The 194,041-nt window shown below is 40.1% G+C and carries 183 protein-coding genes, 2 tRNA genes and 3 pseudogenes; 182 read left to right on the plus strand and 6 right to left on the minus strand.

Features of this window, described 5'->3' with window-relative positions:
- Positions 1-66: 66 nt before the first annotated feature.
- The 31 genes from ACJQWY_RS00005 (at position 67) to ACJQWY_RS00155 (ending at position 34,626) form a co-directional block, all read left to right on the plus strand.
- Positions 67-154, plus strand: a tRNA-Ser gene (locus ACJQWY_RS00005).
- 477 nt (positions 155-631) lie between these two features.
- Positions 632-1,360 (plus strand): class I SAM-dependent methyltransferase, encoded by a 729-nt coding sequence (locus ACJQWY_RS00010; RefSeq protein ID WP_407075704.1) that lies wholly within the window; start codon positions 632-634, stop codon positions 1,358-1,360.
- Between the two features lie 1,063 nt (positions 1,361-2,423).
- Entirely contained in the window at positions 2,424-3,293 is an 870-nt protein-coding gene (locus ACJQWY_RS00015; RefSeq protein ID WP_407075705.1) for a helix-turn-helix domain-containing protein, read from the plus strand.
- Between the two features lie 87 nt (positions 3,294-3,380).
- Positions 3,381-4,049: a glycoside hydrolase family 73 protein gene (locus tag ACJQWY_RS00020; protein WP_407075706.1), complete on the plus strand. Its 669-nt coding sequence runs from the start codon at positions 3,381-3,383 to the stop codon at positions 4,047-4,049.
- Between the two features lie 8 nt (positions 4,050-4,057).
- Entirely contained in the window at positions 4,058-5,185 is a 1,128-nt protein-coding gene (locus ACJQWY_RS00025) for an ATP-grasp domain-containing protein (protein ID WP_407075707.1), read from the plus strand.
- Between the two features lie 318 nt (positions 5,186-5,503).
- Positions 5,504-5,854 carry a DUF3397 family protein gene (locus ACJQWY_RS00030; protein WP_407075708.1) on the plus strand — a complete coding sequence of 117 codons (351 nt, stop codon included), beginning with the start codon at positions 5,504-5,506 and terminating at the stop codon, positions 5,852-5,854.
- Between the two features lie 25 nt (positions 5,855-5,879).
- Complete coding sequence (locus ACJQWY_RS00035; RefSeq protein ID WP_407075709.1) at positions 5,880-6,107, plus strand: cold-shock protein; 228 nt, start codon at positions 5,880-5,882, stop codon at positions 6,105-6,107.
- Complete coding sequence (locus tag ACJQWY_RS00040) at positions 6,085-6,663, plus strand: NUDIX hydrolase (RefSeq protein ID WP_407075710.1); 579 nt, start codon at positions 6,085-6,087, stop codon at positions 6,661-6,663. Before ACJQWY_RS00035 ends, ACJQWY_RS00040 begins: the two co-directional genes overlap by 23 nt.
- Positions 6,664-6,665: 2 nt before the next feature.
- A complete protein-coding gene (locus ACJQWY_RS00045; RefSeq protein WP_407075711.1) occupies positions 6,666-6,983 on the plus strand; it encodes a hypothetical protein in 318 nt (105 codons plus the stop codon).
- Between the two features lie 15 nt (positions 6,984-6,998).
- Positions 6,999-7,688 (plus strand): 5'-methylthioadenosine/adenosylhomocysteine nucleosidase, encoded by a 690-nt coding sequence (locus tag ACJQWY_RS00050; protein WP_407075712.1) that lies wholly within the window; start codon positions 6,999-7,001, stop codon positions 7,686-7,688.
- Between the two features lie 228 nt (positions 7,689-7,916).
- Positions 7,917-8,597 (plus strand): LSm family protein, encoded by a 681-nt coding sequence (locus ACJQWY_RS00055; RefSeq protein ID WP_407075713.1) that lies wholly within the window; start codon positions 7,917-7,919, stop codon positions 8,595-8,597.
- Between the two features lie 14 nt (positions 8,598-8,611).
- Entirely contained in the window at positions 8,612-9,769 is a 1,158-nt protein-coding gene (gene nusA / locus ACJQWY_RS00060; protein ID WP_407075714.1) for a transcription termination factor NusA, read from the plus strand.
- 13 nt (positions 9,770-9,782) lie between these two features.
- Complete coding sequence (rnpM, locus tag ACJQWY_RS00065) at positions 9,783-10,082, plus strand: RNase P modulator RnpM (RefSeq protein WP_407075715.1); 300 nt, start codon at positions 9,783-9,785, stop codon at positions 10,080-10,082.
- Complete coding sequence (locus tag ACJQWY_RS00070) at positions 10,072-10,395, plus strand: L7Ae/L30e/S12e/Gadd45 family ribosomal protein (protein WP_407075716.1); 324 nt, start codon at positions 10,072-10,074, stop codon at positions 10,393-10,395. The genes rnpM and ACJQWY_RS00070 overlap by 11 nt, the downstream gene beginning before the upstream one ends.
- The gene (gene infB / locus ACJQWY_RS00075) at positions 10,392-12,656 is read left to right on the plus strand and encodes a translation initiation factor IF-2 (protein WP_407075717.1); all 2,265 of its coding nucleotides are present in this window, start codon (positions 10,392-10,394) and stop codon (positions 12,654-12,656) included. Before ACJQWY_RS00070 ends, infB begins: the two co-directional genes overlap by 4 nt.
- A gap of 50 nt (positions 12,657-12,706) precedes the next feature.
- Complete coding sequence (gene rbfA / locus ACJQWY_RS00080; RefSeq protein ID WP_407075718.1) at positions 12,707-13,069, plus strand: 30S ribosome-binding factor RbfA; 363 nt, start codon at positions 12,707-12,709, stop codon at positions 13,067-13,069.
- A gap of 247 nt (positions 13,070-13,316) precedes the next feature.
- Positions 13,317-16,304, plus strand: a complete 2,988-nt coding sequence (locus ACJQWY_RS00085) for a DNA translocase FtsK (protein ID WP_407075719.1) — start codon at positions 13,317-13,319, stop codon at positions 16,302-16,304.
- Positions 16,305-16,503: 199 nt separating this feature from the next.
- Complete coding sequence (locus tag ACJQWY_RS00090) at positions 16,504-16,809, plus strand: DUF948 domain-containing protein (protein ID WP_407075720.1); 306 nt, start codon at positions 16,504-16,506, stop codon at positions 16,807-16,809.
- A gap of 93 nt (positions 16,810-16,902) precedes the next feature.
- On the plus strand, positions 16,903-17,511 hold the full coding sequence (locus ACJQWY_RS00095; protein WP_407075721.1) for a hypothetical protein: 609 nt from the start codon (positions 16,903-16,905) through the stop codon (positions 17,509-17,511).
- Positions 17,512-17,530: 19 nt separating this feature from the next.
- Entirely contained in the window at positions 17,531-17,779 is a 249-nt protein-coding gene (locus ACJQWY_RS00100) for a hypothetical protein (protein WP_407075722.1), read from the plus strand.
- Between the two features lie 269 nt (positions 17,780-18,048).
- Positions 18,049-19,902, plus strand: a complete 1,854-nt coding sequence (locus tag ACJQWY_RS00105) for a prolyl oligopeptidase family serine peptidase (protein WP_407075723.1) — start codon at positions 18,049-18,051, stop codon at positions 19,900-19,902.
- Positions 19,903-19,954: 52 nt separating this feature from the next.
- Entirely contained in the window at positions 19,955-21,853 is a 1,899-nt protein-coding gene (locus ACJQWY_RS00110) for a ribonuclease J (protein ID WP_407075724.1), read from the plus strand.
- A 56-nt stretch (positions 21,854-21,909) separates the two neighbouring features.
- Positions 21,910-22,821 carry a hypothetical protein gene (locus ACJQWY_RS00115; protein ID WP_407075725.1) on the plus strand — a complete coding sequence of 304 codons (912 nt, stop codon included), beginning with the start codon at positions 21,910-21,912 and terminating at the stop codon, positions 22,819-22,821.
- A 210-nt stretch (positions 22,822-23,031) separates the two neighbouring features.
- Positions 23,032-24,219 carry an elongation factor Tu gene (gene tuf / locus ACJQWY_RS00120; RefSeq protein WP_407075726.1) on the plus strand — a complete coding sequence of 396 codons (1,188 nt, stop codon included), beginning with the start codon at positions 23,032-23,034 and terminating at the stop codon, positions 24,217-24,219.
- Between the two features lie 350 nt (positions 24,220-24,569).
- The gene (gene tig, locus ACJQWY_RS00125; RefSeq protein WP_407075727.1) at positions 24,570-25,868 is read left to right on the plus strand and encodes a trigger factor; all 1,299 of its coding nucleotides are present in this window, start codon (positions 24,570-24,572) and stop codon (positions 25,866-25,868) included.
- A gap of 128 nt (positions 25,869-25,996) precedes the next feature.
- Positions 25,997-27,241 (plus strand): ATP-dependent Clp protease ATP-binding subunit ClpX, encoded by a 1,245-nt coding sequence (gene clpX / locus ACJQWY_RS00130; protein WP_407075728.1) that lies wholly within the window; start codon positions 25,997-25,999, stop codon positions 27,239-27,241.
- A 14-nt stretch (positions 27,242-27,255) separates the two neighbouring features.
- Positions 27,256-27,876, plus strand: coding sequence for a ribosome biogenesis GTP-binding protein YihA/YsxC (gene yihA / locus ACJQWY_RS00135; protein ID WP_407075729.1), 621 nt, complete (start codon positions 27,256-27,258; stop codon positions 27,874-27,876).
- A 56-nt stretch (positions 27,877-27,932) separates the two neighbouring features.
- The gene (locus ACJQWY_RS00140; protein ID WP_407075730.1) at positions 27,933-28,163 is read left to right on the plus strand and encodes a cell division protein ZapA; all 231 of its coding nucleotides are present in this window, start codon (positions 27,933-27,935) and stop codon (positions 28,161-28,163) included.
- A complete protein-coding gene (locus tag ACJQWY_RS00145; protein ID WP_407075731.1) occupies positions 28,160-28,699 on the plus strand; it encodes a CvpA family protein in 540 nt (179 codons plus the stop codon). The genes ACJQWY_RS00140 and ACJQWY_RS00145 overlap by 4 nt, the downstream gene beginning before the upstream one ends.
- 290 nt (positions 28,700-28,989) lie before the next feature.
- Positions 28,990-31,389: an endonuclease MutS2 gene (locus ACJQWY_RS00150; RefSeq protein ID WP_407075732.1), complete on the plus strand. Its 2,400-nt coding sequence runs from the start codon at positions 28,990-28,992 to the stop codon at positions 31,387-31,389.
- Between the two features lie 177 nt (positions 31,390-31,566).
- Positions 31,567-34,626, plus strand: coding sequence for a DEAD/DEAH box helicase (locus ACJQWY_RS00155; RefSeq protein WP_407075733.1), 3,060 nt, complete (start codon positions 31,567-31,569; stop codon positions 34,624-34,626).
- 108 nt (positions 34,627-34,734) lie between these two features.
- On the opposite strand, the gene ACJQWY_RS00160 is transcribed toward ACJQWY_RS00155, so the two are convergent.
- A tRNA-Glu gene (locus ACJQWY_RS00160) sits at positions 34,735-34,806 on the minus strand.
- A gap of 188 nt (positions 34,807-34,994) precedes the next feature.
- Here ACJQWY_RS00160 and coaBC point away from each other — a divergent pair.
- The 34 genes and pseudogenes from coaBC to map all read left to right on the plus strand — a co-directional run bounded on the left by coaBC (position 34,995) and on the right by map (position 69,421).
- A complete protein-coding gene (gene coaBC, locus ACJQWY_RS00165) occupies positions 34,995-36,212 on the plus strand; it encodes a bifunctional phosphopantothenoylcysteine decarboxylase/phosphopantothenate--cysteine ligase CoaBC (RefSeq protein WP_407075734.1) in 1,218 nt (405 codons plus the stop codon).
- Entirely contained in the window at positions 36,209-37,375 is a 1,167-nt protein-coding gene (locus ACJQWY_RS00170) for a hydroxymethylglutaryl-CoA synthase (protein WP_407075735.1), read from the plus strand. The genes coaBC and ACJQWY_RS00170 overlap by 4 nt, the downstream gene beginning before the upstream one ends.
- Before the next feature lie 93 nt (positions 37,376-37,468).
- Positions 37,469-37,909 (plus strand): nucleoside 2-deoxyribosyltransferase, encoded by a 441-nt coding sequence (locus ACJQWY_RS00175; protein ID WP_407075736.1) that lies wholly within the window; start codon positions 37,469-37,471, stop codon positions 37,907-37,909.
- A 19-nt stretch (positions 37,910-37,928) separates the two neighbouring features.
- The gene (locus ACJQWY_RS00180; protein ID WP_407075737.1) at positions 37,929-38,831 is read left to right on the plus strand and encodes an N-acetylmuramoyl-L-alanine amidase family protein; all 903 of its coding nucleotides are present in this window, start codon (positions 37,929-37,931) and stop codon (positions 38,829-38,831) included.
- A 302-nt stretch (positions 38,832-39,133) separates the two neighbouring features.
- Positions 39,134-40,456 (plus strand): histidine--tRNA ligase, encoded by a 1,323-nt coding sequence (gene hisS / locus ACJQWY_RS00185; protein ID WP_407075738.1) that lies wholly within the window; start codon positions 39,134-39,136, stop codon positions 40,454-40,456.
- On the plus strand, positions 40,453-42,252 hold the full coding sequence (gene aspS, locus ACJQWY_RS00190; RefSeq protein ID WP_407075739.1) for an aspartate--tRNA ligase: 1,800 nt from the start codon (positions 40,453-40,455) through the stop codon (positions 42,250-42,252). Before hisS ends, aspS begins: the two co-directional genes overlap by 4 nt.
- A 17-nt stretch (positions 42,253-42,269) precedes the next feature.
- Entirely contained in the window at positions 42,270-43,148 is an 879-nt protein-coding gene (locus tag ACJQWY_RS00195; RefSeq protein WP_407075740.1) for a YitT family protein, read from the plus strand.
- A 123-nt stretch (positions 43,149-43,271) separates the two neighbouring features.
- Positions 43,272-43,457, plus strand: a complete 186-nt coding sequence (gene rpsU / locus ACJQWY_RS00200; RefSeq protein ID WP_057755400.1) for a 30S ribosomal protein S21 — start codon at positions 43,272-43,274, stop codon at positions 43,455-43,457.
- 113 nt (positions 43,458-43,570) lie between these two features.
- Positions 43,571-44,014 carry a GatB/YqeY domain-containing protein gene (locus ACJQWY_RS00205; protein ID WP_407075741.1) on the plus strand — a complete coding sequence of 148 codons (444 nt, stop codon included), beginning with the start codon at positions 43,571-43,573 and terminating at the stop codon, positions 44,012-44,014.
- A gap of 128 nt (positions 44,015-44,142) precedes the next feature.
- On the plus strand, positions 44,143-45,120 hold the full coding sequence (locus ACJQWY_RS00210) for a PhoH family protein (protein ID WP_407075742.1): 978 nt from the start codon (positions 44,143-44,145) through the stop codon (positions 45,118-45,120).
- Positions 45,121-45,603: an rRNA maturation RNase YbeY gene (gene ybeY, locus ACJQWY_RS00215; RefSeq protein WP_407075743.1), complete on the plus strand. Its 483-nt coding sequence runs from the start codon at positions 45,121-45,123 to the stop codon at positions 45,601-45,603. It abuts the gene before it with no gap.
- Positions 45,581-46,042 (plus strand): diacylglycerol kinase family protein, encoded by a 462-nt coding sequence (locus ACJQWY_RS00220; RefSeq protein WP_407075744.1) that lies wholly within the window; start codon positions 45,581-45,583, stop codon positions 46,040-46,042. Before ybeY ends, ACJQWY_RS00220 begins: the two co-directional genes overlap by 23 nt.
- 77 nt (positions 46,043-46,119) lie before the next feature.
- Positions 46,120-47,025: a GTPase Era gene (era, locus tag ACJQWY_RS00225; protein WP_407075745.1), complete on the plus strand. Its 906-nt coding sequence runs from the start codon at positions 46,120-46,122 to the stop codon at positions 47,023-47,025.
- Positions 47,026-47,038: 13 nt separating this feature from the next.
- Positions 47,039-47,836, plus strand: a complete 798-nt coding sequence (gene recO, locus ACJQWY_RS00230) for a DNA repair protein RecO (RefSeq protein ID WP_407075746.1) — start codon at positions 47,039-47,041, stop codon at positions 47,834-47,836.
- On the plus strand, positions 47,837-48,349 hold the full coding sequence (locus ACJQWY_RS00235) for a tRNA (cytidine(34)-2'-O)-methyltransferase (protein WP_407075747.1): 513 nt from the start codon (positions 47,837-47,839) through the stop codon (positions 48,347-48,349).
- A 102-nt stretch (positions 48,350-48,451) separates the two neighbouring features.
- The gene (truB, locus tag ACJQWY_RS00240; RefSeq protein WP_407075748.1) at positions 48,452-49,363 is read left to right on the plus strand and encodes a tRNA pseudouridine(55) synthase TruB; all 912 of its coding nucleotides are present in this window, start codon (positions 48,452-48,454) and stop codon (positions 49,361-49,363) included.
- 14 nt (positions 49,364-49,377) lie between these two features.
- Complete coding sequence (gene ribF, locus ACJQWY_RS00245) at positions 49,378-50,316, plus strand: riboflavin biosynthesis protein RibF (RefSeq protein WP_407075749.1); 939 nt, start codon at positions 49,378-49,380, stop codon at positions 50,314-50,316.
- Positions 50,317-50,353: 37 nt separating this feature from the next.
- Positions 50,354-52,057, plus strand: a complete 1,704-nt coding sequence (locus tag ACJQWY_RS00250; RefSeq protein WP_407075750.1) for an NFACT RNA binding domain-containing protein — start codon at positions 50,354-50,356, stop codon at positions 52,055-52,057.
- Positions 52,058-52,276: 219 nt separating this feature from the next.
- Positions 52,277-53,254 (plus strand): ABC transporter ATP-binding protein, encoded by a 978-nt coding sequence (locus tag ACJQWY_RS00255; RefSeq protein WP_407075751.1) that lies wholly within the window; start codon positions 52,277-52,279, stop codon positions 53,252-53,254.
- 5 nt (positions 53,255-53,259) lie between these two features.
- Complete coding sequence (locus ACJQWY_RS00260) at positions 53,260-54,087, plus strand: ABC transporter permease (RefSeq protein WP_407075752.1); 828 nt, start codon at positions 53,260-53,262, stop codon at positions 54,085-54,087.
- Positions 54,088-54,111: 24 nt separating this feature from the next.
- Positions 54,112-55,218, plus strand: coding sequence for a glycosyltransferase family 2 protein (locus ACJQWY_RS00265; RefSeq protein ID WP_407075753.1), 1,107 nt, complete (start codon positions 54,112-54,114; stop codon positions 55,216-55,218).
- Positions 55,219-55,707: 489 nt separating this feature from the next.
- On the plus strand, positions 55,708-57,237 hold the full coding sequence (gntK, locus tag ACJQWY_RS00270; protein WP_407075754.1) for a gluconokinase: 1,530 nt from the start codon (positions 55,708-55,710) through the stop codon (positions 57,235-57,237).
- A gap of 36 nt (positions 57,238-57,273) precedes the next feature.
- Positions 57,274-58,776, plus strand: coding sequence for a gluconate:H+ symporter (locus ACJQWY_RS00275; protein ID WP_407075755.1), 1,503 nt, complete (start codon positions 57,274-57,276; stop codon positions 58,774-58,776).
- 241 nt (positions 58,777-59,017) lie between these two features.
- Positions 59,018-60,475, plus strand: coding sequence for a cardiolipin synthase (cls, locus tag ACJQWY_RS00280; protein ID WP_407075756.1), 1,458 nt, complete (start codon positions 59,018-59,020; stop codon positions 60,473-60,475).
- A gap of 11 nt (positions 60,476-60,486) precedes the next feature.
- Positions 60,487-61,758, plus strand: coding sequence for an EF-P 5-aminopentanol modification-associated protein YfmF (gene yfmF / locus ACJQWY_RS00285; RefSeq protein WP_407075757.1), 1,272 nt, complete (start codon positions 60,487-60,489; stop codon positions 61,756-61,758).
- Positions 61,748-63,007: an EF-P 5-aminopentanol modification-associated protein YfmH gene (gene yfmH / locus ACJQWY_RS00290; RefSeq protein ID WP_407075758.1), complete on the plus strand. Its 1,260-nt coding sequence runs from the start codon at positions 61,748-61,750 to the stop codon at positions 63,005-63,007. The genes yfmF and yfmH overlap by 11 nt, the downstream gene beginning before the upstream one ends.
- Before the next feature lie 79 nt (positions 63,008-63,086).
- Positions 63,087-64,001 carry a helix-turn-helix domain-containing protein gene (locus ACJQWY_RS00295; protein WP_407075759.1) on the plus strand — a complete coding sequence of 305 codons (915 nt, stop codon included), beginning with the start codon at positions 63,087-63,089 and terminating at the stop codon, positions 63,999-64,001.
- A 12-nt stretch (positions 64,002-64,013) separates the two neighbouring features.
- Positions 64,014-64,589: a CDP-diacylglycerol--glycerol-3-phosphate 3-phosphatidyltransferase gene (pgsA, locus tag ACJQWY_RS00300; RefSeq protein ID WP_407075760.1), complete on the plus strand. Its 576-nt coding sequence runs from the start codon at positions 64,014-64,016 to the stop codon at positions 64,587-64,589.
- Positions 64,590-64,717: 128 nt separating this feature from the next.
- A complete protein-coding gene (locus ACJQWY_RS00305) occupies positions 64,718-65,185 on the plus strand; it encodes a CinA family protein (RefSeq protein WP_407075761.1) in 468 nt (155 codons plus the stop codon).
- A 66-nt stretch (positions 65,186-65,251) separates the two neighbouring features.
- Positions 65,252-66,443: pseudogene (gene recA, locus ACJQWY_RS00310) on the plus strand (recombinase RecA).
- A 202-nt stretch (positions 66,444-66,645) separates the two neighbouring features.
- Positions 66,646-67,350, plus strand: coding sequence for a VIT1/CCC1 transporter family protein (locus ACJQWY_RS00315; protein ID WP_407075762.1), 705 nt, complete (start codon positions 66,646-66,648; stop codon positions 67,348-67,350).
- Between the two features lies 1 nt (position 67,351).
- Entirely contained in the window at positions 67,352-68,074 is a 723-nt protein-coding gene (locus ACJQWY_RS00320) for a VIT1/CCC1 transporter family protein (protein ID WP_407075763.1), read from the plus strand.
- Positions 68,075-68,112: 38 nt separating this feature from the next.
- Complete coding sequence (locus ACJQWY_RS00325) at positions 68,113-68,562, plus strand: Fur family transcriptional regulator (RefSeq protein WP_407075764.1); 450 nt, start codon at positions 68,113-68,115, stop codon at positions 68,560-68,562.
- Positions 68,563-68,635: 73 nt separating this feature from the next.
- Positions 68,636-69,421: a type I methionyl aminopeptidase gene (gene map / locus ACJQWY_RS00330; protein WP_407075765.1), complete on the plus strand. Its 786-nt coding sequence runs from the start codon at positions 68,636-68,638 to the stop codon at positions 69,419-69,421.
- Positions 69,422-69,539: 118 nt separating this feature from the next.
- Here the strand turns inward: map and ACJQWY_RS00335 are convergent, their stop codons facing one another.
- The gene (locus ACJQWY_RS00335) at positions 69,540-69,956 is read right to left on the minus strand and encodes a YslB family protein (protein ID WP_407075766.1); all 417 of its coding nucleotides are present in this window, start codon (positions 69,954-69,956) and stop codon (positions 69,540-69,542) included.
- Positions 69,957-70,065: 109 nt separating this feature from the next.
- Between ACJQWY_RS00335 and ACJQWY_RS00340 the strand changes: the two genes are divergently transcribed.
- From ACJQWY_RS00340 to ACJQWY_RS00360, 5 genes are all read left to right on the plus strand, one after another.
- Positions 70,066-70,971 carry an ADP-ribosylglycohydrolase family protein gene (locus ACJQWY_RS00340; protein WP_407075767.1) on the plus strand — a complete coding sequence of 302 codons (906 nt, stop codon included), beginning with the start codon at positions 70,066-70,068 and terminating at the stop codon, positions 70,969-70,971.
- A gap of 287 nt (positions 70,972-71,258) precedes the next feature.
- On the plus strand, positions 71,259-71,903 hold the full coding sequence (plsY, locus tag ACJQWY_RS00345) for a glycerol-3-phosphate 1-O-acyltransferase PlsY (RefSeq protein WP_407075768.1): 645 nt from the start codon (positions 71,259-71,261) through the stop codon (positions 71,901-71,903).
- Between the two features lie 25 nt (positions 71,904-71,928).
- Complete coding sequence (gene rnz / locus ACJQWY_RS00350) at positions 71,929-72,918, plus strand: ribonuclease Z (protein ID WP_407075769.1); 990 nt, start codon at positions 71,929-71,931, stop codon at positions 72,916-72,918.
- Entirely contained in the window at positions 72,915-75,221 is a 2,307-nt protein-coding gene (gene recJ, locus ACJQWY_RS00355) for a single-stranded-DNA-specific exonuclease RecJ (RefSeq protein ID WP_407075770.1), read from the plus strand. The genes rnz and recJ overlap by 4 nt, the downstream gene beginning before the upstream one ends.
- A 20-nt stretch (positions 75,222-75,241) precedes the next feature.
- The gene (locus ACJQWY_RS00360; RefSeq protein WP_407075771.1) at positions 75,242-75,769 is read left to right on the plus strand and encodes an adenine phosphoribosyltransferase; all 528 of its coding nucleotides are present in this window, start codon (positions 75,242-75,244) and stop codon (positions 75,767-75,769) included.
- Positions 75,770-75,861: 92 nt separating this feature from the next.
- On the opposite strand, the gene lexA is transcribed toward ACJQWY_RS00360, so the two are convergent.
- Positions 75,862-76,479 carry a transcriptional repressor LexA gene (gene lexA, locus ACJQWY_RS00365; protein WP_407075772.1) on the minus strand — a complete coding sequence of 206 codons (618 nt, stop codon included), beginning with the start codon at positions 76,477-76,479 and terminating at the stop codon, positions 75,862-75,864.
- Between the two features lie 151 nt (positions 76,480-76,630).
- Between lexA and ACJQWY_RS00370 the strand changes: the two genes are divergently transcribed.
- Together ACJQWY_RS00370 and ACJQWY_RS00375 are read left to right on the plus strand one after the other, a co-directional pair.
- On the plus strand, positions 76,631-76,885 hold the full coding sequence (locus tag ACJQWY_RS00370) for a DUF896 domain-containing protein (RefSeq protein ID WP_407075773.1): 255 nt from the start codon (positions 76,631-76,633) through the stop codon (positions 76,883-76,885).
- Positions 76,886-76,969: 84 nt separating this feature from the next.
- Positions 76,970-77,191 (plus strand): YneF family protein, encoded by a 222-nt coding sequence (locus ACJQWY_RS00375; protein ID WP_407075774.1) that lies wholly within the window; start codon positions 76,970-76,972, stop codon positions 77,189-77,191.
- Between the two features lie 64 nt (positions 77,192-77,255).
- Here ACJQWY_RS00375 and ACJQWY_RS00380 read toward each other — a convergent pair whose 3' ends face one another.
- The gene (locus ACJQWY_RS00380) at positions 77,256-77,891 is read right to left on the minus strand and encodes a lysophospholipid acyltransferase family protein (RefSeq protein WP_407075775.1); all 636 of its coding nucleotides are present in this window, start codon (positions 77,889-77,891) and stop codon (positions 77,256-77,258) included.
- Between the two features lie 117 nt (positions 77,892-78,008).
- Between ACJQWY_RS00380 and ACJQWY_RS00385 the strand changes: the two genes are divergently transcribed.
- From ACJQWY_RS00385 to galT, 37 genes are all read left to right on the plus strand, one after another.
- Entirely contained in the window at positions 78,009-78,770 is a 762-nt protein-coding gene (locus tag ACJQWY_RS00385; RefSeq protein ID WP_407075776.1) for a tRNA1(Val) (adenine(37)-N6)-methyltransferase, read from the plus strand.
- Positions 78,763-79,053, plus strand: a complete 291-nt coding sequence (locus ACJQWY_RS00390) for a GIY-YIG nuclease family protein (RefSeq protein ID WP_407075777.1) — start codon at positions 78,763-78,765, stop codon at positions 79,051-79,053. The genes ACJQWY_RS00385 and ACJQWY_RS00390 overlap by 8 nt, the downstream gene beginning before the upstream one ends.
- A 149-nt stretch (positions 79,054-79,202) precedes the next feature.
- The gene (gene rpsB / locus ACJQWY_RS00395; RefSeq protein ID WP_407075778.1) at positions 79,203-79,988 is read left to right on the plus strand and encodes a 30S ribosomal protein S2; all 786 of its coding nucleotides are present in this window, start codon (positions 79,203-79,205) and stop codon (positions 79,986-79,988) included.
- Positions 79,989-80,251: 263 nt separating this feature from the next.
- Positions 80,252-81,127, plus strand: a complete 876-nt coding sequence (gene tsf, locus ACJQWY_RS00400) for a translation elongation factor Ts (protein WP_407075779.1) — start codon at positions 80,252-80,254, stop codon at positions 81,125-81,127.
- 18 nt (positions 81,128-81,145) lie between these two features.
- Entirely contained in the window at positions 81,146-81,871 is a 726-nt protein-coding gene (gene pyrH, locus ACJQWY_RS00405; RefSeq protein ID WP_407075780.1) for a UMP kinase, read from the plus strand.
- The gene (gene frr / locus ACJQWY_RS00410; protein ID WP_407075781.1) at positions 81,871-82,416 is read left to right on the plus strand and encodes a ribosome recycling factor; all 546 of its coding nucleotides are present in this window, start codon (positions 81,871-81,873) and stop codon (positions 82,414-82,416) included. The genes pyrH and frr overlap by 1 nt, the downstream gene beginning before the upstream one ends.
- Positions 82,417-82,661: 245 nt before the next feature.
- Positions 82,662-84,488, plus strand: coding sequence for a glutamine--fructose-6-phosphate transaminase (isomerizing) (glmS, locus tag ACJQWY_RS00415; protein ID WP_407075782.1), 1,827 nt, complete (start codon positions 82,662-82,664; stop codon positions 84,486-84,488).
- A 251-nt stretch (positions 84,489-84,739) separates the two neighbouring features.
- On the plus strand, positions 84,740-85,372 hold the full coding sequence (locus ACJQWY_RS00420) for a deoxynucleoside kinase (RefSeq protein WP_407075783.1): 633 nt from the start codon (positions 84,740-84,742) through the stop codon (positions 85,370-85,372).
- A 153-nt stretch (positions 85,373-85,525) separates the two neighbouring features.
- Entirely contained in the window at positions 85,526-86,137 is a 612-nt protein-coding gene (locus ACJQWY_RS00425; RefSeq protein WP_407075784.1) for an HAD family hydrolase, read from the plus strand.
- Positions 86,138-86,164: 27 nt separating this feature from the next.
- Positions 86,165-86,992, plus strand: a complete 828-nt coding sequence (murI, locus tag ACJQWY_RS00430; RefSeq protein WP_407075785.1) for a glutamate racemase — start codon at positions 86,165-86,167, stop codon at positions 86,990-86,992.
- An 11-nt stretch (positions 86,993-87,003) separates the two neighbouring features.
- A complete protein-coding gene (locus ACJQWY_RS00435) occupies positions 87,004-87,600 on the plus strand; it encodes an XTP/dITP diphosphatase (protein ID WP_407075786.1) in 597 nt (198 codons plus the stop codon).
- Position 87,601: 1 nt separating this feature from the next.
- Positions 87,602-88,135, plus strand: coding sequence for a YfcE family phosphodiesterase (locus ACJQWY_RS00440; protein ID WP_407075787.1), 534 nt, complete (start codon positions 87,602-87,604; stop codon positions 88,133-88,135).
- 7 nt (positions 88,136-88,142) lie between these two features.
- Positions 88,143-88,487, plus strand: coding sequence for a DUF1831 domain-containing protein (locus tag ACJQWY_RS00445; protein WP_407075788.1), 345 nt, complete (start codon positions 88,143-88,145; stop codon positions 88,485-88,487).
- A 135-nt stretch (positions 88,488-88,622) separates the two neighbouring features.
- Positions 88,623-89,948, plus strand: a complete 1,326-nt coding sequence (gene purB / locus ACJQWY_RS00450) for an adenylosuccinate lyase (protein ID WP_407075916.1) — start codon at positions 88,623-88,625, stop codon at positions 89,946-89,948.
- A gap of 122 nt (positions 89,949-90,070) precedes the next feature.
- On the plus strand, positions 90,071-90,733 hold the full coding sequence (locus ACJQWY_RS00455; protein ID WP_407075789.1) for a histidine phosphatase family protein: 663 nt from the start codon (positions 90,071-90,073) through the stop codon (positions 90,731-90,733).
- A 15-nt stretch (positions 90,734-90,748) separates the two neighbouring features.
- Positions 90,749-91,408, plus strand: a complete 660-nt coding sequence (locus ACJQWY_RS00460) for a tetratricopeptide repeat protein (RefSeq protein ID WP_407075790.1) — start codon at positions 90,749-90,751, stop codon at positions 91,406-91,408.
- The gene (gene recD2 / locus ACJQWY_RS00465) at positions 91,398-93,941 is read left to right on the plus strand and encodes an SF1B family DNA helicase RecD2 (RefSeq protein WP_407075791.1); all 2,544 of its coding nucleotides are present in this window, start codon (positions 91,398-91,400) and stop codon (positions 93,939-93,941) included. The genes ACJQWY_RS00460 and recD2 overlap by 11 nt, the downstream gene beginning before the upstream one ends.
- 90 nt (positions 93,942-94,031) lie before the next feature.
- Positions 94,032-95,249, plus strand: a complete 1,218-nt coding sequence (locus ACJQWY_RS00470; RefSeq protein ID WP_407075792.1) for a CCA tRNA nucleotidyltransferase — start codon at positions 94,032-94,034, stop codon at positions 95,247-95,249.
- Positions 95,250-95,321: 72 nt separating this feature from the next.
- Positions 95,322-96,161, plus strand: a complete 840-nt coding sequence (locus ACJQWY_RS00475; protein WP_407075793.1) for a YitT family protein — start codon at positions 95,322-95,324, stop codon at positions 96,159-96,161.
- Positions 96,162-96,186: 25 nt separating this feature from the next.
- Positions 96,187-96,942, plus strand: coding sequence for a DnaD domain-containing protein (locus ACJQWY_RS00480; RefSeq protein WP_407075794.1), 756 nt, complete (start codon positions 96,187-96,189; stop codon positions 96,940-96,942).
- Between the two features lie 16 nt (positions 96,943-96,958).
- The gene (locus tag ACJQWY_RS00485) at positions 96,959-97,504 is read left to right on the plus strand and encodes an MscL family protein (protein WP_407075795.1); all 546 of its coding nucleotides are present in this window, start codon (positions 96,959-96,961) and stop codon (positions 97,502-97,504) included.
- Between the two features lie 28 nt (positions 97,505-97,532).
- Positions 97,533-97,673 (plus strand): hypothetical protein, encoded by a 141-nt coding sequence (locus ACJQWY_RS00490; RefSeq protein ID WP_407075796.1) that lies wholly within the window; start codon positions 97,533-97,535, stop codon positions 97,671-97,673.
- Between the two features lie 84 nt (positions 97,674-97,757).
- Positions 97,758-98,462: an adaptor protein MecA gene (locus tag ACJQWY_RS00495; RefSeq protein WP_407075797.1), complete on the plus strand. Its 705-nt coding sequence runs from the start codon at positions 97,758-97,760 to the stop codon at positions 98,460-98,462.
- A gap of 108 nt (positions 98,463-98,570) precedes the next feature.
- Positions 98,571-98,888 (plus strand): PTS sugar transporter subunit IIB, encoded by a 318-nt coding sequence (locus tag ACJQWY_RS00500; RefSeq protein WP_407075798.1) that lies wholly within the window; start codon positions 98,571-98,573, stop codon positions 98,886-98,888.
- A 54-nt stretch (positions 98,889-98,942) separates the two neighbouring features.
- Positions 98,943-100,028, plus strand: coding sequence for a competence protein CoiA (locus tag ACJQWY_RS00505; RefSeq protein ID WP_407075799.1), 1,086 nt, complete (start codon positions 98,943-98,945; stop codon positions 100,026-100,028).
- Positions 100,018-101,835, plus strand: a complete 1,818-nt coding sequence (gene pepF, locus ACJQWY_RS00510) for an oligoendopeptidase F (RefSeq protein ID WP_407075800.1) — start codon at positions 100,018-100,020, stop codon at positions 101,833-101,835. Before ACJQWY_RS00505 ends, pepF begins: the two co-directional genes overlap by 11 nt.
- Positions 101,836-102,170: 335 nt before the next feature.
- The gene (gene glyQ / locus ACJQWY_RS00515) at positions 102,171-103,097 is read left to right on the plus strand and encodes a glycine--tRNA ligase subunit alpha (RefSeq protein ID WP_407075801.1); all 927 of its coding nucleotides are present in this window, start codon (positions 102,171-102,173) and stop codon (positions 103,095-103,097) included.
- A gap of 1 nt (position 103,098) precedes the next feature.
- The gene (gene glyS, locus ACJQWY_RS00520; protein ID WP_407075802.1) at positions 103,099-105,171 is read left to right on the plus strand and encodes a glycine--tRNA ligase subunit beta; all 2,073 of its coding nucleotides are present in this window, start codon (positions 103,099-103,101) and stop codon (positions 105,169-105,171) included.
- A 307-nt stretch (positions 105,172-105,478) separates the two neighbouring features.
- Positions 105,479-106,711 carry an MFS transporter gene (locus ACJQWY_RS00525; protein WP_407075803.1) on the plus strand — a complete coding sequence of 411 codons (1,233 nt, stop codon included), beginning with the start codon at positions 105,479-105,481 and terminating at the stop codon, positions 106,709-106,711.
- 102 nt (positions 106,712-106,813) lie between these two features.
- A complete protein-coding gene (gene mreD / locus ACJQWY_RS00530; RefSeq protein WP_407075804.1) occupies positions 106,814-107,434 on the plus strand; it encodes a rod shape-determining protein MreD in 621 nt (206 codons plus the stop codon).
- A 379-nt stretch (positions 107,435-107,813) separates the two neighbouring features.
- Positions 107,814-108,458, plus strand: coding sequence for an amino acid ABC transporter permease (locus ACJQWY_RS00535; RefSeq protein ID WP_407075805.1), 645 nt, complete (start codon positions 107,814-107,816; stop codon positions 108,456-108,458).
- Between the two features lie 13 nt (positions 108,459-108,471).
- Positions 108,472-109,113 carry an amino acid ABC transporter ATP-binding protein gene (locus tag ACJQWY_RS00540; RefSeq protein WP_407075806.1) on the plus strand — a complete coding sequence of 214 codons (642 nt, stop codon included), beginning with the start codon at positions 108,472-108,474 and terminating at the stop codon, positions 109,111-109,113.
- Complete coding sequence (locus ACJQWY_RS00545) at positions 109,110-109,928, plus strand: amino acid ABC transporter substrate-binding protein (RefSeq protein ID WP_407075807.1); 819 nt, start codon at positions 109,110-109,112, stop codon at positions 109,926-109,928. Before ACJQWY_RS00540 ends, ACJQWY_RS00545 begins: the two co-directional genes overlap by 4 nt.
- Positions 109,929-110,028: 100 nt before the next feature.
- The gene (locus ACJQWY_RS00550; protein WP_407075808.1) at positions 110,029-111,222 is read left to right on the plus strand and encodes an MDR family MFS transporter; all 1,194 of its coding nucleotides are present in this window, start codon (positions 110,029-110,031) and stop codon (positions 111,220-111,222) included.
- A gap of 364 nt (positions 111,223-111,586) precedes the next feature.
- Positions 111,587-113,014, plus strand: a complete 1,428-nt coding sequence (locus ACJQWY_RS00555) for a glycoside-pentoside-hexuronide (GPH):cation symporter (RefSeq protein WP_407075809.1) — start codon at positions 111,587-111,589, stop codon at positions 113,012-113,014.
- A gap of 49 nt (positions 113,015-113,063) precedes the next feature.
- On the plus strand, positions 113,064-114,242 hold the full coding sequence (locus ACJQWY_RS00560) for a galactokinase (protein ID WP_407075810.1): 1,179 nt from the start codon (positions 113,064-113,066) through the stop codon (positions 114,240-114,242).
- Between the two features lie 25 nt (positions 114,243-114,267).
- Complete coding sequence (gene galT, locus ACJQWY_RS00565; RefSeq protein ID WP_407075917.1) at positions 114,268-115,755, plus strand: UDP-glucose--hexose-1-phosphate uridylyltransferase; 1,488 nt, start codon at positions 114,268-114,270, stop codon at positions 115,753-115,755.
- Between the two features lie 49 nt (positions 115,756-115,804).
- Here the strand turns inward: galT and ACJQWY_RS00570 are convergent, their stop codons facing one another.
- Complete coding sequence (locus ACJQWY_RS00570) at positions 115,805-116,716, minus strand: AraC family transcriptional regulator (protein WP_407075811.1); 912 nt, start codon at positions 116,714-116,716, stop codon at positions 115,805-115,807.
- A gap of 150 nt (positions 116,717-116,866) precedes the next feature.
- Here ACJQWY_RS00570 and ACJQWY_RS00575 point away from each other — a divergent pair, with 150 nt between their 5' ends.
- The 3 genes from ACJQWY_RS00575 to ACJQWY_RS00585 all read left to right on the plus strand — a co-directional run bounded on the left by ACJQWY_RS00575 (position 116,867) and on the right by ACJQWY_RS00585 (position 120,362).
- On the plus strand, positions 116,867-117,568 hold the full coding sequence (locus ACJQWY_RS00575; protein WP_407075812.1) for a glucosamine-6-phosphate deaminase: 702 nt from the start codon (positions 116,867-116,869) through the stop codon (positions 117,566-117,568).
- A gap of 415 nt (positions 117,569-117,983) precedes the next feature.
- The gene (locus ACJQWY_RS00580) at positions 117,984-118,562 is read left to right on the plus strand and encodes a MarR family winged helix-turn-helix transcriptional regulator (protein ID WP_407075813.1); all 579 of its coding nucleotides are present in this window, start codon (positions 117,984-117,986) and stop codon (positions 118,560-118,562) included.
- Between the two features lie 27 nt (positions 118,563-118,589).
- The gene (locus ACJQWY_RS00585; RefSeq protein ID WP_407075814.1) at positions 118,590-120,362 is read left to right on the plus strand and encodes an ABC transporter ATP-binding protein; all 1,773 of its coding nucleotides are present in this window, start codon (positions 118,590-118,592) and stop codon (positions 120,360-120,362) included.
- Positions 120,363-120,482: 120 nt separating this feature from the next.
- On the opposite strand, the gene ACJQWY_RS00590 is transcribed toward ACJQWY_RS00585, so the two are convergent.
- Complete coding sequence (locus ACJQWY_RS00590; RefSeq protein ID WP_407075815.1) at positions 120,483-121,151, minus strand: restriction endonuclease subunit S; 669 nt, start codon at positions 121,149-121,151, stop codon at positions 120,483-120,485.
- A 64-nt stretch (positions 121,152-121,215) separates the two neighbouring features.
- On the opposite strand from ACJQWY_RS00590, the gene ACJQWY_RS00595 reads away from it, so the two are divergent.
- The 70 genes and pseudogenes from ACJQWY_RS00595 to ACJQWY_RS00940 form a co-directional block, all read left to right on the plus strand.
- Positions 121,216-122,799 (plus strand): type I restriction-modification system subunit M, encoded by a 1,584-nt coding sequence (locus tag ACJQWY_RS00595; RefSeq protein WP_407075816.1) that lies wholly within the window; start codon positions 121,216-121,218, stop codon positions 122,797-122,799.
- Entirely contained in the window at positions 122,799-123,971 is a 1,173-nt protein-coding gene (locus tag ACJQWY_RS00600) for a restriction endonuclease subunit S (RefSeq protein ID WP_407075817.1), read from the plus strand. Before ACJQWY_RS00595 ends, ACJQWY_RS00600 begins: the two co-directional genes overlap by 1 nt.
- Before the next feature lie 38 nt (positions 123,972-124,009).
- Positions 124,010-124,618: a protein adenylyltransferase Fic gene (gene fic / locus ACJQWY_RS00605; protein ID WP_407075818.1), complete on the plus strand. Its 609-nt coding sequence runs from the start codon at positions 124,010-124,012 to the stop codon at positions 124,616-124,618.
- 40 nt (positions 124,619-124,658) lie between these two features.
- Positions 124,659-127,679, plus strand: a complete 3,021-nt coding sequence (locus ACJQWY_RS00610; protein ID WP_407075819.1) for a type I restriction endonuclease subunit R — start codon at positions 124,659-124,661, stop codon at positions 127,677-127,679.
- A 58-nt stretch (positions 127,680-127,737) separates the two neighbouring features.
- Entirely contained in the window at positions 127,738-128,670 is a 933-nt protein-coding gene (locus tag ACJQWY_RS00615; protein ID WP_407075820.1) for a site-specific integrase, read from the plus strand.
- Positions 128,671-128,861: 191 nt separating this feature from the next.
- Positions 128,862-129,716 carry a Cof-type HAD-IIB family hydrolase gene (locus ACJQWY_RS00620; protein WP_407075821.1) on the plus strand — a complete coding sequence of 285 codons (855 nt, stop codon included), beginning with the start codon at positions 128,862-128,864 and terminating at the stop codon, positions 129,714-129,716.
- A complete protein-coding gene (locus tag ACJQWY_RS00625; protein WP_407075822.1) occupies positions 129,703-129,915 on the plus strand; it encodes a hypothetical protein in 213 nt (70 codons plus the stop codon). Before ACJQWY_RS00620 ends, ACJQWY_RS00625 begins: the two co-directional genes overlap by 14 nt.
- Positions 129,905-130,702 carry a CPBP family intramembrane glutamic endopeptidase gene (locus tag ACJQWY_RS00630; protein ID WP_407075823.1) on the plus strand — a complete coding sequence of 266 codons (798 nt, stop codon included), beginning with the start codon at positions 129,905-129,907 and terminating at the stop codon, positions 130,700-130,702. Before ACJQWY_RS00625 ends, ACJQWY_RS00630 begins: the two co-directional genes overlap by 11 nt.
- A 59-nt stretch (positions 130,703-130,761) precedes the next feature.
- Positions 130,762-131,268 carry a hypothetical protein gene (locus ACJQWY_RS00635; RefSeq protein WP_407075824.1) on the plus strand — a complete coding sequence of 169 codons (507 nt, stop codon included), beginning with the start codon at positions 130,762-130,764 and terminating at the stop codon, positions 131,266-131,268.
- Positions 131,269-131,298: 30 nt separating this feature from the next.
- Positions 131,299-132,297 carry a primosomal protein DnaI gene (dnaI, locus tag ACJQWY_RS00640; protein WP_407075825.1) on the plus strand — a complete coding sequence of 333 codons (999 nt, stop codon included), beginning with the start codon at positions 131,299-131,301 and terminating at the stop codon, positions 132,295-132,297.
- Positions 132,298-132,485: 188 nt separating this feature from the next.
- Entirely contained in the window at positions 132,486-133,175 is a 690-nt protein-coding gene (locus ACJQWY_RS00645) for a response regulator transcription factor (RefSeq protein WP_057755205.1), read from the plus strand.
- A gap of 16 nt (positions 133,176-133,191) precedes the next feature.
- Entirely contained in the window at positions 133,192-134,652 is a 1,461-nt protein-coding gene (locus ACJQWY_RS00650) for a HAMP domain-containing sensor histidine kinase (RefSeq protein WP_407075826.1), read from the plus strand.
- Between the two features lie 134 nt (positions 134,653-134,786).
- Positions 134,787-136,121, plus strand: a complete 1,335-nt coding sequence (locus tag ACJQWY_RS00655; protein WP_407075827.1) for an FAD-dependent oxidoreductase — start codon at positions 134,787-134,789, stop codon at positions 136,119-136,121.
- 172 nt (positions 136,122-136,293) lie between these two features.
- Positions 136,294-136,713, plus strand: coding sequence for a MarR family winged helix-turn-helix transcriptional regulator (locus ACJQWY_RS00660; RefSeq protein ID WP_407075828.1), 420 nt, complete (start codon positions 136,294-136,296; stop codon positions 136,711-136,713).
- 151 nt (positions 136,714-136,864) lie between these two features.
- Positions 136,865-137,731 (plus strand): DegV family protein, encoded by an 867-nt coding sequence (locus ACJQWY_RS00665; protein WP_407075829.1) that lies wholly within the window; start codon positions 136,865-136,867, stop codon positions 137,729-137,731.
- A gap of 30 nt (positions 137,732-137,761) precedes the next feature.
- Positions 137,762-138,610, plus strand: coding sequence for a DegV family protein (locus tag ACJQWY_RS00670; RefSeq protein WP_407075830.1), 849 nt, complete (start codon positions 137,762-137,764; stop codon positions 138,608-138,610).
- 118 nt (positions 138,611-138,728) lie between these two features.
- Positions 138,729-139,613, plus strand: coding sequence for a GDSL-type esterase/lipase family protein (locus ACJQWY_RS00675; RefSeq protein WP_407075831.1), 885 nt, complete (start codon positions 138,729-138,731; stop codon positions 139,611-139,613).
- A 1-nt stretch (position 139,614) separates the two neighbouring features.
- Complete coding sequence (locus ACJQWY_RS00680) at positions 139,615-140,229, plus strand: YpmS family protein (RefSeq protein ID WP_407075832.1); 615 nt, start codon at positions 139,615-139,617, stop codon at positions 140,227-140,229.
- Positions 140,222-140,443, plus strand: coding sequence for a YozE family protein (locus ACJQWY_RS00685; RefSeq protein WP_057755182.1), 222 nt, complete (start codon positions 140,222-140,224; stop codon positions 140,441-140,443). The genes ACJQWY_RS00680 and ACJQWY_RS00685 overlap by 8 nt, the downstream gene beginning before the upstream one ends.
- A 19-nt stretch (positions 140,444-140,462) precedes the next feature.
- Positions 140,463-141,359, plus strand: coding sequence for a ribosome biogenesis GTPase YlqF (ylqF, locus tag ACJQWY_RS00690; protein WP_407075833.1), 897 nt, complete (start codon positions 140,463-140,465; stop codon positions 141,357-141,359).
- Complete coding sequence (locus tag ACJQWY_RS00695; RefSeq protein WP_407075918.1) at positions 141,334-142,092, plus strand: ribonuclease HII; 759 nt, start codon at positions 141,334-141,336, stop codon at positions 142,090-142,092. The genes ylqF and ACJQWY_RS00695 overlap by 26 nt, the downstream gene beginning before the upstream one ends.
- A 38-nt stretch (positions 142,093-142,130) precedes the next feature.
- Positions 142,131-143,024, plus strand: coding sequence for a DNA-processing protein DprA (gene dprA, locus ACJQWY_RS00700; RefSeq protein ID WP_407075834.1), 894 nt, complete (start codon positions 142,131-142,133; stop codon positions 143,022-143,024).
- Positions 143,025-143,427: 403 nt separating this feature from the next.
- Positions 143,428-144,789 carry a Na+/H+ antiporter NhaC family protein gene (locus ACJQWY_RS00705; protein WP_407075835.1) on the plus strand — a complete coding sequence of 454 codons (1,362 nt, stop codon included), beginning with the start codon at positions 143,428-143,430 and terminating at the stop codon, positions 144,787-144,789.
- 63 nt (positions 144,790-144,852) lie between these two features.
- On the plus strand, positions 144,853-145,446 hold the full coding sequence (gene ruvA, locus ACJQWY_RS00710) for a Holliday junction branch migration protein RuvA (RefSeq protein WP_407075836.1): 594 nt from the start codon (positions 144,853-144,855) through the stop codon (positions 145,444-145,446).
- Between the two features lie 12 nt (positions 145,447-145,458).
- Positions 145,459-146,475: a Holliday junction branch migration DNA helicase RuvB gene (ruvB, locus tag ACJQWY_RS00715; RefSeq protein ID WP_407075837.1), complete on the plus strand. Its 1,017-nt coding sequence runs from the start codon at positions 145,459-145,461 to the stop codon at positions 146,473-146,475.
- Positions 146,472-147,518, plus strand: a complete 1,047-nt coding sequence (gene queA, locus ACJQWY_RS00720; RefSeq protein WP_407075838.1) for a tRNA preQ1(34) S-adenosylmethionine ribosyltransferase-isomerase QueA — start codon at positions 146,472-146,474, stop codon at positions 147,516-147,518. Before ruvB ends, queA begins: the two co-directional genes overlap by 4 nt.
- A gap of 41 nt (positions 147,519-147,559) precedes the next feature.
- The gene (gene tgt / locus ACJQWY_RS00725; RefSeq protein WP_407075919.1) at positions 147,560-148,741 is read left to right on the plus strand and encodes a tRNA guanosine(34) transglycosylase Tgt; all 1,182 of its coding nucleotides are present in this window, start codon (positions 147,560-147,562) and stop codon (positions 148,739-148,741) included.
- A gap of 21 nt (positions 148,742-148,762) precedes the next feature.
- Entirely contained in the window at positions 148,763-149,089 is a 327-nt protein-coding gene (gene yajC, locus ACJQWY_RS00730; protein WP_407075839.1) for a preprotein translocase subunit YajC, read from the plus strand.
- 146 nt (positions 149,090-149,235) lie between these two features.
- Complete coding sequence (dinB, locus tag ACJQWY_RS00735; RefSeq protein ID WP_407075840.1) at positions 149,236-150,354, plus strand: DNA polymerase IV; 1,119 nt, start codon at positions 149,236-149,238, stop codon at positions 150,352-150,354.
- Positions 150,355-150,433: 79 nt separating this feature from the next.
- Complete coding sequence (locus tag ACJQWY_RS00740; protein ID WP_407075841.1) at positions 150,434-151,381, plus strand: DHH family phosphoesterase; 948 nt, start codon at positions 150,434-150,436, stop codon at positions 151,379-151,381.
- A 10-nt stretch (positions 151,382-151,391) separates the two neighbouring features.
- Positions 151,392-152,759: a DEAD/DEAH box helicase gene (locus tag ACJQWY_RS00745; RefSeq protein ID WP_407075842.1), complete on the plus strand. Its 1,368-nt coding sequence runs from the start codon at positions 151,392-151,394 to the stop codon at positions 152,757-152,759.
- 17 nt (positions 152,760-152,776) lie between these two features.
- Positions 152,777-153,706 (plus strand): YitT family protein, encoded by a 930-nt coding sequence (locus ACJQWY_RS00750; protein WP_407075843.1) that lies wholly within the window; start codon positions 152,777-152,779, stop codon positions 153,704-153,706.
- Positions 153,707-153,717: 11 nt separating this feature from the next.
- Positions 153,718-153,903: a 2-hydroxymuconate tautomerase gene (locus tag ACJQWY_RS00755; RefSeq protein ID WP_407075844.1), complete on the plus strand. Its 186-nt coding sequence runs from the start codon at positions 153,718-153,720 to the stop codon at positions 153,901-153,903.
- 136 nt (positions 153,904-154,039) lie between these two features.
- Positions 154,040-155,545, plus strand: a complete 1,506-nt coding sequence (glpK, locus tag ACJQWY_RS00760) for a glycerol kinase GlpK (protein WP_407075845.1) — start codon at positions 154,040-154,042, stop codon at positions 155,543-155,545.
- A 209-nt stretch (positions 155,546-155,754) separates the two neighbouring features.
- Entirely contained in the window at positions 155,755-157,236 is a 1,482-nt protein-coding gene (locus ACJQWY_RS00765; protein ID WP_407075846.1) for a LysM peptidoglycan-binding domain-containing protein, read from the plus strand.
- A gap of 182 nt (positions 157,237-157,418) precedes the next feature.
- Entirely contained in the window at positions 157,419-158,144 is a 726-nt protein-coding gene (locus ACJQWY_RS00770) for a YebC/PmpR family DNA-binding transcriptional regulator (protein ID WP_407075847.1), read from the plus strand.
- Positions 158,145-158,672: 528 nt separating this feature from the next.
- Positions 158,673-160,004, plus strand: a complete 1,332-nt coding sequence (locus ACJQWY_RS00775; RefSeq protein ID WP_407075848.1) for a dihydrolipoyl dehydrogenase family protein — start codon at positions 158,673-158,675, stop codon at positions 160,002-160,004.
- Between the two features lie 162 nt (positions 160,005-160,166).
- Positions 160,167-161,066 carry a competence type IV pilus ATPase ComGA gene (gene comGA / locus ACJQWY_RS00780; RefSeq protein WP_407075849.1) on the plus strand — a complete coding sequence of 300 codons (900 nt, stop codon included), beginning with the start codon at positions 160,167-160,169 and terminating at the stop codon, positions 161,064-161,066.
- The gene (locus ACJQWY_RS00785; protein WP_407075850.1) at positions 161,059-162,054 is read left to right on the plus strand and encodes a type II secretion system F family protein; all 996 of its coding nucleotides are present in this window, start codon (positions 161,059-161,061) and stop codon (positions 162,052-162,054) included. Before comGA ends, ACJQWY_RS00785 begins: the two co-directional genes overlap by 8 nt.
- Positions 162,048-162,371 carry a prepilin-type N-terminal cleavage/methylation domain-containing protein gene (locus ACJQWY_RS00790; protein ID WP_407075851.1) on the plus strand — a complete coding sequence of 108 codons (324 nt, stop codon included), beginning with the start codon at positions 162,048-162,050 and terminating at the stop codon, positions 162,369-162,371. The genes ACJQWY_RS00785 and ACJQWY_RS00790 overlap by 7 nt, the downstream gene beginning before the upstream one ends.
- Before the next feature lie 23 nt (positions 162,372-162,394).
- Complete coding sequence (locus ACJQWY_RS00795; protein WP_407075852.1) at positions 162,395-162,787, plus strand: hypothetical protein; 393 nt, start codon at positions 162,395-162,397, stop codon at positions 162,785-162,787.
- A complete protein-coding gene (locus tag ACJQWY_RS00800) occupies positions 162,777-162,971 on the plus strand; it encodes a hypothetical protein (RefSeq protein WP_407075853.1) in 195 nt (64 codons plus the stop codon). The genes ACJQWY_RS00795 and ACJQWY_RS00800 overlap by 11 nt, the downstream gene beginning before the upstream one ends.
- A complete protein-coding gene (locus ACJQWY_RS00805) occupies positions 162,958-163,473 on the plus strand; it encodes a hypothetical protein (protein ID WP_407075854.1) in 516 nt (171 codons plus the stop codon). The genes ACJQWY_RS00800 and ACJQWY_RS00805 overlap by 14 nt, the downstream gene beginning before the upstream one ends.
- A 5-nt stretch (positions 163,474-163,478) precedes the next feature.
- Positions 163,479-163,676, plus strand: a complete 198-nt coding sequence (locus ACJQWY_RS00810; protein WP_407075855.1) for a hypothetical protein — start codon at positions 163,479-163,481, stop codon at positions 163,674-163,676.
- Between the two features lie 93 nt (positions 163,677-163,769).
- Positions 163,770-164,786, plus strand: a complete 1,017-nt coding sequence (locus ACJQWY_RS00815; RefSeq protein WP_407075856.1) for a class I SAM-dependent methyltransferase — start codon at positions 163,770-163,772, stop codon at positions 164,784-164,786.
- 132 nt (positions 164,787-164,918) lie between these two features.
- Complete coding sequence (locus ACJQWY_RS00820) at positions 164,919-166,103, plus strand: acetate/propionate family kinase (protein WP_407075857.1); 1,185 nt, start codon at positions 164,919-164,921, stop codon at positions 166,101-166,103.
- A gap of 209 nt (positions 166,104-166,312) precedes the next feature.
- Entirely contained in the window at positions 166,313-168,745 is a 2,433-nt protein-coding gene (gene priA, locus ACJQWY_RS00825) for a primosomal protein N' (RefSeq protein WP_407075858.1), read from the plus strand.
- 9 nt (positions 168,746-168,754) lie between these two features.
- Positions 168,755-169,708, plus strand: coding sequence for a methionyl-tRNA formyltransferase (fmt, locus tag ACJQWY_RS00830; protein ID WP_407075859.1), 954 nt, complete (start codon positions 168,755-168,757; stop codon positions 169,706-169,708).
- Positions 169,701-171,074 (plus strand): 16S rRNA (cytosine(967)-C(5))-methyltransferase RsmB, encoded by a 1,374-nt coding sequence (gene rsmB / locus ACJQWY_RS00835; RefSeq protein WP_407075860.1) that lies wholly within the window; start codon positions 169,701-169,703, stop codon positions 171,072-171,074. Before fmt ends, rsmB begins: the two co-directional genes overlap by 8 nt.
- Positions 171,075-171,109: 35 nt before the next feature.
- Complete coding sequence (locus ACJQWY_RS00840) at positions 171,110-171,865, plus strand: Stp1/IreP family PP2C-type Ser/Thr phosphatase (RefSeq protein ID WP_407075861.1); 756 nt, start codon at positions 171,110-171,112, stop codon at positions 171,863-171,865.
- On the plus strand, positions 171,852-173,831 hold the full coding sequence (gene pknB / locus ACJQWY_RS00845) for a Stk1 family PASTA domain-containing Ser/Thr kinase (RefSeq protein WP_407075862.1): 1,980 nt from the start codon (positions 171,852-171,854) through the stop codon (positions 173,829-173,831). Before ACJQWY_RS00840 ends, pknB begins: the two co-directional genes overlap by 14 nt.
- Positions 173,832-174,031: 200 nt before the next feature.
- The gene (gene rsgA / locus ACJQWY_RS00850) at positions 174,032-174,946 is read left to right on the plus strand and encodes a ribosome small subunit-dependent GTPase A (protein ID WP_407075863.1); all 915 of its coding nucleotides are present in this window, start codon (positions 174,032-174,034) and stop codon (positions 174,944-174,946) included.
- Positions 174,947-174,980: 34 nt separating this feature from the next.
- Entirely contained in the window at positions 174,981-175,637 is a 657-nt protein-coding gene (gene rpe / locus ACJQWY_RS00855) for a ribulose-phosphate 3-epimerase (RefSeq protein WP_407075864.1), read from the plus strand.
- A gap of 3 nt (positions 175,638-175,640) precedes the next feature.
- Positions 175,641-176,312, plus strand: a complete 672-nt coding sequence (locus tag ACJQWY_RS00860) for a thiamine diphosphokinase (protein ID WP_407075865.1) — start codon at positions 175,641-175,643, stop codon at positions 176,310-176,312.
- A gap of 131 nt (positions 176,313-176,443) precedes the next feature.
- Entirely contained in the window at positions 176,444-176,644 is a 201-nt protein-coding gene (gene rpmB, locus ACJQWY_RS00865) for a 50S ribosomal protein L28 (protein WP_003609111.1), read from the plus strand.
- 307 nt (positions 176,645-176,951) lie between these two features.
- Entirely contained in the window at positions 176,952-177,314 is a 363-nt protein-coding gene (locus ACJQWY_RS00870) for an Asp23/Gls24 family envelope stress response protein (protein WP_407075866.1), read from the plus strand.
- Between the two features lie 28 nt (positions 177,315-177,342).
- The gene (locus ACJQWY_RS00875) at positions 177,343-179,019 is read left to right on the plus strand and encodes a DAK2 domain-containing protein (RefSeq protein ID WP_407075867.1); all 1,677 of its coding nucleotides are present in this window, start codon (positions 177,343-177,345) and stop codon (positions 179,017-179,019) included.
- A gap of 177 nt (positions 179,020-179,196) precedes the next feature.
- The gene (locus tag ACJQWY_RS00880; protein ID WP_407075868.1) at positions 179,197-180,921 is read left to right on the plus strand and encodes a phospho-sugar mutase; all 1,725 of its coding nucleotides are present in this window, start codon (positions 179,197-179,199) and stop codon (positions 180,919-180,921) included.
- A 24-nt stretch (positions 180,922-180,945) separates the two neighbouring features.
- Entirely contained in the window at positions 180,946-181,506 is a 561-nt protein-coding gene (locus ACJQWY_RS00885) for a LemA family protein (RefSeq protein ID WP_407075869.1), read from the plus strand.
- Positions 181,507-181,525: 19 nt separating this feature from the next.
- A complete protein-coding gene (gene htpX, locus ACJQWY_RS00890; RefSeq protein WP_407075870.1) occupies positions 181,526-182,419 on the plus strand; it encodes a zinc metalloprotease HtpX in 894 nt (297 codons plus the stop codon).
- Positions 182,420-182,632: 213 nt separating this feature from the next.
- Positions 182,633-183,928: a bifunctional folylpolyglutamate synthase/dihydrofolate synthase gene (locus ACJQWY_RS00895; RefSeq protein WP_407075871.1), complete on the plus strand. Its 1,296-nt coding sequence runs from the start codon at positions 182,633-182,635 to the stop codon at positions 183,926-183,928.
- Between the two features lie 3 nt (positions 183,929-183,931).
- Positions 183,932-185,464, plus strand: a complete 1,533-nt coding sequence (locus tag ACJQWY_RS00900) for a UDP-N-acetylmuramoyl-L-alanyl-D-glutamate--2,6-diaminopimelate ligase (RefSeq protein WP_407075872.1) — start codon at positions 183,932-183,934, stop codon at positions 185,462-185,464.
- A 68-nt stretch (positions 185,465-185,532) separates the two neighbouring features.
- Positions 185,533-185,823: a hypothetical protein gene (locus ACJQWY_RS00905; RefSeq protein ID WP_407075873.1), complete on the plus strand. Its 291-nt coding sequence runs from the start codon at positions 185,533-185,535 to the stop codon at positions 185,821-185,823.
- Positions 185,824-185,886: 63 nt separating this feature from the next.
- On the plus strand, positions 185,887-187,569 hold the full coding sequence (gene argS, locus ACJQWY_RS00910; protein ID WP_407075874.1) for an arginine--tRNA ligase: 1,683 nt from the start codon (positions 185,887-185,889) through the stop codon (positions 187,567-187,569).
- A gap of 260 nt (positions 187,570-187,829) precedes the next feature.
- Positions 187,830-189,284: an NCS2 family permease gene (locus ACJQWY_RS00915; protein WP_407075875.1), complete on the plus strand. Its 1,455-nt coding sequence runs from the start codon at positions 187,830-187,832 to the stop codon at positions 189,282-189,284.
- Positions 189,285-189,422: 138 nt separating this feature from the next.
- Positions 189,423-191,489, plus strand: coding sequence for an ATP-dependent DNA helicase RecG (gene recG / locus ACJQWY_RS00920; RefSeq protein ID WP_407075876.1), 2,067 nt, complete (start codon positions 189,423-189,425; stop codon positions 191,487-191,489).
- 55 nt (positions 191,490-191,544) lie between these two features.
- Positions 191,545-192,578: pseudogene (plsX, locus tag ACJQWY_RS00925) on the plus strand (phosphate acyltransferase PlsX).
- Positions 192,579-192,699: 121 nt separating this feature from the next.
- Positions 192,700-192,942, plus strand: a complete 243-nt coding sequence (acpP, locus tag ACJQWY_RS00930) for an acyl carrier protein (RefSeq protein WP_407075877.1) — start codon at positions 192,700-192,702, stop codon at positions 192,940-192,942.
- An 89-nt stretch (positions 192,943-193,031) separates the two neighbouring features.
- Positions 193,032-193,733 carry a ribonuclease III gene (rnc, locus tag ACJQWY_RS00935; RefSeq protein WP_407075878.1) on the plus strand — a complete coding sequence of 234 codons (702 nt, stop codon included), beginning with the start codon at positions 193,032-193,034 and terminating at the stop codon, positions 193,731-193,733.
- Positions 193,734-193,769: 36 nt separating this feature from the next.
- A pseudogene (locus ACJQWY_RS00940) lies at positions 193,770-194,041 on the plus strand (hypothetical protein); the annotation flags it as partial.

The following is a 194,041-nucleotide window of genomic DNA, read 5'->3' on the forward strand; positions in this document are numbered from 1 at the left end:
ATAACGCAGAGGTCACAGGTTCGAGTCCTGTCAGGCCCATTGTTTAAGGTGTACTTAAACGTGCTTGGGGACATACTCAAGAGGCTGAAGAGGCGCCCCTGCTAAGGGTGTAGGTCGGGAAACTGGCGCGAGGGTTCGAATCCCTCTGTCTCCGTAATATCAAAAATTAATGAATGAAAATCCTCGTTATATCAGCATAATTGTTGATATGACGGGGTTTCTTTTATTTTTAAATGCCAACGAATACACATTGACTGTGTATTTTTGGTGTGTAGTTTTAACGATTTTAGAAGTTAACCAAACTGGTAAAAATGTCCGCAGTGGCATCTTTCATTTCTTCAACGATTATTAATATTTTATTGGGGGTATTTGTGTGATGATAAGATCAAAAAGGTTTGCGCTTATAAAAGGTATAAGTTAAAGGGAAGGAGAAAAGCAAGGAATATTAAAAATGCTTTGATAACAATTGTAACTATATTAATCGTAAATAACTTACTTAATTACAAGAAACGAATGTTAAAATGCATGTATAAGAAGTTGTTGATAAAGGATTTAGTGCAAAAAATCGAAAATGAAAAGAGCGAATAATCACTTCTTTTGTGTGACTATGCGTATAAAAATGAGGTATGCTATGAAAAATATATATGATAATGAAAAATTCTTTGATGAATATTCAAAAATGAATCGAAGTAAGGAAGGTTTAAAAGGAGCTGGCGAATGGGAGGCTTTGAAAAAAATACTACCTGAATTACGAAACAAGACTATGTTAGATTTAGGTAGTGGATATGGGTGGCATAGTATTTATGCCGCTGAGCAAGGGGCTAAATATGTATTAGGTATTGATAGTTCTGATAAAATGTTAGCTACTGCTAAACGGAAAAATCAATATAATAATGTCGAATTTAAGAATGTTGATATTAATAACTTAGAATCATTGGACACTAAGTTCGATTTAGTCTTTAGTTCGCTTGCTCTTCATTATATAGAAGATTTTGATAAGGTAGTTGACGAGGTAAATTCTCTTCTAAATTCAAATGGAGAGTTTATTTTTTCAGTTGAACATCCAATATTTACTTCTGAGGGAACGGAACAATGGGTTTTAAATGATGATGGATCTATTAAATATTTTCCTGTTGATAGATATTTTGATGAAACATTAAGGGAAACTAATTTTTGGGATACTCCAGTAACTAAGTATCATCGTACATTAGAAACATATATTGAAACTTTGATTAAGCATAGATTTTCAATACAGCATTTAATAGAACCGACACCACCAGATTCTATGTTAGATATTCCTGGTATGAAGGACGAATTTCGCCGGCCAATGATGCTGATTATATCGGCGAAGAAAATATAGATTATAATTACTGCGTCTAACATTAGTTAGGCGTTTTAATTTACACCAAAATTTGTATAGATGTAAATTAAATCCGTGTATATTATTATGAATAGAGTATTTAACTGTGTCTGGATAGTAAAATATAATAATACAAAGCGGTCAGAGCAACAGAAATTCCATTTCATGCCGGTGAGCTTAAAAAACTCATGAAGTGAACGAACTAACTTTTTTGTTTATTCGTAATAGATACAGTATATTTTGATGATTTTCGAATATAAATCTTTTCTTAGTATTTTAAAATTGGAATTTTGAGTAAATTTGACCATGAAGGATATGGTGATTAGAATTGTCCCTTATTTTATAAAAAGTTGCATAGTTTATTTATAAATTAGGAGGTCAATGATATATATTAATTTTACTGATGACGTTATGAAGAGAATTGATTCTCTTTTAAATAAAACAAAACAATAGCAGAGTTGTGTTGATGCACGAAGATGAAGTTTCATCATAATCTGTTATAACTAAAGGAGCGATACCAAATTCATTATTTATCCTAATATTGCACGATGATCAATATCATGGTTTGATTTAGAAATCGATTCAGATTCAATTATGGCAAGATACTGGTTAAAGATTGCGTTAAAGCATACTTAGGTGATCAAATGAAACTGTACGAGTGTCTTCTTTTAGAAGTGAGGCGTAGCTAATTGAAGCCCATTTGATAATAGAGGGATATCTAATAGAAGTAATTAAATAAAGCGGAAGTATATCCCTTCGGTGTTCCTTTGATTTTTTATAGAAATTCACTTAGATGAACTAAATTAGTTTGTCTCACACGAATAAAAATAATTGTGATGCACATTAAAAAATGCATCAACATTATCGTTCACAAATAATTCATATTTTCATTATAGAATTTATAAATGTGATAATAGCGCATGAAATCTTAATTTTCCACACTAATCAAATGAATAATTTCATAGTAACAATATTTGATGAGGAAAATTTTGATTTTAAGGGTTGTGCTCAAATTAAAAGCCTCATATACTGAGATATATCTTTAAGGAGAGCGGGGAAGGCGATGATTATCAGAGGCGATTTATTAAAACACCAAAGAGAAGCAATGGGCTTAAGCCAAAGAGCATTAGCTGATGGCATCTGTCATCAGTCACTAGTATCGCGAATGGAGAGCGAAGGCCATGTTACGAGTATGGTTATTCTCACTGACATATGTCATCGTTTGCAAATGGATTTAGACAAAATTGTCTCATTGGAAGAACCAAACTATTTAAACTTAAGTGCAGTACGACAAGCTATTAATAGTGGTGATTATGATATTGCTCGGCGCCTATTAAAGAGAGAATGTAATTTAAAATATTTGCCAGATGAAGCTAGGCCGCTTTATCATACGTTACATGCAAGGTTAGAACTTGGTCTACAAAATTTTTTTGGTGCTTTGAATGATTTACAAAATGCGAGTGTGGCGGTTTCACAAACTCAGAAAAATTTATTATTAGAAATTGAGATGGTGACGACAGAAGTCTGGATTAAATTAGAAGATTTTGAAAAAGCTCGTTTTTGTAATCGAATTGCAGTGAAAAAGGTTCGCGATTTCTTGAATAGTAGGAATCGGCAAAATAATTTAAATAATAATCTGATTGTTAGCATTTATCGACAAAGCGCTGATTTAGCTTTGGCTCAAGAGGCAGTTTCAACAGCAGAGGATTTTTTAATTCAAGCTAAGTCGTTTATTTCCAAGTCAACACTGACCAATGAATTAATTCGGCTAAATTTAGTCGAAGGTAAACTACGGAGTATTAAAAAGGAACGCAAAGAATCATGTCGGGCTTATTTAAGAGCGTATACTACCGCTGAACAATTAGGTGATACGGTGATGATGGAGGACATTAAACCATATTTGGTTGAGAATAATATTGATTACTTCGATTAAGACAAGTTTATGCTCGATATGGTAAAATAAAGACCTAAATAATAAGATTAATATGATGATTAAAGTATTAAAAACATAGAGGTAATAATGGCAAGACGACAGAATCGGCTATTGAAAAAAATTAAAAAATTTAATCTTAGTACCTTTTTCGTTAAAAAAGGGCGGTTGCAGGTAGGCCGAGTACTTGTTGTAGTGTTTATCCTCTTGCTTGTCATTGGTAAAGTTTCAGATTTGACGAATCGAAATTATTTTAACTCAAATGCAAACGTTAATAATTTGCCGATGAATCAATTGACGCGTGAACAATTTATTCAACGAATTGCCCCGGAAGCTCAAGATATTCAAACACAAACGGGGATTCGTTCATCAATTAGTATTGCTCAAGCAGCTTTAGAGTCTGATTGGGGTAAGTCGACCTTAGCATATAAATACAATAATTTTTTTGGTGTGAAAGCTACGGGGTCAATGCACAGTGTTAACTTAACAACCAGCGAATTTGAGGATGGTAAATGGGTCGAAGTGAAGGCGCCTTTTAGAGTATATGATTCCTGGCAAGCATCAATGGAAGATCATGCGGATTTATTAATTCATGGTACCAGCGATAATCCGAAGCGCTATGCAAAGGTAATTTCAGGGGTGAATGTAGAGGAAGCTGCGCAGGCATTGGTTGATGGCGGATATGCTACTGATCCGGGCTATGCTAAAAAAATTATGAATTTAATCAACGAATATCAATTGAAACAATATGATAAATAGGAGGGACTATGGAAGTTTTACCAGGAAGCGTTATTGGGTTAATTGGGCTAAATCAAACTAATCAACAGTTAATGCAAGCCGCACACAATATGGGCTTTACAGTCGCCCTTTATGTTGAAAAAGAAGCTGAAGCCAAGCAAGGTGAAGCTGATTATTTAATGGTTGGTCCAGATGCGTGGGAAAATTTTGCGGGGCTAGCAACCATCGTTGTTTATAATCAAGCTTGGCTATCTGATCGAGTGATGGATAAGTTGGGCGAAACTAACTTGCCTCAAGGGACCGCGCTGTTAGATTTAACGCGGGATTATGCATTGTCACGTGGCTTTTTTGAAGAAAATGCGATCAATATTGTACCGTATAAATTAGCCAGTACCCTTGATGAGGTCGCTTTAGCTGCAGGTTCTTTGGGGTATCCGGTCGCAGTTAAGTCTATTTTTAAGACAAATCCCACGCCAAAACAGTATGTAATTCAAGGGGCTTACGAAATTGGATTGGTAGCACCTTTGATTGATGGTGGTCAGTTGATTGTTGAAAATTGGTTAGAACATGCACAGCCCTTGATGGTATCAGCGGTTCGAGATATACGGGGAAATTTGGTCCAGTACCCATTAGTTGAAATGCGCGCGCATCCGACCCAACAATGGAATTTAGCTACAGAAGTTGATGAAGAAATGCGAGTGACCATTCAAGAAGCAGTTACCGATTTAGCGAATAAAATCAATTATGTTGGCGGATTTGATGTTCAATTTTTAGCAACACCGGAAGGTAATTTGTATGTTGATGATATTGTGCCCGGGATTAACGTTGGTGAGTATCTGTCAAAATACACAAGTAATTTTGACTTAGCTACCCAAACAATTCGTGCATTAACCGGACAGGCGTTATTTCCCATTGAAGTGGGTAATTATGCTATTTATCGTGATCTTAGTGTTGAGCAATTAGATGTTTTATATGCACAGTGGGGGATTCGCCCTAACTGGCAAATGACTTTGTATCCCGAACCCACGCGTCAAGGAAAAGTTGGTAATGTTGTAGTGAGCGGTGAGGCACCAGCTGAATTGCAGACCCAATTAGATTTTTCGGGTGTATGGCAACCTTTGGATGCAGCAAACCAGGAAGTAAAGTTAGCGCAATAATGAGATTATTTATTAAATTAGGATAAGATTCAACTAGGCATAGAAAAAGCGGTTAGCCAGTTAATTAGCTAAACGCTTTTTCTGAATTTAATAGTAAAAAATTTGTAATACAACAATAAAGGCACTAGTTAGTGATAGGAAAAGCATCAGGTATACGAATCCCTGAAGAATTTTCGCCATTGTTGATTTTTCTTTCTTTTTCATGAATCTGCCTGCTTTCTTAAAAACAACTACGAGGTTCATTGTAACAAACGATTTTTAATTTGAGTAGTATAACATGCTATAATGAAATAATATTTTAAGTGGGGAGACCGAGCCATGTTTTCAATGATTGACTGGAAATTAAGTTTAGCAATTTTAGTGCTAATTTGGATTGCTGTATATATTTTCAGACAGAGTCATTATGCAAACCGATTGCCTAGCACGGTTAATACGTTGGATTTGATGACACCGTTGATTTGGTGGCAAATTGGTTTAATTTCTTTTCAAAAATGGCAGCAATCATTTTTGCCGTATGGTTGGCTCATGCTTGTATTATGGGGCAGTGCTTTATTGATTTATCAAGGCTTCGGTAGTGGAACTTACACGCCATTTCGCTTTTTTAAAAAATGGTGGCGGATTGTTGATTTGGCGTCATGTTTAATATTAGGAATCTTTATTTTTGTGTAAATGAACAAGATAGAAAGGGGTTAAAATGGAAAAGATTAAAGGTGAAGTTAAAACTTGGAATGACCAACAAGGTTTTGGCTATATTAGTATGCCAGGCGAAGAAGATGTTTTTGTTCATTTTTCTGGAATCCAAGCGTATGAAAAAAATCTAACGGTGGGCGAAGAGGTTCAATTAGTGGTCGTACCAGGGGTACGTGGACCACAAGCAGCGTTAGTAGAAAAATTGGGGCATGATGATGATAGAAAGCAATGATGAATCTGCCTTCAAAGAAAGTGTCGAACAAGAGCAATCGATTTATCGAGGCCATATTTTGGATTTAAATTTAGAAACGGTGCGGTTGCCAGATGGACGCAAGGCGAAACGTGAAATCATCCATCATCAGCCAGCGGTTGCCGCACTAGTGCTTAATGAACAAGATCAAATGTTGATGGTGCAGCAATGGCGGGCTGCCGTCCGGCAGATGACCTTAGAAATTCCAGCTGGTAAGGTGGACAATCGCGATCAAACACCACTGGAAGCGATGGAACGTGAGCTTAATGAGGAAACACGTTTGCAGGCCGGTCAGTTAGAGCAATTTACGGCGTTTTATTCTTCAATTGGATTTGCTGACGAAAAAATTTATCTATATTTAGCACAACATTTAACACCTGTTCAAAATGAGATGGCTCAAGATAGTGATGAAAATTTGAATTTGGTTTGGTATGATTTCGCGACGGTTCAACAGATGTTTGAAGATGGACGCCTCAATGATGCTAAAACGAATATGGCTTACTTGTATTGGAAAAATTTGCGGCAGAGAGAGGGATAAAAATGTTTGAAAACATTCGGACTAAATTTGCGGATTTGTTGAAAGGCTGGAAGAAGAATAACAAAGCTGCTAGCGCTGAACAAGTGGAAGCCGAGTCAACCTTTGAACAACTAAAACGACAATCTGGCGGTAATATTAATCGACCGTTGACGCGGGCGGAAAATCGCCTAACACATAAAGGTAAATTTGCTTTGGATCCCATTACCCGTAAACTGACCCCTGAGGGAAAAACGGCGCGGTTAAAGTATCGGTTAAATTGGGTGATTATTTGGCTGATTTTGGGAATTGTGATAACTTGGGGGATTTTATTATTTTTGTAAAAAGGAGATTAAAGCATGCGTTACGGAATCATTAATGCTGAACAAACTGAAATGGATGGTATTTTAGCGGCCTTACAAGATGAAAATGTGATTACAGTCCAGGGGATGCCATTTCACGTTGGACGTTTAAATCAGACGGAAGTGGTAGTTGTTAAAAGTGGAATTGGAAAAGTGGCCGCGGCCGTTACAGCGACTTTATTAATTACTAAGTTTGAAGTAAATTATTTAATCAATTCTGGTTCAGCAGGGGCTTTAGGTGGTGATTTACATATTGGGGATGTTGTGATTGCCGATGAGTTAGCATATTTTGATGCTGATGCACGCGTCTTTGGCTATGAGTTTGGACAAGTTCCACAACAACCAGCTCGTTTCACTGCTGATGCACAACTTTCTTTGGCATTAGCGCAATCTTATGGAGACCAACAAGCAAAAGTGCAACGTGGAATGATTGTTTCAGGGGATACTTTTATTAATTCCCTGGAACAAAAGCAAGCGATTGTGCAAGCATTCCCGCAGGCTTTAGCTGGTGAGATGGAGGGAGCTGCTGTGGCACAAGTCGCGCATCAATTTGCCATACCATTTGCTGTTGTTCGGGCCATCTCTGATAACGCGAACGGAGAAGCCGGTATGTCATATGATGAATTCGTAGTTCAAGCTGGTCAGCAATCAGCGACAGTACTCGTGAATTATTTTGAGCAGGTCTAAGTAGATTAGCCGGTAGTTGGCACAAGTTAATGATTGGAATCAGGCGTTTGAGTTGGTTTGGTGACTGCAGTTGAGCTTGTCATCTGAATTAAGATATGGTATATTATTAAGTGTAATTAAAGCTCTTAGTTGAGTGGTCCGGCTCTTATAGCCTGGACCGCTCATTTTTTTAGGTAAATCAGTTGAGAAACGGCTTGAATAGCTTATTGATAAAGGAGGTAACAGGTATTGGACATCATTGATCAAGTAAAAGCAACTTTGGCACCTGCCTTGGCAGCCCGTGGATTTTTGCTTTGGGATGTTGAATATGAAACTATGGATTCTGAAATGGTTCTGCGAACATTAATTGATCGTGAGAAGGGTCAGATTAGCATTGATGATTTGGTAGAATTGACCGATTTAGTAGGTGAATTAGTAGATGAAATTGAACCAGATCCATTTCCAGCGTCTTATATGTTAGATGTTGCATCACCCGGTGCTGAACGTAGCTTAAAGCAAGTGAGCGATTATCAATGGGCTTTAAGTAAAAATATTGAAATTGATTTAAAGCAGCCAATTGACGGCAGCTCAAAATTGATTGGAAACTTAATGGAAGTTTTAACCGACGGAATTATTGTTGAGTATGCAGTGAAAGCTAAACGGCAAAAATTAACCATTACCTTTGATCAGATTCAGGCTGCCAAAATGGCTTTGAATCAAAATCGGGATTTAGTTAGTGATGAAGATTTGGCATGGGCCCAAAACAAGTTAGTTCAGGTAAAAACTTACCAAAAAATTAATGGTCTAAAAGAATTTGCGGGTGAACTGGTCGACTTTGATGAGCAAACGTTAGTGATAGCTGATGAAGAAGGTCACACGTTGGAAGTTCCACGAAATGCCATTGCAAAAGCCAAACAAGTTAGTATTTAAGATGGAGAGAAATCATGAGTAAAGAAATTGTAGTAGCATTAGATGCTTTAGAAAATGAGCGGGGGATTCAAGCTGATGTTTTAGTTGACGCCATCGAAGTAGCGTTAGAAAAGGCATATGAAGAAAATTATGACAATGAAACCAACGTTGAAGTTAAATTCAACCGACAACGCGGAACCATTAAAGTTTATCAGGTGAAGACCGTAGTTGAAGGTGACGTGGTTGAAAATCATAATACCCAAATTTCTTTGCATGACGCGCACCAACTTCATAAAGACTATGAGATTGGTGATCAAATTAAGTTTGAAATTACCCCTTCAGACTTTGGACGATTAGCAGCAGGTAAGGCTAAGCAAATTATTATTCAAAAAGTGCGCGAAGCAGAGCGCTTAAAAGTCTATAATGAATATAAAGATGATTTAGATGAAATTATTACTGGCGAAGTTGCCTATCAAGATAATCGTTATTTATATGTAACATTGCCAGGTGGCAAGGAAGCAGCTATGAAGCAAAGCGACCAAATGCCTAATGAGCAATATCGGAATGGCGATTTGATTAAAGTTTTGTTGACTGAAGTTGAGCAAGAAAATAAGCGCGGACCACAAATTTTTGTTTCACGGACCGCGCCTGACTTAGTTAAGCGTTTGTTTGAAGCGGAAGTGCCAGAAGTACAAGACGGAACCGTTGAAATTAAGGCGATTTCGCGTGAAGCGGGAGACCGGTCAAAGGTCGCAGTCGTTTCATATAACGAAAATTTGGATGCAGTTGGAACATTGATTGGTCAACGTGGTGCCCGCGTACAAACGGTTATTTCTGAATTATCAGGAGAAAACTTAGACATTATTCAATGGTCTGAAGAACCCTCCGAATTTATTGTGAATGCATTGAAGACGACAGAAAAAGCGGAAGTTTTGGAAGTTATCTTTGATCCAAGCAATGACCGTGGGGTAACTGTTTTAGTTCCTGATGATCAACTGTCGCTTTTCATCGGAAAACGTGGACAAAATGCTCGTTTAGCAGCTAAGTTAACCAATTATTCAATTGATATCAAGCCTGAGTCACAGCGCGAAGAAGTTTATGCAACAATGCAAGAACATGCGGACCAAATTAATCATGCTAATCAAGAAAACATGACGGCGGACATTGATTTTAAGGACGTAACGTTAGATTAATAGGAGGTCACCAATGAAATTAAAAAAAATTCCGATGCGAAAAGACATTGTGAGTGGTGAAATGGTGCCTAAAAAAGATTTAGTTCGCGTTGTAAAAACACCAACTGGTGAAGTGCAATTGGATCCTACTAATCGTGCTAACGGTCGTGGGGCCTACATTCAAATTGATGTCGAAACGGCTAAAACGGCGAAGCAAAAACGAACTTTCGATCGAGCTTTTGGGGTGCACCTAGATGATACTTTCTATGATGAACTAATCGCATACGTTGATCATCAGCAAGGACGGCGGGAACTATTTGGGAATGAACAATAAACGACAACAATTATTAAATTTGTTAGGATTAGCAAGACGTGCAGGAAAATTAGTGACTGGTGAAGGATTAGTTCTAGACGCAATTCGGAAAGGTAAGGTTGATTTAGTTTTCTTTGCGCAAGATGGTGGTGCTAGTACGTTTAAGAAGTTTACTAATAAGACTACGAGTTATGGTGTCCCATTTTCAACTAGTTTGACGCGTCAAGAGATTGCGAATGCCACAGGTATGGCCCGTTCTTTGGTGGCGGTGGCTGATCGCGGATTTGCTAAAAAAATGCAAATGTATTTAGAGAAAGAGGAGGAAAATCAATGACAAAGCGAATTTTTGAATTAGCGAAAGAATTGAATGTTCCATCAAAGGAATTAGTAGCTGCGGCCAAAGAAGCAGGCTTCGCAGTTAAGTCACATATGTCAACGGTTGATGCCAATCAAGAGGCACAATTACGGAAGGCTAAGCACGCTACGACGGCTCAGAAGGCACCAACGCAAAATAAGGTTGAGGCAGCCCCTAAGGATAAACCAGCAACGACGGGAAACAGCAAGCAATCTAAGAAGCAAAACGTCGCTACTAAGCCCGAGAAAGCAGAAGTGAAAAAAGTCGTGATTAACCAAACTAATAATAATAACCAAAATAAAAGAGATAATAATGGTGGCAACCAAAATAATGGTGGGCACAATAATAACAACCATAATAACCGAGCCAATAATCGTAATAATAATGGTGGAAATGGAAACCGGCGTGGTGGCAAGCGCAACCGCAATAACCGCAATAACACCAATCGTCCAGCCCTAACTGTTCGTAAGGATCAGCCATTACCAGAGAAGTTAGTTTATTCTGTTGGGATGAACGTTCAAGATATTGCGAAGTTAATTCACCGTGATGCAACAGAGATTATTAAAAAGTTGTTTATGCTGGGGGTGATGGTTAACCAAAATCAATCCTTAGATGCTGATACAATTGAAATTTTGGCGGCTGATTATGGTATTGAAGCGGAGCCTAAGGTTGAAGTGGATATCGCCGATTTGGACAAATTCTTTGAAGAAGAACAAGGGAATGAAGAAGACCTCGAACCTCGCGCACCAGTTGTAACAATCATGGGACACGTCGATCACGGTAAGACAACTTTGTTGGACTATTTACGTAATTCGCATATTACCGAAGGCGAAGCGGGCGGAATTACCCAGCATATTGGAGCGTATCAAGTTAAGTTAAATGGGCGCGAGATTACCTTCTTGGATACGCCTGGTCACGCGGCCTTTACTGCAATGCGTGCGCGTGGAGCTGATATTACGGACATTACAATTTTAGTCGTTGCGGCTGATGATGGAGTGATGCCACAAACAATTGAGGCGATTAATCACGCTAAGGCGGCGGGAACCCCAATCATTGTGGCAGTTAACAAGATTGATAAGCCGGGTGCTAACCCAGAAAACGTCATTAATCAATTGATGCAATATGAATTGGTTCCGGAAGAGTATGGTGGTGACACAATTTTCGTTAATATTTCAGCTAAGTTTGGTCAAAATATTGATGAATTACTCGAAATGGTCTTGCTACAATCAGACGTGTTGGACTTACATGCTAATCCAGACCAACGCGCAGCTGGTTCAGTTATTGAAGCCCGTTTGGATAAGGGACGTGGAGCAATTGCCACGGTCTTAGTTCAACAAGGAACGATGCACGTTGGTGACCCAATTGTTGTAGGAAATACGTTTGGAAAAGTACGGACGATGACCAATGATCGTGGTCGGCGAATTAAGGAAGCTAAGCCATCAACTCCGGTTGAAATTACCGGATTAAACGATGTTCCAGCAGCTGGTGATCGTTTCGTGGTCTTTGAAGATGAAAAGACAGCACGGGCAGCCGGAGAAGAGCGAGCTAAGCGGGCATTACTCCTTGATCGTAAGCGGAATAACGTGGTTTCAGTGGCGGACTTGTTCAACAAGATGGCTGAAAATGAAATGAAGTCAATTCCGGTCATTATTAAAGCTGACGTGCAAGGATCTGTTGAAGCGTTGGCTGGTTCATTTAAGAAAATTGACGTTGAAGGGGTTAAAGTTGATATTATCCACACAGCAGTAGGAGCGATTAATGAATCAGATATCACCTTAGCGGAAGCTTCAGGCGCTATTATTATTGGATTCAATGTTCGACCAACGCCACAAGCACGGACTCAAGCTGAGTCAGATGATGTTGATATTCGTTTGCACTCAGTTATTTATAATGCCATTGATGAAATTGAAGCAGCGATGAAGGGTCAATTAGAGCCAGTCTTTGAAGAACAAGTGATTGGAACTGCCCAGATTTTGGAATTGTTCCGTGTTTCAAAGGTTGGAACAATTGCTGGTTCAATGATGATGAGTGGAAAAGTTACTCGGGATGCCAGCGTTCGGTTAATCCGGGATGGAATCGTTATCTATGATGGTAAAATTGGGTCATTACGTCGTGGTAAGGATGACGTGAAAGAAGTTAAGAATGGTAATGACTTTGGAATGACCATTGAAAATTATAACGATGAAAAAGTCGGCGATGAGATTGAAGTTTATCAAATGTTTGAGGTTAAGCCTAAGTAAAATGTATAAGCTTAATTAAGGTGTTAAAGCAATCGATAAAGGAGATAAACATGGCACAGCAGAATTTTCGAGTGGGACGTTTAGAACAAGAGATTCAACGTTCGGTCAATGAAATTTTATTGAAGCGTATTCGTGATCCGCGAGTGCAAGGTGTAACTATCACTGGGGTAGAAGTCACAGGTGATTTACAGCAAGCGACAGTCTACTACAGCGTGTTATCAGAACTTGCTTCTGTTAATCAAAAAGCTGCAGATGGTTTAGAAGCTGCCAAAGGATTGATTCGAAAAGAAGTGGGTTCAACTTTGAATACGTATAAGACGCCAGAGCTGACTTTCAAAAAAGATGAATCAGTGACTTACGGAAATAAAATTGATGACTTAATCCGGCAACTCCATGTAGATGAAAATAAATAAGCTTTAATTCAGATTGATAATATATTTGAATTGAACCCCGTTAGTTGGAGTAATTTAACTAATGGGGTTTTTGTGTCTAAAACGGGATGGCAATGTGATTAAATAGGCGTAAAAGATTGATAAATCTTAAAGCTGTAATAAGATTTATCCCGAATTCTGGGGCGCTTGTTTTGAATGTGCTATACTTTCAAATGTTGATAAAATGATTTGAAAGCATAAAATGCGACTTTAATGAAAGGATGTATTCATGGCGCAATATAAGAAAAAGCCAGTTAAGAAGAAAAATAGCAAAAAAAGAAAAACTAAAAAGCAAATGGAATCGCAAAAGCTAACAATGCATTTATCCGGAATGCTAGGCCTTTTATTAGCAATTACAGCCATTGGTAAATTTGGCATCGTGGGTGCTTTTTTGGCTAATGTTGTGCGACTTTTAGTCGGCGATACATATCAAGTTTTCTTGTCATTTTGTTTGTTGATGCTAATTGGTATGACCGCTTACGGGAAGTTTCCCACTTTAAAGAAGAATTATTATTGGGGGGTAGGCTTGATTTATGGTGGCGTGATTTTGATTGGTTCAATCCGGTTATTTAATCACATTAACATTCATCATGCATATTTGAATTATATTATTAAATTTATTCAACAAGACATCAACAATGGCTTAGTTAAAACGCCGGTTGGTGGAGGTGGCCTTGGTGCGACTTTGTTAACCTTGATTTATCCGGCGTTATCAAATTGGGGTGCTTGGTTGTTAGCAATTGCGGCTTTAGTTGCCGGTGTGATTATTACTTTTAATTTACCGATTAAAGCGGTGCTTACTAGTTTCTTTGGAGCAACCGAATATGCTGCGAATGTGATGGAAGATACAACGCGTTCGGCGGTGGAAGCGAGTGCTCAAAAAATGAGTAATTTGAATCAAACCTATCAAGCTCAGCGTGGTAAGATTGCGGATGAGCTATTTGAACGTGATTTTGAGGTTAAGGCTGAGCATCCCCAAAATGCAGAAACGCAGTCAGATGCTACAGTTGCCAATGCACAAGCGCAAAATGTGGTACCGATTGAACCGGAATCAACTGATGACGATAATCCTTTTACAGCGGGTCAGCATACGCATCAACCGGTGGCTCCTGACGATGCTACGACGAGCAATTTTGTTATGCCAGAAATTGTAGTACCGAAAAGCACAAATGAGCCTGAAACAGTGCAAACGATTGTTGCACCGGGTTTTGATGGACAGGCTCGTTCAGTGGATCCCTCCACAGGTGAAATTTTATCAGATGCGTCTCAAGCTAGTTCTACGACGCAGTCCACAGATACTAATAGCCCCTTTGGAACTTCACAATGGACAGCGGATGATTTTGAAACGGAAATGGATTGGCCAAACGATTGGAATCAATCGGCGGAAAGTAACCCTACTAGCTACACGGAACCTCAGGCAAAATCTGAAAATCAGGAACCATCGATGGCTGAGCAGACGGAAGCAATGTTTGGTACAAACAAAACAACGAATTCAATGAAAGATGATTTGCAGGCTGATGTGCATGCGGACCAGTTGTTAAAAGAACCTGATGAGGTGGCTTCGGTAGTTAGTGCGACGCCAGATCCAGATACGTCAAAGGACGAGCATGGTGCAGCAATTAGTCATGTTGATTTAATTCGGGACGCTCGACAACATCAACAGTCGCAACATCAGACGCAAGCAACATCCTACCATTCAACGCCGGAAATGGCGGTGGATGCGAACGGGTTCAACCAACAAGTACAAGATGAAAATTATCAATTGCCACCGGTAAGTCTATTGACCAAGACGGGGTCGGCGGATCAAAGTAAGGAACAAAATCAATTAGCAGAAAAATCACGGGTTTTGCAACAAACTTTGGAAAGCTTTAATATTAAAGCTACCGTGGAAAAGGTGGTTTTAGGACCAACGATTACCCAGTATGAAATTAAACCCGCGGTGGGCGTTAAGGTTTCAAAAATCACTAATTTAGCGGATGATTTGGCGATGGCCTTAGCAGCAAAGAGTCTTAGAATTGAGGCTCCGATTCCTGGTAAATCATTAGTGGGAATTGAAGTGGCTAATAATCAGCAAGCAACTGTGGGCTTCCGTAATATGTATGAAACAGTAGGGGTCAACCGTAAGAATTTGTTAGAAGTACCGATTGGAAAAAGTGTGGCTGGCGACATTGTTAAGATGGATTTGACGAAAATGCCTCACCTTCTCATCGCCGGTTCGACTGGATCTGGTAAGTCGGTCGCGATAAATACGATTTTGGCATCAATTCTTTTGCAAGTTAAACCATCTGAAGTTCGATTGATGTTAGTTGATCCTAAGAAGGTGGAATTGAGTATTTACAATGACATTCCACATTTGATTACGCCTGTTGTTTCGGAACCACGAAAAGCGGCCGCTGCTTTGAAGAAGGTTGTGGCGGAAATGGATCACCGGTTTGATCAACTTTCGGAAATGGGGGTTCGCAATATTGATGGATATAATAAAGCGATTCGAGAACATAATCAACAAACTCCTGATACGCAGCTAATGAAGATGCCATATTTAGTGGTTATTATTGATGAATTGGCTGATTTGATGATGACTGTTTCAGGTGAAGTTGAGCCAGCGATTGTGCGGATTGCGCAGTTAGGGCGTGCGGCTGGAATTCATTTGATTGTAGCCACGCAACGACCATCAGTTGATGTTATTACCGGATTGATTAAAGCCAACGTTCCTTCACGGATGGCCTTTGCGGTTGGATCAGGAACCGATTCACGGACTATTCTAGATTCTAATGGTGCTGAAAAGCTTTTGGGACGCGGTGACATGCTTTTCAAACCTATCGGTGAAAATAGTGGTGAACGGGTTCAAGGGGCGTTCATGTCTGATGATGATGTTGAAAAATTAACAAATTATATTAGGCAACAAGGAACCGCTCAATATGATGAAAGTATGGAAGTGACTGATGCTGATTTGAAGGCAATGGATAGTGATAATGGATCCAGTGGAGATAGTAGTTCAGCCTTAGATGAAATTTGGGATGACGCTTTAGACTTTGCATCAATTGAGGGGGAAGTATCAGCTTCTATGATGCAACGTCACTTTAGAATTGGCTATAATCGCGCAGCAAGGTTAGTTGATGATATGGAAGATCAAGGTGTTTTAGGCACTGCGACAGGTGGTAAACGGCGCCCCGTTCTAATGAATAAAGAGCAGTGGTATGCTAAGCAACAACATTAGGTTGTGCTTTTGTTTTTGAAATGTAAAAAGCCGATGCATTAAGGTGTCGGCTTTTGTGTTATTATTACATTCTTTGACAAAGAAATATTTAAATTAAATTAGTTTTTACGGCGCATTGAATGAGGACATGTTGTATAATTATAAACATAAATCTCCCCGAGATTAGAAGGTTAAGAATACATTCATAAGGAGAACGTTAATGACAACAGGAGATATTTCATTTCTAATTATTGCACTCGCTATTTTGGGGTTAGTCTTATTTATTGGTTATTTCTTGGTGCACCTAAGTGCTACTTTGAATTCGGTGACACAAGATGTCAAATTAATTGCTAATGATGTGGATGATTTGCTAATCAATACCAACGTTTTACTTAAAGATGTAAATGGTAAAATGGTAACAGTTGATCCAGTTTTCCAAGCTGCTGGTGATTTAGGGGCTAGTGTCTCAGAATTGAATACATCAGCACATGAGGTTAAGGATAAATTTGGTTCAAAAAAAAAATAAGAATAGTTCAATGATGGGCAAGGCTGCAGAGATGGCTTTTAGCATGCAACGGAGTCGACGGAAGCAAAAGAAGAACAAACCGGAGGTGAAAGCATGAAACGACCAGTAAAAGGATTGATTTTTGGCGGAATGTTACTAGGGGTTGGGGTGCTTACGGCTTACTATAAGTCTTTGACACCTATGCAAAAAGAAGCAGTTCAAGATCGAGCTTTAGATGATTTAGCGAAGGGTAAGGCTAAGGTTGATAGTTTGCGGACGCAAGCAACCAATAAGTTTAACCAACAAGTTGAAAAATTAACTGATGCCGAAACGGATGTCGCCTGGCGTGATTGGGTTGCGCAGTTGCAAACAAAGGTAAACGACTTGACGGATCAAGCTAATGATCAATATCAACAAGCGCGTGAGATGATTCAAGCCGAAGCGGATGAGCACCTTTCAGTGCAAAACAAAGAGACGCTTGCTGAAATGCAAAACCGTTACCAGGAGTTAAAAGGGCAAGCCCAAAAAATGTTTTCCGAGGCTCGGAGGAGTTTGAAACAACAAGAGGAACCATTGCAGGATCTGGCCAATGAGACTTTGAATCAAACAGAAGATGATTTTGAAATTGTTTTAGATGCACAACAAGATGATGTGAAAGCAGTATTAGGTATGAACGATGTTGAAGTCTTGCAACCAGAAAATTCAAAATCAGATGATAAATAGTTACATGGGGGCTTAAATTATGGTGAAAATCATTAGTTTGACGATCCTTGTTTTAGCATTAATCTTGTTAATGGGTTTTATCTGGCGATTTATTATGACTGTGCAACCACAGTTGAAAAAGTTAATGGCGATGAGTGATATTTTAGCCCGCGAGGAAGCACCTATTAAAGAACAAGTGGACCGGCTAAATCGACAATTAACGGAAAAGCAGGCCATTTTGGAACGCTTGCACGAGCAGTTGCAATCAGATGATAATATGACCGATTAATATAGGGCATATTTTTTGCAAAATAAATGGTTGATAGAGATTGGAATAACACTGATGATGGTGTTCCAATCTCTTTTTTAAGCGATAAAATTTAAATAGTTTAAAGTTTTGATGGTGATATGTAAAATCGTACATATTTCGTAATATAATTAAAAGCAATTGAACGCAGCTATGTTTCGTTAAGGCAGATTGGGAATTGAGATTCACAAATTTAAAATGAATCTACCCCATTGATGATTGAATGAAATTTAAACTAAGAGGTAAAAAGAATGATGCAAAGCGACACAATCAATGAATTTGATCAATTAAATTTAAAGCAGCCGCAAATTGTAAATGATAAAATTTATATTTTAAAACAACGTGAGCTTGGCGCGAGTTATTATGATTTAGTTCAAGTGGTTGATGGGGAAATGCGGGTTTTGCGCCATGCAGTCGAGCAAATATCGAGTAATCAAGATAACTTATATTATTTACAACGGGGTCGAATTTTTCAAATGAGGGAAAATGAGGAAGACCTTGAATTAGGGGTTGGATCGAGCCGGATTAAGGAAATCCATGCCATTCCCGACTGTGATGCGGTATTTTATCTAACAGAAGGTGTCAGTCAATGGCGTTGGAATCCGATAGAGATGACTCAGGGCTTACAGATGAGCGTGGCGGGTGTCACCGAGCTGCCTCTGCAAAGATCCCAAAATGTCGAGAACCGTTTATATTTTGCCAATCTTAATGGTGAGCAACGATATATTAAAAAATTTGAACTACCTGTACGGATTGCTGATGTTTTAAATGCTCAAAAATTACTGCTGATTGATACCCAACTAACGCCAACAGGAGAAAGCGGACATGAACGTTTAATTGAGTTAGAGGTCCAACCAGATTTAACAAAGGTCTTCTCTAGGCGGTCATGGTGGCACATTTCAGAAGCACAGTATGGTCCCAAAGGTGAGCAAATTTTGATTGTAGCTGCGGATGAACAAGATGGTGGTGGCGAACGTGCTCAATTATATTTATTTGACCGCGCTAAGCAGCGCATTACTTTGCAATATCAAGAGGAAGCGTTAAATGTTCAAAACCATGAACAAAATCATCATTTGCAGTGGATGGATGCTGAGCATTATCTCTTTGTGACGGATTATCATGGACACAGTCGCTTGTATTTGTCGGATTTAAGTGGAAAAAAGGAACGTATCTCAGATCAACGCGAAATTCTAACTACTTTACTAGTGCAAGAGCATCAAATTTTAGGGTTGCAGATGGCAAGTAATCAACCTGTCCAGTTGGTTGATTTAGCGCAGCGGAAGACTTTGGTTCAATCAGAGCATGCATCGCGATTAATTGCGGCTGAAAAATTTGTTTTCCGGGATACCACTGGTGAATTCATCGACGGGTGGTTTTTACCTAATGCGCAACGAGACGTGACGGGGACAATTATTTGGTTGGGTGCAGACTTAAAATATGGGGTCGGCGAAAGTTACCAGAGTCGTCTACAGTGGCTAGCCCATCAAGGTTTTAATGTTGTGTGGATTCATCAACCCGGCATGAGTGGTTATAGGGGGGAATATGCTCAGGTACACGTTTGGCAAGATGCTGAACAAATACAAACGACGCTGATGAAAGGAATTCATGCGGCGCAAAAGCAACATGCTGAATTAGTAGATGGAAAACTGTATGTGATTGGTAGTCAAGCTGGGGCTACGTTAGCTGCGCAATTACTGGCTGACCAGCCCCAAAACTTTACGGCTGGGATTTTATGTGATCCAATTGTTGATTGGCCGGCATGGTATGCTGAGCGCCAGCTGGACGTTTTGCAAAATGCAATGTCTAATTTAACTTTGCGTAATCAAGAAAAAGTGCAACTAGCACAGGCCTCATTAGTGCAACAAAAAAAGTATCCGCATGTTCCTATTTTGTTGATGGCCATGCAATCACCACTTAGTCAACAGCTCCCCTTAGCGGCATATGCACAACAAGCGTTAGTGGATCGACAACCTGAATTTAAATATTTAGATTGGACTAAAGCCCAGGGGACTAAACAGCAGATTCACCAAGCCCAATGTAAAGTTATGATTGATTGGTTGTTTTGGTATGGTACACTTAATGTATTAACAAATAGGTTAGAGTAAGGTCCTTTTAGGGACTGAACTCTTTGAATTCAGAAAATGGAATATATAAAATATGAGTACAGATTTAACGATTATGCCATTTGGCGGTATGCGCGAAAATGGTAAGAACATGTATGCAGTCACAGTTGGTGAAGATATTTTTATTTTAGATGCTGGGCTGCAGTATCCAGAAAATGATTTACTAGGGGTGGATGTGGTCATCCCTGATTTTAAATACTTAGTCGAGCGTGCAGATCAAATTGCTGGAATCTTTTTGACACATGGGCATGCTGATGCCATTGGGGCTTTATCTTATCTACTATCAGAAATTAATGTGCCAATTTTTGGATCAGAATTGACGATTGAGCTTGCTAAGTTGGCGATTGAAAATAATCCGCAAACGAAAGCTTTCACTGATTATCATGTTGTAACAGGTAATCAAGAAATTGATTTTGGTGATGTAAAAATTTCCTTCTTTGAAACGACGCACACGATCCCAGAATCATTGGGAATTGTGATTGAAACACCGATGGGGCAAGTTGTTTATACGGGTGATTTTAAGTTTGATACGACGGCAGCACCAACTTATCAAATGGATTTGTTGCGCTTAGCAGAGATTGGTCGAAAAGGGGTTAAAGCGCTGTTGATTGATGCGGCGGGGACAGGTAATCCAGGTCAACTAGCGCATGAATCAGAAATTGAGCAATATATCTATGAAAGCTTCCGTCACCATAGCGGGCGAATTGTTGTTGCAGCGGTGGCTTCTAATATTCAGCGAATTCAACAAGTGGTACAAGCAGCCTATCGGACGCAGCGGAAGATTATTTTATCAGGTAATGATATTGAAAAATCAGTGCGAACAGCGTTGCGCTTGGGTAAGCTAGAATTGCCAGTTCCAGAAAATGAATTGTTTGTCTCGTTGAAAAATTTAAAAACAGTGGTCCCTGAAGCAACGGTTATTTTAGAAACCGGTAAAATGGGTGAACCATTGCGGCATTTGCAACGTATGGCGCACGGGGATGACCGTAATATTAAAATTACTGACGGTGATTTGGTGTTTATTACAACAACCCCTTCAACTGCGATGGAAGGCTTTGTGGCGCGGACGCGTGATATGCTCTTTCGGGCCGGGGCAGATGTTAAGCAAATTTCATCCGATATGAATTCGTCAGGACATGCATCAAAAAATGATTTCCAGATGATGTTGAATATGTTGAAGCCTGAAAATGTTTTACCTGTTCAAGGGGAATATCGGATGTTGAATGCCGGTTATCAAGCCGCTTTAGAATTGGGGATTTCAAAAGATCATGCCTTTATTTTGAAAAATGGTGATCGTTTAGTCTTTGATCATCAATTGGCACCGCATTTAGCCGGTTCAATTCAAGTTGATGCGACGATGATTGATGGATCAGGAATCGGAGATATCGGGTCAATCGTGTTAAATGATCGGCGAATTCTATCTGAAGATGGAGTCTTTATTGCGGTGATTACCATTGATCGGAAGAAAAAAAAGGTCGTTGCGCATGCGAAAGTCGATTCAAGGGGATTTGTTTACGTGAAAACTTCTCGCGATTTGTTGAAGGAAGCAGCTGAATTAGTTGAAACGACGGTTGCTGAAGGGGTTAAGAACACTAAAGAATTTGATTGGGGTAAGTTGAAGGGTTCAGTTCGTGATGCGCTTGGTAAATTCTTGTATGAAAAAACCCATCGGAAACCGGTCATTTTGCCAGTTATCATGGAGGCTAACCAAAACGGGCGGCGTCGGCGGACGGCAAATAAAAAGGCTGGGGATGGTAAAAATAAAAAGGCTAATCAACCAGTTAATACAGCCAAAAAGAGTGCATCAAATCAGATGAAAAATAAAGCAAAAGCGCCTGCCAAAAAAGGGAACGCTAAGCCAACTAAGCCACGCAATAATCGGCGCAAAACAGCTACTAAATCAGTAGAGGCGGCTAAGTCGGCAGCTAAATAATACGGTGCAGTTATAGACAAGTGGATGCTTTGATGCAAAAGAGGGAGGACTGACACATGAATGACGATGAGTATCAACAAGCCATTCAGGCGGGACAGTTAGCTTATCAGAATGAGGAATGGCAAGTGGCAATCGATACCTTGGAGCCAGCCTTTGCGCAAAAGCCAACCAGGCAGATTCAAAAAATTTTAGGCGCAAGCTTTGTGCAATTAGAAGATTTAGTGAATGCTTGGACCTATTTGCAATATGCGCCTCAAGTGTACCAAGATAGTTTAGAACATGCGCAATTTTATCTGGCGGTGGCCTTAAAAAATACGTATTTTCTAGTTGCCCGTGAATTCGCATTAGCAACAGCTTGGAATGCCACTTTAATCTCCCAGATTGTGGCAGCAGAGCAAACTTTTAGAAATTCTGAGGCGAAACTTCTAAAGATGCAGGCCCGGCAGTTCTATCATCTAAGTAATTATAGTTTAGGTGAGCAAAATGAAATTTTACAACAAGTTGAACACCTGCCGTTACATGAATATGTAGCCGGTGCTCAGTTTTTGTTAATTGATCCCTTCCTCTCAGCTGTGACCAGAAACACGGTTTTAAACCGTCTTCGTGAGCTAGCGGTGCATAAGCAATTAGCCTTCCGTTGGCTAGACGGGCGCCAACTTCAAATACGGCCGGACACACTACCAACGGTTGAGGCATTACCGCTTTATCAGACTTTAACGCAGGAATTAGACCAACTTGAAAATATGCAAGACCCGCTTGTATCGCAAATGTTGCAAGAACAGTTACGGTTAGAAATGTTTTTAACTTATCCGTTTAGCCCTTTGACTGCAGTTGATAGTCAAAGCTGGTTTGACAATGAGTTAGCCGCGCTACATCAATCTACAGGCGGGGTTGAGTCACCAGCACAAAGTGAGTATCATGAACTATTACTAAAACAGGTTCAGACTTTATTTAATACGGTAAATTGAAGAAACACACGAAAATTATTTTTTTGCTGGAAAAAATATTTACAAATTTAAAATCGTCTTATATAATGAGTACAGCTTCCCTAGGGGAGAAATCAATTAAATTATTTTCGATTGTTGTTTATCCAGTTGTACTTTTAGTGTATAATAGATTTAACAACTTTTAAGTTGTAAACATGTTTTTCGACTTACGGAAATTAGGAGGATAAGCTTTTGGCTAAGGAACATTACGAGCGCACTAAGCCGCACGTTAACATTGGAACTATTGGTCACGTCGACCACGGTAAGACTACTTTGACTGCCGCTATCTCAAAGGTATTGGCTGACAAGGGATTGGCACAACTACAAGATTTTGCTGCCATTGACGCTGCTCCCGAAGAGCGCGAACGTGGAATCACGATTAACACTGCTCACATCGAGTATGAGACTGAAAATCGTCACTACGCGCACATCGACGCCCCAGGTCACGCGGACTACGTTAAGAACATGATTACTGGAGCCGCTCAAATGGACGGTGCCATCTTGGTTATCGCCGCTACTGACGGACCAATGCCACAAACTCGTGAGCACATCTTGTTGGCTCACCAAGTTGGTGTTGAATACTTGATCGTCTTCTTGAACAAGACAGATTTGGTTGACGACGAAGAGTTGGTTGACTTGGTTGAAATGGAAGCACGTGAATTGCTTACAGAGTACGATTTCCCTGGTGATGATGTACCATTCATCCGTGGATCTGCTTTGAAGGCTTTGGAAGGTGATCCAGAACAAGTTAAGGTCATCGAAGAATTGATGGACACAGTTGATTCATACATCCCAACGCCAGAACGTGATACTGACAAGCCATTCTTGATGCCTGTCGAAGATGTATTCACAATTACTGGACGTGGAACAGTTGCTTCAGGTCGTGTTGACCGTGGAACTGTTGTCTTGAATGATGAAGTTGAAATCATCGGTTTGAAGGAAGACATCCGTAAGACTGTTGTTACTGGTATCGAAATGTTCCGTAAGACTATGGAACAAGGACAAGCCGGAGATAACATCGGAGCTTTGCTACGTGGTGTTGATCGTTCAGAAATCGAACGTGGACAAGTCTTGGCAAAGCCAGGATCAATCAAGACCCACACTAAGTTCTTGGCCGAAGTCTACGTTTTGACCAAAGAAGAAGGTGGACGTCACACTCCATTCTTCACTAACTACCGTCCACAATTCTACTTCCACACAACTGACGTTACTGGGGTTGTTCAATTGCCAGAAGGTGTAGAAATGGTTATGCCTGGTGATCACGTTACATTCGATATCGAATTGATTGCACCAGTTGCCATTGAAGAAGGTTTGAAGTTTACTGTTCGTGAAGGTGGACGTACTGTCGGTGCCGGAACTGTTTCAAAAATCGAAGACTAATTTTTATTAATCATCGAACTTTAAATCTAAAAAGACTGATCATATTGTGGTCAGTCTTTTTTGTTTTTGCAAGACAAACAACATGGCACGCTTTCTTAGATTGGTTCGAGAATTGGTAACGGCTGGAATTCATTAGCTAGTTATTGTGAAATTTAGATGTTTAAAGGCAGCGTGAAGCAAGCTGGTTGGGGTGAAATAATAAAGATCTTTAATTTGAGCAAATTTACCCAGAAAAAAGTCGATGTTTACTTTGCCAAAGCGCGTAAAGTACGGTAAAATAGTGGAAGTATATTAATAAGAAATAAGGCAGTTTAATTTTTATAATTAAACTGACGTGGAGGAAGAAAATAATGGTTGCAAATAATGCCGAATTTACTCGTGGTGAAGGAAACAAAGGAACTTTGAAGATTGAGATTCCTGTTGAAGATCAAGGTGCTGCAATTGATGCGGCCTTTAACCGGATTAAAGATTCATTGAACGTTCCTGGCTTCCGTAAGGGTAAGATGCCAAAGCAAATGTTTATTGCGCGTTTTGGTGAAGAAGCTTTGTATGAAGATGCGGTTAACTTTGCTTTGCAAGCTGCTTATCCAAGTGCTGTAATGGCTGCTGGAATTTCACCAGTTAACCAACCACAAATTGCGGTTGAGTCATTGGAAAAGGGACAACCTTGGGTACTTACGGCTGAAGTTGAAGTTGCACCTGAAATCGAATTGGGTGATTACAAAGGCTTAACGGTAGCTAAACAAGATGTTGAAGTTTCAGATGCTGATGTTGATGATGAAATTGAAAACATGCGTCAACAACAAGCTGAATTGGTTTTGGCTGAAGATCACGCTGCTGAAAAGGGCGATACTGTAATTATTGACTTTGATGGTTCAGTTGATGGTGAAGCCTTTGATGGTGGAAAGGCTGACAATTTTAGTCTTGAATTAGGTTCAGGTCAATTTATTCCTGGTTTTGAAGACCAATTGGTAGGACACAAGGCGGAAGAAACGGTTAACGTTAACGTAACGTTCCCTGAAGATTACCAAGCGGAAGACTTGGCTGGTAAAGATGCAGTCTTTGAAACAACGATTCATGAAGTTAAGGTTAAGGAAGTTCCAGCCTTGGATGATGAGTTCGCTAAGGATGTTGATGAGGACGTTGCTAGTTTAGAAGAACTTAAAGCTAAGACAAAGGACCGTTTAGGTGAAGCTAAGAAGAACGCAGCAGCTGAAGCTAAGGAAGATGAAGCTGTTAAAAAGGCTGTTGAGAATGCTAAGGTTGTCGGCGATGAAATCCCAGCAGCAATGTTGGAAGAAGACATTCACCGTCAAATCAACTCATTCTACTCTTCAATGCAAAACCAAGGAATCTCACCTGAGATGTACAGCCAAATTACTGGACAAACTGAAGAAGATATCCATAATCAATATGCTCAAGATGCTGAAAACCGGGTTAAGACGAATTTAGTTCTTGAAGCAGTTGTTAAGGCTGAAGATATTAAGCCTGACCAAGCAGCAATTGATGCTGAGGTTAAGTCATTAGCTGAAATGTATGCAATGGATGAAGCAGAAATCCGTAAGGCTTTGTCAGATGACATGTTGGCACACGATATTGCAATTAAGCAAGCTGTTAATACTATTGTTGATTCAGCCGTGGAAGCCTAAAGTTCAGCTGATTTAAATGAAAAACGAGACTATGCTGGTGCTGGTCTCGTTTTTGTCTATTGTATGTCATCTTAAAAGCTGGATGAGATGATAATAGTTAATTTAATGGTAAAAAAGGAGATTAACGCATGATTGATACAACTGATAACACAACTGGAGGAGCGTATTGTTCTTTTTGTGGTAAGTCAGCGAGCGAAGTAAAAAAATTAGTCGCTGGGCCAGGGGTTTTTATCTGTAATGAATGTGTGGAGTTAGCACAACAAATCATTAACGAAGATTTACAAGCTGATGCAATCGAACAAAAAGTTAATTTGATGACCCCTGCTGAAATCGTTGAGAATTTAAATACTTATGTTGTCGGACAAAATGAAGCAAAGCGAACTTTAGCTGTGGCCGTCTATAACCACTACAAGCGAGTGAACGCCTTGTTAGAAAAAGAGCATGATGATTCAGAGGTCGAGTTACAAAAGTCAAATATTGCGATGGTGGGACCCACCGGTTCTGGAAAGACTTATATTGCGCAATCATTGGCGAAAATGTTGAATGTACCCTTTGCAATTGCCGATGCAACAACGCTGACTGAGGCTGGTTATGTGGGTGAAGATGTTGAGAACATTTTGTTGAAGTTAATCCAAGCCGCTGACTACGATGTTGAACGCGCCGAAATGGGAATTATCTATATTGACGAAATTGACAAAATTGCCAAAAAATCGGAAAATGTCTCAATTACACGTGACGTTTCGGGTGAGGGAGTCCAACAAGCCCTTTTGAAGATGATCGAAGGAACGATTGCTAATGTGCCACCTCAAGGAGGACGAAAGCATCCGAACCAAGAATTCATTCAAATTGATACGACCAACATTCTATTCATTGTGGGTGGAGCTTTTGCTGGTATTGAAAATATTGTTAAAGAACGGGTTGGAGGAAAGACGATTGGCTTTGGGACGGATAGCGCCAAAGCGTTGCAGAATTCTGATCAAACCTTCATGCAACAAATTGTGCCTGAAGATTTAATGACCTTTGGTTTAATTCCAGAATTCATTGGTCGTCTGCCAATCTTAACGGTATTGAATGAATTATCAGCCGATGATTTGGTACAAATTTTGACCAAGCCTAAAAATGCTTTGGTTAAGCAATATCAAGCGTTGCTTGCTTTAGATGGAGTAAAATTAACGTTTGAATCTGGTGCGCTGAAAGCTATGGCTAATTTGGCGATTGAGCGTGAAACCGGTGCACGTGGATTGCGCTCTATTATTGAGGAAGTCATGCGCGATGTCATGTTTGATATTCCAAGTCGTAATGATGTGTTGGAAGTTATGATTTCACAAGAGAATGTCGAAAAAAATACGACACCAAAAGTTATTTTAAAGTAACTAAGGAGAAAACAATGGAAGTTCATAATGTTGAGATGGTGATGTCAGCGGTTCAAGAAAGCCAATATCCAGATGATAATTTGCCTGAAATTGCCTTGGTTGGACGTTCAAATGTTGGGAAGTCATCTTTAACGAATACGTTAATTAATCGTAAGGCCTTTGCGCGGACTTCTTCACAGCCTGGGAAAACGCAAACGCTTAATTTTTACAAAGTTGAAAATCAAGTCTTTTTTGTGGACGTACCTGGCTATGGTTATGCGAAAGTTTCAAAAAGTGCTCGTGCTAAGTTCCAGGTTATGATTGGTGAATATTTGGAAAAGCGGGTTCCGTTACGTGGTGTCATTCAGTTAGTCGATGCCAGGCATGCGCCTTCAAAAGAAGACGTTGAGATGTATCAATGGTTAACGTCTGATGATATGGGTGGTTTACCGGTTTTGGTGGTGGCCACGAAAGCGGACAAAATTGCGCGGGGTAAATATAATTACGCGGAAAGTACGATTAAAAAAGCCCTCCAATTTAATCCAGAAGTATCAGATTTTGAAATTTTTTCATCAGAAACTAAATATGGTAAAGATTTGGTTTGGGAATGGATTGAAGCCCGGATGTTGGATGGGACCGCTGCAGTTGAAGAATAAGAATCAGCTGACGACGAGGTGCAATGCAATTCCAGATGAAAGTGGAGGAAAGTTTAATGGCAGCAATGCAGCGATTTCAAGGAAAAATCCTAGGAAAAACGTATACGTTGACCACCAATGAAAATCAAGCGCATATGGAAGCAGTTTTTAATTTGGCCAATCAACAATTAAATGATTTAAAAAATAAAAATCCCAAGTTAAGCGCCAGTGACGCTTTAGTCTTGGTGGCGATTAATGCTTTATCAGATCAAATTAATATGCAAAAAGCAGCTGAGGAACATGTATGATTATTTCAATTCTAATCTTATTAGCATTGCTAATGGCGTGGATGCATGGTTATCATGAAGGTTTTGTCCGGGTGTTAATTCGTTCGGTTGGTCGCGTGTTGGTCTGGGTACTCGCGGTGCTCTTGGCACATAATGTTGGGGATGTGATTGCGAATTTGGTTAATAATCAATTAACTTCAACATGGTCATCGCCAGTGAGCGCGTCTTTGTTAAATCAATCGAACCGCTTTTTGTATTCGGGAATTGGTTTTTCTCTGGTGACAATGATTGGATTTGCGATTTTACGGCAAATTCAACGAAGCATGCGTATTTTAAATAAAGTTCCAGTTTTGGGCTTTTTTAATCGAGTTCTGGGGGCCTTGCTAAATACCATTATTATGTATACCGGAATTTTCTTTTTACTCTATATTTTAGGGGCCTTTGATTGGACCTGGATGCATGAACAAATTACGTATTCACCTGTGGCTCAATTTGTGATGCAAGAAACGCCAATCCTATCCAGTCAAATTTATCAATGGTTTATTGTTAATTTTTAACGTTGTAAGACATGTTGAGATGTATGATTGGGTTAAAAATTGGCATTAGTGGGGCAAACCACCTGTTTTTAAACGGGTGGTTTTTTCCATGTAAATTGAAAGCTGGTATTCGGATTATGTAATAGATTAAGGCTTTTCAACTGGTTAGAACCGCTTAAGATATGCTAAACTAAGCTATAGTTTTATCAAATTAAAATTTAAAAATTAAATCAGAGTCAGGTACACAAATCGGTGTCGATGATGAGTACTGAAAAGATGAGAATTAAAGATTATTTTGAAGGAGGTTCAAAATGAATTCAAAAATATTAAAAACGCTTGAATATGATGCTGTTAAAGCTAAAATTAAGCCGTTCTTAATGACGGCGGGGGGCGAAAATGAGTTGGAGCAACTTCACCCCACTACGGATGCTACACAAATGCAACAATGGTTAGCGGAAACGGCGGATGCTTATTTAATTTTGCGACGTGCTGTTGCCTTTCAAATGCCACGATTAGCCGATATTAAAAGCTCCATGCAGCGGGTGATGATTGATGCTGATTTAAATGGGTCGGAATTAGTTCAAGTGGGTCGCGTGTTATGGGCGACTGGACAGGTCGAACAAACTTTCGTTAATTTTGCGACTGATCAAGGAGAAACTTTGCCAGCCTTAATGCCCTATGTCAAAGCTTTAATTACCTTATCAGACTTAAGCAAGGCGTTGCGGCAAGCATTGGATCAAGATGGTCGGTTGCAAGATGATGCTTCAACTGAGCTACATCGATTACGGCAAGCAATCGCGGGCACGGAAAACGCAATTCGACAAAAAATGCAAGATTACACTCGTGGAAGTACCGCTAAGTATTTGTCAGATCCAATTGTGACAATGCGTAACGATCGATATGTGGTACCAGTTAAGGCTGAATACCGAAGTAAATTGAGTGGAGTCGTGCATGACCAGAGTCAAACGGGACAAACCTTGTATGTTGAGCCAGCGCCTGTTGTGGACATGAACAATCGATTACGCGAATATCAGCTCAAAGCTTACGCGGAAGAACGGCGCGTTTTACATGAACTTTCACAACGCCTCAAACCGGAAGCAGAGAATATTTTACAAAATGCTACGCTCCTAGGGCATTTAGACTTTGTTTTAGCGAAAGGTCAATATGCGGTACAATTAGTGGCCACGGAGCCCACGGTGAGTGCAACACAAGAAGTTAACCTATTACAAGCACGGCATCCTTTGCTTAATCAAGCTAAAACGGTGGCTAATGATATTATTTTGGGAAAAGATTATACAGCGATTATTGTGACTGGTCCTAATACGGGTGGGAAAACCATTACCTTAAAGACGCTGGGCTTACTGCAATTAATGGCCCAGTCAGGATTGTTTTTGCCGACAGCAGAACATTCAACTGTAGGAGTCTTTGATAATGTCTTTGCGGACATTGGGGATGAACAATCGATTGAACAATCATTATCAACCTTTAGCTCGCATATGGTGAACATTATTGAGATTCTTAAGCACTTGACGAAGCAATCATTAGTGCTATTTGACGAATTAGGTGCTGGAACTGATCCACAAGAAGGAGCAGCCCTTGCCATGGCAATTTTGGATGCTGTGGGTGAAGTTGGCGCTTATACGGTAGCGACAACTCATTATCCAGAATTAAAAGTTTATGGTTACAATCGCGCAGCCACGATTAATGCCTCGATGGAATTTGACATTGAGACGCTACAACCGACTTATCATTTACTATTAGGTATTCCCGGGCGTTCAAATGCTTTGGATATTGCCCAGCGTTTGGGATTGCCAATGACGATTGTGCAACAAGCACGCGGGTTGACAGATAATGAAGCGCAAGAATTAAATGAAATGATTCAAGATTTGGTTGATCAACGGAATGCAGTGCAGACTGAGCGCGCGGAATTAGACGTTCAATTGGCTGATAATCAGCGGCAGGCAGAACAATTATCCCAAGCGCAAGATCAATTAGAGGTGCAAAAGGCGCAACTGTTGCAAAAAGCGCAGCAAGAGGCCAACCATATTGTTGCAGATACGCGGAAAAAGACGCAACGTATTATTGATGATTTGCATCAGATGCAGCGAGCGGGGGCTGCGGGAATTAAAGAAAATAAAATTATTGATGCTAAAGGCAGCTTAAATCAACTGCAACAGACCCCTACAGCTGAAAATAATCGAATTTTGCGGAAAGCTAAGGCGGCTAAAAATGTGGCAATTGCAATGGGTGATACCGTTTTGGTACGGGAATATGGTCAGCAAGGAACAGTCGTACGTAAACTGAAAGATGGTAAATACGAAGTCCAAATTGGGATTTTGAAACTGGTTGTCAGTGGGGATGAGATTGAAAAACAAACCGCTAGTCAAGTTAAGCAAAATGTGAAGAAGACCAAAGCCAGCGGAAAGCGAAGTCGCGCTCAGTCAGTTTCAACGAATCAGGCTATGAATCGAGCACATGCTTCGGCTACTTTGGACTTGCGTGGAGAGCGTTATGAACCAGCGATGCATGAATTAGACCGATTCATTGATTCTGCTTTGCTTAATAATTTACAAAGCGTTGAAATTATTCATGGTAAAGGAACGGGAGCCATCCGGAAAGGGGTACAAGAGTATCTACAATCGCATCGTTCGGTGAAAAATTTTGATTATACTGGACCTGATCAAGGTGCCACCTATGTGGAGTTGGTTTAAGTGAGTCTGGTGTTTAATTGATGAAGGCAATAATTCATAATATTTAAAAAGAGGAAGCTCCATTGGTGGGTTTTCTTTTTTTTATAATGATTATATTTTAAATTGATAAAAGTAAAAAGGATATGAATATCATGATACAATAATATTAATATAATCTGATATTGGAAGTGAAGATAAGTGACAAGATTTGATAACGAAAATATTTTAGCGGCATGGACCGCAATTGAACAATTTTCCGAAGGGGACATAGACTTAAAAGCAAATAATAATCTGAAATACAAGCGTTTGCCAAAAGAATATGCGAGTTGGAATCAATTTTTTAAAACGCAACTAATGACCTTTAAAGATAAGCATCAAGCAATTAAACATGAAGACCGGATAGGATTAACGCTTTTTTTTGATGTATTTTCATTTTCGCAATTGATCAATGCTTTAGCAGATAAATTTAAGTTATCGCAAGAATACCAAGATGATAATAATACGCAAAAATTTACGTGGTGTGTCTCTTTTATCGTGACTGATGAGGATGATAATAAATTTAAATTAAAGGAAGATTCCATTTTTTATACGATGAGCGGTTACGCGCATCGGTATAATGATTTACCTAACCAAATTGAAGAAATTGAGGCTAAATTAAATAAAAAAATTGCCGAATTGTTTGAAAATGGTTTTGAGCAAGGGATGAATCAGCTTGTCGAAGAGCAAACTAATTTTTCGGTAGATAATTATTATGAATTCCAAGAGGATATTACACACGATGACGTTCTTTTGCATTCGTTTTATACTGATGACTTAAAGTTAGCCATGGACAAACAGTCTAAAAATTTAGAGCGTTATCTTTCGGGATTTCAAGGCGCGCGGATGAATTTAGATAGTGATCAGCGTCACAGTACCTTTAATGCGCATGCTATCGCTAAAAATTTAGCACCTCAAAATTACCCCTTAGGACGTTTTCCATCAAATCCTGAATGGGGCCTTTCATTAATGCAACAGATTGCGGTAAATGTGTCTTTGAATGATGATAATAATGACGTGCGAGGCGTCAATGGACCGCCGGGGACGGGTAAAACGACCTTGTTGAAAGATATTTTTGCCGAACTGACTGTGCGCCAAGCGTATGAAATTACGCAGTTAATGAATAAGCATCTTACCGAGACTGAAACGTATTTTGGCAAGGGCAAAATTGCACAACTTTCTGAGCAGATAGCTGAGTATAATATTATAGTCGCTAGTTCTAACAATGGGGCCGTCCAAAATATTGTTAAAGAATTGCCACAAAAAGACCAAATTGATCCGGTCTTTGAACAAGAGATTACTGACCTAGATTATTTTACAGCTATTAGTAATGCACAAGATAAGAACGATAATCAAGCGATTAATAAGAATTGGGGGACTTTTGCAACTGAAGGTGGTAAAAAAGCCAATGTTCAAAGTTTAACAACGATGATACAGCAAATGGTTAAAGCTATGGATGATGATGCTTTTAAGGATAATCCACGGGCCTATCAAGAATTTGAACAGCAGTATCATAAGGTAGCTCATTTACGGGATCAAGCCCAAGGCGTTGCAGACACGTATCAAAAATTGATGAAGCGGCAGAATCAATTGAATTCTCAAAGGGCAAAATTTAATGCAGCGTCTGATGAAAAACAAGCACAAAAGCAGCGTAAGATTCAACAAATCGAGCAAACACTGGACAGTTTAGAACAAAACATTAATCACAATTTGATCCAACAAGCGGCCCTCGTAACCGAAAAAAACAATAATGAGCGGCAAATTCAGTTAAAAAAAGAAGCACTGAATGTGTTACACCAGCAAAAGCCTACATGGTTAAGTATCTTATTTAAACGGCCAAAGGCGTTGGCATATCGAGAACGTAAAAATACTTTATCATCTGTATTGGGCGAATTGCTAGATCAACAGGCGAGGTTGGAAGACCAGGTGCAACAATTCAATCAAACACAAGCCACCTTTAAAAAACAGCAACAAGCCCAAGTGGAAGCAATCCAAATAACTAAGGATAATTTTGATCAATGGGAGTACACTCAAAAAGTCAGCTTGGAGAAGCTAGAGAAAAAAATTCAATCTTTAAAAAAAGAAATAGAAGCTACGCAAATTCAGCCTCTTGATTTGACGCAACCGTATGAGCAATTACAACAGTCAAATCCTTGGTTTAGTAAAGAATATCGGATTGAACAATCAAGATTATTCATTAAAGCACTTGCGGTTAAAAAGCAATTTCTATATGAAAATAAAAGAAGCATCAAAGGGAGTGCAAATATTTGGAATCGCTTGTCGGATTATACTAATCCAGATAAACGGAAATTAATTACATCAGCTTGGAATTGGATTAATTTGGCGATTCCGGTAATTAGTACCACGTTTGCCAGTTTTGGTCGCATGTTTAAGTATATGGATGTTGAGGACCTCGCTAATTTATTTATTGATGAGGCCGGTCAAGCTGTTCCTCAGGCCGCGGTTGGAGCTATCTTGAGAAGTAAGCGGGTGATGGCAGTTGGCGACCCTTCACAGATACCGCCGGTGATTCCATTGAGTAATGGGGTAATTAGGCTCATTGCTAAAAAATATGGTGCACCAAAAACCGTCGTCAACGGGTACGCTTCTGTACAAACTTTGATTGATGAAGCTAGTCAATATGGTTATCAGAAGAAATCAGATGAATGGATTGGGATTCCGCTGTGGGTTCATCGACGGTGTCTTGATCCTATGTTTAGTATTTCGAATCAAATATCTTACGATGAGCAAATGGTCTTGCCTGAGAATATGAAGCATCCTGGGAAAGGTGGTTGGATAGATATTACGGGCGTTTCAGAAAATAAGTTTGTTAAAGAACAGGCTGAATGGTTGCGCACTAATATTGAAAAGCGTCTAGCGGCTGGGGAAGATGCCCAAAATATTTATGTTATCTCGCCCTTTAAAAATGTAGTAAACCAACTAAAGAAGGAATTATCATCAAAGTTAATTCCGACAAAATCAATTGGAACGGTGCATACTTTTCAGGGAAAAGAGGCAAAAATTGTTTATTTGGTGTTAGGTGCTAGTTGGGATGAAGCTGGGGCAGCCCAGTGGGCGATTAACGAACCCAATTTAATGAATGTGGCTGCAACAAGAGCAAAAGAGGAGTTTTGGGTAATTGGTGACAAAAATTTATATCAATCCTTTCATTCGGACGTCATCGAAACAACGTTAAATGTTTTACCAGATTCTAATTCATAATATTTAAAAAGAGGGAGCCAGCAAGTAGGCTTCCTTTTTGATTGGTGGCATATTAGTAAGAATTGTGCAAAAAAATAAAGCCCTCAAGACTGAGGACTTTATGGACGATAGCTCATCAGGGAGTCGAACCCTGGATGCCGGTGTGAAAAACCGGAGTCTTAACCGCTTGACCAATGAGCCATTATTACTCGTTGTCGCTTAACAACAAATAATATAATAACAAGTTTGAAAGTGTTTGGCAAGCGTTTTTTTGAAAATAAAGTAAAAAATTGGCGAAAATGGGGAAGTAGGGTAAAATAATAGCGTAGTAAGCTGAAATTTAATCCAGAAGAAGGTTAGCTTGTGGTGATTGGGAATGAGGTTCCAAGATGTTTGAAAATAAGAAAATAGTATTAATTGTGACCGGTGGGGTGGCAGCGTACAAGTCAGCTCGGGTAGCCCGTTTATTAATAAAGGCTGGTGCCGAAGTGTGTGTGGTGATGACAAAGAACGCTTTGGAATTTATGACGGAAAAGACATTTGCGACCTTGACCAAACATGCAGTTTTAACTGACTTATTTAAAACGGCTGATGCCCAGGTGGCACATATTGAATGGGCGGATTGGGCTGATTTATTGTTCGTGGTCCCGGCAACGGCTAATTTCATTGGTAAGTTAGCGCAAGGGTTAGCTGATGATGCCGCTTCAACGGTGGCGATTGCAAGGCATACGCCGATGTTAATTGCGCCGGCAATGAATCCAGCCATGTATCACAATCCCGCGGTGCGACGCAACTTGGCGCAACTACGCCAAGATGGGGTGATGATTATTGAGCCAACTGAAGGACTCTTAGCTGAAGGCTATCAAGGACAAGGACGGATGCTGGAACCTGAAGAGTTATTAGCAAATGCCGAATTGCAACTACGGCAATTGATGACTCAAACGCCACTGCAAGGGCAAAAATTTCTGGTGACAGCTGGTGGGACCAAAGAAGCTTTAGACCCTGTTCGCTTTATCGGAAACCATTCTTCCGGTAAGATGGGCTACGCTGTTGCCCAGGCACTCCTTGAATGGGGGGCGGATGTAACTTTGATTACAACAGTGAATTTACCTAGTCCAGCGGGGGTTAAAATGGTTCCTGTCCAGTCCGCCCGTGAAATGCTAGTAGCCCTGCAAGCCGATTTTGCGCATGTGAATGGGGTGGTGATGGCAGCAGCGGTGGCTGATTATCGACCACTAACCGTTGCGTCTAAAAAAATTAAAAAGCAATCCGGTGCGAACTTGGCACTAACGTTTCAAGAAAATCCAGATTTGTTAGCTACATTGGGGCAAGCCAAACAGCACCAGATTTTAGTAGGATTTGCGGCTGAAACGAACGATTTAATCGAGCACGCAAATCTTAAATTAACGAAGAAAAATGTTGATTTGTTGGTAGCCAATGACGTGACTCAGCCGGGGAGCGGATTTCAAACGGACACCAATCAAGTGACCTTCTTACAACCAGGATTAGAACCAAAAACTTTGCCAATCTTACCAAAGATCGAAGTAGCACGGAAAATTGTGCAACAAATTGTGCAAATTCAACAAGAACGGAGAGATATTAAATGAAAATTGGAATTGATCAAATGAGCTTCTTTTCACCGCATCTTTATATTGAGATGACCGACTTAGCACAGGCTCGTGGTGAAGATCCGAACAAATATCTCATTGGGATTGGTCAGACCCGCCAAGCTGTGATTCCACCGACGCAAGATGCGGTGACAATGGGAGCGAATGCGGCGGCACCTTTGATGACTGATGCATTACGACAAACTTTGGATTTAGTCATTTTTGCAACTGAGTCTGGCGTCGATCAATCAAAGTCGGGGGCTGCTTATCTACAACGTTTATTAGGTATTCAAAAGTATGCACGGACGATTGAGTTAAAACAAGCTTGTTATTCTGGAACGTATGGTTTGATGCAGGCCCGAGACTATGTAGCTGCGCATCCAGAGCGAAAAGTGCTAGTGGTTGCAAGTGATGTGGCCCGTTATGGAATAAAAACGAGTGGCGAAGTAACGCAAGGTGGAGGCGCAGTTGCAATGCTTGTGAGTGCTGATCCGAAAATTTTAGCCTTGGAAAATGATAGCCAGTTTATGACAGATGAGGTAATGGACTTTTGGCGCCCAAATTATGCAACTGAAGCGCGAGTTGATGGTAAGTATTCGAGTAACGTTTATCAAGAGTTCTTTAAAGAGTTATGGGACCGTTACCGCGAACAAACCGGGCGGACTATTGATGATTTTGCTGCCTTAGTCTTCCATTTGCCGTTTACCAAGATGGGTAAAAAAGGTTTGCAAATGGTCTTACCTGAAGCCGATGAATTACAGCAAAACGGGCTGCTAGCTCAATTTGAGGCCAGTCAAAAGTATAGCCGGCAGATTGGTAACTTATATACGGGTTCATTATATTTAAGTCTCTTGTCACTATTAAATGAGACGCCTGGTTTGAAGCCAGGTGCGCGTCTAGGGCTCTTTTCATACGGATCAGGAGCTGAGGGCGAGTTCTATTCAGGAATTTTACAGCCTAAATATCAAGCTGGATTAGTGCCAAATCAAGTTCCCGACTTATTAAGCAGCCGTCATGGGCTTTCAATTATGCAATATGAGCAGCTTTTTGAACAAAGTTTACAAGGGTCAGATGATCGTGAATTGGAAATTCAAAATGATCCAGCACAATTTGTTCTCACCGGTTTGAAAAACGAACAGCGCCAATATTTAAAACAACGTTAATTTTATTAAAAAAATACGATTTTAATAGGCGTTCAGCAGGAAATCATGTAGAATAATTTAATAGACAGAGATGATTAATAAGGAGAACTGACGATGGCACAAATTTATTTAGCAGGTCCGTTTTTTAGCGATGAGCAAATTGCACGTTTGGAACGCGTGGAGGCAGCGCTGACCAAAAATCCGACTGTGAAGGATTTTTATAGTCCTTTTCGACATCCGTTAGAAGATTTGGAATTTGGTTCAAAGGAATGGGCTAGCGCTATTTTTGCTGAAGATCGGCATGAATTGCATAGTGCTAAAGCGGTTGTTGGCATCGTAGATTATGTTGAAGATCATGTGGATCCTGGGACCGCTTGGGAGCTTGGGTATGCTGGAATGCAAGACAAGCCAGTCATTGTCTTTAAGGAAAAGGATGGGGGAATTAATCTGATGATTTCAGTGCCTGGGCATGCCTTTATCCGTCAAACTGAGGACTTAGCGACCTATGATTTTAATCAATTACCAAAAAGTGAATGGGACGGACCAGTATTTTAAAGGGTGAAGGAGTAAGCTTGTGATTTTTAGACGCGGATGGGAAATCTTGCGACAATTTTTAGTGCGCTTTTGGATCCCCTTGTCAATTACGGTGGGGATGTTAGCAGTTGCGATTTCTTTTACAGTAGTTTTAATGGCCCGCCAACAGATTACGGTGCATATTCCTAATATTACGGTTCGCCAGGGACCAGATGTTTTGCGACCGGCAGAAGGAATGTTAAAGTCGGGGGAACATTTGAATATCTTAGATCGAGAAAATGGTTGGTATAAAATTCAGCGTGAAGATGAAACAACCGGCTGGGTCGCTGGGTGGTTACTAGAACGTAAACAACCAGTTAAGCATATGAACTTGTTATCAGAGGCTACTATTGAATTAGATCCTGGACATGGTGGGTCGGACAACGGTGCGACGAGCTCGGATGAGAAACATTATGAGAAAAATTATACATTAGCCTTAACAAATCGCGTTAAAAATGAGTTGCAGCAACAATACGGGACACGCGTGGTGATGTCACGTAGTACAGATGAGGTTGTGGGCTTATTGAAGATTCCAAAAGTCGGTGAAGAAAAACGGGCTAATGCGTTTATTTCATTCCATTTTGATTCAACCGAAAAGCAAGATACAGGAAGTGGCTTCACGGCTTATTATGGGCAAGAGGATAATACATCAAAGGAATTGGCGCAATATCTCAATTCTGCGATGGCACCGCAGATGCCCATGCAAAATTTGGGGGTTAAGCAAGCTGATTATATGGTTTTGAAATATAATCAGGTACCCGCCGCTTTGTTAGAAAACGGGTATATTAATTCAACGAAAGATTTCAAGTATATTCAAAAAGCAAGTTATCAAAATCAAATTGCACAGCTAATTCCGACCGGATTGGAGCAGTATTTGAATTATCGCTCGCGACAGGTGCAATAACTTGAAATTGTAGGATAGTTACGGCATAATAAAAGAGATTATTATGATCAATGAAAAAGATGAGCTAAGGCTAAAAAGATAGCGAACGGGGGATGGTGCGAGCCCGGCTTGGCAGCTTTAGTGGGACACTTTTGAGATCGGCGTTCTAAAACGCGGTGGTACCGTTATAACCAGAGTCTAAACCAAGGTGGTACCGCGCGATGAAGCGCCCTTGACGAATATATTCGTTAGGGGCGCTTTTTATTAAATTAGGCATTAACGTTGCAGATCATGAAATAAAAGATGAATAGGGAAGAGGAAAAATGGGAAAGAATATTTATCAAAAGCCTAAGGGGACGGCGGACTTAATGCCTGAAAATTCAGCCCAATGGCACTATGTTGAAGAAACAGCGCGACTATTATTTAGTGATTATCAATATCACGAAATTCGTACGCCTATTTTTGAAAGCTTTGAGGTGTTTTCACGGACATCAGGTGATACTTCCGATGTTGTGACCAAGGAAATGTATGATTTCAAAGATAAAGGTGATCGGCATTTAGCTTTGCGTCCTGAAGGAACGGCGGGCGTGGTACGGTCTTTTGTCGAAAATAAGCGCTTTGGACCCGAATTTGCTAAGCCCTATAAAGCTTTTTATATTGGACCAATGTTTCGGTATGAACGGCCTCAGGCGGGACGGATGCGTCAATTCCACCAAATTGGAGTGGAGGCTTTTGGATCAACGGCGCCAACATTAGATGCTGAAGTGATTGCAATGGCAGTTGACTTCTTCCAGACGTTAGGTTTGACGAATTTAAAAGTAGTTGTGAATACCTTGGGTGACCAAGCATCGCGAGATGCTTATCGAACGGCTTTGATTGATTATTTGAAGCCACATTTTGATGATTTATCAGCGGATTCACAAGTGCGTTTGGAAAAGAATCCATTGCGCGTTTTAGATTCTAAAGATCCCGCGGACCAAGCGATTGTAGCTGGAGCTCCATCCATTTTGGATTATCTGTCAGATGATGCACAGGTCCGCTGGGATGCCTTACAAGCTGCTTTGGAAGCGCTGGGTATTAATTATGAAGTCGATGCAAATGTGGTACGTGGGTTGGACTACTATAATCACACGATCTTTGAAATTATGACTCAATCACCGGCTTTAGGTCACGGTTGGACGACCATCGCCGGTGGTGGGCGCTATAACGGTTTAGTTGAAGAATTAGGCGGACCAGAGATGCCTGGAATTGGCTTTGGTATTGGATTAGAGCGCTTGATGTTATTGCTTGAGGCGGAACATGCTGCTTTGCCAAGTAACCCACCGCTGGATGTTTACGTGATTAATCAGGGATTCGGGACGGACTTGGTTGCCTTACAAATGGTTCAAGCCGTGCGTTCTTTTGGTTATTCAGCTGATCGTGATTATTTAGATCGGAAATTGAAAGCGCAATTTAAGACAGCTGATCGCCAAAATGCACGGTACACGATTGTGATTGGTGAGCGTGAATTGGCGGAACAGAGCGCTAATTTGAAAAATCTAGCTACCCATGAGGAAATTACAGTTAAGTTGGCAGAACTTTATACTAATTTACCAGCTTATTTAGAAACGCAACCCAGTCAAGAAGAAGGAGTAGATGAAGGATGAAACGAACAAATTATGCAGGATTAATTGATGAAAGTTATCTTGATCAAACGGTAACTTTACAAGGCTGGGTGCAAAAGCGGCGTGATTTGGGAGCCTTAATCTTTATTGATTTACGTGATCGTAAAGGTCTGGTTCAGCTGACGTTTGCGGATGAATTTAATTCTGAGGCTTTGCATGCAGCCGAACAGGTTCGGACCGAATATGTAATTGAAGTAACGGGGTTGGTGGCAAAACGCGAGGGTGCGGTTAATGAAAATATGCATTCAGGAAAGATTGAAGTCCAAGTGCAACACTTAGAAGTTTTGGCAGAGGCTAAGACAACTCCTTTTGCGATTGATGATAATGTGGAAGCCTCTGATGAATTGCGTTTAAAGTACCGCTACTTAGATTTGCGCCGGCCACAAATGCAAAAGAACCTAATCTTGCGGTCAAAGATTACGGCGGCCACACATGCCTTTTTGGATGCGAATGGGTTTATTGATATTGAAACGCCCTATCTAGCTAAGTCAACGCCTGAGGGTGCCCGTGATTATTTGGTACCTTCACGAATCAACCCCGGCTCATTTTACGCTTTACCGCAATCACCACAATTATTTAAGCAGTTATTAATGGGGGCTGGCTTTGATCGGTATTATCAAGTGGCGCGCGCCTTTCGTGATGAAGACTTGCGAGGGGATCGGCAGCCAGAATTCACCCAACTTGATGTGGAAACCTCATTTATGAGCCAAGCTGAAATTATGGATTTGGTTAATCAGTGGATGGTTACGATTATGGCTAAGGCGGTTGAATATGATTTGGACCCAGCACAAATTCCTACGTTAACCTGGCAAGAAGCGATGGATCGGTTTGGGACGGATAAGCCTGATTTACGTTTTGGGATGGAATTGATTGATTTGTCTGGGCTGATGCAAAATTCAACCTTTAGCGTTTTTGCCAAAGCCGTGGCTGATGGTGGTCAGGTTAAAGCGATTGTGGTGCCAGGAGCAGCGAAAGCTTATTCACGTAAAGCTTTGGATCAAAAGGTGCAGTACGTGGAGCGTTTTGGGGCTAAAGGTTTGCCTTGGTTAAAGGTAACTGATGAAGGTATTAATGGCCCAATTGCGAAATTCTTTGCTGACGATAGTGCCGCTTTGTTGGAAGCAACTGGTGCGCAAGCCGGGGATTTGATTATCTTTGCTGCGGATCAAAAGCCGGTGGTAGCAGCCACTTTGGATGCCATGAGACGGATGTTTGCGGACGAGCAAGACTTGATTGATGAAAGTCAGTGGGCGTTTGCTTGGATTGTGGATTGGCCTTTGTTTGAATATCAACCAGAAGAAGAGCGTTGGATTTCGGCTCACCACCCATTTACCATGCCAAACGAAGAAGATTTACCATTACTTGATACCGTAGAAGGTGCTCATCAAGCACATGCCCAGTCATATGACTTAGTCTTGAATGGTTATGAATTGGGTTCAGGGTCAATTCGTATTCATCGTATGGATATTCAACAGAAGATGTTGCGTGCCCTCGGCTTTACACCAGAAGCAGCGCAGGAGGCCTTTGGTTTCTTGTTAGAGGGAATGGAGTACGGCTTCCCGCCAATGGGTGGAATTGCTTTAGGTTTGGATCGTTTGGCGATGCTTTTAGCTGGTACGGATAATATCCGCGAAGTCATTGCTTTCCCTAAGAATTCGAAGGGAACCGAGCCAATGACAGAAGCCCCATTGCCAGTGGCTAAAAGTCAATTGGATGACCTTGGTTTGCAAGCGCCAACATATGCGGATATTGATACGCCGAATATGGCTGAAGAATAAGGAGGAATATCCAAGTTATGCAATCAGTTGAAAGCTATATGCGGAATCATGAATATACCAGTCGCTTAACGGCTGCGGTGGTTTATGCGGTTTGTGCGGCGATTGCTTTGAATTTCTTTTGGACCCCTGGTCATATTTATTCTTCGGGTTTCACCGGATTAGCACAATTAATGAGTACAATTACCCAACGTTTTGGGCTTAAAATTCCCGTTTATATTCTCTTTGTCGGCTTTAATTTGCCACTTTTAGTTTTTGCCCATAAAGAGATTGGTGGACGTTTTACTTTCTTTACGGCGGTGGCAATCTTCTTGGCTTCATTTGCCATGCGTTTTGTTACGGGGCCAGCTCAACCGTGGACCCATGACCCTTTGATTGACGCCATTTTTGGGGGGATTATCAATGGATTTGGAACTGGCTTTGCTTTACGTAATGGGTTATCAACGGGTGGTCTAGATATTATCGGAATTGTGGTCCGGCGTAAATATGGCATTAATATGGGGAGTGCCAATTTAATTTTTAATTTCTTCATCTTGTTAGGAGCAGGAATTTTGTTTGGTCCTAAATATGCCCTTTATACGGCGATTGGCTTGGTCATTAACGCGCGAATGATTGATGCATTGTATACACGGCAACAAAAGATGCAAGTTATGATTATTACCGAGCGTCCACAAGAGGTGGCCAATGCATTACAAAATCAATTACGGCGTGGAATCACCATTGTGCATCATGCCGAGGGGGCTTATAATCACCGGCCTAAAGAAATTTTGTTTACCGTGATTTCTTTGTATGAAGAAATGGATGCTTATCAAGCCATTCAATTAGCTGATCCAGGGGCTTGGTCATCAATGTGGAAAATTGAACGGACCTTTGGCCGTTTCTATGAGCCACGGCTGTAAGTAACTGGTTTGTAAAAAACATGGTAAAGGTCTTGCTTTAAGTAAAAGGCTTTGCTAAAATTAAATCTTGAACATAGTGTCAGCTATTTAGCTAATTAAACACGAGAAAGGAGGGAATTTATCATGACTAAGACTGTTGTTCGTAAGAATGAGTCTCTTGATGATGCTCTCCGTCGTTTCAAGCGTGGTGTATCAAAGGATGGAACTTTGCAAGAATATCGTAAACGCGAATTCTATATCAAGCCATCAGTACAGCGTAAGCTTAAGGCCGAAGCTGCACGGAAGCGCAAGAACAAGAAGAGCCATTAATTGGTTCATGACCGGACTATTGAAAAATAGTTCGGTTTTCTTTTAAAGTGTGGTGTTTTGTCGTCAATTAGGACCTGCTAAAAGGGACTAATTGGGATTAAGGAGGATTAAAAATGAGCTTATTAGAGACACTTACAAATGATATGAAAACGGCCATGAAGGCTAAAGACAAGGCGACCTTATCGGTTGTGCGGATGTTAAAGGCCGCGGTTTCAAATGAACAAATTAAAGCTGGGCACGATCTGACGGCTGATGAAGAATTAGCTGTTTTGTCGCGCGAGTTAAAGCAACGTGTGGAAGAGCAAGAATCATATGTAGCTGGTGGACGCGAAGAATTGGCTGAAGAAATCGCCCAACAAATTGAAATTGTAAAGCGGTATATGCCAGCCCAACTAGACGAATCAGAAGTTGCAGCACTAGTTCAAGAAACAATTACTGAAGTGGGTGCTACTTCAAAAAAGGATATGGGTAAGGTGATGGGCGCTTTGATGCCTAAGGTTAAGGGTAAGGCTGATGGTAAGTTAGTTAAGGACTTAGTTCAAAAACACCTAGATTAATGTGTAATGTCAGAAAAGATATTCTCAGATTTTGGAGAATATCTTTTTTTAATTGTGCAGCGTAACTTATTTTTTTCGCCCCCTTGCGGTATAATATCAAAAGATAGACTTTAAAAAGAGGAAATGTTTTGGTAAAAAAATTATATCAATTTGAAAATACAGAACAGCAGTTAGGTATTATTGGACCGCAAGATAGTAATTTACATTTGTTAGCTGAAGGGTTAAAGGTATCTTTAACGACTGTGGGCAATCAATTACAAATTGTAGGTGAGGATGAAAATGCTTCCGCAACCTGGGCTGTCATAGAGCAGTTAACCCACTTAATTAAAAAAGGAATTAAATTGGCTCCAGCTGACTTTATGAGTGCGGTTACTATGGCTCAGCGAGGAACGTTAGAATATTTTAATGACCTTTATACTGAGACGCTCTTAAGGGACCAAAAAGGTCGGGCAATACGGGTGAAAAGCTTTGGTCAGCGTCAATATGTTCAAGCAATCCGCAATAATGATATAACGTTTGGGATTGGACCAGCCGGAACCGGGAAAACATTTTTGGCGGTCGTCATGGCGGTGGCTGCGTTAAAGCGGGGAGATGTTGAACGCATCATTATTACTCGGCCAGCCATTGAAGCCGGCGAAAGTTTAGGCTTTTTACCAGGTGATTTAAAAGAAAAAGTTGATCCTTATTTACGGCCAATTTATGATGCCTTATATGCGGTGTTGGGTAAAGAACATACAGAGCGTTTGTTGGAGCGGGAAACGATTGAAATTGCGCCATTAGCTTATATGCGTGGGCGCACGTTAGATAGCGCCTTTATCATCTTAGATGAAGCACAAAATACAACGCCACAACAGATGAAAATGTTTTTAACCCGGTTTGGTTTTGGTTCAAAGATGATAGTGAATGGTGATATTTCACAAATTGATTTAGCTAAAAATCAACAATCGGGCTTAATTCAGATTGAAAAGGTTTTGTCCGGAGTAAAAAGAATTGAATTTATTCATTTTGCTACTAATGATGTGGTTCGGCATCCGGTGGTAGGAGCAATTGTCCAAGCTTATGAGCATTACGACGAACGAGTGGAAGCGGAAAGGAAGGATCAATAAATGGATTTGGCAATTTATGATCAAACATTGGACGGAGTAACCGAAGAGCATCTTAAATTAGTGCAGGATGTTTTAGAATTTGCGGGGAGTTATTTAAAATTACCGGATAACACTGAAATGTCAGTGACTTTTGTGAATAATGATGAAATTCAACGGATTAACCGTGAATATCGGGATTTAGATCGGTCGACGGATGTCATTTCATTTGCATTAGAGGATGATGACGATGATTTGCCAATTATTATGGATGATGAAATGACAGCAGAATTGCCTAAAAATATTGGCGATATTTTTGTTTCTGTTGACAAAGTACAAGAGCAGTCAGAATTTTTGGAGCATTCCTTTGAAAGAGAACTCGGCTTCTTAGTGGTGCATGGTTTTTTGCATTTGAATAATTATGACCATATGCGCAGTCCTGAGGATGAACGCGTAATGTTCAAATTACAACGGGAGATTTTAGATGACTTTGGGCTCACTCGATAAGCAGGTTAAACTGGAGCAGCAGCCGGGAGAAAAGCTTCAAATTGAAAAAAATACTGGTTTTTTACAATCATTTGGGCATGCGGTAGAAGGAATTGGCCAGTTATTAAAACGCGAGCGGAATATGCGGTTTCATTTTTTTGCTTCGGCTGTGGTGATTTATATTGGCTTTATGTTAAAGATTAATCGCCAAGATTGGTTGTGGATTGCCATGGCCATTTTTGCGGTAATCATGGCTGAGTTTGTGAATACGATGATTGAGACGATGGTCGATTTGGTTGTGGGGCAGCTATATCATCCCCTGGCCAAAGTAGCAAAAGATGTGGCCGCAGGAGCGGTGGTGTTTGCGGCAGTTTATGCAATTGCGGTTGGGACAATTGTGTTTTGGCCTTATTTAGTGCCCCGCATTAGTCAGATGTTGCAGTATCAATTTTTAAAATAGTAGATGTTAGATTTAAAAGAGGGCTTAACGGCAGGCTTGATGATCGAAATGAGAAAGTAAAATGAGGAAAACAACGAATGAGTGAAGAATTTAAGTCGGGATTTATTGCCTTAGTAGGACGGCCCAATGTGGGGAAATCGACCTTATTAAATCAAATGATTGGTGAAAAAATCGCGATTATGTCACCCAAGGCGCAGACCACGCGAAATAAGATACAAGGAATCTACACGACAGACGAAGGACAAATTGTCTTTTTGGATACGCCCGGCATCCATAAGCCACAGAATTCCTTAGGAGATTACATGGTTAAAACTGCGATGTCAGCAATCCGTGAGTCTGACATGGTATGGATGCTTGTTGATGCCTCACAAGAACGTGGCCGCGGTGATAATTTTATTATTGAACGTCTGAAGGAAAGTAAGACGCCCGTTTATTTGATTATTAATAAAATTGACTTGGTAAAGCCTGAAGATTTATTAGCCATTATTGCTGACTATCAAACTCAAATGGATTTTGCGGAAATTTTCCCAATTTCGGCGCGGCAAGATGATGGAGTGCAAGAACTCTTAGATTTTGCGATGCCAAAAATGGAAGCTGGTCCTCAATATTATCCAGCTGATCAAATTACTGATCACCCCGAGCGCTTTATCATGGCCGAATTAATTCGGGAAAAGGTTTTGCAGTTGACGCGGCAAGAAGTTCCACACTCTGTGGCGGTGGTGATTGATAAGATTGAACGGCAAGATGAAAAGCATCTGCATGTTCAAGCGACAATTGTTGTAGAACGTCCCTCACAAAAGAACATTGTGATTGGGAAACAAGGTTCAATGATTAAAGAAATTGGAATCCGGGCGCGGCGCGACATCGAACGTCTGTTGGGCGACAAGGTTTTCTTAGAAACTTGGGTGAAAGTGGAAGAACGCTGGCGTGATAAGCCACAAGCCTTACAAAGTTATGGTTATAAAGAGGATGCCGACGTTTAAGTAGGAGGCAAGCATGGCGGATCAACAATTAACCACTTTTCAAGGGATTGTGATGTACCAGCGCGAACACAAAGAACGCGACTTATTAGTAAAAATTTTGACGCGTGAAGCTGGTAAGAAGATGTTTTTTGTTAAAAACGGTAAGAGTAGGCGTAACCGTTTTAGTGCGGAACTTCAACCTTTGACACAGGCTACCTATGAAGGCACTTTGAATCAGCATGGACTGAGTTTTATTACGGATATCAAAGCCCAACAAGCTCAACCAGAATTTATGGCAGATATTGAGTTGAATGCGTACGGAGTGTATATTTTAGGTCTGATTGATTCGGCGTTTGTTGATAATCAGCCTTTATCTGCATGGTACGATTTGGCTACTTTAGGACTGGAAAAATTAAAGCAAGGAGCTAGTCGTCAAGGCATCGCTAACTATTTTGAACTAGCATTGCTGCCAGCCTTTGGGGTTCAGATGGTTTTTGATCATTGTGTGATTTGTGGTCGGCGGGATCTGCCACTTGATTTTTCAGACCATTATCATGGGGCCATTTGTCAAAATCATTTTGACCAAGACTTAGAACGGTGGCACATTAATCCGCGTGCAATGTTAATTTTGGGTCGTTTGGCGACGGTACCTTTAAAGCAAATTGGGACACTTCGCTTAAAGCCTGACACGACCGCGGAAATGGCTCGCTTGATGAATCATATTTATGATGATCAAGTTGGAGTGCATTTAAAGAGTAAATCTTTTATTCAAAAATTAAATTTATGGCAGGCGCGGTTAAGTGAGCGTCCGTCATCAGAGGAGACACCATAGATGACCAATCATATTGTTTTATTTGAACCCTTGATGCCAGCCAATACTGGTAATATTGCGCGTACGGCGACGGGAACGAATACCAAATTACACCTTATTGAGCCATTAGGGTTCCAACTTGATGATAAGCATTTAAAGCGCGCCGGTTTAGATTATTGGGATACAGTTGATATCACGATTCATCCCAACTTAGAAGCTTTTATGCAAACTTTAGCGGACACGGATGAGCTGTTTTTAATTTCAAAATTTGCGGATCGGAGTTATACGCAAGCTAATTATCAACAACAAAATCATGATTATTATTTTATGTTTGGTAAAGAGACGACTGGTTTGCCAGAAGAGTTTATGCAGCTCCATCGCGAACTGGCTTTGCGTATTCCTCAAAATGATCAAAATATTCGCGCTTTGAACTTATCAAATACGGCCGCAATTGTGATTTATGAAGTATTACGGCAACAAGGTTTTCCTGGTTTAGAAATGGTTCATACATATGAACATGATAAACTAAAGTAAGTCAGCCAGATAATAATGTAAGAATTAAAGAGTGGAGGCGTCGGTCGAGGAACATGCAAGGTGGGCCTGTCTGAGGTCTCTTTTTCAATTTAGGAGTTTGGTATGGATGGAATTATTGGGGTATATAAGCCCAAAGGAATGACTTCGCATGACGTGGTCTTTAAGTTACGCAAAATTTTGCGGATGAAAAAAATTGGTCATGCTGGGACTTTGGATCCAAATGTGGACGGTGTTTTACCAGTCGCTTTGGGTCGGGGGACGAAAACCATTGAATTTTTGCAAGCGGCGGGTAAGACTTATACTGGTTCGGTCACGCTCGGTTTTGCGACGGAAACGGAAGATTTAGACGGAGCAGTTGTGGAAACAAAACCTGTTTTGCGGCCTGTAGCCTCTGCTCAAATTCAAGCGGAGATGACCAAATTGACGGGGACGATTACGCAAGTGCCACCAATGTATTCGGCTGTGAAGGTGAATGGCCGGCGTTTATATCAATATGCCCGAGCCGGTGAAACGGTCGAACGTCCTAAGCGACAAGCTGAAATTTATCAATTTGAAATTGTTGGTATGCCAGAATATGATGCCCTGCAGCAAACACAGACTTTTCAATTTCGAGCAGTCGTTTCAAAGGGAACATATATTCGCACGCTGGCGGTAGATTTAGGACGAGCATTAGGCTACCCGGCTGTCATGAGCCAATTAACGCGTGAGCAATCTGGTGGCTTTACGTTAGCAGATACGCATACGCTTGAGGAATTCGCCGAGCGGATGCAATTGGCTGATGATTTAGGTGACTGGCTTGAACCAATTGACTATGCATTAAAAGATTTACCACATTTTACTTTGAGTGCGGCCCAATGGGGGGAGGTCAAAGATGGGAAAGGATTATCAGCGAGTGATGTACCAAAGACAGCAGCGCAATTAGTCTACGTTTATGCGGGCGAAGTTAAGTCGGTGGTCGCTTGGAATGCAGAGAAAAATCAGTATCGTCCCTATCGGACCTTTAAAATACATTAAAAGGGAGCATGTAAATGCAAGTTTTTAAAATACATCACCCATATATAGCATCAGACTTAGATGAGCAGCCGGTAGTTTTGGCGATGGGTTTTTTTGATGGTGTCCATTTAGGTCATCAGGCGGTTTTAACGACGGCGCGGGCTGTGGCTGAGGAGCAAGATCTGCCTTTGGCGGTTTTGACTTATAATCAACACCCTTCGTTGGTATTTAAAAAGCAACCGCAACCATTTAAATATCTTATTCCGTTAAAGCAAAAATTGAACTTATTTGAAGAGTTCGGCGTTAATCGGGTGTTTGTGGTCGATTTCACTTCCCAATTAGCGGCCTTATCCCCGCAGGAATTTGTGGAACAATATATGGTAGGACTCCACGCGCAGACGGTTGTGGCGGGCTTTGATCATACGTTTGGACCACGCGAGACGGCCAATATGCAGACTTTGCCATTACTAGCTGAACATCGATTTGAAGTGGTAGAAGTTCCACGCAAAATGTTGGTCGATGAAGAAGCTTCATCGACTAATATTAGAAAGCATCTTGGTCAACGTGAGGTGACAGCCGTTAATCACTTGTTAGGACGTATTTACACAACAGATGGTGTTGTGGTGCACGGTGACGCACGCGGGCGGCAAATGGGCTTCCCAACCTTGAATATTGTGACACCAGAAAATGAACTATTACCAGGCGATGGTGTGTATGTCGTGGAGGTGTTATTAAACAATCAGTGGTATGGTGGCATGGCCCAAATCGGCTATAACGTAACCTTTGAGGCGAATCGGGCTAAGACGCTAGAAATTAATCTGTTTGGTTTTCATGGTGAAGTTTATGGTGAACATGTTCAGATTCGGTGGCATCAATTCCTGCGTTTAGAAGCCAAGTTTGCGGGAATGGATGCTTTGACGCAGCAACTCTTAGAAGACCAAAAAGTCAGCCAAGCTTATTTAGCTCAGTTGTAATGACTGTTTATAGAATAGAAAGGAAAGAAGGTTTTTTATGTCATTTGATGGTTTATTTACCCATACAATGGTTCGTGAATTAAATCAAATTTTGGCGGGCGGACGGATTACAAAACTACACCAGCCTTATCCTAATGAGATTTTTATGGTGGTTCGTAATCATCACCAAAACTATCCAGTTTTGTTAAGTGCCCATCCGAACTTTGCGCGGGCCCAAATTTCTAAAATTAAATACACTAATCCGCAAACGGCACCGAATTTTGTCATGATGTTACGAAAACATCTCGAAGGTGCTCAGTTGTTGAGTGTCGAACAAATTGAAAATGATCGGATTATTAAATTTGCGACCACGGGGCGCAATGAATTAGGGGATGAAGAGAAAACTTCTCTTTATTTAGAAATGATGGGGCGGCATTCGAATTTGTTTTTAGTTGATGAAGCTAAACAACGTATTATTGATTTGATTAAGCACGTATCACCTGATCAAAACCGGGTTCGTTCGCTGATTCCAGGGGGCCAGTATGTTCAGCCACCAAAACAAGCGGGATTAATTAACCCGTTTACTTCATTACAAGGGTTAGCGCCTTTAATTTTGGAGCATCCGGATGTTGAGGCACTTGCACCAGCTTTACAACAACATTTTCAAGGATTAGCGCGTGATTCGACTCGCGAATTTGCAACGGTGGTGTTGCAGTCAGGTGATTCTATGGCGTATGCCAAAGCGTGGTTAGCAAATTTTGATCAGCCCCAGCCTCAGTTAGTGACGACGGAACAAAAAATGGCATTTGCCCCTTTTGATTGGCTGACTTTACCGGGTGAAAAGACGCATTTTGATACTTTGTCAGAAATGTTGGATCAATATTTTGCGGATAAATCAGAGCGGGATCGTGTCAATCAACAAGCTAGTGTTGTATTACGCGTAATTAAAAATGAATTGAAAAAGAATCGGAATAAGGTTAAAAAGTTTGAGCAGGAGTTAGCGCAGGTTGACCATGCGGATGAATTTAAAATCAAAGGCGAGCTTTTGACGACTTATATGCATGAAGTGGAGCGAGGGATGACCTCAATTGACTTGCCCAATTATTATGATGATAATCGTTCGCTGACCATTGCGCTATCAAATCAGTTAAGTCCATCACGTAATGCGCAAAAATATTTCACCCGCTATAACAAGTTGAAAGCATCTGTGAAATATATCAATGAACAGATGGATTTAGCGCAAACAGAAATTACTTATTTTGAAAATTTGCAAGAACAAGTCGCCTTGGCGGCTCCTCGCGACATTGAAGAAATTAAGCAAGAATTGATTCAAGAGGGTTATTTGCGCTTGCAGATTAAGAAGAAGCAAAAGCCGAAGGTGAGCGCACCGGAAAAGTTTTATGCTAGTGATGGAACGTTAATTGAGGTGGGGAAAAATAACCTGCAAAATGAACGCTTATCGATGCATACGGCAAACCGTAATGATATCTGGTTACATACAAAAGACATTCCTGGCTCACACGTGGTTTTGCATACCAGTGAACCAAGTGATGCAACTTTGTTGGAAGGTGCTCAATTAGCAGCGTATTTCTCAAAGGCGCGGGATTCATCAAATGTGCCAGTTGATTATTTACCGGTGAAACGGTTACGAAAGCCCAATGGATCTAAACCAGGATTTGTCATTTTTGAAGGGCAACAGACGCTGACGGTGACTCCTAGTGCGGCGGTAGTCCAACGCTTACGACAAGCGCCAGCCAAATAGCTGAAAGTATAAATGCGGTCATTTTAAAATTTTGCTGCGCTTAGTTAGATATTAAAAACTGCATAAGACTTAGAAATATGGTGTTACAACCGGTCTTGACTGATTACAATAGATATAATAGTATTTTTTAACATACATCAAAGCTTGAAAAATCAGTTCAGGTTTTATACGATATTTCTAAATAAGTTTGAATTAACTAAAAATAGTAAGGAAGATAAAATGTCCGAACAAGAAGAGCAATATACAGTGCGTGCGAAAGGAATTACGAAAAATTTTCAATTATTTTCGACGCAAGCAGAAAAACTAAAATCGATTTTTAAAGGTAATACGGACGCTGCTGATTTTTGGGCTCTCCGGGGGATTACTTTTGATATTGAACCAGGTGATGTGGTTGGAATTGTAGGAACCAATGGTTCGGGAAAATCGACGTTGCTCAATATTTTGAGCGGGGTCATTCCACAAACTTCTGGGACTTTGGAGATTAACGGTTCGATTGGCGTGGTTGCGATTAATGAAGGCTTAAACTGGGATTTGACAGGTCGCGAAAATATTCGTTTAAAGCAGTTGATGATGGGGATGACCAATAAAGAGATTGATGCGGCAATGCCTGATATTATTGAATTTTCCGAATTAGGGGAATTTATTGATCAGCCAGTCAAAGATTATTCTTCTGGAATGCGTTCTAAGTTAGGATTCTCAATTGTGACGCATAATGATCCTGACATTTTAATTGTGGACGAAGCGTTGTCGGTTGGAGACCAAAACTTTTCGAAAAAGGCTTTGGGTAAAATTCGCGAATTTATTGCGCAAGGTAAGACAATTTTCTTTGTATCGCACGATTTAGAGCAAGTTCGCGAATTTACGAATAAAGTCATGTGGATTCAGTATGGTGAAATGCGTGATTTCGGTTCAACTAAAAAAGTGGCGGATGAATATCAAGCTTTTACGGCTAAACTAGATCAAATGTCAGAGGAAGAGCGGACGGCGTTTGTGAATGCTGAAAAGAAACAACAACAATTATTTACTATTGAACAATTACAAGATCAGTATGCTATTCAAAATGTTCCTAAGGATGAAGTACGTGAAGTCACAAAGCTGCGGAGCTTTGAAGGCTTCAATAATTTCAGCTTGTGGGTGAGCCTGCTCTTAATTATAGGGTTAATGGTTTTGGTAATTATGAGAGGATACGGTAGGTAATTAAAATGTGGATTATAATTAAATCAATTTTTCAGTTAGCAGCCGAACAAATTCAAAATATTGGTTTGACGGTACGCCTGGCCATTTATGATACGCGGGCCAATAATGCGCATAAATACTTGGGAAGTTTGTGGGAAATTCTAGATCCCTTATTTCAAGTTTTGACCTACGCGGTTATCTTTGGTGGCGGCTTTCAAACACGGGCGCCCCAGGACGGAATGCCATATTTTACGTGGATGGCGGTAGGTTTTTCAGCATGGTATTTGGTCAATCAAGGTTTCTCGGACACAATTCGCTCCATTCAAACACAATTATATATGGTGAAAAATGTTAAATTTCCGGTTGTAATTTTACCTATGATTCGAGTCGTACAGGTTATTCCAGCCGTATTATCGATTTCGGTCGTGGCAACAATTGCGATGATTGTCACCGGTCATTTTCACCCAAGTGTTTATTGGCTACAGATTGTTTATTATTTATTTGCAGCCTTTGTTATGCTCTTTTTCTTAGGGATCTTCAATGCGACAATTAACATCTTAATTCCTGATTATGACTTAGCCATCCGGCAAGTGCTCCGGTTACTTTTCTTCGTTTCTGGAATTTTATCTGAACCAGTGCAAGGGAATGGCTTCAATAACTTTATTTACTATATTTCACGAATCAATCCGTTCTACTATATTGTGAATGGATGGCGTGGGACTTTCTTAAATAATGAGTGGTTTTGGAATTCCCCCACTGTGATGGCAATTTTTTGGTTAGAGATGGCTTTCTTTGCTATTATCGGAACTCACCTATACTTAAAGTTTAAAGATCAATTAATTGATTTTGTTTAAAAATGGAAATACATGGAGACAAAAATGACTGATAAAAAAGTAACGGCGGCGATTGTCACATATAATCGTTTGGCGCTCTTAAAAGAATCATTGGCTGCGGTCTTAGCCCAAACGGAATATCTAAGCCATGTGATTGTGGTAAATAATATGTCCGATGATGGGACGAAAGAGTATTTAGCAACCATTAATGACCCTCGGGTGGTGGTGTATAATTCACCGGAAAACCTAGGGGGCGCAGGTGGCTTTAACCAAGCGGTACGTTTATTTATGGAACAATTAGATGATGATTATGTATGGTTGATGGACGATGACACCATGGTGGAACCAGATGCTTTGAAGTATTTGGTAGAGTTTATGGCTGAACATCAACATGTTGGCTTCGTCAATTCCGTTGTCCGTTGGGGTGCTCGGAATGGAAACCCTTCTTGGATGAATGTTCCAGCGCCACGCGTTTTCACTTGGCAAACACCTTTAAATTGTGATAACCCTGGAATCGAAGTTATTAATTCAACTTTTGTTTCAGTCATGTTTTCAAGAGCGATGGTGAACAATGTTGGCTTGCCTCAGAAGGAATACTTTATCTGGGGTGATGACATGGAATTTACGAACCGAATTGCGGATGTCGATCGTGGTTACACGGTCATGAAGTCAGTGGCCGTGCATAAGTCCAAGGAAAATTCGATGCCGGGTGATATTATCCGAGAAAAGGATGGTTCACGTCTATGGCGGTATCGGTATGAATTCCGGAATCGGGTGTTAACGGCACGTCGAATTTCTAAACGTGAAATGCGTAATGTAGCATGGGGTGCGTTGCGTTATGAATTACCACGAGTTTTATTGAAGCGCAATATCAAGTTCCGCTGGCAAAAAGCTGGGATGATCATTAATGGTGTCTTTAAAGGACTCGCTTTCAATCCTGAAATTGAGTATGTTAATGGTAAGCCGAAGGAACCAATTCGCTCAATTAATGCTTTATTGCGGGCTTATCAGTTAGCTAATCCGGATGAGCGCGTGACTTTGGATCGTGAACTGGAGATTATCGATACGTATCAATTGAATGATTTGCGTGGCAAGACCGCTAAGGCAGATCAATTTATTGCCGATTATAACAAAAATTATCAAAGTAAATAGTAGAGTAGGCCAGTTTTAAAACTGGCTTTTTTGATGCTTCATAAAATTGAACCGATGCGGTCATGATTCATTAGTATTTCAAAATTTACGCTTTTAAAACGAATGAAATGCTATGAAAGATACAATATTTATGTATAATTAATTCCGTAAACATATAATTTGTTAGGAAAATATTTCCAAAAACAAATATTTAGAGCAAAAGGATTAACCGGAGTGGGCTCATCGGTTTTGGACAGTTATGTTATTATTAAAGTAGGTGATTTTATGAAATTAGTACAAAAAAATTTCATGAGAACGTTTGCAAAATGTAAACGTTTTACTTATAATAGTTACTGTGCTATTTAATGTTTGATGGTTAACATCATTTTGCAAATAACACTGCAGAAATGTTATGTTTTTGTAATTAATTTTCATAAAACTAACTTGAAATGTAAAAAATATTCACATATAATATTGGTATTGCTTTCACAAAACACAATGGAGGATCTGATGGATTATTTAATTGGTGTTGATATGGGAACCACTTCGACGAAAGCGGTTTTGTTTGATAAGGCTGGGCACGTTATTACGTCAGCTAATAAAGGTTACAACTTGTACCGTGATGAGCCAGATATGGCCGAAGAAGATTTGGATGAAATTTTTGAAGCATTTTCTGATGCGATTCGTGAAGTTGTACGCTATGATAAGAACGCTAATATTTTAGCCGTTTCATTTTCATCAGCGATGCACTCTTTGATTGCCTTAGACAAAGATTGGAACCCATTGACGCGCGTAATTACTTGGGCCGATACACGGGCTGTTAAGTACACGGAAGAGTTAAAGGCGAATGGAATTGGTGATGAGATTTATGCGCACACCGGGACACCGATTCACCCAATGGCACCGTTGTCAAAGTTACTTTGGTTAAAGAATGAACATCCTGACGTTTATAATAATGCCGCTCATTACTTGGGAATTAAAGAGTACATTTTCCACCGTTTGTTCGGGGTTAACCGGATGGATATTTCAATTGCTTCTGGAACGGGGATGTTTAATAGCTTTGATCTAAATTGGGATAAGCAAGCCTTGGAAGTAACGGGTGTTAAGCAAGAGCAAATGCCAGAAACAGTTGATCCATACACAATGGAAACGGATATGATTGAGGAATATTCTGTTTTGCTGGGATTGCCAAAGGATACGCCATTCGTATACGGAGCTGGTGATGGTCCATTGTCAAACTTGGGAGTTAATGCGGTACAACCTGGTGTAGCAGCCGTAACCATTGGTACTTCAGGTGCAATTCGGGTCGTGACTGATGCCCCTAAGATTGATCCAAAGGGCCGGACATTTACGTATGCTTTGGACCGCGATCACTGGGTGGTTGGTGGACCAGTTAACAACGGTGGGGATGTCTTCCGTTGGGTTCGTAACAACTTGTTTGATTCTGAAAAGTCAACGGCCTCATTGTTGAACATGGACTCATATGATTTGATTACTGAAATTGCGAGCCAAGTTCCTGCTGGAGCCAATGGATTGATTTTCCACCCATACTTGGGTGGTGAGCGAGCTCCAATTTGGGATGCGAATGCGCGTGGTTCATTCTTTGGTTTGACTCACGGTCACACGCGTGCTCACATGGCCCGCGCGGTTTTGGAAGGTATCATTTTTAACATTTACATGGTGGAATTAGCTTTGGAAGAAGTTGTTGGTGATTTGAAGTCAATTCAAGCGACCGGTGGATTCGCTCGTTCAGCACTATGGCGTCAAATGTTGGCTGATATCTTTGAGCAACCTGTTACGGTCCCCGAAGCCTTTGAATCAGGTGCGTTAGCCGCAACTGTGATGGCACAAAAGGCCTTGGGATTGGTTGATTCTTTGGATGTTATTGGTGATATGGTTGGGGAAGCCAATACTTACCAACCAAATCCTGAAAACTATGAAGTTTACCGTGAGTTAGCACCAATCTTTATTCGTTTGAGTCGTCAACTTCAAACTGAATATAAGAATATTGCGGACTTCCAACGTGCCCACACTAAATAGGTAATAAATTTTTTAAGAAGTTAAGAGGAAGATATAATGTTTAATGTTGCTGCTGGTATCACAACTGATGCCTCTACAGGTTTTTATGCCTGGATGGTCAACGGAATAAATGTTTGGCCATTTTTGATTCTGATTCTTGGAATCGCTGTTTTGCTATTTTTAATTTTGAAAGCTAAGGTTAATACCTTCGTTTCATTGATTATTATTTCAATTTTGGTTGCCATTGGTCTAGGAATGGCACCTTCAAGTATTGCAGATGCGTTAAAGAGTGGAATCGGGGGAACGATGGGCGAATTGGTCGTCGTCTTCGGATTCGGATCAATGATTGGACGTTTAGTAGCTGACGCGGGTGGTTCATATCGAATCGCTTCAACGTTGATTAATACTTTTGGTAAGAAGCGGTTGCAGCTTGCTGTGGCTTTGGCTTCATTTATCATCGGAATTTCATTGCTCTTTGAAGTTGGGATGGTTGTTTTAATTCCTATCGTCTTCACGATCGCGTTGGAAGCTGAAGTACCATTGCTTTACTTAGGAATCCCAATGGCTGCTGCTTTGTCTGCGGCCCAAGGATACTTGCCTCCACAACCATCACCGACTGCGGTTACTAATATTTTAGGAGCTAACGTTGGGGTTGTCTTGATGTATGGAGTCGTTGTTGCCTTGGTAGCGATGATTATTGCCGGACCTGTCTTTACACGCTTTGCACGTAAAATTGAGCCAAGAGCCTTCCGTATTACCAAGAAGTTGGATGCAGTTGGAGAAGTTAAGACCTTTGATTTGAAGGAAACACCAAGCTTTGGGTTGGCCATCACAACTTCATTGATGCCAGTCTTCTTTATGCTGATTGCGACTGGCTACACCATGATTAAAAATGGTGGTAAGCAAGTTTATGCTGGTAAGATTGGTGATACAGCTTGGCAAGCAATGTCACATGCTGCTCAAAATGGTTATTTGCACAATCCTTCAACGATGGACCAAATTATGGCAATGTTGGGTAATCCAATGATTGCCATGGTTATTGCGATGGTCTTTGCAATTTGGGCCATGGGTCCAAAGCAAGGCCGGACAATGAGTCAAGTTGGAAATACGATGTCAGATGCACTTAAGTCAATCGCTAACTTGTTGATGGTTATTGGTGGTGGAGCTGCCTTCAAGGGAATCTTAACGTCTGGTGGAATTTCAACGGCGATTGCTGATGCTTTCTCACACACATCAATGTCACCAATTATCTTCGCATGGTTGATTGCTTTGATTATTCGTGTGTCAGTTGGTTCTGCCACGGTTGCTGGTTTGACTGCCGCCGGAATCGTTGCACCATTGGTTGCAGGGCAAACAGCTGTTAACCCAGCCTTTGTGGTTTTGGCCATTGGGGCCGGGTCAATCGGACTTTCACACGTCAATGACGCGGGATTCTGGATGTTTAAGGAATTCTTCGATTTGGATGTGCCGCAAACCCTTAAGATTTGGACCGTCTTAGAGACTATCTTGTCAGTAGTTGGTTTGATTGTTATCTTGATTTTGAGCGCTTTGTTCTCATAATCGAACTATTACCATAAAATTTATTACAAAATAGGAGGTTAGCGGTTTCGCTGACCTCTTTTATGTTAAACTCAAAAAAGCATTTAATAATAGAAATCTATGATATATGATAAAAGATGGTTAAAGTGGTTTACAGGTTGCTTTGATTGTTTTAATATTTCGCATATGAAATCAATTATTAAGTAATAATGGGCGGCGGATATTTAAAACGCTGGAAAAAGGTGAAGGAATAGGTACAGGTATGCCATTTTTATATCTAAATTGGGGTTATTTAGCTACAATTGTGGTACTTTTAAACACAATCGTAGCATTGTTTGTGGTGTTTCATGGTGAACGTGAAGTGTCATCGGTCTGGGCGTGGTTAATGGTGTTGATTACTTTTCCAGGCTTAGGCTTAATTATTTATATGTTTTTAGGACGGAATTTGACCAGTAAGAAAATATTTAGTTTGCAGACGCAAGAAATCTTGGGAATTGACAAAATCGTTGAGAATCAAAAACGGTTAGCTTTGGAAACGCATGCGGCAAATCAAATGGAAGAAGAAAGTAGCTTCGTGCGTTTATTTTTGAAAAATGATGCCGCCTTATTAACTTTAGAAAATAGTGTGCAAGTTTTTACGGATGGACATGATAAGTTCAGGCAATTGTTCGCGGATATCCAAGCGGCTAAGCATCACGTTAATTTGGAATATTTTACAATTTATGATGACCAAATTGGTAATGAATTGGTTGATTTATTAACGCAAAAAGCGCAAGCCGGAATTAGAGTGCGAGTACTTTATGATCAGTGGGGATCACATGGGCGGCACGATAAAATGTGGCGTCGTTTACGTGATGCTGGCGGGCAAGTAATTCCATTCTTGTCACCTCGCTATGTCCCATTGACTTTTCGGATTAACTTCCGTGACCATCGGAAGTTAGTTGTGATTGATGGTAATGTGGGTTATATTGGTGGTTATAATGTGGGTGACCAGTATTTGGGACGTAGTAAAAAATTTGGTTACTGGCGAGATACGCATTTGCGAATTGAAGGTGATGCTGTGTTGGCCATCCAATCAAGGTTCTTTACTGATTGGAATGCGACCACTAAAAAGCAGCAACTGACTTTTTCGGATGATTATTTCCCACGGCATCAACAAACTAAAAAGCATGCGACAGCCATTCAAATTGTATCTTCTGGTCCCGATGATGCAAATAAACAAATTCAAACCGGTTATTTGAAAATGTTTGCGACAGCGACAGAGAAAATTTTCATTCAAACACCATATTTTATTCCTGATCAAGCGATTTTAGAAACATTAAGAATGGCTGCACAATCAGGGGTGGAAGTTAGTTTGATGATTCCGGCCTTTCCAGATCATCCGTTTGTTTATCGTGCCACAGAATGGTATTCGAAGCAATTGTTACAAGCAGGAGCGAAAATTTATCGATATGATCATGGCTTCATGCATGCGAAAATGGTTATGATTGACGGGCGCATCTCCTCAGTTGGTTCGGCGAATCAAGACATTCGTTCATATACCTTGAATTTTGAAGCGAATGCGTTCATTTATGACCGGGATATGGCTCAAGAATTAGAGACGATTTATCAAAAAGATATGGAAAATTCAACGTTATTAGATGCACAGTATTTTGAAACACAGTCCATGTGGCACAAGTTTGTGCAACGAGTTTCACGTTTGATTAGTCCAATTTTATAAAAGGAAAACAAATGCAAGCAGTTAAATTTGAGTTACAAACTGGAATTAATTTAACAGTTATTTCGACGCAACAATTTACCACTACGCAGATTCAAATTAATGCGATTCAAAAAAAGCAAGCCCAAACTTTAGCGCCGAGGTTTATGGCGAGTCAAATGGCCGAGACGGTAAGCGCACAGTATCCAACACAGCGTTCCTTTGTGGAAGCATTACAGCGTTTATATGGGGCAAGCTTAAGTGTCGGGCTTGTTAACATGGGTCAGCTAAGCTTATTACGGATTTCGATGGAATTAGTTAATGATAAGTTTGCGACGTCGCATGAGGCTTTATTTGTTGAAGGGTTACAATTTATTCAGCAACTTATTGCAGCGCCTTTGGGAGATGTAGAAAATGGTTATGATGTCACTATTTTTGAGCATCAACAAAATATGGCCCAAGATGAAGTTGCCAGTTGGGATGAAGATTATGAGTATCAAGCCGTGCAGCGTCTCCTCAACATTAATTTTGAGGATCCAACTTTAGGCTTGCCAACCTATAATACGATGGCAGCTTTAGCGCAAGTGACACCGCAGCAAGCGTGGCAAGTTTGGGCGCAAACATGGCAAAATGATCCAATTGAAATTGTGATTTTAGGCGATGTTGATCCAGTGGTGGTCAAGCAGCAGTTGGTACAATTAAACCTTTTTGCCCCTCGCACACGCTTAGGAGAGCAACCGCAGGCTCAAGGTGCCTTTAATCATCAAAAGCTTACAATTCAACATTCAGCGCAACAAAGTCAATTAACACAAAGTTATCATTTACCTTTACCCACTGCAATGCGTTTTGCGGGTTATGTGTTTAATGCATTGTGGGGGGGAGCCGGCAATGCCCGCTTATTTCAAGAGGTGCGTGAAAAGGCGGGGTTAGCCTATACGATTTATTCTGATTATAATCCGTATAATCAATTACTCATGGTGGTTGCTGGGGTGGATGCTAAAAATTTGCCAGCCACGCAGCAATTGATTCAAACAACATTGCATGTTTTGCAGACTGAGTTGGTTTCAAATGCAGAACTTGAGCAAACTAAACAAGCTTTAATTCATGATTTCGTGATTGCTAAAGATCAACCGCAAAATCAAGTTGAGCGTGAAGTGGCAGGAGTTGTTAGTGGTTGGAATTTAAATGATCAAGCCTGGATGCAGGCTGTTTTGTCCGTGACACCAGAAGATATTTTACACGTTGCACAATTAGTCGAATTAGCGAGTGAAGTGCAATTGATTGGAGCAAATGAGAATGATGAATAATTTAATGCCAACCCTTCAATCTTTTCAATTGACCAATGGGGTAAAGATACATTTGAGTCCCCGCCCGCAGTATCATCAATTAGTAGCTTTATTAACCGTTAATTATGGTGCGCGCGATCAAAATACATGGGCGGATGAACCGTTTGGAACGGCCCATTTTATTGAACATCAGCTTTTTCAGCAATCAGGGTATGATGCTTTAGATAAGATTAGTGGTTGGGGAGATACGGTCAACGCTTTTACAGCGATGACGCAGACAAGTTATTATACAATCGCTCCGGCCAAAGATTACCGGAGTTTAGCGGAGCTTTTAACTTTTACGCAACAACCATATTTTCAAGCTATTTCGGTTGAGCGAGAGCAACGAATCATTCAACAAGAAATTAAAATGTATGAAGATGATGCTGGGGCACAGCTGTATCAAAATATTTTGGGCGCCCTTTATCCTAACGATGCAATTGGCATTGATATTGGTGGGACCACGACGAGCATTGCTGCAATTACTCCTGCAGTTCTAAAACGAGCTTATAAACGGCATTATCGGCCTGATAATATGGAACTATTCATAACTGGTGATTTTGACCAAAATCAGATTTTAGAAGTGATTGAACAATCGCCATTGGGTCAACGTCCGGCTAGTCAACATGGCCCAATGGTGGAAGTTCAACAATTTACGGCAATGCCGTTACCTGCAATATCGGTGGAATTGGAGGGTGCGACGTTAAGAAATAAAATTGCGGTTGGTCAGCGACTGTTTGAGCAACAAGTGGTGCCGTGGGGGCGTTTAGGATTAAAAATTAGTCTTGCTTATAATCTAGCGTTGGATCTGGTGTTTAGTGAGCATTCAGCGCGTTATTTGGATTGGTATGATCAAGGCTTGATTGATGATGGATTTAGCACCGAATTAACGATGGAGCGGGGAGCGGCTCATTTATTGTTATTAGGTGAGACGCCAGAGCCGGAAATTTTAATTGCAGAAATTCAAATGGTTTTGCAACATTTACAGACCGAATTTTTGAATCTAGCAGATGGCTTAGAACTTGTGAAATCCGAACAGTTAGGTCGTTATATTAGCCGCTTGAATTCATTGGATGAAATTGCTACTCGCTTTGAAGGACCAACCTTTGACGATGCTTTCGTATGGGATGAAATTGAAATTTTAAATACGCTGACTAGTGCAGAAATTAGTGAAATTATTGCAAAGGTGGCTGTCAGTGTTCCAGTAAGTGTGATAATCCATCCAGAATAATTCAAAGAAGAATTGATTTATTACGAGTAAGTTATGTTAAAATTATAATTAGAAATCATTTAGTAAAGGAATTGTTAAAATGGCAGATATCGAACAAAAAGGAATCGGCGAAGAGTTACAAACAGCCCGGATTGCAAAGGGTTTGTCGCTTGATGACATTCAAGCCCAGACAAAAATTCAAAAGCGTTATTTACAGGCAATTGAAAATGATCAATTCGATCAATTGCCCGGCAGTTTCTATGAACGTGCTTTTACTCGTCAATATGCAGCTGTAGTTGGCTTAGATGCTGAGGATTTGTTAGAGCGACATGCCTTGGATACGAAAGCACCAGCTGAAGAGACGAAACCAATCATTGAGCATAGTGGAATGCAAACCAATGCTGGTGAGAACATTTCACGTGCGGGGATGCGCCAAGATGAAGCAAAGCGGGTTAAACAAGCCAATAACATGTTGCCTAAGGTAATCATGGGTGTGGCAGCCATTGCAATTGTGGTTGTCATTTGGGCTTTGGTAGCTAATTTTGCCGGACATTCAAATAATACTTCAGAAAGTTCAAATGTATCTGTAAGTAGCTCTGTCGTTTCAAAGAGTTCTTCAAAGGAAAGCTCAGCGGAAAAGAGTAGTGCTAGCAGTAAGGAAGAGCCTAAGACAGAAATTGGAGCGCCAGCAGTGGTTGGAAATATCTCAAGAATTGCGGTTAAGGTTCCAGCAACAGGTGAGCGTAAGTTAACTTTGGTTGGGGTAAACGGTGATTCATGGAATCAAGTTAAGTCAAATACGGGGGCTGTTTTGTATTCTGGAACAGTGCATGCCAATGAGACTAAGGAAATTGCCGTTGACAATACCGTCACCGAGGTGAGTGTTCAAATCGGAAATGCTAATAATTTGAAGTTACAATTCAATGGCGAAGATGTGAAGTTAAATAATACCAGCTTCGTTTGGCAAGCAGTTTTGAATATTACGGCCGCTTCAGTTACTTCAACACAAAATTAATAGGGCGGTGCTATGAATTTACCAAATAAATTAACTGTTTTTCGGATTAGCCTGATCCCTATTTTTGCTATTGTTTTAATGTTACCTACTAATATTTGGGGTGGCAGTGTTCAATTGCCCATGACGCATCTGATTGCAGCAATCATCTTTGTGGTGGCTTCATTAACTGACACTGCGGATGGTCAAATTGCCCGGCGCCAACATTTGGTGACTAACTTTGGTAAATTTGCGGACCCCCTTGCAGATAAATTATTAGTGATGACTGCGTTGATTTTCTTTGTTCAATTTCAATGGGTTCCAGCTTGGGTGGTTGCATTGATTGTCATTCGGGAGTTAGCGGTGACTGGATTACGGACACTAATCGTTGAAAATAATGGAACTGTGATGGCGGCTGCGATGCCTGGCAAGATTAAGACGACCACGCAGATGCTCGCCATTACCTTTTATCTTTTGCATAATATTATTTTCCGGAGTTTTGGAATTCCTTTTGCGGAAATTATGCTGGGAATTGCGTTGTTATTCACAATTTATTCAGGGATTGATTATTTTGTAAAGGCCCGCTTTGTGTTTGCGGATGGATTTAAATAAGATTATAAAAGGTATCATTGGCACCAATGATATCTTTTTTGTCTTTTGAACACTGGATAGGTTCTTAATGTTTGTGACATACCTTGGCTGGCATTTTTTGCATTGATTAATTAGAATTGAGGTAGATAATGAAAAAAGTACAACAATTGGGTGAAAAATTAATCCAATTAGAACAAACAATAACGTCAGCGGAAAGTTTGACGGGTGGTCTTTTTAGTAGTTCCTTGACGCAGGTGCCAGGGATTTCACAGGTTTTGCCTGGTGCTTTTGTGACGTATAGTCCGGCCACTAAAACCCAATTAGTTGGGGTGCCAGCATCTTTGATTCAAGAATATGGGGTTGTTTCAGCTGAAGTGGCTAAGGCAATGGCAAACGGAGCTAAGCATCAGCTATCGACAGATTGGGCGGTTAGTTTTACAGGGGTAGCTGGTCCCGAGGCGCTGGAAGGACATCCAGCAGGAGAGGTTTGGATTGGAATAGCTACCCCCAAAAATCAGGTTTTAGCGCGCCAGTTTAATTTTAAAGGTACCCGTGATGAAGTTCGACTGGCGGCTGTTCGAGCTGGAGCAACTTGGATTTTAAGTGAATTAAATTAAGTAGTTACAAATGAAAATAATTAGGTTATACTTAATGTATTAACAAAAAACGGAGGCTATAAATTTATGGCAACGTCAGGAAAAAATATCAATCCTTCAAAAAAGCTTGAAGGAAAAATTACAGAACCGAAAGCCCGTAAAAAAGCATTAGATGATGCATTAAAAAAAAATCGAAAAGAATTTTGGAAAAGGATCCGTGATTCGGATGGGCGATTCAAAATTTACGAAAGTGGAATCATTTTCAACTGGATCTTTGAAGTTAGATATTGCTTTGGGGATCGGTGGTTATCCAAAGGGGAGAATTATCGAAATTTATGGACCTGAATCATCAGGTAAAACGACTATGGCATTGCATGCCGCAGCTGAAGTACAAGCTGAGGGTGGGACGGTCGCGTATATTGACGCGGAAAATGCGATGGATGTCGAATATGCCCGGAATTTGGGGGTTAAAGTTGATGATTTGCTTTTGTCACAACCAGATACTGGTGAACAAGGTTTATCAATTGCTGAAGAATTGATTAAATCAGGAGCAGTGGACTTAATTGTCGTTGATTCGGTTGCTGCATTAACGCCAAAGGCCGAAATTGATGGAGCTATTGGTGATACAACCGTTGGTTTACAAGCACGAATGATGTCATCAGCCTTGCGTAAATTGTCAGGTGCCATTTTGAAAATGGGAACGACAGTCATTTTCATTAACCAATTGCGTGAAAAGATTGGGGTGATGTTTGGAAACCCTGAGACAACGCCCGGTGGTCGAGCCTTGAAATTCTATTCAACGGTGCGACTAGATGTGCGACGGCGTGGAAGTATTGATTCTGGTAAGGGTAGCAAGGATGAAGATAAGGTCAAAGTGGGTAATACGACCCACATTAAAGTGGTCAAGAATAAGGTGGCGCCACCTTTCCGCGAAGTTGAAATTGAGATTATGTTTGGAAAGGGAATTTCCAAGACTGGTGAGTTGATTGATTTAGCGGTGGATAAAGATATTATTAAGAAAGCCGGCTCATGGTTTTCATATAATGGTACTAAAATTGGTCAAGGAAAAGTTAATGTTATGAATTGGCTGAATGATCCTGAAAACAAAGCTGTTTATGACGAAATCTTTGATTTGGTTCGGAAGGCCTACTTGGATGCACCGACTGAATTAGATGCCGATGCGGAGCTTACCGTGTCAACGGATGAAGATGAAAAAGCTGAGCCAGCTGAAACGGAAGTTGATGATATTGATTTAGATATTGACGAAGGCGATGAATAAGATCGTTATAAATTAAAAATTGAAAAGATATTACCTTTTTCGAGTGCCGATGCGGACTTGGGAAGGGTAATATTTTTTTGAAATTCAAGAGTATTTCAAGTGTTTAATCTTCATGAGTGAACGTTGAATTTCAAGAATGAGTTTGTTATACTAATCTTCGTTTAGAATCAATCTAAAATAAATATAAATTTGCGAGGCTAGCATGGGACAAAAAGAAGATAAACCAAAGCAAACTTTAGCACAACGGAATAATATTGTGCGGGCGGCTGTGATGGGGGCCAATGATGGAATCTTATCGGTTTCTGGAATTGTAATTGGGGTAGCAGGTGCGAGTACGAATACCTTCGCTATTTTTATTGCCGGGTTTGCGGGAACGTTAGCAGGAACGGTATCGATGGCGATGGGGGAATATGTTTCGGTACATTCACAAAATGATGCACAAAAAAGGGCAGAAGCCGAAGAATCACGGCGTCTTGATGAAGACTACGCGGGCGAGTTAGCTTTTGTTCAACAAAAATATTTGGGCCCAGGTATTTCTGAAAGCTTAGCTTTACAAGCAGCCCAAGAAATGATGGCGGGGGATGCCTTGGGAACCATGGTACGTGAGCGTTATGGGTTTACTTTGCATCAAGAAGTGAGCGCTTTGTCGGCTAGTTTAGCTTCGATGATCTCATTTCCATTGGGGGCACTCCTTCCAATGTTAGCAATCACTTTATTCCCTGGTAGTCAGCATTGGAATATTATTGCGACGGGAATTACGGTTGCCATAGCGTTAGCGCTCACTGGTTATAGCGCCGCTAAGTTATCGGGAGCCAATACTAAAATGGCCACCCTACGCAATATTGTTGCTGGAATCTTTACGATGCTGGTAACCTTTGGCATCGGTGCCTTGATTGGAGGACGTTAAGATGGAATTATCAGCAAAAGATCAACAATTAATGCAAAAAGGGTCGCAACAACCGGAAAAGTTAACGATGGAAGAGCGATTGAATGTAGTTCGTGCTGGTGTGTTAGGAGCTAATGATGGGGTCTTAACTGTCGTAGGCGTGCTCTTTTCAGTTGGGGCGGCCACTAATAATGCTTTTACGATTTTTATTGCCGGCTTGGCCGATCTTTTAGCCTGCGCGCTCTCAATGGCTTCAGGTGAATATGCTTCGGTCAGTTCACAATCTGATGCGGAAAAAGTCGTTGTGCAACAAGAAGCTCAGCGTATTCAGATGGATGCCACGGCTGTTTTCAACGATCTTAGTCAGTTCTACCAGGAACGTGGAGTGACGCGTGCGACTGCAAATCAAATTGCAGATCAATTGATGCAGACGAACCCATTACAAGCCATTTTAGCAACAAAGTATGATGTTCAATTAGGGCATTATGTTAATCCTTGGGCTGCCGCATTATCTTCAATGATTTGTGCCGCTTTAGGAGGTGCGATTCCACTGATGGTGATGACACTAATTCATGGTCATCTAGGTATGTGGGTAGCGGTCTTTGCTACCGCTTTTGCTTCCGCCTTAATTGGAGGGGCCAGTGCGATTTTGGGACATGGGTTTATTAAAAAAGCGGTTGTCCGCAATGTTATAATTGGTTTAGTGACAATTTTGATTCATTACGGAATTGGTTTATTATTTTAAGCATCAATGTTAATTGAATGTTAGATGGGAGGTACCGGATGAGTAGACGAGTTGAAAAGGCGTTTGAGCAGTTACGTCAGGCGGGATTTAAGCTGACCGAGCAACGCTCGACCATTATTAAGTATTTGGTCGAAAATAAAATGTTTCCAAAACATCCAACCGCAGACGCTATTTATAATGACTTAAAAGCAGAGAGTTATTCGATTAGTCGAGCAACGGTCTACAATACTTTGGAAGCTCTGGTTTCCGCGCATTTAGTCTTAGCAATCGATAATAATATGGACGGTAAAATGCATTATGATTGGTTTGGGACACCACATTATCACGTAATTTGTACGAATTGCGGTAAAATTGTCGATGCAGATAATTTTGCAATGCAAGATTTACCACAATTGGCGCAAGCGGCGACTGGATTTCAAATTTCATCTTATCAAGTTGAAGTGCGGGGGCTGTGCCAGGATTGTCAGAAACTTTTAGCCCAGAATTAAGAATCAAAATAAAGGCTTGGCAAGCTTATAAATAGCGTTATAATGGTATTTAAGATGAATTTGGAGGAATAAAATGATAACACTTAAATCAGACCGCGAATTAGCTGCCATGGAGAAGTCGGGAGAAATCATCGCCGGGATGCACCAAGAATTACGGAAAATTATTAAGCCAGGGTTGTCAACTTGGGCCATTGAAGAATTTGGACGTAATTATATTGAAAGTCACGGTGGCCGAGCTGCTCAAATCGGGTTTGAAGGCTTTAAATATGCGACGACGATTTCGGTGAATAATGAAGTGGCCCATGCTTTCCCACGCAAGAATCTAATTTTAAAAGATGGTGATTTGGTGAAAGTTGACACAGTAGTTGATTTAGATGGCGCCTATTCTGATTCGGCTTGGAGTTATGCTGTTGGGAACGTTTCACCAGAAGTACAACGGTTGATGGATGTCACCCATGAAGCTCTATACTTAGGCATTGATCAAGCCCAAGTTGGAAATCGGTTAGGTGATATTGGGGCGGTCATTAATGATTTCGTGGAAAATCAAAATGGTTATGGAAATGTTCGTGATTATGTCGGGCATGGAATTGGGCCTACGATGCATGAAGAACCATCCGTTCCCCATTATGGAGTAGCTGGACGTGGATTACGTTTGAAGCCTGGAATGACGATTACAATTGAACCTATGGTGAATATGGGAGGCTATGAAGTTGAGACATCAACCGAAGATGGTTGGACGGTGACGACGGTTGACGGTTCATGGTCAGCCCAGTATGAACATGTGGTGGCTATCACTAATGATGGACCAAAGATTTTAACATCACAAGATCCTGAATTTGATGCTAAGTATCTTTTGTAAAACTAAATAATTAAAAGGGTATCACTTCTATGAGGTAATACCCTTTTTTGATGATGGATGACGGCTTTAAGGGGATAAAAAAGCGGCGCAAGCGAAATGCCCAGATTTGTGGCGTCAATTATCCCATTAAATCTTTGGCGGAATCAGCGGTTAGGACGTTGAAATTAATTTTGTTTTTATCAAATTCAACTTCAGCTTCCGCACTCGCATCGATTTGTTGCTCAATTTGTTGAGCTAAAAAGCCGGCTTCTAAGTAAAAATCGGGTGTATCTTGGTCAAAAAGACGGGTTTGAACAATGTCACCTGTTAAAGACCATTTTTGCGAAGTTGCTTTTTGTTGTTCAATCTCGAGAACCCCAAAGCCTGCACTGGCGAAAAAATCAATAATGGCATTGATTCCTTTTAATGGCATTTCACGAGCGAGACTTTTGCCGGCCCAGTAAGAAATATCACTTAAATCGTCGGTGAAAAGGTTTGGTAGTAGCCGGTCTCGTAGTAGAGTAATTGGAAAAAGGTTATTTGATTCGTGCGCCATAATGTACTCCTTTATTATTCAATAGTCCCATTATAACGGAATTTCAATAAATTTGCCAAACACGTTGCAATAATGTTACAATTTCAAAATGGAAAGGGTGGGAATGAATATGGACTTAATGAATAATCCGTTCATCAATAGTACTCTAGGCTTATTTGATGGGGATATTCAAGCAGCTAAGTTGCGAGGGCTTGATACAACCGTCTGGGGAAGTGAATGTGCGCTGACGTTAGCAACGATTGATGCAATGTCATTAAATTACAATTTAAATGACATAATGAATAGCTTTGAACGCTGGGCACAGAATGGAGCATATACCGCTGATGGTGAGGCACGCCATATTGGGCGGACTACGCGCCAAGCGTTGGAACGCTTCGCACAAACGCAGGATCCGTTTAGTTCTGGCGGTATTGCCGATGATGACAATGGTAGCGGTGCTTTAACGCGAATGATGCCTGTAATTTTCTATATTTATACCAAGCATGGTTCTGAATTTATTAATGATGAAGCTGCGATGCTAATTTTACACCAGGTGGCTGGTTTGACGCATAATCATCCCCGTGGTTTGATGGGAATTGGCTTTTATGCAATTTTGGTTGGTCAACTGCTAGATGGGTTTGACTTTTTGAATGCACTGGATCGTGCTATCGGAATCACTTATGAATATTATGCAGAACATGCTGTCTTTACGCCCTTTTTAAGCGAATTCGATAATTTAAATACACCGGATTTTATGAATCAATCCAAAGATGATTTAAACGTGACAGGATATGTGGTCCAAAGTCTGGAAGCTTTAGTGTGGGTCTTCTTGAATACAACTTCATATCAGGAAGCTTTAGACGTTGCACAAACCGTTCCTGGTAAGCCAGAGGCGATTATGCCATTAATAGGTTCGTTAGGGGCGGTCTTATATCAAAAGCATACCTGGCCGAATCTGGCGGATTTATTACAGCAGAATCCGCAATTAATCGCCATTTTACAGCGAGGCAGTCAAAGCGGCGTTTTTACTAATTAATATGCAAGGCTAACGACTTTAACGTGAGCCTTTTTATTTTGTCTTAGGCGTTAGGGCGTTCGTTTTATTGAGTGACCTGCCTAATAAGTTGCAGAATGGTTGCTTTTTTAAGTGGGGGCTTTTTGGTATAATGGATAGCGCATGATTATTGCGAAAATTAAATAAATGAAATTTGAAAATAACTTTTATTGAAAAAGAGCGCATCTTACAGGAACGGCGCTTCATTGATGAGAAATAAATAATTAAAATCGGTGCTTAGCACGGACAATTAACGGAGTAAAATGCATATGCAATTATATGAACTAGGAATTAGTGTTGTATTGGCTTATCTTTTGGGCTCATTACCCTTTGGTTATTGGATTGGAAAAGTTTTTTATCATCAAGATTTGCTGAAAACGGGATCTGGTAATATTGGAACAACGAATACGTTTCGTATTTTAGGGACTAAGGCAGGGACCGTGGTCTTTATTTTAGATGTACTTAAAGGGACTGTTGGAGCAAGTGTGGTCTATCTCTTTGGTCCGTTAGCAGCCAACCAACATTTTTATGTTTTGTTGGTGGGTGTGTTTGCAATTTTAGGGCATACTTTTTCGCCTTGGTTACATTTCCGTGGGGGCAAAGGGGTTGCAACTTCTTTAGGGGTCTTGTTAGCATATTCGGTTAGTTTATTTTTTATTTCTTTGGCTATTTTTATTACGGGACTGTTTCTTTTTAGTATCGTCTCGATTAGCTCGATGCTGACCTTTTTATTTAGCACGATTATTTTTTACTGGTTGGACGAAAAAATAGTAGCGACGGTAACTGGTGTTGTGATGCTTTACGTAATTTATTTACACCGGCAAAATATTAAACGCATAATTAATGGAAATGAAAATACGATTAGGTTTGGAATTCCTTATTGGTTAGGGTTAACCGATACATCAAAAAAATAAATTTAAAGAAAGCTGGCAGAAATTTATGCAGTTGGAATTTTTAGGGACAGGCGCTGGGGCGCCGGCTCGTTATCGAAATGTGACGAGTATTGCGTTGCGTTTATTAGAAGAACTCAATGAAGTTTGGTTATTTGATGCTGGTGAAGGGACACAACAACAGATGTTACGTTCGACGATTCGGCCCCGCAAAATTTCCAAAATTTTTATTACTCACTTGCATGGTGATCATATCTTTGGCTTGCCCGGGTTATTGTCATCGCGCTCTTTTCAAGGTGGACAAGAACAATTAGATGTCTATGGTCCAGCGGGAATTAAGCGTTATGTTGAAACAAGTTTACGGGTTTCACAAACGCATTTAACCTATCCTTTGCGGTTTCATGAATTAAAGCCCGAGGGTGGATTAGTTTTTGAGCAAGACAAATTTAAAGTTGAAGCTTTACCATTAGACCACCGTATTTTATCTTTTGGGTATCGTGTCACTGAGGCCAATCATGAAGGTGAGTTGCAAGTGGATAAATTACAAGCCTTGCAAGTACCAGCCGGACCAATTTATGGACAGTTAAAACGGGGTGAAGACGTAACTTTAGCCGATGGGCGGACGATTTATGCGCATGATGTCGTCGGAGCGCCGAAGAAAGGACGCGTGGTGACGATTTTAGGTGATACGCGCAAAACACCTAATATTGACCAGTTGATTCAAGATGCTGATGTAGTGATACATGAGTCAACGTATGGTAAGGGCGAGGGAAAGTTAGCACGCGCTTATCATCACTCAACTAATATCCAAGCTGCGGAAGCGGCACAACGTAATCAAGTTGGGCGTTTGTTGTTGACACATATCTCGGCTCGTTATCCTGGACGTCAGGCGAATGAATTGGCCTATACGGCGCAACCAATTTTTGCCAATACTCGAGTGGTTCAAGATTTTGATGTTTATGAAATACCGATGGGGCCTCAGAATAATGGCGGACCGATTAAAATTCAAGCTGAGTTAGAAACCGAGGATGAAGAATGATTGATGCTAAATTTGATTGGCAGGCTTTAGCGTTACCTGAAAATGAAGCTGTCCAAATGATTCAAGAACAATTTGGTGCTACGAAATTGGTGGCTCAAATTTTAGTTCAACGGGGTTATCAGACGCCTGAAGCGGTCCAAGCTTTTTTGTATCCTGATCTTGAAAATTTGTATAATCCATTTTTGTTTAAAGACATGCAGACGGCCATTGATCGTATTTTTGCAGCGATTGATCAAGGTGAAAAAATTGTCGTGTATGGTGATTATGATGTTGATGGGATGACTGCGACAGCGATTATGACCTCCGCCTTAGAGATTATGGGGGCCGAGGTGGAAGCTTATGTTCCAAGTCGTTTTACCGATGGTTATGGACCTAATGCAGACACCTATGCGCACTTAGTTGACGCGGGGATGCAATTGTTAATTACTGTTGATAATGGAGTAAGCGGGAAGACCGCAATTGATACCTTGATGGCACAGGGAATTGATGTGATTGTGACCGATCACCATGAGTTGCCAGATGAGTTACCGAATGCGACTGCCATTATTCATCCCCGCTTGCCACAAGCGACGCCGTACCCATTTCCAGGGTTATCTGGCGCAGGGGTTGCTTTTAAAATGGCATCGGCTTTATTAGATGCCCCTGCTGATGAAATGCTGGATTTAGCCGCCTTAGGGACCATTGCAGACGTGATGGATTTAACTGGTGAAAATCGCGTGATTGTCCAACTTGGTTTGGCAAGCATTAATCAAAACCCACGTGTTGGACTGCAAGCTTTATTTGCTAATTTTCAGCAAACTGAAATTGATGCACAAACGGCCGGTTTTCAAATTGCTCCCCGATTAAATTCGATTGGGCGTTTAGCGGATGCTCAGATGGGTGTTCAATTGCTTTTAACTGAAGATGAGCATGAAGCACAAGAATTAGCACAAAAGACGGAGCAATTAAATCAAGAACGCAAAGCGTTAGTGGATGAGATTGCAACAGTGGCGCTTCAACAGGCTGAAACGCAATTTGCAAATGATTCAGTGTTGGTATTAACTGGGGCGAATTGGAATGAGGGGATTTTGGGGATTGTCGCTGCACATGTGATGCATGAGATTGGCAAACCGACCTTTGTTTTAACTGAGACTGAACATGGTTTTAAAGGCTCGGGTCGTTCTCTGGCTGGGTTTGATTTGTTTGCAACTTTGAATCCGCATCGCGATGAAATGGTGAGCTTTGGTGGGCATGCTTTAGCCGCAGGAATTACAGTGGCAAAAGATCAAGTATCAACCTTGAGAACTTGGTTGAATGATGCAGCAGTACAGCAAGCATATCAATCGCAACAAAAGCAGCCTTTAGAAATTACCGCACCAATTACGAGCCAAGATTTCCAAGCGGAAACGTATCAACAGCTTCAAATGTTAGGGCCTTTTGGTCAGGGCAATTCGGAGCCGGTCTTTGAATTAAAGTTAGACCAAGTGACAAATGTGAAAACGATGTCGGCTGGAAAACATCTTCGTTTTACCGGGATGGTACAGCAAACTAAGATTCCTATTTTAGCTTGGCAGGCGGGTGCACTTAACGTTGCTTTACAAAGTAGTTTTCAAACTTTGTCCGTTGCTGGAACGTTAGATAAGAATACTTATCAAGGTGCGACGAGTTATCAATTTTTGATGCAAGATTTAAAGAGTGAAGGGTTGTCGTTGATTGATGCGCGCACCACCCGTTTAACAACTCAAAATTTTCAAACACCGGCGACGTATCTTTTCTTTAATGCACAAATTATGGAAAAACTGCAAGGATATATTGGTTCTGATAGTCAGGTTATGTTTTGGGAAGATGCGTTTAATGAAATACAATTACCGATGACAGTTTTGGTGGATTTACCAGACAGCCTAGATGAATTGCATCAGTTATTAGCTTATGTACCAATGCAGGGGGTCAAGACGTTATTTTATACCAAGCATCTGGCTTATCTTCAAAAAGTACCTGAGCGTGCTGATTACGTTCAGTTATTTAAATTTTTGCAGAATAATCCCCGAATTAATTTAAAAGAACAGTTTAAAGCTATGGTTGCGTATCTAAAAATGGATGAATTATTGGTATCATTATTAATTAATATGTTTTTAGACGCAAAATTTGTTATAATGGAAGATGGTTTTTTAATTTCGGTTGACCATCCGGCAACCGCTGATTTAACTGAAACCGAAGTATATCAGAAATTTATGGCTAAGCGGATTGTCGAGCAAAAACTAATTTACAGTACTAAAAATGAACTTGAACAATTGATGAATACATTAGCTCAAAAAGATGAATAGGCGGTCTATAGGAGATAGATATGACAGTTGATTTACGTGATTACATCGAGTCGATTCCCGATTTTCCAGAACCAGGGGTGACTTTTCGTGATATAACACCTTTATTGGGTGATAGCGAAGCCTTAAAGACGGCAACGAATGCTTTGGTTGATTATGCTCGGCGTCAAGGTGCAACGGTAATCGTTGCGCCTGAATCACGCGGCTTTTTATTGGGGACGCCGATTGCGCTGGAATTAGGTGTGGGGTTTGTCCCAGCACGTAAGCCCGGTAAATTGCCGCGTAAAACGGTCTCTGAAAGTTATACGTTAGAGTATGGTTCAGCCACGCTTGAGATGAATGAAGATGCGATTAAACCTGGCGATAAGGTCTTAATTGTAGATGACTTGTTAGCGACAGGCGGAACCATCGCTGCGACAAATAAGCTAGTCGAACGGCTTGGTGGTGAAGTTGTTGGGCTAGGGTTCTTAATTGAATTGACTGAATTACAAGGTCGAGAAGTTTTAAAGGATTACGATATTTATGCCTTGATGGAATATGAAGGTGAGTAGATTTCTAAAAATTAATCGACATAATAAAGAGTTGGGCTTTAGCAACCCAACTCTTTTAATTTTTGATTTTTTCAAAGTTAATTAGTGGCTAATTAATAAATGGAAGTTCGAAAAATGCCGACCAGTCGACCAATAATATTCAGCTGGAAAGAAATTTCTGGAATAAATTGTTGGTTTTCAGGCTGGAATCGATATTGGGCGCGCTCACGGAAAAAACGACCAATTTTGATTTGTTGATGGGCGTTGAGGTAAGCGACAATCTCACCATTATCAGCATCATTTTGTTGGTGAATGTATAAGGTGTCGCCTTGAAAAATTCCGATGCCGTTCATTGATTGATCGGGCATATCCATCGCAAAAAGTTCACCTGCGTAGCGAGTTAAGCTATCTGGTAGGCTAGTCTGAATGGCGTTGTCAGGTTGAAAGTTAAGCCAAGCATCATTTTCAGTCAAATAAGGGATTGTTGCGCTTTTTTTTATGCCAATCATTTCACGCCCGGCGTTGGTAATTTCTAAAGCGCGTGGTTTGGTGGAGTCACGTTTAATATATTGTTTTGTTTCCAGGCGTTTAAGGTAGCCATGCACGGTAGCGGGCGAACTAAAGCCTAGGCCGTCGCCAATTTCTCGGACGGTGGGGGGGAAGCCGTTTTGTTGAATTTTTTCGTAAATGAAGCGTAAGACTTTTAATTGTTTAGTTTCATTGCGTGGCATATTGGAGTCCTCCCGTATTATGATTATATTTTAACGTATTGGAGAGGAAAATGGCACTTTCTCGCGTGGAATGTAAGAAAATGTTATAATATTGAAAGCATAATTAACATGAATTTAAAAAGATTAAATGATTCCATGGAGGGGCAAATAAATGAGTGAAAATGAACATATATTGGCCGTGCGTTCACGTATTAATGAATTAGCAGCAAAGGCCAAGACATCGGAAGGCTTAACTGAAGCAGAGAAGGCGGAACGGGCGGACTTGCGGCAAGAATTTTTAGCAAATTTCCGCGAGGGAATGCGTTCACAAATTGAAATGCTACAAGTGATTGATAAAAACGGAAAAGAGGTCACCCCTGAGAAAGTTAAACAAATTCAACGAGATAAAGGTCTGCGTGATGATTAAGTAAATTTAGAATTAGGCTGGTGTTTTTGCGTGATTTTAGATACAATTTAATACGAAATCAAAAATAGAGGATAGGGTTAACACATGAATACGTCAATTTGGATTGTTATTGTTGTTATTGCATTTATCGTGGGGATGGTCTTAGGTTTCTTTATGGCGCGTCGCTCAATGGAAACTTACTTAAAGAAGAATCCACCAATTTCGGAAGATATGATGCGTTCAATGATGACTTCAATGGGTCAAAAACCTTCACAAAAGAAGTTAAATCAATTAATGGCTCAAATGAAAAACCAACAAAATAACTAAGCTATAATAAAAAGCGCTAGTTTTTAGAACTGGCGCTTTTATTATTAAGTTTATGACGCACTAATTATTTTTGTGCTTTTTCTGGATTCTGATCAACATAATGCCAATTTGGATTAATTTGTTGGTCTAAATCATCAAACGTTTGTTTTAAGGTTTGGTCAAATAGAGGTGCTGATTCCGCGTCATTCTTGGGGAAGTCAGCTGGGTTGATTGGGTCACCATAGGCCAAGGTGACATTGTTGCGTTTAAAAAGCTCTTTGAATTTCAGCGGACCTTGGTAAACTAAGGGAACGATTGGCTTTTTAGCCATGCGAGCGATTAATAGGGCACCTTCTTTCATATCATTAGAATGGCGTGAACCAGATGGGAAAATTACCAGACTTAAGTTCGAATTTTTCAGACCTTTGACGGGAATCTTAATCGCAGAAGGACCAGGTTTAGCGCGATCAACTGGGAAACCATTGGCATGGCGCACAAACCAACCGATGAGTGGATTTTTAAAGACTTCTTTTTTAGCCATAAACATGTATTCATTAGGAATTCCCGCAACGGCAAAGAAGACCGGATCCCACCAAGTACGATGAGGACCGACTAAAACATAGTTGCCAGCTGGGAGCTTTTCGCGATTTAGGACGGTTACTCGTCCGTTAATTAACCAAATTAAACCTTGGACAACGCGAATCATAATTTTATAAAACATAATTCAACCTCTAATTTTCAATATTCATAGCTTGTATTATCCCACAAAAGGTAAGTGGTTGACAATTATTTCATGAGCGGGGAAAATTAAAATACTAATTATAAAGGATGGCAGGGTATGATTTCAGTGCAATTAAGACCGGATGAGCGGATTGATATGCTTTATCGAGATGAGGTACAAATTATACAAAGTCAACAAGTTTTTTCATTCTCTTTGGACGCAGTTTTGTTAGCCCATTTTGCAAATTTACGCAATGGCGGACGGGGTACGCTGGTCGATTTAGGAACGGGAAACGGTGCAATTCCATTGTTTATGGCACATAAAGTGACTGGTCAGATTATTGGGGTAGAAATTCAAGCCCGGTTGGCCGAGATGGCTCAGCGATCAGTAGCGATGAATGAACTAACCGAAAAGATTGAAATTATTAATAGTGATATGCGAAATATTTTCGATTATCTTAAGCCAGGATCGGTGGAGAATGTGGTCTCTAATCCCCCTTATTTTGAAGCGACAGAAAAGTCCCATAAAAATCCAAATCAATACTATGCCATCGCCCGGCATGAAATTAAGGCTGATTTGAATTTAGTTACCTATACCGCTAAAAAGTTGTTAAAATCAGGTGGTCATTTTTTCATGGTACATCGACCTGACCGTTTATTTGAAATTTTGGATGCTTTAAGAGCTAATAATTTGATTCCTAAGCGAATCCAATTTGTATATCCAAAAGTCGGGCGTGAAGCGAACGTTGTTTTAATTGAGGCCATTAAAAATGGACGATTAACTGGAGCGCAAGTTTTACCACCGATTATTACCCATAATGAGGATGACACTTATCGGGATGAGGTATGGGCGATTTATGAAGGTCGGTCGAATGGCTAAGCAATATTATATGTATGTAATTTTAACGGCCGATAATACATTTTATTGTGGTTTTACGGATGATGTGGCACGACGTTTTGCGACGCATGTAGCTAAAAAGGGTGCCAAATACACGCAGGTTGCTAAACATCATCCATTAACCTTACTGTATCAAGAGGCGTTTGCCGATAAGAGTACAGCCTTAAGGGCAGAGGCAGCTTTTAAAAAATTAACGCGCAAGCAAAAAGAAAAATATTTACGTGAACATGGAATCAAAGATTTTACACCTGTTGGGAAAGTATAGTTGACTTTTTAAGCAAAAGTGTGTAGTATTCTATATTGGTCTGTAGGCCATAAAATACTCACTAAGTCCAATAGTTGAACGGGTGCCAATCTTGGTCGTCGAACTACATGCGGGCTTAGGTGGAAAAACATTTTGGAGGAATTTTACTCATGGCAGTAATCTCAATGAAGCAATTGTTAGAAGCAGGGGTTCACTTTGGACACCAAACGCGTCGCTGGAACCCTAAGATGGGTGAATATATCTTTACTGAACGTAATGGTATTTACATCATCGACTTGCAAAAGACGGTTAAGTTGGTTGACCAAGCTTATAACTACATGCGTGATGCCGCTGCTGATGGTGCAGTAGTATTGTTTGTAGGAACTAAGAAGCAAGCGCAAGATGCCATTGCAGAAGAAGCTACACGTGCAAACATGTACTTCATTAATCATCGTTGGCTTGGTGGAACTTTGACGAACTGGAATACCATCCAAAAGCGGATTGCCCGTTTGAAGGAATTGAAAAGCTGGTCAGAGGACGGTACTTTTGACCGTTTGCCAAAGAAGGAAGTCGCTTTGTTAACTAAGCAACGCGAGAAGTTGGAAAAGTTCTTGGGTGGAATTGCTGATATGCCTCGGATTCCAGATGTTTTGTTTGTGGTTGATCCACATAAGGAACAATTGGCCGTGCAAGAAGCTAATAAGTTAAATATTCCAATCGTTGCCATGGTTGACACGAATGCTGATCCTGATCAAATTGATGTTAAGATTCCATCAAATGATGATGCAATCCGTGCCGTTCGTTTGATTACTTCTAAGATGGCTGATGCTATCATCGAAGGAAACCAAGGTGAAGATTCAGTAGCTGATGAAGCTGCTTTTTCAAAGGAAGATGGTAATGATAAGGCCGCTTCAATTGAAGAATTGACTGAATTAGTTGAAGGAAACAACAACTAAATCTAATTAAAGAGTTGGCGAGATAATCGTTTTGATGTTTCCATAATGGAACTGAGAAGGTATAACAAACGGATGCTAAGAGCATGCAGGCGTTTTGATTAATCGAACCACTCTTTTTTTATGCGACAAGAGCTAGTGATTATCATGAATTAAATTTAATGGTTGATATTATGCGCTTTTTGTTGAGCGATAGTATTAAAATTCATCAAAATCATGTATAATTAACTAGAAAAAATTAAAAAAATTAAAGGAGACCATGAATAATGGCAATTACAGCAGCACAAGTTAAAGAATTACGTGACAAGACCAATGTTGGAATGATGGACGCAAAGAAGGCCTTAGTTGAAACCGATGGTGATATGGATAAGGCAATTGATTTTTTGCGTGAAAAGGGAATGGCTAAGGCTGCTAAGAAGGCTGGAGCGATTGCCGCTGAAGGAATGACTTATGTCGCCGTTAAGGGGAACAAAGCTGCAATTATCGAATTGAATTCACAAACTGACTTTGTGGCCGGCAACAAAGAATTCAATGAACTTTTGCACGCTGTGGCTGAAACCATTGTTGATCAAAACCCAGCTTCAGTTGAAGCGGCTTTGGAGTTGCCAATGAACGGTGAGACAATGAATGAAGAAATCATTCACACAACGCAAATCACTGGAGAAAAGATTACACTACGGCGCTTTGTAGTTGTAACTGCGCAAGAAGGACAAGTTTTGGGTGCATACTCACACATGGGTGGTCGGATTTCTTCATTAGTACTTGTTGATGGAGCTTCCGAAGAAGTTGCTAAAGACGTTGCAATGCACGTTGCCGCTATTAACCCACAATATGTTTCACGCGAAGCAGTTCCTGCTGATGTTTTGAATCACGAAAAAGAAGTTCAATTATCTGCTGAAGATTTGAATGGTAAGCCTGATGCAATTAAAGAAAAGATCGTTGAAGGACGTTTGAACAAGTTCTTGGCCGATATTTCATTGGTTGACCAACCATTCGTTAAGGGTGATGGGGAAACTGTTGAACAATATGTCTCAGGTAAGAATGGAAAGGTTATTTCATTTGTTCGCTACGAAGTTGGTGAAGGAATCGAAAAAGCTGGAAATGATTTTGCCGCTGAAGTAGCAGCACAAATGAATAACTAATTGATAGGGGTGCGGAATATGACCGACGTTAAGTATAAGCGCGTGTTGCTTAAGCTATCTGGTGAAGCACTAGCGGGCGAAAAAGGTTACGGAATTGATCCGACAACTGTTAATAGTATTGCAGCTGAGATTAAAGAAGTTTATGAACTTGGTATTGAAATTGCAATCGTTGTTGGTGGTGGAAACCTTTGGCGTGGTGAAGCTGGTGCCCAACTAGGGATGGAACGAGCTCAAGCCGATTATGTAGGAATGCTTGGAACGGTAATGAACGCACTATCTTTGCAAGACGCCCTTGAAAATCAAGGTGTACCTACGCGAGTTCAAACCGCTATTGAAATGCGGCAAGTCGCTGAACCATATGTTCGGCGTAAGGCAGTTCGTCATCTTGAAAAAGGACGTGTCGTAATTTTTGGGGCTGGAACTGGTTCGCCTTATTTCTCAACAGATACTACCTCAGCCTTACGTGCTGCTGAAGTGAACGCGGATGCTATTTTGATGGGTAAGAATGGGGTTGATGGTGTTTATAATGACGACCCAAGAAAGAATCCTGATGCAGTTAAATACGAACAATTGACGCATATGGATGTTATTTCACAAGGTTTGAATATTATGGATTCAACCGCTTCAACTTTGTCAATGGATAATGATATTGACTTAGTAGTCTTTAATTTGAATAAGCATGGTAATATTAAGCGGGTTGTAATGGGTGAAAACATTGGAACAACCGTTGGGAGAAAGAAATAATGGCAAATGAACTTTTATCTAATACGGAAGATCGAATGAATAAAGCGGGTGAGGCTTTGCAAGTTCAACTTGCAAAAATTCGAGCCGGTGTGGCTAATCCGTCAATTTTGCGGGATGTAACCGCGGAATATTATGGAGCGCAAACACCTTTGAATCAAATCGCTTCGATTTCAGTGCCCGAAGCGCGGGTGTTATTAATTACTCCTTTTGATAAAACAGCTTTGAAGAATATTGAACAAGCAATTTTTGCTTCTGATTTAGGGTTAACTCCTTCAAACGATGGTTCAGTGATTCGATTGGTGATTCCTGCTTTGACTGAGGAATCACGAAAAGATTTAGCTAAGGAAGTTAAAGCCGAAGCTGAAAAAGCCAAGGTGGCGGTGCGTAATATTCGGCGTGACGCTTTAGATCATGCTAAGAAAGATGATTTATCCGAAGATGAATTGCGCAAACTCGAAAAAGATATTCAAGATTTAACGGATCGTGGAATTAAAAATATTGATCAAATTGCTAGCGATAAAGAAAAAGAATTGTTGACAATTTAATACTTGCAAATTTGGAAACTGCTACTGTATCATTGAGTAGCGGTTTTTTGTTATAAAAAAATCTTTTATGCTGATTCAGTAGTCTAGTGGTGCGCAGTGTATTTAAAAAGTGTGTAGACCAATTTAGACCAATTATAAATGTTTCTTCAAAATTTACTTGCATCTGGCTTAACAACATATATAATTGAATATACAGTTTAAAAATAAATAGGTAGACCAATTAAAAATAATGGAGTTTAATTAATATGTATTATTGCGGAATTGTTGGATACACAGGAATGACTAAACAATCAGCCCCAATCCTGTTGAAAGGGCTGGAAAAGCTTGAATATCGTGGTTATGATTCAGCCGGTGTGTTTGTCCCAAGTAAGGATGCTGATGCTGATGTGTTAGTTCGTGAAAAAGGACGAGTTGCTGATTTGGAAGCCCTTGTTGCCACAAAACGTGTTTCAGGAACGGCGGGAATTGCGCACACACGTTGGGCTACTCATGGAGTACCAGCTGTTAAAAATTCACATCCGCAATATTCAGCCGATGAGCGATTTTACTTGGTTCATAATGGAGTGATTGAAAACTTTAACGAACTCAAACAAACTTATCTATCAGACGTTGAGTTCCAATCAGAAACTGATACTGAAGTAGCAGTTCAATTAATCAGCAAGTTTGTGAATGAAGATAGCTTGAGCACGTTTGATGCGTTTAACAAAGCCTTAGCCTTGTTTGGCGATTCAGCTTATGGTTTCTTATTGATGGATGAGCAAGAGCCTGATCGGATGTATGTTGCTAAGCGGAAGTCACCCCTTTTGATTGGAGTGGGAAGTGATTTTAATGTCGTAACTTCTGACGCGGTGGCGATGTTAGACGAAACCCATGACTTTATCGAATTATTGGATGGTGAGGTCGCTATTGTTGATCCGACCCAAGTTCAATTGTTTAACGAACAGGGTGAAGCGGTTGAACGCGAACCATTCCATTTGGATATTGATGCTGCGGAAACTGATAAGGGAATTTATCCTTATTATATGCTAAAAGAAATTGATGAACAGCCAGTAGTGATGCGGCGCTTAATGGAACGTTATTTTGATACCAATGGTCAAGCCCTAGTTGGTAAGGCAATTTTGGATGAAATGCGTGCAGCTGACCAAATTTACATTATTGCGGCTGGAACTTCATACCATGCGGGATTAGCTGGCGCACGGATGTTTGAGCAATGGGCCCAAAAGCCAACCCAAGTTTATCTTTCATCAGAGTTTGCTTATGAACAACCTTTGTTGGCTAAGAAACCTTTCTTTATTTTCCTTAGTCAATCTGGTGAAACTGCTGATTCACGTGAAGTTTTGCAAAATATTAATCAAGCTGGATATCATTCTTTGACATTGACTAATGTGGAAAAGTCAACTTTGTGGCGTGAAGCAACATATGCTCTGCCTTTGTTGGCAGGACCTGAAATCGCCGTGGCCTCAACCAAAGCCTATGTAGCTCAAGTGACTTTGCAATCCATTTTAGCTTATGCTTTGGTTGATAGCAAAGTTGCTAATTTGGATTTGCAAGAGGAGCTTTCTGAAATTACGGTGGGTATTCAAGGTATCATTGATGATAAGGAAAATTTCCAAGTCGTGGCGGATGAACTTTTGGTTCCTGAAACCACCCACAGTGCTTTCTATATTGGACGAGGTGTTGATTCATCAGTGGCACTGGAAGCTGCTTTGAAGTTGAAAGAAATTTCATACGTACAAGCAGAAGGCTTTGCCGCTGGCGAATTAAAGCACGGAACTTTGGCCTTGATTGAAGAAGGGACGCCCGTGATGGCTTTGATTACACAACCAAAGACGGCCGGTTTGGTTCGGGGGAATCTTTCTGAGACTACTGCCCGTGGAGCGCGCGCCTTTACCATCGTAACCAAGGCCTTGGCGCAAGATGGCGACGGTTATGTTTTGCCTGATACTAATCCATTGTTGGCACCTTTGTTGGCAGTCATTCCGGCACAATTGTTGGCTTACTATACTTCATTAGACCGGGGCTTGGATGTTGATCGCCCTCGTAACTTGGCAAAATCAGTGACTGTGCAATAAACTAATTTTAACTACTTTAAGAATAAATGAGGCACCTGGGTGTGCCTTTTTTATTTTAGTTAAACAGTTAAATGGTTGAATTGAGGATTAGCGCGAAATGGGGACTAAAATTTGCCAACGCTACGGCATAATGCAAAAAAAGACAAGTATTGTCTTTCATAAATTTGTTGGGTAAGATAGTTAATAGCATCTGACCGAGGAATTGAAAATTTGGTTGGTGAAGATAAAAATTTAATGAAAGAAGGACAATCATGGTGATAATTACGGCGGGCATGATTGGGGTTGGAAAGACAACCTTGACGGATTTAATTGCAAAACACAAGGGGACACAAGCGTTTTTTGAACCAGTGGGCGAGAATCCCGTTTTACCGCTTTATTATGCTGATCCAAAGCAATATGGCTTTTTGCTACAAATTTATTTTTTGAATAAACGATTTGCGATGATCAAAAAGGCGTTAGCAGATGATAACAACGTTTTAGATCGTTCAATTTATGAAGATGCCTTGTTCACGCAAGAAAATCATAGTTCTGGAAACATTTCTGATGCTGAATTAGATGTTTATATGAAGTTATTAGATAATATGATGGGTGAACTAAAGGGCATGAAGAAAGGCCACCCGGACTTAATGGTCTTTGCGGATGCCGATTTTGATACGATTTTGTATCGGATTAAAAAACGCGGACGTGACTACGAGCAATTTGACGATAATGCTGAATTACGTGAGTATTACTTTAAGATGTGGAATGCTTATCAGAAATGGTATGAAGATTATGATGCATCCCCTAAAATGCGCGTTGATTTGCAAAAATATGACTTAGAAGATCCAAAAAGTCAACAAATTGTTTTGAAAATGATTGACGATCGGTTGGAAGAACTTGAATAGGTTAGCAAAATAACCCTAAACTATAAAAGCGTAGGCTGATAATTACGGCTTGCGCTTTTTGTTTAAAATTAAAATCAGTGGGCAGAGGTCAGGCGCACAACCCCTGAATTCCATGGTAAAATAAAAATATAATGATGAGAAGGGTGGAGTGAGATGGAGACAATTATTTTTGACGTGGATGGGACCCTCCTATCTACGGAACAGATGTATATTCAAGCATTAAGTGTTGCATTAGAACAGTTGGGTATCCAACGTTCAGCGGCTGATTTGCATCACACTTTTGGTTTGCCAGGACCGGCTGCTTTGGCTTATTTAGAAATTGATAATCCTAAAGAGGTAACGACCAAGTGGACGAGCCTTTTGGATGATTATCGTGATCAAATTTATATGTATAATGGCGTAGCACTGATGTTAGAACAGCTCGCTCACAAGCATCAATTAGGGATTGCCACGTCTAATAGCCCTGAAGAGTTTGCAGCGCATCATGACCGGTTTAAGATTGAACAGTATTTTAAAACATTTGTCTTTGCGGGGATGACGCCTAAGATGAAGCCAGCGGGAGATCCTGTGCTGTTGGCGATGCATAATTTAAAGGGGCAAGCTGATACAACAATTTACATTGGGGATACGATTCATGATTTGCAGGCGGCGCATAATGCAGGCGTTGCGTTTGGCTTAGCGGCGTGGGGCGTTGATGATATCACCCCATTTACAGAAGCAGAATATATTTTCCAAACTCCTGATGAATTAGTGGGAAAATTATAATAATAATAATGTGAAGAAGGTACGGTAATGGACACACGGCCAATTGGTTATCTTGATTCTGGTTTAGGTGGCTTGACGGCGGTACGGGCCGCTTTAGAGTTGTTACCAAATGAAGATGTAGTATATGTCGGTGATACGGCGCGGATGCCTTATGGACCGCGACCACAAGCGGAAGTTTTACAATTTACTCGCCAGATTATCAATTTTTTATTAAGTCAGCATGTAAAAGCAATTGTTATTGCATGTAATACAGCAACGGCAGCCGCTTTGCCACAGATGCAAGCTGAATTTGACATTCCTATTTTTGGCGTAATTAATGCGGGTGTGTCAGCGGCCGCTAAAATTACCCGCCAACAAAAGATTGGGGTTATTGCGACTGAGGGGACGGTTAAGTCCAACAGATATCGTGATGGGTTACAAAAAATTTTACCTACAGCAACAATTCATCAAATTGCGGCCCCGAAACTGGTACAGCTAGTTGAAAAAAATGTGACTGATCCCAAATATCAGAAGCAAGTTATTGCTGAACAATTAGCTGGTTTTAAAACTGAATCATTGGACACGCTTATCTTAGGGTGCACGCATTTTCCATTATTAGCCCCCCAGATTCAAGCGGTGATTGGACCGGACGTGCAATTAGTCGATTCAGGCGCAGCGACGGTTTTGGAGGTGCAAAAATTCTTAGATCAGGCGGAGATGCGACAATTCGAGCCACGTCTGGATGGTGTAAACATGCAATTTTACACTACCGGAGCGGTAGAAATCTTTGAACAAGCCGCCACACATTGGTTGAATCGGCAGCATTCACAGGTTAAGCATTTAGCTTTGATAGCTGATCAGTTACAATTAGGATAAGGAGCAAACGGATGGAAACATTAATTATTGCGACCCGCAATGTAGGGAAAGTTCAAGAAATTCAAGCTTTTTTAGCTCCTTTTGGAATTAAAGTTCAGTCATTATTAGATTATCCTGATGCGCCAGAAGTGCAAGAAACGGGGAAAACCTTGGAAGAGAACGCGGAACTCAAGGCCCAACAATTAAGTATGTATTTTAAAAAGCCGGTTTTAGCCGATGATTCCGGCTTAATGATTGATGCATTAGATGGTGCTCCCGGGGTTTATTCAGCGCGTTATGCCGGTGATCATGATGATGAGGCCAATAAAAAGAAGGTGTTGACTCAATTAGAGGGGGTCCCTGAAGTCCAGCGGACCGCTCATTTTGCGACGGTCATGGTTGGATGGAAGCCCACTGGTGAAAAGATTGTGGCGCATGGTCAAGTTGATGGAACCATTTTGTTACAAGAACGGGGAGAGAATGGTTTTGGCTATGATCCACTGTTTTATTATGTGCCATTGCAAAAAAGCTTTGCTGAATTGTCGATGAATGAAAAAAATAAAATTTCGCATCGTGGGCGCGCTTTAACTGATTTGTATGACCAATTTTTAACTTGGTGGGAGGCGTAAGATGGATTATTTAATTGTATCTGATACCCATGGTGATCGGGCGATTTTGGAACAGCTGGTTGCACATTATCAAGGTCTAGTGCGGGTGATGTTTTATAATGGTGATTCTGAGTTATCCGCTGATGATGAATTATTTAAAACGCTTTTACCAGTACGTGGTAATGTAGATTTTGATACGATGTTCCCCGATGATCGCACGTATCGCGACCAGGACATTGCCATTTATCAAACGCATGGACATTTATTTCATACCGAGGTGGGCATCAATTGGTTATTGACGCAGGTGGAACCAATGCAAGTTGATGTGGTGATCGTGGGACATACGCACCAATTAGAGGCTGAGATTTTGGAACAAAAACTTTTCATTAATCCGGGCTCAATTAGCTTGCCACGTGGTCCGTATGCTTATTTGAAAGGAACCTATGCAATCCTTTCAGTTACTCCAAAAGAATTAAAAGTACAATATTATACGCGTGACTTTAAGCCGGTTGAGGGCTTAGAGTTTACTTTTCAACGCGCAGATTTAGGAAAGTAGGATGAACATGGCATTTGAAAAAGCAGTCCAATTATTGGGCGACACAGTAACGTATCGATTTAATCCCAATTTAAAAAAGTACGCACTCAGTGATACAGGGTTTGTGCAAAATAATGCAGGGGCGTACGTGATGCAACGAGCGTTGGAGCCTAGTAAGGGGTTGAATCAATCAATCAAATTAAAAATTGTCATCAACGCAGATTTGACGGGGATGAAATTAAAGACGATTAATCCTTCTGGGAATGCAACGGTGAATATTTTTAAAAATTCAGAGCAAGCCGAATTAGTGGAATTATTGCGCTATTATTTAAATGAATTAGTAGAGCGAGATATATTAGAAGTAGTTGCTTAATCGCTTAAAAAGCCATATAAGAGGGCTTTTTTTAATTATAGTTCGTGATTTGACACGATAATATACAAATATGGTAGTTTTAGTTCCTTTTTTAAGTTATAATTGAATTATCAAAAATAGTTAAGAGGGTAAATGATGTTTGAGCGATATGTACGACCTGTGATGGGGCGGATTTGGTCATTGGAGCAACAATACCAATCATGGTTAGATGTAGAGTTAGCTGTAATGGAAGCGCTAGCGAAGGAGGGTGAACGTCATCCAGAGTTGGCCGATCAACGACCTACGCGGGTGGAAGTGGAGCGGGCCAAGCAAAATGCGCAATTTAATGTTGAGGCGATTGCTGAATTAGAAAAGGTGACCCATCATGATGTTGTTGCCTTTACACGGAATGTCTCCGAATCATTAGGGGCAGAGCGAAAATGGATTCATTATGGCTTAACAAGTACTGATGTGGTAGATACCGCGCAAGCCTTACGTTTACGAGCCGCTAATCAAGTAATTTTGGAAGATTTAACTAATTATCGGAAGCAATTGGAAAAAATGGTGCGGCAATATAAGTACACCGTTATGATTGGGCGTACCCATGGCGTGCAAGCGGAACCGACAACCTTTGGCCTAGTTTTGGCGCGCTATTACCAAGCAGCGGTTCGCAATATCGAGCGTTTTGAACGGGTCAGTCAGGCGATGGAAACGGGAAAGTTGTCAGGCTCAGTGGGAACTTTTGCTAATATTAGTCCGACAGTCGAAAGCGATGCGATGCAGATATTAAACTTGACGCCTCAACCGGTCGGCTCACAAGTCTTGCCGCGTGACTTGCATGCTGATTACATTAGTACAATTGCCTTAGTGGGAACGAGTTTGGAAGAGTTGGCGGTGGAAATCCGTGGGTTGCAACGTTCGGAAATTCATGAAGTGGAAGAAGGATTTGCGCCGGGACAAAAAGGCTCGTCATCAATGCCACATAAACGCAATCCCATTGGTTCGGAAAATATCAGCGGCTTATCGCGTATTTTACGTGGGTTAATGGTTCCCGCCTATGAGGATGTGCCATTGTGGCATGAGCGTGATATTTCGCATTCATCTGTTGAACGCATGATGCTTCCAGAGGCAACGGCAACGCTGGACTATATGCTGGTGCGGATGACGCGAATTTTGGAGCGGTTGCAGATTTTTCCTGAACGGATGCTCAAAAATATGGATCAGACCTTTGGCCTAATTTATTCTCAACGTGTGATGTATGCCCTAATGGATCAAGGAGAACTTTCACGTGAAGCGGCTTATGATTTAGTACAGCCACTAACGGCTAAAGCATGGGATGAGCAGCAACAATTTCGACCTTTGGTGGAGCAAAGTGCCGCCATTCGTGAGGTTTTGACGGAAGCTGACATTCAAGAAGCATTTGATTATCATTGGCATCTAAGAGAGGTTGATGCAGTTTATCAACGCTTGGGCCTCGCTTAAAATAGAATTCAATTAAGGCTTAAATTAAAACGAGACTTACGGTGTGGTTATTCATGCGTAAGCCTTTTTTTGTCCCATTTTTCGTTATATAATGAAAAGAACACTAATTGAGGAGTAAAGGAATGACAAAATTATATTTTGTACGACATGGTAAGACAGAATGGAATAATGAAGGACGGTTTCAAGGAGCGAAGGGAGATTCGCCATTATTACCGGAATCATATCAGCAAATTAAGAAGCTTGGTCAAAATTTACAAGCAATACAATTTGCCCGTGCCTTTACTTCACCGTTATTACGTGCTAAAACGACCGCTGAATTAACCTTGGCGCAATTGGAACATCCAGTTGAATTAACAGTTGATCCTGGTTTATTAGAGTTTCAATTAGGAATTTGGGAGGGTGAGACCTTTACGCACGTGCAAGCAACCCAAGCCGATCAGTATGATGCATGGCGGAATCATCCCGAACGATTTGATGCTAAACAGGTTCCCGGAGCGGAAACCTTTGCGGACGTGCAAAAGCGTTTTGTGCAAACGGTTCGGCATGCCGAAGCTACTTATGGTGGCGAAGACATTAACTTGATTTTCTTTGCGCATGGAATGTTATTGACAGTGGGAATTGAAACTTTATTGGGAAAGCCTTTAGATCAATTACGTGCGCGGGGCGGTTTAAGTAATACGTCTACTTCGATTTTAGAAACACATGATGGACACATTTTTAACGAAATTAAACATAATGATACGAGTTACTTAGGTATTATTAATGATCCTAGTAATACGATTTAATTTGGGAGGTAAACGATGGCCGATGATAAAGAACAAGCCACTCAAGCAAAAATTCATCAGTTAATTACTTTAATTGATCAAAATCCAAATGATTATGCGCCGTACGTAGATTTAATTAATTTATTAACGACATTAGAAAATTTACCGGAGGCTGAAGAGCTTGCTTTAAAAAGTTTGTCGTTATTTGTTGATCAACCAGCGGCCCTAGAGCAATTAAATTATGCGACAGGGAATGTTTATTATATGGCCGGAAAGTATGAACAAGCACAAGCTTTTTTTCAAAAAATTAATGATGCCAAATTGCAGCACGATGCTTTAATGATGCAAGCGCAAGCAGCATACAATCAGAAGAAATATCAACAGGCTCTGGCTTTCACCTTAACGGGAGTTGAACAACAGCCGGATGATTTAGCAGCCCAAATTTTATTGGGAAATCTTTGGTTAAGCTTAGGTGATTTGGACGCTGGTGGAAAGGCTTTTGCGGTCGCTTTAGAGTTAGATGCTGATAATTTTGATGCTAATTTTGGGCGAGGATTAGTTGCTTTGACCCAGGGTGAGTTAAATAACGCTTGGTTAAAACAGGCGCAGGCTTTAGATGCCGATAAGTATCAACAGCAAAGTGCCGTTTTAGATGAGTTAATGCGTGCGCAGCTAGGAAAAGATGATGCAGAATAATTTAAATGGTTTCGCTGGTGAAAATGATGTAGAACAACTGGTCGGGCAGGTGCAAAATGTTGTTTTTGCGGCCCAAGATAGCTTTTATAAAGTTTTAGCCGTGGAAATTAAAGAACATAGTTTTGAATTTGAAGCACCGGAGATTACCGTGACGGGTTCATTTGGCGACGTGCAATTAGGGAGTGTTTATCAATTTACAGGGACGCTTAAGACGCATCCCCGTTTTGGTGAACAATTTAACAGTCAACAGTACCAGCGGGTGTCAACGAATTCAACGCAAGGGGTGGTTCAATATTTATCAAGCGATGCGTTCCCAGGTATTGGTGAAAAGACTGCGCAAAAAATTGTGGATGCCCTGGGACAACAGGTTATTGATAAAATTTTAGATAATCCTGCCTTATTAAAAAATTTGAATCTGCCCAAAAAGCAGCAAGAAACGTTAATTCAGCAGTTACAGCAAACAGATGGTATGGAACGGGCTATTGTGGCACTAAATAATTATGGCTTTGGAGCTAAGTTGGCTAATGATATTTATCAGCATTTTGCGGAGGAGACATTGGACGTCTTAACACATGACCCATATCGCTTGTCCTTAGAAGTCGAAGGCGTCTCGTTTCAACGAATTGATCAATTAGCATTGCAGATGGAAATGGACGCTTTGGATGAACGCCGGATTCAAGCGGGCATCGTACATGCGTTAAATCAAGCGACCTTTGAAAATGGCGATACGTATCTAAGTTTGGAGCAGACGCGGCAAGTGACTGAGCGGGTGCTTATGCAAAATAGTGCCACTGCAATCCCTGATCAACAATTTAAACAGGCTTTGTTGGAATTAGTTGAGCAGGGCTTGATTGTAGCGGATGAGCAGCGCCTTTTCATTGCGGATGTTTACTATGCTGAAGTGCAAATTGCCCAAAAAATTGTGCAGTTAAATGCGCAAAAGGGCGGATTTACACGATCTGAAGCGCAGACTGCTTTAACCCAGGCAGAAAAGGAAAATCCTTTCCCTTATTCAGATGAGCAAAAAGAGGCTATGCTAGCAGCTTTAACTAATCAGTTGTTTATCCTCACAGGTGGACCAGGAACCGGGAAAACGACGATTATTAATGGTGTCGTGGCCGCATATAAAATTTTGTTACATAAGACGGGGATGCAAAGCGATCGAATTGATAAAAGTATCAAGTTGGCGGCTCCTACCGGTCGAGCGGCTAAACGTCTGGCAGAAGCCACGGAAATGGAAGCAAAGACCATTCATCGTCTGTTAGGTATATCAGGTTATGAACAGTTGGGCGACACTGAAATCGAGCCATTAAAAGGGCAATTGTTGATTATCGATGAGATGTCGATGGTCGATACGGAATTATTTAGTTTGTTGTTAGCTAGTACGCCAGCGCACATGCAATTAATTTTTGTGGGTGATAAAGACCAGTTACCTTCTGTAGGACCGGGGCGCGTATTTTATGATTTATTACAAAGTGGTGATTTAAATTTTCGTGAACTTGAGACCATTCATCGACAAGAAGCAGGTTCAACTATTATTGAGTTAGCTAGTGAGGTGAAGCAAGGCCGTCTACCCGCTGATTTTCAAACACGTCAATCGGATCGCTCCTTCTTTCCGGCTCGTATGCAACAAATTCCAAAAATGATGGAACAAATTTTAACGAGTTGGGTACGGCGGGGTCATTCAGTTAAAGATATGCAAATTTTAACACCGATGTACAGAACCGCGGCGGGTGTGCATCAGATGAATTCGCTTGCGCAATCAATCTTTAATCCAGCTGATTCTAAGCGGCATGAATTACCAGGACAGGAAGGTGATTTCAAATTTACCTTCCGTGTCGGCGATAAAGTGATGCAAAAAACGAATGATCCGGACAATGACGTATATAATGGAGATATCGGGTATATTAAAACCATTATGTATGCTCGTGATGCCGGCAATGAAATTAAAAAAGATTATATTGAAGTTGAATTTGATGAAGCAGATGTTTTATATCAACGCGCGGATTTGATTAATTTAACTTTGGCCTATGCCACGACGATTCATAAAGCACAAGGTGGCGAATATTCATTGGTAGTTATACCTTTAGTGCAACAGTTCAATCGGATGTTACGCCGGAACTTATTGTATACCGGTTTAACGCGAGCCAAGGATTCATTGGTCCTATTGGGTGAATCGCAAGCCTACGAAGCAGCTGCTGTGACACCGGGTGCAAAACGGCATACAATGTTACAAACTCGTTTATCCTCCGCCATGGATGGCATTTTACCTAAATTGCCCGATGGACAGGTTCAAATGATAGCTGATGAAAAAAAGGCAGTTTCAAACGAGCCCAAGAAAACATTGGTTTCAGAAATGGTTGAACCTGAACCAGAATTAACTAGTTTTGCAACGGTGATGACTGAGCCTCAAACCGAGCCTGAGGTCTTACCAACCGGCAGCTTGACGCTGCAGATGATTCAAGCAGAGCAAATTCCTTATAATGTGGGGATGGAAGGAGTCACACCTTATGACTTTCTTGAAAAAAATTAAAAGGCAATCAATCTTTGGGTTCAGTGGTGCCCTGATTTCAGGTTTATTATTGTTTCCACGTAAGATTAGTGGTGAAAGGAGGCAAGACTAATGCAATTACAAACATTACCAGAGGCATTTAAACATGCGCAACCGATTTTAGAGACGCTTGAAGCAGGGGGATATGAAGCTTATTTTGTAGGTGGATCAGTGCGGGATACCGTGTTGGGACGTGTACCACATGATGTGGATATTGCAACATCTGCATATCCTGAGGAAGTGAAGCAGCTATTTAGAAAAACTGTTGATACGGGAATTGAGCACGGAACGGTGATGGTCTTAGACCACGGGGAAGGCTATGAAATTACGACTTTTCGGACTGAATCAGGCTATACAGATTATCGTCGCCCTGATAAGGTCCAATTTGTGCGAAATCTGAGCGAGGATTTAAAGCGACGCGATTTTACGATTAATGCGTTAGCTTTAAAAGCGGATGGAACCGTGATTGATATATTTGATGGTTTAACTGATTTAAAACAGCATATTTTACGTGCGGTGGGTGATCCATCAGAGCGCTTTAATGAAGATGCTTTGCGGATGATGCGAGCCGTACGTTTTGCGGCACAATTGAATTTTGGAATTGATTCGCAAACCAAACAGGCGATTGTGAAAAATAGGCATTTGTTAGCCAAAATTTCAGTTGAGCGTTTAAATGATGAAATGACTAAGTTATTACAAGCACCTAATGCGCAATTGGGCTTGTTGATGATTATTATGCTAGAAATCAATCAATATTTACCAGGGTTAAATCAAAAAGATATTGATTTATGGGGCTATACTGAGCAACTGGCAGTGCGCCAGCCACAAACAGCGACACAAGCTTGGACGTTAATGGCTTTTGAGCTAGGCTTGACGGCAGCGGATACCGGCGAATTTTTACGACTCTGGAAACATAGTAATGAACTAATTCAAACGGCGCAAGCGGCCGTACGAATCTTGAACCTTGCGCGGATTGATGCGCCAACTGATTGGGATTTGTACCAAGCGGGCCCTGCTGTAGCGACCGCTCAGGTTGTGGGCGAAATTAGTGAGATGCCTATGACGGGGAGCGATTGGATTAAGCGGTATGAGCGCTTGCCGATTCATAAACGTCAAGAGTTGGCAATTAACGGTCAAACGTTGATGCAAGAATTAAAGATGTCAGCTGGACCAAAATTAGGGCAGATTTTGTTGAAATTGGAACAAGCCGTGGTGGCAAATCAAGTCGCCAATACTAAGGAAACATTACTGACTCAAGCCGTTAAACTTGACGCTAGCCCCCAGGATTGATAAGATAAATTCCTTACCTTTGGTAAATAAACAATTGAACTAATAATTAAATTGGAATAGACGGGGGATTCTATGCAAAGACGATTAACTAAGCAAAAATGGTTCCGCGGGTTTGCAATGATGATAGCCTTAGAATTAGTAGCACTAGCAATTAATTTTTTCTATGCGCCGATTAACGTCGCTGCCGGAGGAGCCACTGGAATCGCAATTTTATTATCAGCAGCTTTTGGGATTAATCGTTCATTGACGGTTTTAGGTGTCAATTTATTGATGATTGGCTTATCAATGCTGTTTTTAAACCGGCAAATGGTGCAAAAAATTATTGTGGGTAGTTTCTTACTCCCCCTTTTAATGTATATCACACCTAGTTATCAGGTCGTCGATGATGCCGTCTTGGCTGTAATCATTGGGGGAACAGTATTTGCAACGGGAGTAGCTATTCTTTATCGATTAGAAGCTTCGGCCGGTGGGACAACGGTGCCGCCGATGATTTTGAAAAAGTATTTTGGGATTAATTCAGCCTTGTCGTTATTACTGGTTGATATGATAATTACAGCGTTTAATTTATTAGTTTCAGGGACCAATGCGTTCTTCTTAGCGGCTTTTTCATTGGTCATCACCTCAATTGTGATGCGTTACATTGAAACAGGCTTTGATTTGAAGCGACAGGTTCAAATTATGAGTAACGATGCATTGGATGAGATTCAAGCGATGTTAGCGACCGAAAAATTAAGTTGGACTACCTATGAAGCACGTGGGGGTTATACAAATGAGGGGCGTGAAATGGTGATGGTCATGCTTGATCGTAGTGACTACGCGCATCTATTGCGGCAAGTCCATGACATTGACCCAGATGCCTTTATTATTACAACCAATGTCACAGAGGTGCATGGTGGGCGCCTAGGATATTAAGCATAATAAAAGGAAGTAAGAAGAGATGGTAGATGATACGCAATTACAGCAATTTATAACCGCTGGATCAATTGATGTGAGCGTGTTATTATTGCAAAAATATCGATTGTTAGGTATGACGGTTGATGAATTAGTGGTCTTTTTAGAGGTTAAAGCCATGCTCGATCGCGGATACCAAGAGCCGAGCACGGAAAAGATTGCAGATTATATGGGGATGAAGCCAACAGAAGTTTTTGGGCGCTTGGAATCTATGCGGGCCAAAGGTTTAGTGATTTTTGAAACTCATCGGGATGATGATAAAAAATTGACAACCACTTTGAACTTTCAAGCCCTTTATCAAAAATTAATTCAACTACCACGCCCTGATACGCAAAGAACCGTTGATCGGATAGCGCAACCTGTGCAAGCACCAACCATGACGGGACAAAACGTGGTGGGGGATGAACCATCACGTGCTGATATTTTCACCATGCTAGAACAAGAATTTGGACGGCAATTATCGCCGTTGGAGTTAGAGACGGTTAGTAATTGGTTTGATGTAGATCATTTTTTGCCAGTTTTAATGCGTGCAGCAATCAAAGAAGCGGTGGCTAATCAGGCGTTGAATTTACGGTATATTGAGTCGATTCTAGTGAACTGGACGCGTTTAAATTATCGTTCAGAAGAAGACGTTATTATGAATAGCAAACGCCGAAAACAGTATCAAAAGCAAAACAATCAAAACCAGTTACCTAAACAACAAGTACCGTTGAATGTGGATTTATTACATTTAGGCCAGTAAATTAGGAGTGATGATTTTGACTAATACAACAAATACAGATGAAGTAAAAAAAGTAAAACGGTCAAGACGGAAAGCAGGAATTCCCAATCCAATTTCTGAAACGATGGATGCCGTGAATAATTTAAGTGATGTGATGATTGATAGTCGTTTAGCTGGTGATTTTCGAAGTTTTTTGACGAGTGACAAAGTGATGGGGTTTGCCGTCGGTGTCGTTGTTGGGAATGCTTTCTCAGATTTTGTAAAAACGTTTGTGGATTTGAGTTCAGGAATTGTTCAGTTTATCTATGTCTGGTTAGTAAAAGGTATCGTGAATGGGGCGGTGATTCCATGGGCAAACTTTATTAAATCATTTTTTACGATGATTTTGATTGCAGCTTCAGTTTTTGCATTAGTGAAGCTACTTAATTTGATGTTGGTGCGCAACCCCAAGGAACGTTTTGGTTATAATGCTAGCTTGGCTGAAACAATCGAAGTTAGAAAAGAGCAGCAAGAAACGAATAAGCTTTTACGGGAATTAATTGAACTGAATAAAAGTCAGCAAAATGATGCGAAAATGTTATAATTGGTAGGAAAGAAAAGGGGTAAAAGCCATGAAAAAAGTAGATAAATTAGTTAAGAAACATGCTACCCGGATGGCAAAAGAGATGGATCTTCAGTTAAAGCGTGGACAAATTCACGTGGAATTGATGGATTCAAAAGCATTAGATGAATTTTTGGAAGGCCTCCACTAAAAGCGATTGCTGGTGAACGGCATGAATTTTGATAAAAAATTAGTCTGGAATTATACACTTAAATATAGTTAGGAGGCAAAGCTGATGGAGCTGGAGCGCATTGATGATGATACTATTCGCGTATTTATCACGAATAATGATTTAAAAGAGCGTAATATTACCTTAATGGAATTGATGAGCGATCAAGGTGAGGTTGAAAAATTATTCTATAGTATCTTGGCAGAAGCCAATATTGAAGAAGAATTTGAGCAAAACGAAGCTGTTTCGTTTCAGGTGATGCCTAATAAGGACGGGTTAGAAGTTTTCATTATGAAAAATGTGACTGAAGATCAAATTCCTAAAGAATTATTACGAAAAATGATGGAGAGCCGGCGCGGGGCGGAGTTAAAAGACAAGGTACCAGAAGAAGTGTTGAATAAACTATTGGAGACGGACGGAGATAAAGCTCAGACCGCAAACGACCGTTTAGATCAGCATCGTGACTTGGCTCAAGACGCTGACGAGCCGACTAAGACCTTGACAGCTAAGTTCGATGACTTTGAAGCCCTAGTCCAATTAGCACAATCTACACAAATCACGGGGGCTAATCGCTTAGTTGAATATAATCAGGCTTATTACCTCGAATTGAATGTCCCACAAAGTAATTCTGAACAACGGATGAAGAATTTAAAGGCACTGTTGCGCGAATATGGAGAAGTTACGCCAGTTGATATTTCGATTGCTGCTGAACACGGACAAATCATTTTTGAACAAGATGCGTTAGAACAAGTTCAGGCTATTTTTAGCTAAAATAGTCTCGAATTTAGATATGGTCGGTGGCTGCCGACCTTTTTTATTATAATGAAACCTTTAATTTCAAGTTACTGGATGGTTAAAATGGTTAGAAAGGAATTGGATATGGCAGATCAAAGAGTAATGTTAGTAGGCGTTCCAGGCCTATCAACCACCTTGTTTATGGAAGATTTAAAAAGTACAGCGCAACAACAAGGTCATTCCTATGAAATTTCGATTGTTAGTACGGACCAATTAGCTGATGCTTTGCCTGAGGTTCAGCCGGAAGTGGTTTTAGCGTTGCCGATGGTAGCTTACCAGTGGGATACTATTAATCAAATTTTAGATCAGCAGGATTTACCCGGAGCATTGTTGGATGTGCAAGAATTTAAACACATTCAACAAGAAAAATTAGTTAATTTGGTAGAAAATTTAACGGCTTAAAGGGAAAATGGTTCTTATTGTTTAAAGGACTTTAGACAGGGGAGGATCAGGTTGATGTTTGTAGCGCAAAATGAGGAAGGACAACTGATTGAAGCAAGTCAAGTAAAAGAAGTGGGTGTTTCTCATTTTGTTTGTCCTGGTTGTCAGCAGCCGGTACTTTTGCGCTGCGGTCGTTTAAAAACAGCGCATTTTGCGCATCAACGTCACTGTGTTTGTGCAAGAACAGCTGAGGGCGAGACGCAGGAGCATTTAATTGGTAAACAAGCCCTCCAACAATTTTTTGAAGCGCGTGGTTATTCTGTGCAGTTGGAACAGTACTTCCCTGTGATTCAACAACGAGCTGATTTGGTTATTTATAAAAATCAGCGGGTGATTGCACTTGAATTTCAGTGCGCCGCTTTGTCATTTCAGCAAGTGCAAAAGCGCAGTGTGGGCTATCGTCAGTTGGGGATTGTGGTACTGTGGATTTTGGGAGAACGCTATCAAAAACGAAAGGAATGGACGCGTTTAGGATGCAATTTTGGCTTTTGGGGAGCAAAACAAGCTCTGCCCCATATCTATTTTTGGCAAAGTCAACGAGGCCTTTTTAGCATTCCGTGGCAACATGTTGACCATGATCGAAAGGTTAATCAGGGCAAATTAGGGCAAACAAATTTTAAACAACTAGCCTGGTGTCAGGCTCAAGCTTTGCATCGGATACAAAGGTATGGTCGGGGTAAATTACGAGTTTTAGCCGTTAATTTATATCAGAAAGGCCATTGTTTAGATGGAATTCCGTGGCCGGCCCATGGATTGACGCCTCAAATTGGTGGTTTGAATGAGCCATATTGGTTAGTGCGCCTGCGATTATTATTATTGTTGGAGCAGGGCGCCTGCAATTGGCGCAATCTGATGAAGTGGTTGGAGCAGTTTCAATGGCTGGTCCCCAATTTGATTTCCTTGCAGCGGGTGCAAGAACTTTGGCTCCAACAAGTTTTAGATGAATGGCAAGTTCAACAGGTGATTAGTTGCGATGCGGAGAAATACCAGCTCCAAGAACCTTTAGTTTGGTATACTGATATTAATGAAAAATTAGCGGCTTTACCGGCCTGGCTACTAAGAATGAAAATAAAAGAAAGTGGGTATTATAATGGCAAATGAGACGCCAACACGAGCAGAAGTTCCAGAGGCAGCAACCTGGGATTTAACGACAATTTTTGAAGATGATATAGCTTGGGAAACTGCGGTGAAAAAGTTGGAGCAAGAATTGACAAAAGCTGACCAAATCGCGGATCAACTTTTGAATTCAGGGGCTGATTTGTATGCCGGTCTACAGTATGGGCTGATTTTAATGCGGCAATTAGAAAAGATTTATGTGTATGCTTCATTAAAGGCAGATCAGGATACGAATAACGCATATTATCAAGGCTTAAATACGCGAGCTGATGGCTTGGCTGCACGTGTCGCTAGTGCGGTTGCCTTTTTTGATCCCGCAGTTTTGACCCTGTCATCTGCTGAATTACAAGCCTTCTTCCAGGCTGAACCGCGTTTAGCACCGTATGAGCATTATTTTGATGTCATTTTACAACAAAAAGGGCACGTGCTTGATCGGGCAAGCGAAGAATTATTAGCAGGGGCTTCTGAAGTTTTGAATGCTTCACAAACGACTTTTAATATTTTGGATAATGCCGATTTGGACTTTGGTTGGACCATTAATGAAGAGGGTGAAGAGGAATATTTGACGAATGGAGTTTATAGTCGCCTTTTGGAGTCGGCTCAGCCTGAAGTGCGCCGGATGGCCTTCCAAAACTTTTACCAAGCTTATGAGCAATTCCGGAATACTTTTAGTACCTTGTTAAGTGGGAATGTTAAACAACACAATTACTTAGCGCGGGTGCACGATTATGAATCGGCTCGTTCAGCGGCCTTAGCCAAGAACTTTATTCCCGAGTCAGTTTACGATAATTTAATTAGCAAAACGCATGATGCCTTGCCGCTCTTGCAACGGTATGTGAAGTTACGGAAGCGCTTGTTAAATTTGGACAATTTACATTCATATGATTTGTACACACCAATCATGGGAGATCCAGATTATGATATTGATTATCATAGTGCTCAAGCTAAAGCCTTAGAAGCTTTAAAGCCGCTTGGCGATGAATATTTAAATGTTGTGCAACAGGCCTTTGATGAACGTTGGATTGATGTGGTTGAAAATCAAGGGAAGCGCAGTGGCGCTTATTCAGGGGGGATGTATGATACAAATCCATTCATCTTGTTAAATTGGGTTGATAATCTGAATAATTTGTATACGCTGGTTCATGAAATGGGACATTCAGTGCATAGTTATGAAACCAGGCAACACCAGCCCTATCAGTATGGTGATTACCCCATTTTCTTGGCGGAGATTGCATCAACAACCAATGAAAATCTGTTGACTGAACATTTGTTAAAGACGGAAACGGATCCTTATTTACGGGCTTATATTTTGAATCAATATTTGGATGGCGTGAAAGGGACGGTCTTCCGCCAAACGCAATTTGCTGAATTTGAGCAACACATTCATGAATTAGATGCCGCCGGGGTTCCATTGACGGCGGATACTTTGGATGAATATTATGCCGACTTGAATCATAAGTACTATGGGGATGCGTTGACCCAAGATCCAGAAATTGCCTATGAATGGGCGCGAATTCCACACTTCTACTATAACTTCTATGTCTTTCAATATGCGACTGGTTTTGCTGCAGCGACAGCACTTTCACAAAATATCTTAGCGCCTGGAGATGCAGGTGTAAAAGCTTACTTCAAGTACTTGCAAGCTGGTTCATCGACTTATCCACTCGATGTGATGCGCCAGGCAGGAGTTGATATGGAAAAGACCGATTATTTGGAAGCAACATTTAAGTTATTTGAACAGCGGTTAGATGAATTTGAAACGTTGATTGAGACGTTGACCAATGAAAAATAAAGCCAATCATGAATTTTGTGTAGGCTACATCGTAATGATTTTTTAAATATAAAAATCGCTTGTCGAAACCTTAATTTTGGACTATACTTTTTTAAAGTGATGAAGGTAGAAAAAATGAGTTATTTTTCATACAGCAAGTCGTTGTTAATGAGAGGACGGCTGAAAAAGCTCATGGGGAGCTACTGGAGCAATTAAAATAAAAATAAGCTGTCGAAGTTTCGCGCTTCGGAAGCAGGGTGGAACCGCGTTGAAGAACGTCCCTGCATTAATCATAGGTATGGTTAGTGCAGGGCTTTTTTTGTGTTTTAACTGGGAAAAATTTGAAAGGAAAGATTATGACTGAAAAATTATCAGTACAAGATATTATTTTGAAATTGCAAGGTTTTTGGGCTAAGCAAGGAGCAATGCTTATGCAAGCATACGATACGGAAAAAGGAGCGGGGACAATGTCACCGTATACTTTCTTGCGGGCGAATGGACCGGAGCCTTGGCATGCAGCCTATGTTGAGCCTTCAAGGCGTCCAGCTGATGGACGTTATGGTGATAATCCGAACCGTTTGTATCAACACCACCAATTTCAAGTGGTCATGAAGCCTTCGCCTGATAATATTCAAGAATTATATTTGGCGTCATTGGAAGAATTAGGGATTGACCCATTGGAGCACGATATTCGTTTCGTGGAAGATAATTGGGAAAATCCTTCGATGGGAGCCGCCGGAATCGGTTGGGAAATCTGGTTGGATGGAATGGAAGTTACGCAGTTTACGTATTTCCAACAAGTTGGTGGAATTCAAGTTGATGCAGTTACTTCTGAGATTACTTATGGATTGGAACGGTTAGCATCATATATTCAAGATGTTCCAACTGTTTATGATTTGGAATGGGGAAATGGTGTACTGTATGGTGACATCTTTAAAGAACCAGAATTTGAACATTCAACTTATTCATTTGAGCAGTCTGATCAGGCGATGTTATTACGGCATTTTGACGAATATGAAGCGGAAGCACAGCGTTTGTTAGCTCAAGGCTTGGTGCACCCAGCTTATGATTATATTTTGAAATCATCTCACACGTTTAACCTCTTAGATGCACGGGGAACGGTTTCAGTTACTGAGCGGGCTAAGTATTTGAGCCGGATCCGGGGGATGGCACGCAAAGTGGCACGGGCATTTATTGATGAACGTAAAAAATTAGGGTTCCCACTATTGAAAGATGAAGCTTTACGGGCCCAGTATCTACCAACAGATGAGGAGGAAAAATAACATGTCAGAATTTTTGATGGAAATTGGGCTGGAGGAGATTCCAGCACATTTGGTCACGCCGGCGATTGATCAATTGGTGGAGCGAAGCGAGGCGTTATTAAAAGAGCAACGTTTAGCTTTTAGTGGGATTGACCATTATTCAACTCCTCGACGCTTAGCGATTTTGGTCCATGATGTCGCTGAACGGGCCGAAGATTTTGAAGAAGAGCTGAAAGGCCCAATTAAGCGGGCAGCTTTAGATGCTGATGGTAACTTTACCAAGGCGGCAGCTGGTTTTGCGCGTGGAAAAGGCATGACAACAGATGATATCGTTTTTAAAGAATTCAATGGTCAAGAATTTGTGACCTTAACTCGGCATGAAGATGGAAAGCCTGCTGCTGAAGTTTTGGCTGGTTTTGATGCAGTCGTTAAAGCTATGACTTTCTCAACGACGATGAAGTGGGGTCGGCATACTTTTGAATATGTTCGACCAATTCGTTGGATGGTAGCATTGTTGGATGAACAAGTAGTCGACTTTAATGTGTTAGATGTGCAAACAGGCCGGAATTCACGCGGACACCGCTTCTTAGGACATGATGTAGTGATTCAAACCGCGTCAACGTATGTTAAGCAATTAGCTGATCAATTCGTGATTGCCGATGCAAAAACACGAAAGCAATTAATTCAAACGCAAATTCAACAATTGGCAACAGAACATGCGTGGCAAGTCGTGATGGATGCTGATTTGTTGGAAGAAGTTAATAATATTGTTGAATATCCGACAGCCTTTGTGGGACAATTTGATGCTGAATATCTACAATTGCCTGATGAAGTTTTGATTACTTCAATGCGCGAGCACCAACGTTTCTTCCATGTGCAAGATCAGGCTGGTAAATTATTACCTTACTTTGTTTCCGTGCGTAATGGAAATGATCAACACCTTGATAATGTGATTGCCGGAAATGAAAAGGTGTTAGTGGCGCGGCTTGAGGATGCTAAATTCTTCTATCAAGAAGATCAAAAGCATTCAATTGATGATTATAATGAAAAATTGGAAGTTGTTTCTTTCCATGAAAAGTTAGGATCAGTTGCGGCGCATACTCGTCGGACGAAGCAATTGGCCTCACAGTTGGGGCAAGCATTAGGGGTTAATGCTGACGATCAAGCTACCATTGCGCGGGCAAGTGAAATTTATAAATTTGACTTGATGACGGGGATGGTTGGAGAGTTTGATGAATTGCAAGGAGTTATGGGCGAAAAGTATGCGCTGCTCTTTGAGGAAACCCCGGCTGTAGGTCAGGCCATCCGCGAGCATTACTTGCCTATTTCAGCGGACGGGGCTTTGCCTGAATCAGTGGCTGGTCAAGTATTAGCGGTTGCTGATAAGTTGGATACTTTGTTGAGCTTCTTTGCGGGCGACATGGTTCCATCGGGTTCAAACGATCCATATGCTTTGCGTCGGGCTGCAGCTGGAATGGTGGCTATTATGTCAGCTGAGCAGTGGCATGTCGATCTGATGAAATTGTTGACGGATTATATTAAAAAGCTTCAAGCAACGCCAGATTCAAAGGGGTTGCCCGAAGATGTTTTGAATAATTTAATGGCTCAACGCAAAGTGGTTTTGCAATTCCTAACTGACCGAGTCATGAAAGAGTTACAACGACAAGGCATTCGCCAAGACATTATTACGGCGGTCACTGATAATCAAAATTCAGATATGACTGGTATGTTAGAAGCGGCACAAGTTTTGCAAGCGCAAGTTGAGCAAGCTAATTTTCGGGCGGGTGTAGAAGCATTAACGCGAGTGGTTCGCTTAACTATTAAGAACCCCGTTGATGCACAAGTTGATTCGGCTTTGTTTGAAAATCAAGCTGAGCGGGCTTTGCAAGCAGCGATGGATCAATTCAACCCCGCTAATTTAACAAAGCGATTACAAGCACTCTTAGGGTTAACTGACTTGATTACGGCCTACTTTAATGAAACGATGGTCATGGTCGAAGACACGGCGGTACAAACTAACCGTCTGGCAACCTTGGCGCAAGTTTCAGACGCGACAAAGCCATTAGCTAATTTCTTGGATTTACAAGTTAAATAACTAATTGGGGCGTGGAAAAAATTACTAATATGATAATTTAATATGCTTTTTTGAGCTAGGTTTAAAATGAACTTAGCTCTTTTTATTGTTAGTACAATCTTGGTTGACCGCACAATCATGCAAATTATAAAATGAGTGGTATAATAACAGGCATGCGAGTGAGTTAGTTGTTTGCCAGGCAAACAATATGAAAATCTTATTTTTAAAGGCGATAAGAATGAATTAATCTGGTTAATTCTATGCAAAATTATTCAAACGGAATGGTTTGTAAAATGAAAAATAAAAGTGGTGATGATGGGAGGTTGAGATGAAAAGTCGTTTATTAAAACCTATGCCAACGTGGCAAAAAAATATGTATCTCCTTTGGGTTGGTGTGTTTATTGCTGGCGTAGGTTTGAGTATGGTTACGCCCTTTTTGGCACTTTATATTGGGACATTGGGCACATTTACTAAAAGTCAGTTAAGCTTTTATTCAAGCTTGGCATTTTCTGGAAGTTATTTTGTAATGGCAATTGTATCACCATTATGGGGGCGTTTAGCCGATACTAAGGGCCGTAAAAAAATGATTATTCGCGCTGGGTTAGGGATGAGTATTGTCTTTTTCTTGATGGGATTGGTGAATAATGTTTGGCAGTTAATCGCTTTGCGTGTATTACAAGGTGCATTAGGTGGTTTTACTTCCAATTCCAATGCTTTAGTGGCTTCTGAAACACCAGCGGAACAATCGGGTTATAGTATGGGAATCATGATGACTGGTATGACCTCGGGGACCTTGTTAGGACCTTTGTTTGGCGGCTTGTTAGCAGACACGATTGGTTATCGAGTGACATTTATGCTCACGGGAAGTTTGCTCATGTTGGCCACGTTGTTAGTTATTTTTGGGGTCCACGAGGTCTTTAAGCCCACGGGGCATGTTGAACCCTTATCACGGTCGGCTGCGTTTGCCAAGTTAGCACATCCCAAAATGATGTGGGGCTTTTTCTTAACGACGATGTTAGTGATGGTTGTAAACCAATCGATTAACCCTATTTTGGCCTTGTTTGTCCAAGAATTGAATCATAACGGTCAAAATACAGCCTTTTGGGCCGGAATTGTTGCGGCTGTTCCGGGAATTGCGACATTGTTGTTTGCACCAACTTTGGGTCGGTTAGGTGATCGTTACGGGACTGCACGGATGGTTTCGCTAGGATTTTTATTTGCAAGCTTAGTCTTTTTACCCATGAGTCTGGTACAAACGATCAGTCAATTGATTATTCTCCGGTTTTTGATTGGAATTTCTGATGCAACGATGCTGCCGGCGATTCAAAGTTTAATTACGAAAGAAGCACCGCATGGGGTTGTTAGTCGGATGTTTGCTTATAATCAAAGCTTTCAATCACTCGGTTCAGTGTTTGGACCTTTATTGGGGGCATTAACGGCACATTATTTGGATTATCGGGGTGTTTTTGTAATGTCAGCGCTGTTGATGGTATTAAACGGGCTATGGTTTTGGTATAATACGCGGACCATGCGTGAATCAGATGGCGGCCAGTCAATCTAATTACTGAAAATTAAAGAATAGTTTTGATGTGTAACGTGATTTTATGCTATGATTAGGAGAAATGTTAAATCGTTTACAATGAATTAAAAATGGAGTCTGAATATGTATTCAAAATATTTTAAAATAACTTGGGTGCATCCCGTATTAGTGTTTTTGGCGATGGTTTTAGATGGCGCGATTGCTTTAAATGCGGCTCCCATCTTATATCGATTGCCAATGGCGGCCAGTCCTTATTTAGTTTTGTTATTTTTGCTGGCGCCAACGTTGGTAGGGGCAGAAGGTATTAAAAATCCAAGTGATCAGTACTTATTAGCTTTTACCGTTGGTTTAGTTTATGATCTTTATTATACGGGTTATGTAGGTGTCTCAATGATTGGATTCCCTATGATGTTGGGCTTAGCCCGTTGGGTCCAACAATTTTTTGAGCATACTTACTTCTGGGAAATGATGATTTTTTTCTTTGTGCTTAATTGTTATTTAGTTTTTGACTATCTGGCTTTTAGTATTATTAATGTTGCGCAGCAGAATATTCAAGAATTTGTGATTTTCCATATGTTCCCGACCGTTTTGCTAAATCTGTTGTTATTCATGCTGTTTTATTCGATTATTGAATGGTTGTATGCATTGATGCGGAGTGCCGAAATGATTGATTATAATGTAACCAATCAACAAATTGGGAATCGGATGATTATCAAACGCCGGGCTGATCGATTTAAAAATTAACGTTGACTTTTTAGATTGAGACGCTTATTCTAAAAACATACTTTTATTTAGAAGAGTAGATTAATGCGATCTGTCCAGAGAGTTACGCTGAAGTTGAGAAGTAACCGGGTCCTTATTCGAACCACACCTAAGGCGAAGTATTTTAAAATTATTGAAAAAACAAATGAATATAATTGGTTCACCGCAGTATAGGTGGATACCATGAGATATGGTATGTGAGCAGTGGCGAGTAATCGTTATTGAAATTGGGGTGGAACCACGAAATTCAATCGTCCTCAGGTATGGCAATTAGCTGTACCTGAGGATTTTTTATTTTAATGGGCAAAAGTGTAAATGAAAGTTATAAATAGTAACTAGATAGGGACGGTGTAAGAATACAATGGATTATATTTGGAATATTTTACCGAGCTTATTAGATGGGCTCAAAATGACCTTTGGTGTCTTTGGGCTAACTTTATTAGGGGCTTTGCCATTGGGGATGGTCGTAGCTGCGGCATTGCGCTCTGATTTGGATGTTTTACGTGGAATTATGAATGTTTATATCTGGATTATGCGGGGGACGCCATTATTATTGCAAATTGTCTTTGTCTATTATGGTTTAAGCTTAGCGCAAATTGCGACATTCCCGCGTTTTGAAGCAGCGGTAGTTACCTTTATCTTAAATTACGCGGCTTATTTTGCTGAAATTTTTCGTGGTGGCTTTCAAGGAATTTCTCAAGGTCAATATGACGGTGCCAAGGTATTGGGTTTTAGCCCCTTTCAGACCTTTAAACTTATTATTCTACCGCAAGTAACTAAGGCAGTAATGCCAGCAATTGGGAATGAAGTAGTAAATTTGGTCAAAGATTCGTCATTGGTCTATGTGATTGGATTGGGTGATTTAATGCGCGCCGGTAACATTGCGGCAGCACGTGATGTCACTTTAATTCCCTATATTTTGGTGGGAATTTTATACCTTGGACTAACAGCTGTTGCAACGATTGTGATGCGTCAAATTGAGCATCGTTTAAATTATTACCGGTAAGGAGAAGACGCTGATGTTAAAAATTGAAAACTTAGCTAAAGCATATGGGGATCGGACGATTTTTAAAAATTTGAACTTGACCTTGCCGGCTGGCGAAGTATTAGCGATTGTGGGGCCTTCGGGGATTGGTAAGACAACCTTTTTAAAGATTATTGCCGGGTTATTACCAGCTGATGCAGGACAAATGATTTTAGATGATCAACCCTTGGACTTATCTGGGTACCGCAAAGATGCCCGCGTGGGGGTGATTTTTCAAGATTTTAATCTCTTTCCACAATATTCAGTATTAAAAAACGTGACTTTAGCGCCTCAGACGGTGAAGCATTTACGTCCACAAAACGCGCAAGCCCTGGGCGAACAATTACTATCAGAATTAGGCTTAGCGGCGCAAATGAATCAATATCCATTCCAATTATCTGGAGGGCAAAAACAACGGGTAGCGATTGCTCGGGCGTTAGCGATGCAACCAGGTATGCTTGCGTATGATGAACCAACATCTGGTTTAGACGCTGAGTCAACGCAACGGGTGATTGATGTAATTTTGCAGTTGAAAGAACAGGGAACGACGCAATTAGTTGTGACGCACGATTTATCTTTTGCTAAAGCAATTGCGGATCGAACTTTAGATTTTGGAAATGAGGTTGAGCGCGGATGAAATGGACAAAGCATCAATGGTTAGGCAACGGACTGGTGCTATTAGTTGTTGTGCTGTTATCTTTAGGGATTCATTGGAAAAGTAATCATCCCAAAGACCATTGGCAAGCGATGCAACAAACTAAAACGGTGGTTGTTGGAATTGACGATACCTTTGTACCCATGGGCTTTCGCAATCAACAAGGCCATTTAGTTGGTTTTGATGTTGATTTAGCACGCGCAGCTTTTAAGGATATGGGGCTGAAGGTTAAGTTTCAAGTAATTGATTGGTCGATGAAAGAGACGGAACTAAAAACCGGGCACGTTGATGTGATTTGGAACGGATATACGGCGACCCCCGACCGAGCCAAGCAGTTGGCCTTTTCTAAACCATATGCCTATAATCAACAAGTGATCTTAGTTTTAAAAGATTCTCCATACCAGAACGTAAAAGCTTTGAAGGGGCGGAGTTTAGGCTTGCAAACTGGTTCGTCAGGAATGCAAGTATATAACCAAGAACCGGCTAAGTTAAAACAAAGCATCGGGCAAACAATCCAGTATGATACTTTTGATAAAGCTTTGGATGATGTGGCTGTCAACCGGATTCAAGGGGTTCTAGTTGATAGTAATTACGCTCAATATTATTTACGGCATACTCCGCACGCTGACCGTTTCATGATTTTAAAACCTGGTTATGATAAGGAGGCTTTTGTGGTGGGGATGCGTCCCGAAGACCATGCGTTAAAACAAGCACTCAATCAAGAGTTGGCAAAGCTTGAAAAAAATGGTAACATCAATAAGTTGTCGAAAAAATATTTTGGCACACCAACGCCATAATTAGACTTAAAATAAATTGAATATAATTGATAAACACCAAAATGAGGTCGTATTTTTTACGCCTTCATTTTTTATTTGCGTAATTAGGAGGATGGTAAATATGAAGCAAACAAGTATGGCATTGAAGTGGTTACTGATTGCTAGTTTTATAAATAATTTTGCCTTAGGGTTTATTTGGCCGCTAACTTCCATCTATTTGCACGATCAGTTACATCAAACCTTGGTCGTGGTGGGCTGGGTGATGTTAATGAATGCCCTAGGTCAAATGTTAGGAAGCCTAATTTCGGGTTATTTGTTTGATCGTTTTCAGCCATTTAACTTGATTCGGCTAGGGGTCGGGGTGATGGCGTTATCCCAGGTGGCCTTTATTCTATGGCATGGCTGGCCAGCTTATCCTATTATTTTAACGATTACCGGACTTTTTAGTGGTTGGAATACAGCGGCTATTAATTCATATGGAACTCAAGTACATCATCACGATGGTCGTTATGTTTTTAATATGCTATATTTTATTGCTAATTTTGGAATGGTTTTCGCAACCGCTTTGGTGGGGGTTATTTATAATTACGGTATCGTGTGGCTTTTCTTGATTTCATTAGTGATGTATGGTGTTTTATTGGTGATTTTACAACGTCATTTTAATTTCACCATTCAAAATGTAGAAATGGAAGATGCCAAAGCCTCTCAAACTAGTAAGAAACTCCCCGAGTGGAATGCACGGGTTGTTTGGACGGTGGTTGTCGGTTTGAGTGTCTTATGGATTGCGTATTCACAATGGCAAGGAAATTTGTCGGTGTATATGTCAGATGACCTGCATTTGCCTCTGTGGCAATATTCGATGCTTTGGACTATTAACGGCTTGTTGATTGCGGTAATTCAGCTTTCAATGAATGCATTGAATCTAGCCGAGAATGAGCGAAGCATGCGTTTGCAAATCTTTGGCGGAATTGCTTGCTTTGGTTTGGCCTTTGTGTTTTTACCATTCGTTAAAACTTTTTGGGGCTTTGCGATTGCGATGACGATTACGACCTTTGGTGAAGCAACCGCTTTTCCAATGATTCCAGCCTTAATCAATGAATTAACCCCAAATAAACTAAAAGGACGTTTTCAAGGTCTGGCTGCCGCCGCACCCGCAGCTGGAAAAGCTGTGGGCCCATTGCTAGGTGGGATGATGATAGAGCGTTTTAATTACCAGACCATGTTTTACTCAGCGAGTGGTTTGGTTGGCGTGACCTTAATTGTCGTAATGGCTATTTTAATAATTGGGGCAAAGTACGTTAAAAAATATGGATAATATCTATTGAATTAAGTGGTTAAGACCAAAAAATTTATTTTTGGTCTTTTTTGTTTGTTATTAAATACGCAAGCTAAGTCAAATGAATTAAATGAGAAAAACGCCATATAAATCATATATTTAATTCATAAACTTAAAATTAAATCTGGGGATGTAATCATAAGATTATGGTGATGTGTCGACTTAAATTAATTTTAAAATTGAATATTACGAATGATGGGATTGATTGAATTATAATTCACAATTGTAAGTCACAAAACGTCACATCTGAAGCACAAAAAAGACTACTAATGTAACCGCTTTCAAGATAAAGTAAAGGAGTAGATGAAATGTATTAATTAGGTGTCCGTTAAGGAGTAATATTATGTCTGGTAAAATGAAACAACGTTTTGCATATGCGTTTGGAGCTTTTGGTCATGATGCATATTATGTCACACTTTCAACGTATTTTATGATATTTGTAACGAGTACGTTGTTTGCGGGAGCGAATAAGGTCGATGAAGCAAAGTATATTGGAATAGTTACTTCACTAGTAGTTGGAATTCGGTTAGTAGAAATTATTTTTGATCCAATTATTGGAAGTATTATTGATAGCACGAAAACTAAATATGGTAAGTTTAAGCCATGGTTAGTGATTGGTGGAACTGTTTCGGCGATTGCTTTAGTGGTTATTTATACAAATTTTTTTGGTTTAGCGGTTAATAAGCCTTCGTTGTATTTAGGTTTGTTTGCAATTATCTTTATTATCTTGGATGCTTTTTATTCATTTAAAGACATTGCTTTTTGGTCAATGATTCCTGCTTTGTCCAATGATACGGCTGAACGAGGAACCTTAGCCACATTTGCACGGTTTGGTTCTTCCTTGGGGGCCAATGGAACTACGGCTTTAGTCGTTCCAATGTTGGCCTTCTTTACAGCCTTAACTGGTGGCAAAGGTGAAGAAAGTGCCGCTGGTTGGTTCTGGTTTGCCGTCGTGATTGCGGTTTTGTCAGCGGGATCGGCACTAATCACCGCGAAGTTTTCTAAGGAAAATGACACGATTTTGCGAACCAAGGGTCAAAGTGAGAAATATAATATTATTGATATCTTCAAAGCCATCTTTATGAATGACCAGTTGATGTGGTTAGCCATTTCATATATGTTCTATGCGATTGCCAATGTTGCCACGACTGGTGTCTTGATGTTTTACTTCAAATTTGTGATTGGAAGTTCCAGCGAGTTTGCGATTGTGGGAATCGTTTCCATGATTACCGGAATTATCGCTGTACCTTTGTTCCCAATTTTGGTTAAAAAAATTACACGACGTTATGTCTTTATTAGTGGAATTACTTTGATGCTGCTTGGTTATGTGATGTTTATGACGGCTGGAATTAATTTAACTTTGGTTATAATTGGTTTAATCCTGTTCTATTTCCCACAACAATTGATTTTCTTGTCAGTTTTGATGACGATTACGGATTCGGTTGAGTATGGGCAATGGAAGAATGGAGTACGTAAAGAAGCGGTGACCTTATCGCTACGACCTTTGTTGGATAAGTTAGCGGGGGCTTTTTCAAACGCGATTGTTGGCTTCGTTGCCATCGCAGCTGGGATGACTGGTAGTGCAACTGCACAAGATATTACCAGTGCTGGTATTCATACGTATAAGATGTATGCGTTCGTCATTCCGGCAGTTTTGATGTTAATTTCAATGATTATTTTCGTTTGGAAGATTAAGTTAACGGAGAAGCGGCATGCTGAAATCGTGAAGGAATTGGAAATTCGTTATCAAGATGAAGCTCAGGCTGAATAAGTTGTAATGCATGATTATATGTCAATAGATGAGATAAAGGAGTATGAACATGGCAAGAATTAAGGAATTAAATACTAAATTTGCAGAAAAGTTTGGACCTAAGCAAACAGAACAATTCTTTGCACCAGGGCGGATTAATTTGATTGGGGAGCACACCGATTATAATGGCGGACATGTTTTCCCTGCTTCAATTACTTATGGAACGTATGGAGTAGCTTATAAGCGTCAAGACGCAAAAATTTTCTTGTATTCTATGAATTTTGAAGCTGACGGAATAATTCAAGTTGATATGGATCATCTTGAGTATGATGAAAAGCATGGTTGGGCTAATTATGTCAAAGGGGTTGTTTTGATGCTTCAAAGGCAAGGTTATTATTTTGACTCTGGCTTTGATTTGTTGGTTCAAGGTAATATTCCAAATGGGGCTGGACTTTCATCATCAGCCTCATTAGAGTTATTAGTTGGAGTTATGCTACAAGACCTCTTTAAGCTTGAAGTTAACCGGTTGGATTTGGTGATGACCGGGCAACAAGTTGAAAATGAATATTTCGGATTAAATACTGGAATCATGGATCAATTTGCAATTGGCTTTGGTCGGGCCAACGAAGCGATTCTTTTAGATGTGAATACGATGAAGCATGAAATGGTACCAGTTGAATTAGGTAAGTATAAGATTGTAATCATGAACACGAATAAGCGCCGCGAGTTGAGCGATTCAAAGTATAATGAGCGCCGAGCTGAGTGTGAGGAAGCCCTGAAGCGGTTACAGACAAAGTTAGATATTAAGTCCTTAGGTGAGCTCACGGAAGCGGAATTTGAAGCTAATCAACAATTGATTGGGGATGAAATCTTAATTAAGCGTGCCCGTCATGCGGTGAGCGAAAATCAGCGGACGATTGAAGCAAAAGATGCTTTGACAGCAGGTAAGTTAGCTGAATTCGGTCAATTGTTGAATGCCTCGCATGCTTCATTGCGTGATGATTATGAAGTAACCGGGCTAGAGTTGGATACATTAGTGAATGCGGCTCAAGCACAACCGGGTGTTTTAGGTGCTCGAATGACGGGAGCTGGTTTTGGTGGCTGCGCAATTGCTTTAGTCGATACGGATAAAATTGCTAACTTTGAAAATCATGTTTATGATGCATATATGGAAAAGGTTGGGTATGCCCCAGAATTTTATGTAGCTCAAATTGGTGATGGTGCCAAAAAGTTGCGTGATGATGAATAATAATGATTAATAAGAGGGTAAAATGATGCAGGTAAGTCAAGCAGTGCATGATTTAGTAACAATAGCAATTGAAAATGGGCGGATTCAAGCCGAGGATCGAATTTATCAACAGAATATGTTATTACGGTTGATTGGTGTGACCAATTTTGAACCAGTGGCGCAAACAATTGAAAAAGATCCGTTGCGCTTGCTTGATGTTTTATTAGAGCAGGCACGACAAGCTGGTGAGATTAATGCAGCAGTGAATGAAGACATGATGACGGCCTTAATTATGGATACCATCACGCCATTACCTAGCCAAGTGAATCATAATTTTTGGCAAAGATATGATGAAAGTCCGAAAGCGGCAACTGATTACTTCTATCAATTATCGCAACAAAATGATTACATTAAGACCCGTGCGATAGCGAAAAACATCCACTACTATGGTGATAGTCCATATGGTCAAATGGAAATTACGATTAATTTGTCTAAGCCGGAAAAGGACCCTAAAGCGATTGCAGCGGCTGCTAAGTTACCGACGCATCAATACCCACAATGTGCTTTATGTATGGAAAATGAAGGATTCTTTGGTAGCTTAAATCAAGCTGGACGCAGTAATCATCGAGTGATTCACTTACAGTTGCAAGGGGCCGACTGGGGCTTTCAATATTCGCCGTATGCTTATTTTAATGAGCACGCCATTGTTTTAAACCATGAGCATCGACCAATGGTTGTAAACCGAGCTAGTTTAGAACGTTTAGCTGATTTTGTGGAACAATTTCCACACTATATGATTGGATCTAATGCTGATTTACCAATTGTTGGCGGTTCGATTTTAACGCATGATCATTATCAAGCTGGTCAGCACGAATTTCCAATGGCTAAGGCCTCATTGCGGAAAAGTTTTCCTTTAGCTGATTTTCCGAAAGTACAAGCGGGGATTGTTGAATGGCCCATGAGTGTGATTCGGCTGAGGTCTGCTGATAAGTATCAGTTAATTGATGCAGCCGAACGGGTGATGAACCATTGGAACCATTATAGTCAACCAGCATTGTTGATTAATGCTTTTGATGCAGTTGGGCAAAGGCATCATACAATCACCCCTATTATGCGGCGACGCGGAGCGGATTTTGAATTAGACTTGGTCTTGCGGGACAATAATATCAGTGCTGAGTTCCCTGATGGTATTTTTCATCCACATCCTGATGTGCAGCATATTAAAAAGGAGAACATCGGTCTCATTGAAGTGATGGGTCTGGCGATTTTGCCACCAAGATTAGTGCCTGAATTAGCGGAAATTAAAAAGGCATTGCAAGGCTTTTCGGCAAATGTGGCGCCGATGCATCAACCATGGTTAGCAGAATTACAAGCAGGTTCATTTGATGCTAATGATGAACAAGCTGTCGATCAATATGTTGACCAAGCGGTGGCGGATGTTTTCACTCGCGTATTGGAAGATGCGGGCGTGTTTAAAAAAGATGCAACTGGGGAACAAGGGTTTGACGATTTTATTGCCAGTTTAAATAAATAATTAAAAAGCACGTATCAAGGTATGTCTTGGTATGTGCTTTTTGGTGAGTTTAGGTGGTCCGGCGCACAGGTTTGGCTGCATTAATTAAATTTTGAATTTCTGAGACAGCAACTTGGGTGGTACGGAGCCGCTTATGTTGTTTTCGATATTGGCTTGGAGTTTCACCAGTTATTTTTAGAAAAGCACGACTGAAGACAGCTACATTATTAAAACCAACCATTTCGGCAATTTTTTCAATCGTCAATTGTTGTGATTGGAGGAGTTCACTAGCTTTATTGATTCGTACACCAATAAGCCAGGCTTTGGGGGACATGCTAAAATTACTGGTAAAAATGCGTGAAAGATATGAACGGTCAATATTTAAAGCATGGGCCACATCAGTCACTGAAATACCTTGCTCATAGTGATTATCCATATATTCGCGGGCAAACCGAGCTAAGCGCGAACCTTTGAAGGACGGAGCGGGTGCTTGATATGGCACGTTTTCTTTTGAAAGTTGTAATAACAATTGATTTACAATTAAATTTAGCTGTAATTCACTCTGTGGACTGGCATCTGATAGATTGAGCGTTTCGGCAATTAAATTTAAGTATTGATCATTATTGGAGCTATGAAAAATCTGTTGATGATTTTTAAAGGGGGATAATTCTTCAATAATCTGGGCGGCTTGGGTGCCATTAAAAGAAATCCAAGCATACGACCAAGGATTTTTAATATCGGATTGATAAAAGATAGTCTCGTGGGGGCGAATTAAAAATGCATCGCCGGAGTTTAGATGAAATTGTTGATCTTCAACGAAAAAGAGTCCTTGTCCGGATAAGACGAAGTGAATGATGAAGTCGTGGCGTTTTGCAGGACCAAAGGTATGGAAGGGCAAAGTTTGGCTAATGCCACTAAAAATATAAAAGATACTTGCTTGAAAAGTATGAGTATCAACTAAATTATAAATTGATTTTTCCACGATCATTACCTCCATTGGTGAAAACGCTTACTATCTTTTAGTTTAGCACATTGTTGAAAAGATAAGTTTATGGAACTGAAGAAAAGGGCTTGCTATTATTGAATAGGTCTTTTATAATTGGTATATACCATTAAGATAAAGGGGAATATCATGAAGATTATTAAAGTTAAAGATCAAGTTGAAGGTGGAAAAGTTGGCGCTCAAGTTTTTGCGGATGCATTGTCTAATGGCGCCCAAGTTTTTGGACTAGCAACTGGGTCATCACCAATTTCAATTTATGATACGATTACGGCAAGTGAGATGGACTTTTCTAATAAAGTTTCTGTTAACTTAGACGAGTATAAGGGAATTGCTGGTACTCATGAACAAAGTTATCGATACTTCATGAATAAACACTTTTTTAGCAAGAAGCCATTTAAAGAAAGCTTTGTTCCAGATGGTTTGAACCCTGATGGTGATGCTGAAGCTGCGCGCTATGATACAATTTTGGAAAAATATCCACGTGATTTGCAAATTCTTGGACTAGGTCGGAATGGGCATATCGGTTTTAATGAACCTGGAACTTCATTTGAATCAACGACGCATGAAGTTGATTTAACTGAATCAACGATTGAAGCGAATGCACGTTTCTTTACTAATAAGGAAGAAGTGCCAAAACAAGCCTATTCAATGGGAATTAAGTCAATTATGGAAGCTAAGCAAATCTTAGTCGTTGCCTATGGTGAAAACAAGGCGGAGGCGATTAAGGCGATGATTGAGGGACCTGTTTCTGAAGATGTACCAGCTTCAGTTTTGCAAAAGCATGATAATGTTATTGTGATTTTGGATGAAGCAGCAGCAAGTAAGCTATAATTAATGAATTAAAAACGCAAAGTGGGATGAAAATCGGCACTTGGCGTTTTTTTGTTTGGATGAGTTATATGTTTGGTTGTTTTTGGTTTCTGGTAAGTGGTAAGTTGAAATTATCTAAGTATGTCTTGATGTTGATTGACGGTGATGAGGTTATTGAATTGATTAAACAACGATGAAGTTGCACGGTGTTCATCCGTTCAAAGGGACCATAACACAACCTTATCGAATAAATACAACCAATAAGTATAGAACCAAGTCATTATTTTTAATTTAACAACACAATTTTTTCGCCTCAATCAATACAAGATTAATCAAAAAAATATTTAGTTTTCGTTTGACAAAACTAAATAAACAACTATAATAATGTTTGTTAGTTAATTTATAACGAAACTAAATATAAATGAGGGCAATTATTATGGATCAAAATAATATATTAGAAAATTTAACGGAGCTAATGCGTCAACCAAGCTTGTGGTTTACGATGATGACACGCAATGATGAACATCGGCAACGTCCAAATAATCAACGGCGTCTTTTACGAATTTTAAGTACCAGTGATCAACCTATTACTGCAGGTACAATTGCGGACATTTTAGATATTCGACCAGCTTCTGTAACACAAATTATTAAAAAGTTAGAAGACGAAAGCAGAGTTGAACGTATTAAAGACCAACAGGACGCGCGGATTGTTTTAATTAAGATTACACAAAAAGGTCGTGATTTTTTGGACCAACTTGATTTAACTAGAAACAAAATTGAAGATGAAATATTTAATATTTTTACGGATGAAGAACAAATACAATTTGGAACGCAACTAGAGCAATTAAATAATCATCTAAATTCAGAGGAATTTGATAAGCAATTTATGACACATTTGAGTGAACAACAACGCGCACAATTTAATGAAATTAAGAACCGGAATCATTATTTTGGGCATCACTTACATCGAGGACCAAATCCAAGACATAATTTTAATGATCAGCCTAGGTTCTAAATTATTAGTAAAAAGAGGAAAGCAATTATGCAACGCGAACAACGAAAAAACAGATTAACTAAAGCCAATTCAGAAGCTGGTGGGGCAAAAAGTTTGATTAAGATTATTAAAATGGCACACCCACAATGGGGGGTAATGATAATTGGATTGTTTTTATCATTAATTGGAGTATTTGCCAATTTATTAGCGCCTAAATATTCAGGGAAATTGATTAATTTATTCATGGGAAAACATGGAATGGACTATCAGTTAATAAGTATTGTATTAGCGCTCTTTATCGGCGGTGCATTAATTTCCGCTGCAGGAAGTTTTTTAACATCAGTTGCAGGAGAGCAATTAGTTAAAAATCTACGAACTATTGTTTGGAAGCATTTGTCAATTCTAAAAGTTAGCTATTTTGATCAAACTAAATCTGGAGAAATCACATCACGGCTAACTAATGACACAACACAAGTAAAGCGCTTAGTTGCCAATGATCTGCCTAATTTTGTAACGAATGTTCTACAAATGTTAGGAGCGGTAGTACTGATGTTTTCTACTGATTGGCACCTCGCTCTTTGGATTTTACTAGCAGCTCCAGTAACATTATTGCTATTGTTACCAATAATGAAGTTTTCTAGAAAAGTAGGACATGCTACTCAGGACGCCATGGCTGATTTTTCAGGTGTTGCACAAGAAACATTAGCTGAAATGCGCTTAGTAAAATCATCTGGCGCTGAAGACCAAATCATCTCTACGGGAGATTCTGCAATTAACCGTCTATTTAAATTTGGTAGAAAAGAAGCGATCGTTGATGGAATCGTCGGGCCAATGATGAGTTTAGTTATGATGGGACTTTTTGTCGTAATTTTAGTGGTTGGCGCGTTAAGAATTGCTGATGGACAATCAACAATGGGAACATTATTTAGCTTTTTAATGTATTTATTCCAAATAATGCCAGCCTTTATGGTTTTAGGAACTTTTTCAACAACCTATGCCAAAACTCAAGGATCAACGCAACGTTTAACTGAAATTTTAAATGAAGAACCTGAAGATTTTGAAAAAGGACAAACGATAGACGTTGAAGGTCAAACTTTAAAAACAAAAAATATCGACTTTGGTTATACATCCTCTGAAGAGATTTTACATAATATTACAATCGAGGCTAAGCCCAACACGATTGTAGCTTTTGTAGGACCATCAGGAGGTGGAAAATCAACTATATTCCAATTATTAGAACGCTTTTATACACCAAATAACGGAAGTATTCAAATTGGAAATCAAACTATTAATAATATTAATTTGAAAAATTGGCGACAACAAATCGGCTTCGTAGCACAGGATTCTGCAATTATGGCGGGAACAATTCGTGAAAATTTAACTTATGGATCCGATGAAGAATATACCGATGACCAATTATGGCATGTCCTACAATTAGCATATGCTGATCAATTTGTTAAAAATATGCCAAATCAATTAGAAACACAAGTCGGTGAACGCGGAATCATGGTTTCAGGTGGTCAACGACAACGTTTAGCAATTGCGCGAGCTTTTCTCCGAAATCCTAAAATTTTAATGTTAGATGAAGCCACAGCATCACTTGACTCTGAATCTGAAGCCATGGTACAAAAAGCATTAGAAAAACTAATGCAAAATCGAACAACCTTAGTCATTGCACATAGGCTAGCAACAATTGTAGATGCTGATAAAATTTATTTTGTAGAACAAGGAAAAATTACAGGTTCTGGTTCACATAATGAATTATTAAAAAATCATCCATTATATAAAGAATACGTACAAGAACAGTTGGTCACACAATAAATATATATAAAATCATGATCTTTTTTGACCATGATTTTTTTATGTATTTGTAAAATAATTAAATTTTATGAAAAACGAAATAACAAATAAGGATAATTTAAAAATATTTTATAATAGCCTTCAAGAATCTCTTTGCCGTTTTTCCCATATGTCAGTATGTCCACTGAAACGAACCTTAGGAATATCATTATTTTCAGACACGAACATTTTTTGCAAAAGGGCCTTCTTTAGCTCTTGCAGTTTTTCACCCTTACGCTGGTTGACTGTGATGAGGTTGTCGAGTTTTTTGAAAAATGAACTTACTTTTACTATCTCATTATTGTTTATTGGTACTCTAATTTCAAAAGATTTTACCTTTTTAGAATTTAGGTTAGACTGCGTTCCTGTTGAAATGAGTCTTTCCCATTCACCAAAATCAAATGATTTCTTTAATCTTTGATAAACATAATCACGCAAATCATTATTGTCAAATACCATATTATAAAATGCTTGAGACGTGGCTAAATCAGTATTTAATATAGCCAATTTTCCAACAGATGCATACATAGCTAAGCTAATGGCACCTTTTGGGACAACCCAAGCTGCTGAATTATTCAATCCACGCTCTGAAATATGTTTATTAGTATCATCAATGAAACCATTTGAATTAGAAATATCTGTAATACCAAGAAAAGGAATATTTCCTTCATAATATTCTGCAATAGTAGACTTGGGTGTACCTCCAGAGCCTCCCTTTATAATTAAATTCTCCAACTTCCGCTTTTCCCAAGTGTAAGTTAAATTTAACAAAAATTATGGTATTTCACGGTATAATAGACAATAAACTATGTAAAATGTAGAGGAGCTACAAAAAATGGCGTTGACGGCAGAAAAAGAAGCCTTAATCTGGAAAACTTTGAATGATACACGTGGTAAGATTTCCCCATCTCAATATCAAAATTATATATTTGGGGTGATGTTTTATAAATTCTTATCAGAAAAAGCGCAATCTTGGCTTGATAGTGTATTGCGTGGTGAAACTTGGGAAAGTGTGTGGAACCAAGATGCTGATAAAGCTGCTAGCTTCATGCAAAAAAATTTAGGTTATGTTATCCAGCCAGGGGATATGTTTTCAGATTGGAAAGATGCCATTGATGAGGACAAGTTTAATATTTCGATGGTAGGGGATGCTTTGATTCATTTTAATCAGGGTGTGAGTGTTGAAGCTAAAGATGATTTTTCGGGTATTTTCGATGATATGGATTTAGGTTCAACACGTCTAGGAGCTAATGCGCAAACTCGTACTGCAACTATGATTGATTGGGTCAATTTAATGGATAAGATTGAATTGGAAGATGATGCAGATGTCTTAGGTGATTTATATGAATATTTGATTGGAATGTTTGCTGCTAATTCTGGTGCTAAGGCAGGAGAGTTCTATACACCGCACCAAGTGTCAGATATAATGGCACGTATTTTAACGTCAGGTCGCGAAAATAAAGAACGTTATAGTTTATATGATCCAACTATGGGGTCAGGCTCATTATTGTTGACTACGGCATCATATATGAAAAATGCGGGTGTACAAGGAGCCATTAAATATTATGGGCAAGAACTAATTACAACAACATATAATTTGGCTCGTATGAATATGATGATGCATGGGGTAGAATATAACGATATTACACTGCGTAATAATGATACATTAGAAGGTGATTGGCCTGATGGTGTTGTAGGCGGTGTCGATAGTCCCCGGATGTTTGATGCTGTTATGGCTAATCCACCATATTCACAAAATTGGGATAATACTCATCGTGAAGATGATCCACGGTTTAAATACGGTGTAGCGCCGAAATCTAAGGCGGATTTTGCGTTCTTATTGCATAGCTTATATCATTTAAAAAATGATGGGCGCATGGCAATTGTATTACCCCATGGTGTATTATTCCGAGGTTCTGCAGAAGAACGGATTCGGAAGGAATTATTAGAAAACCACCATATTACAACCATTATTGGTTTGCCAGAGAAGATATTTACTAATACGGGAATCCCAACAATTATTATGATTTTAGAAAAAAATCGTAGTAATGATGATGTTCTATTTATTGATGCCTCAAAGGGATTTGAAAAGCAAAAAAATTCAAATAAATTGCGACAAGAAGATATAGATAAGATTGTCGAGACGTATTTGTCACGCCAAAACGTTGAAAAATATGCTCATGTTGCGTCGATGGATGAAATTCGTGAAAATGATTATAACCTTAACATTCCACGGTATGTTGATACTTTTGAAGAAGAAGAACCTGTTGATGCACAACAATTGTTGGAAGATATGAAAAAGATAAATAGTGATGAGCTTTCTTTGACAAATGATTTGAACAATATGATGGGACAATTAGTTGCAACAGATGCTGAAAGCCAAGAATACTTAAATCTGTTGAAGGAGGTTCTGAAATAATGAACGTTCGGAATTCAACAGACAACAAACCAGGAATACGTTTTGCAGGATATACTGACGCGTGGGAAAAGCGGAAGTTGGGGGATATAAGTAAAAGATTAGATAATTTACGAAAGCCTGTAACTTTTAATAAACGTATTTCTGGCGATACACCATATTATGGAGCAAATGGAATACAAGATTATGTATTTGGATACACACACAATGGTGAATATATTCTAATTGCTGAAGATGGTGCTAGTGATATAAATAATTATCCTGTTCATTATGTAGAGGGTAAAGTATGGGTTAATAATCATGCGCACGTTTTACAAGCTATAACTAATTGTTCTGATAATTTATTTTTAATGAATAATATAAAAAGAATTAATTTAGAACCTTATCTTGTGGGTGGAAAGCGACCTAAATTAAATTCAGGTACATTAATAAGTTTGACAATTTGTTTACCCAGTTACGAAGAACAAACCCAAATCGGTGACCTATTTCAAAAGCTCGACAACCTCATCACAGTCAACCAGCGTAAAGGTGAAAAATTGCAAGAGCTAAAAAAAGCCCTTTTGCAAAAAATGTTCGTGTCTGAGAATAATGATATTCCTGAGATTCGTTTCAGTGGATATACTGACGCTTGGGTACAGCGTAAGTTTGGTGAACTGATTGAAAGTTACGTTGAAAAAACAACAATTAACAATCAATATCCGGTTTTGACTTCATCTCAACAAGGACTAATGTTGCAGCAAGAGTACTTTGCTGATAATCAGGTAACGTCAGCTGATAACGTTGGGTACTTTGTTTTGCCAAAGGGATATGCCACATATCGTTCGAGATCTGACAATGGCGTTTTTAAGTTCAATGTGAACCACATCATTGATAAAGGCGTTATTAGTTATTTCTATCCCGTCTTTTATTCAAAAACACAGAATATCGACTTTCTTACAATCACGTTGAACGAGACTCAAAAACATCAAGTTTCTATTTTGGCAGAAGGTACCGGTCAAAAGGTACTGTCATTAAATAAGCTGAAATCTTTGAAGCCATCCGTTCCATCAATTGAGGAGCAAGATACAATCGTTGCATTTCTAACTATCTTGGACAACCTCATCACAGTCAACCAGCGTAAAGTGGAAAAATTACAAGAACTGAAGAAAGCATTATTACAAAAGATGTTTGTATAGTTCGGATTATTACGAATAGAGGGGAGGCATAGGATACGATGGTGTTGGAAAATAAATTAGGTATTACAAATTCTGCTGAATTGGTACAAAAAGAAGAAAAAATTACGAAGGCTAGAGCTAAGCGTCTATTTGACTCAGGTGATATTAACGATATGCCAGTTGGTACTTTTACTGGGTTAGCGTCAATTCACCAGTATTTATTTGCAGATGTATATCATTTTGCGGGTAAGCTACGTGATATTAATATTGCTAAAGGTAATTTCCGATTTGCACCGATAATGTATCTAAAAGCTGCTTTAGATTATATTGATACTATGCCTCAGGAGACGTTTGATGAGATTGTAGAAAAATATGTAGAAATGAATGTGGCGCATCCTTTCAGAGAAGGAAACGGACGAAGCATGCGTATTTGGTTAGATTTGATTTTAAAGCAAGAGTTGGGCAAAGTTGTGGATTGGTCGAATCTTGATAAAGATGATTATTTATTGGCAATGGAACGCAGTCCAGTCAAAGATCTTGAAATTAAATATTTATTGAAAAATTCATTGATAGATGATATTAATGATAGAGAGGTTTATATGAAAGGGATTGACCAATCATATTATTATGAAGGTTATACCATATATAAAACTGATGAATTAGATTAAGCGGGGAAACCTGCGTACATATTATGATAAGGAATATATAATGGCAGAAGACAAGTTTGAACAAGCGGTGATTACTAAATTAATGGCCGAGGGCTGGGAATATCGAGATGATTTATCTGGTAAGACGGCTAAAATGTTGTATGATAACTGGCGAAAAATTTTGAATGAAAATAATGAACGTAGGTTAGAGGGAATCCCACTTTCGGATACTGAATTTGAAAGCGTTAAGTTGGAACTAAATAAGAATAAGACACCTTATGAAGCGCAGTTAATGATGGCTGGTGCCGGCGGGGTGGGAACTATTCCATTAATTCGAGACGATGGTACTAAGCTCGAACTAGCGATTTTCTATGGTGACGAAGTGGCTGGGGGACGTTCACGTTATGAGATTGTGAATCAAGTGACATTTGACGAATTACCTTTTACACTAAGTAAGAAGCGACGTATTGACGTCATGTTGTTGATTAATGGTCTTCCTGTGGCTCACATTGAAGAAAAAGATGAATCACTTCAAAATCAATGGAATGCGTTTGAGCAATTTCAAAAATATGATGGTGATGGAATGTTTACTGGATTGTTTTCGTTTGTGCAAGTTATGTTTGTACTATCGCAGCATTCAGCACATTATTTTGCTCGACCTAAGAACAGTAATGCCTATAATAAGGACTTTGTGTTTGGTTGGCGTGATGACAATGGTCAAGATGTGACAGATGCAATGGAATTTATTCATCAAGTCATGGGCATCCCAGCATTACATCGATTAGTTACAGTAAATATGATTCCAGATGCCGCTAATGATAACTTGATGGTAATGCGTTCTTATCAAATTCAAGCTACCCGTGCTATCCTAGATCGTATGCGCCAAATGGATATGAATAATTTCATTGAAAAAGAGGGTGGATATGTTTGGCATACTACCGGTTCTGGGAAGACGGTAACATCGTTTAAGGTGGCTCAATTATTGGCATCAATGCCTAAAGTGCGCCATGTTTTGTTTATTGTGGACCGTGTTGACTTGGTCAATCAAACGTACGAAAATTTTAAAGCGTTTGCTTATAAGACCTTTGAAGATAGAATCAAGGTTGTTGACGGGCATAAATTGAAGCGGGAACTCAATCGAAAACAGGGGACATCACAAGGGGTATCAAATATTTATTTGATTACAATTCAAGGATTGGATCGAGCGGTCAAAGATAATTTGGTTTCAGATGAACGATTGGTTATTTTGATGGATGAAGCGCATCGTTCAGCCAGTGGAGATTCAGTTACTCGTATTAAAAATGCTTTCCCGAAAACAACCTGGTTTGGTTTTACGGGGACGCCGAATTTTTATAGTGATGAAGTTAATGAAGTTAAAACAACTAAAAATATTTCAACGTATGACATTTTTGGAGAACGTTTGCATCAATATACAATTAAGGACGCAATTGGTGATGGAAATGTATTAGGATTTGATGTGACGTATTATACGCCTGAAATTGAAGCTAATAATTCGGATTTAACTGATGATGAACTAGAAAAAGCGGTTTATTCGTCATTTCCTTATCGACAAGCAGTTGTGCAAGATATTATTAATAATTGGCATAAAAATCATTCAGGTCCGATTGAGATGGGAATTAGACAGCCTAATCAATTTCATGGAATTTTTGCAGTTTCTGGAAAACAAGCGGTTGTCGCATATTATAATTTGTTCCAGAAGATGGCGCCTGAATTGCGGGTTGCGATAAGTTATTCACGCGACGAAGATAACGGACAAGGAACTTCAGACCTACAATTGGCTTTGAAGCAAGCAATGGTGGATTATTCAAACTTTTATGGAACGATTAATTTTGTAGAGACAAAAGATCCTGAACGTAATTATTTAAATGATATTACGAAGCGCATCGCACATAAGAAGCCATATAATAAAAAGGTAACGCCTGAACAAGAAAGTAATGCACCTCAACGATTAGACTTAATAATTGTGTCAGATCAATTATTAACTGGATTTGATTCTAAATATGTTAATACAATATATATGGATAAGTTGTTAAGGGAAGGGATGCTAATTCAAGCAATGTCTCGGACTAATCGAACTATTGATAGGAATGCTAAGCCGCATGGAAAGGTCCGCTTTTTCCGTAAAGGTGATGCTATGGAGAAAAATGTCCAGAATGCGTTAGTTATTTATACTAAGGGAGGCAATGATACATTGGCCGATGCCAAAAAGGCCCCTGATGATACAGAAAAAATCGATTTATTCTCTAAGAATCTTCTAGCTCCTAAATTAGGTAGTCAAATTATGGACTTAAACCCCAAAATTGAGTGTCTGAAAGAAATCGCTGGCGCTGATTTTAGTCAAATTCCAAAGTCAGAAACTGAACAGGTGAAATTTGTAACACTGGCGGCAGAGGTCAATCAGCAAATACAGCGTTTGGTACAACAAGATTACACTTTTGGTTTAGAGGTGTCAGCGGTTGATGAGTCAGGGCATGAGACTGGAGAGAAGATTGATTTAGATATTAAGGATGAGACTGAATTCAGTGCGTTGCAAGCGCGCTTGCATGATGTTAATGCGTTGTTGCCCGATGGAATACAAATTGATTTAACAGAAATTCAGATTGCTATTGATTTGTACAATCATGAAATCATCGATTATGATAAATTAGTTGAGCTATTAAATAATTTCATGGATGAAAATTCGCAAGCTAATCGTAAAGCAATTGAAGATCATATCATACCTTTGGACGAGGATGATCGTTTAGAGGTTTTAGATGTGGTAGATAGGATTGAGGATGGCGTTTATCATAAGCATTTTGATACTAATTCTTTACAGATGGAACGTAAGCGTGTTCGTTCAGATCGTCAGGAATTAAAAATTCGTCGTTGGTCAGCGGATCATGGTTATAACGGGAATGATATTATTTCAGCATATGATTTATACTTACCAGGTGTTTCTTTAAATGATAATCCAAAGTTAAAAACTAAGATTGAAGAATTAGAGGCTAGTTTAGACTTAGGCTTCTTTGAATTGGCAGATTTTGAAGATTCTTTGTTTGATTTTTTTAAGTCTATGAAATAATTCATAGAAAATAGTGTCCCTTTTTGGTGACACTATTTTTTTATGGAGGTGACAAAGTATGTCACAAGAAAAAAGCTTAACTTTTCATGCTTATTATCTGCAGTGGATGGAGTTATATAAAAAAGATGCGGTTCGGCCTATTACGTATGCTAAATATATTCAAACACAAAAGGCACTTAAAGTATTAGCCCCAGATTTGATGATGAATCAGTTAACACGGCAGATGTATCAAACCATTCTAAATGATTATGCACTTACGCATGAAAAACAGACGGTTTTAGATTTTCATCATCAAATACGCACAGCAGTTTTGGATGCTTTAGAAGAAGGTTATTTGGTCGTTGATCCAACAAGAAAAGTGGTTATCAAGGGAACGGTAACTCAACAACATAAAGTGAAATTTTTAAATCAACAACAATTAACAAAATTGCTAGCACAATTAAATTTAGGTGATGAGCTGAATTGGGATTATTTTTTACTATTGATTGCAAAAACGGGATTGCGTTTTAGTGAGGCGTTGGCGCTAACACCAAATGATTTTGATTTGTCACGCTTAACGATTTCAGTGAATAAGACATGGGATTATAAAAATGCTGAAGGGGGTGGCTTTTCACAAACTAAGAATACGGCGTCGGTTCGAAAAATACCAATTGATTGGCAAATTGCCATGCAATTTGCGAAAATGATTGATGGTAAACCCAGAGAATGGCCTATATTTGTAACGCCCGGTAAAAAAATTTATAATGCCACACCCAATGATCGATTAGAAAAATATTGTCAAAAAGCTGATATTCCAGAAATAAGCATTCATGGATTGCGCCATACGCATGCTTCATTATTGTTGTATGCCGGGGTATCGATTGGCTCCGTGGCACGTAGATTAGGACATTCGAATATGAATACGACGCAGCGGACTTACTTGCACGTAATTCGTGAATTAGAAAATGCTGATACTGATAAAATTATGCGTTATTTGACGACATTGATGTAAAGAGAGCGAATATCATGTGACATATAGGCATTAGGCCAATGTTATAAATTTCCCGAAGTTGAACAATCAGACCGGTCATTGATTACACGGTTGAAAAAGCTTGAAAAACGCCTGTAAACGTTTCATGGTTCAGTTTTTTTGCCCCTCAAAATTTGATATAATACAAGAAAACGTATTCTTGGAGGAATCAGATGACCTATCGGATGCTTGTCTCAGATTTAGATGAAACTTTATTAAATAATGATGGAACGGTGAACCCTAAAAACGTTGCAGCGATTAAGGCAGCCGTGGCTCAAGGCTTTAAATTTGTGCCAAATACTGGGCGATCTTTTAACTCGGTGCAACCACTACTTGAAACATTAGGTTTGAAGGGTTTAAAGGACCAATACGTTATCTCTTATAACGGGGGCGCCATCGTCGAAAATGCTGGTAATAAAGTTTTGTTGACGCGTGCGCTCGATCCACAGTTAGCCAATCAAATATTTGAGGCTGGGATTCAAGTTAATCCAGAAATTGATGCACATATTTACACAGTCAATCATTTGTTTATTTATAATTTATCGGTGACAGATCGGCGTTATATGAACGAACGGGCGGTTCCATATCAAGAAATTGAGCGCCCAGATGCTGATTTTTGGACAAGTGCGGAGCCAATTATGAAAGTGATTTTTGAACACCCCAAGCTCGCCGTCCGTGAGCAAATTATGGAGCAAGTCTTAGCAACGATTGGGGCAGATGCGGTTGAAGCCACATATTCTTCAAGCCGCTATGTTGAATTTAATCGAGCCGGGGTGGAAAAAGGTTCAGCGACGCAATTATTAGCGGAACAATTAGGCATGGATATGGTTGAAGTCATGGCAATCGGTGACAATTCTAATGATTTGGCGATGCTGAAGGCAGCGGGATTAGGTATTGCAGTGGCAAATGGAATTGAAGAAGTTAAAAAGACGGCTAAGGTGGTGATGGAACACGATAATAATCATGGTGCGGTTGCCGAAGCCTTAGAAAAGTATGTGTTAAAAGGGGTTGATGATGCATCGATTTAGTACTTTCTTGGGCGCCATTATATGCTTTTTAATTTTAATTTGTTGGAATATATTAGTTGGCATTTTGCGGTGGGATAACTGGATTTTAATTACTGGAGATATTATTTTATTTGCCCTTCTATCCATTGGCATGACCCGGTTAACCATCTGGTCGGAAAAAACAAAACAAAAAAAGCGAGATGCAACTGATGAGCAGTAAAAATAAACAGACTTCAATGATTGTATTAGTAGGAATTGGGTATTTGTGTTTTGGTCTGTTAATGGATGCCATTATTCAAAATATTGGAATACTCACGGCGCAGGGCGTGCCATATTTGTTGCATAAATTAGCAGGTTGGATGGCATTCAAAGCTGGGGCAAGTACACAGTTTGTGATGTATTTGAGCCATATACGGCCCGATAGTTGGTTGGCGATTGTTTTGATGTTATTAGTCATGAGTGGTCTTTTATATGGAACAATGCGAGTGTTGTGGCGTGGAATTAAACTCCAAGCCCCCGATACGGGCTGGCATCATTTAGAAGCGTCTCATAGCTGGTGGATTTTAAAAGGTTACGGGTTAATCCTGTTAGGTGGAATGCTGGCTGGAATTTTGGAAAGCTTAGTGCAAAACCAGCAGACTACAGCTGCTAATCAGCAGCAATTAGAACACATGGCCCACTCTGGTCTTATGTTGCAAAGTATGACGATTTTCATGGCCGTCATTTTAGCCCCTCTTTTGGAAGAAGCCATTTTTCGTGGCGTGGTGATGAATTACTTTGTTCGGCAGACCCGATGGCATTTAAATATGTGGTTATCGGCAATCTTATTTGGTTGGTTTCATGTGTTCTTGCAAACTTTTCAATGGACCGCTTTTTTACAATACACGTTAACCGGCTTAGTGTTGGCTTATGTTTATCAGCGAACGCGGCAGTTGCAGTATCCAATGTTATTACATTGTCTAAACAATTCGATTGCGATGCTTATCATCTTAAGTCAAGCAAATTAGCGTATAATAGAAGATGAGAGAGTAGGAAGAGCTTGAGTTATGAAGGAGGCTTCTTTGTAATGAGTGATTATATTTATACAACCTATGGGACCGAAGCGGTATTAAAAATGATTCAAGCCAAACAAGCACCACGACCTTTGTTTTTGGCCGTTGATGTGGCTGATAGTGAACATTTTCAATTAATTGAAAAAACTAATAATTCGGATTCTCCTTTTCAAAGTGGGACGCGTTATGAAATTTTGAAAACACAAAAACCAGAATTTGAATTGCGTGGGTTAATGCATTGGGAATATGTAACGTTAAATGATGATGAACGCGAGCCGTTTATTTTACGCTGGCAACAGTGGGCGCAAAAGCAAAAGCAGATGGGGATGTTAAATGAGGCGTTATTACAGGTGCCACATAGTTTCGAATATGCCTTGTTAAGCACCTGGCGCCAAAATAGTGATCTAATGTTAGCTCAGCCAGAGCGTAAACGTTTCTTAGCGCCGTTAGCTGGGGATAATAGTTATCATCATTTACGCCAGAAAGATTTTGCTTTTGCCCAGTTGCGGCAGACCCATTGAGGTAGAAATTAGTTGGGTGTAAAAAGATAGATGATTGAGGAAAAGCATATGCCAGAAATGGATAAACTGAAGTTAAAGCAACAAAATGGGGCCAAGGATGTGGGGACCTCGTTAAAAAGTGTTTTTGGGCAGCATGCGCAGATGCGTGCAGAATTCCAGAAAATACGGGATGTTTTGTTGGGAGATGCTGAAATTAAAGCCTTCATTGCTAAATATCAGCCGGAATTGACAGCCCAAATTTTTGATCGTGATTTAGCGACGATTTATGAATACTATCTGCAAAAACAAAAGGCGCAACAAGGTCTTTCGGATGTACATCCGGGTTATGATCCTGAATTATTGTTTGTTGATCAACAGGTGGTAATTCAATATCATGAAACCGCACAAACCAAGCAACGTGAGGATAAATTAAAGGCGGCGAGTCGGATTCAAGTTTTGGGGATGCCCAAAGAGTTGAAGAAGGCGCGGATGGGTGATTTTCAAGATGCTGATGCTGGCATGTTGGGAGCAGTTTTGGCTGTCACCCAATTCATTGATGCTTATACTCAAGATCCGCAAGCCTTCCATCCGGGATTATACCTACAAGGTCCATACGGCGTCGGGAAAACTTACCTCTTAGGCGCCATGGCGAATCAATTAGCAGCTGAAGAGGTTGAAGTGTTGCTAGTACATTACCCCACATTAGCAGCCAATATGAAAGAGGCTATTAGTGATTCGACAATGAATATGAAACCATTGCGTGAAAAAATGCGCACGGTCGCGGTTTTGGTGCTTGATGATATTGGTGCAGAAATTGACGGTAGTGGCTGGGTGCGTGATGATGTTTTAAGTGTAGTCTTAGATTATCGCATGCAAAATGGATTGACCACGTTTTTCACTTCTAATTTTTCAATGGCACAATTGGAAAATGAGCATTTTGCTAACTCTAGTAAGGGGGTTGAGCCGGTTAAGGCCGGGCGCTTGATGCAACGGATTAAGTATTTAGCACACGAAATGCCAGTTAATGGTCCTAACCGGAGATTAAATTAAAAATGATAAATAAATGAGAAAAATATTGACGCGAATTTTTCTCATTAAAGTCGTTAAAAAGCTGACGAAACTTTATTTTGGTCAGCTTTTTTTTGCTGAAATTAGTAGCGAAAATGAGAATGTTATGCTAAACTGATTAAGTTTAATAATAAATAATATAAAAAATAGATATAGGTAGGTTGCTAAAAATGCAAAAAATCTTAGTAATTGAAGATGAGGCCAATTTGGCACGCTTCGTGGAATTAGAATTACAGCACGAAGGCTACGAAACAGTTGTAACTGATAATGGTCGGTCTGGTTTGGACTTATCTTTGGAAGAGAATTTTGATCTGATTTTACTAGATTTAATGCTTCCCGAATTGAGTGGGTTAGAAGTCGCACGGCGTTTACGTGAAGTAAAAAATACGCCGATTATTATGATGACCGCTCGTGATTCGGTCATTGATCGTGTTTCTGGCTTGGATTATGGGGCAGATGATTATGTTGTGAAGCCTTTTGCGATTGAAGAATTATTAGCGCGGATTCGGGCTTTGTTGCGCCGTATTAATATTGAAACGCAAGAACATGCTAACCATCAGAGCATCGTTAAATATCGTGATTTGATTGTGGAAAAAGAAAATCGAATCGCGCGACGTGGAGATGAAATCATTAATTTGACTAAGCGTGAATATGAATTGCTCGTGATTTTAATGGAAAATATTAATGTCGTGCAGTCGCGAGAAGTCTTGTTAGCCAAGGTTTGGGGATATGATGAGAATGTTGAAACGAATGTGGTCGATGTTTATATTCGTTATTTGCGAAATAAGATTGACCTAAGTGATTCTAAGACATCTTATATCCAGACGGTCCGGGGAACGGGCTATGTAATGCGACAATAATTAGCGAGGCCTTACAATGGAAGAATTAGCCATTGTCAATGAAAATTCCACAGCTGAAACCGGTATATCACTGAAATGGAAGTGGGCGTTAGGTTCAGCAGTGGGCTTTTTTTTGATAACCATTTGTTTTAGTTATGTTTTAATTACGGCGTTTACAAACCAAATGATTCTAGATGAACGTAAGTCGGTGCAAGAATCAATGAATTGGGTGACGCAACGTTTGCGAACGGCCGATTTCAAAAAAAGTTCGCCCTCCGCAATTGAAAATGATATTATTGCCACCCATCATCTATCAGAAAAGCAAGCTCCAGGTTTGATTGAAACGATGCGAACGGACATGGAAGTGCATATTTATGATTTAAAACAGCAACGCTATCCCCGCGCATCAATGAATCAAAAGCCACAAAAAGCGGCGCGTATCCAAGTGACAAAAGATCAACATCGGCAAAAGATTATTATTGGACGGCAAACACTTTATAATAATCAGCATCAACCCATTGGTCAAGTTGAGGTAATTAATCACTTAGATAAATATCATCGGATGTTTAAACGCATTACTTGGATTACGATTATCACCATGATTTTAGGAGTACTCTTAATTGCAATTTGGGGTTATTGGTTAGCTCAGTACTTATTGCGTCCGGTCCAAGCGATTCGAAAAGTGGTCAATGCTACAAAGTTGGACCCGCAATCTCCGCAACGGGTGGAATTAGATCATCGGGCCAATGATGAGCTGACGGAATTAGCTACTTTGTTAAACAATACCTTAGATCAGCTGCAAAGTGTAATGTTGATGCAGCATCAGTTCGTCGAAGATGTTTCACATGAACTCCGCACTCCAGTGGCGATTGTGAAAGGGCATATGGAATTATTAAATCGTTGGGGGAAAGATGATCCTAAAATTTTGGCTGAATCAATTGATGCTTCGTTAAGTGAGATGCGTCGGATGGAAGGTTTAGTTCAAGAAATGTTGGACTTAACTCGGGCAGATCAAGTTGAACTAGCTTTTAAAGGCGGGAATACCGATGTTAAAGAATTAGTTAATGCTGTCTATAATAATTTCAAATTAGTTTATGCAGATTTTATTTTTATTTTAGATGATGATTTACGGCAACCGGTGTATGTGAATATGTCACGCGATCATTTAGAACAAGTCTTAATTATCTTGTCTGATAATGCGGTTAAATATTCTAAAGACCGGCGTGAAATTCATTATTCAGTCTCACAAACCGCTAGTCAGGTGCAAATTACAGTGCAAGATTTTGGTGAAGGGGTCGCGCCTGAAGATGCTAAGCGCGTCTTTGATCGTTTTTACCGTGTTGATAAAGCTCGTTCCCGTAAACAGGGCGGCAATGGTTTGGGGCTAAGTATTGCTCAGAAATTGATTGAAGGGTATGGAGGAAAGATTGTTCTAGAATCAGCTTTGGGTTATGGATCAATTTTACGGATTACTTTACCTATAAGAAAGAAAGAGTAACGGTATTTAGGACTTTGAAAAAAATTTTCAAAATGTAACTGTAAAATTGTAAGAGATTATGTGAAAAAGTAAGCGTAAGATGGTATAATGGAATTATACAAATGTAAGCGTTTAATTTTTCGGAGGTTTTAATCATGAAAGTTGCAGTTATTGGATGTACTCACGCTGGAATTTTTTCAGCACGTGGAATTTTAGAAACAGCCCCAGAAGCTGATATTACTGTCTTTGAGCGAAATGATTCTGTCTCATTTTTATCATGTGGAATTGCGCTTTGGGTTGGAGATCACGTTTCAGACCCTGCTAAGATGTTTTATGATTCTGTGGAAAGCATGGAAGCTGATGGCATCAAGATGAAAATGCAACATGACGTGACTAAAGCTGATTTGGTGACAAAAACTTTAACTTATAAAAATTTGATCACTGAAGAAGAAACAACTGAACAATATGATAAAATTGTTGTCACGACTGGTTCAAAACCTGTTTTGCCATCAATTCCTGGAATTGATGGAGAAAATATTTTCAAGTGCAAAAATTGGGATGATGCTAAGGCCATTAAAGAGGCTGCCAAGGATGCTAAATCGGCCATTGTGATTGGAGCTGGTTATATCGGGGCTGAAATTGCTGAACAATTCTCAGTAACAGGTGTTAAGACAACTTTGATTGATGGATTAGATCGGGTTTTGGCTAAGAATTTCGATAAAGCAATTACTGATGAGATTGAAGCAGAATATAAAGACCATGGCGTTACTTTAGGTTTAGGACAAATGGTTCAAAGCTTTGAGCAAACGGAAAATGGTGTCAAAGTTATCACAGATAAGGGCGAATATGAAGCTGATATCGCCGTGCTTGGAATTGGTTTCTCGCCACGGACTGATTTGTTTACAGGTCAAGTTGACATGATTAAAAACGGTGCAATTATCGTTGATAAATATATGCAAACTTCTGTTCCTGACGTTTACGCTGCAGGTGATTCCGCTACAGTCTTCTACAACCCAACGCAACAAAATGATTACATTCCTTTGGCTACCAACGCGGTGCGTCAAGGTATCCTGGTTGGAAAGAATATTTTGAAGCCAACAGTTGCATACTTGGGTACGCAATCAACTTCAGCAGTGGAATTATACGACCACGCGATGGCTGCTTCTGGCTTGAATGAGCAATTGGCTCAAGCTCGTGGAATTACTGGTTATGATACAGTTACGATTGAGCAAGATTACCGACCAGACTTCATGTTAACTACAACGCCAGTTCGGGCTACCTTGTTGTGGGATGTTAAGACACGTCGCGTTTTGGGCGGTGAATTCTATTCAAAGCATGACATTTCACAAACAGCGAATGCTCTGTCATTGGCGATTCAAAATCAAATGACAATTGATGATTTGGCGATGTCTGATTTCTTATTCCAACCAAATTTCAGTCAACCAATTAATTTCTTGGGTGCAGTAGCCATGGCGGCAGCCGCTAAGTAATTAAAATTAAAAAGCTTGTGCATTGGATTGATGAATGCACAAGCTTTTTTAACGAATTGCATTATACAAGGAATGAAAACGGTTAAATTCATGAACTTGGTTGCCGAAGTGGGTTGTAATACCGTATAATGAAAAAGAGATAAGTGAACTTTTTTGACGGAGGGCTGCGCTGATGCAAGCGATTTTAGATGAATTACAGGTGACCGCAAAAGACTATCATAAGCAGTTACAGCAAATGGTAAAGAAGGTTAATTTGACGATTGCTGAATGGAAGCTACTGACGCAGGTCACGGACGGCATTGATACGCAAGATAAATTAAGTCAAGCAATGGAACTTGATAATTCAACGCTTTCTCGTCAATTGAAATCGTTAGAACAAAAAAAGGCAATTGAGCACCAAGCCAAGGGGCGCGATCATCGTCAGCTGACATATCAAGTCACTGCACAAGGTCAAGCCCAGTTGGCAACTTTGACAACGCAAAATGAAATGCTAGAACAACGCGTTTTCAAAATGTGGTCAGATGAAGAGCAAACAATGTTGCGAATTCTCTTGAAACGTTTAGGGAAATCATTAAGTAAAGTGGTCGATTAAGTCGGAGATGCGTTATAATTGAAAATATGGTTTTTAGCCAGCATGATTAAAATGGATTGTTGACTAGGCAGTTAATTAATATCATCGTATAATGATATTAATTTATTTGTTTGATTATCGAAATAAAATGCTAGGATAAAGGATATTAACTATGAAAATTGCAATTATGACGGATTCAACGGCGACTCTAACCTCAGAGGAAGTGGAGCGATATAATATTAAGGTGATTCCAATTCCGATTATTTTTGAAGGAAAAGAATACAAAGAAAATGTCGATATTACGACCAAAGAATTTTATGATATGTTAAAGTCATCTGATTCTTTTCCTTCAACTTCACAACCAGCGATTGGCGAATTGATTGGAATTTATGAAAGCTTACGTGATGAAGGTTATGAGCAAGTGATTTCCATTCATTTGACAAGTACTATTTCTGGATTTATTAATAATGTTGATTCAATCAAAGATAAAATTGATGGTTTAGAAGTGATTCCAGTAGACTCAAAGATTACGGTGCGTTTGATGGGGTGGCAAGTGCTTAAAGCAGCGCGAATGGTTGAAGAAGGAAAAACGGCAGAAGAAATCGTCAATGTTCTGCATGAATTACAAAAGACCACGGATGAGTATTTTGTGGTTGATGATTTAAATAATTTGGTACGGGGTGGTCGATTGTCAAACGCTGGGGCGATTGTCGGAACCATGTTAAAGGTTAAACCTATTTTGACTTTTGATGCTAATTCAAATTATATCGTTCCGTATGAAAAAGTGCGTTCAATGAAGAAATCTAAGAAGCGGGTTGAAGAATTGTTTAAAAACGCCTTGATGAATGCGACTTATCCAATTAAGCCAATGATAATTCATGCTAATGCGCAATTGGAAGGTGAGGAATGGCGACAGGAATTAGCAGAAACGTATCCTGATTTGGACTTTGAATTGTCTCATTTCAGTCCAGTAATTGGAGTTCATTTAGGAGCAGGGGCGCTAGCTTTAGTTTGGATGCGTGACCCAGAAAGTTTATAATAAAGCAGGAGATGGTGGAGGATAAATCGTATGGCACAAGTAAAGATTGTAACGGATTCAACGGCAATTTTATCAGATGAGGAAATTGCGCAATTAGATATTACGGTTATTCCATTGACCGTGGTGATTGATGATGTACTCTACGAAGATGGAGTGACGTTGAGCCGAGAAGAATTTATGGAAAAGATGGAAGAAGCTAATAATCTACCTAAGACCTCAACGCCGGCGATTGGAGCGTTTTCGGATGTTTACGAACGGCTGACGGCCGATGGATCAGAAATTATTAGTATTCATTTAACGCCTGAATTGTCAGGAACATGTCAGACTGCTCAGCAGGCGGCACAATTAGTTAGTCCTGATCATATCCATGTGCTAAATTCTGCATTTATTGATCGTGCTTTAAGCTTTCAAGTAATTAAAGCGGCTAAATTAGCCCAAATGGGGGCCAGTGCGGCTGATATTTTATCTGAAATTGAAAAAACGAAGCAAAATACACAACTTTATTTGACATTAGACTCTTTGGATAATCTTTCAGCAGGTGGTCGAATTTCTAAAGCCACTGGTTTTATTGGGGGGTTGTTAAATATCAAAATTGGTGCGCATGTTGTTGATGGTGATATCATAGCGGAAGTTAAAGGACGTGGTGCTAAGACCATCCGGAACTACATTGACAAAATTGTTGATGAAATGCATGCGACTTCAGGAATTGAAATGATTGGGTTATCTCACGCTGGAATTCCGGAAAAAGCGGCAGAGTTGGGTGCACGTTTAGCGCAAGAGTTCCCAGAGGCTACGATTTCGATTAATCAAACTTCACCAGTGGTGGCTACTCACACTGGTGCAGGGGCATACGGATTGAGCTATTTGGTTAAAGGATAGTTGAATGATGAATGGGGCCTAAACAACTTGATTGTGTGGAGCCTTTTTTTGATATAATAATATCTTGCAACCATTCAAATGGATGTTGATATTTTGAAAGAAGGAAAACTGAGCTAAAATGCCAAAATTAGAAAAGTCAATTGTTAGTCTGTTGTTTGGATTAAGTGTAATGCTCCTAGGATTAGGAGGGATTTTACCAACGGTACAGGCCAAGAGTCGTGATAGTGTTGAGTTGGTGACAGTTGGTGACTCTTTAACTGAGGGGATTGGCGATACAAAAAATATGGGCGGTTATGAGCAAAGAATTGCTAAGAAAATTGAACATGTTGATCATCGCAAGGTAAAGACCGCTAATTTTGGAAAATCTGGTGATCGCTCAGACCAAATTTTAAAAAGAATTCAAGCTAATCCAACTGCACAAAAGAAAATCAAGCGTGCTGATGTATTGATAGTGACGGCAGGCGGAAATGATTTGCAGCAAAAGCTGTTTAAATTGATTCAAACGCAAAAAGAACCGAATATCATGCCAGAAATTCGGCATACTAAACCGCAGTATCAGCATAAATTCGAGCAACTTTTTGCATATTTGCGTGCCAAAAATCCACATGCCCCAATTTTTGTGTATGGAAACTATAACCCGTTATATGTATATCTAGCGAACCGGACTGACTTAAATCAGGCTGTTCATTTGTACAATGGGGTTAACAAGGACGTTGCCTTAGATGATAAAAACGCGTATTATGTTTCGGTATTTAAGCCTCTAACATATGGTCAATACCAAACGGCTTATAAAAAAGCTAAACTGGTGCGAGAGGCTAAAGAATCAGCGCAAGGCTCAACGGATAATAAAATGGTAGCTGCAGCTTTAAATCAACCGAATGGTGAAAAGAATCGCTATATTTCACCGGCAGATCATTTTCACCCGAATAACCAAGGGTATGATATTATGACCGATGAGTTGTTTAAAGTGATGCAAAAAAACAAGAAAGTATGGTTGAATTAAAATGAAGGTGCCAAAAGATCAACATAGTTTTCAACAAGGACGGCAATTAGGCCTTCTGTGGGGTATTGGAGGGACTTTAGTCGTGATGGTACTCCTAGCTTTGGTTTTAATTGCTCTGCCCCAGGGAAAAGAAAAACAATTTAAGACGGAGCAACCGATTCAAATGACGGATGCGATGATGGATGTTCAACTAACCAAACGCAATTTAAATGCGTGGATGAATAAGTATTTAAATGATGATCCTGATTTAAAAGGTAAATTCCGTTTTGAAATGGGCACGACTAGTATGATGGTCTATGGAACGACGAAATTATTAGGTCAAAAAGTAGATTATGGGATGAAAATGACGCCTTCAGTTACTAAAGAAGGAAATCTATTGCTTCATGCCGATTCAGTTGCGGTCGGCCAACTACCACTGCCGGTTAAATATGTCATGAATGGGCTTGGCAATAACTTAGATTTGCCCAAGTGGGTGACGGTTAATAGTAAAGCACAGACTATTTTAATTGATTTTACCAAAGTGCCTGAGGTTTCTGGAATGCGAATTAAAATTAAAAAATTAAACATGCAGCAGAATCAATTCATTTTCCAAGTGGGGTTATCTAATCATGCGTAGAACATTTTATCAATGGCTAATGACACAACGAGATCCAGTAACACATGATGCCGTAAAAAATTTTGCTAATGGTGCTTTTTATGATCAAAGTTTTCCGAAGCAAAGCAAAGATTTTGATGAAATATCCCGATATTTGGAAGAAAATGGGGGCTATTTACAATCAATGGACATCTTTGATGAAGCCTGGCAACAATACTTAGCTGCTGAAGAGTAGTCCGAAAAGGAGATTTAAAATGGGACAAATTATTCAATGGTATCCCGGTCATATGGCCAAGGCCATGCGTTTGATGCAAGAAAATTTAAAATACGTTGATGTTGTATTTGAACTAGTTGATGCCCGGATTCCATTAGCTTCGCGTAATCCAGAATTGAACCATGTCTTAGGAGATAAGCCTCGGTTGCTGATAATGACTAAGATGGATTTGGCCGACCCCAAAATTACCCAAGAATGGTTGCAAGATTTTGAACAACGTAATATTCCTGTCGTAGCGTTAAATGTGAAAGACCGAAAAACACCGCAAATTGTGACGAAAGCGGCACGTAAAATTTTAACTGAAAAATGGGATCAATTGGCTGAACGGGGCGTGAAAGATAAAGCGATTCGGGCGTTAGTTGTAGGGGTACCAAATGTTGGTAAGTCAACTTTGCTTAACCATTTGGTGATGAAAAACGTTGCTATTACCGGAGATCGACCGGGAGTGACGAAGAAATTACAGTGGTTAAAAACGCCGACTAATTTGGAATTGTTAGATACGCCAGGCGTGTTGTGGCCTAAATTTGAAAATCAAATTGTTGGTCAACATTTAGCGATGACGGGGGCCATCAAGGATCAATTAGTGAATTTAGATGACATTGCCTTGGCATTGTTAGAATTTATGCGCGGGTATCATCCAGAAGCGATTATTGAACGCTACAAGTTAGCGCCGGATAGTTTTGCACAGTTTAGTAATGTTGATTTGCTATTATTAATTACGCAAAAAATGGGCTATAAGGATGATTATGAGCGTGGTAGTGAGCGATTATTAATTGATTTGCGCCGGGGTAAATTGGGAACTTATACGATTGAACGGCCAACTGATCGGGAGGAATTAGGCTTTTTGGATGATGCAGGAAACGATTCAACAGATTAAAACGCGCTTGCAACAACCAATCGCTAGTGTAGAGCTAGAACGGTTAAAGCAAGATCCTCGGCAAGGCGTTCAGTTGGCGGTTCAGCAATATGAACGCCGTCAGCAAAAAAGGGCACATCAACAAGCAGCCTTTCAACAACGTTTGCAATTTGAACAGCGCTATTGGCAAGCAGGTGATTTAGTGGCAGGCATTGATGAGGTTGGACGTGGCCCTTTGGCGGGGCCCGTGGTCGCTGCGGCAGTCGTTTTAAATCAACATTTTGGTTTGTGGGAAGTCCATGATTCAAAGCAATTGAGTTTAAAAAAGCGACACGCCTTAGTCCCCCAGATTAAGGCACAAGTTTTGGACTATGCATTTGGTGTGGTGGAAGCGGATGAAATTGATGCATTGAATATTTATCAAGCTGCGCGGAAAGCCATGACGCTGGCATATCAAAATTTAACACAACAGCCAGCCGCTTTGTTGATTGATGCGATGGAACTGGATGTTGAAATGCCCCAGACTAGTTTGATTAAAGGGGATGACCGGAGCATTAGTATTGGGGCGGCTAGTATTTTGGCCAAAGATTACCGCGATCGATTGATGGCAACTTATGCTGAAGAATATCCAGGCTATGGGTTTGAAAAAAATGCTGGCTATGGTACTCAAGAACATTTAGCGGCGCTCGATCAATTGGGCGTGACGCCCCTTCATCGTAATACGTTTGCGCCGGTTAAAAAAAGATTGCGGTAATTTAGGCGGTTGGGTTCTTTTTTAACAAGGAGAACTCAATGATGAAACGAAATCAGTTTATTTTAATTTTCACCTTAATGACGCAGGTGCGGTTATCACAGAAAAACCAATTATTTAAAAGCATGGCTTGGCCCGCTGAGCAAGCTTGGTCAAATTGGTGTGCTGCGTTAAAAGCAGCAATGGTTGGTGATTTGCGAAAATCAGAACGAAGTCAGTTGCACAGACTTTTGCAGCAGGTGAACTTAAGCAACCAGCTGTTATCTATGGCAGCAACCATACCGTATATTACAATTTTTGATGGTACTTACCCGAATCGCTTAAAGGAGATTTGGAATCCACCGTTGGTTTTATTTTATCAAGGTAATTTAACATATTTGCAGCAACCATGTTTAACTGTTGTGGGTGCTAGGCAAAATGGAGCCTATGGACAGGTGATTTTACAGCAGTGGTTGCCTCAGTTGGTTGCGCAAGGAATCGTGATTGTTTCGGGCTTAGCGCGAGGTATTGATGCTTTAGCACATGAAATCACTTTGGCAGCTGGCGGAGCAACTGTGGCGGTGATTGGAACTGGCTTGATGCGTACTTATCCAGCCAGTCACCGCGCGTTACAAGCTGAAGTCAGTCGGCAAGGATTAATATTAAGTGAATATTTGCCAGATGTTGGACCGCAAAAACAATATTTTCCTGAGCGGAATCGAATTTTAGCTGGCCTGAGTTATAATACGTTGGTGGTAGAAGCCCGACGGAAATCTGGATCTTTGATTACGGCCGCCTTAGCTGTCCAGAATAACCGGAGTGTATTGGCTGTGCCTGGCGCGGTAATGTATGATTACGCGCAAGGCTGCAATGAATTGATCCGGCAAGGGGCTGAGCCAGTTTTAAATGCGCAAGATGTCATGCAGGCGTTAAAAGCTCACTATTGGTGGTTTTAACTTTAAGTGATTTTAGATAAAAAATGAAGAGGCTTGACAGAAAATTGAATTACAGGTACACTCGGGATATTCAGTAGATTGATTAGTTGAATGTAAGAGAAACTACGGTTGCTGTGAGTAGTGCAGGCTAATGAATTGAATTATTAAGTTTTTTAAATAGGCTGTATTTTGTGGACGGTCACTATTTAGAGAGCTCCCTTAATTTTTAAATAATAAAGAGATTCACTTTTGTGTGAATAATTCGGGTGGTACCGCGGAAATCACTTTCGTCCCAACTATGTCAATTGATGTAGTTGGGACGTTTTTTATTTAGAATTTGGTTGATGAAATTTATTATAAGAGCAGTCAGCGCAATTGGTTGAGGCTGTATGATTGGAAAATGAATAGATTGAGGTGTAAAGGTATGCAAAAACAAATGAAATGGGGCTTTAAAGGCGCCAGTTTACTAGTTATTATGATTTTAATAATCTTTAGTGTGGGCATCATTGGGATGAAGTTACCAGCTTACATCCCCTTGTTAGTTAGTTTATTAGTTAGTATGTTGTTCTTAAAAATATCTGGGGCCCATTGGGATGAATTACAAGTTGCGATGCTAGCGGGACTAAAGACAGGACTGGCCCCTTTATTCTTATTCTTGTTGATTGGGATGCTAATTGCGTTATGGATGGCCACGGGGGTGATTCCCACTTTAGTTTGGCTTGGCTTTAAAAGTGCTAATGTAACTTGGTTTTTACCTAGCACGGTTTTAGTGACCGCAGTGATTGGGTCAGTGATTGGTTCAGCTTTTACTACAATTGGAACGGTTGGGGTAGCCTTGATGGGAATTGGAACAAGCTTAGGCTTTTCTCCAGCAATGGTAGCTGGAGCAATTTTATCGGGGGCCATTTTTGGAGATAAATCATCACCTTTGTCGGATTCAACGAACTTAGCGTCGTCAATTGCTGAAGTCGACTTGTTCGCCCATATTCGCAATTTGATGTGGACCACATTGCCCGCTTTGGGTGTATCATTATTACTATTTACTTGGTTAGGGTTTGGACATCATGGTCATGCAGGACAAAGCTTAGCATCATTGATGGCATTATTGCATCCTACATGGTGGAGCGTGGTTCCACTAGGTCTATTAGTGGTGATGGCTATTTTGCGCATCCCTGCCATCCCAACTTTATTAATGAATGTTGGCGTATCAGCCTTAGCATTTTTGGTGCAAAATACGCCCAAAGATTTGGCTGACCTTTTGATGAACGGTTACCATACATCGTTGAATAATGCCTTATTAGCAGGATTATTAAATCGTGGGGGGATGATGCCGATGATGCCAACGATTATTATAATCATGTTTGCCTTAGCCCTTGGGGGTGTATTAACTGAGATGCGCGTTTTGCAAACTTTAATGGAACCTTTAGTCGTCAAAATTAATACAACTGCGGGCACCTTGACTGGATTGATTTTAAGTGGAATTGGAGCGAACTTTATGATTGGTGAGCAGTACTTGGCGACAATTTTACCCGGGCAGTTATGGAAGCCAGCTTTTGATCGCTTGAACATTTCACGGTTAGCCTTGAGTCGTGGGTTAGAAGATTCGGGGACGGTGGTGAATTATTTAGTACCGTGGGGCGTGGCTGGAAGCTTTGCGGCGCAAGCGTTAGGTGTTTCAGTGAGCGCATTTGTACCCTTTGTCTTTTTTGCCTTATTCTCACCCATTTTTTCATTGTTGTCAGCCTGGACAGGGTTAGGATTACCGGGTGAACGACCTGTGAAATAAGCCTCGTTAAATATTCGCGAGCTTGCTATAATTAGGTTATAATTAAAAAATAGGAGTTAAAGCATGTACGAATACTTAAAGGGAATTATAACCGTCTTGGCCCCCAAATTTGTTGTCATTGAAGTAGCGGGCGTCGGCTATCGGGTCGTTATGGGTAATTCATATCGTTTTACCGTGGGACAAGAAGCGCAGTTGTTTGTTGAGCAGGTGGTACGTGAAGATGCAATTACTTTGTATGGCTTTCAGACGGTTGATGAAAAGAATCTTTTTGACCAACTATTAGCTGTTTCTGGAATTGGACCGAAAAGTGCCTTGGCGATTTTGGCAAATGCAGATCATTCAGGATTGGTCCAAGCTATTGTTGCGGGGAATATTAATTATTTGACGAAATTCCCTGGGATTGGTAAAAAGACAGCACAACAAATGGTCTTAGACTTACAAAATAATTTATCCAAGTTACCATTTGATTTTCAAAATATTGAAGGAGTTGTGGCACCGGTGGCTTCAACTAATCCGGCACTTGATGATGCGTTGGAGGCTTTGCGTGCGCTAGGATATGGCGATCGAGAAGTTAAAAAGGTTGAAAAAACTCTGCAAAAGCAGCCAGATGCAACGACCTCTGATTATATTTCAGCGGGATTGAAATTATTAATTTAGTAGGAGTGAAGCATGGATGATGGGATTTTAGATCAGACAACACAAAATGCGGTCGAAGCCCAAGTAGAACAATCATTGCGTCCGCAAAAATTACAAGAATATATTGGTCAAGATGCTCTAAAACATCGCCTGCAAGTTTATATTCAAGCGGCACAGCAACGTGAAGAGGCGTTAGACCATGTTTTGTTATATGGCCCACCTGGGCTAGGGAAAACGACTTTGGCGTTAGTGATTGCTAATGAAATGGGTGTCAACATTAAAACGACCACCGGACCAGTTATTGAAAAGCAAGGTGACTTATTAGCCCTATTAAATGAATTACAACCGGGCGATATTTTGTTTATTGATGAAATTCATCGCTTGCCAAAAACAGTGGAAGAGATGCTATACTCGGCGATGGAAGATTATTATGTGGATATTATTGTCGGTGAGGGTGAGTCTTCGCATCCCGTTCATTTTCCGCTACCACCGTTTACCTTGATTGGAGCGACTACACGAGCGGGGATGTTATCTCAGCCTCTGCGAGATCGTTTTGGAATTGTTGAGCATATGAATTATTATACTGATACTGAATTAATGGCGATTACTTCGCGTTCAGCGCAAGTTTTCCAAATTCAAATCGGAGAAGAAGGCGCGCAGGCGTTGGCCAAGCGAGCACACGGGACACCACGAATTGCTAATCGCTTATTAAGACGGGTCCGAGATTTTGCGATGGTGCAAGGACAAGCTGAAATTGACCAGGCCATGGTGGACTACGCCTTGGGATTATTAAATATTGATCAGTCAGGCCTGGATCAAGTTGATTTAAAGCTATTAACGACAATTATTAATTATTATGACGGTGGTCCTGTTGGTATTAAAACGCTAGCGGTTAATATTGGCGAAGAAGTTGATACATTAGAAGAAATGTATGAACCATATTTGTTGCAAATTGGTTTTATCAAACGGACGGCACGAGGACGTATAGCCACACAATTAGCATATGAACATTTAGGTTTGGATTATCCAAAGAAAGAAGATAAAAAATGAGTTTATCAGAATATACTTTAGACGATTTTGATTATGATTTGCCACAAGAGTTGATTGCGCAAACACCATTAAAACAACGTGACAGCTCACGTTTATTAACATTGAATGCTGATACAGGAACAATGGAAGATCGTCATTTTTATGACATCTTAGATTGTTTAAATCCTGGGGATGCAATTGTGATGAATAATTCGCGAGTCTTACCTGCGCGTTTGCATGGTATTCGACCAGATACAGGGGGACATGTTGAAGTCTTAATGTTGCGTCAAGATCATGGAGATGTGTGGGAAACGTTAGTTAAGCCGGCGCGTAAATACCCTGTAGGTGCCCAAATTTCTTTTGGAGATGGTGAACTAACCGCGACAGTAGTGAAAAAGTTAGAGCATGGGGGCCGGATGGTGGAATTCCATTATGATGGAATCTTCTTAGAAGTTTTGGAATCGTTGGGTGAGATGCCTTTGCCTCCATATATTAAAGAAAAATTGGATGATCAAGAACGCTATCAGACGGTTTATTCCAAAGTAAATGGTTCAGCCGCGGCCCCAACCGCTGGGCTCCACTGGACACCAGAACTGTTAGCTAAGGTGGAAGCCAAGGGGATTAAGTTAGTTGAATTAACTTTACATGTTGGTTTGGGAACATTCCGTCCGGTTGAAACTAATAATTTAAATGAGCACAAAATGCATTCTGAATTCTATCAACTAAGTCAAGCAGCAGCGGATACTTTAAATGAAGTGCATGCAAATGGGGGCCGCATTATCGCGACTGGAACGACATCCATTCGTACTTTAGAGACGATTGGGTCAAAGTTTAATGGCGTCTTGCAAGCAGATTCAGGGTGGACTGACATTTTTATTAAGCCGGGTTATCAATGGACGGTGGTTGATGCCTTTATAACTAATTTCCACTTACCTAAGTCCACATTGGTGATGTTAGTCGCGGCTTTTACTGGTCGTGAAAACATTTTGAATGCTTATCAGCATGCGATTGAAGAGCGCTATCGGTTCTTTTCATTTGGTGATGCGATGTTCATCTATCGTTAGGAGAAATTATGCGACAATATAGTAAATTTGATCAATTTTTAATGGAAAAATACCCATTAAAAGAAGAATACTTGAATGATCCAGAGCGGCCAGTTATTTATGAATTATTGCATGTAGAAAAGCATACAGGCGCACGGCTAGGCCGGATTTACACCCGTCACGGGGTCGTGCACACACCAATGTTTATGCCGGTCGGGACCCAAGCTTCAGTTAAAAATGTGGCCCCGCGTGATTTGGAGGCTATTAATACGCAATTTATTTTGTCAAACACATATCATTTGTGGGTCCGTCCCGGGGATGATTTGATTGCTAAAGCGGGTGGTTTGCATAAATTTATGCAGTGGAATGGCCCAATTTTGACAGATTCTGGTGGTTTTCAAGTTTGGTCGTTAGCTAAAAATAATAAGATTTCGGAAGAAGGGGTCGATTTTAAAAACCACGTTGATGGGGCTTCGATGTTTTTATCTCCCGAAGTGGCTATGCGAATTCAAAATAACTTGGGTTCTGATGTGATGATGCAATTGGATGAGGCAATCCCTTATTTTGAAACGTATGATTATGTTAAAAATTCAGTTGAGCGAACGACACGCTGGGCTAAACGCGCTAAAATCGCTCATGCCCGGCCAAAGGACCAAGCCTTATTTGGAATCATCCAAGGAGCTGGGTTTAAAGAGTTGCGACGTTTATCTGCCGAAGGGTTAGTTGATCTTGATTTGCCTGGGTATGCTGTGGGTGGTTTGTCCGTGGGTGAATCAAAAGAGGAGATGAATCGAGTCTTAGACTTTACCGTTGATTGGATGCCTGCTGATAAACCTCGTTATTTGATGGGGGTGGCGGCACCGGATTCCTTAATTGATTCGGCGATTCGTGGTATTGATATGTTTGATTGTGTCTTGCCAACTCGTATTGCACGGAATGGATCATTGATGACTAAGCACGGTCGAATCGTTATAACAAATGGTAAATATAAAGATGACTTTAGTCTGATTGATGAAGATACAGAAGATTATGGTTCCCAAAACTTTACCAAGGCTTATTTGCATCATTTATTTAAAGCTAATGAGTTATTGGGTCAAAATATTGCGTCTGTTCATAATTTGCGATATCTGTTAAAGTTAATGGAAGAGATGCGTGAAGCGATTTATAATGATGAATTACTAGAATTTAGAGAACAAGTTCTGGAAGACTATGGTTATAATAAGCCCAATGCCCGTCTATTTTAAAAGTTATAGGAGATTTTAATAATGCAAATGAATAGTATTTTGATTTTTATCGCTTTCTTGGCCTTGATGTATTTTATGATGGTGCGTCCGCAACAAAAGGCAGCTAAGAAGCATCAAGAGATGTTACAACAATTGCAACCAGGGACAGAAGTGGTCACTATTGGTGGGTTACATGGCGTGATTGATCACGCTGATGAAAAAACAATTACTTTGGACGCCGATGGAGTGTTACTTACTTTTGAACGGGCGGCAATTAAAAATGTTGTAACGCCAGCTGCGCCTGAAGCTATAACTAAGGCGGAACCAGTTGAAGAAGACACGCTTACACATACGGATCGGGAAGATTAATCGTAGTGTAAGGTTAAATGATGGGCTTAGATTTATCATGCGGATAAGTCTAAGCCTTTTTATTATTTGGATGAATTAGGAATAAATTAATGTTAAAATGCTTAAAGTGACCAACAAGTTGAATATGAGCGTGGGGGTGGCAGATTTTGACAGATTTGTTAGAAGTACCAATTGTCTTGAATGCAGAACGTCAGATTATTCATGTAGATATGGATGCTTTTTACGCGCAAGTTGAAATACGCGAACACCCCGAATATCGGAATGAGATTCTAATCATCGGTAGTGATCCTCGCAAAAATGGCGGGCGTGGAGTCGTAGCGACTGCAAATTACGCAGCACGTAGGTTAGGTGTTCATTCTGCGATGAGTTCAAATGAAGCATTAAAATTAGCGCCGGAAGCGCATTTTGTGCAACCTGATTTCAAACTATATAAAACAGTTTCCAAACAAGTGCACGCCATTTTTCACCGTTATACGGATTTAGTTGAACCAGTTGCGTTTGATGAGGCGTATTTAGATGTAACGGGTCACCAATTAAATTTTGCATCAAGTGTGGAGTTAGCCCATCATTTACAACAGACCATTTATGAAGAACTGAATTTGACTTCTTCCGTGGGAGTTTCATTTAATAAATTTTTAGCCAAATTAGCATCAGAACATAATAAACCAGCGGGCTTTACGTTGGTCGGTCCGGCGGACGTTCGGGTATTTTTAGATGCTTTGCCAATTGCAGATGTGCGCGGCGTGGGCAGAAAAACTTTACCAGTGATGCATCAACTAGGTATTTACACCGGGCGGGATCTTTTTGAGCAAAATCAAACTGATTTGGCAACCCATTTTGGTAAGCTTGGATATGATTTATATCTTAGAATTCGTGGTGTTGATGATCGGCAAGTCCAAGGTAATCGGCAACGGAAGTCGTTGGGGAATGAGCGCACTTATGGCCCGCCCTTAGATAATGAGGAAGCAATTTTAGATGCATTGCGGGAATTAGCGATGCGATTGCAGCAAGATTTAATTCAAGCTCATTTTCACTGTAAGACGATAGTATTGAAGATGCGTGATGATGATTTTAAAACTGAGACTAGACGAATAACAGAAACGGACTTTATAATGAACCAAGTAGACGTTTTATATAATCTAGCTTTAGATCTATGGGAAGAAATGGGCGGATACCAACAGCCTATCCGTTTGCTGGGACTGACCGCTCAAAATTTAGCACCTGTTACTTTTGATGAGATTACTTTAGATTTATACGGGGAATAAAAGGTGTCGTATGTTATAATTTAAAGTTGGTGCTGTTGGAAAATTAAAAATAAAATTAAATGAAAATGAGAGAACAACTATGTCAGCAGAAACAAGTATTTTAGCAGCGATTAAGAAGTATGATACAATCATCATTCATCGGCATCAACGACCAGATCCAGACGCATTTGGATCGCAATTTGGGATGGCGGATTTAATTAAGCAATCCTTCCCGAATAAGGCTGTGTATGTGGTCGGAAAGATGAAACCGAGTGCTGAATGGTTGGGGGCAATGGATGAATTGGGCGACCAACTATATGATAATGCATTGGTAATTATTTTAGATACGGCGAATGCACCGCGCGTAGATGATGAACGCTGGGATAAAGCAGCTGAGATTATCAAAATTGACCATCACCCCAATGAAGAGCCTTATGGTGATTATAACTGGGTTGTTCCTTCGATGTCATCGACGTCGGAATTGGTTTTCAGCTTTTATCAAACCTTTAAGAATGAACTTAAATTATCTGATGCTGGCGCAGCAGCTCTTTATTATGGAATTGTTGGCGATACTGGTCGATTCCTATATGCTACTAATAGTCATACAATGGAGGTCGTAGCAGGTTTAATGCAATTTGATTTTGACTGGACTAGTCTTAGTCAAACCATGGACACCATTTCACCAGCCGCTGCTAAAATGTCAGGCTATGTTTTAAGTGAAATGCAATTAAATGATTTAGGCTTGAACTATATTATTTTAAAGAATGATGTGGTTGAAAGTTTTGACCTAGGTGATTTCGGAACGGCCTTTGTTGTTCCCTTATTAGGGAAGGTAAATACGGCTAAGGCCTGGATTGTTTTTGAAGAACAAGATGATCAAACTTACCGGGTACGTATTCGCTCAAGAAATATTGTGATTAATCAAGTGGCAGCACGCCACGGTGGTGGTGGACATCCTTTTGCATCAGGGGCTAAAGCAAAGGATCAAGCAGAGATAGAAACAATTATTGCCGAAGTGAACGCGACGCTAGCCGCGCAAGAAGAATAGAGGAAAAAATATGGCAAAATTTACAGACTATAATCTAAAGCCCGAAATTTATGCGGCCTTAGCAGAACTGCATTTTGAGAAACCTACGCCTGTTCAAGAAAAGATGATTCCAACGATTTTACAGGGGCGTTCGGTGGTGGGACAGTCACAGACTGGTTCAGGGAAGACACATGCGTTCTTAATTCCGATTTTTGAACATTTAACCCTAGCTAGTGAAGTGCAAGTCATTATTACAACACCGTCACGGGAATTAGCTGCGCAGATTGAACAGGCTGCTAAACAACTCGCTAATCATTTTGCACCAGAAGAACAACCTAAGATTGGTTATTACGTCGGTGGAACGGATAAAGCTCGGCAGATTAGCCAGTTAGAGACCGTTCAACCGCAGTTGGTTATTGGAACACCAGGGCGTATCTTAGATTTAAGCAAGATGGGTAAGCTCGACCTACATACCGCCCAGACCTTAGTGATTGATGAAGCGGACATGACGTTAGATGGTGGATTTCTACCAGATGTCGATGCCATCGCAGGAGCGCTTCCTTCTGATTTACAAATGATGGTGTTTTCAGCAACCATTCCACAAAAATTACAACCGTTTTTGAAAAAATACCTAAATAATCCAGTTGTGGAAGAAATTCCAAGTGAGACTGTGATTGCTAACACGATTACCAACTTGTTAGTTGGGACAAAGGGTCGGAGTAAAGATGAGGTGATTTATCATCTCTTAACGATGGGCTCTCCTTATATGGCTTTGGTATTTACAAATACAAAAGAGCGGGCGAAAGAATTAACGCAATATTTACGGCAAAAGCACTTAAAGGTGGCCGAAATTCATGGTGACGTTAAGCCACGCGAACGTAAGCGGACGATGGCGGCGATTCAACATTTAGATTATCAATACGTTGTTGCGACTGACTTGGCTGCCCGCGGAATTGATATTCCAGGCGTTGATTTAGTCATCAATGATGGAATTCCGAGTGAATTAGAATTCTTTATTCATCGGGTAGGTCGTACGGGACGTATGAACCAAGTTGGAACGGCCATTACTTTGTATAATCCTGATGAGGAACAACGTGTGGCTGCTGTGGAAGCTTTAGGGATTGAATTTGAACCCAAAAACTACGTGCAAGGTGAATTGCGCGATGGAATTGATCGGCGACGACGGCGTCAACGAAATAAATCAACAACTAAACTAGACCCAACGATGGTTGGAATGGTTAAAAAGAAAAAGAAAAAAGTTAAGCCCGGTTATAAGCGGCAAATTAAGAAGGCAATTGCCAAAGACGCACGCTTTAAGAAGCGGGTAGCGACGCGTGAAGAATTGCGGGCAAGTCGGAAAGCTAAAAAGAAGGCATCGGATCAAACGCATCGGCGTTAAACCAGAAAGGGGGCATAATGTTATTTTGGACACGTATTAAAGACTACGTAATTTTAATCGGTGGATTTATTGTAGGAGCGTTGCTGGTTGCGATTTCCATGAACTTCTTCTTTATCCCGAATAATATTTTCTCCGCTGGTTTCAATGGAGTTGCCCAATTGCTAAACCTCTTTTTGGAAGCGGTCTTCCACATTAAGGTTCAAGTTGGAACGGTGATTTTGCTCTTTAATATCCCAATTGCGATTGCTGGTTGGTTTTGGGCTGGACGCCGCTTCGTGGTTTTGAGTTTTTTAAATAATTTATTGGCTTCGGAACTTCAAATTATATTGCCTAAGGTGAGCATAGTTAATCATGAACCAATCTTGGCTGCGTTATTTGGTGGCGTGCTTTTAGGAGTTGGAATAGGATTAACGTTTAGGCTGGGCTTTTCAACTGGTGGAATGGACGTGGTTGCGGCGATTGTCCAAAAGCGAACGGGACGTTCAATTGGTTCCATTAGCATGGTGATTAATGGAATGATTGTTATTATCGCAGGCTTTTTCATTGGTTGGCAAAATGCGATGTATACGATTATTGGGATTTATGCAACGTCAACGGCGATGGACAGTATTTATACTAAGTATCGGAAGATGACAGCGTTTATCGTGACGAAGCATCCAGAAGAAGTAATCGAAACATTGCAGATCAATGTTGTTCGTGGAATTACGGTGATGGATTCAAAAGGGGCTTATACCAATGAGCCTTCCAAAACTTTGATGATGGTCTTGTCACGTTATGAACTAAGCGATATGGAATACTACACTAAAGAAGCAGATCCAGATGCGTTCATTAATGTCGTAAATACATTAACAGTCTCACAAAATTTTGTGAATGAAGATTTGCAACGGCAGATTCAGATGGAAAAAGTTGCTGCGCAAAAACAGATATCAGATGCATTGAATAATTAAAGGAGATAATTATGCCATTTGTACACGTAGAATTAGTTGAAGGGCGAACAGAAGCCCAATTAAAGGCGATGATGACTGAAATCACAGACGCCGTGGAAAAAAACGCTGGTGCACCACGTGAAGCTATCAAGGTAATTGTGGATGAGATGCCTAAAAATCGTTATATGGATGGTGGCAATTTGAAGTCAGAAGGTTAATTAATCTCTGATTTTAAGTTACACGGATTGGAATAAAAATGATACTAATTAACGCACGCTGTTAATTAGTATTTTTTTGAAATTAGGTAGAAAACGCTGGCGATAGCTAAGCTTGAAGGATGGGAGTATAGAAAGTATGACCGCTAAATATGTGATGGGAATTGATCAAGGGACCACAAGTACACGGGTCATTTTATATGATCATTTGGGGGCGACCGTGGGCTTAGTCCGGAAAAGTTTGAATGCAAAATTTCGACAGCCCGGGTGGGTCGAACAGGATGCAGCGTTAATTTGGGAAAATACGGCCACGTTAATGTTAGAAATTTTGGAACAGTATCAAATTGACAGTGCTGATATCGCCTCAATTGGGATTACAAATCAACGTGAAACAACGGTTTTATGGGACGCGGAGACAGGACAACCCTTAGCACCGGCGATTGTCTGGCAATCAAAGCAATCCACGCAAATAGCGGAACGCATTAAAGATAGTGATGTCGTCGATACTATTTACGCTAAAACGGGCCTCTGGGTGGATTCTTATTTTTCAGCGACGAAAATTATGTGGTTGATGGAAGAACATCCGGAGTGGGAACCGTTGTTTGAGCAAGAACGGGTTCGCTTTGGGACGATAGATACGTGGATTTTATGGAATTTAACTGAGGGGCGTGAACATGCGACTGACATGACCAATGCGTCTCGAACCATGTTATTTAACATCCATACTTTGAAGTGGGATCAACAATTATTGCAACTGGCGAAGATTCCGATGAGTTGTTTACCAGTGGTTAAAAACTCGGCGGATGATTTTGGAATAACAACGCTACTAGGATCACCAATTCCAATTAATGCCTTGATTGGGGATCAGCAAGCGGCTTTGTTTGGGCATCAGGCTTTCCAAGCAGGGGCCATTAAGAGTACTTATGGGACAGGTGCTTTCATTGTGATGAATACCGGGCATGAGCCCCAGACTTCTAAGTATGGTTTGTTGACGACGATTGCGTATAGTATTAATAATGAAGTTAATTATGCCTTGGAGGGCTCAATTTTCGTGGCTGGTGCAGCATTACAGTGGCTAGAAGAAGGAATGGGCATCTTAGAAGATGTAACGCTTTCCTCGCCAATGGCGCAAAATTCTAGTCTAGCTCAGCCATATCAGGACATTTATTTAGTCCCTGCGTTTACTGGTTTGGGGGCACCATATTGGGACCAAAAAATCCGAGGAGCAGCTTTTGGATTAACACGGATGACAGATTATATGGATTTGGTGCGGGCCACACTAGAATCATTGGCTTATCAGACGAAAGATGTCTTGGAAGCAATGTATGATGATACTGGCATTGAACGCACTCAATTAGTGATTGACGGGGGTGTGGCTGCCAATGACTATTTGCATCAATTCTTAGCTGACTTACTACAAATTGAAATTACGCGTCCGGTTAAACTAGAAATGACCGCACGTGGTGCCGCTTATTTAGCTGGTTTGCAGAGTGGCTTTTGGCGGAATCAAGCTGATTTACCAAAAGATGTTCCAACGGTTACCGCCGCTGGACGAGCGTACCAAAGTGAACGGATGGTTAAACAGTATCAAAATTGGCAACGCGCCGTTGAATCCGCACGTGTGTTCGCATATAGTAAAGACTAAAATAGCAAAAAAGTAAAGATTATGTTACGAAATCATGTCAAAAATTCAAAATTGAATGATATAAACTAATTAATTCACGATATTTGGTTAATTTATTGCCGCTTAATATTGGTTTGAACGTTTGTTCGCTAATACATCAAAAAAGATACGTTACTATATAGGTAATGGAAATATTGTAATAAATGATTTTTTGGAAAGTAGGGCGTGCAATGGTTAATAAAAAAATTGCGGCAGGATTAGTTGGTGCGGCTGGGGTAGCAGCTGCAACTCAAGTACCGGCAGTTCAAGCTGGAGTAGAACAATTAACGCAAAAGGGACAAGATACGGAGTCTTTGGCAAAAGCAACTTCATCAAGTCAAATTAAAGAAGAAAATGTAAAAAATAAAGGTATCAAAACGAATCATAAAGTGGCTGCGAAGGTCGCTGCTGATACCGTTGATCAAGTTGTAACATCAGCTTTGAATGTGATTTCATCAGCAGGAACCATTGTGGCAACGCCAGCAAGTCAAGAAGCTGCCTCAGATACGAACGTGGCTGATACAAGTGATGTGACGTCTTCAACAAGCAATGCTTCTGTTACGAAGCTGGATAATGCTAATGTTTTGACACCAGCTGAATCAGCAGCTGTTGAATCTAGTCAAGCAGCCCAACCAGTTAAATTGTCTGCAGATGTCAATAAGTACAAGGTGATAGATGGTGATACATTGAGTAACATCGCTAATCGTTTTGGGGTTTCTTATAGTAGTTTGTTAGCTGCTAATCCAGGCTTAACGGGTTCAAGTTTGCGGGTTGGACAATACATCACAATTCCAACGACTAGTGATAGTCAACAAACTCCAGCGCAAGAAGATTCGGTTTCTAAGGCTGACAGTTCAGCTGCACCAACTAATTCTGGGGCGGCTACTAATCAGGATCAAAATACTTCAGCAACTGCACCAGTTGTGGATGAAAGTCAAAATCAAGCGACAAATACAGATCAGACTGATAATCAACCAGCCGTAGATGATGAAACTAGTCATACTAGTGACAACAGTCAATCAAATAACAATGACGTTACGCCTGATAATAATGCTGGGCAAAACAACACTGTTGATCAAAATGATGCGCCTGATAATGACGCAAATCAAACTGATGATAACAATACGGCTAATAATGATAATCAAGCCAATGACAATAATAATGTCACAGCTGGCAATGATGATAATGCCAACGCAGGGAACGATGTAAATACCACTCCTGGTAATGATACAAATAATAATCAAAATAATACCGGGGATACAAACCAAAATAATAATTCAGGCTCAGAAGTTGATGGAATTTCAGCCGCACAACAAGCAACGTTAGACGCCTTAAATGTTTTGCGGACTTCACGTGGATTACGTCCAGTGGTTTGGGACGCACGTTTGGCAATGACAGCACAAGGGCGTGCCAACTTAGTGGCTTCGACAGGACAAATTCCTGATGATCACTGGAGCTGGGGAGCTGGTCCTGAAGTGATTGCGATTGATTGGCCGGCTGGATCATCAGTCATTAATGCTTGGAATATTGATGATGCTTCAGTTGGAATGATTACTAATAATTTAGGACACCGTCGTTGGCTATTAAGTCCAGATACAACCAAAGTTGGATTTGGAATTAATGGAAACGTGATTGACGGAATTTCAAATGGAACAGATTTTACAGTAATCTAAGTTCAAAAATAAAGGTTGAGATGAAAATGCTCAGCCTTTTTTAGTGAATAGGTGTAAAATGGTGAGTTCATCAGGCTCGTTAAATAAATACTTAAAGCTAAGATATTAATTGAAATAATTTGACATTTGCTTTATGATATAAGTAACAAACTGTCTAAAAAGATTGAAAAGAGGTTTTTGAAATGTCAGGACACAGTAAGTGGCATAACATTCAAGGACGTAAGAACGCCCAAGATGCTAAGCGAGGAAAGATTTTCCAAAAGTTATCACGTGATTTGTATACCGCAGCTAAAGCGGGCGGAGTTGACCCTGATGGAAATCCTGGGTTGCGTTTGGTTATGGAAAAGGCTAAGGCAGCGAACATGCCCAAGGATAATGTTCAACGAGCATTAGACAAGGCTTCTGGTGCTGGTGGTGCTAATTACCAAGAATTGACGTATGAAGGTTATGGACCAGCTGGAATCGCCGTATTGGTTGAAGCCTTAACTGATAATACGAACCGAACAGCTTCAAATATCCGGACGGCCTTTAAGCATAGTGGTGGTGAATTGGGAACTTCAGGTTCAGTGTCATTTCAATTTGAGCGTAAGGGTTATATAGAAATCTCTCGAGACGAAGACGCTCCAGAAGTTGATGAAGATCAATTGTTTGAAGACATGTTAGAAGCTGGGGCTGATGATATGAAGACTTATGATGATCAATTTGAAATTTATACTGATCCTAAGGCCTTCCCAGAAGTGCGTGATGCTTTGGAAGCTAAGGGATATAAGTTGGTTAATGATGAAGTCACAATGATTGCAGATAACCCAATGGAAGTTCCTGCAGATAAGGCTGAGTCGTTAGCTAAATTGGTCGACGAATTAGAAAACGACGACGACGTTTCAGCAGTTTATACGACTGCCGAATAATAAATAAATGGTGTTGATAAGAGGGTGTACATAGCCTGAAATCAATACCATTTTTTATTTAATAATCTAATTTAGAAGCGTGATATATGAATTGAGAACGTTTTCAAAATAATTTGAATTTTTTGGACAGTTTGTGAAACATACCGGATGATTATGATAGAATAAGAATAGGTTTCCAAGGAACAAGCTCATGAATTGAGCGGTCCTTAAGCTTGTATAAAGGTATTTCAATTACAATGATAACGTGAAGATTTAGCAATTTGTGTTCAGTTGTTTGACGCTTTATTGTGAAAAATTGGGATTGCTTGATTGGGCTAGACTGTTTATTTGATGAATTTAAGTTTCTGAGACCTAAATTTGCTAAACATTAGTGTTTATTTGGTGATAATCGTTTACGGTTCAATTGACTTGTAATGGTAAAAAATAATATATCATATTGATTTTAAGTTTTGATGATTAATTGGCAAATAACGCAAATGATGTTTAACGACAAGACTGACATTACGTATCAATAGGAGGGCAGTAATAATGCAAGAATTTGATTATGACGTAGTTTATATCGGAAGCGGACATGGAACCTTTGACGGAGCAATCCCGCTTGCAGCTAAGGGAAAGCGTGTAGCGATTGTTGAAGCGGAAAAAGTAGGGGGAACTTGCCCTAATTGGGGATGTAATGCCAAAATTTTACTAGATGCACCCGTAGCCATACAGCAGACCATACGTGCTTCTAATGGAATTATTGATGGTAGTGGTAAAATTGACTGGGCAAAGAACCGGGCGCACAAGCAAGCAGCGATTGATGGGATTCCTGCTAGTTTACAAGCAGGAATGGAAAACGCTGGCATTCAAATGTATTTTGGACATGGTCGGCTAGTTGACTCTCATACGGTAAGTGTAGGTAATAAACGAATTACAGCCGAAAATATTGTGATTTCGACTGGTTTGCGACCCCATCAATTAGAGGTGCCCGGTCAAGAATTGACCCATGATTCTAAAGAATTTATGGACTTAGATGATATGCCTAAGCGTTTAGTTGTTGTAGGTGGTGGTTATATTGGAGTTGAATTTGCAACGATGGCCAATGCAGCGGGCTCAGAAGTGACATTAGTTTTGCGTAGTGGTAAAGCTTTAGCAAAGTTTAATCAAACTTACGTTGAACAGATGCTGAGTGATTTGGAAGCACGTGGTGTTAATATTGTGCGGAACCAAGAAGTCGAAAAAATTATTGAAAATGGAGCCCAAATTGATATAGTCTTGTCAGAGGACACCCTTACGGCTGATTGGGTCTTGAATGCAACTGGACGTGTTGCCAATGTTGAGGATCTGGGACTTGAAGATTTGCAGATTAAGGCCAGTACGCAAGGAATCGAGGTCAACGAGTATTTGCAAACGGCAGTCCCAAGTATCTATGCATCAGGGGATGTGATTGATAAGCAACAACCTAAGTTAACACCGACTGCCCAATTTGAATCGAAATACTTAATGCATCGTTTTGCCGGGGAATCGAATGCGGCCATTGATTATCCGGTTATCGCAACGAACGTATTTACTACGCCAAGAATTGCGCAAGCTGGAGTCACAATTACCGAGGCTAAAGAAACTCCCGAGCAATACACGATTCAAGAGAAAGATCTATCTGGTGATTGGTATCGTGCAGTCGATTATGAAAAAAATCCAAAGTTAACTTTGATTTTCAATCAAAAGCAACAATTGGTTGGTGCAACTGAAATTTCAGAACGTGCTGAAGATACCATTAATGCTTTGTTACCAGCGATTGAATTTGGATATACTCCTGATCAATTGGAACGGTTGGTTTATATTTTCCCAGCCATTGCTTTTGATGCTATCGGTAATTTATAAAATTTAAATTTTAAGCATCATCTGGATTAATTGCCAGGTGATGCTTTTTTGTTTAATTGAATCAATGGTTCAAGCTATTTTTGGCAGTTCATCAATAAAAAAGTAAATTAAACTGTTGTTTTCAGTAATTTTGGGTTCTTTTATAGTGTTAGGGGGAGAACTATGATTATTGAAAAACGTTTTAATGAGTTGGTCGCACAGGTATTAAAAGTACAAGGAAGTGATTTATATATCTTACCGCATGCGGGTGAATACCGAATTGCGCTGATTGTTCAGCAAAGGTTGCAAGAAATTACACGAATATCAATAGAGGAAGGGCGGAAATTAATTCGTTATATTAAATATCAAAGTGGGATGAATTTAAGTGAAACCAGGCGTCCACAGTTAAGCCGGATGGTTTATCAATTGGGAGGTCAGGAATACCATTGCCGAATTTCAGGCGTTGGTAACTTTTTAAATCAGGAATCATTAGTAATTCGCTTCTTATATCAACTTATGGACTTAAATTTACAATGGGAATCTGAAAAGCCACTGCAACGTTTAATGCAAACTTTACGCCACACATCGGGACTGATTCTTTTGAGCGGTAAGATGGGGGCTGGGAAAACGACAACTTTACATTATCTACTTCAAGATGTGAAACGAACAAGATTAATCCTAAGCGTTGAGGACCCAGTCGAATTAGCAGATACTGAACTACTACAATTACAGGTGAATGAAATTGCCGAAATGACTTATCCAGAGTTATTAAAAATAGCTTTAAGATTGCACCCAGAAATCTTGTTAATTGGTGAAATTAGAGATGCACAAACGGCTCAAATTGCTATTGAGGCGGCAATGAGTGGCCATTTAGTGTTAAGTACGGTTCATGCACGCTCATGTTTAGGTGTTTGGTATAGAATGCGGACATTTGGAATTACTGAAAGTGACTTAGCATATGCTTTAAATATGGTAGGTTATCAAGAGATGGTGCAAAAAGTTGACGGAGGTGTGTGTGGGCGTTTAGAAGTTTTAGATGAATGTGAATTACAAGAGAAATTAAAGGAGAATCAACGTGCGTAACGGGAAGTGGAACGCAAAGGATCAGGTTTATTTTTTTGAGAATTTAAGTGATCTTTTAGAGACAGGCTATTCATTACAAAATGCTTTAAATACATTAAGGATGTTGAGACCAAATTTGGAAAAAGATTTGGAGCACATCATGTTTAATTTAGAAAGTGGCTCCGATTTTATTGATGCAATTAAGTCATATGTTAACCAACGAATCCAATTTCAGATTTCATTTATAGCCATTCATGGTAATTTCTTAGCGATTATAAGGGAAATTGGTCGGTTAGAACGGCAAACTTATCAACATACACAAAAATTTAAAGCGTTATTGCTTTATCCGGTTATATTAATTTTATTAACTGGAAGTTTAGGCGGTGGACTAGCCTTATTTTTTTACACACACAAATTACAAGCAACGCCTAACCTTAATTTAATTAATGTGGCAATATACGGTGGAGGGAGCTTGGTTGTTTTGTTACTGATATGTTTTTCACTTTGGTTTAGATTTAAAAGAATGCCGATTTTAAAACGCTGGCGTTGGGCTATGCAGATTCCGTTTATATCATCATTATTGCGTAACATTATTGGTTATTATATGGCATTTAATGTGGGGTTGTTATTAAGAAGCGGCGTTAATTTAGCCACGATTGTTAAACGCAGCAGTCAATGTAGTCAAAAGACATTTGTAGGTGCTTTGGGTGGTGAGATGCAAATTTATTTGGAGCGTGGTTCTGATTTAATAGTATATCTAAAAGAAAATAATTTATTGCCAGATGAGGCGCAGGCAGTTTTATCAACAGGGAAAACGCCTTTAATGATGGGAAAAGATTTAGAGTTTTTAGCTGAATTGAAACGACGCCGGGTTATCAATCAAATTGAACGTTATTTGAATTTAATTCAGCCAGTTTGTTTTATTTTGATTGGTTTAACGGTGATTGGGTTGTATGTGAGTTTTATGTTGCCGCTGTATTCTGAGATGGGAGCAATCAAAACATGGTAAAAAAAATGAAGCGTCGAGAAGGTTTTACATTGATAGAAGTTGTGACAACTTTATTTATTATTGGATTGTTAACGTTATTGATTTTGCCGAATTTATACCGCATTCGAGACATTGCTGATCAACGGCAGGCCAAAGCGATGGAACAAACGATTCGCTCTCAAGTAGAACTATTTAGGCTAGAATATCCAAACAATCCGCCTAATTTGGATAAGTTAATTAGTGGGCGTTATTTAAATGAGCAGCAAGTTGATCGTATGCACCATCTAGGAATTAATATTAGCAAGGATGGTGAAGTGTCACGTTCTAGTAGTCGCTAATGCATTTTAGAAAAGGGAGCTCTATGGTGGAAATGGTGGTAGCTTTATTTATTTTAGGTCTAACTTTTGTGCTATTATGGCACCCACCTAAAAAAGATGAGCCAAATGAAGACTGGAATCGGTTTGAAACCGAGTTGCGTTTGTTAGTTACAAAAGGGCGCAATGTTGAATTAACATACGATAGCAAGATTTATGGCGAACAAGGCACTCGGTATGGATATATTTGTATAGAAGAGCATAATCAAAAAGTAGCATTGCCCCAGGGATGGCAACCTAGTGAAGAGGATGTTATTCATATTCGCAATGGTGGATGGATTCAACCAGCACGTATTCACCTAAAAAATATGCACAATGGTAAAACTAAGGGTCTTGTATTTTCGATGGGATGGGGTGATTTTCGAATTTATGGAACGTAAGGGGATGATTATGATTGATGCGTTACTAGCAATGGTGATTGTGAGTGGTATTACTATCGGTACGGCTTTGAGTATACAAACAATTTGCCAACAACGAGTGAGCCATCAAAAAGAACAAGTAAAATTATTAGAACAGGTACAGCAAGTTAAATATGATTGGATAGAGCTGAGTGAAACAACGTAGAGGAATGATTTTAACGGAAACGTTAATAAGTTTAGGATTAGTGGCTATGATTACTATCTCTTTGTTGGGTGTTATTAAAACGGTTCAAAGGTTAAAAGTAGCTGGTGAACAATATGATTTTAAATTGCAAGTTAGGCAGTTTATGGTAGATTTAACTCATCCGCGGTTTACGTTTAGTTTATTGGGGTACATTGAACATCGGTATGTCGGTCGCGAATTAGCTTTGTACTCAAATACACGTAAGCAACCATATTACGTGGGCTACTTTCGAAATAACATGGTTTTAAAAAGTTCGCGGTATGGTCGAGGTGGGCACATGCCTATGATTGAACAAATATATATTTCTAATATTAAAGAAGATCCAAGATTTCCAGAAACTTTTTGGTTAGAATTTAAACCGACGGAGCATATTTTTCATTCGCGGATTCCAGCACATAAAGATACTTGTTATGTGGCTTATGAAAAGCTAACAATCCCACTAAAAAAGCGCGAAGATGAGTAAAAATAATGAAAAAAAGAAAAGGGAATATTGCTATTACACATTTAGTTTTATGCCTGACGCTCTTAACAGTCGTCATGAGTGTAATTCAGTTAGAGATGCGTAAAGATAGCGCGGTTGTGGCACAAAATCGTAAATTAGTCCGGAATATTAAGTACTATGAGCGTCAAATATCGGAGTATCAACAAGGACGTGGGGAGCACTAGCAAACGGTGAAATAAAGCAAAACTTGCACTTCATTCTTAAAATAGATAAACTGGTCATTAAAGTGATTCTGACAGGAGTAATGAAGATAAATTATGTATGAAAAAATTGAGACGACGGTGCAAGCGTGGCAAACTTTGCGAGATGAAATCAGCCAACAATTAGATATTTCAGCAATGGAGGCGTTAATTATCATCTTTTCAGTGTTAATCGATGGGCAAGTGGACCGTGACGACGTTGATTCAGAGCAAGTTTCACGGTGGGAAGCAACGATTAAAAAATTTAATCTAACACAATTTAATCCGGCGCAAAAACGCCAGGTTTTTCAATTAGTTGTGGTTGGAGCTATGATGGCTGATAAGTTACAAGCAAATTATCAAATCACCCCGGATGCGATTGGAATGTGGATTGGGTTTGTGGTTAAAGAGCTGGGGAGCAATTATCAATTACCGCTCCATATTACAGATTTAGGATTTGGCACGGGTAATTTAGCTGCAACTGTGACACAAGTATTAGAAGAAGATCAACAAGTTGAATTACGTGGGATTGAAAATGATGACACGATGTTAACAATTGCAAGTGGTTTGATGAATCTGTTAGATGAACAATGGCAATTAGATTTTGCAGATGCAATTACTTTAGAAAAGAAAGCATCAACACAGATTGTAATTGGTGATTTGCCAGTAGGATATTATCCTAATCGAGATATTGAAGGCTATCAAGTTTATCAAGGAAATGAAGAAAAACTGCCATACGTACATCACTTGTTAATTGAAAAAGCTTTGAAAATGCTGGATGAGGATGGAGTTGCAATTTTGCTAGTACCGGCCCAATTATTTGAATCTGAGCAAGCACCAGCTTTACTAAATTGGCTCCAAACTAATGACGTTTATTTACAAGCAATCCTACAATTCTCCACCGAGCTATTTGCTAATACTGCAGCAATGAAACATGTTTTGATTTTGCAAAAGCCAGGCCAACATGCCACACAAGCAGAACCTGTTTTGTTGGCTCAGATTCCACAATTAACTGATAAAGAAGCTAACGAAAAATTTATTGCTGAATTTGACCGGTGGTTTAAAAATAATCCGAGCTTAAAAATTCAAGCATAGGCTGTATTTTAACGATTGTTAGGATGTAAGTAGAACTTAGATTTAAGTTGTAAATCTTTGGCTTTCCATGGTAAAATGTTGATTAATAAGGGTCTTGTGAAATTAACAAGAACACAAAAGGAGATATTTAGGATGGCTAAAACAATTGCGATTAATGCAGGCTCTTCTTCGTTGAAATTTCAATTAATTGAAATGCCTGAAGAAAAGGTGATTGCAAAGGGGCAAATTGAACGGATTGGACTATCGGATTCTATTTTTTCATTGAAGTTTAATGGAGAAAAGTTTGAAAACATTTTAGATATCAAAGACCATGAGCAAGGAATTGCTTACATGTTAGAGCAATTTACCGAACATGGCGTTATCGAAGATATTCAAGAAATTACTGGAGTAGGTCACCGAGTAGTAGCAGGTGGAGAATGGTATAACCATTCCGTTGTTGTTGATGATGAAGTTATGGCTAAGTTAGAAAAGTTAATTGACTACGCGCCATTGCATCAGCCAGCAAATATCGCGGGAATTAAAACTTTCCAAAAGCTATTACCTAATGCTATTTCAGTAGCGGTCTTTGATACTGCTTTCCACCAAACGATGCCACAAGTAAATTACTTATACGGATTGCCATATGAGTACTATACTAAGTACGGAGCACGTAAGTATGGGGCTCACGGAACATCACATCGTTATATTTCAGCACGGGCGGCTGAGATGTTAGGTAAGCCTTTGGAAGACTTAAAGATGATTACGCTTCATTTAGGAGCCGGTGCATCAATCACTGCAATCAAAGATGGAAAATCATATGATACTTCAATGGGCTTCACACCTTTGGCTGGGGTGATGATGGCTACACGGACTGGTGATGTTGATCCTTCATTGGTTAGCTATATTCAAGAACGTGAAGGTTTGACGAATGAGCAAATGTTGGACGTCTTAAATAAGAAGTCTGGTTTGTTGGGGGTCTCTACAATTTCCTCAGACATGCGTGACTTGCAGGCCGTAGAAGATACTAATCCACATGCAAAGTTGGCTATTGATATGTGGGAAGATCGGGTCTTGCGCTACATCGGACAATACATCGTTGAAATGGGCGGTGTTGATGTTTTGGTCTTTGCGGGTGGAATTGGTGAAAATTCACCAGAGCAGCGTAAGAACATTATTGATCGTTTGCACTTTACGGGAATTCGAATTGATGATGATTTAAATGCTGATTTGCACGGGAAAGAGGCCAACTTGAGTGCGGGTGATTCAACTGCGCAAGTTTTGGTGGTGCCGACTGATGAGGAGATTATGATTGCGCGTGATGTAGAGGCTTTAAAATAAACTTTGTTAATAGCATCTAAACGTGGATTATCGTTGTAAGTTGGTGATAAATATTGAATTGGTTTACGCTAAGTAAGCCAGCATATCATTTATAGGATTCAGTAGTTAAAGGCTTTGGTGCTGTGACTACTGAATTTTTAGCTTAACAACTAGTTATGTTAATGCGCTCAGCATATTAATTTAAAACATGCTAGAAAGGAGTAATGCGGATGTTAATTGCCAATGTAATAGTAGATGTACCAACCTTACAAACTAATCGTCCTTGGAGATATGGTATATCAGAGCAATTGCAAGATGTGGTTGTTCCTGGGATGCGGGTCCAGGTCCCATTTGGCAATGGAAGTCGGTTGCTTCAAGGCTTTGTGGTTAGTGTGGAAGTCGATAATGTTCAAGGTGCTTCCGATACAAAATTGAAATTAATTCAAGAAGTGATGGATTTAGAACCGGTTTTAAATACTGAATTAATTCAACTTGGACAGGCAATGGCCAAACAAAATTTTTCCTTTCAAATTAGCATGTTTCAAACGATGTTACCTAATTTTTTCCGCGCGCGTTATGAGAAAAGTTTGGTATTGATGGAGCCAAGTAAGGTGACGGATGAGCGAGTCTGCCAACTTTTTGCTGATCGGGATGAGGTGGTGTTTAACCGCGAAGAAATTCCTGATGAATTATTATCAGTCTTAAAACGTTATCAGCAACAAAAGATTATTAAAATTCACTATCATGTCAAGAACCAAGCGAAAAGTAAGTTGGTGCGGCAATTTAAAGCGCAGCAAACGGCTGAGGATTATTTGCGACGACGAGCTGAATTAAAACCTAATGCAACGAAACAAGCGCGCATGCTAACTTATTTGAGCGAACACAATAATGATGACTGGCGGTTAGTTAGCACGCTAGAAAAAGAATTTCATTTTAGCAGTCAAGATGTGAAACAAGCTGAGGAAAAAGGCTGGTTACAGACAGAGTATGTCGAGGCTTATCGTCAACCAGAAACGATGAATTTAAGTGGGTACGCTCAACCATTAACTTTGAATTCTGAACAACTTGAAGCTTATCAATTAATTGAACAAGCATTAATTGAACAAAAAAAACGCACCTTTTTGTTGGAAGGTGTAACAGGCTCTGGTAAAACTGAGGTTTATTTGCATAGTATTGCGCAAGCGTTGAAATTAGGTAAAAGCGCGATTATGCTGGTCCCAGAAATTACGCTAACGCCGCAAATGGTACAGCGTGTTAAAGGCCGATTTGGGTCACAAGTAGCCGTTTTACATTCCGGGCTTTCTGATGGTGAACGTTATGATGAATGGCGTCGTATTAATCAAGGAACCGCTCGGGTCGTGGTTGGTGCTCGTTCAGCTATTTTTGCGCCTGTGGAGAATTTGGGCTTAATTATTATTGATGAAGAGCACGAGAATTCGTATAAGCAAGATGATAATCCACGGTATCAAGCCCGAGACGTGGCTGAATGGCGGGCTGATTTTCATCAAGCAACAGTAGTTTTAGGTTCAGCGACTCCATCGTTGGAAAGTCGTGCGCGTGCTCAAAAAGGGGTTTACACGTTACTACGCTTACAACAGCGAGTTAAAAATAATGCTTTACCATATGCTGAAGTTATCGATATGACTGAATCGTTAAAAGTAAATGGTGATGATTTATATTCAAAAAAATTAATTGAGGCTATCAAAGTACGTTTAGCTCGACATGAACAAACGGTTTTAATGTTGAATCGGCGAGGCTATGCTAATTTTATGATGTGTCGCGATTGCGGTTATGTTCCCATGTGTCCTAACTGTGATTTAGCGATGACGGTGCATGCCGACACGCGTCGCTTAGAGTGTCACGTCTGTGGAGCGACACAAAGTTTGCCATATGTGTGCCCACAATGCCATTCGAAGCGCATTCGCCCATTTGGAACAGGAACACAAAAAGCAGAGATGCAACTACAAAAATTAATACCACAAGCCAAAATTTTACGTATGGATAATGATACAACTCGGCGGAAAGGTTCAGTTGAAAAACTTTTGACGAGTTTTGGTAATCAAGAGGCAGACATTCTAATTGGAACGCAGATGATTGCGAAAGGGCTTGATTTTCCGAATGTGACGTTGGTTGGCGTTTTAAATGCTGATACAAGCTTACGGTTGCCAGATTTTAGGGCTAGTGAACGGACCTTTCAGCTCATTACCCAAGTCGCTGGTCGGGCGGGACGTGCGGATAAAGCAGGCGAGGTCTTAATTCAAACCTTTAATCCTCAGCACTATGCCATTCAGTTGGCTAAAAATCAAGATTATGAGCGATTTTACCAGCAAGAAATGCGGTTGCGCCATCAATGGCGATATGCTCCATACTATTATTCGATTCAAATTAAATTTATTCATGCGGATGAGGTGCAGGCAGTTCAGGCAGCGATGCAAACGGCAGAATGGTTAAAAAATCATGTCGCGGGTAATACGATGATTTTTGGTCCAGCACCTAGTGGGGTGAAAAGACTGAAAAATAAATATCATTATCAAGTGTTGATTCGATATCAACATGATGTGCAGCTAGAGCAAGCCATGGCGCAGTTAATGGATGATGCGCAAAAATGGCAAGCAAAAGGGGTTCAAATTAGTATTGATCGTGACCCTTTGAATATTGGATAGGAGTAAAAGATGACGACAAAGATTATATTTATGGGAACACCCGCATTTGCAGTGAACATTTTAGAAGCATTGTTGCAAGAACCGGATTATGAATTAGTAGCCGTTCTAACGCAACCCGATCGCCCAGTTGGACGAAAGCATACGTTGACGCCCAGCCCGGTTAAAACTTTAGCGCAAAAACATCAATTACCAATCTTTCAACCGGCAAAATTATCTGGTTCAGCTGAAATGGATCAATTAATTGCATTGGAGCCCGATATTATGATTACTGCAGCTTATGGGCAATTTTTACCGACTAAATTACTGCAAGCCGCTAAAATTGGTGCGATTAATGTCCATGCCTCGTTGCTTCCAAAATATCGTGGAGGAGCCCCAATTCATTACGCTGTGATGAATGGTGATACCGAAACGGGAGTCTCAATTATGTACATGGTTAAAGAAATGGATGCAGGTGATATTTTGTCACAAGCCCGTTTGCCAATTACTGATTCTGATACAACAGGGACCATGTTTGAAAAACTTTCATTATTGGGACGTGATTTATTACTTCAAACTTTACCTGATTTAATTGCTGGTACGAATCAAGCTTGGCCTCAAGCCCAGACGGAAGTAACTTTTGCCCCAACGATTAAGCCAGAAGAAGAGGTGATTGATTTTAATCAACCAGCTCGGAGCATTTTTAATAAAATTCGAGGGTTAAATCCATTCCCAATTGCGCACACGACAATTAATGGTGTGCGAACTAAGTTAATTAGTGCTCACTTGGTAGATGAGACGAACCACGCTGAAGCTGGGACGGTGGTTTTGAAAAATAAACATGAACTTTGGATTGCTGGAAATGATGGTCATGCGATTGCAATTGACCAGATTCAACCAGCAGGTAAGGCAGTGATGGATATTACGGCGTATCTCAATGGTCACGCTGATTTTAATGAAGGTGATCAGGTAATTACAAATGAGTAAGGGAAAACAAAAAATTGCAGATTGGGAGCGGCAAAATTCTCGGGCTTTAGCCGTTCGGACATTGGAACAAGTTAAAAATGGGGCCTATTCTAATCTACAATTAAATCAAATTATTAAAGATTCACAGTTAGATCAGCGGGATGTTAACCTGCTCACAACCTTGGTTTATGGTGTCATTCAACATCGTTTGACATTAGAATATTGGTTACAGCCTTTTACTAATGGAAAGGCCGATTCGTTTGTCCAGGAGCTTTTGCTTGTTTCAATTTTTCAAATGCAATATCTTGATAAGGTTCCTAATCATGCTATTTTTGATGAAGCAATCCAAATTGCAAAGCGTCGAGGACATGATGGTATTCGCAAATATGTGACGGGTGTTTTGCATGCAATTGATCGTCAAGGTTTCCCAACCATGGATGCTATCAAGGATCCAGTAGAACGGCTTTCAATTGAAGCTTCTATTCCAGTTTGGATTATTCAACAACTAAAGCAAGAGGTCGGCTTTAAGAAAACTCAGTCAATTGCGATGAGCTTAAATCAGGCGCCTAGGCAAACAGTGCGAGTTAACCGGGCCGTTACAGATGCTAAGACGGCTATCGCCAGTTTAGAAGAAGAAGGTTTTGTTGTTAGTCCTTCACTAGTCAGTGCAGATGCGTTGGTAGTCGAGTATGGACATGTCGCGAGTTCTAAAGCAGCGTTAGACGGTTTAGTGACCGTTCAAGATGAGGCGGCTACTTTGATGGTGCCTAATCTACAATTGCAACCAAATGCGTATGTCTTGGATGCTGCGGCTGCGCCAGGTGGCAAGACGACCCAAATTGCGACCTATCTAGATTCAAAACAAGGTGGTCGGGTAGAGGCATTGGATATTCATCCCCATAAGGTGCGCCTAATTCAAGAAAATGCTCAACGGTTGCATGTTGATGCACAAATTGTGGCACAGCAATTAGATGCCCGCAATGTCGCTGAACGCTTTACCGACGCTAGTTTTGATGCAATTTTGGTCGATGCGCCTTGTTCTGGCTTCGGTTTAATGCGCCGTAAACCAGAGATTAGGTATGAAAAGCAGTATCAGGATAGTCAAAATTTACATAAGATTCAATTAGCAATTTTAGAAGCAGTCGCACCAAAGTTAAAGCCGCAAGGTCGGCTAGTATATGGGACATGTACCATTTTTGAAATTGAAAATGATGCTGTGGTGCAAGCTTTCTTAAGTAAGCATCCGGATTTTGAATTAGTGAAAACAAAAGGTGCTTTAGCATCAGAAACGCAAATATCTGGGCAAACAGAGCTTACGCAACAAATTTATCCAGACGATTATGGTTCAGATGGATTTTTTATTGCTACCTTAAGAAAAAAACAGTAAGATTATTTTAGATAGAATTAGAGAGAGGTTAGCGTATGAGACTGGCTTTTGCAACCGACGCAGGCACGACACGAGCGGAAAATCAAGATTATGTTGATGTTTTTGTCAATCAAAAAGGATTACAATTGGCCATTGTTGCTGATGGTGTGGGCGGACAAAATGCTGGTGACGTAGCGGCAACCATGGCGGTTTCACATATTGGTAATGATTGGACTAAAACCAATGTCGATCAAGTTTCAACGGTTAGAGCATGGTTGGTTGAACAAACCATTCAAGAAAATCAAGAAATTTTGAAGACAGCAAATCGGTATAAAACACTACAAGGGATGGCGACAACCTTAGTGATTGCAGTGATTTTACCCGATGCCTTAGTGATTGCTAATTTGGGCGATTCACGGGCATACTTATTGCGGCGTGATAGTATATTACAATTAACACAGGATCATAATTTGGCGAGTGAATTACTACGCAAAGGAGCGATTACATCTGAAGAAGCAGCTGACCATCCTGGTCGGCATATGATTACTCGACAATTAGGCGCGACTGAAGCAGCTAATCCAGATATTCAAGATATGCGGATTAAAGAAGGCGATTTATTGTTGTTAACTACTGATGGTTTAGGTAAAGCGCTAACAGATCATGAAATTATTCAGATTATTCAACAATCAGATAGTATTTCTAAAGCCGTGGCAAGTTTAATTACAACTGCCAATCAACAAGGAACGCCAGATAACGTCACAGCCTTGTTGGGAATTCAAGAAGGAGTTGGTAGCCAAAATGCAAGCAAATGAGTTAATTGCCGAAAGATATAAGATTATTGAACCTTTAGGTGAGGGGGGGATGGCCAATGTCTATCGCGCTCACGATATGATTTTGGATCGTGATGTCTCTGTCAAATTATTGCGATTGGATTTACGCGACGATAGCACGATTCGGCAACGATTTGAAAATGAAATTGCGGCTTCGACAGAATTAGTGCATCCAAATATTATTCAGGTTTATGACTTTGGAGAAACAAATCAGTTGCAATTTTTAGTAACTGAGTACGTCAAAGGTGAGGATTTAAAACGTTATATTGCGAAACATCATCCCTTGACGATTACTCGTACGTTACAAATTATGGATGATATTTTAGCTGGAGTAGCAATGGCGCATAGTCATAATATTGTTCATCGTGATTTAAAACCTCAAAATATTTTAATTGATGAAGCGGGAAGAGCGAAGATTACTGATTTTGGGATTGCTTTGGCTCAATCGAGTTTAGGTTTGACCAAAACAGATGTTGCAATTGGTTCAATTCATTACATGTCACCTGAGCAAGTTAAGGGTGGTATGGCAACGACGCGGAGTGATATTTATGCATTAGGGATTATTCTTTACGAAATGCTAGTGGGGAAAGTGCCATTTGATGCACCAGAAGCGGTGAGTGTTGCTTTAATGCATTCTACGCAGCCGATGCCTTTTGTGCGTGATATTGACCCGCGGATTCCACAAGCGTTAGAGAATGTGATTTTAAAAGCAACTCAAAAAATTGCAATGGATCGTTATAATTCAGTTGATGGAATGCGTGAAGATTTATCAACTGTAATGGCAGAAGATCGGATTAATGAACCTCGTTTGGAGATGGCAGCTAAAAATGATATTTCCAATAGTACCGCAACAAAAATTATCCCAGCTTCTGTCTTAGGAGCCGCTGCGGCAGCCGCTAATAAAAAAGATGACAAAGTAGATGGGAAAACTGATCCGACCCCGATTTCTAGAAAACAAAAAGAACAAGAAAAAAAGCCACAAAAGAAGCCAAAGAAAAAAATGTCTAAGAAGCGACGGCGTATGGGACTCTTGGTCGGCTTATTAGCTTTAATTTTAGGAATCTTTTTAATTGTTGGATTAGTTTCGTCTGATAAAGTCACTATGACTGACTTCCGAGGGTATACTGAAAAATCGGCTAAAAATTCTTTGAAGGAAGATGGCTTAAAAGTCGGTGAGGTTTACCATGTTTCCGATAAGCAAATCAGTAATGGGAAAGTGATTAAAACGGATCCTCGTAGAGGAACCCAGGTTGATAAAGGCTCTTCAGTTAATTTGTATGTTTCAACAGGAGCTAAAAAAGTCCGGTTTGGTGATTATACTAGTGAGAAATATAGTAAAGTTGAGCGTCAGCTGGAAGCAAAAGGCTTTACAGTTAAAGAAGTCCAGCAAAATAGTACAGACGTTCCCGAAGGCTATATTATAGCGCAAGATGTTGATGCAGAAACGTTGGTTAATCCTGGTGAAACCACGGTAACCTTTACTGTTTCAAAAGGACAACAGACCATTACAGTTCCCAGTTTCCAAAATATGAGCCAAAATCAAGTTCAAGCTTGGGCTGATAAGAACGGAGTGACCGTTTCGTTTAATAAAGTTAGCTCAGATACGGTGGCGGCTGATATGGTGATTAGTCAGTCCGTAAAAGCTGGAACGAAGGTAACGGCGGCAACCGTTATTACGGTTACTATTTCAAGTGGTTCTGACGATGTAACCGTGCCTGATTTTAGCGGGAAGACCTTGAGCGACGTTCAAAGTTGGGCTAAGAAAAATGGAATCAATGTTCAACCGAAAACGGACGTAACGTCTTCAGCCGAAAAAGGTAAGATTACGAGCCAAAGTGTTTCGGCTGGTGACAAGATGCAAAAGGGTAATACTATTACAGTAACTGTTTCAGCTGGCACGGGAAATAGTCATAGTAGTGATAATAATAATACGGATAATCAATCCTAAAAACAGCTTGTAAAAAGCCAATTTGCCAAGATACTTATACAGTAGCAATCAAAATTCATGTTCTGCTAAAAAATCTAGTAGGACATGAATTTTTTAGTGTTCAAAGATAACGCTATTTAACTGCTAGCCTACAGTTTATGCTTGTTTTGGTATGCGAGCTTAAGTTACAATAAGAGAAAACTTTAAAACAAGGGGAAAGAATGACGAATTATCATGGACAAATACATTTATCGTTAGCCGGTTTTTACGATGTTTTAACGGATGCGGGATTAATGTATCGCACACGAGCGCGGGGTAATTTTCGAAAGAAGGGCCAAACCCCATTAGTAGGGGATTTTGTGACCTTTACGGCGGAGAATCAAACAGAAGGCTATATTTTAGAAATTGACTCACGACGGAATAGTTTGGTGCGACCGCCGGTGGCCAATATTGACCAGGCCGTTTTGGTCACGGCGGTTAAGTTGCCTGATTTTTCAACAAATTTATTAGATCGTCAATTGGTGACTTTGGAAAGTGATGACATCGAGCCCATTATTTATTTCACTAAAACTGATTTACTAACGGAAGCGGAATTGCAGCAATTTGAAAAATTAGCAGATGGGTACCGGCGAGCTGGCTACCAAGTGATTTTACCCCAAACAGCGTTTGATCAAGTAAGTTTAAGTGAAATTAGGCATGAGCTAGATCATGGCTTAAATGTTGTTATGGGTCAAACGGGAGCTGGTAAATCAACCTTGTTAAATCATTTAGACCCTGATTTACAATTAAAAACGGGAGAAGTTTCACAAGCGTTGAGTCGTGGTAAACATACGACACGTCAAGTAGGACTGGTTTCTTTAGGTCAAGGCTGGGTCGCTGATACGCCTGGATTTTCGACGTTTGATGTTTTTAAAATGCCTTCACGGGAATTAACTTTGTATTTTCGGGAAATTAACCAGATTTCAAAAGGTTGTCGTTTTCGAGGATGCCAACATTTAAATGAGCCTGGGTGCGCAGTTAAAACGGCTGTAGTAGACGGTAAGATTATGGAATCACGTTATGATAACTATAAATTATTTTATGATTTGATTGAAGGTCGACGTCCGGTATATAATAAACATGATAAGAAGCATTAGTGCTTAATATAACAATCATAGAAATGAGGAAATTATGGCAATTAAAGTAGCACCATCAATTTTAGCAGCAGATTATTTGAATTTGGAGGCCGATGTTAAGACGGTTGAGGACGCTGGAGCGGAATATTTACATATTGATGTGATGGACGGAATGTTTGTTCCATCAATCTCATATGGTCCTGGATGGGTGAAAGCTTTGAAAGCCAAGACAAACATGGTTTTGGATGTTCACTTGATGGTTGAACAACCAGAACGGTATGTTGATGATTTTGTTAAGGCCGGCGCTGATATTTTGGGAGTGCATTATGAAGCTACTCAACACTTACATCGCGCTTTGCAACAAATTAATGAGCATGGAATCAAGTCCGAAGTTGTGATAAACCCTGGAACACCAGTTTCAGCGATTGAACCGGTTTTGTATATGGTAGATCAAGTTTTGGTTATGACGGTTAACCCTGGCTTTGGTGGACAAAAGTTCTTGCCTGAAACAGTTAAGAAAATTGAGCAATTAACAGCGTTGAAGCAGGCTAATGGATATAACTTTGATATTGAAATTGACGGTGGCGCCAATGACGAGACTACTAAGTTAGCTTATGATGCTGGGGCAACTGTGGCTGTGGCTGGCTCATATGTTTATGATAAAGTCGATCCTGCTGCCAAGGTGGCTCGTTTGAAGGAAGTTACGGCTTAAAAAATGACACATACGGTATTACCTCAAGATCGAATGCGAATCCTCTTGGGCGGGCCACATTCTGAATGGCCAGATGAATTGAAAAATGGTGAATTATCAGGGCCTTGGGCAGCAGCAGATCGGGGAACGATTGATTTGATTACGCTAAATCAGCCACCGATTTTTGCGATTGGAGATTTTGATTCAATTAGTCCGGTTGAGCGGCGAAAAATTGATCAGGTAGTACCGACAGTTGTCCAAAAATTTGAACAAATTTCAACCGACACCCAGGCACTCCTTAAAGCTGTTGATCAACAATTTTCACCAAAGTGTATTGAAGTTTATGGGGCGACTGGTGGTCGATTGGATCATGCATTAGGGAACATATGGATGTTTATTGAGCCCGAATTTCGAGAACTCGCACAACGAGTAGTGCTTATTGATCGCAATAATGAAATTCGCTTTTATTTACCAGGCAGTCATACAATTCAACATAATCCTGAATTCCGTTATTTAGGGTTTGCTGCCTTGGAACCGGTGGTGAATTTAGAGTTGCCTGATGAAAAATATTCTTTGCAGTGGTCTGGCGGTCCTAAGATTTGGGGTTCAAATGAATTTAATGGGAGTCAAAATCATTTTTCTTTTGAACAGGGGATGATTGCAGTCATCCAGTCCAAAGATGTTAAACAATCATGAAAAAGCCTAAAAAATTGATGTAAAGTAAAAATACTTTACAGAAACGCTTGCATATTGGGTGGGGCTTTGATAATATAATTAAAGTAAATAAAAGCACTGAAATAATGAGCTTAAGATGGGAGGGTCACATCATGGCAGTTGATGCAGTCAACGGAAAGCGTACACGCTTTGGAAACCAACGTTCACACGCTCTTAACTCAAGCCGCCGTAGCTGGAAGCCAAACTTGCAAAAGGTTACCGTTAAGATTAACGGTTCAGCCCCTAAGAAAGTTTACTTGTCAGCCCGTACTTTGAAGGCTGGGTTGAAGAACGGTTCAATTGAACGCGTTTAAAATTCATAGAAAAGGGTAGTCAACTTATAGTCGACTACTTTTTTTATATATTGGTGATAAATAATTAGATTTAAAAAGGCTAAATGTTGGCTGTTAGCGAAAGATGACGTTTTTCAAATTATTTCGAGACTCGAACCTTGTTGTACAGTTGGGCTTTGTGCGTTATAATTCTTCATATGCTTTGAACGCATCTTTTTAAATTTACTAAAAATGCGGTAGAATGTTTAAAAGGCCCCCTGCGTTAAGTAGAATTTGCATAGGGTTAAAATTAAAAATACAATTACTAATTTAGAGGAGGGTGTTGGACATGGCAGTTAAAATTCAAACCGAACAAGGCATGGTTCAAATTGAGAACGATGTAATTGCTAAAATTGTTGGTGGAGCAGCCACTGATAATTATGGTGTTGTTGGAATGGCGAGCCAGACGCCTGTACGAGATGGAATTAATCAAGCTTTGAGCGGTGATAATTATGGCCGCGGCGTTGTCGTACGTGAAATTGAAAATGGAATTGCAGTAGATGTTTATATTATTGTCGGATATGGCATGAAAATTTCAGAAATTTCTAAAAGTGTCCAAGCTCGTGTTAAGAACGATTTGAGCAGTATGTTGGGCGTTGTCGCTGATGAAGTTAATGTTATTGTACAGGGTGTACGAATCTTAGGCGAATAGACGCGTAGGTTGCGGAGGATTAAAAACTGTGGAAGTTGTAACGAAGATTACCAATGTTGAGTTTGGTAAAATGATTAATGCGGCAGCAAGTGCCTTACAAGATAATGCTGAAAAAATTAATAAGTTGAATGTTTTCCCAGTCCCAGACGGTGACACGGGGACGAATATGACTTTGTCAATGGCTTCAGGAGCTGAATATGAACGTGATGAGGTTGACACACGGCTAGGTGCTTTAGCTAAAGCAACTTCAAAAGGGCTTTTAATGGGCGCACGTGGAAATTCAGGGGTGATTTTATCACAAATTTTCCGTGGATTTGCTACGGCAGTTAAAGACGAAGATGTTTTGACATCTCGAACCTTTGCCAATGGTTTAATGGGTGGCGCTGAAACTGCTTATAAAGCGGTGATGAAGCCTACTGAGGGAACAATTTTAACTGTTATTCGTGAAGCGGCAACGGCTGCTAATAATACAGCGAAAGAATCTGAGGATGTTGTGATGGTAGCTAAGGCTGCCTACGATGCGGCTGAAGTAGCCTTAGCTTCAACCCCCGATTTATTGCCAGTCTTAAAAGAAGTTGGCGTAGTTGATTCTGGTGGACAAGGGTTGGTTATTGTCTTAGAGGCTTTTTATGGAGTCTTATCTGGTCAAGAAATTAATCATGATACCGTCGATAATGCTGGCCTAGAAGCCATGATCAAAGAAATGCACAATACCGGAGTTCAAGGTGAATTGAATCCTGAGAGCATTAAATATGGATATTGTACTGAAATGATGGTTGATCTTGGTGTGGGAACGACTTATGACACTGATTTTGATTATGATACATTCTATGCATATTTAGCTGAACTAGGTGATTCCTTGTTAGTTATTAATGATGACGAAGTGGTCAAGGTGCACGTGCATACGGAACACCCTGGAAAAGTCTTTGAATGGGGTCTGAAGTTTGGAGCGTTACGTAAAACTAAAGTTGATAATATGCGTAATCAACAAGCTGAAGCATCAAAAGAAGCTGAAACCGCAAAGAAAAACGAGCAGTCAGTGCAAATCGAGCGTGCAATTATTGCGATTGCTACCGGAACAGGGGTACAAAATCTCTTTCAATCATCTGGAGCCAATATCATTATTGATGCTACGCAAGCACCTTCAACGGCCGATATTGTGGAAGCAATTCAAAAGAGTGGAGCTAAAGAGGTTATAATCATGCCAAATGATTCAAATATCTTTATGGCCGCTGAACAGGCTAAGGATATGGTCGACGTACCGGTCGAAATCATTAAGACGCGGACGATTCCACAAGGCTTAACCGCGCTTTTGGTTGGATACAATCCAGATGCAGATTTAACGACGAATGCTACTACCATGACTGAAGCGATGGGTAATGTTAAGTCAGGTTCAGTCACAACTTCAGTGCGAGATACGACTATGAAAGGCTTGACCATTCATAGTGGAGATGCAATTGGAATCTTTGATGGCGATATTGTTGTTTCAGAGCCAGATGCAAATATCTTAGAAGCAGCGGAAGCTTTGTTGAAGAAGATGTTAACTGAAGAAGACGAAATGGTTACTATCATCTACGGTGCAGACGGTGATGAGAAGTTAGCTAATCAATTGTCAGAAGTTGTCGCTGATTTGGATGATGATATTGATGTTGACATCCAAAAAGGGGACCAGCCCATCTATCCAATCTATATTGCAGTTGAATAATGTATTAATTAGTCCAATTCATGGATTTTTTAGTGAGTATCTTTGTCATTTTAAAGGATACTCATTTTTTATTTACTATAAATTATTGTCGATTTAATAAAAGGCATCGCTTGCGATTTAAGGGCTATGATATAATAAGGCAAATATAGTTTTACTGGACTATGGAGGAGAATGATCATGAACTGGAAAGAAAATTATAAATTGTGGCAAAATAAGCCAGATTTACCAGCTGATTTAAAAGAAGACTTAAACAATTTAAAAACGGATGCAGCAAAAGAGGATGCCTTTTATACCCCACTAAGTTTTGGAACCGCTGGAATGCGTGGTGTTTTGGGGGCCGGTATTAATCGGATGAACATTTATACGGTGCGGCAAGCAACAGAGGGCTTAGCACGTTTGATGGATTCATTTAATGATGAATCAATTAAGCAACGTGGGGTTGTAATTTCATATGATTCACGGCATTATTCTCAGATTTTTGCGCAAGAAGCAGGAAAAGTTTTGGGTGCCCATGGTATTAAAGCTTATGTTTTTGATGCTTTGCGGCCAACGCCAGAACTATCATTTGCGGTACGGCACTTAGGAACTTATGCCGGTATTATGATTACGGCATCGCATAACCCTAAGAATTATAATGGTTATAAAATCTATGGTGAAGATGGTGGACAGATGCCACCAAAGGAATCAGATATTATTACCAAAGAAATTCGGCAAGCTGATATGTTTGCAGTACCAGTTGCTGAAATGGCATCTTTGCAACAAGCTGGGTTGTATCAAGTGGTTGGGGATGAAATGGATCAAGCATATCTTAAAAATGTGCAAACCGTTTCAATCAATCGTGAGCTCATTGACACAGTGGGACGCGATATGAAGTTGGTTTATTCGCCATTACATGGAACGGGTGCGGCAATTGCTGGACCAGCTTTGGAAAATGCCGGCTTTAAAAATGTGACGATGGTTTCCGAGCAAAAGGAACCGAATGGTGATTTCCCGACGGTTAAATTGCCTAATCCGGAAGATCCTGAGGCACTGGCAATGGGAATTGATTTAGCTAAGGCTAACGGGGCTGATGTTGTGATTGCGGTTGATCCAGATGCTGATCGTATGGGAACGGCGGTGCGCCAACCTTCTGGTGAGTATGTTTTGTTGACTGGTAACCAAATTGGAGCTATCATGATGCATTACATTCTTACAGCAAAGCAAGCTGACCATAGCTTGCCGGCTAATGGAGTTCTGGTAAAGTCAATTGTTTCTTCAGAATTTGCGGCTGATATCGCCCAAAGCTTTGGGGTCCAGACGATTAACGTTTTGACGGGCTTTAAATATATCGCCGAACAAATTAAAGAATATGAGATGACCCACGCACATACCTTTCTCTTTGGCTTTGAAGAATCATATGGTTATTTAGTTAAGCCATTTACGCGCGATAAGGATTCAATTCAAGCGACCGTCTTAATGGCCGAAGTGGCCGCTTACTATAAGTCATTAGGTAAGACAGTTTATGATGGTGTGCAAGAATTGTTTGAGAAGTATGGCTACTTTGCTGAAGATACGCAATCATTAACTTTTGACGGTATTGATGGGAAGGAGCGCATTGAAAAGCTAATTGCTAATTTCCGTGAGAATATGCCAGTCGCATTTGGCGGACTTACAGTCGAGAGCTTGGAAGACTTTGCTCAATCAACTGAATTGAATCTTTTGACCCACCAGATTACGCCAATGACTTTACCTAAGGCAGAGGTCTTGAAATATTGGTTAAGTGATGGCTCATGGGTGGCGGTTCGTCCTTCTGGAACGGAGCCTAAAATTAAGTTCTATGTTGGGACTAAGGGTGCCACCGCAGTACAAGCTCGTGAAAAATTGGCAGCTATTCAAGCCACGATTCAAGAATACATTGATTAAACAGTATACTTATAGAAAGGGTAAATGCTTATGTGGATATTTTTAGGAATTATCGTCGTCTTAGTTATTATATATGTGGTAGTCTACAATGGATTAGTGGCTGCTCGGATGCACACGCAGGAAGCTTGGTCACAAATCGATGTTCAGTTAAAGCGGCGGAATGATTTAATTCCAAACTTGTTGGAAACGGTGAAGGGTTATGCTAAGTACGAACAAGAAACTTTGCAAAAAGTCGTTGGATTGCGAAATCAATTGATGACGGTGTCAGATGATGATCCACAAGCAAAAATGGAAATTTCAAACCAATTGTCGAATTCTTTGAAATCCATTTTTGCTTTATCCGAAGCATACCCGGATTTAAAAGCAAATCAACAATATCAGCAGTTAATGGAAGAATTGACGAATACGGAAAATAAGATTGCTTATTCACGTCAATTATTTAATACAACAACGGCTAATTATAATTCTAAACTACAAATGTTCCCGACATCAATTGTGGCTAATTTAAGTCATTTTAAGCCAGCTGTCTTTTTAGAAACACCTGAAGCTGAAAAGAGTGTGCCAAAAGTCTCATTTGATGATTAAGGTTAGTAAGGAGTGAGACATGCTATTTGAACAGATTGCCAAAAATAAGCGTAAAACCATCGGACTCTTTTTGATATTTTTCTTTTTTGTGGGTCTCGTAGGAGCCGCTTTGGGGTATTTTATGTGGCGTTCAGCAGCGATGGGGTTATTAATCGCACTAGTTTTGGGCTTGATTTATGGAGTATATGTTTTTAGTCAATCGACTGATATTGTTATGCAAATGAATCATGCTCATGAAGTTAGTGGACCCGCTGAAGCGCCAGAATTATGGCATGTTGTTGAAGATATGGCGTTAGTGGCGCAGGTGCCAATGCCACGAGTCTTCATTATTGATGATCTATCCCCGAATGCTTTTGCAACGGGCAATAATCCTAACCAGGCGGCAGTCGCTGCTACTCGAGGAATCTTAGAAACGCTAAATCGTAATGAATTAGAAGGTGTCATGGCTCATGAGATGACGCATGTTCGAAACTATGATATTCGAGTTCAGACTTTAGCAGTTGCTTTGACTTCTTTGATTGCTCTACTCGCTAATTTTGGGACAAACTTTATGTTTTTTGGAGGGGGTAGTCGGCGTGATGATGAAAATAATGCGACGAGCGTTATTGGGATGTTAGTTTCCTTGCTTGTTTTGATTCTCGCCCCAATGGTTGCGACGATGGTACAGTTAGCTATTTCAAGGAATCGTGAATTTTTAGCGGATGCAGGTGCGGTTGAGCTGACGCGTAATCCACAAGCATTGATTCAGGCGTTACAAAAGATTTCGCAGAGTCAGCCGATGGAGACAGAAAATGTCGCACCTTCCAGTGCTGGGCTTTATATTAGCAATCCTTTGTCCGCTGACAATATGAATAAGCTTTTTGCCACCCATCCGCCGGTTGAAGAGCGAATTGCCGCATTGGAAAAAATGTAAGGGTGCTTAATTGGCTTAGAATGGTAATTTATATGCATCATTCCAAGCTTGATAAGATTCAACGAATATTTAAGCATCATCAGAACAGTTTTATGATGGTGCTTTTTTACTTTAAGGTATAAGATAGTCTCTGTGAAAAATAATTTGAAAAATGTTAGTTTGATCAAGATTGAATAACTTATAATCATTAATATAAATATAAGGACAGTAGTTATGATGGGGCGCGAAGAATACAACAAGATTATGAAAAAGATTAGTGCGGCTGGTGCGGTTGAACCTAGTTTAGCCCGTGTCGGCATGCTCCGAGAAGTTTTGTCGTGGATGGGTAATCCGGATAAGCGCTTACGGATTATTTATATTGCGGGGACAAACGGTCGTGGCTCAACTGGTGCGATTTTAACCCAAGTTTTATCTGAGAGTAACTATCGGATTGGTCACTTTTCATCGCAAGCCGTAAAAGATGATTTACAGATGGTCACGATGAATGAAAAAGCAATTACTACGGATGAAGTCGTCAAAATTGTCCGAGATGTTATTATCCAAATTAAGCGTCATGGTGGTGACTTTTCGGTATTGTCGCGGTTTGAATGGTGGGTTTTGATTGCTCTGGTTTATTTTGCCCGTCAGGATTTACATTTTGTTGTTTTTGAAGCTGGTCATGCTGGCGACCTAGATGCAACTCGGGTAATTGATCGTCCGTTCATTGTGGCGTTCACAAAAATTTCAGTTGACAATGTGTGCCAAGCAGGGCAGAGTTTAAATCGTGTAGCCGAAGAAAAAAGTAAAATTATTAAGCCTGGATCGATTGTGGTTAGTTACCCTGGCCAAGAGGCACTCGTTTTTAAAATTTTAAAAAATCGAGCCGAGCAAGTAGGCGCAATCTGGAATCCTGCCAAAGTACCGCAAATTACGGTTTTGTCGAGCTCGCCTAAGGGGTTGCGGCTCAATATTGATGATTTACCTGATTTGTATCTCTCATTAACCGGTAATTACCAAGCTTATAATTTGAACACAGTGCTACAGATTGTTGGTGTTTTACAGAAAAAAGGATTTTGGTTGTCCAGCGATCGAATTGCCACGGCTTTAGCGCATGTTTCAATTCCCGGGCGGATGGAATATAATGCACAACGTAATGTGTTATATGACGGTGCTGATACGCCAGCCGGAATTAGTGGATTAATCGATTCGATTAAAGCTTGGCATTTGCCTTTCAAGCCAGTCTTTGTGTTAGGCATATTAGATAATAAAAACGCCCATGACATGATTGACTTGGTGGCCGATGTGGCTTCAACTATTATCGCGGTGACGCCAAATAGTAAGGATGCGATGACAGCAGATGCTCTGGCTTCTTATTGTGTGCACAATACAAACTTGGATATTGAGATTGCCGATGACCCTAGCGCGGCGGTGCAATTAGCCCGGCATTATCGGGAATCATCGCATGCTTTGATTGTGGTAACGGGATCATTTTATACTTTACAAGCAATCGGAACGAACGAAAAGGAATAACTAATGGTTTTAAAAGCAAATCAAATTACTAATTTATTACAATCAGAAGGTCTATTAAGGCAAAACGACGCTATCGACCAACCGGAATTAGTGCTGAAAGGTGTTAGCTATAATTCACAAGCGGCACAACCAGGTGATCTGTTCTTCATTAAAGGAAATTTTAAAGCTGAATATTTGGAACAAGCAATGACCAAAGGAGTTGCCGGAGTGGTTGCACCTGTTAATCAGGCTTTGGACGTAGCGGTACCAGTTTGGTATGTAGATGATCCTTTGGCTGCTATGAGTATTGTGGGGATGGCGTTTTATGATTATCCGCAAAACGATTTGAAATTAGTAGGGATTACTGGCACTAAAGGGAAGACTTCAACTGCTTATATGATGTATTCGATATTGGATACAGCTACTGAACATAAAACGGCCCTTTCCTCAACGATAAGTCAAATTACGGGACCCGCTCCGAAAAATCATTACCGGTCAAGTTTGACTACGCCAGAATCAATTGATTTGTTTAAATCGATGCGAGAGGCAGTTGATAATGGAATGACACATATGGTGATGGAAGTTTCTTCACAGGCGTTTAAGATGCGGCGCGTTTATGGGTTGCGTTATGATGTAGGAATCTTTTTAAATATTTCACCCGATCACATTGGCGAAAATGAACATCCTACTTTTGCGGATTATTTAGCACACAAGCTGATGTTAATTGATCATTCTGATCAAGTGGTTTTGAATGTCGAGAGTGACCATTTTGGTGAAATTATAGAACGCGCTGAGGATATGTTGCCGCGGGATGGAATTTGGTTATATGGGCAAAAATCTGAAGAAACTTGGAGTGACGTAGCCTTTCAAACGCAACATGCTGATTTACAAGGGTCACAATTTGATCTTGTAACGCAGGACGAACAAGGAAAGCGCTTGGGAATTGCGGACAGCTACCAGTTAGATTTGCCCGGTGATTTTAACGAAAGCAACGCAACCGCTGCTGCGATTGCTAGTCGCCTAGTTGGAGCGGATGTGGCAGCGATTCAAACCGGTCTGAGTGAAGTTAAGATTCCTGGTCGGATGCAAATTTTTAATACGCAAAAGCATGGCACAATCTATGTGGATTATGCGCATAACTATGCATCGATTGCGGCATTATTGCAATTTATTCGCTCAAATGAAACCGTGAAGATATTGCGCATTGTAGTCGGAGCACCTGGAAATAAGGGTGTTTCTCGACGCCCCGGCATTGGACAAGCTATTAGTGAAGCTGCTGATATTGCATATTTAACGGCTGATGATCCTCAATATGAAGATCCAGCTGCCATTGCCGATGAAATTCAAGCCGCTATTGTTAATCCGCAGGTCGAAATTGTGCGCGAAATGGACCGAGCTAAAGCAATTAAATCAGCGATTAAGGCCTCACAGCCCAATGATGTCGTTGTTTTAGCGGCGAAAGGCTTGGATGAGTATCAGAAAATTAATGGTGTTAATACTCCATATGCTAATGATTGGGAAATCGCGCAAGAAATCGTTGCAGACCTAGAAAGTTAGTGTTGGATTTGGTATAATGGGTTAAGTTTGATTTGAATGTTTATGCAAAATGAGAAGGAGAATTACCAATGGCTAAAAAAGAACCGATGATTAATACATCCGCATTTGATATTGGTGATTACGTTGAAGCACCTGCTTTTGCTAACTTTGAACATGATTTTAAAGGAATTGTCGAAAAGGTTTATGAGCATGCATTATTGGTGATGATTACGGAAAATGATCCAAGCGATGAAGCAACGGTTGTGGAATACAATCGGCGTGCAATTACACGTATGTCAGAGACTAAAATCTTAGTCAAGACGGATAACCCGGCTCCTCGTGAAGTACCAGCCGAAGATGAGGCACCAACAAAAGATTAAAAGGCAATTTCTAAAATAGAAACTGTAAAAGATGATAAATAAGTGAGGCAGGAGGGTCAAAATATGGACTATAAAAAACAAGTGGCAGCGGCTTTAAAACAGGCGGAGCCCGAATTAGATGAGCAAATTTTGATTGATAAGATTGAAGTTCCAAAAGATTCAAGTAAGGGGGATTATGCTTTCCCAACTTTTATTTTAGCTAAACAATTAAAGAAGGCGCCTAATATTATCGCCGCTGACTTGGTAGAGAAGATTGACAAAGCTGGTTTTAAGCAGGTTGAAGCAGTAGGACCATATATCAACTTTTTCATGGATCCCAAAACCGCTGGAAGTCAAATTTTAACTAAAGTGTTGCAAACTGAAAACTACGGTCACAACACGGATGGTGAAGCGGGACATGTGACGATTGATATGTCATCTCCAAACATTGCTAAGCCAATGTCAATGGGACATCTTCGTTCAACCGTTATCGGAAACTCATTAGCTGAAATTTCAGCTGCGAATGGTTATCAACCAATTAAGATTAATCATTTAGGTGACTGGGGGACTCAATTTGGTAAGTTGATAGTTGCTTATAAGCGTTGGGGTTCAGAAGAGGCGGTAAAAGCAGATCCAATTAATACTTTGGTTAAGTATTACGTGCAATTCCACGCTGAGGCTGAGAATTCGCCTGAGTTAAATGATGAAGGCCGGATGTGGTTTAAGAAGTTAGAAGATGGTGACGAAGAAGCACTCCAACTCTGGCAATGGTTCCGAGATGAATCATTGAAAGAATTTATGGATCTTTATGATACATTAAATATTCAATTTGATTCTTTCAACGGGGAAGCTTTCTATAATGATAAGATGGACAGCGTTGTTGAAAAGTTAGAGCAAGAGCATAAGCTGGTTAAATCACAAGGTGCTCAAATTGTGGATTTGGATGCTTATGGTTTGAATCCAGCGATGATTAAGCGAAGCGATGGAGCGACGCTTTATATGACACGTGATTTGGCTGCTGCTACGTACCGGAAGAAGACGTACAACTTCGTTAAGTCTTTGTATGTGGTTGGTGGTGAGCAACGTGAGCATTTTGAGCAATTAAAAGCCATCTTGACGGAAATGGGTTATGCTTGGGCTGATGATATTGAACATATTTCATTTGGAATGATTACGGTTGATGGAAAGAAACTTTCAACGCGTTCAGGACGGATTATTTTGTTAAAGGATGTCTTAGCTGATTCAGAGAAGTTAGCTTTGGAACAAATTAATGAGAAGAATCCTGATTTGACCAATAAAGAGCGGACTGCCCATGAAGTTGGAACAGGAGCGGTGGTCTTTCATGATTTAATGAATGATCGGACGTTGAACTTTGACTTTAAGCTGGAAGATGTGGTGCGCTTTGAAGGTGATACAGGACCATACGTTCAATATGCCAATGCACGAGCACACTCACTTTTGCGGAAAGCTAAGCGGGCGATTGATGAAACGCAGTTGGAGATTAGTGACGAACAAGTCTGGGAGATTGAAAAGCTCCTTGGTGAATTTGAAAATGTAATTCGCAGGGCTTGGCGCGATCGCGAGCCATCAGTTGTAGCTAAATATGCTTTGAACTTAGCCCGGACATTCAATAAGTACTATGCTAATTCTAAAATTTTGGCTGATGATGGCGAATTGAACGCGCGTCTGGCTTTGGTTCAAGCAGTTTCAAACATTTTGACTGAGTCATTGCGCCTCTTAGGAGTAGCAGCACCTGTTGAAATGTAAAATAGCTTAGTGGTGGTTAAGAGTTTAAAAATAGCTTGACGAATAAAAGATAGAAGGGTATTGTTAATAACAATATTTCAATTATTTTAGTCGTTAACGTGTTTTGCCACAGACTATGAAAACATAATTTGATTGTTTTTAGATTAGTTTCAAATTATATTAGTTAGCGACGTAAAGGCTTTTCTTTACGTCGTTTTCTTTTTTCATGCGCCTTTGGTATTAAGACTTAAAGGCGCCATTTTATTTTTAAGGAGTGTATTGTGTTAGAGCATTTTTTCAAATTATCAGAAAATAATACATCGGTTCGCACTGAAATCACATCAGGTTTAACTACTTTCATTGCAATGGGGTATATTATCTTTTTAAATCCAGCTGTGTTGTCAATGACGGGGATGCCTTCACAAGGGGTATTTTTAGCGACGATTTTAACAATTGTGACGGGAACGTTAATTACGGGACTCTTTGCGAACTTACCATATGCCATCGGGCCATCGATTGGGATGCAGGCCATGTTTACATATACGATTGTGTTCGGACTGGGTTTCACTTGGCAACAAGCTTTGGGGATGGTCTTTTTAGTTGGGTTAGTCGATGTGGTGATTACCTTAACTAAGTTACGAGCTTCAATTGTGAAAGCCATTCCGGTGCAATTAAAGCATGCAATTGCTGCTGGAATTGGATTGTTCATTGCTTACATTGGGCTAAAAAATGCGGGTTTCATTAATTTCATCGTAGGTGGTGAAAACATTGTGACGTTAAATAATCATGCCTTTAATCAGGCAGATAAGGCTGGTCAAATTAATACTTTGTTGGCCAATGGTGGAACGACGCCCACTTTAGCGAATTTCAATACGGCCCCGGTTTTATTAGCATTGATTGGGTTTTTAATTTTAGTTGTATTAGTGATTAAAAAGGTGCGGGGAGCTTACCTATTATCAGTAGTGATTACAACCGTGATTGGGATTCCCATGGGCGTCACCAATTTGAATATTGATATTGCAAATTCATTTTCAATGACATTCCATGATTTCCAAACGGTTTTCGGCGCAGCCTTGGGGGCGGATGGATTATGGTCAATGTTTACCACCCCAAAGCAGATTTTGGTTGTGATTTTAACGGTCTTCTCAATGGGATTGTCAGGTTTGTTTGACGCGATTGGAACTTTTATTGGAACGGGAATGACGACTGGAATTTTCTCAAAGAAAGATCAAAAAGAATTTGAAGAAGGTAAGGGCTTTAAGTCAAAGATGGATCGTGGCTTGGTCGCCGATACTTTTGCGACGATGTTGGCTGGGATTTATGGAAGTTCAAACACAACTACCTTTATTGAATCGGCGGCTGGGATTAATGCGGGTGGTCGGACCGGATTGACCTCAGTAGTGGTGGCTATTGGCTTTATCTTTTCAATTGTGGCAGCCCCATTAGTGGGAGTTGTACCTTCAGCTGCTACGGCGCCGATTTTAATCGTGGTTGGAATTTCAATGATGAATGAGTTTAAAGCTATTGACTGGAATGACCTTGAAGTTGCAATTCCAGCTTTCTTTACGTCCGCCTTTATGGCCTTGTCATATTCGATTTCATATGGGATTGCCGCTGGCTTTATTCTATTTATTGTTGTGAAATTAGCCCGGCATAAACGTTATGAGATTACACCAGTGTTGTGGGTAATTGCATTGCTCTTTATGTTAAATTTTGTAGCGATGGCAATTGGCTAAGCATTTAGTATCCAAGCATTGAATGAGAATTCAATGCTTTTTTTGTTAAGTGAAAAGTAGTTAGCTTGTTGATTTTTTCTGAACGTAAAAAATGCTAAACTATTAAGAGAATAAAGCTTTGCGGAAGGATGTGAAAAAATGGCGGAAAAACCTAAAAAAATGGGAACAGAGCCGATTCCATTAGAAAATCCCGTGGAAGTTCTGAGCGGAGTAGGTGAAAAGCGTTTGCTGGGGTTACATCATTTATCTATTTTCACGATTGACGATTTATTAATGAACTTTCCGCTGCGTTATAGTGATTTGGCGACGAAGTTACCTTCTGAAACCGATGATGGCGAAAAGGTCACGTTTAAAGGTATAGTTTCTTCGGCTCCAGTATTATCACGGTTTGGTTATAAAAAAACGCGTTTAAACTTTCGGATTTTAGTTGAACATGATAATATTGCGGTAACTTTTTTCAATCAACCGTGGTTGCAAAAAAAATTGGCTGTAGAACAAGAAGTCGCGGTCTATGGGACTTATGAAAAAAATAAACAAACTTTGAGCGGGATTAAAATTTTATTACCTAATCAAATTGATGAAATGGAAGCTGTTTATCCCGCCTCCAAAGAAATTCAACAACGGACGTTAAAAAGCCTAATAGAGCAAGCGTTAGGAAAATATCAAGATGATTTAGTGGATCTGATTCCAGAATCAATCCGCGCTCAATATAAATTACTGACGCGTAAAGCGATGTTTTTTGGAGTGCATTTCCCGCAATCTTTGATTGAAGCGCAAAATGCACGGCGCACGGCTTCATTTGAAGAATTTTTTATTTTTCAAATGCGGATGCAGTTGTTAAAGTTAATGGATCAAAATCATCAAGGGCGGGCGGTCAGCTTTGATAATCCACGCTTGAAGGCCTTCATTCAAACGTTACCGTTTGAGTTAACGGATGCTCAAAAAAAGGTGGTAAATGAAATTGTTGCTGACATGCGTCGCCCAAAGCATATGAATCGCTTGTTACAGGGTGATGTAGGTTCGGGTAAAACGGTGGTGGCAGCTTTAGCTATTTATGCTGCATTTACGGCTGGAATGCAAGCGGCGCTGATGGCACCAACGGAAATTCTAGCGCAACAGCATGCCAAAACATTGGGAGAATTTTTTGATCCGGCGGAAGTGCGTGTTGAATTATTAACGGGTTCAACAAAGGCGGCTGCTCGACGGCAAATTTTAGCTGATTTAGCAGATGGATCAATAGATTTGTTGATTGGAACCCATGCTTTAATTCAAGACGATATTGTCTTTCATAATTTAGGCTTGGCGATTATTGATGAACAGCATCGTTTTGGGGTGAAGCAACGTGCTAAGCTGCGTGAAATTGGGATGAATCCAGATATCTTAGCCATGACGGCGACCCCGATTCCGCGGACATTGGCGATTACGAGTTATGGAGAGATGGACATCTCAGTGATTAATCAATTACCAAAGGGACGTCAGCCGATTCAGACTCGGTGGTTGCGGGGAAATGCGTTAGAGCAAGTAGTCAAATTTATCTTGCAGCAATTAGAAATTGGTGCTCAATCTTACGTGGTAACGCCTTTAATTGAAGAGTCTGAAGCGCTAGATGTACAAAATGCTCACGCAGTATATGAAGAATTACAAAAGTATTTTATGCCGCAATATCAGGTTGGGCTACTTCACGGTCGGATGAATAATCAAGAAAAAGATGCGGTGATGAGCCAATTTAAAGCCAATCAATTTCAAGTTTTGGTGGCTACAACGGTTATTGAAGTGGGCGTTGACGTACCTAATGCGAGTGTCATGCTGATTTTGGATGCTGATCGGTTTGGCTTGGCTCAGTTACATCAGTTGCGTGGTCGTGTTGGACGTGGTTCACGTGCATCATATGCTTTTTTAATGGCTGATCCAAAGACACAGTTTGGAATTGAACGGATGGAGGCCATGACGGCAACGACAGATGGCTTTGTGCTAGCACAAAAGGATTTGGAATTGCGTGGGTCCGGTGATGTACTTGGACGCCGACAATCAGGGATGCCTGAATTTAAGGTGGGTGATCCCGTCAAAGATTTGTTAATGATGGAAGCTGCACAGCAAAGTGCAATGCAGGTTTTAGATACACCTAATTGGGATCAATTGCCAGAAAATAAGGCTTTGGTGCAATATTTGTCGGAAACCATGGACCGGTACCGGAATTTTGATTAAGGTATCTTGAGGGATGTGGTAAAATTGAAAAAAATAGAAAAAAGAGGCCATAAGAATGTATAAAATTGCGGTTGATGCAATGGGCGGTGATCATGCACCAGAGACGGTAGTTGCTGGTGTTGAGAAGGCACGCGAACAATTACCAAATGTTGAATTTATTTTATATGGTGACTTGGCGCAAGTGAAGCCACTGATTCAGGACTCGCGCCAAATTGAGTTGGTGCAAGCTGATGATGCTTTAGGTATGGCTGATGAACCAGTTAAGTCAGTTCGAACCCGGAAGCAAAGCTCTTTGGTAATGGCCGCTACGGCAGTCAAAAAGGTGAAGCAGATGCTTTTTTCTCCGCTGGAAATACTGGAGCTGTGTTGGCGGCGTCTATCTTTTTGGTTGGTCGGATAAAGGGAATTAGTCGTCCCGCTTTAATGACTTTGATGCCAGCAACAGGCGGATTACATGATGCGTTTGTTATGATGGATATGGGAGCAAATGCTGAAAACCGCGCCAATCAACTGTATGAATATGGAATTTTAGGTTCATTTTATGCGCATGATATTTTGCAATATGAAAATCCACGGGTTGGTTTGTTGAATAACGGGACGGAACCGGATAAAGGGGATACAGTGCATAAAGAAGCCCATGTTTTATTACAAAATGGGGCTGACGCTAAGTATTTGAATTTCATTGGTAATGTGGAATCTTCAGAATTATTGCAGGGTGCCGCTGACGTGGTAGTCGCTGATGGTTTTTCGGGAAATGCAGCGTTAAAAGCTACTGAAGGAACAGCGAAAACGTTGATGAAGATGCTTAAAAACCTGATTAAGCAAGGTAATTTGCGAACCAAATTAGGTGGTCTGTTGTTATTGCCAGCGTTGAAAAAATTGGGTCAAAAATTTAATCCGGAACAATATGGTGGAGCGGTCGTACTGGGGGTCAAAGCACCGGTAGTTAAAGCTCACGGTTCAGCGGGACCGGATGCCATTGCTGCGGCGTTAGGTCAAATCGAAAAAATGTTAACGATTAATTTGACTGGCAACGTGCAAGCCTTTGTAGCGGAACATCAAAATGATTTGACAAGTCAGCAGAATTAAGTAAGATATAAATAGAATCGTTCTTTTGACTTTGAATGATTAAGAGGACGACCCGTTTTGTGCTAAGATAGCATGATTTAAACTAGCAATAAGTTGATAATTAAAGGAGTAAGTAATAATCATGGAAAAGCAAGCGATTTACGATCAGGTTGCGACTTTAGTTGCCGATCATTTTGAGTTGAATCCAGACCAAGTAACTGGAGACTTAAATTTCTTGAAGGATATTGACGCAGACTCAATTGATTTTGTGGAATTAGTATTAGAAATGGAAGATGCATTTGACGCTGAAATTCCAGATGAAGATGCTGATAAGCTTACAACAATTAATGATACGGTTGATTATATTTATAATCATCAAAAGTAAACGAAAAGATTAAATGAATTTAGTGAAACCGAGGCCCCAGGGTCCCGGTTTTTTGGTATACTTAAGAAATAACAGAAAAGAGGGAAATAATGTTTGCAGAATTACAGACTGAGATTGAAGTACAATATGGTATTCATTTTGATGATTTGTCCTTACTAGAAGAAGCTTTAACACAAGCCAATTATATTAATGAGCATCCTAATTATCATGGGCGGGATTATCAACGCTTAGAGTTTTTAGGCGACGCAATTATGCAACAATCTTCAGCGGTTTACCTATTTAAAAGGTATCCAGATTGGGATGAAGGTCGATTGACAGAGCTGCGCATTTTAATGGTTCAAACGCGTTCTTTCGCAGCTTTGTCACGTGAGTTACATCTTGATCGCTATGTTCAATTAGGGCACGGAGAAGAAATTTCTGGAGCACGAAATCGCGATACTTTGTTAGAAGACTTATGGGAAGCCTTTATTGGAGCTTTATACTTGGATCAAGGTCAAGATGCGGTCGTGAACCTTTTGAAGCAGGTATTCTTTTCTAAAATTGATACGGGATTTTATGATCGGTTTGTTGATTATAAATCAAAGTTACAAGAATTATTGCAAAAAAATGGAACTGTCGATATTAATTATCAAAAACTTTCAGAAGAACAAATTGAAAATAATGAACAGATTTTTACTGTAGCCGTGCAATTGAATGGTAAGCAATTAGCAGTCGGTCAAGGTAAGTCTACAAAAGATGCTGAAAAAGAAGCTGCTCGGCGCGCTTATAAAGATTTAACCATGAATAAATAAGTAACGGTAAACATTTAAAATGATGAGGTAGGGTAAATGGGATTATTTGATGCGATTAAACGAGCCTTTACTGGGGAAGAAATACCACAAAAGGCAACGGTGGTGGAAGTAGAAACGTTATATCCGCATATTGATGCTGATCATCCAGTTGAGTTGGCAAGCTTAAAGAGTCCGATTCGTGTCGAAGTATTAGAGCCACACGAAATAAAAAATGTGGTAAAAGAGCCCGTTGCGGTTGACAATGCCACCAATGATGCGACCATCCTAACAGAAACAGAAACAGAAACAGAAACAGAAACAGAAACAGA

Origin of the sequence: Weissella kandleri, from assembly GCF_045504165.1 — a bacterium.
Lineage (GTDB): Bacteria > Bacillota > Bacilli > Lactobacillales > Lactobacillaceae > Weissella > Weissella kandleri_A.

Excerpts from the sequence above, each read along its gene's own strand:
- ACJQWY_RS00010 (WP_407075704.1), top strand. The coding sequence starts at position 632 with ATGAAAAATATATATGATAATGAAAAATTCTTTGATGAATATTCAAAA.
- ACJQWY_RS00015 (WP_407075705.1), top strand. The coding sequence starts at position 2,424 with ATGATTATCAGAGGCGATTTATTAAAACACCAAAGAGAAGCAATGGGC.
- ACJQWY_RS00020 (WP_407075706.1), top strand. The coding sequence starts at position 3,381 with ATGGCAAGACGACAGAATCGGCTATTGAAAAAAATTAAAAAATTTAAT.
- ACJQWY_RS00025 (WP_407075707.1), top strand. The coding sequence starts at position 4,058 with ATGGAAGTTTTACCAGGAAGCGTTATTGGGTTAATTGGGCTAAATCAA.
- ACJQWY_RS00030 (WP_407075708.1), top strand. The coding sequence starts at position 5,504 with ATGTTTTCAATGATTGACTGGAAATTAAGTTTAGCAATTTTAGTGCTA.
- ACJQWY_RS00035 (WP_407075709.1), top strand. The coding sequence starts at position 5,880 with ATGGAAAAGATTAAAGGTGAAGTTAAAACTTGGAATGACCAACAAGGT.
- ACJQWY_RS00040 (WP_407075710.1), top strand. The coding sequence starts at position 6,085 with ATGATGATGATAGAAAGCAATGATGAATCTGCCTTCAAAGAAAGTGTC.
- ACJQWY_RS00045 (WP_407075711.1), top strand. The coding sequence starts at position 6,666 with ATGTTTGAAAACATTCGGACTAAATTTGCGGATTTGTTGAAAGGCTGG.
- ACJQWY_RS00050 (WP_407075712.1), top strand. The coding sequence starts at position 6,999 with ATGCGTTACGGAATCATTAATGCTGAACAAACTGAAATGGATGGTATT.
- nusA (WP_407075714.1), top strand. The coding sequence starts at position 8,612 with ATGAGTAAAGAAATTGTAGTAGCATTAGATGCTTTAGAAAATGAGCGG.
- rnpM (WP_407075715.1), top strand. The coding sequence starts at position 9,783 with ATGAAATTAAAAAAAATTCCGATGCGAAAAGACATTGTGAGTGGTGAA.
- ACJQWY_RS00070 (WP_407075716.1), top strand. The coding sequence starts at position 10,072 with ATGAACAATAAACGACAACAATTATTAAATTTGTTAGGATTAGCAAGA.
- infB (WP_407075717.1), top strand. The coding sequence starts at position 10,392 with ATGACAAAGCGAATTTTTGAATTAGCGAAAGAATTGAATGTTCCATCA.
- rbfA (WP_407075718.1), top strand. The coding sequence starts at position 12,707 with ATGGCACAGCAGAATTTTCGAGTGGGACGTTTAGAACAAGAGATTCAA.
- ACJQWY_RS00085 (WP_407075719.1), top strand. The coding sequence starts at position 13,317 with ATGGCGCAATATAAGAAAAAGCCAGTTAAGAAGAAAAATAGCAAAAAA.
- ACJQWY_RS00090 (WP_407075720.1), top strand. The coding sequence starts at position 16,504 with ATGACAACAGGAGATATTTCATTTCTAATTATTGCACTCGCTATTTTG.
- ACJQWY_RS00095 (WP_407075721.1), top strand. The coding sequence starts at position 16,903 with ATGAAACGACCAGTAAAAGGATTGATTTTTGGCGGAATGTTACTAGGG.
- ACJQWY_RS00100 (WP_407075722.1), top strand. The coding sequence starts at position 17,531 with ATGGTGAAAATCATTAGTTTGACGATCCTTGTTTTAGCATTAATCTTG.
- ACJQWY_RS00105 (WP_407075723.1), top strand. The coding sequence starts at position 18,049 with ATGATGCAAAGCGACACAATCAATGAATTTGATCAATTAAATTTAAAG.
- ACJQWY_RS00110 (WP_407075724.1), top strand. The coding sequence starts at position 19,955 with ATGAGTACAGATTTAACGATTATGCCATTTGGCGGTATGCGCGAAAAT.
- ACJQWY_RS00115 (WP_407075725.1), top strand. The coding sequence starts at position 21,910 with ATGAATGACGATGAGTATCAACAAGCCATTCAGGCGGGACAGTTAGCT.
- tig (WP_407075727.1), top strand. The coding sequence starts at position 24,570 with ATGGTTGCAAATAATGCCGAATTTACTCGTGGTGAAGGAAACAAAGGA.
- clpX (WP_407075728.1), top strand. The coding sequence starts at position 25,997 with ATGATTGATACAACTGATAACACAACTGGAGGAGCGTATTGTTCTTTT.
- yihA (WP_407075729.1), top strand. The coding sequence starts at position 27,256 with ATGGAAGTTCATAATGTTGAGATGGTGATGTCAGCGGTTCAAGAAAGC.
- ACJQWY_RS00140 (WP_407075730.1), top strand. The coding sequence starts at position 27,933 with ATGGCAGCAATGCAGCGATTTCAAGGAAAAATCCTAGGAAAAACGTAT.
- ACJQWY_RS00145 (WP_407075731.1), top strand. The coding sequence starts at position 28,160 with ATGATTATTTCAATTCTAATCTTATTAGCATTGCTAATGGCGTGGATG.
- ACJQWY_RS00150 (WP_407075732.1), top strand. The coding sequence starts at position 28,990 with ATGAATTCAAAAATATTAAAAACGCTTGAATATGATGCTGTTAAAGCT.
- coaBC (WP_407075734.1), top strand. The coding sequence starts at position 34,995 with ATGTTTGAAAATAAGAAAATAGTATTAATTGTGACCGGTGGGGTGGCA.
- ACJQWY_RS00170 (WP_407075735.1), top strand. The coding sequence starts at position 36,209 with ATGAAAATTGGAATTGATCAAATGAGCTTCTTTTCACCGCATCTTTAT.
- ACJQWY_RS00175 (WP_407075736.1), top strand. The coding sequence starts at position 37,469 with ATGGCACAAATTTATTTAGCAGGTCCGTTTTTTAGCGATGAGCAAATT.
- hisS (WP_407075738.1), top strand. The coding sequence starts at position 39,134 with ATGGGAAAGAATATTTATCAAAAGCCTAAGGGGACGGCGGACTTAATG.
- aspS (WP_407075739.1), top strand. The coding sequence starts at position 40,453 with ATGAAACGAACAAATTATGCAGGATTAATTGATGAAAGTTATCTTGAT.
- ACJQWY_RS00195 (WP_407075740.1), top strand. The coding sequence starts at position 42,270 with ATGCAATCAGTTGAAAGCTATATGCGGAATCATGAATATACCAGTCGC.
- rpsU (WP_057755400.1), top strand. The coding sequence starts at position 43,272 with ATGACTAAGACTGTTGTTCGTAAGAATGAGTCTCTTGATGATGCTCTC.
- ACJQWY_RS00205 (WP_407075741.1), top strand. The coding sequence starts at position 43,571 with ATGAGCTTATTAGAGACACTTACAAATGATATGAAAACGGCCATGAAG.
- ybeY (WP_407075743.1), top strand. The coding sequence starts at position 45,121 with ATGGATTTGGCAATTTATGATCAAACATTGGACGGAGTAACCGAAGAG.
- ACJQWY_RS00220 (WP_407075744.1), top strand. The coding sequence starts at position 45,581 with ATGACTTTGGGCTCACTCGATAAGCAGGTTAAACTGGAGCAGCAGCCG.
- era (WP_407075745.1), top strand. The coding sequence starts at position 46,120 with ATGAGTGAAGAATTTAAGTCGGGATTTATTGCCTTAGTAGGACGGCCC.
- recO (WP_407075746.1), top strand. The coding sequence starts at position 47,039 with ATGGCGGATCAACAATTAACCACTTTTCAAGGGATTGTGATGTACCAG.
- ACJQWY_RS00235 (WP_407075747.1), top strand. The coding sequence starts at position 47,837 with ATGACCAATCATATTGTTTTATTTGAACCCTTGATGCCAGCCAATACT.
- truB (WP_407075748.1), top strand. The coding sequence starts at position 48,452 with ATGGATGGAATTATTGGGGTATATAAGCCCAAAGGAATGACTTCGCAT.
- ribF (WP_407075749.1), top strand. The coding sequence starts at position 49,378 with ATGCAAGTTTTTAAAATACATCACCCATATATAGCATCAGACTTAGAT.
- ACJQWY_RS00250 (WP_407075750.1), top strand. The coding sequence starts at position 50,354 with ATGTCATTTGATGGTTTATTTACCCATACAATGGTTCGTGAATTAAAT.
- ACJQWY_RS00255 (WP_407075751.1), top strand. The coding sequence starts at position 52,277 with ATGTCCGAACAAGAAGAGCAATATACAGTGCGTGCGAAAGGAATTACG.
- ACJQWY_RS00260 (WP_407075752.1), top strand. The coding sequence starts at position 53,260 with ATGTGGATTATAATTAAATCAATTTTTCAGTTAGCAGCCGAACAAATT.
- ACJQWY_RS00265 (WP_407075753.1), top strand. The coding sequence starts at position 54,112 with ATGACTGATAAAAAAGTAACGGCGGCGATTGTCACATATAATCGTTTG.
- gntK (WP_407075754.1), top strand. The coding sequence starts at position 55,708 with ATGGATTATTTAATTGGTGTTGATATGGGAACCACTTCGACGAAAGCG.
- ACJQWY_RS00275 (WP_407075755.1), top strand. The coding sequence starts at position 57,274 with ATGTTTAATGTTGCTGCTGGTATCACAACTGATGCCTCTACAGGTTTT.
- cls (WP_407075756.1), top strand. The coding sequence starts at position 59,018 with ATGCCATTTTTATATCTAAATTGGGGTTATTTAGCTACAATTGTGGTA.
- yfmF (WP_407075757.1), top strand. The coding sequence starts at position 60,487 with ATGCAAGCAGTTAAATTTGAGTTACAAACTGGAATTAATTTAACAGTT.
- yfmH (WP_407075758.1), top strand. The coding sequence starts at position 61,748 with ATGATGAATAATTTAATGCCAACCCTTCAATCTTTTCAATTGACCAAT.
- ACJQWY_RS00295 (WP_407075759.1), top strand. The coding sequence starts at position 63,087 with ATGGCAGATATCGAACAAAAAGGAATCGGCGAAGAGTTACAAACAGCC.
- pgsA (WP_407075760.1), top strand. The coding sequence starts at position 64,014 with ATGAATTTACCAAATAAATTAACTGTTTTTCGGATTAGCCTGATCCCT.
- ACJQWY_RS00305 (WP_407075761.1), top strand. The coding sequence starts at position 64,718 with ATGAAAAAAGTACAACAATTGGGTGAAAAATTAATCCAATTAGAACAA.
- ACJQWY_RS00315 (WP_407075762.1), top strand. The coding sequence starts at position 66,646 with ATGGGACAAAAAGAAGATAAACCAAAGCAAACTTTAGCACAACGGAAT.
- ACJQWY_RS00320 (WP_407075763.1), top strand. The coding sequence starts at position 67,352 with ATGGAATTATCAGCAAAAGATCAACAATTAATGCAAAAAGGGTCGCAA.
- ACJQWY_RS00325 (WP_407075764.1), top strand. The coding sequence starts at position 68,113 with ATGAGTAGACGAGTTGAAAAGGCGTTTGAGCAGTTACGTCAGGCGGGA.
- map (WP_407075765.1), top strand. The coding sequence starts at position 68,636 with ATGATAACACTTAAATCAGACCGCGAATTAGCTGCCATGGAGAAGTCG.
- ACJQWY_RS00335 (WP_407075766.1), bottom strand. The coding sequence starts at position 69,956 with ATGGCGCACGAATCAAATAACCTTTTTCCAATTACTCTACTACGAGAC.
- ACJQWY_RS00340 (WP_407075767.1), top strand. The coding sequence starts at position 70,066 with ATGGACTTAATGAATAATCCGTTCATCAATAGTACTCTAGGCTTATTT.
- plsY (WP_407075768.1), top strand. The coding sequence starts at position 71,259 with ATGCAATTATATGAACTAGGAATTAGTGTTGTATTGGCTTATCTTTTG.
- rnz (WP_407075769.1), top strand. The coding sequence starts at position 71,929 with ATGCAGTTGGAATTTTTAGGGACAGGCGCTGGGGCGCCGGCTCGTTAT.
- recJ (WP_407075770.1), top strand. The coding sequence starts at position 72,915 with ATGATTGATGCTAAATTTGATTGGCAGGCTTTAGCGTTACCTGAAAAT.
- ACJQWY_RS00360 (WP_407075771.1), top strand. The coding sequence starts at position 75,242 with ATGACAGTTGATTTACGTGATTACATCGAGTCGATTCCCGATTTTCCA.
- lexA (WP_407075772.1), bottom strand. The coding sequence starts at position 76,479 with ATGCCACGCAATGAAACTAAACAATTAAAAGTCTTACGCTTCATTTAC.
- ACJQWY_RS00370 (WP_407075773.1), top strand. The coding sequence starts at position 76,631 with ATGAGTGAAAATGAACATATATTGGCCGTGCGTTCACGTATTAATGAA.
- ACJQWY_RS00375 (WP_407075774.1), top strand. The coding sequence starts at position 76,970 with ATGAATACGTCAATTTGGATTGTTATTGTTGTTATTGCATTTATCGTG.
- ACJQWY_RS00380 (WP_407075775.1), bottom strand. The coding sequence starts at position 77,891 with ATGTTTTATAAAATTATGATTCGCGTTGTCCAAGGTTTAATTTGGTTA.
- ACJQWY_RS00385 (WP_407075776.1), top strand. The coding sequence starts at position 78,009 with ATGATTTCAGTGCAATTAAGACCGGATGAGCGGATTGATATGCTTTAT.
- ACJQWY_RS00390 (WP_407075777.1), top strand. The coding sequence starts at position 78,763 with ATGGCTAAGCAATATTATATGTATGTAATTTTAACGGCCGATAATACA.
- rpsB (WP_407075778.1), top strand. The coding sequence starts at position 79,203 with ATGGCAGTAATCTCAATGAAGCAATTGTTAGAAGCAGGGGTTCACTTT.
- tsf (WP_407075779.1), top strand. The coding sequence starts at position 80,252 with ATGGCAATTACAGCAGCACAAGTTAAAGAATTACGTGACAAGACCAAT.
- pyrH (WP_407075780.1), top strand. The coding sequence starts at position 81,146 with ATGACCGACGTTAAGTATAAGCGCGTGTTGCTTAAGCTATCTGGTGAA.
- frr (WP_407075781.1), top strand. The coding sequence starts at position 81,871 with ATGGCAAATGAACTTTTATCTAATACGGAAGATCGAATGAATAAAGCG.
- glmS (WP_407075782.1), top strand. The coding sequence starts at position 82,662 with ATGTATTATTGCGGAATTGTTGGATACACAGGAATGACTAAACAATCA.
- ACJQWY_RS00420 (WP_407075783.1), top strand. The coding sequence starts at position 84,740 with ATGGTGATAATTACGGCGGGCATGATTGGGGTTGGAAAGACAACCTTG.
- ACJQWY_RS00425 (WP_407075784.1), top strand. The coding sequence starts at position 85,526 with ATGGAGACAATTATTTTTGACGTGGATGGGACCCTCCTATCTACGGAA.
- murI (WP_407075785.1), top strand. The coding sequence starts at position 86,165 with ATGGACACACGGCCAATTGGTTATCTTGATTCTGGTTTAGGTGGCTTG.
- ACJQWY_RS00435 (WP_407075786.1), top strand. The coding sequence starts at position 87,004 with ATGGAAACATTAATTATTGCGACCCGCAATGTAGGGAAAGTTCAAGAA.
- ACJQWY_RS00440 (WP_407075787.1), top strand. The coding sequence starts at position 87,602 with ATGGATTATTTAATTGTATCTGATACCCATGGTGATCGGGCGATTTTG.
- ACJQWY_RS00445 (WP_407075788.1), top strand. The coding sequence starts at position 88,143 with ATGGCATTTGAAAAAGCAGTCCAATTATTGGGCGACACAGTAACGTAT.
- purB (WP_407075916.1), top strand. The coding sequence starts at position 88,623 with ATGTTTGAGCGATATGTACGACCTGTGATGGGGCGGATTTGGTCATTG.
- ACJQWY_RS00455 (WP_407075789.1), top strand. The coding sequence starts at position 90,071 with ATGACAAAATTATATTTTGTACGACATGGTAAGACAGAATGGAATAAT.
- ACJQWY_RS00460 (WP_407075790.1), top strand. The coding sequence starts at position 90,749 with ATGGCCGATGATAAAGAACAAGCCACTCAAGCAAAAATTCATCAGTTA.
- recD2 (WP_407075791.1), top strand. The coding sequence starts at position 91,398 with ATGCAGAATAATTTAAATGGTTTCGCTGGTGAAAATGATGTAGAACAA.
- ACJQWY_RS00470 (WP_407075792.1), top strand. The coding sequence starts at position 94,032 with ATGCAATTACAAACATTACCAGAGGCATTTAAACATGCGCAACCGATT.
- ACJQWY_RS00475 (WP_407075793.1), top strand. The coding sequence starts at position 95,322 with ATGCAAAGACGATTAACTAAGCAAAAATGGTTCCGCGGGTTTGCAATG.
- ACJQWY_RS00480 (WP_407075794.1), top strand. The coding sequence starts at position 96,187 with ATGGTAGATGATACGCAATTACAGCAATTTATAACCGCTGGATCAATT.
- ACJQWY_RS00490 (WP_407075796.1), top strand. The coding sequence starts at position 97,533 with ATGAAAAAAGTAGATAAATTAGTTAAGAAACATGCTACCCGGATGGCA.
- ACJQWY_RS00495 (WP_407075797.1), top strand. The coding sequence starts at position 97,758 with ATGGAGCTGGAGCGCATTGATGATGATACTATTCGCGTATTTATCACG.
- ACJQWY_RS00500 (WP_407075798.1), top strand. The coding sequence starts at position 98,571 with ATGGCAGATCAAAGAGTAATGTTAGTAGGCGTTCCAGGCCTATCAACC.
- ACJQWY_RS00505 (WP_407075799.1), top strand. The coding sequence starts at position 98,943 with ATGTTTGTAGCGCAAAATGAGGAAGGACAACTGATTGAAGCAAGTCAA.
- pepF (WP_407075800.1), top strand. The coding sequence starts at position 100,018 with ATGGCAAATGAGACGCCAACACGAGCAGAAGTTCCAGAGGCAGCAACC.
- glyQ (WP_407075801.1), top strand. The coding sequence starts at position 102,171 with ATGACTGAAAAATTATCAGTACAAGATATTATTTTGAAATTGCAAGGT.
- glyS (WP_407075802.1), top strand. The coding sequence starts at position 103,099 with ATGTCAGAATTTTTGATGGAAATTGGGCTGGAGGAGATTCCAGCACAT.
- ACJQWY_RS00525 (WP_407075803.1), top strand. The coding sequence starts at position 105,479 with ATGAAAAGTCGTTTATTAAAACCTATGCCAACGTGGCAAAAAAATATG.
- mreD (WP_407075804.1), top strand. The coding sequence starts at position 106,814 with ATGTATTCAAAATATTTTAAAATAACTTGGGTGCATCCCGTATTAGTG.
- ACJQWY_RS00535 (WP_407075805.1), top strand. The coding sequence starts at position 107,814 with ATGGATTATATTTGGAATATTTTACCGAGCTTATTAGATGGGCTCAAA.
- ACJQWY_RS00540 (WP_407075806.1), top strand. The coding sequence starts at position 108,472 with ATGTTAAAAATTGAAAACTTAGCTAAAGCATATGGGGATCGGACGATT.
- ACJQWY_RS00545 (WP_407075807.1), top strand. The coding sequence starts at position 109,110 with ATGAAATGGACAAAGCATCAATGGTTAGGCAACGGACTGGTGCTATTA.
- ACJQWY_RS00550 (WP_407075808.1), top strand. The coding sequence starts at position 110,029 with ATGAAGCAAACAAGTATGGCATTGAAGTGGTTACTGATTGCTAGTTTT.
- ACJQWY_RS00555 (WP_407075809.1), top strand. The coding sequence starts at position 111,587 with ATGTCTGGTAAAATGAAACAACGTTTTGCATATGCGTTTGGAGCTTTT.
- ACJQWY_RS00560 (WP_407075810.1), top strand. The coding sequence starts at position 113,064 with ATGGCAAGAATTAAGGAATTAAATACTAAATTTGCAGAAAAGTTTGGA.
- galT (WP_407075917.1), top strand. The coding sequence starts at position 114,268 with ATGCAGGTAAGTCAAGCAGTGCATGATTTAGTAACAATAGCAATTGAA.
- ACJQWY_RS00575 (WP_407075812.1), top strand. The coding sequence starts at position 116,867 with ATGAAGATTATTAAAGTTAAAGATCAAGTTGAAGGTGGAAAAGTTGGC.
- ACJQWY_RS00580 (WP_407075813.1), top strand. The coding sequence starts at position 117,984 with ATGGATCAAAATAATATATTAGAAAATTTAACGGAGCTAATGCGTCAA.
- ACJQWY_RS00585 (WP_407075814.1), top strand. The coding sequence starts at position 118,590 with ATGCAACGCGAACAACGAAAAAACAGATTAACTAAAGCCAATTCAGAA.
- ACJQWY_RS00595 (WP_407075816.1), top strand. The coding sequence starts at position 121,216 with ATGGCGTTGACGGCAGAAAAAGAAGCCTTAATCTGGAAAACTTTGAAT.
- ACJQWY_RS00600 (WP_407075817.1), top strand. The coding sequence starts at position 122,799 with ATGAACGTTCGGAATTCAACAGACAACAAACCAGGAATACGTTTTGCA.
- fic (WP_407075818.1), top strand. The coding sequence starts at position 124,010 with ATGGTGTTGGAAAATAAATTAGGTATTACAAATTCTGCTGAATTGGTA.
- ACJQWY_RS00610 (WP_407075819.1), top strand. The coding sequence starts at position 124,659 with ATGGCAGAAGACAAGTTTGAACAAGCGGTGATTACTAAATTAATGGCC.
- ACJQWY_RS00615 (WP_407075820.1), top strand. The coding sequence starts at position 127,738 with ATGTCACAAGAAAAAAGCTTAACTTTTCATGCTTATTATCTGCAGTGG.
- ACJQWY_RS00620 (WP_407075821.1), top strand. The coding sequence starts at position 128,862 with ATGACCTATCGGATGCTTGTCTCAGATTTAGATGAAACTTTATTAAAT.
- ACJQWY_RS00625 (WP_407075822.1), top strand. The coding sequence starts at position 129,703 with ATGCATCGATTTAGTACTTTCTTGGGCGCCATTATATGCTTTTTAATT.
- ACJQWY_RS00630 (WP_407075823.1), top strand. The coding sequence starts at position 129,905 with ATGAGCAGTAAAAATAAACAGACTTCAATGATTGTATTAGTAGGAATT.
- ACJQWY_RS00635 (WP_407075824.1), top strand. The coding sequence starts at position 130,762 with ATGAGTGATTATATTTATACAACCTATGGGACCGAAGCGGTATTAAAA.
- dnaI (WP_407075825.1), top strand. The coding sequence starts at position 131,299 with ATGATTGAGGAAAAGCATATGCCAGAAATGGATAAACTGAAGTTAAAG.
- ACJQWY_RS00645 (WP_057755205.1), top strand. The coding sequence starts at position 132,486 with ATGCAAAAAATCTTAGTAATTGAAGATGAGGCCAATTTGGCACGCTTC.
- ACJQWY_RS00650 (WP_407075826.1), top strand. The coding sequence starts at position 133,192 with ATGGAAGAATTAGCCATTGTCAATGAAAATTCCACAGCTGAAACCGGT.
- ACJQWY_RS00655 (WP_407075827.1), top strand. The coding sequence starts at position 134,787 with ATGAAAGTTGCAGTTATTGGATGTACTCACGCTGGAATTTTTTCAGCA.
- ACJQWY_RS00660 (WP_407075828.1), top strand. The coding sequence starts at position 136,294 with ATGCAAGCGATTTTAGATGAATTACAGGTGACCGCAAAAGACTATCAT.
- ACJQWY_RS00665 (WP_407075829.1), top strand. The coding sequence starts at position 136,865 with ATGAAAATTGCAATTATGACGGATTCAACGGCGACTCTAACCTCAGAG.
- ACJQWY_RS00670 (WP_407075830.1), top strand. The coding sequence starts at position 137,762 with ATGGCACAAGTAAAGATTGTAACGGATTCAACGGCAATTTTATCAGAT.
- ACJQWY_RS00675 (WP_407075831.1), top strand. The coding sequence starts at position 138,729 with ATGCCAAAATTAGAAAAGTCAATTGTTAGTCTGTTGTTTGGATTAAGT.
- ACJQWY_RS00680 (WP_407075832.1), top strand. The coding sequence starts at position 139,615 with ATGAAGGTGCCAAAAGATCAACATAGTTTTCAACAAGGACGGCAATTA.
- ACJQWY_RS00685 (WP_057755182.1), top strand. The coding sequence starts at position 140,222 with ATGCGTAGAACATTTTATCAATGGCTAATGACACAACGAGATCCAGTA.
- ylqF (WP_407075833.1), top strand. The coding sequence starts at position 140,463 with ATGGGACAAATTATTCAATGGTATCCCGGTCATATGGCCAAGGCCATG.
- ACJQWY_RS00695 (WP_407075918.1), top strand. The coding sequence starts at position 141,334 with ATGCAGGAAACGATTCAACAGATTAAAACGCGCTTGCAACAACCAATC.
- dprA (WP_407075834.1), top strand. The coding sequence starts at position 142,131 with ATGATGAAACGAAATCAGTTTATTTTAATTTTCACCTTAATGACGCAG.
- ACJQWY_RS00705 (WP_407075835.1), top strand. The coding sequence starts at position 143,428 with ATGCAAAAACAAATGAAATGGGGCTTTAAAGGCGCCAGTTTACTAGTT.
- ruvA (WP_407075836.1), top strand. The coding sequence starts at position 144,853 with ATGTACGAATACTTAAAGGGAATTATAACCGTCTTGGCCCCCAAATTT.
- ruvB (WP_407075837.1), top strand. The coding sequence starts at position 145,459 with ATGGATGATGGGATTTTAGATCAGACAACACAAAATGCGGTCGAAGCC.
- queA (WP_407075838.1), top strand. The coding sequence starts at position 146,472 with ATGAGTTTATCAGAATATACTTTAGACGATTTTGATTATGATTTGCCA.
- tgt (WP_407075919.1), top strand. The coding sequence starts at position 147,560 with ATGGAAAAATACCCATTAAAAGAAGAATACTTGAATGATCCAGAGCGG.
- yajC (WP_407075839.1), top strand. The coding sequence starts at position 148,763 with ATGCAAATGAATAGTATTTTGATTTTTATCGCTTTCTTGGCCTTGATG.
- ACJQWY_RS00740 (WP_407075841.1), top strand. The coding sequence starts at position 150,434 with ATGTCAGCAGAAACAAGTATTTTAGCAGCGATTAAGAAGTATGATACA.
- ACJQWY_RS00745 (WP_407075842.1), top strand. The coding sequence starts at position 151,392 with ATGGCAAAATTTACAGACTATAATCTAAAGCCCGAAATTTATGCGGCC.
- ACJQWY_RS00750 (WP_407075843.1), top strand. The coding sequence starts at position 152,777 with ATGTTATTTTGGACACGTATTAAAGACTACGTAATTTTAATCGGTGGA.
- ACJQWY_RS00755 (WP_407075844.1), top strand. The coding sequence starts at position 153,718 with ATGCCATTTGTACACGTAGAATTAGTTGAAGGGCGAACAGAAGCCCAA.
- glpK (WP_407075845.1), top strand. The coding sequence starts at position 154,040 with ATGACCGCTAAATATGTGATGGGAATTGATCAAGGGACCACAAGTACA.
- ACJQWY_RS00765 (WP_407075846.1), top strand. The coding sequence starts at position 155,755 with ATGGTTAATAAAAAAATTGCGGCAGGATTAGTTGGTGCGGCTGGGGTA.
- ACJQWY_RS00770 (WP_407075847.1), top strand. The coding sequence starts at position 157,419 with ATGTCAGGACACAGTAAGTGGCATAACATTCAAGGACGTAAGAACGCC.
- ACJQWY_RS00775 (WP_407075848.1), top strand. The coding sequence starts at position 158,673 with ATGCAAGAATTTGATTATGACGTAGTTTATATCGGAAGCGGACATGGA.
- comGA (WP_407075849.1), top strand. The coding sequence starts at position 160,167 with ATGATTATTGAAAAACGTTTTAATGAGTTGGTCGCACAGGTATTAAAA.
- ACJQWY_RS00790 (WP_407075851.1), top strand. The coding sequence starts at position 162,048 with ATGGTAAAAAAAATGAAGCGTCGAGAAGGTTTTACATTGATAGAAGTT.
- ACJQWY_RS00795 (WP_407075852.1), top strand. The coding sequence starts at position 162,395 with ATGGTGGAAATGGTGGTAGCTTTATTTATTTTAGGTCTAACTTTTGTG.
- ACJQWY_RS00800 (WP_407075853.1), top strand. The coding sequence starts at position 162,777 with ATGGAACGTAAGGGGATGATTATGATTGATGCGTTACTAGCAATGGTG.
- ACJQWY_RS00810 (WP_407075855.1), top strand. The coding sequence starts at position 163,479 with ATGAAAAAAAGAAAAGGGAATATTGCTATTACACATTTAGTTTTATGC.
- ACJQWY_RS00815 (WP_407075856.1), top strand. The coding sequence starts at position 163,770 with ATGTATGAAAAAATTGAGACGACGGTGCAAGCGTGGCAAACTTTGCGA.
- ACJQWY_RS00820 (WP_407075857.1), top strand. The coding sequence starts at position 164,919 with ATGGCTAAAACAATTGCGATTAATGCAGGCTCTTCTTCGTTGAAATTT.
- priA (WP_407075858.1), top strand. The coding sequence starts at position 166,313 with ATGTTAATTGCCAATGTAATAGTAGATGTACCAACCTTACAAACTAAT.
- fmt (WP_407075859.1), top strand. The coding sequence starts at position 168,755 with ATGACGACAAAGATTATATTTATGGGAACACCCGCATTTGCAGTGAAC.
- rsmB (WP_407075860.1), top strand. The coding sequence starts at position 169,701 with ATGAGTAAGGGAAAACAAAAAATTGCAGATTGGGAGCGGCAAAATTCT.
- ACJQWY_RS00840 (WP_407075861.1), top strand. The coding sequence starts at position 171,110 with ATGAGACTGGCTTTTGCAACCGACGCAGGCACGACACGAGCGGAAAAT.
- pknB (WP_407075862.1), top strand. The coding sequence starts at position 171,852 with ATGCAAGCAAATGAGTTAATTGCCGAAAGATATAAGATTATTGAACCT.
- rsgA (WP_407075863.1), top strand. The coding sequence starts at position 174,032 with ATGACGAATTATCATGGACAAATACATTTATCGTTAGCCGGTTTTTAC.
- rpe (WP_407075864.1), top strand. The coding sequence starts at position 174,981 with ATGGCAATTAAAGTAGCACCATCAATTTTAGCAGCAGATTATTTGAAT.
- ACJQWY_RS00860 (WP_407075865.1), top strand. The coding sequence starts at position 175,641 with ATGACACATACGGTATTACCTCAAGATCGAATGCGAATCCTCTTGGGC.
- rpmB (WP_003609111.1), top strand. The coding sequence starts at position 176,444 with ATGGCAGTTGATGCAGTCAACGGAAAGCGTACACGCTTTGGAAACCAA.
- ACJQWY_RS00870 (WP_407075866.1), top strand. The coding sequence starts at position 176,952 with ATGGCAGTTAAAATTCAAACCGAACAAGGCATGGTTCAAATTGAGAAC.
- ACJQWY_RS00880 (WP_407075868.1), top strand. The coding sequence starts at position 179,197 with ATGAACTGGAAAGAAAATTATAAATTGTGGCAAAATAAGCCAGATTTA.
- ACJQWY_RS00885 (WP_407075869.1), top strand. The coding sequence starts at position 180,946 with ATGCTTATGTGGATATTTTTAGGAATTATCGTCGTCTTAGTTATTATA.
- htpX (WP_407075870.1), top strand. The coding sequence starts at position 181,526 with ATGCTATTTGAACAGATTGCCAAAAATAAGCGTAAAACCATCGGACTC.
- ACJQWY_RS00895 (WP_407075871.1), top strand. The coding sequence starts at position 182,633 with ATGATGGGGCGCGAAGAATACAACAAGATTATGAAAAAGATTAGTGCG.
- ACJQWY_RS00900 (WP_407075872.1), top strand. The coding sequence starts at position 183,932 with ATGGTTTTAAAAGCAAATCAAATTACTAATTTATTACAATCAGAAGGT.
- ACJQWY_RS00905 (WP_407075873.1), top strand. The coding sequence starts at position 185,533 with ATGGCTAAAAAAGAACCGATGATTAATACATCCGCATTTGATATTGGT.
- argS (WP_407075874.1), top strand. The coding sequence starts at position 185,887 with ATGGACTATAAAAAACAAGTGGCAGCGGCTTTAAAACAGGCGGAGCCC.
- recG (WP_407075876.1), top strand. The coding sequence starts at position 189,423 with ATGGCGGAAAAACCTAAAAAAATGGGAACAGAGCCGATTCCATTAGAA.
- acpP (WP_407075877.1), top strand. The coding sequence starts at position 192,700 with ATGGAAAAGCAAGCGATTTACGATCAGGTTGCGACTTTAGTTGCCGAT.
- rnc (WP_407075878.1), top strand. The coding sequence starts at position 193,032 with ATGTTTGCAGAATTACAGACTGAGATTGAAGTACAATATGGTATTCAT.